This window comes from Nitrosomonas sp. (genome assembly GCA_016703745.1).
Classification (GTDB): domain Bacteria; phylum Pseudomonadota; class Gammaproteobacteria; order Burkholderiales; family Nitrosomonadaceae; genus Nitrosomonas.
In genome coordinates this window covers 1038086-1268771 of sequence record JADJBK010000006.1, presented here as the reverse complement: position 1 = coordinate 1268771, position 230686 = coordinate 1038086, and the positions used below count along the sequence as shown (strand labels likewise).

Sequence of the window (230686 nt, the reverse complement as noted above, 5' to 3'; positions counted from 1 at the left end):
CTACCGCAAATCATCTTTCTTACTTGACAGTATTGGTAAGCCAGTCTTTCCGAAGAATATTCAGCTTGATGAGTCTCCGCATTTAATCAAGGGACTGGCGAGTCATTCTTTCGATGATGATGGTGTGGCCACGCACGCGCGCAAGGTTGTAGAAAATGGTGTCGTCCAAGGTTATTTTTTGGGAAGTTATGCTGCGCGAAAATTGGGTATGCACTCAACCGGTAATGCCGGTGGCAATCACAATCTAATCCTGAAAAATGATGCGCCACTATCCTTCAGGGCATTACTCAAAAAAATGGACAAAGGATTGTTGGTTACCGAGCTGCTCGGCCATGGTGTCAACTTGGTAACTGGTGATTATTCACAAGGCGCTGCCGGATTTTGGGTGGAGCAGGGGGAAATCTGCTTTCCCGTCGAGGAAATTACTATTGCGGGCAACCTGCAAACCATGTACCGTGGCATCATTGCAGTGGGTGATGAGGTGATTGTTCGCGGTTCCCGGCAATGTGGCGCCTTAATGATCGATCGGATGACGATTGCGGGAAGCTAGAATCTGGATATGCCCTGCCTCACTGTGTGTTTCTATCCATAACATTCTGAGTGCGCAAAGTCACTCGCCACTTCCGTATGGTGTCCATCATGGCGTAGAGGTCATGCTGGCAGGCTCAGTCGGGAAATTGTCCTGCTTTCGACGATTGGCTCGAATCTGTTCAAGATTTCCGGCTCTTCATGCGCCGGTGACACAGGGCGGTTTTTTTACTGACTTTCTCAAACGCCTTGATCACTTCCAGCAACATCACAACTGTATGACTATCAATGTAGTCCAGTCCATCCGTAACAAGAATATTTTTCATTTTTGTTTATAGACTGGCGATTTGGCCTGGTCATCTGTCTGAAGAAATAGTGCTGCTATAGAGTATACTGGCGCATTTTTATTTCCCCATAGAATGCAGGGTCAGATTGCACTTGATTGAGTCAGGTTTGGATTGGGTGTCAAGGTATAGTTTTTAACGGGGACAATTCTGAGTATCTATTTTGGAAGTAACTGGTATGAGTGACCGCGAGATCGACCAACAACTGGTTGAAAGGGTGCAGCGGGGTGATAAGCATGCTTTTGACCTTTTAGTGATTAAATATCAGCGTAGATTGGCGCGATTACTGTCGCAATTCATACGCGATCAGGCCGAGGTAGAAGATATCGCGCAGGAAACATTTATCAAAGCTTATCGCGCACTTCCCTCTTTTCGTGGTGATAGTGCTTTTTATACTTGGTTATACAGAATCGGAATCAATACAGCAAAAAATTTTCTGGTATCACAAGGGCGTAAGGCACCAACCACAATCAACAATTTTGACAATGAGGATGCAGAGAATTTTGAGGGAGCGGACGCGCTGCGTGAAATGAATACGCCTGAGAGTGAACTAATGGGTAAACAAGTTGCTCTTACCGTAAATCAGTCACTAGATGCCTTGCCAGAGGAATTGCGTACCGCGATTATTCTCAGAGAAATAGAAGGGCTGGGTTATGAAGAAATTGCTAATATTATGGGCTGTCCAATAGGTACGGTGCGTTCCAGGATATTCAGGGCACGCGAGGCTGTAGCTGAAAAATTACGCCCTCTGTTGGGTACGGACAAAAATAAAAGATGGTAGAAAGAGGTGTCATTGTGAATAATAAACTTTCAGATTTGGTTGACGGTGAGCTTGGTGATGATGAAGCAGGTGAATTTATCAAATTGATCGGGAAAGATGACGAGATGCTTGCCCGGTGGGCGGATTACCATATAATTGGTGAAGCATTGCGTCAGCCAGCTTTCATTTCTAATTTTGATATTTCTGGGAAGGTTCGTCAGCAATTGACTAGTGAACCAACGTTGATAGCACCTCGGCATAATAAGATTTATCCAACAAACAGATCGAAATTACTCGGCTTTTCAGCTGCAGCCTCGATTGCTATCCTTGCAATTGGCTGGATGGTTTCTGTATCTATTGATACCCGCCCTGTTCAACAGGAAATGCTGGTTGTTGACAAGACGGAGAGGCGATCGACAGATGCGGATAATCATTCGGTGACCTTCCTGCCGCCGCCAGGTTATCCACACCTTCCGACATCAATCGATTTTAATCGTGCAGATTTTCCTTTTGTTTACAAAGGATTTTCTCATGGTGGTGTGATTAATCGCCCTTATAATAATCATGCTAATCAAATTAATATGCCGCAAATACCGCAAACATCAGTGAAATCTGTCCCTTCGGGCGATTGATGAACTGATGAGTTATGTAGTGCGTAAACCACTACAGTCTTTCCTGTATTTCAAGTTTTGGATATAACATATCCAAAATATATCAAGACAAAATATTTTGGGTCAACTGACAGTTGCAGATATGAAATTTTTGCGTAAATTTAGTTTGTTACCTTCTGCTCATTATGGAAAGGCATTTTGTAAAAAACAAATGACACAATTACACCGAATTGGTTGGAGGTTCTATTGCTCGAGCATGGTGATGCTGCTGTTATCACTACCGTTACTGGCAAAAGAGGTGTCGGTGCTGCCAGACTTTACCCGGCTAGTCGAATCACAAGGGCAGGCCGTTGTCAATATCAGCACGATACAGACGCAGCAGACAGGTGCAGAACAATTCTTCCCCAAAATCCCCAATTTACCGGAAGATTCGCCATTTCATGATTTTTTCCGGCGTTATATGCAGCCTTACTCAGGCCCCCGAAAACATGAATCTCGTTCGCTGGGATCGGGTTTTATTGTTAGTGGAGATGGTTATATACTTACTAATGCGCATGTTGTTGAATCTGCAAGCCAAATAACTGTAAAACTCGCTGATAAGCGTGAATTTAAAGCTACGGTAATTGGCGCGGATAAGAAGTCTGATGTTGCGTTGATTAAGATAGAAGCCAGTAATCTTCCCATCGTTAAACAAGGTGATCCTGATAAACTCAAAGTTGGAGAATGGGTGGTTGCTATTGGAGCGCCATTCGGTTTTGAAAGTAGTGTGACCGCAGGAATTGTCAGCGCAAAAGGACGCTCGCTTGCTCAGGAAAATTATGTGCCATTTATTCAGACAGATGTCGCAATTAATCCGGGTAATTCTGGTGGTCCGTTGTTCAATATGCAGGGTGAGGTGGTTGGAATTAATTCCCAGATATATAGCCGTACCGGGGGATTCATGGGCTTATCGTTCGCTATTCCAATTGATGTTGCGACCAATATAGCCAAGCAACTCAGAGAGTATGGGAAGGTTTCCCGTGGAAAAATTGGAGTGATGATCCAGGAAATAACGGAGGAGCTCGCGGAGTCGTTTAATCTTGATAAGCCTCGAGGAGCATTGGTGGTTTCAACAGAAAAAGATGGACCTGCTGATAAAGCGGGTATCAGGGCAAGAGATGTTATCCTGAAATTTGATGATCAGGAAGTGGTTGCATCCAGCGATTTACCACGCTTGGTTGGTAATACCAAACCAGGTTCTAAAACTAGTATACAGGTGTGGCGTAACGGATCAACCAAAAACCTGACAATCAAGGTTGGTGAAATGCCAGGAGAAGATACTGTTGTTATTCAGCGGGGACAAAATAAGCCCAGTGAGAATGCAAATCGACTCGGACTTTTTCTTAAGGAATTAACAGATGCACAGAAAAAGCAATTAGGTATCGAAAATGGGTTGCTGGTTGAAGACGTAGTGGCAGGCATGGCTGGAAGTGCGGGTATCCTGAGCGGCGATGTAATACTCGGTATTAATGATCAGGATATTAAATCTGTTGAGCAATTTAATAAATTACTGGATAAAACTGAGCAGGGTCGCCATATTGCTCTGCTGGTGCGTCGTGGGGATAAAACGACCTTTATTTCAATTCTAGTAGATAAATAATTATTTTTTGTATGCATGATCAGATAAAGAAACTGGTTGTTTATGCGAGGCAGGAATGTCATCTTTGTGAGGCAATGATCATTGCCCTGCAATCACTGCAAAAGAACAGCCAGTTTCAACTGGAAATTATTGACATTGATCTTGATCCGAGTCTTGCTGAATTATATAATGAACGTGTACCAGTCCTGTTTGCGCCAGAAGAAAATAAAGAACTATGTCACTACCATCTTGATCTTTCCTTGGTAAGTCATCACCTTTCCAGAAATTAGGAGAGCGGCAACTTATACGTTTGCTTGCGGTGTGGTTTTTGGCTGTGGGAATATCAGTTTGCCAATTAACTACCCTGACAATTGTATCTGTCCTGATCTGATCACTAGCCATCATAACTCGCTCATCATGATGATGCCGGGAGAGATGGTTTCTTAAAGCCCACTTAAGCAAATGTGTTGATAATGCTCATTTGACTAATGGCCATTTGGCCAGACTCATGCCGGATATTTGTGCTGCTTGGATCTTTACTGCCTGATGATGGATACGGGTGGGCAGGTGTCTGCTGTGAGTTTTGCCCGCCCTGGCGAGGAGTGTCTGCTCCAACGGAGGCGCCAGCTAAGGTAATGCCGCTTTCCGCCATGATTTCGCGTAATCTTGGTAAATTTGCTTCAATAGTTTCGCGTACCAGCAGATTCTGCGATGTAAACTGCGCGGTTAGTTGCTGTATTCCCTGTTCTGTCGTAATTTTCAATAGAACCTCGATGGGTCCGAGATGTGCGGGATGAAGTTTCAATTCTGCTGTCTGCAGTTGTTGTGTAGCCATCCACTTGATTTTATGTCCAAATTCATCTGGCCAGGCTGGGTTGCTTAATGTGGTGGACATGGATACGCTGGTCTCTGTTGCTAGAGAGGGATTCATTGATGAATTTGATAGTGGTGAGACCTTGCCATTATCAGTTAGCATTGCTGCGTTATCCACAACCATACTAATGTAAGGCAGAGGCTCTATCAGTTTTGATGCTGGGGTAGATATACCGGTATCTGTATTCGACAATGAGGTGCCGGCGAGCGCTGATTGACTCAGTTTTAATGATGTGGAATAAACCGGATTGGTTGCCCAATTCGGTGGCAGCGTTTTTGTACTAGATGGATTGCTAATAAAAAAGTCGGATTGCTCTGTTATGGGTGCTTTCGTTTTCAGCTGAGTGGCAAAGTTGTTGATACCAGGCTGAGTGGTAGATAACCTTCCTGATGCTAGAGGTATTACCGGATTGATAATCACGTTTTCTGACAGAATGATAGCAGAGTTAGCGCTTATGACTACTGATGCTTCATCCGTAGTAATCGATTCTGTGGTGACATCATTTTGTTCTGCTGCAGCCGCTCCTTGCTCAGCATCTTTCAGCACATTTTTAAAAACTTGATCTTGATCCTGATGTTGCTCGGAAACAGGCGGAGTAGGCGTAGTTGGGCTGACCGTGTTCCTGACATTGCCGGAGGACGGTTGTGGAGTTGGTGGCAAAGATAAATTTAGCATAATATTTTTTAGAAAAAGGATAGACACGATTTTTCAGTAATTTTCATGCCATCAATCATGAAGATGATTTACGTCGGTTGGTGTTATGGGTTGTGTGTTCATCCTGCTGTTTTTGTTCGTGTTTCATCGAAGAAACTGCCTGTTTATGCTCATGTTTTTGTGTCAATGTATCAAAGGTTTTTAATTTCTGGCGATGCTGCTGAAATTCACTGCTACCTGCTGCGGTATTTTTATGGGTGTGTGCGACCAGTTTCTGCTGCTCCGCAATTGCGACATCCAGTTTACTGATAAAAGCCATGAAATTACGTAACTGAATCGGGTTGACAGCGTTTGTGGAATACTCCGCAAGCTGCTGCTGATAGCTTTTCCGATAATCCAGCAGCATTTTTAGCGTCTTTTCAGACTCCCGTTGTTTGTGATTCAACTTGCCTAATTTGATGGCACTATCATCCGTCTGTTTGCGAGCGTGATCGGTTAATAGCTTCAGAGTACGGGGAGTGGCCATTTTATTTTTCTAGTGGATACGTGACGAATAAATTTATAACGCTATTTGCATAAATTGGTTGATGCTGTCAGCAGAGTGCGCTGCCTCAAACATGCCCTGCTGCAGAAAGGATTCCATATCAGGGTGAAGTTTGATTGCCTGGTCTAGTTGCAGGTCACTTCCCGGAACATAGGCGCCAACATTGATCAGATCCCGGTTCTGACGATACCGCGCATATAGCCCCTTGAAGCGTTGCGCACGTTCAAGCTGCTGAGAAGTAACGATACTCGGCATCACACGGCTGATCGAGGCTTCGATATCGATAGCCGGGTAATGGCCGGCTTCCGCCAGCTGACGGGACAGCACAATATGGCCGTCAAGAATGGCACGGGCATTATCGGCAATCGGATCATTGGGATCGTCATTCTCAGTCAAGATGGTGTAGAAAGCGGTGATTGAACCGCTGCCTAAGCGACCATTGCCAGCTCGCTCAACGAGCTGTGGCAGACGCGCAAAAACCGAAGGTGGATAACCCTTGGTAGCGGGCGGTTCACCAATTGCCAGAGAAATTTCACGTTGCGCCATGGCAAAACGGGTTAATGAGTCCATGATCAATAGCACATGCTTGCCTTCATTACGGAAGTATTCTGCAACAGCAGTGGCATAAGCGGCACCCTGAAGACGCATCAACGGCGAAGTATCTGCGGGCGCGGCAATGACTACTGAGCGCTGTAGTCCTGCCTTACCGAGGATGTTTTCAATGAATTCCTTGACTTCTCGACCACGCTCGCCAATTAGTGCAACCACGATGACATCAGCACTGGTGTAGCGTGCCATCATGCCAAGTAATACACTTTTACCGACACCACTACCAGCGAACAGTCCCATACGTTGACCGCGACCTACACTTAAGAGTGTATTGATTGCACGTACCCCGACATCGAGTGTTTCCTCAATGGGCGCGCGTTCCAGAGGGTTAAATGGACGGCTGTATAGTGGTACGCTGTGTTCGCAATTGGGTATACCACCGCGATCCAGCGGTTCACCGACTCCATTGAGCACGCGACCAAGCAACGCTTGTCCAACTTGAATATGCTTGGTACGATCTGCCGCGCGTCTTCTCGGGTGCTGTGCGACACCAACATGTGGCATATTTCCCAGGTATTCCAAAGGAACAACTTTGGCGCCAGGAGCGAGTCCGTAAACATCGCTGGAGGGCATCAGGAACAGTCTTTCTCCGGAGAAACCGACGACTTCGGCAGTAACATTATTGCCGTTAGGTAGCAAGACCAGGCAACTGGTTCCGACTGCGAGCTTTAACCCAACTGCTTCCATTACCAGGCCGGCAACACGGGTCAATGTGCCGCTAACCAGATAAGGATTGACTGGTGTGACCAGTTGCTGGCAATTCCGGATAAAATCTTGCCAGAGCGGGGTGTGTGCACAGATATTGGTAGGGATCATATCAACCAGGCTTGTTCTTGCCCCAGACTCGCCAGCGTGCGTTGCCAGCGAGTGGGCAGAGTGGCGTCCACTTCACAACCGCCACTTTCCACCTGACAGCCACCGGGTTCGATCTGGCCGTCTTCTGTAATCTCCCATTTCAAATGGGCTGACTGACTGACGAAATGTTCTCGAACCAATACTGCATCCTGTGGGTGAAGCTTTAGGCGTAAGGGTTGGGTAGTGATTGGCAACTGGCGGAGTGCAGTCTCAATGACGGACAGCACTAACTCGGGTTTAGCCTGAATAGTCTGACCTACCATCTTTCTGGCAAGATCCATGACAAGTATCAGTATATCCTGTGCGATGGTCTGGTCTATTTTGACCAGCTCCTGCTCAAAGGTGCTAATCAATAAATGCAGACGTTGCCGTTCGGTTACACTTTCCTGCGCTGCCTGCTCTTTACCTGCCAGATAGCCTGCCTGCGTGCCTTCATCCCGCGCCTGCTGGTAGATGATTTCTATTTGCTCCGCTGTAGGTAAAATGACGGCTCCCTGCCGAGATGACGTATTTGAGTTTTGCGTGGTTTTTGCAGGCTTGGGAGTCGACGGCTCTACCACTTCATTTTTCTGCATAGATCTGAAAGCATCGAGTGCGCCAAATTCCCATTTTTTCCAGTCAGTCAGATCTTTTTTCGCAATTACTTGAGCAGCATCCATCGCAGTGTCCTTGGTTGAATTGTTGCAATATCAGCAAGACAAAATTTTTGATAAAAATTTGACCGGCTAAAAGGTGGTTTTGGAGATGACTATAAAATAGTTTATAAAAACCCTTCTCCCCCTCCACCCAGCACGATACGACCATCATCGGCAAGCTGGCGCAAAGTCTTGAGGATTTTCTTCTGTTCGGCTTCCACTTCCGAGACGCGCACCGGTCCCTTGGATTCCAGATCTTCGCGCAGCGTCTCAGCTGCACGCTGAGACATGTTTTTAAAGACTTTGGTGCGCAATTCTTCCTTAGCACCCTTGAGAGCGGTAATGAGCGAGTCCGATTGTATTTCCCGCAGCAGCAGCTGAATACCTTGATCATCAACCTTCATCAGATCATCAAATACAAACATCTCATCCATGATCTTCTGGGCGATCTCCTCATCATATTGGGAGAAATTTTCCATGATGCCGGCTTCCAGTGCCGTTGGCATGAAATTCATGATTTCGGCAGTCGTTCGGATGCCGCCCATGCGTGGTTTCTTGATATGGTCGCTGCCAGATAGCAGTTTGCCGAGTACTCCATTTAATTCCCGCAGTGCAGCCGGCTGCACGCTGTCAAGCGTGGCGATACGCAGAAGAACATCATTGCGCAGCCGTTCGGTAAACAGTGCGAGAATCGCACTGGACTGATCACGTTCCAGATGTACCAGGACTGTAGCAATGATCTGAGGGTGCTCATTCTTGATCAGCTCAGCTGCTGCTGAGGCATCCATCCATTTAAGGCTTTCGATGCCGCTGGTGTCATCACCCTGATTGAGCCGGTCGAGAAGAGAGGTAGCCTTGTCCTCCCCCAGTGCCTTGGTGAGTACTTTACGCAGGTAGTCACTGGCATTTTGCCCAAGCGAAGTTTTATCTTTTGCCTGACTGCAGAATTCCTCCAGTACCAGCTCTATTTTGTCGCGCTTGACATCATTCAGACCCGCAATCGCTTCACTGAGTTTCTGTACTTCCTTGGGCGCAAGATAGCGAAAAACCTGGGCCGCTTCTTCCTCACCTAGCGACATCAACAAAATCGCGCTATTTAAAATGCCTTCATCGTTCATTGCCGGCTACCCATCCTTTGACAACATTGGCCACAATGGCCGGTTCTTTAACAGCCATGAGTCTTGCCTGCTGCAGATTTTCCTCCAATGTGATTGCCCTGACGGCGGGAGTGGGCTGCCCACTTTCTAATTCTGCATGCGTTAGCGCGCGTGCCGGTGGCGGAGGAGGCAGCAGTGTTTTGAGGAATGGACGCAGTATTTTTTGTAGAAAATACAGCACAATCGCCGCAATCAGAAGTTGTTTGCCGATGTCCTGGGCAAGCTGAATCGTATCCGGTGCTTTCCAGAAGGGTATTTCCTCGAAGGTTTCCTCTGGAAGATTGAACTGGCTATTGGTTACGGTCAGCGTATCACCGCGTGCCTCATTAAAACCGATGGTTTGTTTGACTAAATCAGTGATCTTCTCGATTTCTTCGGCTGGCAGCGCGGTGCTGACTGGATTACCCTCCTCATCCAGCTGGCTGCGGTAATTGATCACGACGGCGGCAGATAGTCGGTTGATCCGGCCGGTCGACTGACGGGTGTGTGAGATGGTTTTATCCACTTCATAGTTAGTAGTTGATTCCTTGCGACTATCGGTGGGAGTGTTTTTTTCACCCTGAGCGGCTTCAGCCGTCTTGGGGTCGACTGTAATCGGTGCCTGGGCGGGAGCAGGGGGGCGATTGGATAATGCTCCGGGAATACCGCCTTCCGGTTGTGCGATGGAAAGTGATTCCGATTTCTGTTCGCTGCGGATTGCTGCAGCCTCGATTATATTGTTGTTGGGTTTATAGGTTTCTTCCGCGCGTTCCACTCGGGAAAAATCCAAATCAGCGGTAACTTGGGCATGCACGTTTGCCGACCCGGTAAGGGGTGTCAGTATGGCCTCGATACGACGTGCATAATTCTGCTCCAGCTCTTGCACGTATTTGAGCTGGCTCGGATTCAGCCCGGTTTCTTCGGCATCATTTTTTTGTGCGCTGAGCAAGTTGCCATGTTGATCAACGACGGTCACATTCTTGACCGGCAGATTGGGAATGCTGCTTGAAACCAGATGCACAATGGCGCTGACCTGTTCAACAGCAAGCACCCTGCCAGGATGGAGATTGAGCAATACGGATACACTGGTTTGCTGGCGCTCTCTGGCAAACACGGTTGGCTTGGTAATGGCTAGATGCACGCGTGCCCCTTCCACTGCAGACAGAGACTGAATCGAGCGTGATAACTCTCCCTCGAGCGCGCGTTGGTAATTAACTTGTTCCAGAAATTGACTGGAGCCAAATTTCTGATTTTCCAGAATCTCAAATCCAGCCAATCCTCCTTTGGGCAGCCCCTGGCTGGCAAGACGTAAACGTACCTCATGCACCTGTCCATCAGGAATGAGAATAGCACCACCACCATCCGTGAATTTGTAGGGGATGTTCATTTGCTGTAGTGCACCAATGATTGCGCCGCCATCCTGATCAGAAACATTGGCATAGAGTATGCGGTAGTCCGGTGTCTGACTCCACATCCAGGCACCCGCAATCAATGCAATGCTGGCGGCCGCAGCCAGCATCAGTCCCAGTTTTTTCTGTACGGGTAATTGCTTGATTTGATCGAATCGGTTAGCCGATTCTGTTTCATTTGGAATGGTTGCCACAAATCTCTCTCCTGCTGTGTTGTTGCTTTGGTATACGAGGTCGAAAAGCCAGTTCACCTCAACCAGCTAAAAACTGAATGTAGAGTTTGGCTGATTGCTCGGATAGCAGGATTATCAGGATTTCGATATTTTTTGAATGATGAAAAAGACCGTATTTGATCGTGCTATTTGCTTAATGATTGGCCCTATAAGCAATGCTAAGCTGCGCAGCAATGAAAAAAGGAAAAGCAGTTTCGATACGCACTATGGATAACGTCGGTCTGTCCGTTGATCAGCAACAACTGAAAACTGCCTTTGCGCAATTCAGTCATGCTTCAGCGCAGCTTTCTGGTGTTTATCAGGCGTTACAGCAGCAGGTTCATCGGCTCACACAGGAGCTGGCGCTCGCCAATGGTGAACTGCAGCGTGAACTGATAGCCAAGGAAGCCTTATCGCAAAAATTAGGCCAGTTATTAACTGCCCTGCCTGCCGGGGTAGTCACGCTGGATAAGGAAAACTATATTGGCCAGGTTAATCCTGCAGCGCAGCGGTTACTGGGTGAACCCCTGCTTGGCTGCCACTGGCAGCAAATTGAGCAGGAAAGGTTGTATCCGGCAGGTGTGGCTGGTGAGTGGTATTTTGCGGCTGAAACTACCCGCGTACAAAGAGTGTATATCGAAAGTAGCACTTCGGAGGTTGATCAGACACGCATCCTGCTTATCCATGATATCAGCGAGGCCCATGCCATGCGCGAGCAGAGTCGTCGTAATCAGCGACTGGCTGCAATGGGAGAAGTGGCTGCAGGTCTGGCGCATCAGCTGCGCACGCCATTATCCACTGCATTGCTGTATGCGGAACACCTGACCGATGAAACGCTGGGCATTCAGGCACGTCAGCGTTTTGCCGTTAAGACGCAGGAGCGGCTGCAACATCTGGAACAGCTGATCTGCAATATGTTGCAGTTCGTCAAGGGAGGAAGTATTCCGGCGCATGAGGTCAGGCTATCCACCCTGATGAGTGAGTTGCAATGGATGATAGCGCCGCAGCTGCAGCGAGCGGACGTGTGGTTGACTGTGAGCGATAACAGTAATGACGCTTGTCTCAATGTCAATGAGGATTCGCTGTGCAGCGTCCTGATCAGCCTGCTGGAAAATGCTCTGCAGGTGTCTGTTGCGGGTAGCCAAATTTCGCTTGCCTGTGAAGTGAGTGAAGATACGGTCATGCTGATGGTGGCGGATGAAGGACCTGGAATCGAACCGGTAGTGGTGGAGCGGTTGTTCGATCCCTTTTTTACGACTCGCCCTGAGGGAACGGGACTCGGTCTGGCAATTGCGCATGACGTGGTGAGATCGATGCACGGAGAAATCCGGGTAGAGTCGGCGCCAGGTGCGGGTAGCCGTTTTACGGTGTGTTTACCCAGAAAGATTTGAAAAGTTGATGCTAAAAATATTGGGGTGGCAGGTATGCAGAATTTACCAGTTTTGATAGTTGAAGATGATCCTGATCTTTGCGAGGCGCTCAGCGCAACGCTGCATCTGGCGGATGTCGCGAATTTGACCGCTGCGAATGGTGAACAGGCGCTGCGGCAGCTGAGAGCGCAGTCCATTGGGTTGGTCATCAGCGATGTGCAAATGCGTCCTATGGATGGCCATGCGCTGCTGCAGGCTATCAAACGTGAATTCCCAGCCATGCCGGTGGTATTGATGACGGCTTTTGGTGAAATTGGTAAGGCAGTGGCAGCAATGCGTGCCGGTGCCTGTGATTATCTGACGAAACCTTTCGATTCGGCTAGTTTACTGGCGCATGTCAGGCATTATCTGCTGCCTGCCATGAGCGATGAAACATCCAGTCTGGTGGCGCGGGATCCCAAGACGCTTACTCTACTTTCGCTGGCAAAAAAAGTGGCGGGATCGACTGCAACCGTGATGTTGACCGGTGAGAGCGGTTGTGGCAAGGAAGTGTTTGCTCGTTATATTCATCAGCATTCACCGCGTAACCAGGCACCTTTTGTGGCGATCAACTGCGCGGCTATTCCTGAAAATCTGCTGGAAGCTATCCTTTTCGGTCACGAAAAAGGAGCATTTACCGGTGCGACCCAATCACAGGCCGGTAAATTTGAACAAGCCAATGGCGGCACCTTGCTGCTCGACGAGATTTCAGAAATGCCACTGGGTCTGCAGGCAAAACTGCTGCGGGTGTTACAGGAGCGAGAAGTGGAGCGAGTTGGTGGGAACAAGCTGATCAAGCTCGATTTTCGTCTAATCGCTACTTCCAACCGCAATATGTCAGCATGCGTGCGCGAAGGGGCGTTTCGCGAGGATCTTTATTACCGGCTAAATGTGTTTCCACTGGAGATCCCGCCACTCAGAATGCGGCCACAGGATATCGTGCCGCTTACCCGGCATGTTCTGGCCAAGGCTGCCCAGGATACGCAGTCACCTTATATTTTGAGGCAGTCTGCGATTGATGCCCTGGAAAGCTATACCTGGCCGGGTAACGTGCGCGAGCTGGAAAATGTGATACAGCGTGCCATGATCATGGCATCGGAGTCAATTGAGGCAAGCCATCTCAATTTGCCGGTCAACATTGCTCAGGAGCGGCCATCGACTATCGATACCAGACCAATTGCCGATTTGCATGATATCAAATTGCTAGAGCGCGAACATATTCTGCAAACGCTCGCGGCCGTTAATGGGTCACGCAAGCTGGCGGTGCAGAAGCTCGGTATTTCCGAGCGCACCTTACGTTACAAGTTACAGCAATATCGTCTTTCCGGATGTTAACAGGAGTCAAGTGATGGAAATTTCTTCAGGAATCAATCAAATGCTGGCGCAACTCAAAGCCGCTTCTGAGCTGGCAGCAGGAAACACCCAGCCTGGTGCGGTAACCGCTGCGCCACAGGCAGACTTTGGACAACTACTCAAATCCGCTGTTGATCAGGTCAATGACGTCCAGCAAACCGCTGCGCAGTTAAGCCAGGGATTCGTTCGTGGTGATTCGGATGCTCAGTTGCATGAGGTGATGATTTCACTACAGAAAGCGAATATTTCGTTTCAATCCATGATACAGGTACGCAATCGTTTGGTGACGGCATATCAGGAAATCATGAATATGCAAGTGTAAACAATCTTAAGAAGAGGTAATGATGTCCAATTTGCATCTGATTTCTGATCACTCCAACGAGACACTTCAATCAGAAGACAACCTGGAAGAGAATTTTGGTGTGATGTCGCCAATTGAAATCCAGTTTATCTTGAAGGCTGTTCAGCAGGAAAAATCATTGTTATCGCTTTTTCCGGAACGCAGTAGCCAGTTTGTATTGTCTTCCATTCTGGCGGTTGATTCTGATAGAAATGTTCTGATTCTCGACTTGGGTAATGATGACACACTGAATGCGCTCCTGCTCAAGGCTGGAACAGTCGTCTGCGTGACTACGCAGAACCGAATCAAAATTGAGTTTCGCTGTGAAAAACTGCAACCAGTAAATTTTGATGGTCGCCCAGCATTCATTACCAGTATTCCACGTTCGCTGTTACGATTTCAGCGCCGCAATTTTTATCGCATCATGACTCCGGTCAGCAATCCGGCGACTTGCGTAATTCCAATGCTGAAGGACGGTAAACAGCAAAGTGATGCGGTTTTCAATCTGTTTGATGTCAGCTGTGGTGGTATGGCGCTGATCGATCAGCACTACGCGCTCGATCTGGAGCCAGGCAAGGTCTTCTCGGGTTGTCAGATCAACTTGCCAGAGATTGACAAAATCCTGGTAACGGTGGCGATAAGAAATTCTTACGCGATGACGCTAAAAAATGGGTTGACCTGCCAGCGGGCTGGTTGCGAATTCATCGGCCTATCAGAAGATGGTCGTGTGCTGATCCAGCGCTACATTATCCGTCTGGAACAACAGGAACGGCAATTCCGGCGTGATGGTTGATAGGGTCACTGACTTCTTGAATGACGGCGATACCTTGTTTTTCTGCGCCTGCTTTCAGGTAAATCAATTGAAGCTGTGATTAGCGACATTATGTGTGCACAGGTTGTCGAGTTTGATTACATATTCGTAAGCGCTGAAATTTGATCATTAATAACCTATTAATTGTATTAATAAAAATATGGTGGCACGAATATTGCTTTTATATAAGTGGCGATTAGAAGGTCGCTCTTAAACGATAATCACAGGGAGTCAAAATAATGCTAGGCAATACAAAGATGTTTCTTGGTGGGCTGTTATTAAGTGTTCTGTTGATTTCAACGAATGTACATGCAATCTTTTTAATCGATGATTTCACGGATTATCAAATTGTTAGTGATTCTGGAACAGCACCGGGTACCGGCAGCGCTCCCCTTGCACTCTCCGCTACTGCCAGCAGTCTGGTGGATATTCAGAGAACTCTGTTTTCGGATGCCACTGGTGGTGGATTTGGTGATCAGACCATTCTGATCGGTGAACCCGGTGGCCCGGGCACTGGCGGTATGTTGGCCGTCTCCAATAATACTTTTTCAGCGGGTACAGCTACGATTACCTGGAATGGTTTCACAACCAGTGATTTCACGGTGTTCTCCAATGCCATTTTGCTGGAAGTCATTGCGATCGATCTGAACGTTAACGTGGAAATGATCGTCAATGGTGATACGTTAACACCGTCCACTTCTGGACTGCACACATTTTCTGGTCCAGGCAATTTTTTTGTCAACTTCGCTACTTTTAGCGACCCACTTGCTTTCCAGGCAGTCAGTCAATTTCAACTGAAATTTACCGGCCCAACCGCCTGGGATGGGCAGTTCCGTTTACTGGCGGCAGACACCAGTCAGGAAATACCCGAACCTGCCATGCTATTTCTGATTGGGCTGGGTTTGCTGGGGTTGCGTGCTGTTAGAAAGTGTTAGTCTGAAAATGAATATGTGCTGGCTGGGGATATTTATTTAGTTTCTATTTTCCAGCCGGTAGAGCCATGCCAACAGCTCAGCGACGGCAATATACAGCTCGGGTGGAATGCGATCATCGAGATCCACCTGCATTAACATAGTAACCAGCTCTGGTGATTCATGTACATAAATGCCGTGCTCCTGCGCGCGTCGGATAATTTCCTCGGCAACCAGTCCTTTTCCTTTTGCCACCACTTTGGGCGCAGTCATGCCGCTGTGATAGCTGAGCGCGACCGCATTTTGCATGGATGTGGGTTGTACCGGCTGATCAGGTTGTTTGACCATCTCTTCTGGATCAATCTGCTTGGGTGGGGGCATGAGGTTCGATCTCAAGTACCTGTACCGTCAGACCAGCATCGGATAGAGCGGCAATCAATGCCGTTTGCTCTTGTTTCATAAGATGGAGGGTTTCTTCCGTGTTGGCATTCAGTTTAATACGCACTCCATGCGCGTCGATTATCAGGTTTGCATTGATCTCGGATAGCTTGGGTAGCTGCAGGCGTAGATCAGTTTGCCAACGGGCCGGTTCGGTTGAATTATTATTTTCTGCTGGCTGCTCATGAATTATCCATTCCATGGTCTGATCTGGCCAGATATCACCCCTCCAATGTATTTGGCCAGTTTCCAGCGCCTGAAATTGCTGCTGCACAATAGGCAGGATTTTCTCGACATTCGGCGAAAGTGCATCCATATCCATGATGGCCGCATGAGTCGGCAATGCGCTTTGTGGCATTTGTTTGATCGAATCCATGGGTTTACGCCCATTCGCCCACTGCGCCAGGTGTGATTCATAAAATAGACCACTTTGTACAATGGCCTGTTGCAGGATTTCCGGCAGGACATGACCCATAGTTGGCGGTGCAGGCAATAACGGAGCCGTCTGGCTGAGTGCGAGCGGCGTTGCGGGAGATGTCGCTGGCTTAAGCAGACGTGCCAGAAACTGGCCGATTGGGCTGAGAGTTGCTGTTTGGCCACTTGTGGGCACATTGCTGGTGAGCAGAAACTGCAAGCGGGGCGACTGCGCAACCAGTGTTAAGTCAATTTGGTTGCCCACTTTGGCGGCTATCGACGGCAGACGTATATCGAGTAACTGGCCGGAAACACTGACCAGGGATGAACCATTTGGTAAACGGGCTTCAACTCGTGCGAGATATTTTTGTCCCAGAATAAATGAAGGCGTATCTGACTGGGTTGCATCCGGCGTCGATTGAACCGGGTTGACTGGCTGGACAGGAGAAAGAGCCTTGCCTGGTGAAGCGGATAAAATTTGTGCCGGATAAACCGGATGGGTGATCATAGGTAGCATCCTGATATCAGACAGATGAATCAGGATTTTACGCTAGATTGTGAACAATCAGCAGTGACTGCTAGGCAGAATTCAGAATTTCCTCGCCATTTTTTGACATTTTTTAGAAAAAACAGCTGATTTGATGATGAGGAGGGGGGGGGCAGGCAGATACGAAGAAGGGGTAGCTGAAATTAAAAAACCGATACCTGTAACAGTACCGGTTTTTTTGAAACTAAAGAATCAGACTACTTGAGTGACAGAATCCATTCAGCCAGAGCCTTCGCTTCTTCATCGCTGACATTGACATTTGGTGGCATAGGGATGTTTCCCCAAACACCGCTGCTGCCGTTCTTGATTTTGCCAGCCAGTTGATCAGCAGCGCCGTCCACTCCGGCATATTTGACAGCAATATCCTTGAGCGCAGGGCCAACCACTTTTACTTCAGTCTGATGGCAGGCAGTACAGTTATTTTTCCCAGCCAGCTCAGCACTTGCCTGAGCAATACCCGTAAACAACAAAGCAGCAGCAACGAATGTACCTAACCAAACTGTTTTCATAAATATTTTCCTTGTGTTAAAGATTAAGGGGCCTTGATTTTACTCCTAAGTTCGTGGCTTTGCAGTGTTACTTGCAATCAGCCAGGGCGTGCTTAGAATTAAAATGCAGCTTTTGTGAGGATATTTAGAAGGTCAGAAAATAATAACCATCTGATCACAAGCGCATATCTAAATATTGAGTAGAATAGTCGTTGACCTGAGTAAACAGGCTATGGTCTAATCTTGTCGTTTAAAGGCAACAAAGGCGGTTAACTCAGCGGTAGAGTGTCACCTTCACACGGTGGAAGTCATTGGTTCGATTCCAATACCGCCTACCATATTTTTTATATAAAAAATATGGTGGAAAAACTCCTCAGAAAATTATTGACCTATTAGATCAGTTTTGTCCCTACCAACCTGTAACGGTTTTTTAGCTAATAGACAAGCAGGATGTTTAAAACCATGATGTTTGATCGACGATGGCTTGGTCTGAGTTTAGGTTCGTTTGCTTTGTATGGTGTTTGGGTTGCGTGGATGATGCTGTTTGTCGTTGCGCCAGCACGTGCTGACCTTGCCGATACAATAGAGCGAATCAAGCCGGCGATAGTCGGCATTGGCACCTATCAGAAAACACGTTCCCCACCCTTGAATTTTCTGGGGACAGGTTTTGTGGTGGATGATGGTCTGCACATAATCACGAATGCACACGTGGTGCCTGAATTGTCATCTGATATACAGAAAGAATCACTGGTTATCATGACGGGTAGCGGCGACAGGCCTGAATTGAGAACTGCAAAAGTAGTTGCGCTGGAAAAGGAATACGATATTGCTTTGTTGCAGATTGAAGGAACGTCTCTGCCGACGGTGAAGCTTGGAGATTCGAGTGTGATCCGTGAAGGTCAGATGCTGGCATTTACTGGGTTTCCAATTGGAATGGTTCTGGGCTTCTACCCGGTGACGCATCGAGCCAGTGTTGCCTCAATCACGCCCATCATTCTGCCCGCATTTAACGCCAAGCAGCTGGATGCAAATAAAATCCGCCAATTACAGCGATCCGCCTACAAGGTCTTTCAGCTTGATGGCACCGCCTATCCCGGCAACAGTGGGAGTCCTTTATATGACCAGGAAACGGGCGTAGTGTACGGCGTGATCAATATGGTTTTTGTAAAGGATAAAAAAGAGTCCGTATTGAGTAATCCCAGTGGAATCAGCTATGCCATACCGGGCATCCACATCAAGGACCTACTCCAGAGACATAAACGCAATTAATTGTTGTGTCAAAATACCTGCTATATTGAACTTTTGCCAGTATTTGTCGCTAGGACATCTTTATCTGGTTGTTTAGTTGTTCCTTGATGGGGTATGTGTTTTGATCCGAATTTCCAATCATTATATTTCCAGAATATCGTTATTGCTTGCCGGTATCGAGGCGGCTCTGCTGTTGTTGGCTTTTTTTGCTGGTGCTGGTATTCGTTTTATGCAATGGGAAGGATCGGCTTCGGAGCTGGTGTTGAACCAATTGCCTGGTGCGGTATTGTTTATGGTGGTGGTCATGGCCTGCATGGCGGCGCTAGGAATGTATCAGCCGAACGCCAAGCAGGATGCTGAAAGTATCTTGCTCAAGCTACTGCCATCATTGGCAATGGGTTTTGCCGTTATGACATTTATATTCTATCTGTTTCCAGATATTTATCTGGGGCGTGGCTTGCTGGCGATAGTCATGTTGCTGGTATTGTTATTGATCCTGCTGGAGCGAATACTCGTTTTCCGGTGGTCTGGTCTGGATCATTTGCGCTCTAAAGCGCTGGTGCTGGGGGTGGGGGGCTCCGCAAAAGAGTTGTTTGATCTGGTGGAGGAAAATACCGCGTTACAAAATATCAAGATCGTGGGCTTTGTCCCGTTCACTGATGAAGAACGCAGTGTTCCAGCTGCGACAATTATTCCTAAAACTTCGACGTTATTATCGTTGGCTGATCGGTACATGGTACGTGAGATCATTGTGGCGACTCAGGAGCGGCGAGGAGGTACTTTTCCTATTCAGGAGCTGTTGGAATGCAAAATCTGTGGTATCAAGGTGACGGATATTACTGGTTTCTTTGAGCGGGAATGTAATCACTTGCGTATGGATTCTCTTTATCCAAGCTGGCTGGTTTTTGGTAGTGGTTTTAATCAGGGTACGTTTCGAACCATCGTCAAACGAACATTTGATCTGACGGTAAGTCTGCTACTACTGATAGTGACCCTCCCAGTCATGCTGCTGACTGCACTATTGATTTTGATTGAAGATGGTTTTCCAGTATTTTACTGCCAGGAACGTGTCGGGAAAGGTGGTGAAACTTATAGTGTCATAAAATTTCGCAGCATGTTCAATAATGCTGAGAAAGAAGGAAAACCGCGTTGGGCGACAACCGACGATCCACGTGTCACCAGGGTGGGTGGATTGATTCGCAAACTGAGAATTGATGAGCTGCCACAAATTTTCAACGTACTCAAAGGGGAAATGAGCTTTGTTGGTCCCCGGCCAGAACGTCCGTATTTTGTTGACTTACTCACAGCTCAAGTTCCTTACTACAACATGCGGCATAGCATCAAACCGGGCATTACCGGCTGGGCTCAGGTTCGCTATCCCTATGGTGCTTCAGTGGAAGATGCTATCGAGAAGCTGCAGTACGATTTGTATTATGTTAAAAATCACAGCCTGTTTCTTGATCTGATTATTTTGATTGACACCGTCGGTGTCGTGGTTTTAAGTAAGGGCAGCCGGTGAAACAGCTGGATCAGGGTTGCTGGTTTATTTGCAGATTCAGGTAAGCCGGTGGTGATGCTGGCAGAGTTGAGTTTTATCGGTTACGTATCTTCTGCGGTCACCTTTCTGTTTTTATCCATTTTGTTGTTGACCAGTTGGAGAGGACGTCTATATGGCTTGTTGCTCGCCATTGCCTCTTTGACAGCTGCAATCTGGGCAGGAGTCATAGCGGGGCTGGCTTATTGGCAGGACAATAGCCCTTTGCTGGTTGGGGTGTTGGAGATTCTGCGATACGGTACGCTGACCGCTTTTCTGCTCGTTGTTTTAAATCCTTTTCAAGCACGCGAAACCGAAGGCAGTTTGCCGCATATCAGACCCGCCGTGGTTGCTCTAGGTTTGTTCTATACCGCTAGTCTGATATACGTTATATTTTTTGGCCAGACCAGTCTTGATGATTCTTTCCAGAATGGCGTTCCGGGCACCAGTTTTCTGGTTGGCGTGATGATGGCCATCATCGGCATGATTCTGGTTGAACAGTATTACCGCAATACGCCACAGGAACAGCGCTGGGGGATCAAATTCATTTGTCTGGGGCTCGGCACAATTTTTGTCTATGATTTTTATTTATACAGTGATGCATTACTGTTTAAAAAAATTAATACAGATATTTGGGCGGCACGTGGTTGGGTTAACACTCTGGTTGTACCGTTAATTGCTGTTTCCGCCGCACGTAATCCGAAATGGGCGGTGGGCATTGCTGTTTCCAGAAAAATTATATTTTATTCCTCGGCTCTGTTTGGGGCTGCGATTTATCTGCTGCTCATGTCTGCCGCAGGCTATTACATACGGTACTCAGGCGGGAGTTGGGGAACGGTTTTTCAACTGATTTTCCTGTTTGGTGCAGCTGTTCTACTAGTTATTCTCCTGTTTTCCGGAGCCGCACGTGCCTGGTTGAAAATATTTATCAGTAAGCATTTTTTTAGTTATAGCTATGATTATCGTGAAGAGTGGCTTCGTTTTACTCATACTCTCTCCGAACAGGAGACGGAGCTGAGAGTAAGAATAATCAGGTCGCTCGCGCAGCTTGTCGAAAGCCCCGCTGGTGGGCTATGGTATCTGTCTGGGCAAGGTTTATATCAACCCATTGCGCGCTGGAATATTCCCGATATCAAGTATGAAGCAGTTGATGCAGATGCTCCTTTTTGTCTGTTCCTGAAGCAGCATTCCTGGGTGGTCGATCTGTATCAGCATGATTCCGAGTCGCAACAATATGCAGCGATGGTATTGCCTGACTGGCTCCCCGTTATTCCCAGGGCGCGATGGGTTGTTCCCTTATTGCTGCATACGGATTTGATCGGTTTTGTCGTGCTGACCGAACCAAGAAGCAAGATAAACTTCAACTGGGAGGTGAGAGATCTTCTCAAAGTCGCGGCTAGTCAGGCCGCTAGCTATCTCGCCCAGTATGAGGCAGTGCAGGCATTATCCATGGCTCGACAATTTGAGTCATTCAATCGCATGTCAACCTTTATCGTACATGACATTAAGAATCTGATTGCACAGTTATCACTTTTAGTGACAAATGCGGAGAAACATAAGGATAACCCGGAGTTTCAGCAAGATATGCTGGAAACGTTGTCATTGTCGGTAAACAAGATGAAGCGTTTACTCGAGAAGCTCAGTAATGCCGGCAAGGAAGAAAATGTGAAATTGTTGCTGGTTGAGGAAATATTGCAGCAAATTATTGAAAGCAAGCTATTCCACGATCCGACGCCCACACTGGAAATCCTGGGCAGGAATTTACTGGTTAAAGCTGATCAGTCACGGTTGGAGCGTGTGCTAAGTCATCTGGTGCAGAATGCCATCGAAGCTACCTCACGGGATGGCGAGGTTCAGCTAAACCTTCTCCAGGAGGGCGACTGGGTGGTGATTGAAATCAGGGATACCGGGCACGGCATGTCCGAGCAGTTCATCGGGGAGAAACTGTTCAAACCCTTTGAATCGACCAAGACTGCCGGAATGGGTGTGGGCGTTTTCGAAAGCCGTGAATATATCACCGAGTTAGGAGGCAAAATACTGGTCTCCAGTGAGGTGAAGCAAGGTACGGTTTTTACAGTTAAGTTACCGCGAGCCAATGTGTAGTGCCCTGATGCGGGGAAGCGACGCGATTATTCACCCTTTCTGTTTCGAATTTCGGAAAACTCAATTAAGCCTGCTCAATCTGGTAATGGGCTACCAGGCGGAATTCGCTACCTGGCTGAATGTTAATAGAGTCGGTCGCGGCATTGGTTGTTTCAACGCAGATAAAACGCTGGTAATCATCGTCCTGTAAGTCAGCCATTTCCGCCGAGATTTTTGCCCACGGATTCCAAACAACAGCTGTCCGGTTACCCTTGGATGTGATATGAATCCGGCGTTTCAATGCCGCATCCTGAACGACAAGCTCATTGTCGACATTCAGGTAGATTCGGTCAACTTCTGAGTTGATAGTAACGTCATCAAGCTGATTGATTTGCTGATTATCGTTTACCTTGTCAATATACTGCGTATTTTCCAGCCCCGATACCTTTACCTGACGAATATCGCCTGCGTTAAAATAGGTATGGAAAGCCTGTGTGATGGCAAACGCCTGTGAGTCCGTGTTACGCGTTACCAGAGCCAGATTGAGCGATTTACCAACCGTGATTTCCAGTCGCAGCACAAATGAGCGAGGCCAGATGGCTTGGGTTTCTGGTGTGTCAGACAGCCCCAGTACCACGCGAATATGTCCCTCTGCTGTCCCAGCTGTTTCCACGACTTCCCACAGTCGGTTACGTACAAATCCGTGTGCGGGACGATTGAGCCCTTCAGGATCCGGCCCGAACCACGGCCAGCATATTGGTACTCCTCCCTTGATTGCCTTGCCTGATTGATAATAGGCTAATTTACTCAGAAAAAGCAGGTCACTACCTGTAGATTTTGGCTGAAATGCCAGCACCTGTCCGCCATAAATTGAAATCAGCGCCGTAGCGTTGTCATTTTTGACGCGAATAAAAGGTAATCCACCTTCGCCAGTTTCAAATATTACCCGGTCAGCCATTCCATACTGGCTATTCAACTGTTCGACGTTCATCATTTTCCTTTCAGAGGCATTACAAAAAAATTGTTACCCGGTTATCCTGCAGCAAGCATTTGGATGCAATAGCGCGCAATGATAAACTCAATCTCGCACGGTATAAATAGGTACTACACAAAAAATTTCAGTTCAAGGAATAATCATGCCCCACAATCTGTTTGATTCGCTCAAAAAACTTACTCTCTCCGACAATACTACGCTGCAGTATTACGCCTTGCCTGCGCTCGATAAAGCGGGTCTTGGGAATATCTCGCGTCTGCCGGTCTCGATTCGTATCGTGCTGGAATCTGTACTGCGTAATTATGATGATAAGAAAATAAAACAGGCGCATGTTGAACAGCTCGCTGCCTGGCAGCCACACGCACCACGCACGTATGAAATCCCATTTGTAGTGGCGCGCATTGTATTGCAGGATTTTACTGGCGTACCACTTTTGGTTGATCTTGCTGCGATGCGCAGTGCGGCGAAACGATTGGGCAAAAATCCGGAAGCCATCGAGCCGATGGTACCAGTTGATCTGGTAGTCGACCACTCCGTACAGGTCGACCACTATGGCGACAAAGATGCCTTGCGGCAAAACATGGAGATTGAATTCAGGCGCAATCATGAACGCTATCAGTTCATCAAATGGGGTATGCAGGCGTTTGATACCTTCCGTGTCGTGCCACCTGGTATCGGTATTGTCCATCAGGTCAATCTCGAATACCTCGCACGCGGCATCCATCAAAAAAATGGACTGATTTACCCGGATACGCTGGTTGGTACGGATTCCCACACCACCATGATCAACAGTATTGGCGTGGTCGGCTGGGGTGTAGGCGGTATCGAGGCTGAGGTGGGTATGCTCAATCAACCCGTATATTTTTTGACCCCGGATGTGGTGGGTGTGCATCTCACCGGTCGCCTGCAGGAAGGGGTAACCGCAACGGATCTGGTGTTGACCATTACGCAAATGTTGCGCCAGGCGGATGTCGTTGGTAAGTTTGTCGAGTTTTTTGGTGAAGGCGCTGCTGCACTCAGTTTGCCAGATCGCGCTACCATCGCAAATATGGCGCCTGAATACGGTGCCACTATGGGGTTTTTTCCGGTAGATGACATTACGTTGCGATACTTTAGGCAAACCGGTCGTACCGAAGCAGAGATCGATGCATTTGAACGCTATTTCAAGGCCCAGCAATTGTTTGGCATGCCTGTTGCAGGACAAATTGATTATAGTCAGGAGCTGGCGCTCGATTTGAACTCAATTGTGCCTTCATTGGCTGGACCGAAACGCCCGCAGGATCGTATTGCACTCAAGGATCTCAAATCCGTATTTGGCGAGCTTTTCGTCAAGCCGATCTCGGAAAACGGTTATGGCAAGACGGAGGCATTACTGCAACAGAGTTATTTGACGCGTAACGGTAAGTCATTGGCGGACGAGCTCTGTCTTACCCCGGACGGCAATCAGAGTGAATACAATCTTCCCTGCGGTAGCGCGCGCAATGTGGTCGAAATGGTTGGTGAACATCCTACCGGAAATCAGGATGAAGCCGATCACGCCAGTGTACAAGGCAAAATCGAACTGCATCACGGCGACGTTCTGATTGCAGCAATCACTTCCTGCACCAATACTTCTAATCCTGCTGTGCTGATTGCTGCTGGCTTACTTGCGAAAAAAGCGGTGGAGAAGGGCCTCTCTGTCAGACGGCATATCAAGACTTCGCTCGCACCAGGATCGCGAGTGGTTACCGAATATCTGACCGCTGCCGGGCTGATGCCTTATCTGGAACAGCTCGGCTTCAGCCTTGCCGGTTATGGCTGCACCACCTGTATTGGCAACTCTGGGCCATTGCTGGAAACCATCGAGGAAACCGTCGTTAAAGAGGACTTGATCTGTACTGCAGTGCTTTCCGGGAACCGTAATTTCGAGGCGCGTATTCACGCCAATATTCGTGCTAATTTTCTCGCTTCTCCACCGCTGGTGGTCGCATATGCGATTGCTGGCACCGTTTTGAAAGATCTGACCCGTGAATCATTGGGAATCGGAAAAGAGGGCCAACCCGTCTGGTTGCGTGATATCTGGCCAACCAGCGAAGAGATTGCAGGGATGATGCAATATGCCACCCGTGCCGAAACTTTCCGCCGTCTGTACAGCAATTTCACTGGAGATCTGCCGTTGTGGAACGAAATTACTGCTGCATCCGGTAAGCTTTACGACTGGCCGGAATCGACATATATTGCCGAGCCGCCATTTCTTGAGAATCTCTTACTGACCATCGATCCAGCCAAACAGCCTGATGCAATCCGGGGAGCGCGAGCGCTTGCCATCTTCGGTGATTCAGTTACTACCGACCATATCAGTCCAGCTGGCGCGATCAAGGAGAATTCCCCAGCGGGACACTATCTGCTGGAACATGGCGTGAAACGCGAAGACTTCAATAGTTATGGAGCGCGACGGGGTAATCATCACATTATGATGCGCGGCACCTTTGCCAATGTGCGTATCAGAAACTTAATGGTGCCAGGCAGTGAGGGTGGCGTGACGATCTATCAGGGCGATGGCGTAGATAATGGCAAGCAAATGAGCATCTTCGATGCCGCGATGCAGTATCTTGCACACGATATTCCTACCTTCGTTTTTGCTGGTAAGGAATATGGAACCGGATCCAGTCGTGATTGGGCAGCCAAGGGCACCCAGCTATTGGGAGTGCGCGCCGTCATTGCCCAGAGTTATGAGCGCATTCACCGCAGTAACCTTGTCGGTATGGGCGTACTGCCGCTCCAGTTTATGGAAGGGGACAGTGCACAAACACTTGGCCTCACTGGCAGAGAGTCGTTTGACCTGCTCGGCCTTGACAATCTTCAGCCACAAAAAAACATCATGCTGGTCATTTACAAATCTGACGGGTCGTACCGGGAAGTCTCATTACGCTGTCGTATCGATACTGATATCGAAGTCGATTACTATCACCACGGCGGCATTCTGCGGTATGTGTTGCGAAATCTATAAATGGAATGCCGGCGAAAATATCAATGGCCAGCCTATAGGCATTCCCGGACCGTACAGAATGAATAATCAATGTTACTTGCTGATGTGGTAACGTGGGCTGGCGGTATGGACGGCCTCAACCAGTGCGGCGGCGTGCTCGGGTGGGGTGAATTGGGAAATGCCATGACCAAGGTTGAATACGTGGCCGTGGCCGTGGCCATAGCTTGCCAGTATTTTTTCCACTTCAGCCGCAATAATTTCAGGTGGTGCAAACAGCACGGTCGGGTCAAGATTACCCTGTAAGGCTACTTTGTCTTGTGCCCGGCGCCGTGCTTCACCTATATCAATTGTCCAGTCCAGGCCAACAGCGTCACAGCCACTGGCAACGATGGATTCCAGCCACAATCCACCACCTTTGGTAAAAATGATGTTAGGTATGCGCTCGCCGTGATGTTCACGCTTCAGACCGGACAGAATCTGCTGCATGTAGTGCAAGGAGAATTCCTGATAGGCGGCATGTGAAAGTGCTCCGCCCCAGCTGTCGAAAATCATGACAGCCTGAGCACCGGCTTCAATCTGGGCATTCAGGTAAACAGTAACTGCCTGTGCAGTGATGTCGAGAATGTGATGTAGCAAGTCGGGACGCGCATACAGCATGGTTTTGATCTGGCGGAAATCGCTGCTGCCCTCGCCTTCGATCATATAACAGGCGAGCGTAAACGGGCTGCCAGAAAAGCCAATCAACGGGACCTGATTATTGAGCGCCTTGCGAATTTGGGTGACTGCGTCCATGACGTAGCGTAGATGGGTATTCGGGTCGGGTACTGTCAAATCCCGTATTTCCCATTCTTCGCGTAACGGACGTTCAAATTTTGGCCCTTCACCTGCAGCAAAATAGAGTCCCAATCCCATGGCATCCGGGATGGTGAGTATGTCGGAGAACAGGATGGCTGCATCCAGCGGGAATCGCGCCAAAGGTTGCAGGGTGACTTCTGTGGCAAAATCCGGATTTTTGCATAGTGAGAGAAAATCACCGGCACGGGCGCGTGTCTGGTTGTATTCCGGCAGATAACGTCCTGCCTGGCGCATCATCCATACAGGGGTGTAGTCGGTTGGCTGGCGCAGGAGCGCGCGGATGAAGGTGTCGTTATCAAGCTTTGTCATGGTAAGGGCCAGAGAGTTTTAAAAATGGGTGGATTAACCTAATTTAATAATTTGTTCGTTTATTTTTGCGAGTGTGGCGCTGAATGCCGTCATTCGTTCTTTTTCCTGCATGACCACCTTTGCTGGTGCGCGTTCGATGAAATCAGGATTGGCAAGCTTGGTTTCGGCCTTGCTGATTTCTCCTTCCAGCCGAAGTCTTTCCTTTTGCAGTCGTTTACGTTCTACTGGCACATCCACCTCTATTTTGAGCATCAGGCGGCATTCTGCAGCGATGGCTATGGGCGCATCAGTATCTGGCAGCCCTGTCGGTAGAATTTCGACGGTAGAGAGTTTCGCCAGCGCGCATAGATAGGGGGGGAAATCGGCCAATTGTTCAGGGTGCTCGCCCGTGATCAATAGCGGGATACGTTCTGCTGGAGACAGTTTCATTTCGCTGCGCAGCGTTCGGCAGGCATTGATGATTTCCTTGAGTCGCAGTATCTGAGTATGGGCCTGCCCGTCGATACGAGACAGATCGGCCACGGGAAAGGGTTGCAACATAATGCTGGCACCCTGCCTGCCGGCAAGCGGTGTAACCGCCTGCCATAGTTGTTCGGTAATGAACGGAATGATTGGATGGGCAAGACGCAGCATGGCCTCCAGTACGCGCACCAGTGTGCGGCGGGTCGCACGCTGGCGCGCCAGGTCATGACCACTCAGTTGTACTTTGGCAAACTCGACATACCAGTCACAGTATTCATCCCATACCAGTTCATATATTTCGCGTGCGGCAAGATCGAAACGATATTCGGTAAAGTGTTTTGCAACAGACTGTTCTGTCAGCTGTAGACGACCGATGATCCATTTGTCCGCTGCTGAAAAACTGATTGGCAGTGACTTATCCAGCCCGGTATCCTTCTCTTCGCAGTTCATCAGCACAAAGCGGGTTGCGTTCCACAACTTGTTGCAGAAATTACGATAACCTTCACAGCGTTGCAGATCAAATTTGATATCACGGCCATGCGAAGCAAGGCTGGCAAACGTAAAGCGCAATGCGTCGGTTCCAAACGATGGAATGCCGTTTGGGAACTGTCGGCGCGTGGTTTTTTCGATCGTCTTTGCCTGATTAGGGTTCATCAGGCCGGTAGTCCGTTTTGCGATCAGTTCCGGAAGCGTGATGCCATCGATCAGGTCGATTGGATCGAGCACATTGCCTTTCGACTTGCTCATTTTCTGTCCTTCAGCATCACGGATCAGACCGGTGATGTAAACCTCGCGAAACGGTACCTTGCCGGTGAAATACAGTGACATCATTACCATGCGCGCCACCCAGAAGAAAATGATATCAAAGCCAGTCACCAGCACCGAGCTGGGTAGAAACGCCTTGAGTTCGGAAGTGTCTTCCGGCCAGCCAAGTGTGGAAAAGGGCCACAGCGCGGAGGAAAACCAGGTATCGAGCACGTCCTCATCCTGATGCAGATTCTGTGTGCCGGATAAACGCTGTGCTTCTTCCAGGTTATGTGCAACGGTTACATTGCCATCATCATCGTACCAGGCCGGAATGCGGTGTCCCCACCAGAGCTGGCGGGAAATACACCAGTCCTGAATGTTCTCCAGCCATTGACGATAAACGTGCGTCCAATTATCTGGTACGAAACGTACTTCACCCCGTTCGACTACAGCCAATCCCTGCTGTGCTAATTCAGTCATTGCTACATACCATTGATCAGTTAGCATAGGTTCGATCACCGCCTGGGTGCGATCTCCGCGCGGAACCATCATTTTGTGGGGGCGGGTTTCGATGAGCAACCCCTGCGCCTCAAGCTCCGTCAAAATTTTCTTTCTGGCCTCGAAGCGATCCATACCCTGATATTCAGCCGGAGCGCAGTCGTTAATTCTGCCATCCAGAGTGAATACATTGAGCGGTACCAGATTATGCCGCAGCCCTACCTGATAATCGTTGAAATCATGCGCAGGGGTGATCTTGACGCAACCGCTGCCAAAGGCCGGATCGACATAATCGTCAGCAATGATGGGGATGGTGCGTTCGCTCAGTGGCAGGCGCAGGTGGCGGCCAATCAGATGCCGGTAGCGGTCATCATCGGGATGGACGGCTACGGCCATATCACCAAGCATGGTTTCTGGACGCGTGGTCGCGACGATCAGTCCTTGCAGTTTGCTGGTTACACCTGTTTCGGTCGAATCAAACGGATAAAGAATATGCCATAGCGATCCATTCTCTTCGGTCGAGACCACTTCCAGATCGGATACGGCTGTTTGCAAAACCGGATCCCAGTTGACCAGGCGCTTGCCGCGATAAATGAGCCCATCCTGATACAGACGCACGAATACTTCGGTGACCGCGCGTGACAGGGCTTCATCCATTGTAAAGCGTTCATGTGACCAGTCGCACGATGCGCCCATGCGCCGCATCTGACGGGTAATGGTCGAGCCGGAAGCCTCCTTCCATTGCCAGACTCTTTCAAGAAAAGCTTCCCGTCCGATCTGGCGACGGTCAATGCCGGCCTGATCCAGTTGACGTTCGACCACAATCTGAGTGGCGATACCGGCATGATCGGTGCCGGGTTGCCACAAGGTGTTGTCGCCCAGCATGCGGTGGTAACGAATTAGCGCATCCATCAGGGTGTGCTGAAAGGCGTGTCCCATGTGCAGTGTGCCGGTAACATTGGGCGGGGGCAGCATGATGCAATAGGCGCTGGTTCCATCTTGGTGGTGAGGAGAAAAATAACCTTCCGATTCCCAGGTGGCATACCAGTTTTTTTCGATATCGGCCGGATCAAAACTCTTGGCTAGCTGCATGATACTCAAACAAATAATTAAATTGCGGAAATAAAGCTGGGCATTATAACCCGCTCATCTCCGGTCAGAAGCGTATTCCCAGCTAAAAGTTTTTGGGCAGGCGTTTGGCCAGTGCTTGCAGCAGGGTTATTCTGGCGAGAGGATCCAGTTTTATTTGTGCTTCGCGGATGGCATGATCGAAGGCAAAACATAACAAGTCGGAGATTCCGGTTTCTGCAGGCCAATCATTTGCGGTCAGTTCTACTTTTTCAATTAGCAGTGGAATGTCCTCACTTTCAGACGAGGATATCAGTGGCGATTGCTGTCCAGAGATTATGACGTCTTGTGCGGTCTGATTGCTCTCGATTGATGGCCGCTGTTTCTGAACGAGTGAGACATTTTCATGTTGATAGCGCTGCAGCATCATATCCAGTTTAAGCAGCAGGCTATCTTCTTCAGGCTCGACAATTTGTTCGACGTTGTTATCGGTCATGAATCTGGTCGCTATAAACAGTGATGGTGAATGTCATACCCCTGCGCCTGATAATAGCGATAGCGTTTGCGCGCTAGTTGCTTGTCCATGTCAGTTTTATCGACCACTTCAATGACGCGCTTTACAATCTCTGCTCCGGGTGGGATTTCAGTGCTGAGATTGAGCAGGACGTCGTAATGAGTCACATCAGTCTTTGTGGACTCGGTACGCAGCAACTCGATACACAGCACCACCGGGGTCACTTCCGCCAACTCGTCGCTTGTCAAACAATGCGGCACGAAGCTGGTTGGCGAGAATGTCCATAGCAGTTTGTCGAGCTGGTTGGCGACCGTGGTATCAACCACATCAACCCGCGTTTTTAGTTTTTGCTGCGTAGCTTTTTCACAAAGATGGCAGGCCACCAGTAATTTATTCGCCGCACCGGTATAAAAATCCACCCGTGTCACCATATCACCTGGACTGGGATCAGTTCCGCCTGGCACGCGCGACCAGGAATTCGGTCAGCAGGGGCACGGGTCGTCCAGTAGAGCCTTTTTCTTTACCAGACTTCCATGCGGTACCGGCAATATCGAGGTGGGCCCAGTGGCATTTTTCGGTAAATCTTGACAGGAAACAAGCTGCTGTAACAGCGCCGCCCCATCTTCCGCCAATGTTGGCGATATCGGCAAAATTACTATCCAGCAAGTCTTGATATTCTTCCCACAGCGGCAATTGCCAGGCTCGGTCATAGGTTTGTTCGCCCGCTTGCAGCAGGGCCTGATTGAGCGACTCATCATTACCAAATAAACCCGTGGCATAGTGACCAAGCGCAATTACACACGCGCCCGTCAGAGTGGCGATATCGATGATCGCTTCAGGTTTGTACTGCTGTTGCGCATAGGTTAGGGCATCGCATAGCACAAGTCTGCCTTCCGCATCGGTATTCAGGATTTCAACCGTGAGACCTGACAGGGTGGTTACCACGTCACCAGGCCGGCTTGCCTGGCCATCCGGCATGTTTTCTGCTGCGGGAATGATGCCGACTACGTTGATGGGCAGCTTCATCTCAGCCACGGCGGTGAGCGTACCTAACACACTTGCAGCGCCACTCATGTCGTATTTCATTTCATCCATGTCCGGGGCGGGTTTGATTGAAATACCGCCGGTATCGAACGTAATCCCCTTGCCAACCAGTACCACCGGTTTGTCGGTTTTTTCCCGGCCGTAATATTCGAGTACGATCAGTTTGGCTGGTTGCTGGCTGCCACGTGCGACCGCCAGCAATGCTCCCATACCGAGCTTTTCCATGTCTTTTTCATCAAGGACGGTACATTTCAGCTTATAGATTTTGGCCATGTTTTTTGCTTGCTCAGCCAGATAACCGGGTGTGCAGATGTTAGGAGCAAGATTGCCCAGATCCTTGGCCACATTCATGCCACAAGCGGTGGCTATCCCCTGTTGTAACGCGTTTTCTACTGCTGGCAAATCGGCTTTGTCCTCCAGTGGAAAAATGACTTTTGCCAGCACGGGCGCTTTGGTTTCTGCAGTGCTTTTAAGGCGATTGAAGCGATAGATGCTTGCCTGCGCGAGCAGGACGATCTGCAGCACACGCCATTCTATTGTTCGTTTTTTGACGGTTAAATTGGCGAGACTAAAGCAAACGTCTTTCGCGCCGGTCTGATGCAGTGCCTTGAATGCCGAACTGATCACGGTGGTAAACGCTTTCTCGCCGATTGTTTTTTCCTTGCCCAGTCCCACCAGCAACACCCGTTTACTGTTAATATTTGGCACATGATGAAGTAGCAATGTGGAATTAATTTTGCCGTTCATATCACCCTGCGCGAGCAGTTTACTTAAATAACCATTTGAAGCTTCATCCAGTATTTTGGCGGCTTCGGTCAGTTTGCGAGACTCAAATACACCCACCACAAGGCTGTCCCCCTGGTATTTATCCAGATTAACGGGTTTGGTAATAAATTCCATTGATGCTCCTGTTGTTTATTGTTTGATGATGAAAAAATTTTAATAAAGAATACAACGGGGTGAGGGCTTGTCAATATGGTGATATATGGTGATGTCTGCCCGGTTACTTCAGTAAGTATGCGTCTCAACAAAATGTGTTTCTGATCAAATAACCTCGTTTTATCTGTTTGTTTCAATTACCGTGACGAATTGTTTTGGATAAAATAGATTCTATTTGCAACCACGGGAAAGGAATAACAAAAAACCGGGTTGGCGGGTTTTATTTGCCACTCCAATAACGACAGGCGCTGAATGAAAGATACTTTGCTCTCCCAGTTACGGTTCTGCACCAAATTGCCCAGTCTACCCTCGATCGCCATGAAAATCATCGATCTTGCGGGCAGGTTCGATACCAATCTTAATCAGATCAACCATTATATCTCGCTCGATCCTGCGCTGGCCGTCAAAATTGTCAAAACCGCCAATTCGCCGCTGTACAAATCTCGTCATCCGATCAGCAATATCGGTCAGGCAGTCAATATTCTCGGTATGCATGGAGTGATGACAATTGCATTGTCATTTTCGCTGACCGATTCATTGATGAAACAATCCCGAAATATGCTGAACCCTGTCAGCAGCGGGTTGTTCTGGCGCCGGTCGATTACTTCCGCGCTGGCTTGCCGCGCATTGGGCAAGCGGCTGGGTATGGATAGATTGCTGGATGATCTTTTCCTGGCGGCATTATTACAGGATATCGGTATTCTTGCTTTCTTTGCGCTAGTACATGAGGACTATTCGAGGATCATAGCTGCTGCCACCAGCCATGAAGAAATGTATAACATGGAACGTAAGCAGTTTGGACTTGGTCACGATGAGCTGGGTGGAGCGTTACTGGCGCATTGGAAGTTGCCGACCTATATCATTGAAGCATGTAAACGCAGCCATCATGTGGCTGGATCGAATCAACCTGGTATCAACGAATGCGTTGCCGCATCAGGCAGCATTACCGAATATTTTCTGACACCTGGCGATGAAGCAAAAATTAAAATAGCAACTGACGTAACTTATAGCAGCCTGGGGCTCGATCAATTTGCATTAATGGAAGTGCTGGAAGATATGAGGAACGAGCTGCAGCATGTCGAGGAATTGTTTGCTATTTCCATTCTCAGTCCCAATCAGCTAAGCGATCTGGTTGATGAAGCACGTGAACTCCTGACAACACGCACACTCATCAAAATACGCGAGCTGGAAAATAAGGTGCAGCATGATGGTTTGACCGGTGCGCACAACCGTTCCTATTTCGATGACACGCTGCGCAGTGAATTTCTGTTTTCCTGCCAGCAAGAGGCGCCACTGGCGCTGGCCATGATCGACCTTGATCATTTCAAAGCTGTCAATGATACCCATGGCCATATCGCCGGCGATGGTGTTCTGGTGGCAATCGTTAGAGTCATATCTGCGCAGATCAGGCAAACGGATGTGCTGTGTCGCTATGGTGGCGAAGAGTTTGCGTTGATTCTGCCCAGTACATCGATTAATGATGCTCGCCATCTGTTGACAAGAATCCAGGAAAATATTCAGGAGATTGCTTATAAACTGGACAGTGGCCATATCGTTAAAGTGACCGCTTCAATTGGTCTGGTAGTTAATATGGATCGTGAAAAATCCTTTGAGGATGAGCGCGCCATGCTGGATGCAGCTGATTGCGCGCTGTATGCGGCCAAACATGGTGGACGTGACCAGATCATGGAATGGAACCCTTCCCTGGCTTCGCATACACAGCGATAATCAGGATATTTTTGATTTCTTCAAATCGTAATTCATTTTTCGGCATCTCGGTATGACGCACCGTTTAATGCCACAAGCGAAACGTTACGGGGCGAAAGTAGGCATTGACGCAATCGAGATTCGCGAGTAGCATCTCCAAATTTTGTGAATCAGATAGCCTAAATGATTGAGGATATTAATTGATGATGCGAACCGGGTTGGTAGCAGGTAACTGGAAAATGAATGGGAGCCTGGGGGAAAATGAATCCTTATTAACTGCGGTAGTCGCGGGAATTAATTCTCTGGATGGAGTTGATTGCGCGGTTTGCGTACCTTTCCCTTATCTGAACCAAGTTCAAACTCTACTTAACGCCACCCGTTTGGCGTGGGGAGCGCAAAATATCAGTCAGTATAGTCACGGCGCATATACAGGTGAGGTATCTGCCAGTATGCTGGTCGATTTTGGTGTGCGATTTGTAATCGTCGGGCATTCAGAAAGAAGAGCGTTGTTTGGTGAAAGCAATCAGTTGGTTGCCGAAAAGTTTAAAGCTGCACAAACGGCTGAACTGGTACCCATTCTCTGTGTTGGAGAGACTTTGGCGCAGCGTGATGCGGAAGAGACAGAAGATGTCATTGCCCGGCAGTTGGATGCGGTAATTGAATTAACCGGTGTGAAAGCATTGGCAAATGCAGTGATAGCTTACGAACCAGTCTGGGCCATCGGAACTGGAAAAACGGCAACTCCGCAGCAAGCCCAGGATGTTCATGGGTTTATTCGTAATAGAATAGCGGTCAGCGATAATCAAATTGCCGGGAACGTTAGAATTATTTATGGTGGTAGTGTAAAAGCCGATAATGCCGGAGAGTTATTTGCCATGCCGGATATTGATGGTGGATTGATTGGCGGAGCTTCACTGGTAGCAGAAGATTTTTTGTCAATTTGCAAAGCTGCACAACATTAATCCTAAGGTAGGAAATTGTGGAAACATTTGTTTGGACGTTACATATAATCGTAGCCGCTGCCATCGTTATTCTGGTTTTGCTACAACAGGGTAAGGGTGCGGATATGGGGGCATCTTTTGGTGGAGGCTCGTCGGGAAGTTTATTTGGTGCGAGTGGCTCCGCTAATTTTTTAAGCAGAATGACTGCGATAGCTGCCGCGACTTTTTTTATTTCCAGTCTGACTCTGACATACTTTTCTGGAACTGCCCCTAAAGATCAGAGCGTAATGCAAAAAATCAGTGCAGAATCAGCTGAACTAGATGATAACTCGGATAAAAATAATGAGATTCCTCAACCAGTGGATGATGCTGCATCAAGAGCGGGTCAAATTCCTGAATAATCGTTAATACCAGCAACGGTTAGCTAGAAGTGTAATCTTGCCGACGTGGTGGAATTGGTAGACACGCCGTCTTGAGGGGGCGGTGGCGAAAGCTATGCGAGTTCGATTCTCGCCGTCGGCACCACGTATTTTATTGCGTAACTTTGCTGCATAAGTGATCAAGCTCTTTTCAGCCCCTCGTCTTGCCTGACAGGAAATCATGCTGTCAGCGCAATTTGCCATCAGAAATAGATGGCAGTCTGTAACACAATATCCTTCAGAAACTGGGCGATCTTTTGACTTGATTCCGGAAATATATACCGGACAGCTGATGCGCCCAGCGTCGCTGTTCCTCAATCAGCTTGCGTTAAGGTATTTCTTCCGGGGGTATCACTTACTGATAGGCGCGTTGCAGATTTTGCAAATTTTGCTGCATCACGGTAAGCCAGTCACCGGACTCGGGAACATTGGCGCAAGGGGAAAAAACCAGGCTGTTAATGCCCATTTCTTTCAGTTTCCGTGTGGTTTCGTTTAGAGGCTCATCTTCCCACAGCATTGAGTGCGATGGGTTGTTATCGATGATCGCTTGCAGAGCACGCCAATCTCCAGCTGCGGGTGCCATGTCCGGCTCCCAGTGCAGGCTTGCCATTGGGATTTGGTAACGGCGGGCCAGGTACTGATAGACAGGATGAGAGCCTATCAAAAAACGATCGGGCGCACGTGCGACAATTTCTCTGGCTTGCTCGTCCAGTGCACGCATATCTCTCAGAAGAGTGGACCAATTTGCAGCAAACAGGTCGGCATCGGCCGGTTGTCTCTGTTTCAGCGTTTCATAGATGGCCTGTGCCTGCAAGATTGCCTGATCAAAATCCAGCCAGGTAGTGAATGCCGTATCACCATGCGAGTGGGGTGCTGCATCTCCATGGGAATGTACAATGGCATCCTCTTCATAAATATATTGTGCGGTAAACACTTTTGAGGTGTTAACCAGTTTACGTATTGGTAAAGAAGTGCGTTGCACCCATTTCTCATATCCCGCCCCATTGACGAAGATCAAGTCGGTTTGTTGGTAAATTGACAATGCACTTTGTCCTGGGCGCCAGAAAGCTGGATCGACCGTGGCAGGTGCCGGAAAGCTGACTGTAATTTTGTCTCCACCTATTCTCTGCGCAAAATACTGAAGTGGATAGTTGCTTACCGCTACTTTTAGGTTCCCTGCCATAGCTGTTTGCATGGGTAACATGGCAAATGTCAGTATCAAAAATAATGCGATTGAGGCGTGAGATTTCCAGAACTGACCGAATCGGTGAGTAGGATAGATTTCGTAAGTTTGCATTTCATTTTCCCCGTTTAATCAAATAATGTAGAAATGATGTCGTTACTGGATTAGCAAATACCTGACCCAATCGCTGGATTGGCTGTCTAGCCACCCTAAAAGCAGTATGCAAACCGCAGTAGTCAAAAGCACGATTAATACAATCTCAGCCATGATCAATTGTGCCACCATGGAGCGGCTGCCGCCAAGGTTGAATACAGTCTCGATTTCGCGAGCACGCAGCCGGAGCGACAGTAAAAAAATAAGAATGACCGACAGTCCCATCGCCACGGCGACCACCAGGATAATCGCATCCATAAGCCGCTTGATGCGAAAAATATTTTCCAGTAACTCATGGATGACTTCGGGAGTGGCAATCAACTGAGCATTGTCCGCCGTCAGATAACGTCCTTTCAATAATGCTGCCGATTTTTCGTTATGCGGCAGCACAATCACGGCGGTGAGCGGAAACGTATCCGGATCACCATGAAAGTGAAATGAATCAATATTCTGTTCGGTAATTTCATTGTAGTAATCGAGTTTCTGACTGGCTCGCCTGGTGTTATCCCTGGATTCAAGCAACAGGGCGTTATCCTTGATTGCCTCGATATCCTGATGCCCATGCCCGAGTCCATCGATCACCCATGCAGTCTGGATATCCACAAATGTGACCTCATCATCGGGTGAACCGTTCTTTTCCAGTACCCCCACCACCGACATACGCAGCGGATAGACGCCTGCCATGTCAAACAGATCTTGCGGGGCTGAAATCAGGTGGTCTCCCGGTTTGAGATTGTATTTTTCGGCGAGCGCACCACCAACTACGCATTCCCCTAACATGCCGAGCTGGCGGCCATCACGGATGGCCAGTCCACGAAAATCGAAATAATCGAGCGTGGTGCCGACAATGGGCGCAAGCCGTGTTTTGAAGCGCACGTGCAGGGGAATGGCGTCCGCCAGTCCTGAATCCATCACGCGTCCGGTTGTCCCTGCGGCCAGCGGCGTGGGAAAATCATTTGAAAAATAAAGTGCGTTCATGACGAGATCCATGCGACTGCCGCGCGCACCAATGATAAGTGGTGTTGAATCCGCGCGCGCCATCAATTGCCGCTGGCTCTCATCAAGTAATTGATTCAGTGCAGCAGGCACAAACCCGATCAGGGAAAGGGAGGCAACCAGCAGTAAGGTTCGCAGCCGGTGATAACGTAAATAACGCCAGGCCAGATAAAAGCTATCGATCATGAATGAATGCCTGAAAATCAATGACGCGGTCAAACCGGTTCAACAGATCATGATCGTGCGTGACGGCAAGCAAGGTGGCGCCAGATTGCTGGATATAGTGGAAAATCAGGTCAAGAATATGCTGTTTGTTGGCGGGATCAAGATTGCCGGTTGCTTCATCGGCCAGAATAAGTCTAGGGCATGATAATACTGCGCGACAGATCGCTACCCGTTGCTTTTCACCTTGTGATAATTGTGATGGATACGCCTGTAATCGCTCATTGACGCCCATATCGTATGCAAGCTGGCGGGCACGCTCCCTGACTTCGGCATCAAGCTGCAATGTACGACTGATCCGGTAGGGATGCAGTATGTTATCGAAGGCGCTCAAGTAGTCCAGCAATTCAAAATTCTGAAAAATGAAACCAATCTGTTCGCTTCTGAGTGCGCGCCGTCTCGAATCTCCAAGTGCTGCCAGATCAACACCATTAAACAAAACCCGTCCCTTGGTGGCTGTGAGAATGCCGGACACCAGCTTGAGCAGAGTGGATTTGCCTGTGCCACTTGGGCCAATAATCGCCACGCTTTCTGCCGACCCAACCGACAATGAGGGAATAACAAGCTGAAATTCTGATTGGGTATAGGAGAACTCCAGCTCGTCTACCTGAATCATGGGAGCGCCCTTTGCTGATTGACGCGTTGCTCGTCCATCAGATCAAATTGTGTAAGTTTCCATAGCCCATCAGCCGGTTCGATTGCCAGCCGCGCCTGATAGCGGTTCTGGCGCTGATGTACATGTCCCCAGTGCGCCACACTACCCTGGATTATCCAGTGGGCATCAATATGATAGACCATCGAATTGGGCTCCACCCGGTCAATCCGTGTATTCGTTACTTCGACATGCTGCACTTTGGTACGCGTACCACCAGCTTGCGCTCGCAGTTGTGCCTGACGATTCTGTAGATAGAGGGTTTCCAGCAGATTACCATGGGCGCTGCTCGCCAGTTTGTCATAGGCATCGTGCTCCGCGCGAAAATCAAACGAGCGGTAAATATTCTTCAGTAATTGCGTAACGATCTGTTTGGCGCGCATCTCATCCAGCTCTTCCTCTGGCATATCGCCAGTGAATTCATATCCTTGTTCTTGCAATACAAGAATACTCACTAGCAGCAACAGCGCTATTCCGCTTCCCCAGGCCAGATTGGTCGACATCTGTTTTTTACGCAGTTTTCCAGTCAGAAAAATAAACCCCAATACCAGCATGACAGCAATCGACCCGGCAATCAGACTATCGGTCACGCGCTGATCGTTCCTGGCGAGTACCTGCACGTTATCCAGCAAGGCTTTTCTCGCTTCCTTGAGTGCGGCGTGATTCTCGAGAAAATCATACTCATCGATCATATCTTCCCATTTAAATGATGGATCTGCAGGCGTGACGTAACTATCAAACTGCCCAGTCAGATCAAACGTGGTAACGGGAATGATTTTGACTCCAGGCGGAAAAATTGACCAGTGAAGCGTGATCTCTGATGGATAGTGGGGGATGGTATAGGCGAAGACGATGCCAATGAAGGTGGTCTGAATATCCAGCTGTCCGTCTTGACTGGCTGTCACCAAACCATGTGGTCCCGGTGTCAGGTATTCGATCCGATCAAATATTACTTGCTGCGGCTTGCCTTCGATGGACAGCGCATTGTGTGTCATCAATAATTCGGAAATCAGTTCCTTTGGTGTATGTTGTCGATGAGGCGGCATAACACGTTGATTTTCAATGGCAGCAGTAATAATTTTTGCTTCTTTTGTTTTTGAAAGCTCCAGCCACGCCAGTAAATCACCTAATCGGATAATGAGTTCCTGCCGTATTTCGGTTGGTTCCACATACAAAATTCCAGTTATCACTGATTGCAGCATACGATTCATAGCCGGATTCTCAAAGCGCGATAACCACGGATCCTGTTTATTGAGCATCAGTGTTTCCGCTTGCGACAACAAACGGTGCTCGGTGACCGGTATCTGCTCATGGTAAACAATCAGGCCAATTGCAAACGGCGATGGGTTATTGGTAGTCGTGTCTATCAGTGGAATCAACTTCAAAGGGGAATCGTTGCTATCGCCAGGAATAGAAAATATCGTTTCAACCGCATGACTCATCACGGGCCGCGTTACCTGCTTAGTAGAACCTGATGCTGTCAACCCGGGTCTGGCAGCGAAGTTGTCCGTCCACATTGCTGTCATTTCCGCGCTATCTGGTGCAAGCAAGCGCCCAGCCTGATTACCCAGATACCGGATGGCAACAGGTTTAATATTTTCTCCGCCCACCTCGATCTGAATGACTTCCGCCAATAATGTCTCCAGCCCTTGCTGTTGTTTTTTGGCAAGCGCTGCGAGCTTGTCGAAATCATTCTGACCCATTTCCAACCTGAGGCTAATAGTTTGACCCTCGATATGCATTTCGGCCTGGTTTGACGCCCCGGCAGCAGGCGAAACTTCTGCCATGCTGGCTACTGCCGCGTTTATCCACAGTGAAAGCAATATCCACAGCAGCAGGCTTACCCGGTAACCCGGAAATGACATATCCATTCTGAATAAGACAGGCTTACAAAAGCCACGATAGGGAAAAATAGAAAGGACAGCAACGTTAGCGGGGTGATGGAGAACCAAATCACCCGTTTCGGTAAGGATGGAAATTAGCAGAGAACCAGGTTATCGTCAATTAGAGTGGCAATTCTTGTTAACCCAAAGTAGAAATGTCCGCTGATAATTAAACTTTCTGCTGTTAAAAACGAGCTTTAGTATGAGACCGAACAAGCGCTATCTGCTTTTGAAGATAAATGGAACGGTGCTTATCCACCGATTGCTCTGTCCTGGCGCAATAACTGGCGGCGTATCATTCCGTTTTTTCGACTATCTGCCTGAGATACGGCGCATCATTTATACAGCCAACGCGATTGAATCAATCAATATGAGTCTGCGCAAAGTCAGCAAAAATCGGGGTTCGTTTCCCAACGATGAGTTTATTATCAAACTTTTCTATTTGGCACTCATCAACATCGCCAAAAAATGGTCTATGCCTCTTAAAGATTGGAAACCCGCTTTAAACAGGTTTACTATTCAATTCAACGAAAGAGTGCCTCAGCATTATTAACCACTATTTACACAAAATATAGGACACCCTGATTCATAAGCTTCAGTGAGCAAAATCAAGCGTCAATAGTAATCGCATTTCATTATCGCTCAGTGCGGGTGAGCGATGAATAACGCCTAAGCTATTTTTCTCTGGCCACTTGTCGCCTTTGAGCAGGGCAATATCGCCTTCACCCAATTTTTGGATAGAATCGGGATATAAGTACTCATCATTACAAACATCAAGTATTGAAGGATCATTAATTTGCCGGTCCAGCCATTCCGTTCCTTTGCCGGTATAGGTGGTGATCAATCGACAAGGTACCTTGTCAGTATGAAAGCGTGGACACATGCTTTTGTTTAAAACGCAGAGCCTGAAGCCAACTTGCTTAAGGAACCTCTGATCAATAACCGATCACCGATATAATTCTGCATCAAACTTTTTCGAGAAGCTATTCATGAAACCTTACCAACAGATGAGTTTTGCTGATGCCGAATACGCCAATAAGGGCAAAGTCACGCGCCGCGAGAAGTTTCTCGATCAACTTGATGGATTATTGCCTTGGCAGGCTATGATTGATGTTATTGAACCACACTATGCGCCAGGCAATGGGCGTGGCCGCAAACCATTTGCCTTGGAATTGATGCTGCGCGCGCATGTTGCGCAAATTATCTACAACTATTCCGATCCGGGCATGGAAGATGCGCTGTATGAGATTGAATCACTGCGCCGTTTTTGCGGCATTCGTCTGGAAGCCGTGCCGGATGAAAGCACCATTTTGCAATTTCGACATTTACTGGAAAAACACGGGTTGATGGATCAAATCTTCCAGGTCATCAACCAAACACTGAGTGAGCGTGGGTTGTTCTTGAAAGCCGGCACCATCGTCGATGCCAGCCTGATTGCCGCACCGACTTCAACCAAAAATAAAAGCCGGTCGCGTGATCCAGAAATGCATTCCAGCAAAAAGGGCAATCAATGGTTTTTCGGCAGCAAGTTTCATATCGGCGTCGATCATGAAACCGGGTTGGTGCATACGCTCAAAGTAACCTCGGGGCATGTCAGCGACGTTGCCGAAGCCGCCGCCCTGCTGCATGGCGAGGAACAGTTTGTCCATGGCGATGCCGGATATCAGGGGCTGGATAAACGCCCGGAGATGCCGGCAGAAAACCCTCCAGTCTGCGTAATCACGATGCGTCCGGGCAAACTGGCCAGGCTCACGAAAGACGATTCCGGCGCGGCTCAACTACTGCGCGGGGCCGCCCGCGAACTGGCGAAACGCCGCGCCAAAGTCGAACACGTGTTTCGGGATATCAAAATCCGCTTTGGGTATGCTAAAAATCGCTATCGCGGCCTGGCCAAAAATGCGGCCCGTTTGACCTTCCTGACAGCCATTGCCAACGTCATCCGTGGTGACGCCTATGAACGTCGACGCCTTGTTGCGTCTGAAATTTGAAAACAAGCCAGTAAATGGACTTGTTTCCAGAGAGAAATAGCTGTTTTCATAAAAATCAGCGTCACTATTTGAAAATAGTGGCTAGTTTTTGAGTGACTGCCGTTCAGAATGTTTGTTTTTCAGAGGTTCCTTAAGTTCGAACAGGCAGGAAAACATATCAGTCAAGACTAGAATATCGTCAATAAATCGATTACGCCATTTGTGCGGAGGTAATGATTCCAGTAAAGTATCGGATAAAGTCCCTAAAGTAATGATTCTCGTCATTCGAAAATCACGGTGTGATTGTTGTAAGAGCCTGACGTATTCTTTTACTTCAGCATCAATCTGGCGCTTGAGAATACATAGGTCAACTTGCGTATCGTAGATCTGTGTCAATATTCTAGCCTCGTGCCCTGACACGCTTTTTATTGAGCCTGGGGCTTGTTGCGCTAGCGATTGGTCAATTTTTGCTGAATTAATCATCTGATTGATTGCTCCACGCAGGAAATGGATCTTTCAAAGTAAGCCAATAGCTTTCGCCAGCCTCAAGCTCCGTATTATTCAGCAAGCATTCATCCAGCCATTGACATATGCCTTGTTGATCTAGGTTCTGACCGATAAAAACCAATTCTTGCCGCCGATCTCCATCGGGCTCTTCCCATTTTTCCAATATGGATTGGAAATAACCTTCATCATTCGGCCACTCATTTCTAGGCACGGCTTTCCAGAACATGCCAGCATAACCATAGTGTGCAATACCACCAGCCTGATTCCACTGGCCCGCATAATCCGGGCGTGTCGCTAACCAGAAGTATCCCTTTGAGCGGAGTAGCTTGCCTCCCGGCCAAGGTTGATGGAGAAAATCGTAAAATCGCTGAGGATGGAATGGCTTTCTGGCTGTATACACAAAACTGCTGATGCCGTACTCTTCAGTTTCAGGAATATGTTCCCCGCGCATCTCTTTTAACCAGCCAGGCGCTTGTTGGGCATGCTCAAAACTGAATTTACCTGTATTTAAAAGCTTAGACAATTCAGCTCGCCCGTTCTTAATAGCAATTATTTCAGCTTCAGTATTCAAACTACGTAAGATGCCTTGTAATTGGGTTAACTCAGCCGAACTGATTAAGTCAATCTTGTTGATCAAAATTACATCGCTAAATTCCACCTGATCAATCAGGAGGTCAGCTACACTGCGCTCGTCATCTTCTCCCAGGCTTTCTCCCACCTCTTGAAGCATTCTTGCTTCTTCAAAATCTTTCGTGAAATTGACTGCATCAACCACCGTTACCATGGTATCTAATCGCGCAATATCCGATAGACTGGCCCCGTCGTCATCAGCCAATGTAAATGTTTCCGCGATCGGCAATGGTTCAGATATTCCTGTGGATTCAATGACCAGATAATCGAATCTCTGCTCGATGGCCAATTTACGCACTTCAATCAGTAAATCTTCGCGCAAGGTGCAGCAAATGCAGCCGTTGCTCATCTCAATCAGTTTCTCTTTGGAGCGGTTGAATGAAACCTCTTTTTCAATAATGGATGCGTCAATATTGATTTCGCTCATGTCATTTACAATAACTGCAATTTGCTGTCCTTGCCGATTATTGAGAATATGATTCAGCACAGTCGTTTTCCCTGCACCCAGAAATCCTGAAAGAATGGTGACTGGTAATCTTTTTAGGGGCTTATTCAATTCATTTGCTGCGGACATAAAAGTGAATTCCAGAATATCTGATTATTTATGATATGTTCTAACGTATCATAAATCAAGCTAATTATTTGTTAATGGCTATGTCATCGTTAATTGTTGGTCACTGCAAATAAACACTATTTATCATTTATAAACAAGTCATTAGCCAAAAAACCAATAATTGATATTTTTCTTTAAATTTATTGGGTTACATGACAACCACTAACTAACGATGACATAGCCTTGTTAATCCAGCTGCTTTTATAAAATCGTTGAGTTGAGTGTGTTTCCGTAAGCTATCCCGGAGAGTTAAGGTTTTGTTGGACTCGACAAATACGAGTTGTCAGCGAGGCTCTGTGGCTCAATGCGTCCGCATCACACGCACCAATCGTTTTGGAGCATTCGCATTGAGACGTTTGATAGAATAACGTATTTCCTCGGTCACTTTGTTATTGGTTCGTCTTCTGGTGGTAACGGTAATAATGCTTTGTAAGCTTTTCCAGTCATATTGTTTTTGGAATCGGGCTGTATCGGTTATTGTTTGAATTGAGCGAGTTTTAATGCGGCTATACGCACTCTCATGGCTAATCAAGGCGGATGGCGGTTTTTTTTAGAACTTGTCGGTGCTGCGTTTCAAACACTTGCTTGCCATTTATTGAAATCACTTTGTCTTCGGTGATGTTGATCGGATTAGGGGCTCAATGGAGAAAATAAACGCTGAGCTGTTTGGTATCAATGGCAGCCCAATTATCTGTACCATAAATCGCAGCGCAGATGCTGATAAAGAAAATATTTTACAGCTGATGCTTCTTTTATCTATTTACTCGAAGCATCTTTGATGCTCGAAAAGTGATGGATAATTAAAGATATTAGCTTTGTTGTCATGTAAAATCAGAATGATAGTATCGCTGCCTTATTTAAATTCTATATTTCAAATGCTTTTAGGCGCGATTGTCTTGATTCAGGAAGAGACTTGTCATTGACTTGGATTAGTAAAACATAGATAATCCTCGATTATTTTGGAGGGGTTCCCGAGCGGTCAAAGGGATCAGACTGTAAATCTGACGGCTCTGCCTTCGAAGGTTCGAATCCTTCCCCCTCCACCATATACGTTGTACCTATGTCTGTTGGGTAATATTCAGTTGGAGTTGAATTGGTGAGCAGGCTGAAATAGTGGCTTAATCACAAAGAAAGTTATGAGCGGGTGTAGCTCAATGGTAGAGCAGAAGCCTTCCAAGCTTACGACGAGGGTTCGATTCCCTTCACCCGCTCCACTAGAAGAGAAGGATGTAAATATTGGAGTCGTTTGCCCATGTAGCTCAGTGGTAGAGCACTCCCTTGGTAAGGGAGAGGCCGCCAGTTCAATCCTGGCCATGGGCACCACGTTTTTGTTTTTTGTAATGGCTATGTGCACGTAGTGCGCGTAGTCTGATCTGGTTGGCAAGCTTGGAATGCCGATGTCGGTTGATGTGGCGTTAAAATGAGAAGGGTAAAACATGGCTAAGAGTAAATTTGAGCGAAGTAAACCACATGTGAATGTTGGAACAATAGGGCACGTGGATCATGGTAAGACCACACTGACGGCTGCGATCACGACGGTGTTGACGAGCAAGTATGGTGGGGAGATGAAATCCTATGACCAGATTGATTCTGCGCCGGAGGAGCGTGCGCGCGGCATTACGATTAACACCTCTCACGTAGAATACGAGACGGGTAATCGTCACTATGCGCACGTTGATTGTCCTGGGCATGCTGATTATGTAAAGAACATGATTACTGGTGCAGCGCAGATGGATGGAGCGATTCTAGTGGTATCGGCAGCAGACGGACCGATGCCGCAGACGCGTGAACATATCTTGCTGGCGCGCCAGGTTGGGGTTCCTTACATCATTGTCTACATGAATAAAGCGGATATGGTGGACGATGCCGAATTGTTGGAGCTGGTGGAAATGGAGATACGTGAGCTACTTTCAAAGTATGATTTTCCTGGCGATGACACACCGATTATAACTGGATCGGCGCTAAAAGCGCTGGAAGGGGATCAAAGTGAGATTGGGCAGCCTTCAATATTTAAACTGGCGGAGGCGCTGGATACCTACATACCTGAGCCAGAGCGTGCAATTGATGGTGCGTTCATTATGCCGGTAGAGGATGTGTTTTCTATCTCTGGTCGAGGTACGGTGGTGACGGGGCGCGTAGAGCGTGGCGTTATCAAGGTTGGGGAAGAGCTTGAGATTGTTGGTTTGCGGCCAACCATTAAAACGGTTTGTACGGGTGTTGAAATGTTTCGTAAGCTGCTTGATCAAGGGCAGGCCGGAGATAATGTGGGCGTACTATTGCGAGGTACTAAGCGAGAAGAGGTTGAGCGTGGACAAGTGCTGGCTAAGCCGGGTAGTATTCTGCCGCATACCAAGTTTACGGCAGAGATCTATGTGTTGAGCAAGGAAGAGGGCGGTCGGCATACACCATTTTTTGCGGGTTATCGCCCACAGTTTTACTTTCGGACAACGGATGTGACCGGATCGATAGAGCTGCCAGCGGGTACAGAAATGGTTATGCCGGGTGACAATGTTTCAGTTACTGTAAATCTTATCGCCCCTATTGCAATGGATGAGGGATTGAGATTCGCCATCCGTGAAGGTGGGCGCACCGTGGGAGCGGGTGTGGTTGCAAAAGTACTGGAGTAGTAATAGAGATAATTAATTTGGTTGGTAGTGACTAATACAGGCCAGTAGCTCAATTGGCAGAGCGTCGGTCTCCAAAACCGAAGGTTGGGGGTTCGATGCCCTCCTGGCCTGCCAGCAGAATTTCCAGGTGAAATCAATGCTAACACACAGCAAGACATTGTTTATATTTCAATTTATTAACCAGGTATAGCGCACTAGAAAGTATAAATATTCTGTCTTAATTTAAATAGGTTATAAGTGGATAAGGTTAAACTGGTTTTAGCATTAATGTTGGGTGCGGCAGGTATTCTCGGCTATTACTTCTTGAGTGAAAGTGCGATGGTGATACGGGTCGTTTCGGTATTGCTCGGGTTGATACTGGGAGTTGCCTTGGCATCATTTACGTCACCAGGCAGGCAATTTTTAGTATTTGCTCGGGACTCGATTGATGAGACTAAAAAAGTAGTATGGCCAAATCGAAAAGAAACGTTGCAGACAGCGGGTACAGTATTTGCATTTGTTATGGCAATGGCAGTTTTTTTATGGTTGGTAGATGCGGGGCTCATGTCAATTGTGAAGTTGGTAATGAATCAGGAGGATTGACTGTGTGCCAGGTGATAAATGAATAAAAAATGGTACGCTATCCATGCCTACTCTGGATTTGAGAAGAGTGTTAAGCGGGCCTTAGAGGAGCGCATTAAACAGCAAAAATTAGAAAATCAGTTTGGAGACATACTTGTTCCGGTAGAAGAGGTTATAGAAATTAAGGGTGGCCAAAAAAATATTAGTGAGCGGAAATTTTTCCCGGGATATATTTTGATTGAGATGGAATTGACCGATGAAACCTGGCATTTGGTTAAGGGAACGCCAAAAATAACTGGTTTTGTGGGAGGGGCAACGACACAGCCGGTTCCGATTAGTAAGCGGGAAATTGATGCTATTTTAAATCAAGTTAAGGAAGGCGTAGAAAAACCCAAGCCTAAAATTCTATTTCAGGCAGGGGAGCTTGTTCGGGTTAAAGATGGGCCTTTTACTGATTTTCAAGGTAGTGTTGAAGAGGTTAATTACGATAAAAATAAATTACATGTATCAGTTTCAATTTTTGGAAGGCCGACGCCAATTGAATTAGATTTTGGTCAGGTTGAAAAAGTGTAATGGTTTGGTTTTAGTCCCGTTCAAGGTTGATCAGGTGTATTGGCAGTTTATCAATGTATGACAGTAGCTTTGGATTGTCACGTTAATGATATCGGAAAAGATTGGACGGATTCATATTTTAAGGGGAGAGTGTTTGTTGCTCGTCTAACCCACTCGGGAGAATAGTTTGGCTAAGAAAATTATAGGCTACATCAAGTTGCAGATACCAGCAGGAAAAGCAAACCCTAGTCCACCAATTGGACCGGCGTTAGGGCAGCGGCAATTGAATATTATGGAATTTTGTAAGGCATTTAACGCTGCCACTCAGAAGATGGAGCTTGGTTTGCCCGTTCCAGTGGTGATTACTGCCTATGCGGACAAAAGTTTTACTTTTGTTATGAAAACTACGCCTGCTGCCGTGCTAATTAAAAAATTAGCGGGTGTAAGCAAGGGAAGTCCGCGGCCTCACACAGATAAGGTCGGCAGGCTGACACGTGAGCAAGCAGAAGAGATTGCTAAAATAAAAACTCCTGATCTAACAGCCGCCGATATTGATGCTGCGGTGAGAACCATAGCTGGTAGTGCCAGAAGCATGGGTATTGAGGTGGAGGGGCAATAAGATGAAAAAATCTTCTAAAAGATACCAGGCTGCTCTTTATAAAATTGACAAGTCCAAGCTTTATTCCCCAGAAGAAGCTTTAGCCGTTGTCAAAGAGACGGCGACAGCGAAATTTAATGAGTCAGTTGATGTTGCTATATCGCTCGGTATCGATGTGAGAAAGTCGGATCAGGTAGTGCGTGGCTCGGTAGTAATGCCATCTGGAACAGGGAAAACAGTACGTGTTGCGGTATTTGCTCAGGGAGAAAAAGCTAAGGAAGCAGAGCAGGCTGGTGCTGATATTGTTGGTTTTGAAGATTTGGCGGACAAAATAAAAGCGGGTGAAATCAATTTTGATCTGGCGATAGCCAGTCCCGATGCAATGAGAATTGTGGGGCAGCTAGGTCAGATACTCGGTCCGCGTGGTTTGATGCCAAATCCAAAAGTAGGTACAGTTACGCCGGATGTGGCTAATGCAGTTAGAAACGCGAAAGCAGGGCAGGTACAGTTCAGGGCGGATAAAGCCGGTATAGTTCACTGCACAATAGGTCGGGCTTCATTCGAGGTGGACGCGTTGTTGAAAAATATTATGGCACTGATCAATGCTCTCAATAAATCAAAACCTGCAACTTCCAAAGGAGTTTATCTGCGAAAAATAGCAATTTCCAGTACGATGGGCGCTGGGATTAAGGTTGATCATGCTGGTTTGCTCTAGTTAATTTATCGAACTTTGGGCTGTTGACAGGAGGCTGTCAACAGGTTGTCAAAGACCGTTGGGGTTTGGCTTACGCAAGTATCGATAGTATGATTTCGATGCGACACGTGGGCTAAAACTTAATTATATTTTTCCTGGTATTTAAGTTCTTTATTAGGGCTTAAGTTCTTGGTATTACCCAACGTAGATGGTGTGCCCAAACAGGATGTAGAAAACCTTCCTCCTGATGAAAGTGCGCTGTTTTAGCAGTGCTAAAGGTCAATCGTTAAATAAATTGGCGATGCGCTTTTGGCTGTATTCTATGGAGAATTTATTTTGAGTCTTAATCTGGATGATAAAAAAGCGATCGTAGCAGAAGTAAGTGAGGAAATAACTAAGGCACAGGCTGTTTTTATAGCTGAATATCGTGGTTTAGGTGTCAGTAAATTTACACTTCTACGCGCTAAAACACGGGAAGCTGGTATTTATTTTCGTGTCGTTAAAAATACCCTGGTCAGGCGCGCGGTGGCTAACACACCTTTCTCGGGGTTGGCTGATCATATGGTTGGGCCATTAGTTTATGGTATTGGAAGTGATCCGGTTGTAGCCGCCAAAGTACTGCACGAATTTTCTAAAACCAATGAGGGTTTTGTTATCAAAGCGGGTGCGATGGCTGGTATGGTTATGTCTACTAAGGATGTGGCTATTCTGGCGACCTTGCCAAGCAGAGATGTGTTACTGGCCAAGCTGCTTGGCACCATGCAGGCGCCTGTAGCACAGTTTGTTAGAACTCTCAATGAAATCCCCACCAGATTCGTTCGTGGACTTGCGGCAGTTCGAGATCAGAAATAAGAGATTTTGAATGCCTGCTTTCGCATAGTAACTATTACCTATTTTAACTGTAATCAATTTTAATCAGGAGAAACTCATGGCTATAGCCAAACAAGAAATTCTAGAATCAATTGCTAATATGACGGTATTGGAGTTATCTGAGTTAATCAAGGAAATGGAAGAAAAGTTTGGGGTTTCGGCAGCAGCTGCAACCGTTGCAGTTGCGGCAGCTCCAGCAGCTGGTGGAGAAGTCGCTGAAGAGCAGACGGAATTTTCAGTCATTCTTACTAGCGCTGGTGAAAGTAAGGTTAATGTCATTAAGGTTGTTAGAGCAGCAACTGGATTGGGTTTGAAAGAAGCTAAAGATCTGGTGGATGGCGCTCCTAAACCTGTAAAAGAAGGCATTTCCAAAGAAGATGCAGAAGCGCTCAAGAAACAACTTATCGAGGCAGGTGCTGGTTGCGAGATCAAATAACTAGCAATCATGGCCTTGATCGGGCTGGCGCACACGCTTATAGCGTGTCACCAGCCCTGTTTACTTTGTGGTCGAAGCACATTAACTAATATATTCCGGATATACATTAGGCAATATCGTTACCATGAAGCTGAAATTTACTGCGTCTTTTGGTATCAATAGTTTCTTATTCTCTTGATTTGTAAATTTGTGGCTCATCAAGCTAATGTCGCTGTTAAATCATCTAACATTTTGTGGTAAGCGATGATTCCTCTTACTAATACTTTAACGTTTTTGCTATTGAACGTGCAATCAGTTGATTCCTGATTAACATAGCAAGCCTCAAACTATATTTCTGAAGTTGCCTATTAGCAGCATAATGCGTGGAGAGAATTCAATGAGTTATTCGTTTGCTGAGAAAAAACGTATTCGTAAAAGCTTTGCTAAACGTCCCAGTATATTATCATTCCCGTTTCTTCTTGCTACGCAGATAGAGTCCTATTCTGAATTCTTGCAAGAAAAAATTTCCCCCATCGAGCGAAAGCTACAAGGTCTTCAGGCTGCATTTCATGCGGTTTTTCCAATAGAGAGCCACTCCAACAATGCGCGTTTGGATTTTATTCATTATTCGCTTGGTACGCCGGGGTTTGATGTTAAAGAATGTCAGCAAAGAGGGCTGACCTACGCGTCTGCTTTGCGTGCAAGAGTTAGATTGACCATTTTCGATAAAGAAGCTTCTAAACCAACAGTGAAGGAAGTAAAGGAGCAAGAAGTTTATATGGGGGAAATTCCCCTGATGACTGAAACTGGTTCTTTCGTTATCAATGGCACTGAGCGGGTTATTGTGTCGCAGCTTCACCGGTCACCTGGTGTTTTCTTTGAGCACGATAGAGGAAAAACGCACTCATCTGGTAAATTGCTATTTTCTGCTCGTATTATTCCGTATCGTGGTTCTTGGTTAGATTTTGAGTTTGATCCGAAAGACTATGTTTATTTTCGAATCGATCGACGCCGGAAAATGCCGGTAACTACTTTACTTAAAGCGATGGGGTATTCGTCAGCTCAAATTCTGGCTGAATTTTTTGAGTTTGATCATTTTACTTTTTCGAAAAAAGGAATATTTTTTGATTTGCTGCCTGAGCGTCTCCGAGGCGAATTGGCAAGTTTTGATATTGTTGCACCAGATGGCAAAGTTATCGTCCAGAAGGACAAGAGAATAACGGCCAAACATGTCCGTGAGTTGCAACAATCTGGCATGAGTAGCGTTAGTATTCCTGAAGAATTCTTGCTGGGAAAAATACTGGCGAAAGATATTGTGGACAAGGAAACCGGTGAAGTTGTCGCACTGGCCAATAGCGAAATTAATGAAATATTATTGGCGAATATTCTTCAGGCTTCCGTGAAAGAAATTGATACATTATTCGTTAACGATCTCAATCAAGGTCCATATATTTCTCAAACGTTGCGAATCGATGAGTCTATTGATGCGATATCAGCGCAGGTTGCGATCTATCGGATGATGCGGCCAGGAGAGCCACCAACAGAAGAGGCAGTTGCAGCCCTGTTTAACGGGTTATTTTATTCGCCGGATCGGTATGACTTGTCAGTTGTAGGACGCATGAAATTTAATCGGCGAGTTGGTCGGGAAGAATTAACAGGCTCCGTCACCCTGGCGAATGAAGATATTTTGGAAGTCGTCCGGATATTGGTGGCTTTACGTAATGGTGTGGGTGAAATTGATGATATCGATCATTTAGGTAATCGCCGCGTTCGTTCAGTTGGTGAGTTGGTTGAAAATCAATTCAGGACCGGATTGGCGCGTGTGGAAAAGGCCGTGAGAGAGCGTCTGAGTCAGGCGGAGTCGGAAAATCTTATGCCACACGATTTTATTAATGCGAAACCGGTTTCATCGGCAATAAGAGAATTTTTTGGGTCGAGTCAATTATCGCAATTTATGGATCAGACAAATCCGCTGTCTGAAATTACACATAAAAGACGTATATCAGCCCTTGGACCAGGTGGATTGACCAGAGAAAGAGCTGGGTTTGAGGTGAGGGATGTGCATCCAACGCACTATGGTCGAGTTTGCCCAATTGAAACCCCGGAAGGACCGAATATTGGCCTGATTAACTCGTTGGCTTTATACGCTCGCACCAATGAGTATGGATTTATCGAAACACCTTACCGGTTGGTCAAGGCAGGCAAGGTTGCAAATGACGTGGTTTATCTTTCAGCTATTGAAGAAAGTAATTATGTCATTGCACAGGCGAACGCAAATCTGGATCAGGATGGGTCATTCAAAGACGAAGTTGTATCATGTCGTCATAAGAATGAATTTACGCTCTCACCAAGGGAGCAAATTGAATATGTTGATATTGCGCCAGCACAGATTGTTTCTGTCGCAGCTTCCCTGATTCCTTTTCTGGAGCATGATGATGCCAACCGTGCGTTGATGGGATCCAATATGCAACGTCAGGCCGTACCTTGTTTGCGTGCAGAGAAGTCGCTAGTTGGCACGGGGATTGAGCGTGTGGTTGCCGTGCACTCTGGAACAGCAGTGAAAGCCAGAAGAGGCGGAGTGGTTGATTATGTCGATGCGAGCCGCATCGTAATCCGTGTGCACGATGCAGAAGCGCGTATGGGCGAAGTTGGCGTGGATATTTATAACCTGATCAAGTACACGCGCTCCAATCAGAATACCAATATTAACCAGCGGCCGCTGGTTAAAGTGGGAGATAGGTTGGAACGCGATGATGTCATTGCTGACGGAGCTTCTACCGATTTGGGTGAGTTGGCGTTGGGGCAAAATATGCTGATCGCTTTTATGCCCTGGAATGGCTATAACTACGAAGACTCTATTCTGATATCAGAGCGGGTGGTTTCTGAGGATCGTTTTACATCAATTCATATTGAAGAGTTAACAGCGGTAAGTCGTGATACCAAGTTAGGTACGGAAGAGATTACGGCTGATATTCCAAATTTATCGGAACGTCAGCGTTCACGACTCGATGAGTCGGGCATTGTTTACATTGGCGCAGAAGTTGCCGCAGGGGACGTACTAGTGGGAAAAGTAACGCCCAAAAGCGAAACACAATTAACTCCAGAGGAAAAACTGCTCCGAGCAATCTTTGGAGAAAAAGCATCGGATGTTAAAGATACTTCGTTGCATGTGCCGGCGGGTATGTCTGGAACTGTTATTGACGTACAGGTTTTTACGCGTGAAGGAGTTGAAAGGGATAAACGATCAACTCAGATAATTGAAGATGAATTAAAGCGATTCAAGAAGGATCTGGGTGATCAGATGAGGATTGTCGAAGCAGATGCCTTTGAACGTGTTGAGCGACTGTTGGGTGGAAAAGTTGCTAGTGGTGGCCCCAAAAAATTAGCCAAAGGAACTGTAATCTCGAAAGATTATCTCGATAGTGTGGATCGCCACCATTGGTTTGATATCCGTTTGGTGGATGAAGATGCCAGTCTTCAAATGGAACAAATCAAGGATGGTTTGGCACAACAGCGAAAATTGTTTGATCTGACCTATGACGAAAAGCAGAAGAAATTTACTCAGGGTGATGAACTTCCCCCGGGTGTGCAAAAAATGGTCAAGGTTTATGTTGCCATCAAAAGAAGATTACAAGCTGGAGACAAAATGGCCGGTCGGCATGGAAACAAGGGCGTGATTTCAAAAATCGCACCTGTTGAGGATATGCCATACATGGCTGACGGTACACCAGTAGATATCGTCCTGAACCCACTTGGTGTTCCCTCGAGGATGAATATTGGACAGGTACTTGAGGTTCATCTGGGATGGGCAGCAAAACAGTTGGGTAAGAAAATTAATGAATTACTTCAGAGACAACGCTCCGTAGCGGAAATTAGGGATTTACTTGAAAAAATCTACAACGGTAGTGGTAAACAAGAAAACCTTTCTATTCTTGGTGACAAGGAAATTATGGAGCTTGCCGAAAATCTATCTGAAGGTGTGCCGTTTGCCACTCCGGTGTTTGATGGTGCACATGAATCGGAAATTAAACAGATGTTAATACTGGCCGGATTGCCGGAGTCAGGACAGACGACGCTATATGACGGCAGAACGGGCGAACCGTTCGATCGTCCCGTAACTGTTGGTTACATGCATGTTCTAAAATTACATCATTTGATTGATGACAAGATGCATGCCCGATCAACTGGTCCTTACAGCTTGGTTACCCAACAGCCGCTAGGAGGTAAAGCCCAATTCGGTGGGCAGAGATTCGGTGAAATGGAGGTATGGGCGCTGGAAGCCTATGGTGCAGCTTACACACTACAGGAAATGTTGACCGTGAAATCAGATGATGTTAATGGGCGCACCAAGGTTTACGAGAGCATTGTGAAAGGTGATCATAAGATTGATGCGGGAATGCCGGAATCCTTTAATGTGTTGGTCAAAGAAATCAGGTCTCTCGGATTGGATATTGATTTGGTGCAAAATTAAGCTGTTCGGACTAACTGGCTGCCATGCAGTTTATTTAATACTCATTGCCCTATTTGCCAATCGATTCACAGGAGCGATACGTGAAAGCACTACTTGATCTATTTAAACAGGTAACACAAAAAGAAGAGTTTGATTCGATAAAAGTTTCTCTGACCTCGCCGGAGAAAATCCGTTCGTGGTCGTACGGTGAGGTCAAAAAACCGGAAACGATTAATTATCGAACTTTTAAACCAGAAAGAGACGGATTATTTTGTGCCAAAATTTTTGGACCGGTTAAAGACTATGAATGTTTGTGCGGTAAATATAAACGACTAAAACATCGTGGTGTAATTTGTGAGAAGTGTGGCGTTGAAGTCACCTTATCCAAGGTGCGACGCGAACGAATGGGCCATATTGAACTTGCTTCGCCAGTTGCTCATATATGGTTTCTTAAGTCACTGCCATCTCGTCTGGGTCTGATTCTCGATATGACTCTGAGAGATATTGAGCGAGTGCTTTATTTTGAAGCCTATGTTGTGACCGATCCCGGCATGACGCCGTTAACCCGTGGTCAGCTCCTGACAGACGAGGACTATCTGAATAAAACGGAGGAGTTTGGTGATGATTTCAGCGCTGCTATGGGTGCTGAAGGTGTGCAGGCGCTATTAAGTAATCTGGATATCGAGAATGAGATCACTACCTTGCGTCGAGACATTCAGTCTACTGGTTCTGAAACAAAACTAAAAAAAATGGGGAAACGCCTCAAGGTTATGGAGGCATTCCACAAATCGGGTATCAAGCCGGAGTGGATGGTTCTGAAGGTTCTTCCCGTATTGCCACCAGAACTCAGGCCATTGGTACCACTGGATGGTGGCCGCTTTGCAACCTCGGATCTTAATGATTTGTATCGTCGTGTAATTAATCGAAACAATCGGCTAAAAAGGCTACTGGAGTTGCGTGCCCCTGAAATTATTGTGCGAAATGAAAAGAGGATGCTGCAAGAATCAGTAGACTCGCTACTTGATAATGGTCGTCGCGGTAAGGCGATGACAGGCGCTAATAAACGTCCGTTGAAGTCTCTCGCAGATATGATAAAGGGCAAAGGTGGACGCTTCCGACAAAATCTGTTGGGTAAACGTGTGGATTATTCGGGTCGTTCAGTGATTGTTGTTGGTCCGCAATTAAAACTACATCAGTGTGGTCTGCCCAAAAAAATGGCGCTGGAGTTATTCAAGCCTTTCGTTTTTAATAAACTGGAAACGATGGGGATTGCTGGCACAATTAAGGCGGCCAAACGGGAAGTTGAGAATGAAACGGCAGTAGTGTGGGATATCCTGGAAGACGTTATTCGTGAACATCCAGTTATGTTGAATCGTGCTCCTACACTACATCGACTGGGTATTCAGGCTTTCGAACCCGTGTTGGTGGAAGGAAAAGCCATTCAATTACATCCGTTGGTGTGTGCGGCATTCAATGCTGACTTTGATGGTGATCAGATGGCTGTGCATGTGCCTTTATCGCTTGAGGCACAAATGGAATGTCGCACGTTGATGCTGTCAACAAATAATATTTTGTCGCCTGCTAATGGAGAACCCATTATTGTGCCCTCGCAGGATATTGTGCTGGGGCTATATTATATGACACGCGAAAAAATTGGCGCGCGTGGAGAAGGAATGATTTTTGCTGATATCTCAGAGGTTCTGCGCGCTTATGAAAATCATGTCGTGGAATTAAATGCCAAAATTACCGTTAGAATTCCGGCAGATAGAATATCTTTATCAGAAGGAAGGCAAAAAGTTGAATCCTTTATCAGACAGGAGACCACCGTTGGCAGGGCATTAATATCCGAAATCTTGCCGATGGGGTTGCCTTTTGAGCTTGTTAACAAAGCATTGAAAAAGAAAGAGATTTCAAAATTAATAAATTCAAGTTTCCGTTTGTGTGGATTGAGGGAAACGGTTATATTTGCTGACAAACTCATGTATTCCGGTTTCTCGTTTGCCACGCGTGCAGGTATTTCTATTTGTTTGGATGATCTGCTTGCTCCTGAACAGAAAGATGACATCATCCATGAAGCTGAAAAAGAAGTGAATGAGATCGCGATGCAATACGCTTCCGGGCTCGTAACACAAGGGGAGCGCTATAACAAGGTTGTGGATATCTGGGGACGTGCGGGTGATCAGGTAGCAAAAGCGATGATGGAGCAGCTTAGTATTGAGCCTGTCATCGATCATGAAACTGGTCAAGCCAGAACTGATGAGAATGGCAATGTGGTAACTCAAGAATCATTCAACTCTATTTATATGATGGCGGATTCTGGCGCCAGGGGTTCGGCTGCCCAGATCCGTCAATTGTCCGGTATGCGCGGTCTGATGGCTAAACCGGATGGGTCTATTATTGAGACGCCAATTACTGCAAATTTCCGAGAAGGACTGAATATTCTTCAATACTTTATTTCGACTCATGGTGCTCGAAAAGGTTTGGCGGATACGGCACTTAAGACAGCCAATTCTGGTTATCTGACTCGTCGTCTGGTGGACGTGACACAAGATCTCGTCATTACCGAAGAAGATTGCGGAACAGATGATGGCGTAGTGATGAAAGCCTTGGTCGAGGGAGGAGATGTAATAGAGCCATTACGTGAACGTATTTTGGGGCGAGTTGCAGCAAACGATGTGGTTGATTTGTCTTCAGGGAAGACAATACATGCTGCCGGTGTAATGCTGGATGAAGATGCCGTCGATAAAATCGATGAGTATGGAATAGATGAAGTAAAAGTACGTACGTCTCTCACTTGTAAAATTAAGTATGGGCTCTGTGCGAAATGCTATGGCCGTGACCTGGGGCGAGGGACGCTGGTTAATGTCGGTGAAGCAATAGGTGTCATTGCAGCTCAGTCCATTGGAGAGCCAGGAACTCAGCTGACAATGAGAACATTCCATATCGGTGGCGCTGCTTCGAGAGCTATAGCGATTAGCCAGGTTGAGAGCAAGTCCAACGGTATCGTTTGTTACTCACAAAACATTCGTTACGTCAAGAATGCCCAGAACGAGCTGATTGTCATTTCTCGTAGTGGGGAGGTGGTAATACAAGACGAAAGTAAACGTGAGCGCGAGAGACATAAAATACCTTATGGTGCAAAATTGCTGGTTTCTGATAATGAAGCAATCAAGGCTGGCCAGATCCTCTCGTCATGGGAGCCGCATACGCGTCCAATAATCGCGGAATATTCTGGAAAAGTACGTTTCGAGAATGTGGAAGAAGGTACGACTGTTGTTAAACAGGTTGACGAGATAACAGGTTTGGCGACTTTGGTCGTAATAGATTCCAAACGTCGTGGAGTTACGCAAGCGAAAGGGCTGCGGCCGATGGTTAAATTCCTTGATGGGAATGACCAGGAAATCATTATTGCCGGAGGCGACCAACCTGTCGGTATTACTTTCCAGGTTGGTGCGATCATCACTGTGAAAGATGGTCAGCAGGTAGAAATTGGTGAAGTGTTAGCTCATATTCCCCAGGAAACCTCGAAAACTCGTGATATTACCGGTGGGTTGCCGAGGGTGGCAGAGTTATTTGAAGCCAGGGTTCCGAAAGATGCTGGATTATTGGCAGAAGCAACGGGTACGGTAACTTTTGGTAAAGATACTAAGGGAAAACAGCGTCTGGTTATTACGGATCTTGATGGTATTGCACATGAGTACCTGATATCAAAAGACAAGCATGTTACTGCGCACGATGGTCAAATCGTCAACAAGGGAGAGCCGATTGTCGATGGACCTGTTGATCCACGGGATATTCTGCGTTTGCAAGGTATCGAGGCCTTAGCACGCTATATTAGTGATGAGGTTCAGGATGTTTATCGCCTACAAGGTGTGCGAATCAATGACAAGCATATTGAGGTAATTGTTCGTCAAATGCTTCGTCGTGTGTTGATTACAAATACTGGCGATTCTGATTTTATTCAGGGTGAACAGGTTGAGCGAGCTGAGGTTCTGACTGAAAATGAGAAACTTCTGACGCAAGATAAGCAACCTGCTACTTACGAATATGTTTTATTAGGAATTACCAAGGCATCACTTTCTACTGATTCATTTATTTCTGCGGCTTCATTCCAGGAAACTACCCGCGTTCTGACCGAAGCTGCCATTATGGGTAAAAGAGACGACTTGCGCGGCCTCAAGGAAAATGTGATTGTTGGTAGGCTAATTCCGGCAGGAACTGGATTATCCTTTCATACCATGCGTAAGATGCAAAAATCTACAGTTACTAATATTTTTGAAGACAACAATAGTTTTAAAGAAAAAGTTATCGAATAGAATAACGTGAAGAGTAACTGTGGCAAATTGCCTGACACTATTTGCATGGAAGCAGTAGTTTTATTGCAGATTAGTTTTGGAGTAGATTATCAGTCAATAGCTTTTAAATTATGCATTTAGTGATGTATGTGGTGCTTATAGGTTGATATGTTTTTTATTGGCCAAACAAAATAGTAATGTTTAACAATAAATAAGGAGAGAGACATGCATGCCGGATTTTGGCTGAAGGGAGTACTGCTAGCTTGTGGATTAGCGCTGGCTGGTGGGGTACAGGCGAACATATCGACGGTGCCGGATGTAACGTATGAAGCGTTGGGTCTGGATCGTAGCAAGGCGACGCCGAAAGAGACGCACGAAGCGTTGGTGAAGCGTTACAAGGATCCGGCGCAAGGGGCGGGTAAGGGCACGATGGGGGAATACTGGGAGCCGATACCGTACAGCATGTACCTGGATCCGGCCACGTTTTACAAGCCACCGACCTCAATGCGCGACAAGGCGAGCCGGAAGGAATGTGTAGAATGCCACACAGATGAGTCGCCGGTATGGGTACAGGCGTGGAAGCGCAGCACCCATGCGAACCTGGACAAGGTTCGCAAACTGCAGCCGAGTGATCCGACCTACTACAAGAAAGCCAAGTTAGAAGAAGTCGAAGCCAATCTGCGTTCGATGGGTAAGTTAGGCGAGAAAGAACCTTTGAAAGAAGTTGGCTGTATAGACTGTCACGTATCGATCAATGCGGACTCGAAGCAAAAGATTGATCACAGCAAAGACCTGATCATGCCGACAGCAGATGTTTGTGGTGCCTGCCACCTGCGTGAATTTGCCGAACGTGAATCCGAGCGTGACACCATGATCTGGCCGAATGGACAATGGCCGGACGGACGTCCATCCCATGCGCTTGACTACAGCGCCAACGTTGAGACCACCGTCTGGGCCGCGATGCCGCAAAGAGAAGTTGCGGAAGGCTGCACCATGTGCCATACCAACCAGAACAAATGTGACTCCTGCCATACACGTCACGAATTTTCTGCAGCCGAATCGCGCAAACCGGAAGCGTGCGCCACCTGCCACAGCGGAGTAGACCACAACAACTGGGAAACCTATTCCATGTCCAAGCACGGCAAGATGGTTGCCATGCTGGGCGATAAATGGAACTGGGAAGCACCGCTGAAAGATGCCTACGCTGTTGGTGGACAAAATGCACCGACCTGTGCGGGTTGCCATTTCGAGTATGAAGGCGAATACACCCACAACATCACACGCAAGATTCGTTGGGCGAACTACCCATTTGTTCCGGGCATTGCAGAAAACATCACCAGCGACTGGTCAGAAGCACGGCTTGACTCCTGGGTTGTCACCTGCACCCAGTGTCACTCCGAACGTTTTGCCCGCTCCTACCTGGAACTGATGGACAAAGGCACACTGGAAGGATTGGCCAAATATCAGGAAGCCCATGAACTGGTTGAAAAGCTGTACAAGGCAGGCAACCTGACGGGACAGAAAACCAATCGTCCTGCTCCTCCGGAGCCAGAGAAACCTGGTTTCCATATTTTCACCCAGCTCTTCTGGTCGAAAGGCAACAACCCGGCCTCGATCGAACTGAAAGTACTGGAAATGGCTGAAAACGACCTGGCAAAAATGCACGTTGGTCTGGCGCATACCAACCCGGGTGGCTGGACCTATACCGAAGGTTGGGGTCCGATCAACCGTGCCTATGTTGAAATTCAGGATGAACACACCAAAATGCAGGAAATGGCTGCTCTGCAGGAACGGGTGAACAAACTGGAGAGCAAGAAAACCAGCCTGCTGGACATCACGACCCCTGAGGACAAAATCTCCCTGGGTGGACTGGGTGGTGGCATGCTGCTCGCGGGCACACTGGCCTTGCTTGGCTGGCGCAGCCGCAAGCAGAAACAGGCTTGAGCGAGCCACTGACGACTGGCCAGCGCGCGCGAGCGGGCTGGCTGGACAAGATCCTCCCGTTACTCGGCATCCTGCTGGTAACGGGAGGATTTATTTTACTCGCCTGGTTTTCCTGGCTATGGTTCACTCCTGGAACGGCCCCATATCAGTATCAATTGCTGGAGACGGGAGATAGCAGCAAATTTCCGCAACTGGAACTGAGCGCATGGCCTGACCTGACCATTGATCAATACGAAGTGCGTGTACCGGAGGTAGACCAGGTCGTTGCCTACGCCTATTTTGGACGGCGTGCGAAACATCCCCCGGTGTTGCTTGACTGGCAGAATCTCACCAGCGAACCGCTATTAATACTTGATCGCAAACCAGCTGAATTGAGTGCACTGGCGGCGGCTATTGAGAAACATGCCGCAGCAGATGCCACGATACTTGCCTGGTGGGACACCTCCGCGCAACTGGCCTTACTGACCGGACGTCATGTCCTGTCCCGCAGCCCGTTACATGAACCGCTCATTATCCCGGAAGTCTGGCAGACACAGCGCGCTGCCATCCTTGATTACGAGAGTGAACAGGTTGCCACCGTAGTGAGTGATGAAGAGCGCACCCAGTTTCAGCGTTTCACCCACGCACTGGCCCAACCGCATGAAATCGGACTGGCTGAATTGCGCGCATTAAGTGATCCTGACCGGGAAACCTACCTGGTAGTACACGTCACCGACCTGTACAAACTGGGATTGCTATACCCGGAAAAACTCGGAGTAGCTTACAAAAACTACCGCATGACCGGTAACATTCACGGCATGATCAGCCACCTCAAAACTGAAATGGGGCGGCGCGGCTACACCACCTACACCCTGCAATCACTATCGGAAGAACTGATTCGTGCTTTTTTTCTGACAGATGAAGCGAGTGACCAGACCCTGATTGCACCGCTACTGCCCCTAACCGACCGACCGCCGCCGCTGGAACTTGACACCCCGAGACTGATCTACCAGCAAGGTGGGTATTGGGTATACAGACTGCTGGCAGAGCCATCCGATCAGAGTGGAGAATGATTACGGGATACCCTGTTTGCAATGATTTACAGCCTGTCGTGATCGGGTACAATAGCGGACGGCGAGCGAATCGCAGGTCATTTTGATAAAACCAGGACAGTTGCAAACCAATTAGTCGCCCGAAAAACAGGCGACTAACTGGCGACTTGACCAACCGTCCCCCACAAAAGGAGAAACAATGAAACTCATCACTACCGCCAAACTGCTGGCGGTCGCGCTCATCACCCTGATAGCTGGCAACCTCATGGCAGCGGAAGCACCGTTTGAAGGCCGCAAGAAATGCAGCTCGTGCCACAAGGCGCAGGCGAAATCCTGGAACAGCACGGCGCATGCCAGTGCGATGAAATCACTAGAACCCAATGTCAAAAAAGAAGCCAAGATCAAAGCCAAACTTGATCCGGCCAAAGACTACACCCAAGACAAAGACTGTGTAGGTTGCCATGTAGATGGTTTTAACAAAAAAGGCGGCTACAACATCGACGCCCCGAACAAAATGCTGGCAGCGGTTGGTTGTGAATCCTGCCATGGTGCTGGGCGACAATATCGTGGTGATCATCGCAAGGCGGGACAAACCTTTGAGAAATCCGGCAAGACCACCCCGCGTAAAACACTGGCGGACAAAGGACAGGACTTCCATTTTGAAGAAAGCTGCAATGCCTGCCACCTGAATTACGAAGGTTCTCCGTGGAAAGGTGCCAAACCGCCTTATACCCCGTTTACACCAGATGTGGACGCGAAATATACTTTTAAATTTGATGAAATGGTCAAAAACGAAAAAGCCATGCACGAACATTACAAACTGGATGGTGTTTTTAGCGGAGAGCCTAAATTCAAATATCACGACGAATTTCAGGCCAGTGCTAAAGAAACCAAAAAAGGAAAAGACTGATGACTACTCTACAGAAAGGATCGATAGGCACTCTGCTGGTAGGCGGATTGCTGGGTATTGTGTTGCTGGTAGTTGTATTTGGTGGAGAAGCGGCATTATCCACCGAAGAATTCTGCACCAGCTGTCATTCCATGACCTACCCGCAGGAAGAACTCAAACGTTCCACCCATTATGGCGCGCTGGGGGTCAATCCTGGCTGTAAGGACTGCCATATTCCGCAAGGGATAGAAAACTTCCATCTGGCGGTAGCCACACACATAGTGGATGGCGCGCGCGAGCTATATCTGGAACTGGTGAATGATTATTCCACGCTGGAGAAATTCAACGAGCGTAGATTGATCATGGCACATGATGCACGCATGAATCTTAAGAAGTGGGATAGCATCACTTGCCGTACCTGTCACAAAAACCCGAATCCGCCCGGAGAAGATGCCCAGGCTGCCCATAAGAAAATGGAGACAGAGGGCGCGACCTGCATAGATTGTCATCAGAATCTGGTGCATGAAGAAGCGCCCATGACCGATCTGAACGCTAGTCTGGCTACTGGGAAAATGGTACTGAAACCAGAAGACGAAGAGGATGATGACGACGAAGACGAAGACGAAGACGAAGAGGATGAAAATGCTGAAGAAAGTGATACAGCAGCCGAGTCTTCTGATGAAGATGACTCCGAAGATGATGATGAGTAAGGTTTGCTCTGGTAAGTTTTAATATCAGGGCAGCAGCCGTGAATTGTTCAAATTGGAGCTCGTGAAACCTGCTGTTGTTTCTTCTTGACGGGCTTCTGTTTGATAGATTAAAACTGACTCTAATGTGGTTAAATACAGTGGTGCAGGTGAAATTCTTGTTAGGTGATGGAGAGTATTGGTGACAGTTGTTTGTTTTCCAGATGGAGCGAAAAAAGAAATTGACTCCCCGGTTACGGTGTATGAGATCGCTGAATCAATAAGTACAGGACTTGCGCGTGCGGCATTAGCCGGGAGAGTCAATGGAAAGTTGGTTGACTTATCAAGTGTAATTGAGAGTGATTGTGACTTGACGGTGATAACGGATAGGGATCCAGAAGGCTTGGAAATTGTTCGTCATTCCTGTGCCCATTTGCTGGCTCATGCTGTCAAGGAATTATTTCCCGATACGCAGGTGACGATTGGACCGACTATTGAAAATGGCTTTTATTATGATTTTTCTTATAAAAGACCCTTTACACCAGAGGATTTGGCTGAAATTGAGAAAAAAATGCTGGAAATCAGTCGTAGAGACTTGAAGATTGAGCGCAAGGTTTTTGGCCGTACGCAAGCAATAGAGTTCTTCAAACAGCAAGGAGAGCTTTATAAAGCAGAAATAATTGATTCCATACCTGGCAACGAGACTGTTTCATTGTACTCCCAGGGAGATTTTACTGATTTATGTCGTGGTCCCCATGTACCCACGACGTCGAAACTGAAAGTATTTAAACTGATGAAAGTGGCTGGAGCTTATTGGCGTGGCAATTCAAATAACGAAATGCTGCAAAGGATATATGGGACCGCCTGGATAAAAAAAGAGCAGCAGGAAGAATATCTGCATCTTCTTGAGGAAGCTGAAAAGCGCGATCATCGCAAGCTTGGAAAACAGCTTGATTTATTCCATATGCAGGAAGAAGCCCCGGGTATGGTTTATTGGCATCCAAAGGGGTGGGTAATCTGGCAGCAGATCGAGCAGTTTATGCGTCGTATTTTAAGAGATAACGGATATCAAGAGATTCGTACTCCTCAAGTGCTGGACAGATCATTATGGGAATGTTCCGGGCACTGGGAGAACTTTCGGGAACATATGTTTGTTACGGAGTCCGAGAGCCGTCATTATGCGATTAAGCCCATGAATTGTCCCGGACATGTGCAGGTGTTTAATCAAGGATTGCGCAGTTATCGTGATTTACCATTGCGACTGGCAGAGTTTGGTTCCTGCCACCGGAATGAGGCATCTGGTGCTTTGCATGGCATTATGCGGGTACGTGCATTTACGCAAGATGATGCTCATATTTTTTGTGCACAGGAACAGGTGCAGGATGAGGTAATGCGATTTATTGATTTACTTAATCGTGTCTACAAGGATTTTGGTTTTGACGATGTGCAGGTCAAGTTGTCCACCCGTCCGGAGAAAAGAGTTGGTAGTGAGGAACAGTGGGATGCTGCGGAGCAGGCATTACAGTCCGCACTGGATCAAAAAAAGCTGCAGTGGGATTTGCAACCCGGTGAAGGCGCTTTTTATGGCCCCAAAATTGAATTTTCATTGAAGGATAGTCTCTCCCGTATTTGGCAGTGCGGTACACTGCAGCTGGATTTTTCCATGCCGGAAAGACTCAATGCCAGTTATGTCACTGAAAATAACGTCAGGAAAGTACCAGTAATGCTGCATCGCGCCATATTGGGTTCCATGGAGCGTTTTATTGGAATTTTGATTGAGCATCATGCTGGTGCATTACCGCTGTGGCTTGCTCCAGAGCAGGTGATTATCTTGAATATCTCTAAAAATCAGATAGATTATGCGCAGGCGGTTTTTGAAAAACTACTGGGTTGTGGTATTCGCGTGAGCTCAGATTTGAGAAACGAGAAAATTAACTATAAAATCAGGGAACATAGTATGCAAAAAATTCCTTATCAGGTGATCGTTGGTGATAAGGAAATGTCTTCGGGTGTTATAACAGTTCGGAGTCGATCGGGTGAAGATCTTGGATCGATGACTGTACAGGATTTTATCAATCGTTTGCGAGAAGAACTGCGTATCGCATCTAGAATATGAGATTTTATTAATAGGAGGAATTACCATAGCTCAGGAAAAAGCTGCTCGAATAAATGGAGATATTTCAGTACCACAGGTTCGATTAATCGGGGTTGATGGTGAGCAAATTGGAATTGTGCCAACAGCTAGAGCAATAGAAATGGCAGAAGAGGCGTGGGTTGATCTGGTAGAAATTGCGCCTGGTGCAGAGCCTCCTGTGTGCAGATTAATGGACTACGGGAAATTTCTATATCAGGAAAGCAAGAAAAAGCACGATGCTAAATTAAAACAAAAACAGGTACAAATAAAAGAAATCAAATTTCGACCTAATACGGATTCAGGTGACTACAATATTAAAATGCGGAATTTGATTGGTTTCCTGGATGAGGGTGATAAGGTAAAGATTACGCTCCGGTTCCGTGGTCGGGAAATGGCGCATCAAGAGTTTGGTATTCGATTGCTGGAAAAAGTAAAAGGAGATCTTGATGAGATAGCCGTGGTAGAGCAGTTTCCAAAATTAGAAGGCCGACAAATGGTAATGGTGTTGTCTCCCAAAAAAAAGGATGTGAAGCTCTCGAAAACTAAACCTGTTGAATAGACTGAAATTAATATAAAATGCTGACTAGAACTGATTGTTATCGGTTTGAGTGTGAATGTAAATAACAAGTGGTTACCGGGTTTTAAGTTTTCTGGTTAGAAACACCCTGAGCCATAATTAATGAGGAGTTGCAAATGCCGAAGATGAAAACTAAAAAAAGCGCTTCTAAGCGTTTTAAAGTCAGATCCAGTGGGGCAATTAAAAGGTCTCAGGCCTTTAAGCGTCATATTCTAACCAAGAAAACAACAAAAAATAAAAGACAACTAAGGGGAACCGCATCGGTTCATGCCAATGACATGCCATCTGTGCGCGCCATGTTACCTTACGCTTAAGGGGGAAGAATAAAATGCCAAGAGTTAAGCGAGGTGTAACTGCGCATGCGCGACACAAAAAAATTCTCAAACTAGCTAAGGGATACCGGGGACGGCGTAAAAATGTTTATCGGGTAGCAAAACAGGCTGTCATGAAGGCGGGACAGTATGCCTATCGTGATCGCCGTCAAAGGAAAAGGCAGTTTAGGGCATTGTGGATTGCGAGGATTAATGCTGCTGCACGCGAATGTGGTTTGACATACAGTGTTTTTATGAATGGTCTGAAAAAGGCAGGAGTTGAGTTGGACCGTAAAGTTTTGGCTGACTTGGCTGTATTCGATAAGCTGGCATTTAAGAAAATCACTGAGCAGGCAAGGGTAGGTTTGGCGGCGTGAGGTTGCTCAACTTATTTCTAATATGATAATAGAGTGATCTGATAATCTGATATTAAGACACGTTCTCTTTCTTATTGCTCAGATGGTTATTAAGCATTCTGTCCCAATGTATCCGTAGAAATTAATGATATAACCGACAGTAGTGTCATTTGTAGGTGTTGGGTTTGATTTTTTACTTCAGTTACCTGGCAAGATTCCCAAGAGAGGTCGGATTCGAGTTGTTCCGGCCTCTTTTTTTATGAAAAATTAATTTAGTTATGATGAGTAATTTAGAAGAACTGTTCCATGAGGCGACCGAGTTTCTCAGTAAGACGAGGAATATGGTCGAGCTTGAGCAGGTTAAAGCTCGCTATTTGGGTAAGGATGGAAAGCTGACTTCTTTGCTAAAAAATTTGAAAACACTTGATGTGCGTGAGCGCCCCTTGATGGGCGAACGTATTAATTTGACGAAAAAACAACTTGAAGAAGCGATTGTTAGTCGACGAGCATTTATTCAGGAAAAGGAGATGCTTAGTCGACTAGCGGAAGAAAGCCTCGATGTTACGTTGCCGGGAAGAGGTTGTGGTACGGGTGGAGTTCATCCTGTCACAAGAACGCTCAATCGAATCGAGTCGTTGTTCCGCTCAATTGGATTTTCCATTGCAACCGGACCAGAGATTGAAACTGATTTTTATAATTTTACGGCATTAAATATCGCTGAGAATCATCCAGCAAGAGCCATGCATGATACTTTCTATATTGATGGTGGTGGGTTGCTGCGAACACATACTTCGCCGGTGCAAATCCACTACATGGAGAATCATCGACCACCAATCAAAATTATTGCGCCTGGACGAGTTTATCGTTGTGATTCAGATGTTACACATACCCCTATGTTTCATCAAATTGAAGGTTTGTGGATCGATGAGGAAGTCAGTTTCGCAAACTTGAAGGGCGTATTAGCGCAATTTATGCAGAACTTCTTTGAAAAGGAAGATTTGCCGGTCAGATTTCGTCCTTCTTTCTTTCCTTTTACAGAGCCTTCTGCTGAAATGGATATAGGTTGTGTAATATGTCAGGGCAAAGGCTGCCGAGTATGTGGTAATACCGGCTGGTTAGAAGTACTGGGTTGTGGCATGGTGCATCCTGCTGTATTGAACCATGTAAACATTGACAGCGACAAGCATATTGGTTTTGCTTTTGGTCTGGGTGTCGAGCGACTGACCATGTTGCGTTATGGTGTTAATGACTTGCGTTTGTTCTTTGAAAATGATCTGAGATTTTTAAAGCAGTTTAATTAATCGCTGAACACTAAATACTTGAAATGAGATTCTCTGAAAACTGGCTTAGAACCTTTGTTGATCCGTTGTGTAGTAGCGATGAATTAGCGCACACCTTGACAATGGCGGGACTGGAAGTAGAAAGCATGGCTTCCATTGCGCCGTGTTTCCAGCAGGTGGTGGTGGCGGAAGTTATGAGTGTACAGAAACATCCGAATGCAGATCGGCTGAGCGTTTGTGATGTCAATGTTGGTGAACATACAAGTGGACCTTTGCAGATTGTGTGTGGTGCGAGCAATGTCAGGTCTGGTATGAAAACGGTTTGTGCCATGATCGGAGCACAACTTCCTGGATTAGCGATTAGGCGAGGCAATATTCGTGAGGTTGAATCTTCCGGTATGTTATGTTCCTTCGCGGAGATTGGATTGAGTGATGACACCGCAACAGGCATTATTGATTTGCCTTGTGATGCTCCTGTTGGTCAAGATTTCAGGCAATACTACACGCTGGATGATCATATATTTACCCTTAAATTAACGCCCAATCGTGCAGATTGTCTTGGAATGTATGGAATTGCACGTGAGGTCGCTGCTATTACTGCCTCTCCGTTGGTCTTGGTGCCGCCATCTCCGGTGCCTGGCCAGATTGCAGATGTATTGCCCATCCAAATAGAGGTGCCCGATGCCTGTCCGCTTTACTGTGGACGCATAATCAAGGGTATCGCTCCAGATCAGAAAATCCCGTTATGGATGGCGCAACGATTGCAGCGAAGCGGCTTGCGAGAGGTCAATGCTGTGGTTGATATTGTCAATTATGTGTTATTGGAAACTGGTCAACCGATGCATGCATTCGACCTCGATAAAATTGCATGCACAGATCAGCGGGGAATAAGTGTACGTTATGCCGGAAAAGGTGAACATTTACAGCTTCTAAATGGCATTGACCTGCAGTTGGATAGCAACATGCTGATTATCGCTGACCATAAGCAACCACTCGCTTTGGCGGGCATCATGGGAGGCAGTGAAAGTGGAGTGAATCGATCACAGACCCATTCAATTTTTCTGGAAAGTGCTTTTTTTTCTCCAGCAGCAATCAGTGGAAAATCATTTGAGCTGGGGTTTACTTCAGATGCTGCCCATCGATTTGAAAGAGGGGTTGATTTTTCTTTAACACGTACAGCGTTAGAGCGGGCAACTGCTTTGATTCTGGAGATATGTGGCGGAGTAGCTGGATCGGTAACTGAGGTTAGGCACGAAGCATATCTGCCACAGCGGTTCTCCATACGTGTTCGCTTAAAACGTGTCAATAGCGTTCTGGGTATACGATTGGGGATGGAGGAGATAGTCGATTACTTTAATAGGTTGAAATTTGATTTCACCGTTGAAGGGGATTCTTTCAGTATTGTACCTCCTGCTTTCCGATTTGATCTGGCCATAGAGGAGGATTTTATCGAGGAGATTGCTCGTATTCATGGCTATGATCGAATTCCTGCGAGCGCGCCCAAAGCTTCTTTGAAAATTCTGCCAGAAGAAGAGACTGGATTGGTTCCAGTTGAACGACTGCGTCAAATTCTGGTTGCGCGTGATTATCAGGAAGTGATTAACTATGCGTTTGTAGAAGAGAAATGGGAAGTCGATTTTGCGGGTAACCATGAAAGTGTGCGGCTGAAAAATCCAATTGCCAGCCACATGAGTGTGATGCGCAGTAGTCTCCTGGGAGGGCTCGTCAGTAATTTACAGTTTAACTTTAATCGCAAGCAGAGCCGAGTCAGAATATTTGAAATTGGGCGTTGCTTTCAAACTGATGTGGGTGATTACGCAGAGCGAGAAACCGAGAATATTGCTGGACTCTGTTTTGGCGGTGCTTTACCGGAACAATGGGCAGTCAAGAATCGTGAAATCGATTTTTTTGACGTTAAGGCGGATATAGAATCCCTGTTTACGCCTAATAAAATTCTGTTTGAACCTGGAATACATCCTGCAATGCATCCCGGTAAATCAGCCAAAATTTTGGTTGATGATAAATTTTCTGGTTGGCTGGGTGAACTCCATCCGCGCTTATCTGCAAAATATCATTTGCCAGGTGCCACGGTATTATTTGAGATCAAGACGGCATCTACAGTTACGCGCATGTTACCTAATATGCGGACCCTATCGAAGTTTCCACCGGTAAGACGCGATTTGGCATTTGAAGTGGATACTCAGGTAGTCGTGCAAGCCATACTTGATGCGATGTATCAGCACAAAGCTGATCTTGTTGTAGAGATTGCACTATTCGACTTTTATAGCGGAGATAAGCTGGCGCCAGGAAAAAAAAGTTTGGCCTTTCGTTTACTGTTACAAGATCTCGAGAAGACTCTCACAGACCAGGAAATAGATCAGGCAGTGAACGAATTGATTGATATGCTTGCTGGTCAATTTGGAGCGGTGCTCCGCAGTTAGCTTGCCTGGTAATGTGTATGATTATGATTTTAAGGCATAGTATAGAGCAATGGGTTTTTGACTATCTTTTAGAACAGTGTATTTATACCTGAGAGGAAACTGATATGGCGTTGACTAAAGCAGATCTTACTGATTTATTATTTGAAAATATTGGGCTAAATAAGCGCGAAGCTAAGGAAATTGTAGAATCATTTTATGATGAAATGTGCGCCACTCTGCAAGAGGGAGATGGTGTCAAACTATCTGGGTTTGGTAATTTTCAGCTGAGATCCAAACCGGAACGACCTGGTCGGAACCCTAAGACTGGTGAAGAAATTCCCATTTCCGCGAGGCGAGTAGTGACATTTCATGCCAGTCAGAAGTTAAAGACAATGGTTGAAAATCATTACCATGGACAATCAAAAACCAAGTGAATCATTGCCACCCATTCCGGCAAAACGGTATTTTACGATTGGAGAAGTGAGCGAGCTATGCTTGGTTAAACCCCATGTGCTCCGTTACTGGGAGCAGGAATTTACTCAGCTCAATCCAATTAAACGCCGCAATCGTCGCTACTATCAGCATCAGGAGGTGATTCTGATTCGGCGTATACGTGAGTTGCTGTATGATCAGGGCTTCACGATTAGTGGTGCGCGTAATCATTTGATGCCAGAAAGAAACGAGACCCCGTTTCTGGCAACTGCTGATTTGCCGAACGTATCAGGAGTAATGCTGGCTGCCGTAAAAAAAGAAATTAGAGACATTCTGACGTTATTGCGAGGTGTATAAAAGTGCAGATTTCTTTCTGAGATTCGTGCAGTAGTAGTGAGATAGCTTGATAGTGTGGATTTGCTATAATTCCAAACTTCGGGGCGTAGCGCAGCCTGGTAGCGTACTTGCATGGGGTGCAAGTGGTCGGAGGTTCAAATCCTCTCGCCCCGACCAAATGAATCTGAATTGAGAAATTCATAGTGCTAAACAAAATGAGACATTGTAGTGAAATAGGCTAAGCAGTTAATCTTCAAGGTAAATGCTGGCTACTAATGATTTTTGGCCGTATTCTTAAAACAATCGGATTGTTTGTGCGTAGTATTTTTTTTCATCAATTAAGTAATCAATTATTCCAGAGTATGGTGAATGCGCATCCTGCTCAGTAATGATGATGGGTATTTTGCGCCAGGCATTGCCCACCTTGCAGAAACATTATCCACTATCGCTGAAATTACGGTAGTCGCGCCTGAGCGTGACCGTAGTGGCGCCAGTAACTCACTAACGCTCGATCGTCCTCTGTCGTTACGTCACTCACACAACGGTTTTTATTACGTCAATGGCACACCAACAGACTGTGTTCATCTGGCTGTGACTGGCATGCTGGACGGACTTCCTGATATGGTGATTTCCGGAGTAAACGATGGTGCCAATATGGGTGATGATACTATTTATTCTGGAACAGTGGCAGCGGCCACAGAAGGTTTTCTGCTGGGTATTCCCTCCATAGCGATATCAATGGTTAGCGTATCACGAGGTAATTTTGCAACTGCAGCCAGAGTGGCGCTGGATCTTGTCAAACACAACATGGATCACAAGTTTCATGTACCAATTTTGCTAAACGTCAATGTCCCGGATATCCCTTATGACCAATTGACTGGTATGGAAGTGACCCGGTTGGGGCGTCGTCATAAAGCTGAGTCTGTTATTAAGACACTTACTCCGCGTGGAGAAACGGTCTACTGGGTGGGAGCCGCTGGAGGAGCACAGGATGCTGGTGAGGGTACCGATTTCTTTGCTGTACAAAGAAATCGAGTGTCGATAACCCCTTTGCAGATTGATTTGACTCACTATGATCAAATTAATTTTGTTAAAACCTGGGTAGAACAATGACGAGGAAATCAAATTTTGATCCGCAGCAGAAATCCTGGTTATTGACTAGGTATTTGTATGTTCAATTAAAAGAGTTTTGTCTGACTGTAGGCGCGTCTTTTTGTTACCTGAAGCCAGTGATGGAGTGAACCGGTGAACGTGTATCATTCAGGAATCGGCATGACTTCCCAGAGAACACGGATTCGTATGGTCGAGCACCTGCGGGAACAGGGAATAGTCGATGAAGTCGTGCTCAATGCAATGAATATTGTTCCTCGCCATCTTTTTGTGGAAGCAGCATTGGCTTCTCGGGCCTATGAGGATGTTTCTTTACCCATTAATTTTGGACAAACCATATCAAGTCCATGGACTGTTGCGCGCATGAGCGCACTTCTGCGCGAGAACGCCAAGCATCCATTAGAGAAGGTACTTGAAATTGGGACGGGTTGTGGCTATCAAACGGCAATTCTTGCCAGGATTGCGCGTAAAGTTTATTCGATCGAACGCATCGGTCCATTATTAACTCGAACGAGGATACGTTTGCTTAAAATGGGTATTCGCAATGTTTTTCTTAGGCATGCTGATGGAATGCTTGGTATGCCTGAGATGGGACCCTATAATGGCATCATATTAACTGCATTTGTTCCGGAAATTCCCGAAGTGTTGCTTGGACAGCTATCTGTGGGTGGACGAGTGGTTTTCCCACGTGGAAGCCGAAAACAGCATCTCTGCCTAATTGAACACACTACGGAAGGATTTGTCGAGACTGTACTGGACGAAGTGATGTTTGTACCAATGTTGCCGGGTACAGTAAATCGATAGATGTTGTATTTACATATTTGCTGAGTTAGATAAATCAGTTGAGCGAGATAACTAAATTTTGTATTAGGTGATTTCATAAATCGATTTGAGGTGTTCAGTCCCATGACATTGATTCTTCCGTTGATTGTTCTACTGTTAAGCGCTTGTGCGTCGACACCGTACCCGGTTCCTGTTGCTGAACGGCAGATTGGGCATGATGGCGGACGTTTTCATGTGGTGCAACATGGCGATACCCTCTATGGTATTGCACGCAGGTATGGCCTGGATCCTTACCAACTGACGCAGATGAATGGAATAACAGATCCTGGCCAGCTCAAAATTGGTCAAGAGATTTTGCTGTCTGCTTCAGGTCATCAGGAAACGTCTGGTGGAGCATCCACCGAAAATGAGCCACGTATTTTTGCGATTACTTCTCCTGATGATCAGGCATTCAGCACGGTTGCACCAGCTGCTACCTATGCGCCTTCAGCAACGCTTAAAACGGAGCCCAAAGGAACCATGTTGCCCTATTCTGAGGCTGCCAAAGAAAAGCTGGACGTATCTTCTCAAACAGGACAGCCCTATGAGAAAGTGGCGATCAGTAGTCCTGGTATAGATAACAGCGGTGCGAGGAAGCCCGCTGGAAGCAAAAAGGCTGGTGGCATTGATTGGGTATGGCCAACTGATGGTCGAGTTCAGGATCATTTTTCTGAAAAATCAAGAGGCGTGGGAATTGCAGGAGGAGTTAATCAGCCTGTGCATGCATCGGCGTCAGGTACGGTGGTCTATAGTGGCAGTGGATTGCGAGGTTATGGAAATTTGGTGATTATCAAGCATGATGATACTTATCTGAGTGCCTATGGGCATAATAGCAAAGTGCTGGTTCAGGAGGGGGAGCGGGTGACTCGTGGACAGAAAATTGCCGAGATGGGGCGGACTGATAACGGCTCTACAAAGCTACATTTTGAAATACGCAAGCAGGGGCAACCGGTTAATCCGATGGAGTTTCTGCCTGCACACTGACCAGTTTGTGCAGTTCTTCCATATCCAGTCTGGTCAGATCTGGTAGTATCAGCGAGGCGCCGCTGAAATTTTGTGCATGTGTGTATTCGCTACTGGTGACAATGGTTTTGATGCCTGCGGCTAATGCTGACTCCAATCCATTAACGGAGTCCTCGATTGCGATGCAGTGCTCTGCAGGCAGGCCAAGCTGGTCAATTACCCACTGGTAGATATCCGGCGCTGGTTTTTTATGTGGCACGATATCGCCTGCGCCAATCACGTCAAACCAGTCGGGTGAGTCGATACCAAGCGTATTTTCAAGCAAAGCAATGACATTCTCAGGGGTTGTCGTGGTGGCAATGGCGATTCGTATACCATTTGTGCGTAGCTGCTGAATCAGGTTCATCACTCCGGGTCTTAACTGGATTTCACCTGTTTTCATCAAATTCAGAAAATGATGCGTTTTGGTACGATGCAATTCTGCAATCCATTGATCAAGACCATTCTGCGATAAAAATTCCGGTCTGTAATTTTGTAAATAATGGCGAATACGTTCTTTGCCACCAGTAATTGCCAATAATTCCCCGTAAAGAGTAACATCCCAGTGCCAGTCCAGGTCGAAATCCCTGAAAGCCTGATTGAATGCCACGCGATGACCATCGCGCTCGGTATCGGCGAGCGTGCCGTCAACATCAAATAAAACTGCTGATAGTGTGTAACCGTCCAACGCTCCCATCTATCTTTCCTGCTGTTTAAGTGATTGAATGAACGCTGGTGTAAGTGGCAGCAATTCATCGATGCGGTTATTGGGCCAGGTCGGTAGTCTGGCGAGGGTGTCTGCAAGCCATGCGGCGGGATCGAGTTTGTTGAGTTGCGCGGTACCGAACAAGGTTTGAATGGCAGCGGCGCGTTGACCGGCACGTTCCGATCCGGTGAATAGCCAATTCTTTTTGCCGATTGCGATCGGGCGGATGGTGTTCTCCACCGGGTTGTTGTCGATCGGAAGAGAGCCGGTTTGTGCGTAGCGGATGAGACCTGGCCAGCGTCTGAGGGTATAGTCGAGTGCTTTGGCGGAGCCGCCGCCATTTGCGGTCTGGCTACGGGTTTGCATCAGCCAGTCATGCAATGCATGCAGTGCGGGCAGGCTTCTGTCTGCCCGCAGTTGCAGACGATCTTCGATGCTCAGGTCTTTGCCTTCTGCTTCGATTGCGTATAAGACGCTGATGCGCTGTATCGCTGCCAATGCCATCGTGCTGGCATTGGCCTGGTACAGGTCAAAGAATTTGCGTCGCGCATGCGCCCAGCACGCCAATTCGACGCAAGGCGATGTGGCTGTGGAAAAAAGTGCTTTATACCCAGCATAGTCATCGACCATCAGGTGTCCTTGCCAATTTTGCAGAAAGTGCCGCGCATGCTGACCGCTACGGCCAGCTTGATAGTCGAAGACGATGATACGCGGCCCGGGTTCAAGATCATTGCTGCGGTAGGCCCACAGGTAGGCTTTACGGGTTTTGCCGCGACCGGGTTCCAATTGTGCAACTGGTGTTTCATCGGCATGCAGCGTGTTGCCCTGCAGTAGATGCCAGGTTAGGCGATCGACCAATGGTTGCAGGGCTACGCCGGTACGGCCTACCCATTCGGCCAGGGTGGAACGGGGCAGCGTGACCTGGTCACGGGCAGCAATCTGCTCCAGGCGATAAAGTGGCAGGTGATTCAGGTATTTGTTTGTCATCACCCAGGCAAGCAGGCCCGGGGCGGCCATGCCGCCATCGATGACTGCCGGTGGCACGGGTTCTGCCGTGATGGTTTCACAGGATTTGCAGGCGTACTGTGGGCGAATGTGGCGATGAACGAAGAATCTGGCGGGTTCCACGTCAAGCTGCTCGGTGATGTCTTCTCTGATATTAGTCAGATCGCAACCGCATCGGTCACATTGGCAGGATGCGGGTTCATGCCGGTGTTCGATGCGCGGCAGGTGATCTGGCAGCGGCTGACGACCGGCGCGGGTACGCGGCACTTTGGTGGCATTGGGGGTTGGTGTGCTGTTGATCTGTTCGATTTCAGCCTCAATGGCCGTGATATCGGTCAGCGCCGATTCTTCAAACAAAGAAAGCTGCCTGGGTGACAAGGCAGACAACGCTTCATTTTTCCTGCCAAATCGGATACGGCGCAGATGCGCCAATTCCAGGGTGAGCGCCTGAATCTTGAGTTCCAGCGCATAAACTGTCTGCTGTGTTTGCTGGGTCAGATCAAGCTGAAATGCCTGAACCAGATTGACCACCTGTTGTTTGGTGGCCGTATCGAGGTTGAGTTGATCCAGTTGCGCCAGTGAATTCATGAGATGAATTATACCACGAAATCGCAATCAACCGCCTGTTAATAAACAACTATTACATATTTTCTACACCTGAAAATGCCATTGTGGCCGCGCCGATAAACGCCGCCAGTCTACGCCGGCAATCAACCATTCCCACTGCGATAGCGCTAACTCGACACACGCCGCATCCTGCCTCGGCCAGACAAACCGCCCCTGATGCAGGCGGCGCTGACATAACCACACCCCCGTGCCATCCCACAGCAAGACCTTGATGCGATTGCCCGCGCGATTGCAGAATATGAACGCCGAACCCGCGCAGGGCGGGTGACCCAATACCTGCTGCACAATCATCGATAAGCCATCCATGCCGCGACGCATATCCACCGGATCGACCGCCAGCCAGATCTTACCCGCGTGCGCAATCAACCCAGACATGACAGCAATTCTCCCAGCCATCGCGGGGAAACGCTCAGTGGTAATTCCAGCACATGCGTACCGCGACAGCGAAGCTGCAATACTTCCACTGACGCCGCTGTCGGCTTGATCGTAACCGGAATCAAGGCTGGCAGCTTGATATCATCGCGCCCACGCCGGTGAGCGCGCAACCAATTCCCAAACGTCTTCGCATTCAACCCGAGCGCCCGGCAATAGGCTGCCTGCGACAAACCGCTCGTTTGCCAGTTGCTGATATGCTTTTGCTTATCATCCTGTAATGCCATGGCTTATCCTCCTGTAAGGTAATGCAGAGGAGAATAATCCAGAAAATTGTGATTGCGTAGATGGGAGCGTTGGACGGTTACGATAGTGTCATGGTTAGTGATGGTGTTGGAGTTTCTAAAAAATCGGAGCTTCATCCTGTCTGATCTCGCTTTTCTTCAGTAGAAAAGTACCGGATTGTAAAGCAAGCTGAGTATGCTGCGTTACCTGGCCGGATAATGGCTGGCACGTAGCAATCGGTCTGTTATTGCCAGCCAGCCAGCGTCATTCGGTACGGCTTCAGCTAGCAGGCGATTAAAACCCTGCTGGTCAAGCATGCGCAGGGTGGCGTATAACCGTTTGCCATAATTTTCTGAATCATTCGGCATTAAGACGCAGTACACGTTCTTCTCTGCAGCGAACAAAGCTTGAAGTTTCTGGCTGTGCACAAGTGCGCCGATACGCATTCCTTGTTGTAGCAGCGTATCGAGACGGCTGGTCAGCAAGGAATGATCGAGGACTTCCAGAAGAGTAACCGGCGCGTAATGAGAGGCGTGCGAACCTGAAACCCTTGCGGTAGAGTGCGCTGTTTCTGTGGTAATACGGTATTTGAGCACACGTTCGATCATGGTTGGAGAAATGCCGCCGGGACGCAATAGCTGGGGAGAATGATCGAGACAACTAATGATCGTGCTCTCCAGCCCGACAGTACAAGCGCCTCCATCCAGTATCATGCCAAGTTGACTACCAAAATCTTCTGCGACATGTTCGGCGAGTGTTGGGCTGATGTGTCCGAAGCGGTTTGCCGACGGTGCTGCCAGCGCTTTGCGTGGACCGAGGGCAGTCAGCAGCGCCAATGCAATCGGATGGCTCGGGATGCGCAGCCCAACTGTATTTTGCCCACCGGTTACGCTCAATGGCACATGTATACTTTTGCGTAGTATGAGAGTAAGCGGTCCTGGCCAGAAATTCTCAATCAATGACCAGGCATATTGGGGTATATTTTCTGCCCAGAAGGCAAGATCGGTTTGATCGGCAATATGCACAATCAGTGGATGGTTTCTTGGTCTGCCCTTGATGGCGAATATTGTTTCAATCGCCTGCGTTTGTGATATTTCCGCGCCTAATCCATAGACTGTTTCCGTGGGAAAAGCTACCAGTTCGCCACGATTCAGGCGAGCAGCAGCTTCTGTAATTCTGCTTGATACATCGCCTGATAATGGCTCCATTAGGGTTGCTGCGTTATTTGTTGAAAACACTGGTTGATTGCAGGGCGGATCAATTCTTATCTGACGATCAAGCTTTGTCAGAATATCCATTAAACCGGTACGCTGTCATGGTACAACCAGCCCAGATATCCGAGGTAAGCGCATAGCAGAGCGCCACCTTCAATGCGGTTGATTCGTCCTGCTCCACGCCACCCATAGCTGATTCCCAGCAGTATGATCGTTAGACCGAACATTACTGGGAAATCGCGCAACAGTACGTCAGCAGGTAGTCTGGAAGGCTGAATCAGTCCCGGCATGGCCAGTACTGCCAGTAGATTGAACATATTCGAGCCCAGCACATTGCCAATGGCAATATCATGCTCACCCTTCAGCGCGCTGACAATGGAAGCTGCCAGTTCCGGTAGGCTGGTGCCGATGGCAACAATGGTCAGACCAATGATCAGGTCGCTGACACCAAACCACTCTGCAATATTGACCGCTCCCCACACCAGCATACGGGAGCTGACCAGCAGGATAATTCCGCCCAGCACCAGCCACATAACCGCCTTGCTTGTTGGAAGTTGTGCTGGAATTTCCTTGGAAAATTCTCTGGCCATGGCATCTCCATTGCGGTCATTCAGACCCAGGCGCACCATCCATGCTATCAGCAATACCGTACCAAGCAGCAACACACCGCCATCAAACTGACCCAGCTCGCCATCCAGCATCAGGAGTAATACCAGAATCATGATCAGCAGCAGTACTGGGAATTCCCGCTTGAGTGTAACGGAATGAACGGTCATCGGCGCAATCAGCGCGGTCAAACCCAGTATTAATCCAATATTGGTAATGTTGGAACCCAGGACATTACCTATCCCCATAGCTGGGTTACCTTCCCAGGCAGCTACGGCTGAAACCAGCAGTTCGGGCGCCGAAGTGCCAAACCCAACTATAGTCAGACCGATGATCAGCGGGCTGATGCCCAGATTACGCGCCAGTGCTGATGCGCCAAGCACAAACCGGTCTGCTCCCCATACCAGCAAGGCAAAGCCGAACAGCACAGCGAGATTGGAATACAGCATGACCGACATTCGAGATTTCTCCGGAAAAAATGAGCAGATTTAAGAGCTCACTAAAACACAAAACAGCGAATATTTAACAGCAGTCTTGCAACCGTAAAAACTGCCACAGGAAAATTGCGGTCAGGAAGCTCTCGATAAAGTAAATTTATATGTTATTTCGCAACATATAAACGCAGAATATTATGAATATATTGGGTTTTTTGATATTTGTGGTGCCGGGAGGGGGAATCGAACCCCCATGATGTCACCATCGCGGGATTTTGAGTCCCGTGCGTCTACCAATTCCGCCATCCCGGCTGGTGAGAATAGCCGTGCAATTATTACTGAAAACCCTGTTTTCAGCAACCTATTCCTGCTTTGTATTCCGGTATGAATTGAAATCTGGATTCTGGATTCAGTCAGGATGATCTCATCCGAATAAAAAGTGCTGATGAAAGTCGGATATGAGCGCTTGCAGCCTTTATCGTTCCTCAGGTAAAGTTCGGCTGTAATGTGCCATATCTGACAGGATAGCGATTTGAACAAGACCACTATTTTTTCAATTCGTAACAGATGTAAAAGCTTTGGTTATGCGTTTTCTGGCATCCGCATATTAATTGGCAGCCAGCATAATGCGTGGATTCATGCACTCATATCGGTAATAGTGATCATGGCTGGTTTTTTGTTTCAGGTGACAGCAGTCGAATGGATGCTGCTGGTATTTGCCATCACGATCGTATTTATTGCAGAAGCCCTGAATACAGCTATTGAACTACTGTGCGACTTTATCTCGCCTGATTATCAGGAATTGATCAAAAAAACCAAGGATGTTGCTGCTGGTGCCGTTCTGATTGCTGCAATAGGTGCTGCTGTCACTGGTTTGATTATTTTCCTTCCTTATTTGCGTGTTTTCTAATCAAAATCTGGTCATGTCGGATAGTTTGTGTTTCATTGGTGAAGTGACGTATTTATCTCAGAAAGGTATGGGAGTAGTCAGGAATAGAATCGACGGCGTGACTTATTTTATCTCCGAGACCTGGCCTGGAGATATCGGAGAGTTCGAAATCAGTAATCGTCCGCTGAACAACAAAAAATTTGGTTTTGCCAAGCTGATACGGCTGATCAAACCTTCTATCGATCGAGTCGATCCGCCTTGCACCCATCATGGCAGAAATGGAACAGGTTGCTCCGGCTGTCCGTGGATGATTGCCCGTTATTCCAGTCAGCTCGAACAGAAGCGTAATCGTCTGGTTTATGCATTGCAGCGAGTCGGACTGGAAACGACTCAATTGACTGTGCCGCTGGTTCATTCCTCACCGCAATCATTGGGTTATCGCAATCGTTTTCAGGTCAAAACAAACGGAAAGCAACTGGGGTATATGGTCGAAGGCACGCACGATCTGGCGCCAGTTGATGATTGTCTTGTGCTGAATCCGACCTGCAGGAGTCTGCTCCGGACGATGTCAGCCAGTCTGCCGCGTATTGATTGGCTTCCAGGGGAAGACCGTGGCTGGAATTCCATTGACCTTGACGATGAAATGACAGCTGATCAGATCCGGATCAACGAGAAGCGTCCTTTCAGGCAGGGCAATGCCGCGCAAAATGAGGCGATGAGAGCCTGGCTTGCACAAAAACTCGCCGGGCAGGATTGCTCAGGCAAGGTAGTCGAGTTATTCTGCGGTTCGGGTAATTTTACCGAGATTATTGCGCAAGCTGATTTCAGTGAGATCATTGCCTGCGAATCCGATTTGAAGGCAATCCAGACGCTGAAAGCCAGACGTCTTGAGCGAGTGAGCATCTGGCAGGTTGACCTGTTTCTGCCGTTTATCTGGAAATCACTGAAAAAAGCCATTGTGGGTGCCGAAACGCTGGTTATGGATCCGCCGCGCGCGGGCCTGAACAATATACGTGGATTTTTCGAAACATTCAGCAGCCTGAATACGGTTTATTATATTTCCTGTGATGTAGAAACCTTCGCTCGCGATGCTAAGGTATTTACCGGGCAAGGCTGGGTTATCAAAGAACTTCAACCCATCGATCTTTTTCCCCATACTCCGCATGTCGAGATATTGGCGTTTTTCGAGAAGAAAGCGTGATACAGGGCGGTTTTCATATTCATGATGGCCTGTTGTTTAAAGTAACTCACAAAACCAGAATTACCCGAAAATCATTGATATTGGTGCGCGTTGGGCCGGTTGTCACCAAGTCATCCAGCTGCCCGAAGAAAGTGTAACTGTCATTATTGGTAAGCAGGGAAGCGGGATTAAGTCCCAGCTGTTGCGCACGTAGCAGCGAATCCGGCGTCAGAATGGCGCCGGCACTGGCAACGGTGCCATCAATGCCATCGGTATCGCAGGCCAGGGCGTATACGTTTTCTAGTCCGTTCAGTGCAATTGCCAGTGATAATAAAAATTCGCTATTGCGTCCCCCCTGGCCATTTCCTTTGACAGTAACCGTCGTCTCTCCGCCGGAGATCAGGGCAACCGGTGGTTTACAGGGATGGCCGTAGTAGCGTATTTCCTGTGCCAGGGCAGCATAAGCTTTGGCAATTTCGCGCGCTTCCCCGGTAACGCTGTCACCGAGTATCAACGGGGTGATTCGTCGGCTGCGGTAATATTGCGCTGCCGTGGTGAGTGACTGATGCGCACTGGCAATGATACGGTTTCTGACATTTCTGAAAACTGGATCACCTGGTTTAGGTGTTTCACCAGCGCCTGTCTGTAAAATCTGCGCCACTTGCGCTGAAAAATGAATGGCATAACGTTCGATAACTGCCAGCGCATCCTGGCAAGTGGTGGGATCGGGTGCGCACGGGCCGGAGGCAATCTGGGCGGGATCATTGTCTGTGACATCGGAAATAATCAGGCTATAGACCGGGGCACAGCAGGTGGCCGCCAGTCTGCCGCCCAGCGCGCTGGACAGGTGCTTGCGTACCGTATTGATTTCCTGAATGCTTGCGCCACTGCGCAGAAGTTGCTGCGTGATAGCCGTTAATTCTTCCAGTGTTACGCCCGCGACAGGCGCGCACAGCAAGCTGGATCCTCCTCCGCTGAACAGCCCCAGCAGCATATCATCAGGTTTGAGCAACTGAATGGATTCCAGCATGGCTTGCGCGGCAAGTACCCCCTGTCTATCCGGAAGGGGATGGCCAGCTTCAATAACGACGATTTTTTCTGTGGGTGCGCCATGCCCATACGGAGTAAGTACCATTCCTTCCAGTTTGGCATCTACCGGCCAGCAGGTTTCCACCGCCTGTGCCATTACCGCAGCGGCCTTGCCCGCGCCAACAACCAGTGTGTTGCCACTGGGTGGATCTGGCAAGTGTGCCGGGACAATTTCTAGTGGATTGGCAGCCGCGAGTGCAGCCTGAAAGCTGCCAAGCAATAACTCACGCGCGTTCATGTGTCTGTTCCTGTTTGTTGAGGGCAAGCAATGGCCGCAGGAATTCACCTGTGAAGCTATCGTCATTGAGTGCTACTTGTTCCGGTGTACCCTGCGCAATAATGTTTCCGCCCCCTGCGCCACCTTCCGGGCCGAGATCGATCAGCCAGTCGGCAGTCTTGATGACATCGAGGTTGTGTTCGATGACGACTACGGTATTGCCGTGATCGCGCAAACGATGCAGTACGCCGAGCAACAGATCAATGTCCTGAAAATGCAGACCGGTGGTTGGTTCATCGAGGATATAGAGTGTGCGCCCGGTATCTCGTTTGGAGAGTTCGAGCGATAACTTGACCCGCTGCGCTTCGCCACCTGATAGCGTGGTCGCGGACTGGCCGAGTGTGATGTAGCCCAGTCCCACGTCGAGTAGCGTTTGCAGCTTGCGCGTCACGATCGGTACGGAGTCAAAAAAATCACGGGCTTTTTCAACGGTCATTTTTAGGATTTCATGGATATTTTTACCTTTGTACTGAATTTCCAGTGTTTCCCGGTTGTAGCGCTGTCCGTGGCAGGTATCGCACGCAACATAAATATCCGGTAAGAAATGCATCTCGACCTTGATGACACCATCACCCTGGCAAGCCTCGCAACGCCCCCCTTTGACATTGAAGGAAAATCTGCCGGGGGCGTAGCCTCGCTCTCGTGCTTGTGGCACGCCGGCAAACAGTTCGCGCACTGGGGTAAACAGGCCGGTATAGGTGGCAGGGTTGGAGCGTGGCGTGCGCCCAATGGGGCTTTGGTCTATGTCAATGACCTTGTCAAAAAACCCCAGTCCGTCGATCGACTCGAATGGCGCGGGATCGGTCTGGCTGCCGTACAGATGACGTGCGACCGCGCGATACAGGGTGTCGTTGATCAACGTGGACTTGCCGGAGCCGGAAACACCGGTCACGCAAACCAGCAGTCCAACCGGCAGATCGAGCTGCGCATGCTGGAGATTGTTGCCCGTCGCGCCCTGAATACGCAGTATCCGTTGTGGATTGGGAGGTGTGCGTGTTGCCGGTACGGCGATGGCCTGTCTGCCCGAAAGGTATTGTCCGGTCAACGATTCGTTGTTAGCTAGAATGTCGGCTGGCGTACCTTCCGCGACGACCCGTCCGCCATGCTCACCTGCACCCGGACCCATATCTACGACGTGGTCTGCCAGTAATATGGCGTCCTGATCATGTTCAACGACGATAACGCTGTTACCAAGGTCGCGCAAATGTTTGAGGGTTAACAGTAACCTGGCATTATCGCGTTGATGCAGGCCGATGGAAGGCTCATCGAGCACGTACATAACGCCTGTTAATCCTGAACCAATCTGGCTGGCGAGGCGAATTCGCTGTGCTTCGCCGCCGGATAGGGTATCTGCGGAGCGATCCAGCGACAGATAATCGAGTCCGACATCGTTGAGGAATTGCAGTCGGTTGGAAATTTCGCGCACAATACGTTCTGCAATTGCCTGTTTGTGACCTTCGAGCTGCATCTGGTCAAAGAACTGTCTGGCCTGGCGTAACGGCCACGCACTGATGGCATAGATCGTTTTGCCATCCACCAGAACATGCCTTGCTTCGCGGCACAGGCGGGTTCCTTCGCATTCCGGACACACCCGGGTGTTAATCAGCTTGGCCAGCTGTTCGCGTACCACCTGCGATTCCGTCTCCCGGTAGCGGCGTTCCATGTTGGGGATAACCCCTTCGAAAACATGCGTTTGCTCACGTGAACGACCACGGTCATCCGGATAGGTAAACGCAATTTTCTCTTTACCCGATCCGTAGAGAATAATGTGCTGTAGGGTCTCATCCAGTTGTTCGAAAGGCGTATCCAGATCAAAGCCATAATGACCAGCCAGACCCTGCAGCATCTGAAAATAGAACTGGTTACGACGATCCCAATTGCGGATGGCGCCGCTGGCGAGCGACAGATGAGGAAAGGCCACGATACGCACCGGATCAAAAAAAGTGATTTGCCCAAGTCCGTCACACTTGGGGCAGGCACCCGCAGGATTATTGAAGGAAAAAATACGGGGTTCCAGTTCAGCGAGTGCGTAGTCGCAGACCGGACAACTGAATTTTGCCGAGAAGAGATACTCCTGTCCGCTGTCTATTTCTACTGCAAGTGTGCGGCCTTCAGCCAGTCGCAGCGCGGTTTCAAATGATTCAGCCAGTCTTTGTTTACTATCGGGGGAGGTTTTGAGCCGGTCGATGACTACTTCTATGCTGTGTTTTTTGTTTTTGGTCAGTTTGGGAGCATCATCGAGGTCATAAAGTATTTTGTTAATCCGTACACGAATGAAGCCTTGTGCGCGCATCTGATCAAATAACAATTGTTGCTCTCCCTTCCTATCGCTGACTACGGGCGCAAGAATCATCAGACGGGTGTCCATTGGCAATTGCAGAACACTATCCACCATTTGCGAAACAGTTTGTGCGGTCAGGCTAATGTTGTGTTCCGGGCAACGTGGTTCTCCTGCACGTGCAAACAGTAACCGCAGATAATCGTGAATTTCAGTGACTGTTCCGACTGTGGAGCGCGGATTGTGTGATGTGGCTTTTTGCTCAATGGCAATCGCAGGCGAGAGCCCCTCGATCAGATCGACATCCGGTTTTTCCATCAGCTGCAGAAACTGGCGCGCGTAGGCGGAAAGTGATTCGACGTAGCGTCGCTGCCCCTCGGCATAAAGTGTATCAAACGCCAGTGAAGATTTGCCGGATCCGGATAATCCGGTGATGACAATCAGGCGATTACGCGGTAAATCAAGATCGATATTTTTGAGGTTATGCGTGCGTGCGCCGCGAATCCTGATAACTTCCATTAGGGTATCTCTAAAAATTCAAAGTGTTAAACAAAACGTGACGTGAGCAAAAAATATTGACGACGTATGTGATCGATAGTAAAGAAAATATTCTCCGGGGATAACCGGGTATTGTGACAAAATCTGGATTTTTAGAGATGCCCATTAATGCCCGGTCTGCCTGAATGAGAGATATCATAACCCGCTAATATACCGTGAATCCGGTGAGTGGGTGAATGGCAGCTTCATAGGCGCAGTTTTCGCATACACATGACTTCCACTGTTTCATCTTCGAGAACTTCGCCGGTTACTTCAACGAGCATGAGCAGCGCATCGGTAACGTAGAATAAAAACATAACCATGACAACCCTGGACAAACCATCCGAACCGGCAAATCGGCTCATTCTGTTGGGTGCAAGTAACCTGACTATATCATTGCGCCTCACCATTGGGGAGATGCAACGCCACTGTGGCGGGCCCAGCGAAGTACTGGCGGCAGTGGGCAATGGGCGCTCATATGGGCAGAGCAGCCGCTTCTTGCTGCGCGAACTACCCGGCATCATCAACAGCGGTTTATGGGTGCGGCTTGCTGAGAGCGAAATACGTCCAATCTATGCCGTTCTGACAGATATCGGCAACGATATTCTTTATGGGCATAGTCCTGCGCAAATCCTGCAGTGGGTTGCTGAGTGTATCAATCGGCTGGAGGCCTGCTCGGCACAGATCGTATTATCCAATTTACCCATCCGGACGATCGAATCCCTGCCGGAATGGCGCTATCGCCTTTTCAGGCAAATATTTTATTCTTCCTGCCAGCTTTCCAAAGCAGAAGTTCTGGAACGGGCGCGAGAGGTGTATCAGGGATTGATTGACCTGGCAACAAATCGGCAATGTGTGCTTTGTGAACAGAATCCTGACTGGATGGGCGCGGATGGCATTCACTACGCCTACAGTAAACGCAATCAGCCCTATCAATATTTTTGCTCGCAATTCGGAGAAATAACCCCCTCTCTGGAGAAAACTGCATCCTGTTTACCGTATTCTCATTCCTGGAATAAGTCCCCTCAATTTGCCTGCCAGAAAATGCTGGGAAGAGAAAGAATCTGCTCCCAACCAAGCGGAAGATTATCAGATGGGACGACGGTGTCGCTATACTGAAGACTGCAGGTGAATGTGCCTATCCTCAAGGCATCTCTACCCATTACCAGCTGCGCATAGTGATCTGCAAGCCGGAACTGCCTGCGCGCAAAGCCAATAACCTGACATGTCAATAGTTACATGGAGTAGAATAGCGCTCGGCGGGCCTCCCCGCATTGTGAGGTAGTGAACCTGGTCAGATCCGGAAGGAAGCAGCCACAGCTATTTTTGCAAGTGCCGGGGGTTTGGCTCGCCACTGGTTGTTAACTGTAATACTGGCGATTGCAGTCTTTTCTTTTTTGCGCAGGAAATTCTCCTGCTCGTTGACACGAACAAACAATTATCCGGAATATTGCCTGGATCCGAAGGCTTGATACAAAACCTTGGCGCATTCACTCGTTCTTGCCCGAAAATGGCGTCCCAAAAAATTTGCTGAGCTCGTTGGGCAGGATCATGTCGTGCGCGCATTGTCAAATGCCTTGACACAAAACCGGTTGCACCATGCCTACTTATTTACAGGCACTCGTGGTGTCGGCAAAACAACTATCGCACGTATTCTAGCCAAGGCGCTGAATTGTACTAACGGGATAACTGCTACACCCTGCGGTCAGTGCATTGCCTGTCAGGCTATAGATAGTGGCAGTTTCGCTGATTTGATCGAACTGGATGCCGCTTCCAATACGCAAGTGGATGCCATGCGCGATTTAATGGATAACTTGCAATATTCACCGGTATATGGGCGCTACAAGGTGTACTTGATCGATGAAGTACACATGCTCTCCAAGTCAGCTTTCAACGCCATGCTTAAAACGCTGGAAGAGCCACCTGCACATGTCATATTTATTCTTGCGACTACCGATCCGCAAAAAATTCCCGTGACTGTGCTATCTCGTTGTCTGCAATTCTGTCTGAAACAAATCACACCTGCTCTGATCGTTACACGACTGACAGAAATATTGGTTGCTGAGCAGATCAGGGCAGATCAGGCCGCATTGAAACTATTGGCACACGCAGCGAAGGGCAGTATGCGTGACGCGTTGAGTCTGCTTGATCAGGCAATTGCCTTTTGTAATCATTGTGTGGAAGAAGCCGGTACCCGAGCTATGCTGGGCGTGGTCGGGCAGGATCATCTGTTCGCATTGCTGCAAGCGTTAGAGCAGAAAGAGGGTGGCAAACTGCTTGCCATTGCCGGTGAACTTGAAGCTGCGGGCGTATCCTTTGACTCTGTACTGCAGGATCTGGCTGCCTGGTTGCATCAGATCGCACTGGCTCAAACCGTGCCGCAGGCAATCGATGAAACTCTGCCGCAACGCGACCAGATACTCGCGCTGGCAGGCCAGTTTAGCCGTGAGGATGTTCAGCTTTTTTATCAAATTGCGCTGCATGGTCGGCAGGATTTGGGTCTGGCACCGGATGAATACAGCGGTTTTAGCATGACATTGTTGCGAATGCTGGCTTTTCTGCCTGACAGGGGCGAGAAACCTGAACGAGTGACAAAAAGTACTGGCAAGCATGCCAAAACACCCATACCACCAGTTGAACAGCGGAATGTCAGTAAACCTCAGACCATATCGCTTTCACCCAACGAAACCTGGTTGACACTTGTCAAAGAACTTAAATTGACGGGTATGACACGAATGCTGGCACAGTACTGTGAGGCAAGCGAATTTTTATCCGGAAAAATAAACCTTTGCCTGCCACCGGAGCATCGACACCTGCTGGAAAAGACTTATCAAGAAAAACTGAAAGCACAATTAGAAACTCATCTTGGTAATCCTGTTGAACTGACTATTTCATTGGCTGTTATTAGCGGTGACACACTTGCAGCCCGCCAGGAAAATGAGCAACGCACCAGGCAATCCAGTGCGATTGATGCCATTGAATCAGATCCTTTTGTACAGGAATTGATTGAAGAATTTGATGCAAGTCTGGATGTAAAGTCAATAAAACCAAACTCTTAATGGAGACTAACAATGATGAAAGGTAATCTGGCCAATTTAATGAAGCAGGCCCAGCAAATGCAGGAAAACATGAAAAGCATGCAGGATAAACTGGCAACAATTGAAGTAGAAGGACAGTCAGGTGCCGGAATGGTGAAAGTAATAATGACTTGTCGCCATGATGTCAAGCGTATCAGTATTGACAGCAGTTTGATGAGCGACGACAAGGAAATGCTGGAGGATTTGGTTGCTGCTGCTGTCAACGATGCGGTGCGTCGTGTGGAATCAACAACACAGGAGCATATGGCAAGCATGACGGGCGGCCTTGGTTTGCCACCTGGCATGAAGCTTCCTTTCTAATAATTCATACTTACCGTTTAATCAGGGATTCAACCTATGCCAGATTATCGATTGTCTGGACAAAAAAACCGGCACAAGCGCGCAATTCCTCCTGAGCGAAAAGCACCTGCACCTGCATCTACTCCTGCTCCTGTATCAGAACCTGGCGAAAGTATTCGCCTGCAAAAATTGCTGGCACAACATGGCATGGGTTCACGGCGCGACATGGAAGTGATGATTGCTGCTGGCAGAGCCAGCATCAATGGCGTGATTGCAAAACTGGGGGATCGGGTTGCCCCTGGCGATGTGGTGCGTGTTGACAACAAGATCATCCGACTAAGGCGGCACAACCGTTTGCCGCGCGTCATGCTTTACCACAAACCTGAAGGTGAAATTGTTAGTCTTGATGATCCTGAAGGGCGTCCTTCGGTATTTGATAAATTACCGCAAATGAAAACATCCAAATGGATTGCTGTTGGCCGGCTGGATTTCAATACCAGTGGATTATTGATTTTTACGACAGATGGCGCATTGGCTAATCGTTTGATGCACCCCCGTTTTGAGATGGAGCGTGAATATGCAGTTCGGATTGTTGGTGAACTTACCCCTGAACAAGTAACCCATTTGAAAAATGGAGTTGAATTGGCAGATGGTCTTGCAAAATTTGAGCAATTACGGGATGAGGGCGGCATCGGTACCAATCACTGGTACCGGGTCATGCTCAAGGAAGGTAAAAACCGGGAAGTACGACGCATGTTCGAGGTAATCGGATTGACGGTCAGCCGCCTGATGCGGGTAAGATTTGGTCCGGTCAATTTGCCGCCACGACTGAAACGCGGCATGTTACTGGAGCTGGACGATATCGAAGTCGATCGCCTGTTGAAACTGGTTAATCCACCCGCCAAGGCAAAATTGACATAATTGCCTGGTAATCTCCTATTCCGCTGGCAAATCACTGCGCTTGATCATCACCACAAACTGGTCTCCGCCACTGGTTTCCAGCCAGGTACAGGGTAACTGTGGAAATGTCTCTTCGAACGTGTCACGATTGTGACCTATTTCCAGTATCAACAACCCATTTTTTGTCAGGTGATGCGAAGCATGCCTGACAATATTGCGAATAACGTCCAGGCCATCCATTCCACCAGCCAGCGCGATTTCAGGTTCGTGGAGGTATTCATCAGGCAGGCTGGCCATGGATTCTGTCTTGACGTAAGGTGGATTGCTGATAATGAGGTCATAGCGTTTCCCATCCAGTTGTGCAAAGAGATCCGAGCAGATCAGGTTGACTTTGTCAGTCAAGTCATAATTAACGACGTTTCTGTGTGCGACTTCCAGCGCAGGTAGGGAAATATCACAAGCATCCACTGACGCATTCTCGAAAGCATGTGCCAGTAATATTGCCAGGCAGGCTGATCCAGTGCAGAGATCCAGCACCTGATAGATGTCGTCCGGCTCGGTTATCCATGGCGATAAGTTGGTCTGCAGTAATTCAGCTATAAACGAACGTGGAATAATGACCCGTTCATCCACGTAAAAATTAAAATCACCCAGCCACGCTTCATGTGTCAGGTATGCTGCGGGTATTTTTTCGCATACGCGCCGCTCAATCAGATGCAGAATCCGGGTGCGTTCCTGCCGAGTCAGGCGTGCATCCATAAACAATTCCATTTGATCCGGAACCAGACATAAGGCGTGTAAAATCAGGTGTGAAGCTTCATCATAAGCCGATGGCAAACCATGCCCAAGAAATAGATCAGACTGGTTGAAGTAACTGACAGAAAATCGTAACAGGTCACGAACCGTGCGCAGTTCTGCTGCTGCTTGCTCAAGCGTATCATCGGGTACTGTTGGCTGAATCAGATTCATTTTGATGGTCATGGTCGTTTGTGGAGTAAATTTATCACAATATAACAGGCAGGGAGGAACAAGCAAACCAATGACGGAAACAATAGATCATTATTTTATGCGACAGGCACTCGCTCTTGCCGGTACCGCGCAGGCACTGAATGAAATTCCAGTGGGTGCAATTGTAACCTGTCAAGGTGAAATAATTGGCCATGGACATAATCACCCATTGACATTGACCGATCCGACAGCCCATGCCGAGATCATGGCGTTGCGCAACGCTGCGCAACGGCTGAATAATTACCGATTGCCCGGCTGCACCCTTTATGTGACACTGGAGCCTTGTGTCATGTGTATTGGAGCGATCTTTCATGCCAGAATTATGCGACTGGTTTACGCAGCCCATGACCCCAAAACAGGTGCTTGCGGCAGCATAATCAACCTGCCGGCTGACGCACGCCTCAACCATCATCTGTCAGTAGAGCATGGCGTACTCGCAGATGAAGCAAGCCTGCTTCTGAAACAATTTTTTATTTCCAGACGCAAACACCAGACTCATGCACATCATAATCAGTATTGCCCGTCAGCAATTGACCGTATTCGATAAACAGGCCCGACCCGTCAGGGAATACCTGATTTCATCAGCCAAAAAAGGAACTGGGCAAGAGTATGGCAGTTTCTGTACGCCCCTGGGTACACACATTATTCGCGCCAAAATTGGTGAGCATCAACCTGTCAATACGGTCTTTGTAAGGCGTCGGCCTACCGGTGAAATCTACTCACCGGAGCTGGCCGCGCGTTTTGTTGGCCGCGACTGGATCCTGACGCGTATTCTGTGGTTATCTGGTTGTGAGCCGGGTTTCAATCGTCTCGGCAGCGTGGATACCATGCGGCGCTATGTCTATATCCATGGCAGTCCTGACAGTGTTGAGATGGGCAAACCTGGATCGATCGGTTGTATCCGAATGCATAATCATGATCTACTCGATTTTTTCGCGAGGGTGCCCATTCGGACCCGGGTTGAAATCCAGGCCGAATGACGATACCTGTGCAAAAACAATATGTGATGAAACCACTTCTGGAAAAGTACGGAAAGGCGTTGCTGAACGATCCCATCCGAAACAAATCGACCGCCTTTACCCGCGAAGAACGCGAACAGCTGAGATTGCGCGGACTGCTGCCCTATCAAGTGACCAATATTAGGCTGCAACAGCAAAGGGTGCTCGAAAATCTACACAAAAAAACGAGTAACATCGAGAAATATATTTTTCTAAACAATCTTCTGGAGCGAAACCAACGCCTGTTTTACCGGATGCTGATCGATCATATCGAGGAAATAATGCCTCTTGTGTATACGCCCACGGTAGGTGAGGCCTGTCGCGAATTTGCTCATATTTTTAGAAAACCACAGGGTTTCTATATTACACCTGATGATCGGGGTGACATCGCCGCCATCCTGAATAACTGGTCAGAAGACGATGTGCGCGTCATTGTTGTGACCGATGGTGAGCGCATCCTTGGGCTGGGTGATTTGGGTGCAAATGGAATGGGTATTGCCATCGGCAAGATTGCTTTATATGTAGCCTGTGCTGGAATCCATCCTCGTTATTGTCTGCCAGTGATGCTTGATGTTGGGACCAATAACCAGTCACTACGCGAAGATTCTCTGTACCTGGGCTATCCTCATCCCCGCCTGACCGGTGAGGCTTACCAATCGCTGGTAGATGAATTTATTGCCGCAGTTCAGCAAATCTATCCACTGGCTCTGGTGCAATTTGAAGATTTCAGCAGCGATCATGCATTCATGCTACTTGACCGCTATCGTGAGCATTATCGATGTTTCAATGATGACATTCAGGGTACTGCTGCCGTGACTCTTGCCGGTATCCTCGCTGCCAGCCGTATCACGAACAAACCCTTTACCGAACAAAAGATCATGCTGTTGGGAACAGGTTCTGCGGCAACAGGCATTGCCGAATTGATCCTCTCCGCTCTGATCGACAGAGGCATGCCAGCCGAGACAGCAAGATCCAGGCTGTCATTCGTTGATCGCAAAGGGCTTGTGACCACGGGCCGGGATCAGATCAAACCACGCATTCAACCATTCGCACAATCTCAGCCGACGGTAAGTTTTGTAGAAGCCATTGCCCGCATCCAGCCGGATGTCCTCATCGGCGCGACCGGCACAGCAGGCGCATTCACTGAGGAAGTTATCCACGCAATGGCGCAGTGTCAGCGGCAGCCGGTCATTATCGCGCTCTCCAATCCCACTTCACATACTGAATGTACCGCAGAACAGGCTTACCGCTGGAGTGAAGGGCGCGCCATTTTCGCAAGTGGCAGTCCTTTTTCACCGGTTGTCATCGGTGAGCAGCGTTTTTATCCAGCACAGGGCAATAATGCCTATATTTTTCCGGGAATAGGCTTGGGAATAATGATAAGTGGCGCCAGCCACGTCACGGAGCGCATGTTTCTGGCTGCGGCAAACACACTGGCGCAAATGGTCTTGCCGGAAGAGCTGTCAATGGGTTCAATCTATCCCGACCTCACTCGGGTGCGCAAGGTTTCTCAAATGATCGCGGCTAATATCTGCCAGCTTGTGCAGGGTGAAGCACTCAATGTGGTTGAGCTATCTGACAACCTGCAAGCACAGATGTACGAACCTGGATATTAAGAGCCTGCTAAAAATGGGTTAATTTATCACGCCTGTTCATGGTGATCGTTGTCAAAAGGCGAGCAATCAGCTATAACGCTTCCGATCAATCTAATCAATAAAATCAACTGTTTCCTCAAAATGTTGATTCCGGGAAATGCAATTTGCTTTGACCCGCAATGGTGGTTCCAGATGAGCAATGTGAATATGGTTGAATTGATTGGGGGACATCATATTCTCCGGAATATCGCCAATCTGGACGGAGCAGGTATCCATTCCGGCGTTTTGCAGATACACATCCCCCTGGCGTGCTCCGAATAGTTTGATCTGCCCAAAATTTCCTCGCCGCCCCGTACCACCGATCAGACTCATAGAGGGAGGCAGCGGAACTGTCAACGATGGCGTTATCGGATTTATTGCTAATCTTGATCGGAAGGCTTCAACCGTTAATGATCTGACACTGGCAAGCGAGCGGGCGCCAATATAAGGAAAAATTCCTTCCTGCAGATCGCCCCAGATGAAGCCTCCCATAGCACCAAAAAGGGAGGAAGAATCCAGCACCTCCAGAAAAGCATTCATCTGATTAATTGCTTTGGTTTCGTCAGGAAAATAATTGAAATCCTGCATTAACCCTGGCACAAGTATCATTTTGCGACCTATTGGTCTACGCTGCTCCATTGTGAGTAGCGTATCCAGTACCCACTGGATATAGTCAGATTGAGGCCGGCCGGCGACACTGGCAAGACTGACTCCAGTGCAGTCCGCTCGCAATTGACCACAGACTATGCCCAGATGTTCATAATCAGTCAGGGGATCGGGTAGTCCAGTTTCGATCAGCATGGACTTTATTTGAGGATCATTGATTGCGTAAACCGAGAGGGAGCCAACAGCGTATTCCCCATTAAAACTTGCAGAAATGCTGCTGCCTTTAATACCGGCAAAAGCGGCTGAAGAATCGATAAGTCCACAATCATTGAACGCGCCATAACAGTCATAACCCAGGTATTCTGCTTCATCAAGCATGATAACGTTGGCTGATGGGTTGTCCGATTTCTGTAACAGTAATTCAATAAATGCCTCGATATGCATCAGGCCGGCTTGCGGAAAAGCTTTTCTCAGATCACGGCTGATTTTTCTTAGTATTGCCAGTGTATTGACATAGTTTTGGGTAATTTCATTACAGGCAGATTCGATTCCGTTCAGGCATCCCCCGCGAATGCGCCAGAGCGGTTCATCCAGCATAAACAGAATCGGGCCAGTATGACTGGAGGATCTGATAGCTTCAATCAGCGGGTAGATATCCTGTTGAGTAACGAGATACTGTGCGTTCTCGAAGATAAACTGGTTGATAACCATTACCGGGGTCATACGATTGGCATTACGATTCAGATAATGCGTAACCTCATCGGTATTTCTGGGAGAAAAGGAAAAAGCATTGGAGAAAACACTGACCTCATCCAGTTGCTCTGGGCGTGTCAGCTGAAAACCCATGAATTTCTTGCTACGTTGCGTATTGAAATAACGCGTTGTCAGGTCATAGCAAAACTCATACCGCTGCGGGTCGTTACTGAATTCCCTGAAGTGATGTAGCTGTGAACGGTATATGTTGTCAGCACCATACCGAAATACATCAAATTGTGTCAATGCAGTATGGGTTTTAACCAGATTTTTCGGGCCAGGTCTGCACTCCAGGAACCACTCATCCTGTCTGCTGACAAAAGTTTTTTCTGCCGGTTTTATTTGAGAATCAGCGTAAATATGGAGAATATTCATCCCCTCCGCTTTCAGATCCTCTACTGCGCGACTGATAGAGTCATCTAATGCCAGCAAAATCGGGTCAACCGGCGTGGTTTTTGGGTACGGGTAGGGGCTGATTACAGTGAGGGGGCGTGCCGTAAATGGCTGTAATTTTCTGAAAGCAAGCTTGAAATAGCCGGTAACGCTATCAAAACCAGCTGATTTTGCAAGATCATCATAAGCAGACTTAATTTGAGCAGGTGTCAAGAGAGGAAGCGTATTGCCGGAAGGCAGTGAATGCAACCATGCATCAGCATTGACGTATTCCGCAGATTCACGCAGTTCCGCAGCACGTATTTGCGCGCAGGCTATCGCCGTGCCCGACTCGCACCCGGATTCACCGTGCGTTGCAAAAATCAGCGCACAGTAATTACCCTCTTCAGAACAGTGTTCCTTCAGCAGTGGATAAAGTGGCAACTCGTCTCCCGGTGCAGCACCTATAAATACAAAATGCTGTGGGTGATCAAAACCAGCGCTATCCACTTTATAGCAGGCTGGATCGGCGCGACAGGGGTCGGCTATTACCACGCCGCTTGTCAGCATCAACAGGTTGCCGAATATCAGAAGAAACAACCATTTTATTTGTGTCATCGCAATTTACCGTACCAGGATAGAGATTTGTTACAAGAGTATAACTGTAACCAATTCCTATGTCAGGTACACGACCTGCCGTATGATTGATTGACGCTGCTGATTCTGGGGCGTTCACCCCGCACAGATCGTGAGGGCATACACCAGAAATGATCATACTTCGACAAGATTATAGTGATGAGGCTGATGCCTCATCTTGTCTCTGTTTTTAAGACTTTTTAAGCCCGGTTGCCTTGGAGTTTGTCCGTTCCTTTTCTGGAGAAACATCACATCTGTGCGATATCTGGAGAAACATCACATCTGTGCGATAATTTGGCTTTGTTGACCACTGACTATAATGGCTATGCATAAGTCGATCGAGAATTTTGTGGGCAATACGCCGCTGGTTAAACTCAAGCGTATCCCTGGACAAACCAGCAATATTATTCTGGCCAAGCTGGAAGGGAATAATCCTGCCGGTTCGGTCAAGGATCGACCGGCCTTTTCCATGATCATGCGTGCGCAGCAGCGTGGAGAAATCCAGCCTGGCGATACCTTGATCGAGGCGACCAGTGGCAATACCGGCATTGCGCTGGCCATGACTGCGGCGATGATGGGTTATAAAATGATTTTAGTGATGCCGGAAAATCAAAGTATCGAGCGTCGCCAGGCTATGACGGCGTTTGGTGCGGAGATCATTCTGACGCCGAAGGAAGGCAGCATGGAGCAGGCCAGGGATGTGGCCGAACAGTTGCGTGCCCAGGGCAGGGGGGTAATTCTGGATCAGTTTGCCAATCCGGACAATCCGCTGGCGCATTATGAAGGAACCGCGCCAGAAATCTGGCGGGATACAGAAGAGCGCGTGACTCATTTCGTGAGCAGCATGGGCACGACTGGCACAATCATGGGTTGCAGTCGTTTCTTTCGTGAGAAAAATCCGACTATTGAAATCATTGGTGTGCAACCGGAAGAGGGTGCGCAAATTCCGGGCATCCGTAAGTGGCCGCAAGCCTATCTCCCTAAGATTTATGACCCTGCGCTGGTTGACCGGATCCTGCTGGTTTCACAACTGGAAGCGGAAACCATGACCCGCCGCCTGGCACAGGAAGAAGGTTTGTTTACGGGTATTTCCTCCGGTGGCGCACTGGTGGCCGCGCAAAGAATTTCTGAGCAAGTCAGTCATGCTGTCATAGTTTTTGTCGTATGTGATCGGGGAGACCGTTATCTGTCGACCGGTATATTTGCAGCTGATAACGCATAAACCCGGACAATAGCCGTCATGAACGATGGCAATAATGCAAAACAGGCTATCCGTTATTTGCTGCTGGCGCTGGTTGCGCTATTGCTCTCACCCGTTGGCAATGCTGCTCCTCGCTTCGCTTTCACGCTCGAAAAAATGAATCACCCGGTTTTGGATGTGGGTGCGCTTGAATTTGATCTTGTTGTCGGCCCGCAGGGCGCGCAGCTTGAAATCAACATTGGTCAGGTAACTATCCAAAACAAGACGTGGCGTAATCTGAAGTTGCAGTGCCTGGATTTTCAACTATCCCGCAGTCAGATTGCCTGTGATGCAGGCAGGTTGTATGTTGCGGGCAGGAATCTACCGGTAATCTTTCGCTATACCGCAAACCCGCAGCAGTTGCTGCTGATTGTTGACCCGGATCAGCATGAAAGCTGGCGTCTGACACTCGACTGGCAAAAGCCAGTATGGCAGGCGCGCCTGCAAATCATTAATGGCCAGAGCCGCGTCATGGCAGACTGGTTGCCACAAAACAAACACTGGCCGCAGCTGCAGGCAGGCGTGGTCAATGGCGCGATTGATGTCAGTGGATATGAAAATAACATTACGGCATGGGCGGCGAGCCTTGAGGTCAACGCGCTGGCATTCAGTGATGCGCAGGGGTTACGCGCCGGTGAGCATGTAATATTGCAGCTTGACGCACGGGCAACACGAGAAAAATCTGTCTGGCACTGGCAGGGAGAGCTTTCCTGGTCAAATGGTGAGATATTCTGGCAGCCCTTCTATTTCGAGGGTGCAGGGCAGCGGTTAGCTGTCAGTGGTATGTTTGAGAATGACAGGCTCATCGTGGATCAGGGCGAGCTGCAATTAACTGGTATTGGAAAATTCCTGTTCGCAGGTGAGGTTGGCGGGCCTGAGTGGCAATTTCACCAGATGCGTTTGCAGGCAGAAAAACTGGCGCTGACTACCTTGTTCCCCAGCGTGGTTCAACCATTGATGATGGATACCGCATTGGCTGAAACCGCCGCACAGGGATATATTGATATCGATTGGCGCTATCATGGCGAGAATAATCAATCACTCGTACTCAAGCTGAAAGATGTCGCGCTGACGGACGCCCGAGAGAGATTTGCTGTTAGCGGTATCAATGCGTTGATACCCTGGCATAGCAGCCAGGCTCAGGAAGGATATATTCATCTGACTCATGGCGAGATTCTGCGTATTCCGCTGGGGAAGATGGTGACTGGTTTCACGACGCATGCACGTGGATTCAGCGTGCCGTTTCTGACCATACCGTTGCTGGATGGTGAAATCGAAGTGGAGCATCTTGAGGTGACCAGAATGTCATCCGGCTGGAGATGGGATTTCAATGGCAAGCTTGCGCCATTGTCAATGGAAAAATTGACAGAAGCGCTGGGTGTGACGCCGATGTTTGGTACTTTGTCTGGCACCATTCCTAAAATGACCTATGCAGATGCTGTGGTGACAATGGAGGGGATACTGGTTTTTGAAATATTTGATGGGGTGGCCGTTGCCAGAAATCTGAAGCTTATCGAGCCGCTTGGCCGTGCGCCACATTTTATGCTGGATGTCGGAATGCATTATCTTGATCTCGATCTGTTGACCCGTGCGTATTCGTTCGGCAACATGAAGGGCCGTATCGATGTTGAGATTAATAACATCGAATTGGTAAACTGGCAGCCGATCCAATTCGATGCGCGGCTTATCAGCAGTCCGGGGCGCTACAGGAAGCGTATCAGTCAGGCGGCTATCCAGAATCTGACTGCTTTGGGAGGAGCTTCGGCGGTTAATACGATTCAGAGAAGTTTTCTGCAGTTTTTCAAAGATTTTGGTTATAGCCAAATTGGCTGGCGTTGTCGGCTACGTGGTAATCATTGTCAGATGGGTGGTATCGAAACTGCCGACTACGCCCAGTATGCGGTTGACCAGACTGAAGATTACATGCTGGTACAGGGAAGTGGCATCCCTGCTATCAATATCACAGGTTATAATCGGTTGGTCGATTGGCATGAGCTGGTTAAACGGCTGAGCAATGCTATCGAGAGCGGAAGTCCTGCGATCCACTGAAATATCAAAATGAAAAATACTTTTAAACCGCTGTTAGTATTGCCAATGGGCCTTGTTTTATCGGCGTGTGTCACCATCAACATTTATTTCCCGGCAGCGGCAGCGGAGAAAGCGGCGGACAGAATCATCGAAGAAGTGTGGCAGATCGAAGATGCAACCCGCGATGAAAATAAATCACAAAAACCGGGAAAACTCATGGAAGGAATCCGCCCATAATGGCTCTGTCTGATCATCTATATTTGGAGGGTGCACACTTATGCATCTGATTCTGCTCCGATCATTATTGTTGCTGTACCTTTTATTCTTGCCGTTTACAGGTTATGCGCAGAATGCCAACATTGAAATCAATACGCCTGCTATTGCAAATCTGAAGCAAAGCATGCAGCAACGTCATGCGCAGTTGCAGCCCTATTACGATAATGGTGCAGTGGGCCTTACACGCGACGGCTCAGTTGCGCTGCGTGACGCAAATTCTGTGCCACTGGCTGCACGGCAGTCGGTTAATGCACTGGTAGCGGCTGAAAATCAGGATCGCAGCGCGTTGTATCATGAAATTGCCCGCGCTAACAATCATCCCGAATGGGAGAGGGATATTCGCAATACGTTCAGCCAGCGCTGGATTTCGCTGGCAAGACCGAGCTGGTGGTATCAGCAGGCTGATGGATCGTGGCGTCAGAAATGAGTATCCGTTCTATATCAACTCTTAAACAGGATCATTGACTGTGTCTACACTGATGAACACCTATTCACGGCTACCGGTTACCTTTGTTAAAGGTGAAGGTGTGTGGCTGTGGGACGATCAAAATATCCGTTATCTGGATGCATTATCTGGTATTGCGGTTTGTGGACTGGGTCACTGTCATCCAGCGCTGACCCGTGCGATATGCGAGCAGGCTGCAACCCTGGTGCATACTTCTAATATCTATCATGTCAAAAATCAGGAATTGCTGGCTGATCGGCTGACCAGTCTGTCCGGTCTCGATAAGGTATTTTTCTGCAATTCTGGTGCGGAAGCCAATGAGGCTGCCATCAAGCTGGCGCGTCTGCATGGACACAATCAGGGAATAGATTTGCCGACGATTATTGTCATGGAACGATCTTTTCACGGTCGTACCATGGCGACCTTGACGGCAACCGGAAACCGTAAAACCCAGGCAGGTTTCGAGCCCTTGCTGACCGGGTTTGTGCGTGCGCCTTACGATGATCTGGCTGCAGTGGAACAAATCGCGGTTAATAACCGGGATGTCGTCGCCATTCTGCTTGAAACCTATCAAGGGGAAGGTGGTGTCAATTTCCCTCAGGCGAGTTACTTGCAGGGTTTGCGCCAGATCTGCGATCAGCGTGGCTGGCTGCTGATGCTCGACGAAGTGCAGTGTGGGCTGGGCAGAACCGGTAAATGGTTTGCCTTTCAGCACAGTGAGATTCTACCGGATGTCATGTCGCTGGCAAAAGGACTGGGCTCCGGAATGCCAATTGGAGCATGCCTTGCCAGAGGCAGGGCAGCGGAAGTTTTCCAGCCAGGCAACCATGCTTCCACCTTTGGTGGTAATCCACTGGCCTGCAAAGCGGCGTTGGCTACACTGGAAGTGATTGAGCAGGAAGAACTGATGACCAATGCCGTGACCATTGGCGAATTTATGCGGGCACAATTTAAGCTGCGTTTGCAGAAATGGCAGGACGTGCTGAAGATCAGAGGGCAGGGGATGATGATGGGAATCGAATTACCGGTTCCTTGTGGTGAGTTGGTGCGTGAAGCGCTGCAAGAGCACTTGCTGATTAATGTGACATCCGAGAAAGTAGTTCGTCTGCTGCCTGCCCTAACTATGCGTCAGGATGAGGCTGAGCAGGTTGTGACCGGGGTATCCGCAATCATAGACCGGTTTTTGACGGTACGTTTATAATGGGAACACCTGGACCGAATGACAGTGAAAAACAGGAGCTCCGGTTCGCACATAGAACTTTGATTTTATGGATGGTTTGTTCTGTGTTGGCTGGTATTGGTAAATTCTTTGTTTAGCCTGTATTCCAACCGTATTCGAGCAAGATTCTTGCAGAAATATGCGGTTTTTTAAGCGTGCTCAATGAAGGTATTCGCTTTTTTGAGTGCCTGATGTACCGCGTCTCATATTCGGTTTTTGTTCATAGTTGCGCAGCTTGGGCTCAACTTCCTTCAAAAATTTTCTAATTACGGGTACTTATTTCTCGGAATCAAATTCCAATCCACGGAATTCCAGTCCCTCAATTTCCTGCAATGACTTTCCTGCAATCCCCTGCAAATCTCCGTACATACCAGTAGTTGCTGCCATCACTCGCTCGATCTGTTCTTCACGCTTGGCCCATTGTTTCATGATAGCTTTGCGTTCCTTGTCGAGATCTTCCTGCATGGTAGAGAATGCTTCGACAATCGCTTCGATGCGTTGACGGAAGCGCGGGCCGGTGAGGTATTGATAAACCATTTCGGTTTTGCTTTGCTGACCTTGAGAGGATTGTCGCGCCAGTGCAATTTCAAGTAATGATTGGCGCAGAATCATGGCAACTGGGAAGGCCGCACGTGGGTGGGTAACCCAGACGCCTTCGATCAATTCAAAGGTTTCTACACCTTTTGGCAGCACTTGGCTCACGATGATGGCAATTTCCGCTTTTGCAGCGCGTTGATCGTCGCGCAGCTTTACTAACCAGGCATCACTCCAGTTTTTAGTGCGCTTGAATTCCCATAGTAATGTGCCACCAACCTGGCCACTCGCGCCAATCACGCGGTGTAGCACATCACCACCGTACTCACCTTTCGGCACTGCCTCGATAGTATCGAATGGAAATTTCAGGCGCAGCAGGTTTTCCAGTTCGAGCTCCTGCACTTCCCCTTGTAGTTGCTGTGAGCCTTGCTCGGCTCGGCGTTTGAGGTCTTCAATCTGCTTTTGCATGGCGGCAATAGTTTGTTCCTTCTCCATCACTCTGAGTTTTTGCTCATCCTCAGCCTCTTTTTTGGCTGTTGAGCGTATTTCGGTCAATTCATTCTGTACCCGCTTGGCAATAGTCAGTTCCAGTTCGCGTTTAGCATCGTCCAGTTCACGCTGTTTTTTGATCAGCTCGGCTTGTGCCTGCTGTGCCTGCAGGAGTTTCTCGTCACGAGTTTTAAGTATTTCTTGTAGTTCAATCAACTCCCGCGCTTTGCTCTCTAATTCAGCAGCACTAGCCAATTTGGCTTTACGTGACTCTTCCATAATCACTCGTGCTCGCTCCATTTTCAATTGCTCGGACACTTGCGATGCCACTTGATCATCGAGCTTACGTTTTTCCTCTGTGAGCTTGCTTTCCTTATCACGTATTGCTTGCTCGCGCTGCTGAATTTCTCCATTCTTTTGAGCCAATTGCTGCTCATATTGTTTACGGGTCGATTCGACCAAAGGTGCCGCCAACGATTCGGTTAGCTTGATTTCAGTTTTACAGTTTGGACAGATAATCGTCGGTTCTGTCATTACAATTTCCCCTGTTAGTGCGGCAATATTTGCCAATTTTGCTGTTACGTGAAAAGCAAATACGGGTGATTGATTCGTGCAAACACCATAGTTGGTAGAATTATTATGAAGAATGGTGCAGTTAACTCGCGTTGTATTTTCTGAGAGCCTGCATCTGGATAATAAATTTTAGTCTTGGCTTTTATTTTCAGGGTTATCTAATATTATTTTTTGAAACAATATGTTATATATTTTTATTAACAGTTCGATCGTATTTCTGGAATTAATAATATGGATAAAATTTTTAACGATTAGATAAGTGTATCGGAATGGGATTTCTGATTATCGTTCTGAAAAGTCGCCATAGAAAATTCATTTTCGCTACGTGCGACAATAGTGGCAACAACGGTGTCACCAGTGACGTTGACTACGGTTCTAAGCATGTCCAGCAAACGATCAATGCCCATGATCAATGCAATACCTTCCAAGGGTAATCCGACCTGTTGAAACACCATCGCGAGCATTACCAGTCCAACGCCAGGAACGCCTGCAGTACCAATTGAAGCGAGAACAGTCATAAGAATAATCATCAGATAACTACTTAATCCCAATTCTATCCCGTACACGTTGGCGACAAATACCGTAGCCACGCCTTGCATGATAGCAGTCCCATCCATGTTAATAGTGGCACCAAGTGGAATGATAAATGAAGCAATAGAGTTATCGATACCGATATGTTTTTCTGCGGTATTGAGTGTGACTGGCAGGGTGGCGTTGGAGCTGGCAGTACTGAAGGCAAATATCTGTAGGCTTCTAATTTTACGCATGAATTGCATTGGATTGAGCCGTCCGAGCAATTTTAGCAATACCATGAGGGTGCCGACTGTATGCAGGATAAGTATCGCTGCCACACTACCAAAATATCCCAACATGGGTAGAATCAATTCGGGACCGTGTGTTGAGAAAGTTTTTGCCATCAGCGCAAATACCCCATAGGGTGCAACATGCATTACCAATTTGACTACCTGCATCATGACATTATTTAGCTGATCAAATAGCGTAACAACGGAACGGGCGCGCTCACCGAGTACTGTTAAACCAGTTGCAAACAGAATGACGAAGAAAATAATCTGCAGCATTTCGCCCTGAGCAAATGCAGCTACCGGGTTGGTTGGTACTATATTGATCAGGGTTGTTGTTAGTGATGGAGGAGGCTGGATGTTAAGCTCGACCGCGCCGGATGTGGCCAGATTAAATCCTTTTCCAGGTTCCAGTATCAGTGAGAGGCTTAGTGCCAGCGTAATAGCAAGGATCGTTGTTAGAATAAAAAGCAGGCAAGCTTTGAGGCCGACACGTCCAAGCTTACGGATGTCACCAACTGCGCAAATACCGCTGATCAGCGAAAAAGTTACTATTGGCACGACCAGTAGCTTAAGAAGGTTGATGAAGATGGTGCCAGCAATATGGAATAAGCCTTCTACCAGATATTTTTGAACCAAATCGAGCTGACTAAAAAAGATATTAATCAGACTACCCGTAATAAATCCGATAATCATCCAGATCAATAATCTGGTTGTGAATTTCATGGCTGATATTGTTGACAACGTGGATAAAAATGATTCTCGCCAGAGAATGCAGGCGAAAAGTTAATCAGCGGGCGCAACTTAAAAACATTATTATTTAAAGCAAATAATCGCCGTGTATTTGGGCGAATAGCCCCTGCTTTATCTGAATGGGGGTGGTAAAAGTAACCTGCTGGCTGCTGGTATCAACGCCAGGTAAAGACTGAGTATTTATGAGCATCTCCAAAAACCTGGATTTCGTCACAACACATGGGTATTCCGAAAAATATTTCCTCGCCTATCCATCCCATGCGGCGCCAACATTTTTTGCTCGTGTTGCGCCTTGTTGTTTAAGACTTTTAAATTTTTGGAGATATCTTTATGATTGTTTCTGAAAGCGATTACCATATTTCTGGTTGAATTTCTCAACCCGACCTGCTGTATCGACAATTTTTTGCTTGCCGGTATAAAAGGGATGACAGGACGAACATACTTCGATGTGTAATGGTTTGTTGAGTGTCGATTTGGTGACAAACGACTCCCCACAGCTACAAGTCACCGTTATTTCATTGTATTCCGGATGAATCCCTGTTTTCATTTGTATTTTCCTTACAAGACGATTTTACTTAATCGCGTATTATCACTTAATAAACGCCCCGCTGCAACACTAGATATCAGAGCAAACAGGGCAGTCGCGCTTAAAAGTATTTGAAAATAGAATGTAATCGAGCAACAGTCGATATAGTCTGACTCCAGGAACGGCATGACTGGAAAAGCTTATAAAGCATTATTGTCGTTACCGCCAGAGGAGAAGCCGATAACCAAGTGACCGAGGAAATACGCTATTTCATTAGCAGCCGGACTCGCAAGGAGCATAGTGCTGCGAATCTGGCTGTTATCCGGCATATCGTCCTGGAGGACTTAGACATTTGACTTGACTTAAACGTTATTTTGCGTAACACTGCGCTTGGCGTTTGGCTTCAAGTATTCTGCAGTTCTGGTTACACCCGTTTGCGGTCTTGAAATTCAAATAGTATTAGGGTATCCGGCCCAGTTTTTAATAGGAAGTAGAAATGGCAACAGGAACAGTAAAATGGTTTAATGATTCAAAGGGTTTTGGTTTTATAACACCGGATGATGGCAGTGAGGATTTGTTTGCACATTTCTCTGCGATCAATATGACTGGTTTCAAGACACTCAAGGAAGGGCAGAAAGTAAGTTTTGAAGTGACTCAAGGGCCAAAAGGTAAGCAAGCGTCTAACATTCAAGCTCCTTGAAACGAAAGTAACTAAGTTGAGTTTGGAGCCCACTTAATCGTGGTCATGGTTAAGTGGGCGAATGCAGAAGTAAGTTAAAGTCTATTTGTGACACTTGCTTATAAAAAGTCTGTAAGCTTTCTTAATTTATTATTAAGATTCGTGTTTCTGGTTATTCGGCAGCGCATCACAGTTTTATGTGTTCTTGGTTTCCAAGTCGTCATTTGTGTGTAGTCTTTTTGGCGAAATAGGGTCAACTTTGTTCCTGTTAGGGTATTGATCCCGTGTGATTGTGGCGGCGTCTATAGCGCATAGTTCTTGACGACAGAGAGACAGGCATCATATTCTCTGATCGTAGCAGTATCAGCTCCTTTATGATTTTACTCAAAGCCTGTCTGGCTGACCGCACTTCATCCATTCAACCTGTTTTATCCATTCCTTGAATTCAGCTATCCTCATAATGCATTTTTTACTGAAGATTAAGCAATTAGTTGCCACAGAGCGTTAAAGTATTTCCATTCTTTGTATCATTGCTGCACCAAATTGTGAGCAGCTGACCTGTTTAGCATCTGGCGTTAGCCTGGCCAGATCGTAAGTCATAACTTTATCTGAAATAGTCTTTTCCATCGATTGAATAATATTATCTGCTGCTTCATGCCAGCCAAGATGTCGCAGCATCATTTCGGCGGATAGAATAATCGATCCCGGGTTTACCATATCTTTCCCTGCGTATTTAGGTGCGGTACCGTGCGTGGCTTCAAAAATAGCAATACTGTCACTTAAATTGGCGCCTGGCGCGATACCAATACCGCCAACCTGCGCAGCCAGGGCATCTGAAATATAATCCCCATTCAGATTCAGCGTAGCAATTACATCGTATTCTTCTGGACGTAACAGAATTTGTTGCAGGAAGGCATCTGCAATAACATCCTTAATGATGATTTCCTGGTTGCCGTGCTTAAGCTTCATCCACGGGCCCCCATCAAGTAGCTGTGCGCCAAATTCTTGTTGTGCAACGGAATAGCCCCAGTTTTTGAAACCACCTTCAGTAAATTTCATTATGTTGCCTTTGTGCACAAGTGTTACTGAGTCACAATTCTGGTCAATTGCATATTGTATGGCTTTTCTGACGAGTCGCTGACTACCTTCCTGAGATACTGGTTTGATTCCGATTGCTGAGGTATCCGGGAAGCGAATTTTTTTGACTCCCATGTTTTTTGTCAAAAAATCTATCACTTGTTGTGCTTCTTTAGTTTGTGCTTCCCATTCAATACCAGCATAAATATCTTCCGAATTTTCTCGGAAAATGGTCATATTGACTTTTTCTGGATGCTTAACCGGACTGGGGACACCTTGAAAATAGCGTATTGGCCGCAGGCAAACATAAAGATCCAATAACTGCCGAAGCGCCACGTTGATTGAGCGGATCCCACCACTGACTGGTGTGGTTAGCGGACCCTTGATCGAGACCACAAATTCCTTTGCTGCGGTTAGAGTCTCATCAGGTAGCCACGTATCCTGGCCGTACAATCGGACTGCCTTCTCACCCGCATAAATTTCCATCCATGAAATCTGGCGTTTGCTGCCATAGGCCTGCTTGACTGCAGCATCAACCACTTTGATCATGACTGGTGTAATATCGATACCGATTCCATCCCCTTCAATAAACGGAATGATCGGATTGTCGGGTACGAGCAGGGATGAATCCTTGTTAACCTGAATTTTGCTGCCCGAGGCTGGAATTATGATTTTTTGATACATGACGAATGTCTCTCCGAAAATAATTAAAATTTAAACTTGATTATCGATCTGTTCCTGGTGCAGATTTTGTGCATTAAACAGAGTTGTCGCTGTCGTAATGTCTAATTGCCCCATGTTTTCTAATGGAGGTAATTGATCTAGGCGCTGTAAATTGAAGTCATCCAGAAAATACTGGGTAGTTGCATACAGTAACGGTCTGCCAGGAACTTCCCGCTGGCCAACTGATTCTATCCATCGTCTCGATTCCAGCGTCTTTATAACTGTGCTTGAGACGGCAACACCGCGAATTGCCTCGATATCTCCTCGTGTGACTGGTTGTAAATAAGTAATTACAGCCAGAGTTTCCATGACGGCACGCGAATAGCGTGGGGGATTTTGTGGATTGAGTCGTTCCAGGAAAATACCCATTTCTGGTTTGGTTTGGAATCGCCAGCCACTTGCCACTTCAATCAATACTAGCCCGCTATCCTGCCATTTTTCAGCCAATAACTTTAGTAAATTGAGCAGATTATGGGCATCTGTTTTACCGTCAAACAGTTTTCTCAATTGTGTGATTGACAAAGGTATCTGACTGGTCAACAAGGCTGTTTCGAGTATTTTGATGGCGTCAACTGGTTGTGTCGGGCTGGGTAGAGCACACATGAATTGTTCCAAAACTTTCTGATTGTGAAATAGTAATTAGCGATTCTCTTGCCAGCTCCAGTAGCGCAAGAAAACTGGCGATCAGTTTACTGACTGTAATTATCCCATCAAATAATTCGGAAAACGGGATGATGTTGTTTATTTGTAATCGCCGCAGGATTTCACTCATGCATGCACGCACGGATATTGCCTCATACTGGATGGCATGGTGACGATTGACTCTGGCTTTTTCAAGCAGACCAATCCAGGCGAGATGTAGTTCATCAAGGGTCGCAACGGGAAGTATTTTTTTATCCCGTAACTCAATCCATACTTGCGCCGGCATGAAATCTCTGCCTGCTACGGGGAGGGACTCCAGGCGTGCTGCGGCAAGTTTGATACGCTCATACTCCAGTAACCGACGCACCAGTTCTGCACGAGGATCAGCTTCCTCGTCCTGGATAGCAGCGGGTTGTGGCAACAATGAACGTGACTTGATATCAATCAGCAATGCTGTCATTAACAGGTATTCTGCCGCGAGTTCAAATTGGTCAGTATGCATGGCATCGATATAGGCAATGTATTGCCGGGTGAGCTCGACCATGGGAATATCCAATATGTTGAAATCATGTTTACGTATCAGATAGAGCAGCAGATCAAGTGGACCCTCGAAATTGTCAAGATAAACTGCCAGCGCTTCTGGCGGGATGTATAAGTCGTGAGGAATCGCCTCTAGCAGTTTCCCATCGATTTTCACACAATAATCGACAGTAGCAGCTTGATTTAATAGATTGGCTTGATGTGATGACAAGAGACTGGTAATGACGATTACAGGTAATTTAATCCCAGCGCTTCTCTAACATCACGCATGGTTTCTTCGGCAAGTTTGTGGGCCTTTTCGCATCCATCGGCAACAATATTGCGCATTAATGCGGGATCTTCCTCGTAGATTCTGGCACGTTCACGAATAGGTGCCTGTTCTGCCAGAACGGAGTCGATGACGGGTTGCTTACATTCAAGACAGCCGATACTGGCAGTAGTGCAGCCTTGCTGAACCCAATCTCGTATTTCAACTGAGGAGTAAAGTGTGTGAAATTGCCAGACAGGGCATTTCAGTGGATTACCAGGATCGCTGCGGCGTACCCTCGCAGGGTCAGTTGGCATGGTACGGATTTTTTTGGTAACGCTATCGGGTTCTTCGCGTAAACCAATGGTGTTGCCGTAGGACTTGGACATTTTCTGTCCATCCAGCCCCGGCATTTTTGCTGTTTGCGTCAGTAAGGTTTGTGGTTCTGGCAGAATTAATCTACTGCTCCCTTCAAGATAGCCAAACAGGCGTTCACGATCACCCGCATTCAGGTTTTGCTGTTCTTCCAGCAAGGATCTGGCTTCAGCCAGAGCATTTTCATCTCCATGCTCTTGATAGCGGGCACGCAGTTCCCGGTAGAGCTTTGATATTTTTGTTCCCAGTTTTTTAATTGCCTGTGCCGCTTTTTCTTCAAAACCAGGTTCTTTGCCAAAAATATGATTAAAGCGGCGACATAGTTCACGCGTAAATTCCAGATGAGGTGCCTGGTCTTCACCAACGGGTACCAGGTTGGCACGGTAGATCAAAATATCAGCACTTTGCAAAAGGGGATAACCGAGAAATCCATATGTACTTAGATCTTTTTCGGTCAGTTTTTCCTGTTGATCCTTATAAGTTGGAACGCGCTCAAGCCAGCTAAGCGGAGTGATCATGGACAGCAGCAAATATAATTCTGCGTGTTGCGGAATTTTGGATTGAATAAATAAAGTGGCCTTGGAGGGATCGACGCCTGCGGCCAGCCAGTCGATGATCATATTCCAGGCGTTCTGCTCGATGATATCGGGTGAGTCGTAGTGCGTTGTTAACGCATGCCAGTCTGCAACAAAAAAAAGACAATCGTACTGCTGTTGAAGTGTCAGCCAGTTCTTTAACACTCCATGATAATGTCCCAGATGCAGGTTTCCTGTCGGGCGCATTCCTGAAAGTACACGATCAGCGAACATTTTTTCTGACCTTTAATCTTGAAAATGTATGAAACAATGGCCTGATAATGAAGATAGTGATCCCGAGAGGTGGTGTGGTAAGCATTTATTTATATATATAAACCAAAAAGAACAACAATCGCCTGTTTTGTCAATGTGATCAATGGCCATAGAATGGCTCCCAGTGTGCCGGTGATTAGTAAGGTCAACAGAATTACCATCCCATAGGGCTCAATTTGGGCAAATTTCCAGGCCAGTTTTTCTGGCAACAGGCTAACGGCGATACGGCCGCCATCGAGTGGGGGCAGCGGTAGCAAGTTCAAGATCATTAGTATGACGTTAATTTCGATTCCCGCGATTCCCATCAAAACCATGGGTTTAATATAGATGCTTTCGGGAAGCCCTATCCCCAGTTTAATAATCAGCGCCCAGAAACAGGCCATTAACAGATTTGCACCTGGGCCGGCAGCGGCTACCCATAACATATCGCGTTTAGGATGGCGTAGTTGATTGAAGTTGACTGGTACCGGTTTGGCCCAGCCAAAAAGTATTCCACCGCCCAGCATCAGTTTACTGGTGACGAACATAATCAGCGGGACAACGATCGTACCCATTGGGTCAATGTGTTTGACTGGATTGAGACTGACCCGTCCAGCCTCGTAAGCCGTTAGATCACCAAAGCGTTTAGCGACATACCCATGCGCGGCTTCATGAAAGGTGATGGCGAAAATGACCGGCAGCGCGTAGATGGCAATACCCTGAATTATGCTATCCATGGGTATTCTCGAAGGGTATTACAGATCCTCTGCCGGTTCTGGTAATTTCGGGACTATTGCCAGTTAAATCGACAACAGTCGTCATTTCTGTTCCGCACGAGCCGGCATCGAGAATGAGTTCAACTTGGTGTTCGAGGTGTTGCCGTATTTCCTGTGCATCATTCAGCGGCAATTCGTCACCGGGCAAAATCAGAGTCGAGCTCAATATGGGTTCACCCAGTTCAGTCAAAAGCGCATGAGTAACAGGGTGGTCAGGAATGCGCAAACCAATTGTATGTCTTTTGGGGTGCTGCAATCTCCTGGGAACCTCGCGACTAGCGGTAAGGATGAAGGTGTAGCTTCCCGGGGTAGTGGATTTGAGAAGACGATACTGGGCATTGTCAACTTTAGCATAAGTGGCGATTTCCGACAGATCGCGACATACCAGTGTGAAATGGTGTTTTTCATCGACATCACGAATCAGGCGTATCCGTTCCATGGCATCCTTGTTGCCAAGCTGACAGCCAAGTGCATAACACGAATCAGTCGGATAGACGATGACTCCACCGTGGCGAATGATATCGACTGACTGACGAATTAACCGTAAATGCGGTGTCTGCGGGTGGATTGAAAAGAACTGGGCCATAGAGTATTGGTCTCGGTTTTTTAGGTTGCGGGTCAGAACCGGGTTTAGCTTGCTGGCAGCACCCAGTCGTGCCATATCGGGATACATTCTGCGGGTATTTGGGGTAATTTCCCCAGATTAAAGTAACTCTCGTTTGGTCCATGATAATCGGAGCCACAGGAAGCAAATAAACCTTTTTTGATGGCAAGTTGCGCAAACTGTTTGACTTGTTCAGAGGTGTGACTGGAGGAAACAACTTCAATGCCAGCGCCACCCAGTACTTTAAATTCATCCAATAATTGGTCAAGCAGATTTTTCCCCAGCTGATAACGGGCAGGATGCGCGATGACTGCCCGGCCACCACTGCTGCGAATCCAGTCTATTGCTTGTGATAAGGAGGCCCATTCATGAGGCGTATAACCGGGTTTGCCTTTAACGAGAAATTTCTTGAATACAGTTTTGACGTCCTTCGCATACCCGTGCGCTACCAGAAAACGAGCAAAGTGTGTTCGTCCAATTAATCTTCCTTCACCAGCATAAGAACAGGCGCCTTCATAGCTACCTGAAATGCCATGTTTACCGAGCTCAGCAGCAATCTTTTGAGCGCGTTCAGTCCGGCGCTCACAGACATCGTGCAATCCTTCAAGTAACGGTTGATAATCTGGATTAATGTCCAGACCAAGAATGTGCAGCGTGCGATTCCGCCAAGTGACGGAAAGCTCAATGCCATTTATGAATGTGATACCCTCCCGATCAGCGGTTTTCCTTGCCTCGTCAAGTCCGCTAACGGCATCGTGATCGGTCAGGGCGAGTACGTTTACCCCAAGTGAAGCGGCATGCACTAGCAGTTTTTCCGGGGAGAGTACCCCGTCAGAAGCGGTAGAGTGACAGTGCAAGTCAATGTTCAGCATCAAAAAGCGGTAGAATTAGACATCGCGCTATCATAGCAAATAACAGCTTCGATTAAAAATTACCTGGCTGACCCAGTCGGTTGGCTGGGTCAGCCATTTCTCGCTGTGATTACTTTCAACAGGACAAACCGGGATTTTATGAATTCTTTAACAGTACTCTGGGGACAACTATTTGCGGCGCCACATCGTGGGCTATTCTTAATGGGCGCTATCCAAGGTGTGTTGACTTTTTTATGGTGGAATGCGGATCTGCTCAGCCGATCCGGATTAATTGATGGGTTTTCTGGGTTGAATGGGCAGATTGCATCGGTCTGGGTACATGCTTTTTTGATGGTTTATACTTTTTTTCCTTTCTTTATTATTGGGTTCCTATTTACGACTTTCCCCAACTGGATGAATGGAGAGAAAATCAAGCCGTTTCACTATATAACGGTTTGTGTCTTAATGGCATTGGGTACTCTGGTGTTCTATGCTGGGCTAATTTATGGCACCCCCTTTGTTTTTCTAGGACCATTGCTGCTGTTGCTAGGCTGGTGGATAGCTATTTTTGCTTTGTTTAAAGTGTTGCTGACTGCCCCAGGTGGAGATAAACGCCATGCCTGGGTTTGTGCAATTGCGTTCGTCGGTGGCTGGCTGGGTTTGGCCGCTTACACTCTTTGGCTACTGACCGAATCAACTGCTTTTCTGAATTTTTCGCGCCAGGCAGGCATATGGTTATTTCTGCTGCCTATTCTGATGGCTGTTTCGCATCGGATGATTCCTTTTTTCTCAAGCAGAGTGCTGAAAAATTATACGGTTATCCGTCCATTTTATTTGTTGTGGATAATGCTGGCCTGCTCAGTTTTGCATGGACTGCTACATCTTGCTGGCTTTGAACAATACGCTTGGATAAGTGATTTTCTGCTGGCAGTCTGCACTTTCTATCTAAGTTACGTTTGGGGATTTGCTCGCAGTTTTTCGGTGCGTCTGCTGGCGGTATTGCATATTGCCTTTGCCTGGCTGGGTTGGGCGATGCTTCTGTTTTCGTTACAGAGTTTTTTGCTATGGTCAACCGACGAGGGCCAGCGTTACTGGTTTGGATTGGCACCTTTGCATATGCTGGTGATAGGTTATTTCGCCAGTATGGTGCTGGGGATGGCGTCCCGCGTAACGCTTGGCCACTCAGGCCGACCACTGGAGCTGGATAGTTATACCTGGCTGTTATTTCTTGGGTTTCAGGTGGCCGTTATATTTAGAATTTTTCCGGAAATACTGCCAACATTCTTTTCCGGATCGCCCTGGTTTTACTTGATGGCTGGTGGCGTATGGCTGGCGTGTTTCACGTTGTGGGTCGGTAAGTTTGCTCCCATTTTCTGGCAAGCAAGGGTGGATGGCAAGCCAGGGTAGGGGTATTGTCAGCCACCAATCCTGATAATTCAGGTTGCTAATGAACGGTAAAAACTGAACGTGATGGTAAAGTAATAGCAGATATGATATAACATATCAATATTGAATCATCGATCTGCAGAAAATGAAATTATTCAGAATTTTTTTTAGTTGGTTAGCTGTGACTGCAGGGTTCTGCTCATCTGTTTTGGCAGAGGAAACCTTACCTGCTTTAACGCTGCAACCTGTAACTGTAACGGCAGACCCGCTGGGTAGAAAAACGGTAAATATAGCTCAGCCAGCATCCATTTTAAAGCGGGGAAGGCTATTGACCCGGGATGTGCGCAATATTGGTGAAGCGGTATCGCAGGAACTGGGTGTTTCCAGTAGTGATTTTGGGCCGGGAGCCGGGCGTCCGGTCATTCGGGGTTTGACGGGTGCGCGAGTACGAGTGCTGGAGGATGGCATTGGCACCATGGATGTTTCCACGATCAGCCCGGATCATGCGGTGGCGGCGGAACCACTATTTGCTGATCAAATCGAGATTTTTCGCGGACCTTCAGCCTTGATGTATGGCTCTGGTGCCAGCGGCGGGGTGGTCAATATTGTGAATCGCCGCATTCTTGACTATGTTCCGGAAGCAATTAGTGGTGATTTGTATGGGCATTACAATTCGGTTGCAGATGATTTTACCGGTGCATTTCGCTTGAATGCGGGTCGTGGCGACTTTGCTTTTCATCTGGACGGCTTGAAGCGGGATACCGGGGATTATGACATACCGAAATTTGCAGCTGTCGACCCGGAGCCTGGATCCAGCAAGGGCGTATTGAAAAACAGTGCGATCCAAACTGAAAATTTTTCAGGTGGTGTTTCCTATATTAGGGAGCGCGGCTATTTGGGCGTGGCGGTAAACCGGCTCCGCAATCGTTATGGTGTGCCGGGTGAAGACCCGGAGGTGGTGACGATCAGGCAGCGCCAGACCCGTTTTGATATCAAAGGAGGGTTGAATGATCCTTTGCCGGGATTCCGCATGGCGAAAACACGCTGGGGGTATAACAATCACACGCATACGGAGTTTGAAGGTGGGGAGGTGGGTACTTTATTATTGAATCGCGAGTGGGAGGGACGTACTGAGCTATTGCACAAACCATTGGCAGGTTGGGATGGTGCGTTAGGAATGCAGTATCAACATCGTCAGCTTGCTACCTCGGGAGAAGAAGCTTTCGTGCCAGATTCACAGGCAGAAGCTGTCAGCACTTTTGCGCTGGAAAAGCTGAGCCTGAATCGCTGGCATTTTGAGCTGGGGGGGCGTTATGAACGTCAATCTGCCAGACGCCGCGAAGATGGTTTATCGGTGGAACATCAGGCAGTCAGTCTCGCTGGCGGAACCATCTGGACATTTTTTGATGGGTATTCGCTAGGTGGAAATCTTTCGCATACACAACGTGCTCCTGCGCTGGAGGAATTGTTTTCTAACGGACCGCATCTGGCGACCGGTTCTTATGAAATAGGCGATGCTTCTCTGAAGAAGGAAAAATCCAATAATCTGGATGTATTTATGCGTAAACGCGAAGGTCGTTTTGAATGGACATTAAATTTATTTGCTAATTTAATCGACGATTTTGTTTTTCTGCGTGAGGTAGATTTGATGGGCGATGGCATAGCCGATCGAGTCAATTCAGATGGTGCGCTTGCAACCGATGGCTTGTTGTTATTGACGTATCATCAGAAAAAAGCCAGATTTATGGGGGTCGAATTTGAAACTACAGCACAGCTATTGAATAACCGTCGTGGCAAGCTTGACTTAAGATTGTGGACGGATTACACGCGTGGCAGACTTGCTGGTGGTGAACCCATTCCGAGAATGACGCCCCTGCGTTTTGGTGGTGCACTCAATTATGGAAAGGGACCTTGGCGTAGCATGATCGATGTGATGCACGTACATAAGCAAAATCGGATTGCCTCACTGGAAACGGAAACAGGGGCTTACACCATGCTGAATATTCAAATGGAGTATGCGTTCGACTGGAAAGCCGGAAATTATAGCTTGTTCGTGCGCGGAGCTAATCTCTTGGATGAAGAAGCCCGCCGCCATACATCATTCCTCAAAAATCGCGCACCTCTGCCCGCTCGCTCGGCGATGGTCGGTGTGCGTATCAATTTTTAATCTGGCCGTAATCAGTCGGATGTCGATGTCTTTGCCTGATTGAAATATTGAGCCTGATTGCCCTGCCACCAAGATTTGGCTCACTTGTTTAATGTGCCGTATTGTCTGCGCGGGAGCAGTGACAAGCGTTTTACGCTTTTCCGCTCAATTAAAACCGGATACGTAGCATGAATGGCTGGAATTAGCTAAGGTCGGTGATTTCTGTATACTTTAACGATGACTGAAAACCAGAATCCCGAACAAAAAGTCCGCGACAACATTGATGCACTGCTCAGGCAAGCAGGGTGGGTTATCCAGTCGGCCAAAAAGATCGACCTGAATGCCGGATTAGGTCAGGCGGTGCGTGAGTATCAGACGGATATCGGCCCGGCGGATTACGTACTGTTCGTTGCTAAAAAAGCAATCGGCGTAATCGAAGCCAAGCGTGTGGAAGAAGGGCAACGGCTCACGGCCCATGAAGCACAAACTGAAGACTACGCAGCAGCTACGTTTAAGTGGATTAAAAACAAAGAACCATTGTCTTTTCTCTACCAGAGTACCGGCATCATTACCCGGTTTACCGATGCCCGCGATCCCAAGCCGCGTTCGCGCGAGGTGTTCTGCTTCCACCGCCCGGAAACGCTCAATGAATGGATTGCACAAGATATAAGTCTGCGCAAACGTTTGCACCACATTCCGCCGCTGAACCCAAACCATCTTCCTGCAAAAGAATTGTGCCTGCGCGATTGCCAGGAAATCGCCATCACCAATTTGGAAGACTCATTCAAAGCCGACCGCCCGCGCGCTCTGATTCAAATGGCGACCGGCGCGGGCAAAACTTACACCGCCATCACCTCTATTTACCGTCTGCTCAAATATGCGGATGCAAAACGCATTCTGTTTCTGGTTGACACCAAAAATCTTGGCGAGCAGGCTGAGCAGGAAATGATGTCTTACGTGCCGATCGACGATAACCGTAAGTTCACCGAGCTGTACAACGTGCAACGGCTCAAATCTTCCTTCGTCGCCAAGGACAGCCAAGTGTGCATCAGCACTATCCAGCGCCTGTATTCCATCCTCAAGGGCAGCGAGCTGGACGAAGCCGCCGAAGAGGTCAACCCGGCTGAACTTAAGTTGCCTAAAGAACCGATGCCCGTGGTGTACAACGAAAAAATCCCACCGGAATTTTTCGACTTCATCTTTATTGATGAATGCCATGAATCCATCTACAACTTATGGCGACAAGTACCGGAATATTTCGATGCCAGCCTGATCGGCTTAACCGCCACGCCGGACAATCGAACTTACGGTTTTTTCAAGAAAAACGTAGTCAGCGATTACAGCCACGAGAAAGCCGTGGCCGATGGCGTCAATGTCGGCAATGAAGTCTACGTGATCGAAACGCAGATCACCCGGCAAGGTGCGCAGATCGCCGCCAGGCAACAGGTGGAGAAACGCGAAAAACTCACGCGCAGGAAGCGCTGGGAACAGCAGGACGAAGACGAAGCCTATTCCGCCACGCAACTGGACCGCAACATCGTTAATCCGGATCAAATCCGCACCGTCATCCGCACCTTCCGCGACAAGCTGCCGGAAATCTTCCCCGGCCGCCGCGAGGTGCCCAAAACCCTGATCTTCACCAAAACCGACAGCCACGCCGACGACATCATCCAGACCGTGCGCGAGGAATTCGACGAGCGCAATGCCTTCTGCAAAAAGCTCACCTACAAAACCGACGAAGACCCCAAGTCCGTGTTGCAGCAGTTCCGCAACGAGTATTACCCGCGCATCGCCGTCACCGTGGACATGATCGCCACCGGCACCGATGTGAAGCCGCTGGAATGTTTGGTGTTCATGCGTGACGTGAAAAGCCGCAACTACTTCGAGCAGATGAAAGGGCGCGGCACGCGCACGCTGGATAAAGACGACCTGAAAAAAGTCACGCCCTCCGCCGTCAGCGCCAAAACACACTATGTCATCGTGGATGCCATAGGCGTCACCCAATCGCTCAAGACCGCCAGCCAGCCGCTGATCACCAAACCTACCGTGCCGCTGAAGAATTTGGCGATGTCTGTGATGATGGGCGCAACCGATGAAGACACCGTAAGTTCGCTTGCCGGGCGGCTGGCGCGGCTCAACAAACAGCTCGATACCGATGACCAGCGCCGCATACGAGAATTCTCCGGCGGCATGGAACTCACCCAGTTGGTCGGCAAATTATTCAACGCAATCGATGCCGACAACATCGAAGCCCGTGCGCTGGAACTGGCAAAGCTCCCCATCGGCGCAGATCCCGGCGATGACAAACGGCAGCAGGCGCAACAGCAATTAGTAACTGAAGCCGCGAAAGTATTAAATGGCGAACTGGTAGAACTCATCGAATCCATCCGCCGCGACAAGGAACAAACCATCGATCACGACAACATTGACACCGTGTTGCGTGCCGAATGGGACAAGGACGCCGCGAGCAACGCGCAAGCCTTAACCGGTGAATTTGCCGATTACCTGACAGCGAATCAAGACAGTATTGCCGCATTGACCATCTTTTTCAGCCAACCGTATCGCAGGCGTGAACTCAGCTATGCCCTGATCCGCCAAGTGCTGGATAAACTCAAAACCGACAAACCCAAACTCGCGCCACTGCGCGTGTGGCAAGCCTATAGTCAATTAGATGACTATAAAGGCGCACAACCGGTCAACGAACTCACCGCAGTGGTTGCGCTGATCCGCCGCGTATGCGGCATGGATGAGCGATTATCCACCTTCGACGACACCGTGCGCCGTAACTTCCAAAGCTGGATCATGCAACACCACGCCGGCAGCGGCGAGAAGTTCAACGAAGAACAAATGAACTGGCTGCACATGATCCGCGATCATGTTGCTAACTCATTTCACATCGAGCGCGATGATCTGGAAATGTCGCCGTTCGACAGTCAAGGTGGGCTGGGCAGGATGCATCAGCTGTTTGGTGCAAGGATGGAGCCGTTGTTGGACGAGTTGAATGAAGTGTTGGTGGCGTGATGCAAATCCCCCCTAGCCTCCCTTTTTCAAAGTGGGGAACTAAAAGCGGAGGTGCTGCGCTGGTTGTCTTCCCCCTTTGCAAAAGGGGGACTGAGGGGGATTTAATGGAACGCTACAACCCAAAACTTAAGGAACCTCTGATTAATTCCCCGCAAGTAATATAATTCTGCATCAAACTTTTTCGAGAAGCTATTCATGAAACCTTACCAACAGATGAGTTTTGCTGATGCCGAATACGCCAATAAGGGCAAAGTCACGCGCCGCGAGAAGTTTCTCGATCAACTTGACGGGTTATTGCCTTGGCAGGCTATGATTGATGTTATTGAACCACACTATGCGCCAGGCAATGGGCGTGGCCGCAAACCATTTGCCTTGGAATTGATGCTGCGCGCGCATGTTGCGCAAATTATCTACAACTATTCCGATCCGGGCATGGAAGATGCGCTGTATGAGATTGAATCACTGCGCCGTTTTTGCGGCATTCGTCTGGAAGCCGTGCCGGATGAAAGCACCATTTTGCAATTTCGGCATTTACTGGAAAAACACGGGTTAATGGATCAGATCTTCCAGGTCATCAACCAAACGCTGGGTGAGCGTGGGTTGCTCTTGAAAGCCGGCACCATCGTCGATGCCAGCCTGATTGCCGCGCCGACTTCAACCAAAAATAAGAGCCGGTCGCGTGATCCAGAAATGCATTCCAGCAAAAAGGGCAATCAATGGTTTTTCGGCAGCAAGTTTCATATCGGCGTCGATCATGAAACCGGGTTGGTGCATACGCTCAAAGTAACCTCGGGGCATGTCAGCGACGTTGCCGAAGCCGCCGCCCTGCTGCATGGCGAGGAACAGTTTGTCCATGGCGATGCCGGATATCAGGGGCTGGATAAACGCCCGGAGATGCCGGCAGAAAACCCTCCAGTCTGCGTAATCACGATGCGTCCGGGCAAACTGGCCAGGCTCACGAAAGACGATTCCGGCGCGGCTCAACTACTGCGCGGGGCCGCCCGCGAACTGGCGAAACGCCGCGCCAAAGTCGAACACGTGTTTCGGGATATCAAAATCCGCTTTGGGTATGCTAAAAATCGCTATCGCGGCCTGGCCAAAAATGCGGCCCGTTTGACCTTCCTGACAGCCATTGCCAACGTCATCCGTGGTGATGCTTATGAACGTCGATGTCTTGTTGCGTCTGAAATTTGAAAACAAGCCAGTAAATGAGCTTGTTTCCAGAGAGGAACGGCTGTTTTCATAAAAATCAGCGTCACTATTTGAAGTAGTGGTCAGTTTTTGAGTGACTGCCGTTCAGAATGTTTGTTTTTCAGAGGTTCCTTAAGGAAAATTCGCGCATCTTCAGAACCGACATGACCGATGCCGAGCAAGTTTTGTGGCAGCGTATTCGACGCAAGCAAATACAAAATGTGCAGTTCTATCGGCAAAAACCATTGCTAGCATTTATTGTGGATTTTTACTGCCCGGCAGCGAAGCTGGTGATTGAACTTGATGGTAGTCAACACTCTGAAGCTGAACACCAAGCAAAGGATCAAGACCGTGATGCAGCATTAGCGAGCTTAGGTTTGCGTGTTTTGCGGTTTGATAATCGACAAGTTTTATTGGAAACGGATGCGGTATTGAATGTGATAGACGGAATGGTGAAGGAAAGACTATGAAATCCCCCTCGATCCCCCTTTTTCAAAGGGGGAAGCTACAAACCAACGCGCCAGTTTCCCCCTTTGAAAAAGGGGGGCAAGGGGGGATTTGCCGTTGCGTAGTTTTGTGTTCATTAAATGAGGTTTTGGTGGTGTGATGAATAGTTCTGCAGCTAATTTACCAGCTGGTTGGGTTTCGACACGACTTGGTGATTTGTATACTTTTGAATATGGGAAATCCCTGATCAAAGGTGCAAGGGCTGCTGATGGGATATACCCTGTTTACGGTTCCAGCGGCATTGTAGGAATGCACGATCAATACCTGATTGAAGGTCCGGCGATAATCATTGGGCGAAAAGGAGCGGCGGGTTCAGTACATTACTCGACAGACAATCCCTGGCCGATTGATACCACCTATTATGTACGGGATGATAAAAACCTTTACTTGAAGTTTTCTTGCTATTTGTTCAGTAACCGTCCAACGCTCCCATCTATCTTTCCTGCTGTTTAAGTGATTGAATGAACGCTGGTGTGAGCGGCAGCAATTCATCGATGCGGTTATTGGGCCAGGTGGGTAGTTTGGCGAGTGTGTCTGCAAGCCATGCGGCGGGATCGAGTTTGTTGAGTTGCGCGGTACCGAACAAGGTTTGAATGGCAGCGGCGCGTTGACCGGCACGTTCCGATCCGGTGAATAGCCAATTCTTTTTGCCGATTGCAATCGGGCGTATGGTGTTCTCCACCGGGTTGTTGTCGATCGGAAGAAAGCCGGTTTGTGCGTAGCGGATGAGGCTTGGCCAGCGTCTGAGGGTATAGTCGAGTGCTTTGGCGGAGCCGCCGCCATTTGCGGTCTGGCTACGGGTTTGCATCAGCCAGTCATGCAATGCATGCAGTGCGGGCAGGCTTCTGTCTGCCCGCAGTTGCAGGCGATCTTCGATGCTCAGGTCTTTGCCTTCTGCTTCGATTGCGTATAAGACGCTGATGCGCTGTATCGCTGCCAATGCCATCGTGCTGGCATTGGCCTGGTACAGGTCAAAGAATTTGCGTCGCGCATGCGCCCAGCACGCCAATTCGACGCAAGGCGATGTGGCTGTGGAAAAAAGTGCTTTATACCCAGCATAGTCATCGACCATCAGGTGTCCTTGCCAATTTTGCAGAAAGTGCCGCGCATGCTGACCGCTACGGCCAGCTTGATAGTCGAAGACGATGATACGCGGCCCGGGTTCAAGATCATTGCTGCGGTAGGCCCACAGGTAGGCTTTACGGGTTTTGCCGCGACCGGGTTCCAATTGTGCAACTGGTGTTTCATCGGCATGCAGCGTGTTGCCCTGCAGTAGATGCCAGGTTAGGCGATCGACCAATGGTTGCAGGGCTACGCCGGTACGGCCTACCCATTCGGCCAGGGTGGAACGGGGCAGCGTGACCTGGTCACGGGCAGCAATCTGCTCCAGGCGATAAAGTGGCAGGTGATTCAGGTATTTGTTTGTCATCACCCAGGCAAGCAGGCCCGGGGCGGCCATGCCGCCATCGATGACTGCCGGTGGCACGGGTTCTGCCGTGATGGTTTCACAGGATTTGCAGGCGTACTGTGGGCGAATGTGGCGATGAACGAAGAATCTGGCGGGTTCCACGTCAAGCTGCTCGGTGATGTCTTCTCTGATATTAGTCAGATCGCAACCGCATCGGTCACATTGGCAGGATGCGGGTTCATGCCGGTGTTCGATGCGCGGCAGGTGATCTGGCAGCGGCTGACGACCGGCGCGGGTACGCGGCACTTTGGTGGCATTGGGGGTTGGTGTGCTGTTGATCTGTTCGATTTCAGCCTCAATGGCCGTGATATCGGTCAGCGCCGATTCTTCAAACAAAGAAAGCTGCCTGGGTGACAAGGCAGACAACGCTTCATTTTTCCTGCCAAATCGGATACGGCGCAGATGCGCCAATTCCAGGGTGAGCGCCTGAATCTTGAGTTCCAGCGCATAAACTGTCTGCTGTGTTTGCTGGGTCAGATCAAGCTGAAATGCCTGAACCAGATTGACCACCTGTTGTTTGGTGGCCGTATCGAGGTTGAGTTGATCCAGTTGCGCCAGTGAATTCATGAGATGAATTATACCACGAAATCGCAATCAACCGACTGTTAATAAACAACTATTACATATTTTCTACACCTGAAAATGCCATTGTGGCCGTGCCGATAAACGCCGCCAGTCTACGCCGGCAATCAACCATTCCCACTGCGATAGGGAACCTCTGAAAAACAAACATTCTGAACGGCAGTCACTCAAAAACTGACCACTACTTCAAATAGTGACGCTGATTTTTATGAAAACAGCCGTTCCTCTCTGGAAACAAGCTCATTTACTGGCTTGTTTTCAAATTTCAGACGCAACAAGACATCGACGTTCATAAGCATCACCACGGATGACGTTGGCAATGGCTGTCAGGAAGGTCAAACGGGCCGCATTTTTGGCCAGGCCGCGATAGCGATTTTTAGCATACCCAAAGCGGATTTTGATATCCCGAAACACGTGTTCGACTTTGGCGCGGCGTTTCGCCAGCTCACGGGCGGCACCGCGCAGTAGTTGAGCCGCCCCGGAATCGTCTTTCGTGAGCCTGGCCAGTTTGCCCGGACGCATCGCGATCACGCAGGCTGGAGGGCTTTCCGCCGGCATCTCCGGGCGTTTATCCAGCCCCTGATATCCGGCATCGCCATGAACAAACTGTTCCTCGCCATGCAGCAGGGCGGCGGCTTCGGCAACGTCGCTGACATGCCCCGAGGTTACTTTGAGCGTATGCACCAACCCGGTTTCATGATCGACGCCGATATGAAACTTGCTGCCGAAAAACCATTGATTGCCTTTTTTGCTGGAATGCATTTCTGGATCACGCGACCGGCTCTTATTTTTGGTTGAAGTCGGCGCGGCAATCAGGCTGGCATCGACGATGGTGCCGGCTTTCAAGAACAACCCACGCTCACCCAGCGTTTGGTTGATGACCTGGAAGATCTGATCCATTAACCCGTGTTTTTCCAGTAAATGCCGAAATTGCAAAATGGTGCTTTCATCCGGCACGGCTTCCAGACGAATGCCGCAAAAACGGCGCAGTGATTCAATCTCATACAGCGCATCTTCCATGCCCGGATCGGAATAGTTGTAGATAATTTGCGCAACATGCGCGCGCAGCATCAATTCCAAGGCAAATGGTTTGCGGCCACGCCTATTAGACGACAATTAACCTGTCCGGTCTGACGACAATTATCTTGACCAGTTGAGTGAAAGTATCAGTATGAGTTCTTTTCTATATAAGGAGAAAGAACTTGCCTGGAAAACATATCACTCATCAACAGGAAGCTATTTATATGAAGAATCGTCAGATAGGGCATGGTCAGGAGACAGCGGCTGCGAAAGCGGGGGTAAGTATCCGCAGTGGCCGCAGGATTGAGAAGGGTGTGCGGGTGGAGAAGTCGCAACGGCAATGGCGCACGCGCCAGGATCCTTTTGCGCTGGTTTGGGAGACCGAATTGGTTCCATTGCTGTACGGGGAACCTGAACTGACCGGGACTACGCTTTGGGAGTACCTGGATGATCGATATCCCGGCCAATACCCGGAGAAATTGCTCAGAAGCTTGCAGCGCCGTGTAAAACACTGGCGGGCAACGCAAGGTCCCGGTAAGGCGGTCATGTTTTGCCAGTCGGTACCTGCCGGGCACCAGGGGTTGTCCGATTTTACCTGGCCGCGTACGGCAATTACGATTGCAGGCAAACCATTTGATCACCTGCTGTATCAGTTTCGTCTGGCTTATAGTCATTGGCGTGCTGTTCATATCATCCGGGGCGGGGAAAGTTATAGTGCGTTGGCCGATGGATTGCAGACCGCCTTGCATAAACTGGGCGGCGTGCCCAGGGAACATCGCACCGACAGCCTGAGTGCCGCATACGTCAATGCGAGCCAAAAACAAGAACTCACGCAATCTTATGCGGCGCTGTGTCAACACTATGGCATGAAGCCTACGGTCAATAACCTGGGCGTCAGCCATGAAAATGGCGCCGTAGAAAATGCCCATGGTTCGCTCAAACACCGGATTGAGCAGGCGATCAAACTGCGGGGATCTGCGGATTTCGAAAGTGTGGGCGCCTACCGCCGTTTTCTTGAACGGATCGTCGATAAGCTCAATCTGCGCTGCAGGGGGCGATTGGCGGAAGAGCAATCGCATCTCCAGCCACTGCCACGCTACCGCTTCATGGACTTCAGTGAACTGACCGTCAAAGTGACCACCAGTAGCACCATAGCGGTCAAACGGGGACTCTACAGTGTGCCATCCAGACTCATTGGCGAGAACATCCGGGTTCATCTCTATCACGATCGTCTGGAATGCTTTGTCGGCCAAACACCGGTCATTACCTTACCGCGCGCGTATCCGAAAGCGCCAGAAGGACGCGCCCGGCGCATCGATTACCGTCATGTGATTCATGCATTGGCGGCAAAGCCACAAGCCTTTCGCTTTTCCCGGCTGCGGGATGATCTGTTGCCAACGCCACAGTATCACCAGCTGTGGGCGCGGGTACAACAACAATTTGATCCCGGACTCGCTTGCAAATGGATGGTATCGGTGCTGCGTTTTGCCTACGACTATGATTGCGAGAGCCAGTTGGCCGCTGAATTGTTGCAACAACATCCGCTACCTGAACTGCAAACACTGCAAAAGTGATTTCTGCGGCAGCATGCGCCGCAGCCGGACATCCCAATTAAACAACACACTGCGGATACCTACGATCAACTCCTCAGCGGAAACTGGGCAACGCAAGGAGGCAGCTCATGTCTGAATCGCTCCCACTGATGCTCAAGGAACTCAGACTCCCTGCCTTTGGCCAGCATTACCGGCACTTCCAGGATCAAGCCGCAGAACACGCCTGGAGCTACAGCCAATATCTCGCCGCCCTGTGCGAACAGGAAGTCGCCCAGCGCTTCCAAAGCAGAATCAGCAACTGGACGCATGAAGCCAAACTGCCGCGCGGCAAAAGCTTTGCCACTCTGGCGCTGACCGAACTGCCTCAAGCCGCTCAGAAAAAAATCATCACGCTGCGCGACAATACCTACTGGGCGAGCCAGGCAGACAATGTGTTGCTGATCGGTCCCTCCGGTGTCGGCAAATCACATGTGGCGGCAGCATTGGGGTTGCATTTGATTGAACAAGGCATCCGCGTCAAGTGGATATCAGCTACCGCACTCGTTCAACTCCTGCAGCAAGCCAGGAAAGAACTGGACTTGATGTCCGCCATGACGCGGCTGGATAAATACCGTGTACTGATCGTTGATGATATCGGCTATGTCAAAAAGACCGATTCGGAAACACAAGTATTGTTTGACTTCATTGCCCATCGCTATGAAAGCGGAAGTCTCATCATTACTTCAAACCAGCCTTTTAGCCAGTGGGATCAAATCTTCCCCGACACCATGATGACTGTTGCCGCCATCGACCGGATCATCCATCACGCAACCATCATCGAAATCGACAGTGAAAGTTATAGGAGGAAAAACCAGAAAAAATCATGAAGTAGCTAATAAACTCAACCGGCCATCATAATTGTCGTCAAAGCGGCCAAGATAATTGACGCGAGATACACGCCCATTGCCTGGCACATAGTGTGGTTCAATAACATCAATCATAGCCTGCCAAGGCAATAATCCATCAAGTTGATCGAGAAACTTCTCGCGGCGCGTGACTTTGCCCTTATTGGCGTATTCGGCATCAGCAAAACTCATCTGTTGGTAAGGTTTCATGAAGAGCTTCTCGAAAAAGTTTGATGCAGAATTATATTACTTGCGGGGAATTAATCAGAGGTTCCATAGCGCTAACTCGACACACGCCGCATCCTGCCTCGGCCAGACAAACCGCCCCTGATGCAGGCGGCGCTGACATAACCACACCCCCGTGCCATCCCACAGCAAGACCTTGATGCGATTGCCCGCGCGATTGCAGAATATGAACGCCGAACCCGCGCAGGGCGGGTGACCCAATATCTGCTGCACAATCATCGATAAGCCATCCATGCCGCGACGCATATCCACCGGATCGACCGCCAGCCAGATCTTACCCGCGTGCGCAATCAACCCAGACATGACAGCAATTCTCCCAGCCATCGCGGGGAAACGCTCAGTGGTAATTCCAGCACATGCGTACCGCGACAGCGAAGCTGCAATACTTCCACTGACGCCGCTGTCGGCTTGATCGTAACCGGAATCAAGGCTGGCAGCTTGATATCATCGCGCCCACGCCGGTGAGCGCGCAACCAATTCCCAAACGTCTTCGCATTCAACCCGAGCGCCCGGCAATAGGCTGCCTGCGACAAACCGCTCGTTTGCCAGTTGCTGATATGCTTTTGCTTATCATCCTGTAATGCCATGGCTTATCCTCCTGTAAGGTAATGCAGAGGAGAATAATCCAGAAAATTGTGATTGCGTAGATGGGAGCGTTGGACGGTTACTTTGTTCAGATCGCTAAATTTGGCGAAACTAGAAGCATCAACTGCTATACCGGGCTTGAACAGGAATCATGCTTATGATGAAACTGTTTTGCTGCCTCCTCTGAATGAACAACACCGCATCGTCGCCAAAATCGAAGAACTGTTTTCCGAGCTGGACAAGGGCATCGAAAACCTGAAGACCGCCCAGGCGCAGCTCAAAGTGTATCGCCAGTCGCTGCTGAAACACGCCTTCGAGGGCAAGCTCACCGCGCAGTGGCGCGAACAGCGTCGTGCCAAACAATCCGTCGCCCCCGCGAAGGCGGGGGCCCAGCCTTTGAACGACATGGATTCCCGCCTGCGCGGGAATGACGAAATGGGGGGTGGGAATGACGAACCCCTCGAAACCGCCGCTGTCTTGCTCAAGCGCATCCAGCAGGAGAGAGCGCAACGCCACCAGCAACAACTCGCCGACTGGGAAGCCACCGGAAAGCAAGGTAGCAAACCCAAAGCCCCGAAATCCCTGCCATCACTCACAGCCGAAGAACTGGCCGAGTTGCCCGAATTGCCGGAGGGGTGGGGGTGGTTTTTGATGGGGGACGTTTGCCTGGAATCAATTCTGGGAAAAATGTTGGATAAGGAGAAAAACAAAGGGGAGCTAAAACCATATCTGAGAAACATCAATGTGCGTTGGGGAAAGTTCTCCCTTGATGACTTGCTTGAAATGCGATTTGAAGAATCTGAGTACGTTCGATTCGGTTTGAAAGATGGTGACTTGGTTATCTGTGAAGGCGGTGAACCCGGTCGTTGTGCGGTGTGGCGGAAAGAGCTTGGTCAGGATATGCAAATTCAAAAAGCACTGCACCGAGTACGTTTTGCCGATTCCATGAATTCTTCTTTTGTGCAGATGTATTTTGAGTTATGCGCATCAAATCGTAGACTAGAGAAAATGTTTACTGGAACCACTATCAAACACCTAACGGGTGAGAAACTAGCAAGAATGGCAGTTCCCATTTGCTCAATTAATGAGCAAGCGAGAATTCTGCTTGCACTTGAATATAAGCTTTCCGAAACCGACCAACTCGACCAAACCATCACCACTTCCCTACAACAAGCCGAAGCTCTCCGCCAGTCCATCCTGAAAAAAGCTTTCTCCGGCCAACTGGTGCCACAAGATCCGAACGACGAACCTGCCTCGGAATTGCTGGCGCGTATCCGGGCGGAAAAAGCGGCGCAACCAAACAACAAAAAAGGCCGCTTATGAACGCAACCGCATTCATCGTTTCGAAGGTCTGGAAGATCCACCCCGTGACGCTGTTGCTTATTCTGTAATTACGGAGATTGTGAAATGGCAATGCCCGCACACCCCAAAATATACCATATCGTGCATCTTGACCGTTTGCCGTCAATCATCGCGGATGGTTGTTTGTGGTGCGATGCTCAGGTGCTTGTGCGGGTGCCGGCGGGAACCGCTATTGGCATGAGTCGCATCAAAGAGCGGCGGCTCAAAGAGTTAACGCTCACCAGTTATCCGGATTTGCACGTGGGCGACTGCGTTCCATTTTATTTTTGCCCGCGTTCGGTCATGTTGTATCTGATTTGTCAGGGAAACCATCCTGAATTGGATTATCGCGGCGGGCAAGAACCGATTCTTCATTTGCAAGCTGATCTTCACGACTGTGTGGTATGGGCAGAGCAGAATCAGAAACGTTGGGCTTTTACCCTTTCCAATGCGGGGGCGCGTTACTTTGAAGATCGTTGCGATTTGAATCACTTACATGATATAAACTGGCAAGCAGTTCAGGCCAGAGATTGGCAATCCTGCAAGGAGGGAAAACAGGCCGAATTCTTGCTCGAAGACAATTTTCCCTGGCACCTGGTTGAGTGTGTTGGTGTACAGACACAGAAAGTTTATCAGCAGGTGGTCAATGCGTTGCCCACTGTCGGCCATCGGCCAACGGTCAACATCAAGACCGATTGGTATTACTGAGAGAGACAATCCAAGATGATTGAATACAAACAAGGCGATATTTTGCGCGAGAATGCCGAGGCTATTATCAACACGGTGAATTGTGTCGGTGTGATGGGGCGCGGCATCGCGCTGCAATTCAAGAAGGCTTTTCCGCAGAATTTCCTGGCTTATGCAGCGGCGTGTAAAAAGAAAGAAGTTCAACCCGGCAAGATGTTTGTGTTTGAAACCGGACAGTTGGCGAATCCGCGATATATCATTAACTTTCCTACCAAGCGCCATTGGCGTGGTGCAAGCCGTATGGACGATATTGACGCAGGACTCAGGGCGCTGGTTGAAACCATACAACGGTATGACATTAAGTCCATCGCTATTCCACCTCTGGGTAGCGGGCTGGGTGGTCTTGATTGGACTGATGTTAAACCACGTATTGAGGCTGTATTGCAACCACTAACAGATTTGCGTGTGATGATCTACGGCCCCCAAAGTGCGCCAGCAGCTGAAAAGATGGTGCATAACCGGGAAGTGCCTAAAATGACAGCGGGCAGAGCTGCATTGGTCGAGCTGATGAGACGTTACCTCGGCGGCTTGCTGGACCCTTACGTTACTTTGCTGGAAGTTCACAAACTGATGTATTTCATGCAAGCTGCGGGTGAGCCACTTAAATTGAAGTATCAGAAAGCAGCTTACGGTCCCTATGCCGAAAATCTGCGTCATGTGCTTAATGCTATTGAGGGGCATCTTGTGTCGGGCTATGCGGACGGTGGTGATGCGCCGGATAAAACACTGCAATTGGTGCCTGGAGCCGTGGAAGATGCTGCCGCATTTCTTCAGCAACACCCCGATACTCGTGATCGTTTTGATAAGGTATCAGCGCTGGTCGAAGGTTTCGAGTCGCCCTTTGGTTTGGAATTGCTGTCCACGGTTCATTGGATTATGAAAAATGAAACCGTTAACTCTATAAATGATGTGGTAAACCATACCTATGCTTGGAATGAGCGTAAACGGCAATTCACTCCGCGCCAAATTGAGCTTGCAATGCATGTATTGGTCAGTAAGGGTTGGGTGGCTCAACTGCAATCGCCCGTAAATTGAGCAAACGGTGTGGAAGTACGCTACTTAGTTTTGGCGCTGGATGATCTAGGCGCATAAATCTCTTAAGCATTTCTTCAATGAATAATCGGCTAATAGAACAAAGTGTTAATAGAGTTTTTGCTTATATTGCGAGTCAGTTTATGCGCCAGAGCGTATAAATTTATGCGCTTTAACTTTTGCGATACCTCCACAGCTCGACCCCTATACCTCCAGAGTTTCTCATGAAACCTCCACAGCTAAATTTGTCGATCCATAACCGGGATGAAGTATCTATTGTTAGAGAATATCTATGAACGCAACAGCTTCCATCATTTCCAAAGTCTGGAGTTTCTGTACAGTTCTGAAAGACGATGGCGTGGGTTATGGCGATTATCTGGAGCAGCTTACGTATTTGATTTTCCTGAAAATGGCGGATGAATACAGCCAGCCGCCGTATCACCGCAAGGTGGGCATTCCCGCGGAATACAACTGGCAGAGCCTGAAAGCCAAGCGTGGTGCGGAGCTGGAGGTGCATTATGTGACGCTGCTGCGCGAGCTGGGCAACAAGTCGGGGATGCTGGGGCAGATTTTCACTAAGGCGCAGAACAAAATCCAGGATCCGGCCAAGTTGTATCGCCTGATTGACATGGTGAATGAAACGCAGTGGGTGACGATGGGCGCGGATGTGAAGGGCGACATCTACGAGGGTTTGCTGGAGCGCAACGCGGAAGATACCAAGTCCGGTGCGGGACAATACTTCACGCCACGCGCTTTGATCAAAACGATGGTGCAATGTGTGCGGCCAGAACCGGGAAAGACTATTGCTGACCCAGCCTGCGGCACGAGCGGTTTTTTTCTGGCGGCTTATGATTTTCTGGTCGCCGAGCATGCGCTGGACAAAACACAAAAAGTATTTCTGAAACACGAAACATTTCACGGCAATGAAATTGTCGCCAATACACGCCGCCTCGCCTTGATGAATATGTTTTTGCATAACATTGGCGAGATCGATGGCGACAGTATGATTTCCCCTAACGATGCGCTGGTGGCGGATGCCGGACGCCGCTTCGATTACGTGCTGGCGAATCCACCGTTCGGCAAGAAGAGTTCGATGAGCTTTACCAATGATGAAGGCGAGCAGGAAAAAGACGATCTGACCTACAACCGGCAGGATTTCTGGGCAACGACATCCAACAAACAGCTCAATTTCGTGCAGCATATCCGCACCATGTTGAAGACTACCGGGTGCGCCGCAGTGGTGGTGCCGGATAAGGTATTGTTTGAAGGCGGGGCGGGTGAGACGGTACGCAAGAAATTGCTGGAAACCACCAATCTGCATACGATTTTGCGACTGCCTACCGGTATTTTTTACGCCAACGGCGTGAAGGCGAACGTGCTGTTCTTCGATAACCGCGAAGCCAGTAAAGAACCATGGACGAAGGAAGTGTGGTATTACGATTACCGCACCAATATTCATCACACTTTAAAGAAAAAACCATTGCGCTTTGAGGATTTGCAGGAATTCATTACCTGCTATAACCCACTCAATCGTCATCAGCGCAGGGAAACCTGGAACGAACGTAACCGTCCAACGCTCCCATCTACGCAATCACAATTTTCTGGATTATTCTCCTCTGCATTACCTTACAGGAGGATAAGCCATGGCATTACAGGATGATAAGCAAAAGCATATCAGCAACTGGCAAACGAGCGGTTTGTCGCAGGCAGCCTATTGCCGGGCGCTCGGGTTGAATGCGAAGACGTTTGGGAATTGGTTGCGCGCTCACCGGCGTGGGCGCGATGATATCAAGCTGCCAGCCTTGATTCCGGTTACGATCAAGCCGACAGCGGCGTCAGTGGAAGTATTGCAGCTTCGCTGTCGCGGTACGCATGTGCTGGAATTACCACTGAGCGTTTCCCCGCGATGGCTGGGAGAATTGCTGTCATGTCTGGGTTGATTGCGCACGCGGGTAAGATCTGGCTGGCGGTCGATCCGGTGGATATGCGTCGCGGCATGGATGGCTTATCGATGATTGTGCAGCAGGTATTGGGTCACCCGCCCTGCGCGGGTTCGGCGTTCATATTCTGCAATCGCGCGGGCAATCGCATCAAGGTCTTGCTGTGGGATGGCACGGGGGTGTGGTTATGTCAACGCCGCCTGCATCAGGGGCGGTTTGTCTGGCCGAGGCAGGATGCGGCGTGTGTCGAGTTAGCGCTATCGCAGTGGGAATGGTTGATTGCCGGCGTAGACTGGCGGCGTTTATCGGCGCGGCCACAATGGCATTTTCAGGTGTAGAAAATATGTAATAGTTGTTTATTAACAGGCGGTTGATTGCGATTTCGTGGTATAATTCATCTCATGAATTCACTGGCGCAACTGGATCAACTCAACCTCGATACGGCCACCAAACAACAGGTGGTCAATCTGGTTCAGGCATTTCAGCTTGATCTGACCCAGCAAACACAGCAGACAGTTTATGCGCTGGAACTCAAGATTCAGGCGCTCACCCTGGAATTGGCGCATCTGCGCCGTATCCGATTTGGCAGGAAAAATGAAGCGTTGTCTGCCTTGTCACCCAGGCAGCTTTCTTTGTTTGAAGAATCGGCGCTGACCGATATCACGGCCATTGAGGCTGAAATCGAACAGATCAACAGCACACCAACCCCCAATGCCACCAAAGTGCCGCGTACCCGCGCCGGTCGTCAGCCGCTGCCAGATCACCTGCCGCGCATCGAACACCGGCATGAACCCGCATCCTGCCAATGTGACCGATGCGGTTGCGATCTGACTAATATCAGAGAAGACATCACCGAGCAGCTTGACGTGGAACCCGCCAGATTCTTCGTTCATCGCCACATTCGCCCACAGTACGCCTGCAAATCCTGTGAAACCATCACGGCAGAACCCGTGCCACCGGCAGTCATCGATGGCGGCATGGCCGCCCCGGGCCTGCTTGCCTGGGTGATGACAAACAAATACCTGAATCACCTGCCACTTTATCGCCTGGAGCAGATTGCTGCCCGTGACCAGGTCACGCTGCCCCGTTCCACCCTGGCCGAATGGGTAGGCCGTACCGGCGTAGCCCTGCAACCATTGGTCGATCGCCTAACCTGGCATCTACTGCAGGGCAACACGCTGCATGCCGATGAAACACCAGTTGCACAATTGGAACCCGGTCGCGGCAAAACCCGTAAAGCCTACCTGTGGGCCTACCGCAGCAATGATCTTGAGCCCGGGCCGCGTATCATCGTCTTCGACTATCAAGCTGGCCGTAGCGGTCAGCATGCACGGCACTTTCTGCAAAATTGGCAAGGACACCTGATGGTCGATGACTATGCTGGGTATAAAGCACTTTTTTCCGCAGCCACATCGCCTTGTGTCGAATTGGCGTGCTGGGCGCATGCGCGACGCAAATTCTTCGACCTGCACCAGGCCAATGCCAGCACGATGGCATTGGCAGCGATACAGCGCATCAGCGTCTTATACGCAATCGAAGCAGAAGGCAAAGACCTGAGCATCGAAGATCGCCTGCAACTGCGGGCAGACAGAAGCCTGCCCGCACTGCATGCATTGCATGACTGGCTGATGCAAACCCGTAGCCAGACCGCAAATGGCGGCGGCTCCGCCAAAGCACTCGACTATACCCTCAGACGCTGGCCAGGTCTCATCCGCTACGCACAAACCGGCTCTCTTCCGATCGACAACAACCCGGTGGAGAACACCATCCGCCCGATCGCAATCGGCAAAAAGAATTGGCTATTCACCGGATCGGAACGTGCCGGTCAACGCGCCGCTGCCATTCAAACCTTGTTCGGTACCGCGCAACTCAACAAACTCGATCCCGCCGCATGGCTTGCAGACACCCTCGCCAGACTACCGACCTGGCCCAATAACCGCATCGATGAATTGCTGCCACTTACACCAGCGTTCATTCAATCACTTAAACAGCAGGAAAGATAGATGGGAGCGTTGGACGGTTACGAACGAACAGAGCAATCCTGAAGGCCGCTGGCGTAAATACAGCCTTGATCAAATCATGGCACGCGACAAAACCAGTCTGGATATTTTTTGGTTGAAGGATAAGAGTCTGGCTGATCTGGACAATTTACCCGAACCGGATGAACTGGCCCTTGAGATTATTGACAATCTTGAAGCAGGACTGAATAGTTTCCGGGATGTTGCGGCAGCATTATCGAAATAGGCGCTTTTTCGTCTAAAAAGATTTCAGGCCGTTTGGGGCGCTTTGGACAGTTTGCCTTTTTTGGGCAGCGTAACCTGGTCAAGCTGTCAGGCCAGGTCAGTCTGGTTGATGGGCGAATGAAAGCCTTTGTCGAAACTGCAGGCGCTGAGAGTGGGAAAACGTTTTTTAGTCTCGGTGACCATTTCAACCGCGATACGATCATCGGTCTATTTTGTCATGACGTGATGATGCAGGGTGTAGCCTTCGATTTCAATGCGTAGCAGGCGTTCGGTCGCGGTTGTCGCAATCAGCTCTGGCAAGCTGGTTTGTATCTTGTTCAGGGATAATATTGTGCGTGGGTAATATAGATCTGGTGCGCCTGAAGAATTCCGGTGGGAGTTTGAGCTGAAATTTCACAAACCTAGTTTTGCGAGCAGGTTATCAACCTGATCTTGATTGGCTAAGGTATCCGGTTGTTTTGCGTGATCAATAACCGGACCGTTTGCCATCCCGGTTTCTTTTTTCTGAATATCTGTTTTTGTATTGATGGATTTCTTTGTGAATGACTGTTGCCGTTCCATTATTTCAAATGTTTGCAGTAATTTTTGCATGACTTGGCCAGTTAAATCCTGATGACTTTGTGTGATCAGAATTTCAGTTAGATATTGCTTGGTCAAACCTGATTTTTTAGGTACTTCATTCAGAAAGTCAATTGTCTGAGTCAATGTTGCCCGTAGTGCCTGTTGGTCTGCATGTTTCATTGGGCTGTTTTCCAGCAGCAGTTGCCATTGGGCCAATAATTCTTGAGCGTGGACAGCAAGTTCATCCTGGAGCGGCTGTGCATATTCAACAGCGTGAAGTACACAATCAGTCGCATGAGACGTTTGCTGAATGACATAAACCAGACGATCCTTGCTGTCAGAAATCATACAACTGGCCTGGTTCATTTTGCTAACAGAATTTTTGCGAATCTTATGCATGCACGGTCATGTTCTGCAAAATCTTGTTCAGTTTTTCGTCAAGCGTGGCGGACGTGAAGGGTTTGACAATATAGCCATTTGCACCTGCCTGTGCTGCGGCAATAATATTTTCCTTTTTTGCTTCCGCAGTGACCATTAATACTGGCAAATGCTTAAGGGATTCGTCTGCACGTACATTCTGCAGCATCGTTAATCCATCCATGTTGGGCATATTCCAGTCGGATACTACAAAATCAAAGCCTCCTTCTCTTAATTTTCTTAAGGCCGCTGCCCCGTCCTCGGCTTCTTCTACATTTTGGAAGCCCAGCTCCTTGAGCAGGTTACGTACAATTCTGCGCATGGTTGAGAAATCATCCACTACTAGAAATTTTAAATTCTTGTCTGACATTACATGCTCCTTGAAAATAGTTGTCGATCAGATGATTGCTGGCTATCTGGGTATCGTACTGGTTGCTGGTATTCTGGTTCGGTCGCCAGATTGATAACGGATGTCGAGTCCGAATAATTTAGTAATTTTTGCGAGGTATTGAATCATTTCTGTTTTCTGTAACCAATGTGGCGGCTTCCTGCAGCAGAAATTGTTTGAATGCTATGGAAATGTTGGAAAACCGTTTGTTCTTTCGGTGAACGATATACCAGTCACGCATAATCGGAAATCCTTGTACATCAAGTAGTTGTAATCGGCCGGTTTCGAGTTCCAGTTGGATCGTATGCATCGACATAATGCCCAGCCCCATGCCCGCCTGGACTCCCTGCTTGATGGCTTCGGTGGTATCAGCTTCCATTCCCTTGTTGATGCGGATTTTGGCCTGAGAAAAAAAGCGTTCCATCGCGCTGCGTGTGCCGGATCCTGCTTCCCTGACAAGAAAAATCTCTTGCTCCAACCGTGTTACTGGAATCTGTCGTTCGCCGCAGAGGGGATGGCCAGGTGGTGCAATAATGACCAACGGGTTTTCTACAAATGACTCGGAACTGATGTCGATATCGCCAGGAGGTTGACCCATGATGGCGAGATCAGTCAGATTGTCAGCTAATTGCTTAAGCACGTTCTCCCGATTGGAAACATGCAGACTGATGGTAATGTTCGGATAGCGCTGGGTGAATCGCGCCAGCAGACCTGGTACAAAATAATTGGCTGTACTGACCACAGCGATATTGAGCTTGCCGCGTTGCACACCCTTTAATTCCTCAAGCGCCAGTTCCATATCTGCCAGTTGCTGGGAAATGCTGCGGCTATAGTTGAAGAGTTCCTGTCCGGCTTCAGTCAGATAGATGCGTTTTCCTATCTGCTCGAATAATGGCAGCGCGACCGCATCTTCCAGCTGTTTAATTTGAATCGACACGGCTGGCTGGGTTAAGTGTAGTTCTTCTGCCGCACGTGTGAAATTGAGCAGACGTGCCACAGACTCAAAAACTTTTAGTTGACGTAATGTAATGTGTAGCATGGCAAGATAAAGTGTAATCATAAATATAAGCTTATTGTAACCATCATGTTTATTAATTTGTACTTATGATTGATGCGCGATATAGTGATACCTGCAGTATCGTTTGATTTTTAAAACAGTGACTCGCCTGGTGAATAGATCGTGATTCGGGTGAGACTTTTCAGGAGATTGCAAGCATGAGCGCTAAAAAAACCTATACCGCCGGTGTAAAAGAATATCGGCAAACCTATTGGACACCGGAATACACGCCAAACGAGACCGATATTCTGGCCTGTTTCAAAATCACCCCGCAACCAGGTGTTGATCGCGAAGAAGCGGCCGCCGCAGTGGCTGCTGAGTCTTCTACCGGTACCTGGACGACAGTCTGGACAGATCTGTTGACCGATCTCGATTACTACAAGGGTCGCGCTTATCGGATCGAAGATGTCCCTGGCGACGATACCTGTTTTTTTGCTTTTATCGCTTACCCAATTGATCTGTTTGAAGAAGGCTCAGTCGTCAATGTCTTCACCTCTCTGGTTGGTAATGTATTCGGTTTCAAGGCTATCAGAGGATTGCGTCTGGAAGATGTGCGTTTCCCCATAGCCTACGTCAAGACCTGTGGTGGCCCACCTCATGGAATTCAGGTTGAACGCGACATTCTTAATAAATATGGTAGAGCGCTGCTGGGATGTACGATTAAACCAAAACTAGGCTTGTCGGCTAAAAACTATGGTCGTGCGGTTTATGAGTGCCTGCGTGGTGGCCTGGATCTGACAAAGGATGATGAAAACGTTAACAGTCAGCCATTTATGCGTTGGCGTCAACGTTTCGACTTTGTGATGGAAGCAATCCACAAAGCGGAACGTGAGACTGGCGAGCGCAAAGGGCATTACCTGAACGTTACCGCCCCGACGCCAGAGGAAATGTACAAGCGTGCGGAATACGCCAAGGAAATCGGCGCCCCGATCATTATGCATGACTACATTACAGGCGGATTCTGTGCCAATACCGGACTGGCTAACTGGTGCCGTGACAATGGAATTTTACTTCACATTCACCGTGCGATGCATGCCGTGCTTGACCGCAATCCGCATCATGGCATTCATTTCCGGGTGCTGGCTAAAATCCTGCGTCTGTCGGGTGGCGATCATCTGCACTCAGGGACTGTTGTCGGAAAACTGGAAGGTGACCGCGAAGCGACATTGGGATGGATTGATATTATGCGTGAATCCTTCATCAAGGAAGATCGCAGCCGAGGTATTTTCTTCGATCAGGATTGGGGTTCCATGCCAGGTGTCTTCCCGGTAGCGTCAGGGGGTATTCATGTGTGGCACATGCCTGCATTGGTCGCTATTTTTGGTGATGATGCCTGTTTGCAGTTTGGTGGCGGAACGTTAGGACACCCCTGGGGTAATGCGGCAGGAGCCGCTGCCAATCGCGTTGCGCTGGAAGCCTGTGTGGAAGCACGCAATCGTGGCGTACAAATCGAGAAAGAAGGTAAAGCCATTCTGACTGATGCAGCAAAAAGCAGTCCGGAACTCAAAATTGCCATGGAAACCTGGAAAGAAATTAAATTTGAGTTCGATACCGTGGACAAACTTGATGTGGCACATAAGTAAGCGCACCTGTTTTCTATCTTAATTTTGGAGTAAATAAATGTCTGAAATGATTGACTATAAAAGCCGTCTGAGTGATCCGGCCAGCCGGAAATTTGAAACCTTTTCTTATTTGCCTGCTTTGGGCGAAGCACAAATCAGAAAACAGGTTGAATATATTGTTAAAAAAGGCTGGAACCCGGCAGTAGAACATACCGAGCCAGAATACCTGATGAGTAATTACTGGTACATGTGGAAACTCCCGATGTTTGGTGAAACCGATGTGGACCATATTCTGAAGGAAGCGGAGGCTTGTCATAAAGCCAATCCGAATAATCATGTGCGTCTGATTGGCTACGACAACTTCGCGCAGAGTCAGGGAACAGCCATGGTGATTTACCGCGGCAAGACGGTTTAGAAGTACGGCGCGGGACTTGTAAAACCCCCCGTTGCCGGAAGGTAACGGGGGGTTTTTTGTGTGTCGGCCCATGTGGTTATAACGCAGGAGAAAATAATGAGCGATGCAATCAAACAGTTTTTTATTAAAGATAAACCTTATTACCGTCCCGTTACGGATGAAGTCACGTTATACGAGGCCGCTTATTCGGTGCGTATGCCCATGATGCTGAAAGGCCCGACTGGTTGCGGCAAAACTCGTTTTGTCGAATACATGGCGTGGAAACTGAAAAAGCCACTGATTACGGTTGCCTGTAACGAAGACATGACCGCTTCTGATCTGGTCGGGCGGTTTCTACTGGATGCGCAGGGAACACGCTGGCAGGATGGCCCTCTGACGACTGCCGCCCGTTATGGCGCAATCTGCTATCTGGATGAAGTGGTTGAAGCCAGACAGGATACAACTGTCGTAATCCATCCATTGACTGATAACCGTAGAATGCTGCCCCTGGAAAAAAAGGGAGAACTCGTGCATGCACATGCTGATTTCCAGTTGGTGATTTCCTACAACCCCGGTTATCAAAGCTTGATGAAAGATCTGAAACAATCGACCAAACAGCGTTTTGGTGCGCTTGATTTTAATTATCCGCAAGCGGATATTGAAACTGAAATCGTGACACATGAGACGGGTATTCAGGCAGACATCGCGGGTAAATTGGTTGCAATTGCCGAGCGCGCCCGCAATCTGAAAGGGCATGGGCTGGATGAAGGTATTTCGACGCGTATGCTGATTTATGCGGGCAATCTGATTGCCAAAGGTGTCGATGTTCGCGCTGCCTGCCACATGGCATTGGTGCGGCCACTGACTGACGATCCCGATATGCGTGATGCGCTTGATGCTGCGGTTACCACTTTCTTCTGATATCCCTGTTTTCAGTCAGAACAACCTTTCTTCGAGGAATAGCATGAGTTTGAAACTGACGGACTATGATGAATTACTGGCATCGCTGCCGCCCGAGTCGAAGGCACTGCTTGAGGCAACCTGGCATGATGCAACCCGGGTTCTCTCACCACGAGGTCTGGATAATTATCTGAAGGGGGTCTCTGCGTTGCAGGGGCTCGGACGTGGCCGCAGTCTGGTCGAATCCTGGATTGACGAAGCGCCCTTAGTTGCCAAGGAAGTTGGCGAAGATGTGATCAGTGAACTTGCTACCACCTGTCTGATGCTGGCGTCGAAAACCTCGGGTGCCGTGGTGGAAATGATCATTGCGACGTCGGCAACTGCCGCCAAAAGGATGGGTGACGCCAATCTGTTTACTGGGTATTTGCAGTTTTTGGGGCATTTGATCGCCCAGGCACCACGTGGAGTGCGGCCGATGCTGGACAAGCTGGATTTCCTGTTCAGCCAATTGACGCTGGGTGGACTGCGGCGCTGGGCAATGTGGGGGGCACATGCGCATCGTACCGATTACGAGGCGCAGATTGCCTATTTCAGCTTGAGTTCCAAAGAGTCGCTGGCCATGTTGCAGCAGGAACGCAAGGGGACGTTGTTCGTCGATATTCAGCGGCGGATCAATATGTATCTGCGGGCGCTGTGGGCGCGGGATTTTTACATGCGACCGACATCGGGAGATTTTGAAAGCCGAGAAGGTTACCGCCCTTTCATTGAGGACTATATCCTGCATTTGCCCGATGCATTCGATACGTATGGCGATGTGTCGGCAACTGAAGTGTATCGTGCGGCGGCAACCCATGCAGCGGCGCATCTGGTTGAAACCCAGACTCCCATTTCTGCGGAGTCATTGAACCCATTGCAGATGGCCGTTATTTCCGTCATTGAAGATGCGCGCGTCGAGGCACTGACCATTCGACGGTTTCCCAGGCTGCGTGAACTCTGGGCGGTATTGCATACCGCTACTCCAGAAATGCAGAACAGTATCGGCGATTATTTGAATCGTCTCGCGCGTGCACTGCTGGATCCGGATTACAACGATTCCGATGCGTGGATCAGCCAGGGACGTTTGCTGTTTTCACAGGCGCAGGATCGGTTACAGGATAATCAAATCAGTTGGGATATCGGTGTGCAGCTGGCGCATGAGATTGCAGGCAAGAAAATCGGGTTCAATCCACGAACGGATGTATTGACTGCGCCCTATCGTGATGACAATCGCTATTTCTGGGAATTTGAGGAATTCGATTTTGAACGTTCGGTTGCTGCCGGGTATGAAGCGCCCAAGCAAGTGCGTAAAAATGTTGGCATCATGGAATTCATCAATGAACTCGATGTTGAGACTGCGGGTGACGACGCGCAGGAAATCTGGGTACTGGGAACGGAATTATTTCCGTATGAAGATCATGGTGTTTCCTACAATACGCTGGAAGGTAAGGAACCATTGGCATCACCGTTTCACTATGCTGAATGGGATTATCAGATCCAGCTGGAGCGCCCTTCCTGGGCAACCGTTCAGGAAAAGCGGCCAAAATTAGGCGATATACAGTTGATCGATGAGATCACCTCTCAGTATAAACGCGAAATTCATCGGATGAAATTCCTGCTGGATGCCATGCAGCCTCAGGGTGTGCAGCGTATTCGCAAGCTGGAGGATGGGGATGAGATCGACATCAACGCTGCCGTTGCAGCATTGATCGATGCGCGCATGGGGCAGCAACCCGATCCACGGGTGATGATGCGCTCAGTGCGCAAAGTGCGGGATATTGCGGTGCTGGTGTTGCTGGATTTGTCTGAATCTACCAATGATGTTGTTGCAGGGCAGGATTTTACGGTATTGGATCTAACCCGGCAGGCGACAGTATTACTGGCGGATGCGATCAACCGCATTGGTGATCCGTTTGCAATACACGGTTTTTGTTCGGATGGACGGCACGATGTTGAGTACTACCGTTTCAAGGATTTCGATCAGCCTTATAATGAGTTGCCCAAAACCAGGCTGGCGGGGATGAAGGGGCAACTTTCCACTCGTATGGGCGCGGCCATTCGTCATGCGAACCATTTTCTGAAATTGCAGGCGGCGTCAAAAAAATTGCTGTTGGTGATCACGGATGGAGAGCCTGCTGATGTGGATGTGCGTGATCCGCAATACTTGCGTTTCGATACTAAGAAAGCCGTGGAGGAAGCGGCACGCAACGGAGTGGTTACTTATTGCATGAGCCTTGACCCGCGTGCGGATCAATATGTTTCGAGAATATTTGGTGAACGCAATTATATGGTGGTCGATCATGTGCAACGGTTACCAGAAAAATTGCCACTGCTGTATGCTGGTCTGACTCGTTAACAATTACATGACAAATAGGAAGACAGGATGAATGAACAGCACTACTGTGGAATTAACCAGGATAAGAATGGCGGCCTGACGCATCTTGGCCGGATTGTCATCGATGCCTGGGTATTCGGTATTTTGCCCGAAACCGAAACCTGCCAAGACTGGAGTTCATCGCAAATGCAGAATCTGTATGAGAAGGTGCATACGGCATGGGAAGATTTTGCGCATTTACCCAGCCGATTGCCGCCGGAGTTGCAGCAGCGACACGCATTGTTATACGAGCAGCGGATTCTGGAGGCAAAACGTAGTGGCTGGAATGTTGAACTGGGAGACGATGATTAATCAGCCGGCAATATTTTTGCGGGAAACTTGATGACCTTTGCCGGGCTAGCCGGGCGTTCCCTGGCTATCATGACACGTAGCGCCAGTGGAAATTCCTGCTGCAGGCGTAACATTATTGATTCCTGATTTTCTCTATAAAAAACTGCATCATAAGTAACTGATTGATCCAGAGCGTTTCTTTCCCACGAATGAAAGTGTTGCCAGGCGATATCGATCCAGCATTTGCGCTGGCCATCTATAAAAACAAATTCTTCCGCATCGATAATAGCCAGAAACTGCATACTGCGAATAGGTACAAACAGCTGCCCGGATGGACATCTGGCAAGCAGGCTGACCGCCATATTGTAGGTGACAGCAGGTAGTGTCCGCTGCTCACGGCTGATCTCGGTTTCGCGATAACAGCTGATTTCCATATGTAATCCCGACAGTTTGTAATCCAAAGTGGAGCAAATCTATTGAAATCCAGGATGGTCGGGGTGAGAGGATTTGAACCTCCGGCTCCTGCGTCCCGAACGCAGTACTCTACCAGGCTGAGCTACACCCCGAGCATTACTAATGGACTATGCGTTCCGAAAGTATATTCATTATGTTAACTTCAATCTGGCAATTCAATGATTGCGGTTGACAGCGAAGTCGGCCAGCTGAGTTAAACATTGCTTATAGACGGAATCACTGATTGCTTCGATTGCTGCCAGTGCCATTCCGGATTCTTTTTGCGCACATTGTTTCGCATAATCTAATGCACCCGTTTCCCGAATGATCTGTAATACCGGTTCAAACCCGTCCGCTCCCCCCGTCTCAATTGCGCGTCGAATCGTATCAGCCTGGTGAGTATTCCCGGTACGTGCCGCAAAAATGAGTGGCAGGGTAGGTTTGCCTTCAGCCAGATCATCGCCAAGATTCTTTCCAGTATCGTGATTGTCACCCGAATAGTCGAGCAGATCATCCACCAGCTGGAACGCTGTACCCAGGTGCATGCCATATGCAGCCAGAGCAATTTCTTCGGCTGGTGAAGCGGTTCCCAAAATAGCACCCAGGCGTGCGGCTGCTTCAAACAATTTGGCTGTTTTGAAACGAATAACTCGAAGATAGTTTTCTTCTTCCACATTAGGATCGCGACAATTCAACAGTTGTAAGACTTCACCTTCAGCAATAGTGTTGGTCGCGTCTGCCAGCACTTCCATAACCCGCATGTTCTGAATTTCCACCATCATCTGAAATGCGCGTGAATACAGAAAATCACCAACCAGAACACTGGCGGCATTACCAAACAGCGCATTGGCGGTGGCATGATTGCGCCGCATACTCGAATCATCCACCACATCATCGTGCAGCAAGGTGGCGGTATGGATAAATTCAACAACTGCGGCCAGCACATGATGAGAAGATCCTGAATAGCCAAATACGCCCGCTGATAAAACCACCAACGCAGGACGTAAGCGCTTTCCGCCACTGTTGATAATGTATTCACTAACTTGCTGTATAAGCGCGACATGCGAATGGAGTTTTTGTCGAATCACGATATCGACATCACCCATGTCTTTGGCAATAAAGTTTCTGATTGACTCGATTGACACAATTACTCCCTGAAGAAACCGCTATGGTAGAAACGTCATGATATCGATGTCAAGTCAGAATCCGTTATAACGCAAAAATAACTGAGAACTAGCCAAGTGCCGTAACTTCCATTAATTCATGCTGTCAAAAGTTCCGCTATAATTAACAGCTTTAAGCCTTGCGTTATCGGGAAAACTCCATGCAACTTTTTGCTTTTGGTATCAATCATCATACGGCACCTTTGGATATTCGCGAGCATGTTGCTTTCCCGCAGGAGTCTGTGCAGCATGCACTTCATGACCTGGTTGGACATCGCCCGGTCAAAGAAGCGGCTATTGTCTCTACTTGTAACCGTACCGAAATATACTGCAATACCGATGCACCAGAACAGGCTGTCAATTGGCTGGCAAATTTTCACCATCTTCAACCGGTAGACCTGGAACCGTACCTTTATAAGTTAACTCGTGAACAGGCCGTCAAACACGTATTTCGCGTGGCTAGCGGACTTGATTCTATGGTGCTGGGTGAGCCGCAGATACTGGGACAAATAAAAAATGCGGTCAAATCAGCCGAAGCAGCGGGCACACTGGGATTATTGTTGCATAAAACCTTTCAGCGAACATTTTTTGTAGCAAAAGAAGTCCGCACTTCCACAGAAATAGGCGCTTGTTCGGTATCCATGGCAGCGGCGGCGGCGCGCCTGGCAGAAAGAATTTTTGGTGATATCAGCGAACAACGCATACTGTTTATTGGTGCGGGGGAAATGATCGAATTATGTGCGGCACATTTCGTTGCTAAACGCCCGATTAGCGTAACAGTAGCCAACCGTACAATCGAACGCGCTGAGTTGCTATCACGCCGCTTTAATGCGCAACCGATCTCGCTGGGTGAATTGCCGGAGCAGCTGGCGTTGCATGACATCGTAGTGACCTGTACTGCGAGTCCTTTGCCCATACTTGGCAAAGGTATGCTGGAGCGAGCGATCAAATTACGTAAGCATCGTCCGATTTTTATTATTGATCTGGCTGTGCCACGGGATGTGGAGCAGGAAGTCGCGGAATTGGATGATGTGTTTTTATATTACGTGGATGACCTGGCCGATATTGTCAAAGAGGGACTGGATAACCGGCAGAGTGCCGTTACCGAAGCAGAAACCATTATTGAATCCAATGTAAATGATTTCATGCGCTGGGTATCAGCACGTCAGACCGTGCCGACTATTCGGGCATTACGAGATCATGCGGAACGGCATCGTCGCCATGAACTGGATCGGGCACAGAGGCTTCTGGCAAAAGGAGAAGACCCTGCCAAAGTACTCGAAACGCTGAGTAGCGGTCTGACTAATAAATTTTTACACCTTCCTTCTACGGCACTCAATAATGCTTCGGATAGCGAGCGCGAACAACTCGTCGAGCTGGTCAACCGGTTATACCAACTGCATCATTCCGAATGAACAAAGGCATTATTGATCAGCTTACCCGGCTGAGTACACGCCTGGAAGAGCTGGATCGGCTGTTGAGTAGTGAAAAGATCGCCAGTGATCTGGATAACTTACGCAATCTCTCCCGTGAAAGAGCAGAAATTACCCCTGTTGTTGATCTTTATCGTTGCTATCATCAGACTGAAGGCGATATCGCGGCGGCGAGAGAAATAAGCGTGGATCCTCAACTGCGAGTTTATGCTGAAGCTGAGATAGATACGTGCAAGCAGAAACTTATTGAGCTTGAAATGGCTTTATTGAAACAGTTACTGCCAAAAGATCCGGCTGATGAGCATAATATTTTTCTTGAAATTCGTGCGGGTACGGGTGGCGATGAATCCGCACTGTTTGCTGGAGTTTTATTTCGGATGTATACCCGTTTTGCGGAGCGCCAGGGCTGGCAAGTTGAAATTGTTTCACAAAGCCCGTCAGAAATAGGGGGATACAAGGAGATCATTGCGCGCATCCTCGGTAAAGGCGCCTATTCCAGGCTGAAATTTGAATCGGGCGCGCATCGGGTTCAGCGTGTTCCGGTTACCGAAACCCAGGGCCGTGTTCATACCTCCACCTGTACGGTTGCTGTCATTCCTGAAGCAGATGAACTGGCGCAGGTTACGCTGAATCCAGCCGAGCTCAGGATTGATACTTTCCGAGCATCCGGTGCGGGTGGCCAGCACATCAACAAAACCGACTCGGCAGTACGTATTACCCATTTGCCAACCGGCATCGTAGTTGAATGTCAGGAAGGGCGCTCTCAGCACAAAAACAAGGCACAGGCGCTGAGCGTTCTGGCATCCCGTATTCAGAATAAACAGATGCAGGCACAACAAGCCGAGCAGGCAGCCACTCGCAAATCCCTGGTGGGCAGTGGAGAACGTTCCGAACGGATCCGCACTTATAATTTTCCACAGGGACGAGTTACCGATCACCGTATCAACCTGACGCTGTATAAAATGGACCAAATTATGGACGGTGATCTGGAAGAACTTTGCGCTGCACTGGTTGCTGAACATCAAGCGGCACAACTGGCTGCCATTACGGAAAATTGACCGGCTATTATTTAACCAATAACAGGTGTACGGCCTGATATGGCAATCATTGCGGATGAACTGCAGCGATGGACAGATAAGCTTGATCGGCTGGAGGTCAGTTGGTTGTTGCAACATGTTCTTGATGTCAATGCAGCATTTCTGGCGGCTCATCCCGATTATTTACTGACTGCGGAACAAACGAGGGTCTTTCATGAATTACTGAGCGAACGGATAGCTGGTGTACCGGTCGCCTATCTGACAAACAAACAGGGATTTTATGACCTCAGCTTTGAGGTCACGCCAGATGTATTGATTCCACGCCCAGAAACAGAATTATTGGTAGAAACCGCATTGGCAACGATTCCAGTCAATCATGGCTGCAATATTCTTGATCTGGGAACAGGCAGTGGGGCGATTGCCATCACTATTGCCAGGCATCGCCCTCATGCTCATGTCCTTGCGCTCGATATCTCGACTAAAGCGCTATTGCTTGCCTGCAAAAATGCGGAACGGATTTCGGTCAACAATGTTAATTTTGTGGCAAGTAATTGGTATGCGGCTCTTGGAAAAATAAAGTTTGACTTGATCGTTGCCAATCCGCCCTATATTGCCTGTGCTGATCCGCATCTTCAACAGGGTGATTTACGCTTTGAACCCATGCTGGCGTTGGTGGCTAAGCATGATGGATTAAGTTGTCTGCACGAAATTATTTCGCAGGCACCTCGTTTTCTGCATCAAGGCGGATGGCTGTTGTTTGAACATGGATATAACCAGGCAACGGCCTGCCGTCAACTTTTAACTGCTGCCGGGTTTACAGGATTGATCTGTCAATCAGATTTTTCAAAAATTGATCGAGTGAGTGGCGGATACTGCTAATGAATTTCCAGTTACCGAACCTTTAATACGTTCTGGTTATGCGGAAATATTTCTGGTGTAAAAATTATGTGTAAGATAGCTCAGCTGGATGACAGCACCTGAATTCAGAGAAATACCAATATTAAATAATAGTTGAGGAGTGATTAACATGGATGTAATTGATTCGATAGAACAACAGATAGCCGCCCATCCTGTGGTACTGTTTATGAAAGGAACGCCGGATCAGCCGCAATGCGGTTTTTCTGCCAATGCAGTGCGGATACTCAAAGCCTGTGGAGTGGAGGATATTCATGCGGTAGATGTGCTTGCTGATGCTGGTATTCGTCAGGGTATCAAGGAATTCTCAAGCTGGCCTACTATTCCGCAGCTGTATGTCAAAGGTGAGTTTGTGGGTGGATCGGACATTATGTCTGAAATGTTTCAGAATGGAGAATTGCAGAAACTGCTGGCTAATTGATCGCCATGGCAATCAACCAGTAGCGTGCAAATTTTCCAGCAGCAATAAATAATAAGGCCGGAAACCAGTGAATACGCAACCATCCGGCAGCCACGCATAATATATCGCCGATCAGTGGCGCCCACGAAAGCAATAAAATCGGGGCGCCATGACGGCGAGTCCATTCCAGGCCGTGCATGTAACGGCCTATTTTTTGGGATAAGGCTTGCTCATCCGGCAATAGACGACCAATCAGATAGGAGCTCATTCCGCCCAGCGTATTGCCCAGTGTCGCAATACTCAACGCTGGCCAGAGTAATTCCGGATAGGTGAGTAATACCCCAACCAGCACTGCTTCCGAACCTCCTGGTAATAAAGTTGCGGCAAGAAAACTACTAATAAAAAGGCCGAGCAGGCTGATATCTTCGGTCATGGTGAAGGGTTTTCATTCATGGTTTCTGACGGGCAATGCGACGCAACAGACGACCCAGTAGATCAGAGCCGGTAATAATACGGTGTTTATTCTGATGCCAGACTAATATCAGATCCTTATCAATAACGTCATCTTCCGGATGTTCTGGCTGCACTGTCAAATGAGTGAGCGCTTGTCCCAGTGGCAGCAGTGGATCGCGCACGACCAATGGTCGATGGCAGAAATGTATTGGGTTAAACGTGATTTGACCGAAAAGTGCCGCGCGCAGCAGGGCAGGTGCGTTTGCTACCAGGCGAGGCTCGTTTTCCGTATCAATGAGTACGATCCATTTTTTACCGCAGGCGGCGATCTGCTTGAGGAAAGGATCGCTGGTGTTTCTGCCAATCTCGGGGAAAACTGGCTGACCGACCTGAAATGGCAAACAAAAAATGCTTTTAGGGTCGAGCCACTCCCCTTCCTGATTAACGGGTAGATCATCAAGCGTCAGGAAATTGACGGCGCCGGTAGCCTCGACATGACTGATTTCGGTCGTTCTGTCACGGCCATGCTGTTCCAGTATTTGCTGCAGTTCCTGTTCACCCAGCCAGGGAATGCCTTCCGGGCCAATCCATGCATCCAGCAGCTTGCCGGATGGCCATGCAACCGGCCATAGCAAAAACTGATATAAACGCAATACTGGCGCGAGCCTGACGGCCATCATCAGTGCGTGACGTGAAAAATAAGCCTGGGGAAAGATTTCACCGGCAAAGGTGATGACAACAGCAGAAAACATGAATGCACTGACACCAGCCAGGATGGAGTCTGCCAGTAAAGTCAATAATACATTGATGGCGACATTGCCCCACAGGATAGTGGTCAGGGTGAAATTAGCGTTCTGCCGCAAGCCAAGCACGCGCTTGATGCCGATATCGTTATTGTTCCTGGCGGTAATTTCCAGATCCAGACGATTCAGGCTAAAAATCGCCAGGTTGAGCCCGGAGAAAATGGCCGATTGTGTCAAGCAAAACACAATAGCCAGCCAGATGAAGAAATCACTCATGGGTCGATATACTATTTACAGAGGGGTTTTCTGGTAATTTTGTGCTACTCATCCAGCGAGGTTTGTGGCAAAACTTCCACAATTTCTGCCTCCGTGTCATGCGCATTTTCTTCTGCCAGATAATAGCAAAGACGCGAGCTGTGATACGTCACCCTTTCCAGCCAGCGTACTGCGTCAAGCGCATCGAGCGCATCGGAAGGGCCGCGTCGCCCGATGGCCGTCTCATGCAGAATTCCCAAACGGCTGTCACGACGCATATCCGCCAGTGCCTGCGCCTGTGCGCTTATTTTGCGCAACCAGTCTGCTGGTGCGCGATCGAGCAGGCCCTGATGAATCAGTTCAAGCGCTTGTTGACATTGTGTTAATTCAGGCTGTAACAGGGGTTGAAAAAGCATGCCGCGTTCACCGGGCGATAAATCCAGACGCTTAAATAAACGGATGAGATGGTCAATCGCATGCAGTTGGTGAACACGCGCATGTGACAGGGTTTCATTTTCATCCACGGGCGGAATTTTGCTGAAAAAACGCTGGGCGATATCCAGGGCCTGCCGGATGTCGTTACGTTCGCGCTCATTGATACGGGCAACACTGCTGCCCAGCATATCCAGCAGCAGTTTGTTGATTGACAGTGTGATTTCGATCAGTGTGCGGCGTGTGGATTCTAGTGCCACTGCCGGTGCCTGAAGCAGGGTATCGCCAAGGTGGCGGGTTAGTCTCGGCTCTTGCTCAGGCAAAATACGTTCGATCCAATGGGAAAATGTGCGGTTGAACGGCAGAAAGATAACCACGCCGAGCAGAATGAACAAAGTATGAAAAGCCGCCAGGCTGATGGCTCCCGGTGCGAGCGCAATCGTTTGCTGCAAAAAAATAATGAAAGCAAGTAGCCATGGCAGACACAACAGGGCGATGATGCCGGTTGCCAGGTTGAAGGTGATATGCGCCAGCGCAGTGCGTTGGGCGGAGATATTGCTGCCGATGGCGGCGAGCGCGCCAGTGATGGTGGTGCCGATTGCCGCACCAATAACCAGTAGCGTCGCCTGGTCGAAATTGATGGCGTGAGTATGCAGGGCGGTAAGTATTGTGGCGGCAGCCGCGCTGGAAGATTGCATGACTATCGTCATCAACGTACCGATCGCTACGATAATCAGATACCCCGTTACTCCACTGGAAGGCAAAATCGATAAATCAAATGCTTCGGCCAAAATATGCATGCCATTTTGCAGCGTATCGATTCCTATGAAAATCAGTCCAAAACCTGCCAAAGAGAGACCTAGCGCACGTCCTGTGCCTTGGGAAAGTAATCGCAACAGCGCACCAATACCAACCAGGGGTAGGGCGTAAAACCCCAGGCTGATTTTCAAGCCCAGCACTGAAATCATCCAGCCAGTTCCGGTTGTGCCGAGGCTCGCGCCGATGACCACGCCAATGGTCTGTGGGAAAGTAAGCAACCCGGCGCTGACAAAACCGATCAGAGTGACGATGGTTGCACTGGAAGACTGCACCAGCAGCGTTACCAGCGCCCCGGAAGCAAATGCCTTATAAGGTGTGCCAGTGAAGCGTCTCAACGCACGGCTCAATGCTTTTTCTGCCATGGATTTGAGACCGTCGGTGAGCAATATCATCCCCATCAGAAACAGGCCAATTCCACCAAAAAGCTGGAAAAACATGGTGGTCATCCATTGTTCCTGTGCTGTCCTGCAGAATCAATGTGACCGAGAAATCCACCAGATTGACGATTCCAGAGTCTGGCATACAGCCCGTCATGCGAGAGCAATTCTGAATGGCTGCCTTGTTCGATGATCTGGCCTTTGTCCATGATGATGAGCCTGTCCATCGCCGCGATGGTGGATAGACGGTGCGCGATGGCAATGACGGTTTTGTTCTGCATGAGTTCATGCAGACTTTGCTGGATGCTGGCTTCTATATCCGAATCCAGCGCGGAAGTGGCTTCATCCAGAATCAGAATGGGTGCGTTCTTCAGCAGCACACGAGCGATCGCAATACGCTGGCGTTGCCCGCCAGAGAGATTGACGCCACGTTCCCCGACCATGGCGTCATAGCCTCGGCGTCCCTTACTGTCAACCAGTGATTGAATAAATTCATGGGCATGCGCATGTTGTGCGGCAGCAATCATCTCCACCTCACTGGCGTCTGGCCTGCCAAACAGGATATTCTCACGAATCGATCGGTGCAGCAGCGACGTATCCTGCGTCACAATCGCGATATTGGCGCGCAGACTGTCTTGCGTGACGATATGGATATCCTGTTGATCGATACTGATGCTGCCTTGCTGAATATCATAAAAACGTAACAGCAGATTAATCAGGGTTGATTTTCCGGCACCTGATGGGCCAACAATACCGACCTTCTCACCTGCCTTGATATGAAGCGATAGCCCATTAAAAATCTGGTGTTCTTCACCGGTCATGGATTGATGGTAGGTGAACCCTACCTGATTGAAGTCGATTGCACCGCTGGCGACGTTCAGTGATGAAGCATGGGGTTGATCGACGACAGCATGGGGCTTGGCCAGCATGTTCATGCCATCCTGTACGATGCCGATATTTTCAAACAAGTCCCCGATTTCCCACATAATCCAGTGCGACATACCGGTCAGGCGGATGGCAAGACTCAGTGCAATGGCGATAGCGCCAGTGCTGATGCTGTTATCCATCCATAAATATATGCCCAGTGTGCCAATCGAAAATAGGGACAGCATGTTATTGAGCCAGACACAGGTGGTCAGCCAGGTAACCAGCCGCATCTGTGGGTGTACCGTATCGAGAAACTGCTGCATGGTATGGCGTGCGTGGTCGGATTCACGCCGCGTATGCGAAAAAAGCTTGAGGGTTAGAATATTGGCGTAGCTGTCGACGATGCGCCCGGTCATGCTGGAACGTGTGTCCGCCTGGAGTTTGGAGATATGGCGCAGCTTGGGAATGAAATAATAAAGGATATAGCTGTAGACGATCAGCCAGATGATCAGGGGCAGACACAGGCGTAAATCGGCGTTGGCGATCAATAGCAGGGCAGTGGTCAGATAAACCGACACAAACAGCATGACATCAAGGGTTTTGATAACGGATTCACGCACTGCCAGCGAAGTTTGCATGACCTTGGTGGCGACGCGGCCACTGAACTCGTTCTGAAAGAAATGGTAACTCTGATCAAGTAAATAGCGATGCGCCTGCCAGCGCACGATCATGGGGAAGTTGCCCATCAATGTCTGATGCAAAAACAGTGAATGAAAAAATACCAGTACTGGCATCAATACCAGAATGAACAACGATAGCCCCAGCAGGGAAGTAGCTTCTTCCTGCAGAAAAAATTGAGGCTGCTTGACAGCCAGCCAGTCAACAATGGTGCCTAATACCCCAAACAGCATGGCCTCACCAACCGCAAGGCAGAAGGTGAAGAAAGCCAGCAGCAACAGAAATCGCTCGATTCCCCTTGTGTAATGACGGCAAAACTGAAGCAGCGTACTCGGGGGTTCAGTCGGCTGCTCAGGTGGAAAAGGGTTGATCAGATTTTCGAAGTAGCGAAGCATAAAACGGCTGATTTTGATTTCTGCTGCTGCGAATGAGACAAGGAGATTCAGCTGCCACTGAGTCGGTCAAAAATGCGAAATCCTGCTACATAGGTGCCGATGGCTGAGCCAAAAGATGCCAGGAGGAAAACCAGCAGGGTGCGCGTCACCTGATTTTTCCACCAGCCACTCAGCCGGATGGTGTCGTGCCTCAACCGCATGAAATCGCTGACTTTGGGTTTTCGCAAATACACCTCTGCTGCTGCGGCAACCATGCCAGCGCCTACCATGGGATTCAGTGAAGTCAGAGGGGCGGCCAGGAAGGCCGTAATAATCGTTAATGGGTGTGCTAAGGCGATGAGCGCACCCAGTGCGGATAATCCCCCATTAATCAGTACCCAGTCGATTACCATTGCCAGCCCAATTTCCGGGCTACGCTGAAACCCGAGAAAAAAACCGGTCAGGATCAACGCGACAATTACCCATGGCACATACTGCATCCAGCGGCTGCGTTGTGGAACCACATCAAGCTCCTTGATAACCTCATTGGGTGATCGCGGATCAGGCGAGCGCAACAGCTTGCCAATCCCCTGCATGTGTCCGGCGCCGATAATGGCCAGCGTATGCTGATGCTGGCTTTGTGTTATTTCCTGTAACAGGCGCGCAGACATGTACTGGTCGCGTTCGGCAATCAGTGGCTGATATAAATCCTGTTGATTTTCTGCAAGCTGTGAGAAAGTACTCTCCAGCACGTCCCCTTCCTTGAGCCGTTCTATTTCTTCAGCACTGGGCGTTTCGCGACTGATAATACTGGCGAGTAATCCACCGAAAAGCCCAAATCGTTGCCACCACGGGAAATTATGATAAATCCGTTTCAATGTAATGCCAATCTCGCGGTCAATCAGTATCACTGGCAAGTTAGCAGCTTGCGCATCCCGGATTGCGGTACGCATTTCCGCGCCAGGCTCAATACCCATGCTCTCCGCCATGCGTTGCTGGAAAGCACCGAGCGCGAGGCTGGCTGCTACCATGTAAGCCTGCCCTTGCCGAATAACCTGAAACAGATCCATTTTGGCCAGTTGATCGGGTTCAATGATCGCCTTGTAACGACTCGGGCATAATTCGACCGCTATTGCGTCAAATGCCTGAGTGGCAATTAATTCTTTTACTTTATCCGCGCTGGCTTGTGAGACATGCGCTGTTCCCAGAATAGTGATTTTTCGGTGATTGTCCAGCTCGATGATTTCAAGTGGTTCGGTAGATTCTTTTGCTAGCATGAATGAATTGTAATGTGAATAAAATGAGAGTATCAGAAAGGGAGGAGAGAACGGCTGTTACAAAAAACTATGGATTAGCATTCAGTGATGCTGACAGCCAGTCCCCCAAGCGAGGTTTCTTTATATTTATGTGACATCTCCAGACCAGTCTGCTTCATGGCGGCGATGCAGCTGTCCAGCGGCATAAAATGTTGTCCGGATCCTCGTCGGGCGAGAGAAGCAGCGGTATGTGCCTTGATGGCGCCAAAACCGTTGCGTTCAATGCAGGGTACCTGTACTAGCCCTCCGACCGGATCACAGGTCATGCCCAGATGATGTTCAAGCGCAATCTCAGCAGCATTTTCAACTTGTTCAGTAGTGCCACCTTGCGCAGCACATAATCCGGCCGCTGCCATGGCTGCAGCTGAACCAACTTCGCCCTGGCAACCGACTTCTGCTCCCGAGATAGAACTGCGATGTTTGATCAATCCACCAATTGCGGCAGCTGTGAGTAAGAAATCTTGAATTTGCTGATGTGTGCCCTGTTCGTGCTGCAGCAGATAATACAGAACTGCAGGAATGACCCCCGCAGCGCCATTGGTGGGCGCAGTCACGACCATATGACCGGCTGCATTCTCTTCGTTAACCGCCATGGCATAGGCACACAGCCAATCGTTAAGTGTGGCTTTTTCGGGGTAAGTCTGCAATTGTGCAAACAGATCATGCGCACGTCGCCGGATATTGAGCCCCCCGGGTAATCGGCCTTGAGTAGCCAGTCCACGCTCGATGCAGTCACGCATTGCCTGCCAGAGATTGTTCAATCCGTCATCGAGTGCTGTCGCCGTCATGGTGGTTAATTCGTTGGCACGTTTCATTTCGGCAATGGATAGGCCGCTTTGCTGAGACATTTCAAGCATGCTGCGCGCAGAATCGAATGGCCATGGACAAATTCGATTTGATTCCATCTTGAGGGGGGCGTGCAGATGATCGATTTCTGCAAGCGTACAGATAAACCCCCCTCCAATCGAAAAATAGATTCTGGAGAGAATGGTGTTCCCGTGCTCATCGGACAAGGTGAAAATCATTCCGTTAGGGTGCTGGGGTAAGGGATCACTTTTGTCAAAGACGATGTCGTCATCTGGCTGAAAGGTGACTCGTTTATCAATATCGAGTACAAGCGTATCTTTTGTCCAGAGAGAGGTTGTCAATGCATGAACATCCTGCTTTACCAGCAATGCAGGGTTGTATCCATGCAGGCCAAGCGTCACTGCGCGATCGGTCGCGTGTCCCTTGCCGGTAAATGCCAGAGAACCCTTTAACGTACAATGAACGTGATAGTGACCGTGGTTAATGTCTTGCAAAGCATATTGCTTGATTTCGTCACGAAAAGTATTCGCTGCAGCCATAGGCCCCATCGTGTGGGAGCTGGACGGACCAATACCAATTTTGAATAAATCAAGCGTGCTGATAAACATAAAAGAAGAAGGGGAAAATCCCTATATAAATTAGAGTTCACTGAAAGAAAACACCCGGTGGGTATACTACGCTATAAATTTTATTGGTCAATATGGTCATTGAATCCCAACAGTGTTTGTTGTACACGTTTCGGCATCAACCCAGTGGAATAAACAAACGCCCCAATACCGTATAAATGTCGGGTATTTTACACTCGTCCACATAAAAAGCCGGAGGGGGCTGGATTAGCGAAGCATAATCCGGTATTAACGGACCTGGTAAATTGGGGTGAATATAACTAATTTCATCATTTTCATAATGTTGGTGGTATGTATATTGGGGTTAGCAGGCTTGCCACCAACGAAAATGGCGGGTCACCAGTCGAATTGGAAAGCCTGCTAAGTGTCAATGAATCATATTGTGATTAACAATGCAGGAGAAGGAAAATGAGTCGCTTATAAGGAATATGTTCTAAACCAAATTCGATTCAAGTGAGGGGATGGGTAATGGGAGCGGGAAGTTATACCGCGATTATCGGAAAAGAGGGATTGAGCTATGTTGCACTAAGAACGGAGGCTCCCTATGCCGATTAAACTGTTGCATGGAATCCTGGTAAGACTTAACGGCTTTTCCGTGTCATCTTGATCGTGCTATAGAATTTAATTATTCGTCAGTCTGGTGTTTACTCCAGTTTCTCGGGCGAGTGCTGCACCCCAGGCTTCCAAATCATCAAGTATCCTTGCATTGATGGAGGATAGCTCCTGCGGTGATTGCTGGCGTAGTTGCACCAGTTGCAGCTGATAACTGGAGAGCGTATGGCGGGTCATCCTTTCTTGCTCGCTCAGCTGTTGTTGACAATAGGCCTGCCAGCGAATTTTCTCCTCATGTGATAGGGTTTGTGGCCAGTAGCGGGCGCGATAGCGAAATAATAGTTCCGGATAGCGGTCATCCTGAAATTTGTTGGTGTAACCGGCAAGTTCGTTGGGAGGAGCTGCCCGCACACCGGATAGCAGGGCACGGTCTCCATCGCAGATGAATGCCTCGTATAGAGCAAGCTCGACATCGCGGGTAACCTCAAATGTGTGGTTGGTATAGGCTTGCAATACACGCAGCATAAAATCCTGTTCGCCAGACAATATCTGCGCATGCTGCAGGCATTGATCGATATCCAGTTTGATGCGACCGGAAGTTTGTTTGTCGAGAATATTTCGTGGTGCCAATGCCGGACATTTGTTGAGCCTGATGGCTTTTACCGGCAAGCGTGATACTTCAGGCGGCAAATTCGTATTCGATGTGAACAGACGTTCTGCCAATGTGGCTGCATCCAGCATCAGAAATTTGGAAGGATCGTGACGCAGATCGTACACTAGGATGCTGTTTGCATTGCCAGATTCGGGCAGCATTGGCATGACCAGGGTAGTGCAACCGGTTTCGGCTGGGTACATTCGTGAGGTATGTACCAGCGGCGTGTGCTTTTTCAGATCGATCAACCTGGCCGCTTTCCGTTTGTCGCGCAGTTCAAGCAGCCAATCGTACAAGCGCGGCTGTTGTGCCCTGATCAACCTTGCAAGAGCAATGGTTGCACGCACGTCGGAAAGCGCATCGTGCGCGCTGTCATGAATAAGTCCATTGGCTTTAGCCAAATCTTCCAACCGGAAACTGGGTTTGCCATTTTCATGACATGGCCAGTTGATTCCTTCTGGGCGAAGGGCATAAGCCATGCGTACCAGATCGATCAGATCCCAGCGTGAATTGCCCTGCTGCCATTCGCGTGCGTAAGGGTCATAAAAGTTGCGATAGAGCGCGTAGCGGGTGACTTCATCATCGAAGCGGAGCGTGTTGTAACCAAGCGCGCAGGTTCCCGGCTGCGCCAGTTGTTTATGAATACGCGCGATAAATTCAGGTTCGATTAACCCTTCTGCTTCAGCAAGCTGGGGGGTGATGCCTGTCAGCAGACAGGCTTCTGGCTGTGGCAGACGATCATGAGGCGGCCTGCAATAAATGACGAGCGGGTCGTCTATTTCATTGAGTGCTCTATCCGTGCGGATACCCGCAAACTGGGCTGGACGATCCCAGGCGGGATCTGTACCGAAGGTCTCATAATCGTGCCAGTAAAACGTAAATTCGGGCTGCAATTTATAACGACAGGCGCTGCCAGAGTTTGGTTGGCAGCACGGCAGAATTGAGGGTATAGAAATGCAGTCCGGGTGCCCCGGCCTCTAGCAGACGATTGCATAATGCCGTCACAACATCCAGCCCGAATGCCTGGATGGAAGCAGTATCATCGGTAAATCCTTCCATCTTACGGCGAATCCAGCGCGGAATTTCTGCGCCACAGCCATCGGCAAAGCGTGTCAGCTGAGAGAAATTACCAATCGGCATGATGCCCGGCACAATGGGAATATCAAGGTGGGCTGATTCGCACATATCAATAAAGTGAAAGTAGGCATCAGCATTATAAAAAAACTGTGTGATAGCGGCATTCGCCCCCGCTTCTACCTTACGTTTGAAATTAGTAAAATCTTCCTGAGCCGAGCGCGCATTGGGGTGATACTCGGGGTACGCAGCGACTTCGATTTGAAATACGTCAGTAAACTCTTTTCGAATAAACGCCACCAGCTCGTTGGCGTAACGAAATTCACCGGCTTGCGCCATACCCGAGGGCAGATCACCGCGCAATGCGACTAGATGGGTTACACCATGTGCGCGATAGGTTTCGAGAATGGTACGGATATTCTCACGTGTCGAGCCAATACAGGATAGATGTGGAGCAACGGGGTGCCCTTCCGCCTGTATTTCCAGCACCGTAGCCAGGGTACGGTCACGTGTGGAACCACCCGCACCGAAGGTAACCGAAAAGAATTTCGGGCCAAATTGTGCAAGCTGTGTCCGCGTAGCTCGAAGTTTCTGCTGTCCTTCTTCTGTTTGAGGTGGAAAGAATTCGAAACTGAATGTGGGTGGGAATTTTTTTTGGGACAGCATAAGATGCCTTTGTAAGCGGATGCCAGCGCCGGGGTTGCGCGCTGGCTGGTATCACAGATGAAAATATCAGTAACGATAAGTTTCCGGTTTATAAGGGCCGCTCTTGTCCAAATTCAGATAGGTTGCCTGTTCGTCGGTGAGTTCCGTCAAATTGACGCCTAGTTTTTCCAGATGCAAACGCGCTACCTTTTCATCCAGATGTTTAGGCAGCACATAGACTTTCTGCTGATAGTTTTTCCCTCTGGTCCAGAGCTCAATTTGTGCGAGCACCTGATTGGTGAACGAACTCGACATGACAAATGAAGGATGACCCGTTGCACAACCCAGATTCACCAGCCGTCCTTGTGCCAGGACAATGATGCGCCGTCCCGAGGGGAAGATGACATGGTCAACCTGCGGTTTAATATTTTCCCACGTATATTTCTGGATTGAAGCAATGTCGATTTCTGAATCAAAGTGCCCAATATTGCAAATAATGGCCTGGTTTTTCATCTTGATCATGTGATCGTGAGCGATGACACGCAAATTGCCGGTTGCCGTCACAAAAATATCTGCTTTATCACAGGCATCATTCATGGTAACTACGCGAAAGCCTTCCATTGCAGCCTGCAGGGCGCAGATTGGATCAATCTCCGTAACCCATACCGTCGCACCCAGGCCACGCAATGATTGCGCACAACCTTTGCCGACATCACCATAGCCGCAAACGATCGCAATTTTTCCGGCAATCATCACATCGGTCGCACGTTTGATGCCATCTACCAGGGACTCACGACAGCCATAAAGATTGTCAAACTTGGATTTGGTTACAGAATCATTGACATTGATCGCAGGAAACGGCAATTCACCTTTTTTCTCCATCTCGTACAGACGATGCACACCCGTGGTGGTTTCTTCAGTCACACCTTGAATATTGGCGAGATTACGTGAATACCAGCCAGCTTGACTCGCCAATCGTTTTTTGATGGAAGCAAATAACACTTGTTCTTCTTCATTGGCAGGATGGGCAATAACAGATGGATCTTTTTCAGCCCTGCTGCCCAGGATAAGCAGTAAGGTTGCATCTCCACCATCATCCAGAATCATATTGGCAGTTTGCGAACTATTATTTGACCATTCAAAAATTTGATGTGCGTAATCCCAGTAGTCTTCCAGCGATTCACCCTTGTAGGCGAAGACCGGAATATTTCGTGCAGCGATAGCCGCAGCGGCGTGATCCTGCGTAGAAAAGATATTGCACGAAGCCCAGCGAACTTCCGCACCCAGTTCGATCAGCGTTTCGATCAATACCGCTGTTTGTATCGTCATGTGCAGCGAACCGGCAATTCGCGCTCCAGCCAATGGCTTCTGACCGGCATATTGTTCGCGCAACGCCATTAGACCTGGCATTTCAGTCTCTGCAATGGCAATTTCTTTTCTACCCCACTCCGCCAGCGACATATCGGCAACTTTATAATCGGCAAACGGGTTATTAGCAGATTTCGGGTTGATTACTGCACTCATTTCACATCTCCATCATGATAAAAGAGCGCCGTTGTTGCTTGAATATCCTGTGCGAGCCTCACGTTAATAGCACGCTGCAGCGCTCCTCGGCACAGGATAAAAACGGGTAATCTGTCAGATATTACATGCTTGTGTCGGCCTGCAATTGTTTGGCAAGTTGAGTTTTTTCCCAGGTAAATTCAGGTTCTTCCCGGCCAAAATGACCGTAAGCCGCTGTTTTTCCGTAGATTGGACGTAACAGATCCAGTTCGTGAATAATGGCGCGCGGACGCAGGTCAAAATGACGGCTCACCAGCTCCGCCAGTTTTTCATCGCTAATTTTACCGGTACCAAAAGTTTGTACCATGAGCGATACTGGCCTGGCTACACCGATGGCATAAGCCACCTGAATTTCACATCTTTTTGCCAGCCCGGCGGCGACAATATTTTTGGCGACATAACGACCAGCGTAAGTAGCGGAACGATCGACCTTGGAAGGATCTTTTCCGGAAAATGCGCCACCACCATGATGCGCAGTACCGCCATAGGTATCAACAATAATCTTGCGCCCGGTCAAGCCGCAGTCTCCCATTGGACCACCAACGACAAACCTGCCGGTCGGATTGACCAGATATTGAATATGGTCGCTAAGCATTGTTGCTGGCAGCACGGGTTTGATAATCTCTTCGATCACGCCTTCCCTGAGATCGGCATAAGTGACGTCGGGATCATGCTGGGTAGAGATAACAACTGTTTCAATGTGTTGCGGCACGCCATCTCGATAACGTACCGATACCTGGGATTTGGCATCCGGTCGCAGCCAGGGGAGCGTACCATTTTTCCGCATCTTTGCTTGTTGCTCAACGAGGCGATGCGCGTAAAAAATCGGCATGGGCATCAACTGCGGTGTTTCGTCACAGGCGTAACCAAACATCAGTCCCTGGTCTCCTGCTCCCTGCTCCATTTCTTCTTCCTTGCTGCGATCCACACCCTGAGCAATATCGGGAGACTGTTTATTAAATGCAGTCAATACTGCGCAGGTTGTAGCATCAAATCCAATTTCTGAGCTGGTATAGCCGATATTGCGTACGACCTCCCTGGGAATGACATTGTAATCAATGGTTGCATGGGTCGTGATTTCACCGGATAGAACAATCAGCCCGGTACTACACATGGTTTCACACGCAACCCGAGCGTGAGGATCCTGCGCCAGAATGGCATCAAGTACGGCATCTGATATCTGGTCAGCTACTTTGTCTGGATGGCCTTCAGACACAGACTCGGAAGTAAAGAGAAAATCACTCATATTTATTTTATTCAAACCTTACATAATGTTGGTTAATGAATTCAGGTGCTTGTTGGATAGGTGTCTTTAAGAATAACAGCGAAACATAATACACAAAATAATGCGCAAGTAAATTCCGAAGAAAAATGCTTGCTACCCGATCTTATTTTTAACTAATGGGAATATCCTGAAAAAACGGGGCAGAGTTTAAGAGCGGGATTCTGAATAGAATGCACATCTTGCCATTGTTATTTCTGATATTTTCTTGGTTTGTTGCCATTCCACGGTTTGACGTAAATGTATACTTCTCTTCATTGTTAGCTGAACCATTAATATTTTATGTTGTATACTAAAAAAGCCTAACCAAGGTTATGGTAAATCTAACAAAGGAGCTTAACGTGATGAAATTATCAATATTTGCCGCCACTTTAGTAGCATTGACATTGACCGCCTGTGGAGGACAATCAAACATGGGTGATCCAGAAGCAAGTAACAAAGATTGTGAATTTGGCATAGATGGTAACGGAAACTGTCTGAAAGAAGGACAAGACCCAACGAAACTTCTTCACTAGTTTTTGTGGTAATCAGCAAGGTAGAGGATCACCCTTTGAGCGGCTCGGGTGGTTTTCTGCTTTCTGACTGCAGTTGAGATCGTTTACTTAACCTGCATTCCCGGCTTCGCCCCCTCGTCTGGCGCGAGCAGATATAGACCGTCCTCACCATTGCCATTACTCGCTGCAAGCACCATTCCCTCCGATAAGCCAAATTTCATCTGGCGCGGAGCTAAATTAGCCACTACCACCGTCAATCTGCCCTCCAGTTGTTCGGGCATATAAGCCGATTTGATGCCGGCAAATACGGTGCGTTGCTCCATACCAATGTCCAGCGTCAATTTCACCAGTTTTTTCGCACCTTGCACCTGCTCGGCGCGAATGATACGAGCAATGCGTAAATCTATCTTGCTGAAATCTTCAATAGAAATGGTTTCAGCAATGGGGCTGCAGGTATTTTGCCGTTGTTCCTCATGCTGCTGTGCTTCCGCATGCCGAACCCGGGAGTGTTTATCCGTGTCGGACTGTTCTGCTTGCCGGTTAGCTGTTACTAAAGCCTCGATTTGCTTGGAATCGATTCGTGTCATCAGGTGTTGATAGGGATTGATCTTATGGTTGGCGGGCAACAGCATGGCGGATAAGGCGGTTGCTTCATTTTGCGCTGCCCAGTTGCGTGTTGAAGCATTGAGAAAGTGTTCGATTTTTTCCGTCATTGCTGGTAGAACCGGTTTCAGATAGCCCGAGAGTAGATAAAACATCTGGATTCCCAGGCTGCAGGCGCGATGCAGCTCATCCCCGCGTGTGCCATCCCTGGCAATTTCCCACGGTGCAAGTTTATGAATTAATTCGTTGACTTCATCAGCATATTTCATGATCAAGCGCATGGCTGCGGCAAAATCACGTGCTTCAAATGCCGCTTCGATGAGGGGGGGCTGCCAGTGACCGAAGTGCTGATCAACCATGGCTTGCATGTGTCGGTAATCCTCTCCGGATACCAGCATACCATTAAACTGCTTGTGAATGAAACCGGCGCAGCGACTTGCAATATTGATAAATTTCCCGATCAGATCCGCATTGACGCGTGCGACAAAATCCTCCAGATTAAGGTCGATGTCTTCCATGGAGCCATTAAGCTTGGCCGCATAATAATAACGCAGCCATTCGGGATTCAGATTCAGCTGCAAATAGCTTTCCGCAGTAATAAAAGTACCGCGCGATTTACTCATTTTTTCACCATTGACGGTGAGAAATCCATGGGCAAAAATCTGCGTTGGGGTGCGATAGTCGGCATTCTTCAGCATCGCCGGCCAGAATAAGGCATGAAAATACAGAATATCCTTGCCGATGAAGTGATAGAGCTCGGTAGTCGACTCTTCTCGCCAGTACTCGTCAAAATCCAGTCCCTGCTGTTGGCAAAGATTTTTGAAACTGCCCATGTAACCTACCGGCGCATCCAGCCAGACATAAAAATACTTACCGGTCTCACCTGGAATCTCAAAGCCAAAATAGGGCGCATCACGTGAAATATCCCAGTCCGAGAGTTTATTTTCTCCGACTTCTCCCAGCCATTCGTGCATTTTGTTGGCGGCTTCCGGTTGCAAATGATCCGCCTCGCGTGTCCATTGCCGCAGAAAATCAACACAGCGGTTATCAGATAAATTGAAAAAGTAATGTTGGGAGGCTTTTTTAACCGGCGTGGCGCCTGAGATGGCGGAATACGGGTTTTTTAGTTCTGTAGGCATGTAAACTGCGCCGCATGCTTCGCAGGAATCACCGTATTGATCGGCAGCGCTACATTTTGGACATTCTCCCTTGACATAGCGATCTGGCAGGAAAAGATTCTTGACCGGATCGAATAGCTGATCAATGGCGCGCACGCTGATCAAACCCGCAGCTTTTAGTCGTTGATAGATTGTTTCAGCATATTCACGCGTCTCTGGGGAGTGCGTGCTGTAATAATTATCGAAGTGGACATAAAAACCAGTAAAATCGCGCAAATGTTCACCATGTACGCGAGTAATCAGGGTTTCGGGAAGTAGACCTTCTTTCTCGGCACGCAGCATGATAGGTGTGCCATGGGTATCATCTGCGCATACATAATGTACCTGGTGTCCGCGCAATTTCTGGAAACGCACCCAGATATCCGTCTGGATATATTCAACCAGATGGCCAAGATGAATACTGCCATTTGCGTAGGGTAACGCAGAAGTTACGAGAATTTTACGTCTGGTCATAGCAGGCCGGTTTGGTTAGAATCATCAGTCAGAAGAGTTATCATGCGGTGATTGTAACAAACAACTGAATACAACGCCGCCGCCCGATATTTGCTAGCATCTGCCATTTGTTATATTTAGGAAAATCTGACTTGACTATTACGCATTCACAAATTGAAACTACGCTCAAAGCAGTTGTTGATCCCGTCACTAACGAAGATTACGTTACCAGCAAGGCGGTTCGCGACATTCAAATCGAACAGAATGATGATGTTGCCGTTACGATTGAGCTTGGTTATCCGGCCAGAAGTGTACTGGAAACGACAAGACAGCAAATTAAACAGGTTTTGCAGACCATTCCAGGTATTGGCGCGATAACCGTCAGAATTGACTGCAATATCGACGCACATGGTGCGCAACGCAATCTGAAACTGCTTCCTGGTGTCAAGAATATTATTGCGGTTGCCTCTGGCAAGGGAGGGGTCGGCAAATCTGCAACTGCAGTCAATCTTGCGCTGGCACTCGCTGCTGAAGGCGCTACGGTTGGTCTGCTGGATGCAGATATTTACGGGCCATCCCAGCCGCAAATGCTGGGGGTTAGCGGTCGTCCCGATTCACCCGACGGCAAAACCATAGAGCCGATGCGGGCGCATGGTATCCAGATGATGTCGATCGGTCTTTTGATCGATGTAGAAACCCCAATGGTCTGGCGCGGCCCGATGGTTACGCAAGCACTGCAACAATTACTCAATGATACCCGCTGGCAGGATCTGGATTATCTGGTCATTGATCTGCCGCCCGGTACGGGTGATATCCAGCTTACGCTTGCGCAAAAAATACCGGTAACCGGCGCAGTCATTGTTACAACGCCTCAGGACATTGCGTTGCTCGACGCGCGCAAGGGGCTGAAGATGTTTGAGAAAGTCGGCATCCCGATTTTGGGGATCGTTGAAAACATGAGTCTGCATACCTGCTCACAATGTGGTCATACCGAACCGATATTTGGTACGGGGGGGGGTGAAAAAATGTGTCGTGACTACAACGTGGAATTACTCGGCAGCTTACCGCTCGATATCCGGATCCGCGAGCATACCGATTCTGGAAAGCCAAGCGTGGTCGCAGAACCGGATAGTCAGATTAGTGAAATCTATCGACTGATTGCGCGTCGGGTGGCTGCCAGAATTTCACAGCTTGCCAAGGATAATTCGGCAGTTTTTGCCGAAATCATCATGGAAGATAATTAAGTAATCGATATGACGATTAAATCTGATAAATGGATTCGAAAAATGGCTGGCGAATTTGGCATGATCGAGCCATTTGAACCCAACCAGATCAAGCAGAAAGATGGCCAAAGTATCGTCTCCTATGGCACGTCGAGTTATGGTTATGATATCCGCTGCTCAGACGAATTCAAGCTGTTCACTAATATTAATTCCACCATCGTTGATCCGAAATGTTTTGATTCTAATTCTTTTGTGGACGTCAAGGGTGATATCTGTATCATTCCACCCAATTCATTCGCTCTCGCGCGTACCGTCGAATATTTTCGCATCCCGCGTAATATTTTAACAATCTGTCTTGGTAAATCAACTTATGCGCGTTGCGGTATTATCGTTAACGTCACGCCGTTTGAGCCGGAATGGGAGGGTTACGTTACCCTGGAGTTTTCCAATACGACGCCTTTGCCGGCCAAAATTTATGCCAATGAAGGGGTTGCACAGGTTATTTTTTTTGAATCTGATGAGGTTTGTGAAACTTCTTACAAGGATCGCAGTGGTAAATATCAGTTTCAGCAGGGCGTTACTTTGCCGAAAATATGATTGGTATAACGGATTAATTATTGATAATAAATTCTGATAAAAATGACTCTTTCCATCGATGATATCAACCGTACCGCCAAGCTCGCGCAGATTGAAACCAGCGAGCAGGAAGCGCAGCAGACGCTGAAGCAGTTATCCGCTATTTTTGATCTGATCGCGCAGATGCAGCAGGTTGATACGACCGGCGTTGCTCCAATGAGTCATGCGCAGGATATGGTACAACGCTTGCGGGAGGATCAGGTCACAGAAACTGATCAGCGTCAGTTATTTCAGTCCATCGCCCCCCAGGTTGAAGCAGAACTTTATCTGGTGCCTAAAGTGATTGAATAGTGTTTGAGTTCCTGAGTTTATTTCCTACCCTATCCTGACTTATTGATTGATCACCATGCTTAATGCCAGTCTCAAGCAATTATCTGCGTTACTTGCCGCACAAAAAATCTCCAGCACCGAGTTGACTCAGATTTTCCTGGATCGTACTAACGCCCTTAATCCACAGCTTAATGCGTTTATTACGCTGGACGAGGAAAAAAGCCTGATTCGGGCAAAGCAGGCAGATGAAATGATTGCTTCTGGGCGAAATACGCCACTCACTGGGATACCGATCGCGCAAAAGGATATTTTTTGTGCTCAGGGCTGGTTGACCACCTGTGGTTCGAAAATGTTGTCCAACTTTGTGTCTCCCTATGATGCGACTGTTGTCGCTCGCCTTAATCAGGCGGGTATGGTTAATCTGGGAAAAACCAATATGGATGAATTTGCGATGGGCTCCAGCAACGAGACTTCGTTTTACGGGCCGGTCAGGAATCCCTGGGATATCGCTGCCGTTCCCGGTGGCAGTTCTGGAGGTTCTGCCAGTGCCGTTGCAGCGAGAATGGCGCCAGCAGCCACTGGTACGGATACCGGAGGTTCTATTCGTCAACCAGCCGCATTATGTGGTATCAGCGGCATCAAGCCTACATATGGATTGGTGTCGCGTTACGGTATGATCGCTTTTGCATCCAGTCTTGATCAGGGTGGCCCGATGGCAAAATCAGCGGAAGATCTGGCGCTGCTGTTGAATGCTATGGTGGGATTTGACGAGCGTGATTCGACCAGTTTGCAGCGTAAAACTGAGGATTACACTGGTGCGCTGGCAGAGCCTGTCAATAATTTACGTGTTGGATTGCCCCGTGAATTTTTTAGTCATGGCCTGACAGCCGATGTTGCCCGTGCTATCGAAACCGCTTTTGCGGAATATCGCAAACTGGGTGTGACGTTCGTAGATATTTCCCTGCCAAACAGTAATCTTGCTATACCGGTCTATTACGTTTTGGCGCCTGCCGAAGCTTCCAGCAACCTTTCTCGCTTTGATGGTGTGCGTTATGGTTATCGGGCGGCTGAATACCGTGATCTCGAGGACATGTACCGCAAAACCCGCACGCAGGGATTTGGCGCGGAAGTCAAGCGCCGTATTCTAATTGGTGCTTATGTGCTATCACATGGCTACTATGATGCCTATTATCTGCAGGCGCAAAAATTGCGTCGTTTGATTGCTAATGATTTTCAGGAGGCATTCAAGCAATGTGACCTGATCATGGGTCCGACTTCACCGGCTGTTGCTTTCGATATTGGTGAAAAAAATGACGATCCTATCCAGATGTACCTGTCAGATATCTACACCAGTGGCGTCAATCTGGCTGGATTGCCTGGTATGTCAATTCCTGTCGGGTTTGGCGAGAAGAATCGGCCAGTGGGACTGCATATCATTGGCAATTATTTTCAGGAATCCCGCATGCTGAATGTCGCACATGCTTATCAACAAGTAACTGATTGGCATCAGCGCGAGCCTGCTATTTAGTTCATTCTTCATAATAGACCGGTCTCGCTTCAACCACTTATTCCAGCGCAGGATAATCGGTGTAACCCTGCGCGCTGCCCCCGTAGAAGGTGGCGGGATCAGGCGAATTGAGCGCGGCGTTCTCACGTAGCCGCCGTGGCAGATCCGGGTTGGCGATGAACAAACTGCCAAACCCTATGGCAGTTGCCCGCCCACTGGCAACCGCATCGATCGCCATGGTCCGGTCATAGCCATTGTTGACGATCCACGCGCCAGAAAATGATCCACGCATGGCGACATAATCAAACGGTTGTGGATTGCGGTCGCCCCCCGTTTCACCCTCGATGACGTGAACATAGGCGATTCTCAATTCCGAAAGACGCGCCACCACCCGATTGAACAATATTTGAGGGTTGCTGTCGGCGATATCGCCAAACGAAGTCAATGGCGACAATCTCACACCAACGCGATCGGCATTTATTGCACCGGCCACGGCCTCGCATACCTCTGACAATAACCGGATACGATTTTCGATACTGCCACCATATGCGTCATTTCTCTGATTGGTTTGGTCGCGCAAGAACTGATCGAGCAAATAGCCGTTGGCCGCATGAATTTCAACCCCATCGAATCCGGCTTCTCTGGCATTGACCGCTGCCTGTCGATATGTCTTAACCAGATCCGGAATTTCACTCAATGCCAGCGCCCGTGGCGTAGAAACATCAACAAACCCTTCCGCAGTAAAAACCTTGGCATGAGCGCGAATCGCCGAGGGCGCAACCGGTGCCTTGCCATCCGGTTGCAATGAAGTATGGGAAATACGGCCTACATGCCACAGCTGCAGTACGATGCGCCCGCCCTTGGCATGAACAGCGGCAGTTACTCTTTTCCATCCCGCTATTTGCTCGGAGGAATAAATTCCCGGTGTGGCGATATACCCTTGTCCCTCGGGGCAGATCTGCGTGGCTTCGGCGATAATCAGACCGGCTGTTGCGCGCTGGGCGTAATATTGAGCGTTGAGATCAGTAGGTGTATTGCCCGCACCGGCACGGTTACGAGTCAACGGTGCCATCACCACGCGGTTGGGCAATTCTATTGCACCTACACGTATTGGCATAAACAATACTTCAATATTGCGGTTAACGATGTTTTGACCTTCCATGAATACGCTCCTTCGAATTATAAAAGATTGTTTTTAGCATTTTTTACGTTTGAAAATGGGATTGAAATACTGTACGCTCGCAGCGGCTGCACATTTCACATATTAGGCGCAGTCTAAGCTATTACTGATATTTGCTGGCAAAAGGATACAAATAACATGCAATGGGAAATCGTCATTGGCCTTGAAGTACATACACAACTTTCAACTCAGTCCAAGATTTTTTCAGGGGCTGCCATCGCATACGGTGCGCCACCTAATACCCAGGCCTGTGCGGTAGATCTGGCGCTGCCAGGCGTATTGCCAGTACTGAACCTGGGTGCGGTCGAGCGAGCAATACGCTTTGGACTCGCGATCAATGCCCGGATCAATTCCCCATCTATTTTTGCACGCAAAAATTATTTTTACCCGGATCTACCCAAAGGCTATCAGATCAGCCAGCTTGATGATCCTATCGTCGAAGGCGGGCATGTCAAGGTTTTGCTGGAAAATGGTGAGAAAACCATTCGTCTGACACGCGCGCATCTGGAAGAAGATGCCGGAAAATCCTTGCATGAGGATTTTCATGGCATGACCGGGATCGATCTGAATCGCGCGGGCACGCCATTACTGGAAATTGTCTCCGAACCAGATATGCGCAGCAGCGCTGAGGCCGTTGCTTATGCCAAATCTCTGCATTCCCTCGTGCGCTGGATCGGTATCTGTGATGGCAACATGCAGGAAGGCTCATTCCGTTGTGATGCCAACGTTTCGGTGCGTCCCATGGGTTCGGAGAAGCTCGGCACCCGTTGTGAGATCAAGAATCTCAACTCTTTCCGTTTTCTGGAGAAGGCAATTGATTACGAAGTTGCAAGGCAAATTGATATTCTGGAGGATGGTGGGCGCATCATTCAGGAAACTCGTTTGTATGATTCGACAAAGAATGAAACCCGCACTATGCGCAGCAAGGAAGATGCACACGATTACCGTTATTTTCCCGATCCGGATTTGCTGCCAGTAGTTATCCCTGACGAATGGATCAACCGTATCCGACAAGAATTGCCCGAATTGCCCGAGGCCCGGCGTGATCGTTACTGCCATGACTTTGGGCTATCCAGTTATGATGCGGCTGTATTGACAGGTAGTCGTGAAATTTCCGATTATTTCGAACGTGCCCTGGATTTATTGCCGAGTCAAGGCAAGCTGTGCGCCAACTGGGTGATGGGAGAAGTTAGCAAGCGACTCAATCAGGAAGGTATTGAGATCAGTGAATGTCCGGTCAGTAGTCAGCAATTGGCCGGGCTGTTAAGACGTGTGACTGATGGCACGCTCTCCGGCAAAATTGCTAAAACTGTTTTTGATGATTTATGGAAAAATAGTAACAGTACAGCTGACAATATTATTGCCGCCAAGGGGCTAAATCAAATATCGGATAATACATTGATCGAGAAAATGATCGATGATGCTCTGGTCGCGCATCCCCAACTGGTAACAGATTTTCGTGCTGGTAAGGAAAAAGCTTTCAATGCGCTGGTTGGTCAGATTATGAAACTCTCCAAAGGTCAGGCAAATCCTGCACAGGTCAATGCCGTTCTCAGAAATAAGCTTGAAAACTAATAATCTTGGTTATGATTTTTTGTGGTCATGTTGAAAGCCCACTCTAAAAAATAGGGGATGGTTAAAAAGCAGCGGCAGTTACGGATCGCGACTGGAAGGTAAATCAGTTAATACGTAATGATGTTGGTGAAACTCGCAGTACTCAGTAATTTCGTTCCAGCACAACGAAGTGAAACTCTGGCACGATACCTGAACTGTCGTGGTTGACTATACGGGAGAGCTCGCGCCATTCGTTGCCATTCAATACCGGAAAGAAGGTATCCCCCACGAATGGTTGTTGAATTTCAGTCAGATAGAGCCTCTGACATAACGGCAGGCTGTCTTGATAAATCTGTGCGCCGCCAATAATAAATATAGAGCGTGGGTCATTTGCAAACTGACCGAGTACATCATGAATTGATTGGGCTGTAACAATTCCGGGCAGTACCAGATTCTGCTGGCGGGTAAGCACAACATTGGTGCGCTCTGGCAAAGGTCGGCCAATTGATTCGAATGTGCGGCGCCCCATCACTACGATCTGTCCGAGGGTTAAAGCCTTAAAGTGTTTTAGATCGGCTGGCAAATGCCAGGGCAGGGTATTGTTGATGCCAATTACCCGGTTAGTTGCAACGGCAGCCAAAATGGCCAGATGAGGTGATGTCATACCGCAACCGGGGCTGGAATGGCGGGATGGGGATCATAATGGTGCAGCGTGAAATCATCATAGTTGAAAGCAAAGATATTGGTGATATCTGGATTAAGCGTCATGGTAGGCAGCGTCTTTGGTTCGCGACGAAGCTGTTCGTGTGCCTGATCGAGATGATTCAGGTATAGATGTGCATCGCCAAAGGTGTGAATGAATTCGCCAGGTTGCAGTCCGCAGCATTGTGCAACCATCATGGTGAGTAATGAGTAAGAAGCAATATTGAACGGCACGCCGAGAAATATGTCCGCGCTACGCTGATAAAGTTGGCAGGAGAGTCTGCCATCCGCCACATAAAACTGAAATATTACATGGCAGGGAGCCAGCCGCATTTTGTCCAGATCACCGACATTCCAAGCACAAACCAGTAGACGACGAGAATCTGAATTCTTTTTTATCTGGGTGATAACTTGTGAAATCTGATCGATTGATGTGCCATCGGAAGTAGTCCAGGATCTCCATTGACGACCATAAACCGGCCCCAGGTCACCGTGTTTATCTGCCCATTCATCCCAGATAGAGACGCCATTTTGTTTGAGATAGTGAATGTTGGTTTCGCCTCGCAGGAACCAAAGTAGTTCATGAATGATCGATCGTGCATGACACTTCTTGGTGGTAACCAGCGGAAACCCTGCTGCCAGATCAAAACGCATTTGATAACCAAAAACTGACAAAGTACCTGTGCCAGTTCGGTCTGTTTTTTTGCGGCCATTTACTAGTACATGGCGCATCAAGTTCTGATATTGAAGCATGAATAGTCCTGACTCTTAAGTGAGATGGCTATAATACAAGGTTTGTCGTATTCTACTTACCGGATATTCTGTCCACTGGAAAATGCATGCTAGCAACGCTGACACAACATAACAACCCCATTGACGATACTGTTAAACCCACACATTTGCTGGTTGTGCTGCCAAAATCGGACAAAATTCAGAAAAAATATCAGCTTCCTGGCGAATCAGTCCTGCATGATTTATTAACGCGCCGTAACAAATTACTGAGTAGTATCAGTGAGCAGCCGGTATCGGCCAATTTGGTGAATGGAGCATTATGTGCTTGGGTAATGATTGATCTGAATCAGTCTATCTTCGAGCAGCAAACCATCATGCGTTCTGCCTGGCAATTATTGCTGGGAGAAAACCCTGCCGAAGTCCATATCGCCGTTTATGGGTTGGCTTCTCAAAAGCGATCATTGGCGGAGTTGGCGGTATCAATTGGCTGGATCAATGGTGCGGGGCTGCCTGTTCGCAAGCGTCAACCTGGAAAAAAACCGCTTGAACATATGCATCTCTACGGGTTTGTAGATATGGACGCATTTTTTATTCAGCGGGCACAGGCAGAGGGAAATTTTTTGGCAAGGGGATTGACAGTATTGCCTCCCAATGAGCTGAGCCCTGGTGCGTATCGAGAGCAAATCAAGAAGCTTGCTGCCTGTGAGAGCTGGCAATATGAAGAATATACGTTTGATCAGTTGCGTGAGCTGGGTGCAGGGGCCTTTGTTGCGGTTGCGCAAGGCAGCCCTGTGCAGGATGCAGCTATTGTTCATTTACGCAGAAGAATCGGCAAGGAGCAATCTGATAAAACTATCGCGCTGGTTGGAAAGGGTATTTGTTTTGACACCGGTGGACATAATCTTAAGCCCGCTAAATATATGTATGGCATGCATGAGGATATGAATGGTTCCGCGGTGGCGCTGGGCGTGCTGCTGGCGGCAACGCGCTCGAATCTGCCAATTAATATCGATTGCTGGCTCGCCATTGCCCAAAACCATATTGGTCCGCAGGCATTCAAACAAAATGATGTGATTACCGCCTTGAATGGTACGACCATTGAAATTATGCACACCGATGCAGAAGGAAGGCTGGTTCTGGCGGATACGCTGGCACTGGCTGCAAAGGAGAAACCCGATTTAATTATTGACTACGCAACGCTGACTGGCAGCCTGATCACTGCTCTGGGATCGCGATACAGTGGTATTTTTACCAATCGTGATTACTTGGCTCAAAATGCGGTAATGGTTGGCCAAACCAGCGGCGAGCGGGTTTGCGTCTTTCCAGTCGACAAAGATTATGAAGTTGATCTTGAAAGTAAGATTGCTGACATCAAACAGTGCATGATTGAGGGTGATTATGATCATATTCTTGCGGCCTGTTTTTTACGACATTTTGTTGAGGATGTACCTTGGATACATCTGGATTTATCTGCTTGTAATCATAAGGGAGGGCTTGGTGCAGTCAGTACCGATGTGACTGGTTTTGGCGTTATCTGGTCACTGCATTTTCTTAGGGAAATACTGACCATTCTGGATAAGCAAACTGGCAGCACACTTTAGCAATTCCCATCAAAAAATTACCTTTTGTAAGGAAGTAATGATGAAAGAGGAAGTTAAACAAAGGCTACAGGCAAGTGAAACCTGGATACGTGCGCTATTTATGTTGCTCTTCTTTTTTATTCAGGGAGCAGTAAAGTTTCTGGTTATCGCCGTATCTTTATTTCAGTTTGGTGCCATTGCTTTCACGGGTCAGATGAATAAACAGCTGCTTTGGCTGGGTCGTCAGTTGGCGATTTATGAATATCAGATTATTCTTTTTCTGACGTTCAACAGTGAACAGCGACCGTTTCCTTTTTCGACGTGGCCGGGTGACCTGCCGGGGCCGCAGGAAAATAGTAATCGAAATGATCAGTCATCATCGCAATAGACTGAATCTGTCTCTATGTGCTGACTTGCCGCGTGAATAGGTTTGTTAACATCCAGGCAAAAGGCAGGTAATTCAGCTTGCAGATAATCAGGGGATAAACGCTATTCTTCAATAGCTTGTACTTCATTTTTTCTTTGCTGATCGTCACGCTTCGCATAATGATCGATTGGTGGTATATTAGCCAGCTTTCAAAGCCTTGACCAATAAGCAGTGGTCAAGAAATGAAAATCGCTGGGATCCCCCAATTTAAAGAAAGCCGGAAGGAATCATTACTTTATGACAACTGTTAAACTTAAGGAAAACGAACCATTTGAAGTCGCTATGCGGCGCTTTAAACGCACCATTGAAAAAACTGGATTGCTTACAGATTTGCGCGCGCGCGAATTTTATGAAAAACCAACAGCGGTGCGTAAACGCAAACACGCGGCGGCAGTCAAACGGACGTATAAACGATTAAGAAGTCAGATGCTGCCTGAAAAATTATATTGATGTCGTGTTATATATGTAGTGGATTACTGCGCTTGCGCTATCTCCAGTCATGAGTTTAAAACAAAAAATTGCTGATGATATGAAAGCCGCTATGCGCGCAGGGGATAAACAGCGTCGTGATACGCTGCGTTTATTGCAGGCTGGATTAAAACAGCGCGAGGTTGATGAGCGCGTTGAGGTGGATGATGCGGTAGTAATTGCAGTATTGGAAAAGATGCTCAAACAGCGCTTGGAATCTATTAAGCATTACGTGGCGGCTGATCGGAATGATTTGGTGGTGATCGAAGAAGCGGAAATTACAGTGTTGCAGCACTACATGCCACAACCACTGAGCGAGACTGAGCTTGAGGTAATTGTTAAAGATGCTATTGCTGCTATTGAGGATATTTCGCCCGGAAGAATGGGAAAAGTAATGGCATTACTCAAGCCAAAACTGGCAGGTCGTGCCGATATGAGCAAGGTGTCGGCCTTGGTAAAATCACTGATAGTAGACTGAACGGCTCCAATAGTTTTTGAATTAAGCGGGTTCAAAAACAGTCTGTATCCTGTTACTGTGTTTGGGGTAAATCGGGTATTTATGGTTTTCCTTTTCCAATAGATGGTTGCTCAATCGTTTATCCAGGATTTACTGGATCGGGTCGATATCGTTGATGTCATCACTCGTCATCTTCCTCTGAAGAAGAAAGGGGCAAATTTTACTGCCTGCTGCCCATTTCATGATGAAAAAACACCCTCATTTTCTGTCAGTCAATCTAAGCAGTTCTATCATTGTTTTGGATGCGGAAAGCATGGAAATGCTATCGATTTTCTAAGAGAATATAGTGGCTTGAGTTTTGTTGAGGCAGTTGAAGCCATGGCAGCTGACGCAGGTCTGTCACTCCCTCCCCAGGAAGCTGGAAAAATCGCTGAACTTTATGGTAATCAATCTGATGCAGTTTTGCCGTCTGTAAACTGGCATGCTTACATGGAAACTGCTGCAAAATATTATCGTGCGCAACTTAAGCAATCTCCCAAGGCTATCGCTTATTTGCAGAAGCGTGGAATTGTCGGTCGGACTGCAAAGCAATTTGGTATTGGATATGCGCCTGATGGTTGGCAGAATTTAGCTACAGTTTTTGCGGATTATCATTCAGATAGCCTCAGGCATCCTCTAGCCGAAGTCGGATTGGTGATCGCACAGGACGGGAAGAAAATATACGACCGCTTTCGTGACAGAATCATGTTTCCTATTCTCAATCATAAAAGGAAAATCGTGGGATTTGGGGGGCGAGTTCTGGATAATAGCGAACCAAAATACCTTAATTCACCCGAAACCTCTCTTTTTATTAAGAGTCGAGAGCTCTATAACTTGTCATCAGCAAATTTGGCTGCTCGTAAGGCGGGGCGTATTCTTGTTGTTGAAGGTTATCTGGATGTGATCATGCTTACGCAATATGGAATAGAGTATGCCGTCGCAACACTTGGCACTGCTACGACGAGCCTGCATATCCAGAAACTGTTGCGTTACACTGACGAGGTTGTTTTCTGTTTTGATGGGGATAAGGCTGGTTTTAAAGCGGCCTGGCGCGCGCTGGAAACCAGCTTGTCACAGATCAGGGATGGAAAAAACATCAAATTTCTGTTTCTCCCTGATGGGGAAGATCCGGATAGCTATATTCGTCAGTATGGCCGAAGCGAGTTTGAGAATTTGCTTGAACAGGCTACGCCTTTATCGTTGTTTTTATGCAATGAACTGTCTCGTCAGATAAATATGGGAACAGATGAAGGCCGCGCCCAGTTGATACAGCGCGCTGGGCCGTTACTGTCGCAAATCAATGCGCCTGTTTTTGCCTTTATGGTGAAACAGCGTTTGGCAGAGCTTGCGCGCATCGATCAGAGTCAACTGGCTGGATTTCTGAAATCAGATCAAAAAAAGAATATTTCAAGTCGACCTTCTCGCGTTACTCGTCCTTTATCGGTTACACCTTGTCGTCGCCTGATACAAATCCTGTTGCATAATTCAGTCTATGTTAAGAGATTGGATCGGGAACTGCTTGATATGGGAGGCTCAAAAAGTGAGGAAATGAGACTTTTAATTGCCCTGGCAGATTTTTTAAATAAATGGAGTACTGCGAAAAATACTTTCACTAAAGAAGCCGCTATATTGCATTTTGATCAAACCCCTTATCGTGCTCTATTGAGAAGCATCGTTCAGGACACGTTTATTATGGAAGCTGATTGGGATATTGAAGCTGAATTTCTTGGTGGGTTGGCAAAATTACGTGAAATACAGCGCAAACTTAGGATGACAGAATTGCACGCGAAACCGCTCAATCTGCTCACACCCCAGGAAAAACAGGAATTGCAGCGATTGGCTGTCTCCTGAATGTATGTGCTGGCTGTGCAAGTATATCGTAGCCTTGAAAATTTGGTTTAAAGACCAATAATTTGGTTATAATTGAAAACTTTTTTATTCGCTTCATCAGTCATGTTATTCATGGGATCTATTACAAATGACAAAGAAAAAAGCAGCAGCCTCCGTTGAGAAAAATACCGTCAAGAAAAATTCCATACTGGCACCGAAAGCTGATTCCAAAACTGGAGCAAATACCCGGAAAAGGGGGGGTAATATAGAAAATGAGGCGAAAGTAGTCTCTGCTTCTAGAAAGAAAGCTGCGGTTGATAACAACAATACCATGACTTCAGAAGTAGAGTATGTTTTGCAAGTGGATAAAACGCCAGGCCAAACCGATCTTCTTAAAGAATCGGTATCTTCAGAAAAAACCAGAAGTCAAAAAATAATTAAGAATAATTCCTCAAATAAAAAAGTTATCGAAACTGCGAATGACTTGCTGCCTGCCTCGCAGGATGACGATGTCGAAATACGAAGAATGCAGCTGAAAAAGCTGATTGTGCAAGGTAAGGAACGCGGCTATTTGACCTATGCTGAAATTAATGATCATCTGCCGGATGATATGCTTGATGCAGATCAGATAGAAAATGTTGTCAGCATGATCAATGATATGGGCATTACTGTCCATGATGAAGCGCCTGATGCTGAATCGCTGCTTATGTCAGACGCCAGCACCACCGTCACCGATGATGATGTGGTTGAGGAGGCAGAGGCGGCGCTTTCCAGTGTTGATTCCGAATTTGGACGAACCACCGATCCCGTGCGCATGTATATGCGAGAAATGGGTTCTGTCGAGTTGTTGACGCGAGAAAGTGAAATCGAAATTGCTAAGCGTATTGAAGATGGGTTGCGGCACATGATCCAGGCAATTTCGGCTTGTCCGACTATCATTGAAAAAATACTGACACTGGCGACTGATGTGGAGGAAGGTCATTTGCGCGTGGATGAACTGGTCGATGGTTTTCTTGACGACAGCGACGAAGATCTTTTGGCCAAAGATATGTCAGCCGAATCACTGGAAGAGGACTTTGATGATGAAGAAGGTGATGAAGAGAAGCAAATAAAGGCAGAGAATGCCAATTTACTTAAACTGAAAAATGAGGTACTGGAGTGTTTTGCTGTTATACGTGAAGCCTACGATGATATGAAAAAGGTCATTGTCAAAAAGGGCGGTTGCAAGGATAAAGAATACGAATTGCTCCAGGGGAAAATTTCCAGCGAATTGATGGGAATGCGTTTTTCGGCAAAAATGGTCGAAAGGCTGTGTGATACTCAGCGAAATATTGTTAATGATATTCGCAATTGTGAGCGGAAAATTCAGGATTTATGCGTAACACGCGCTGGAATGCCGCGTTCCTACTTCATCAAGACTTTTGTTGGGAACGAAACTAATACAGACTGGATCAACATAGAGATTAATTCAGATAAGCCGCATAGCCAGTCTTTGGAGCACCACCGCCCAACCATCATGGAACAGCAGCAGAAAATGCTGGAAATTCAGAAGCAGGCACGTATTCCTATTAAGGAATTAAAGGAAATCAATCGTCGAATGACTACTGGAGAGGCTAAGGCTCGACGTGCCAAGCGGGAAATGACAGAGGCTAATTTAAGGTTGGTCATTTCGATTGCGAAGAAATATACCAATCGCGGCCTGCAATTCCTCGACCTTATTCAGGAAGGCAATATTGGACTGATGAAGGCCGTTGATAAATTTGAGTATCGTAGGGGTTACAAATTCTCCACCTATGCAACCTGGTGGATAAGGCAAGCAATCACACGATCTATTGCTGATCAGGCTCGTACCATCCGTATTCCTGTGCATATGATTGAAACAATTAATAAAATGAACCGAATCTCTCGGCAAATACTTCAGGAGACTGGACAGGAGCCAGACCCGGCTCTGCTAGCTGAGAAAATGGAAATGCCCGAAGACAAGATACGTAAAATTCTTAAAATTTCGAAAGAACCTATATCGATGGAAACACCTATTGGTGATGATGAAGACTCTCATCTCGGTGATTTTATTGAAGATTCCGCCACGATGGAACCTGGGGACGCAGCGGTTTACACAGGTTTGAGAAATGTTACCAAGGATGTATTGGATTCTCTTACACCAAGAGAGGCCAAGGTACTACGCATGCGCTTCGGAATTGAAATGAATACGGATCACACTCTGGAAGAAGTGGGTAGACAATTTGATGTTACGCGTGAACGCATTCGTCAGATCGAGGCTAAAGCACTCCGTAAATTAAGACATCCGGCAAGATCAGATCGCCTGCGTAGTTTTCTCGATAATAACAACTAATTTTCTAAGTAGATTGTGATAGCAGCGTTGCCAGAAACTGCAGTGATATAATAAGCCGAAATTTTTCATATATTTTTTATATCGCTGGCATGATCAAGAACAACTAGTTTGTAAAGGGGTCTGTAGCTCAGTTGGTTAGAGCAGGGGACTCATAATCCCTTGGTCGTAGGTTCAAGTCCTACCAGACCCACCAATAAAGGCAGGTGCTTATGCAGAATCGCGTCAAGTGCTTTTCTTTTAAAGTGCCAGTGCAGGCTCCGTGTAGCTGGGAGTCTTTCGGGTTTTAATGCTGATCTGCTGCACCAGTGGGATAGTAGCTCGTGTTTCCTCAATTTTTCGTTGCATAGTCTCGCTACGATTGCCTAAATCCGGTAGAATTCTGGGCTTTATTAATAAGCCAAAGAGTGCATTCATACTTGGGCTCCAGAAACCTCAATCAATACGAGCCGAAAGTAATGAAAATAATAAAACCTGCTTGGCTGGAGTGCCCGCTTTTACTTGAACCTGATCAGTGACACATTGCTGGTTTCAGGTCGTGAGATTTATAGGGTTTCGGCCCGCTGTTATAATCGTGCGGGAATATTTGGTACATTGGGTACATTAATTCTTGGGAAAAAGATGAATAAAGTAAAAGTATTGACTGGTTTTGTATTGGCAGCTGGTTTATTATTTTCAGTTAATTTACAGGCTTACAAGGAGCATGCGGCTTCAGCACATGCCGTTTCAGATATGATGACACTAGAAAAGATTGAGGTAAATGTCGGTAATGGTGAGGAGGCGGTTGTGGGTAAAACAGCCAAGGTACATTATACCGGCTGGTTGTATGATGCGGATGCTGAGGATAAGAAGGGTAAAAAATTTGATAGTTCGCATGATCGATCGACCCATTTCTCGTTCTTGCTAGGTTCTGGTCGTGTCATCAAAGGGTGGGATCAAGGAGTGCAGGGGATGAAAGTCGGAGGAAAACGCACTTTGATTATTCCTTCATCCATGGGTTATGGTGCACAGGGTGCGGGAGGAGTGATTCCACCTAATGCAACGCTGGTATTTGATGTGGAGTTGATTGGGCTGGAAAACTGATCCTTACAGCTTTAAGTTTTGTTGCTCACGCTTTCAGCCAGCCTTTGATAACTGGCCATGCGTCTCGGTTCAATATTACCATTACGCATGGCGTCCTTCAGCGCGCATTGGGGTTCGTTGAGATGGCGGCAGTTCCGGAATTGACATTTCCCTAGAAAATTTCGGAAATCGATAAATTCCCATGCCAAAGCAGCTAAATCTATTTGCTGTAATCCAAATTCCTGAAAACCAGGTGAATCGATAAGGTGGCTCACTTTATCCAGGTGGAACAGGCGGGTATGTGTCGTTGTGTGACGACCGCTATCGAGGGCTGTGGAGATATCCGAAATGGACTGGCGTGCATTTGGGATAAGGTTGTTGAGTAACGTAGATTTCCCCATGCCGGATTGACCTGCAAAGAGACTGGTGTGGTTCAATAAATAAGGAATAAGTGGCTGGGCGGATTGTTTTGCGCTGATTGTGATTACTGGGTAACCGAGTTCTCGGTAGAGCTGCAGATACCTCGTGGCTTTTCGTGTGGATTCGACCAAATCAGTTTTATTGAGCAGAATGAGCGGCTGAATTTTCTGATGCTGAGCTGCGATCAGACAACGATCGAGTAGCTCCAGATTAAAACTTGGCTCAGCTGCAAGCACGTATACCAATTGTGTCACATTAGCAGCAATCAGCTTTTCCCGGAAAGCATCGCAGCGATAAAACAAAGTGGTGCGCGGCAGTATAGTCTCAATCACACCTTGATCAACCGCAATAGGCAGGAATTCGACCTGGTCACCGCAGGTGGCGTCATGTTTTTTGCCGCGCATAATGCAGGAATACACCGTGCCTGCTTCTGTTTCGATTTCAAAACGTCGTCCGTATGCAGCCGTTATTTGTCCGGTAGCATACTGTGGGCACACGCTCATACTGGTTTTGAGTGGTCTCAAATTGCCATCAACATATCGATTTTTGCAGCACAGATAAAGTCATTTTCTGACAACCCATTGATGGCATGAGTTGAATAGGTTATTTGACAACGATTGTAGCTGATGACCATATCAGGATGATGATCTTCACGATTTGCTAACCATGCTACTGCATTAACAAAATTCATTGTCTGATAAAAATCTTTGAATACAAATGTCTTGGAGATTTTGTCACCGGATAATTGCCATCCTTCGAGTTCCTTGAGCAGATCGGCAGCCGCCAACGCATTCAAAGCGGGAACTCCGCCTTCGCAAGGCTGGCAGCGGCGCTCATTCAGATTGCAGTTGTCATTCATGCGATAACTTCTGTTGATTGCAAATTATTGAGATGCGCAATGCGAATTGCCGCAGGTGGATGGGAATCATAAAAGGCCGAATGCAGTGGATCAGGCGTCAGTGTAGCTGCATTATCTTGATAAAGCTTGACGAGTGCTTTGATCAGGTCTTTCGCCGAGGCATGTTGAGCGGCATATTCATCCGCTTCAAATTCGTGTTTGCGTGAATACAGACTCGATATTGGCTGCAACAGAAAGGAAAATACCGGCATAATCAGGAAGAATAGTAACAAAGCCATTGCAGTTGATGGAATGACCGCGACAGAAACACCCAGCCCAGTATAAAACCATTCCTGCTGCATCAGATACCCCAGTATCCATAGCAGTAGCAAACTCATAGCAAATGAAAGCACAATACGTTTGAGAACGTGGCGGCGTTTGAAATGACCTAGTTCGTGCGCAAGTACGGCCTCCACTTCGGCAGGTTCCAGGTGATTGAGTAACGTATCAAAGAAAACGATACGCTTGGTTTTACCAAAGCCGGTAAAATACGCATTTCCGTGACTGCTGCGGCGTGAGCCGTCCATCACGAACAAGCCGCTGGATTCAAAGCCGCATTTTTTCAGCAGGCTTTCAACTCGTGATTTGAGTGTGTCATTTTCCAGTGGGGAAAATTTGTTAAATAATGGCGCAATCCAGTTAGGGTAAACTGCCAGTAGCAACAGATTAAAGCCAATCCAGATCAGCCAGGTGTAAAACCACCAGTTTTCGTCGGCCTGTTGCATCAGCCATAAAATACACAGTAACAATGGTGTGCCCAATAGCAAGCCAATTACATAGTGCTTGATCAGGTCGGAAAAAAACATGCCTGACGTCATTTTATTGAAGCCAAAATGTTGCTCGATGACGAAAGTACGATAGTAGCTGAAAGGAATTTCCACCACACTCAATAGTGCAACAGTACTGAGAATAAGCGTCATACCATGCGTCAACGGATCATTGAACCAGTTCAGCCAGAAATTGGAGATAAGCTGTAATCCACCACCAAGGGTAAGCACTAGCAGCAAAACTGCATGCAGTACAATACCCGTATAACTGAAATTCGTCTTGGCGCAGGTATAATCGGCCGCTTTCTGGTGTTCAGCCAGACTGATCTGTGAGGCGAACGCTGTGGGGACTAATTCGCGGTGGGCGATCACATGTTGCTTGTGGCGGGTTGCCAGCCATAACTGGAGCAACGTAGTCAGGCAAAATGCTGATACGAAAAAAAAGGTAAAAGTTGGCATGTGTCTGAAAATCTCGGTCGATTGTGGTAACAAGAATGTATTTGATAAAGAGCAAGTGTCTTGCTAACTTCTGACAAGACCGTTGCCTGTCAATAGGACACGACTCATCCTCTAAAATTCATGGGTATCAATTATGGCACAAGATAGCAAAAACCTTATCTGGATAGATATGGAAATGACCGGACTTAACCCGCAGACTGACCGCATCATAGAAGTGGCGCTGGTTATTACTGATTCTGAATTGAATAAGGTAGCAGAGGCACCTGTGTTAGTCGTGTGGCAATCCGATGATGTGCTGGCAGGAATGGATAAATGGAATCAATCGACCCATACCAAGTCCGGGCTGATCGACAAGGTTAAATCATCAAAACTAACCGAGCAGGAAGTGGAAGCCAGTATGCTGGCTTTTTTGCAGGAATATGTTCCAGCCAGTATCTCACCGATGTGTGGGAATTCTATTTGTCAGGATCGACGTTTCCTCGCACGCCATATGCCAGCATTAGAAGCACATTTTCATTATCGCAATTTGGATATCAGCACACTCAAGGAGCTAGCCAAGCGCTGGAAACCGCAGATTGTTTCTGGATTCAATAAGGAAAGCAAGCATGAGGCGCTGGCAGATATTTATGAATCAATCGAAGAGCTCAAGTACTATCGCCTGTATTTGCTTAATCTTTGAGCTTGTCAATCATTGGAGATAACCTGATGTCAAAACGAACAACCTATGCATTAACTGTCAATCCCAGAGTGCCTGAGCGCCTGGTTCGCCTGAATGAGCTGGCATACAATCTCTGGTATAGCTGGGATCGTGCGACTCGCGCACTCTTTTCCAGACTGGATGCGCGGCTTTGGGAAGCGGTTGGACATAATCCCAAGGCTTTTCTTAAACGGGTAGATGAGTCGTTGCTGATCGCTGCGGCTGAAGACTCCACTTTTCTCAGTAATTACAACAGCGTGTTGTCCGCTTTTGATTCTTATCACTCAGAACCGGCGCGCCGTCAGACTATCCAGGGAATTGGCCCCCGCGATCAAATCGCTTATTTCTGCTTTGAATTTGGTTTTCATGAGAGCTTGCCGGTGTATTCCGGTGGATTGGGTATTCTGGCCGGAGATCATTGCAAAGCGGCAAGCGATCTTTGCCTGCCTTTTGTTGCGGTTGGTCTGTTATATCGGCAAGGTTACTTCTTTCAGACCATTGATGGACAGGGTAATCAACAGGCAACCTATACCGATTGGAATTTTGATGATTTACCAGTCATTCCTGTATTACAGGAGGACGGAACCGAGGTCAGGGTGTCGGTCAATTTTCCGGGTAGAGAGGTCGTGATCAAGATATGGCGAGCCCAGATAGGTCATGCACCTCTATATCTGCTGGATACAGATATTCCTGAAAACTCACAGCACGATCGCTTGATTACTCACCAATTATATGGTGGAGATAGAGCCATGCGAATTGAGCAGGAGCTCATTTTAGGCGTGGGTGGAGTGGAAGCTTTAAAAGCAATGAATATCAAACCGACAGTTTGGCATAGCAACGAGGGCCATGCGGCTTTCATGATGCTGGCACGTACGCGAGATCTGGTGCGTGAAGGACTGGATTTTCAAAGCGCGCTCGAAGCCGTTGCGGTTAAAACAGTATTTACCACGCACACTGCGGTACCAGCCGGACATGATCACTTTCCCGAAGGGATGATGCAGCAATATTTTGAAAGTTTTTATCGCGAATTAGGCATCACCCGCGAAATATTTATGGCACTCGGACATACGGCAGGCAATCATGATTTCAATATGACTGCACTGGCGATTCGTATGTCGCGCATGCATAACGGTGTCAGCAGGATACACGGTGGAGTATCTTCCCAGATTTGCCGTGAATTGTGGCCGCAGATTGAGCCGGAGGAGAATCCGGTTGATTACATTACCAACGGCGTGCATGTTCCCACTTTCCTCGCGCAGGAGTGGATGGATCTGTTTGATCGTCAGTTAGGACCCGAATGGCGCAACAAATTATGTGATCACGAATTCTGGGGATCTATTGAGAATATACCGGATCATGTTTTTTGGAGTATTCGCCAGACTTTGAAGTCGCAAATGTTTTATGGCATTCGTGCGCGTCTGACCGAGCAGAATATTCGTAATCATGGTTCTGATGCCCATCTCGATCGGCTGCTCAAATTCGCTGATCCGATCAATCCCAATGTACTGACCCTTGGATTTGCCCGCCGCTTTGCTACCTACAAGCGCGCGACCCTGTTGTTTGAAAATCTGGATTGGCTACGGGAAATTCTGCTTGACCCGGAGCGACCCGTATTGCTGATTTTTGCAGGTAAGGCGCATCCTGCTGATCAACCGGGGCAGGCATTAATTCGGCGTGTCAGCGAAGTGGCAGCGATGCCAGAATTTGAGGGACGTATTCTGCTGGTTGAGGGTTATGATTTGCGGCTGGCGCGACGCTTGGTTGCCGGTGTCGACGTGTGGTTGAATAGTCCGATTTATCCGCTGGAAGCGAGTGGCACATCAGGTATGAAAGCGGGTATCAATGGCACGCTTAATCTGAGCATTCTTGATGGATGGTGGGGAGAGGGGTTTGACGGTTCCAATGGCTGGGGAATCAAGCCAGTGGCGCAAGATATCGACCCGAAGCTGCGTGATGTGGAAGAGAGTCGTTCGTTTTATGAAATGCTTCAGGATCAGGTTATTCCGCTTTATTACGATCGCGGTAAATCTGGATATTCCACTGGCTGGGTGAAGAAAGCGAAGCATTCAATGGTTACTTTACTGCCACGCTACGGTGCTAGGCGTATGGTTGGTGAATATATACAAAAATTTTATGTCCCCGCCAGTGAGCAAGGTCTGCGCTATGCGAATGATGGCCACGTAGTGGCAAAAGCGGTGGCCAGTTGGAAAACCAAAATACTTTCTGCCTGGGATGGCGTCAGCATTCGTCGGCTGGATGTGCCAGATCAGCAATTGCCTTTTGGTGATCCTATTCACTTCAAGGTGGCTGTGCGGTTAAATGGTCTACAGCCAGAGGATGTGTTCGTGGAATTGCTGATTTCGCGTCAGTACAGCCAGACCAGGCTGGATCGATTTGAACATTTTCGTTTCAAATGTACTGGCAAGCTTGGTGCGGAAGAGCATCAGTTTGAATTAACGCATGCGCCGGTGCTATGTGGCAGGCAGCAGTATTATCTACGGGTCTATCCTTACCATTCCATGCTGGTACATCCACTGGAAATGGGGATGATGCTGTGGGTCTGAACTGATAATCTGAAGCAGATCAGCTGTTGCTGTTTATTTTTATTTGATAGTCGGCAGACTGAGTTCAATATTATCTATCAGTCTGGTTTGACCCAGTCTGGCCGCACCCAGAATGACCAGATTCCTGTCATCTGGGGTTGCTGGTAATAGAGTGGGTTGGTTGCAGATCGCAAGATAGTCATTTTGCCAGCCGTGTGCAGTCAGTGTTTGTGATGCCTGCTGTAGTAGTGTATTGAAACTGCGTTCCCCGTTGACAATGTGATCTCTGATCTGTGCAAGGACGGCAGCGAGGCGGCTGGCCTCCTGTCGTTCAACGGTATCGAGGTATCGATTGCGTGAACTGAGCGCGAGACCATCTTCGGCCCGAATGGTATCACCTGCAATGATACCAATTGGCAGATTCAGCTGTTCAGCCATCTGGCGAACCAGCTGTAATTGCTGATAATCTTTTTTACCAAAGACCGCTATCTGTGGCTGCGTGATGTTAAACAGCTTAAGTACGACAGTCATTACGCCATGGAAGAAACCGGGTCGAAAAGCGCCTTCGAGAGTGTCCGCCATGGCAGGCAATGTCAGGCGAAATTGCTGTGAAACGGGGTAGAGAATTTGTTCATCCGGCATGAAAACAACTTTTGTGCCCATTTCCTGCAGCAGACGACAGTCTTCTGTTTCGGTGCGTGGATAGCGGTCAAAATCTTCATGAGGCAGAAATTGCAGGCGATTGACGAAAATACTGACGACCGTACAGTCTGCATGCTGCTGTGCCAGTCGCACCAGTGAAAGATGTCCGGCGTGTAAATTTCCCATGGTGGGAACCAGCGCAATCGATGTTTCAGCCTGTAGCCGTGCACGCAGGTCAGTGATCGAGGTAATGATTTCCATCGGGTATGTTGATGTGGCTAGAAAGTATGCTCGCTTGCAGGAAACGTTCCTGATCTGACTGCCTGGACATAAACTTCAACTGCCGTGTGGATGGAATGCGTGTCCTGCATGAAATTTCTGACGAAACGGGGTAGTTTGCCTGAGTAGATGCCAAGCATGTCATGCAATACCAGAACCTGTCCACTACAGTTTCTTCCGGCACCAATGCCGATAGTCGGAATGGAGAGCTGTTGAGTGATGTCGCCAGCGAGAGCAGCGGGCATCATCTCCATTACCAGCATGGCGGCCCCCGCTTCCTGCAGAGCCATGGCATCTTCGCGCAGTCGCTGTGCATCTTCCCATTTTTTCCCCTGTAGTTTATAGCCCCCTAATTGATGCAGGGACTGCGGTGTCAGGCCAATGTGCGCGCATACCGGAATTCCCCGATCGGTGAGAAATTGGACTGTTTCTGCCATATGACGTCCTCCTTCGATCTTGACCATCTGTGCGCCTGCCGCAAGCAGTCGTGCCGCATGCGTGAAAGTTTCCTGGGGAGAGACCTGAAACGTGCCAAAAGGCATATCGGCGAGGATAAATACGTTGCGAGTACCACGTACCACACATGTCGTGTGGTAGAGCATGTCATCGAGCGAGACCGACAGGGTGTCGGGTTTGCCTTGAATGACATTACCAAGCGAATCTCCAACCAGCAGAATGTCAATACCGGCTTTTTCCAGCATTTTTGCAAAGGTTGCATCGTAGCAAGTCAGGACAGCAATTTTTTCACCAGCCTGGTATTTCTGCTGCAGGTAATCGCGGGTATGGCGTCGGTCACATGTTTCATCCATGGTGACATTACTCATTGATGTTGAAATATTCGCGCGCACTGCGCATCTGTTCAATACGGGTGAGCAGCAGATCGAGATCCGCTTCACGATGGGCAAAATCCAGATGTTCACTATTGATAATCATTACTGGCGCCTGGTTGTAGGTATGAAAAAAGCGCAGATAGCGTTCAGTCAACCGCCACAAGTAATCTTCAGATAAACCTTTTTCCATCGAGACGCCACGTTGTCTGATGCGCTTGATCAGGATTTCCGGGGTGGCCTGCAGGTAAATGACCAGATCGGGCGTGGATAGGTCAGGATTGAGACGTTCTCGAATTTTCTGGTAAAGCTCGCGCTCAATCTCGCTCAGTGTCACATCAGCAAATATCTGATCTTTCTCGGGCAGGAAATCACTGACAATGGCCAATCCTTTTTCCTGTTGCAATCGCATGGCATCGAGTTGTTCGAGACGTTGAAATAAAAAATAGAGTTGTGTGGAAAGCGCATGCCGTGGCATATCACTATAGAAATTCTGTAGAAAAGGATTGGTTTGTGGTTGCTCCAGCAATAAGCTGCAATTAAGCCGGTTAGCAATGTTGTGCGCCAGACTGGTTTTTCCGGTACCAATGGCGCCTTCGATGACGATATAGCCATAATGCTTGATATTCATGATGGGATGATGCGCTCCAGTAATTGATTCGTACAGGCAGTCAGGCAATCTGCGGCGGTGCCCTGTCCAGGAATACAGGTATCACCTGCAATTTCCAGCAGGGGGTGGAGCACAAAAGCGCGTTCATGCATGCGTGGATGCGGCAAAATCAGCTCTGCATCGCTACATTGTAGATTCTCAAATAGCAGGATATCCAGATCGAGAGTGCGCGGTGCGTTCCGGCAAGTACGCACGCGACCACAGGCATGTTCAATTGCTAGCAGACTCATTAGAAGATTATGTGGGGTGAGGCGTGTCTCCACCTGGATGACCGCGTTGATAAAATCCGGCTGGTCGATCTTGCCGACAGGCGCACTACGGTAGAGTGATGAACGCTTTACAAGCCGCGTGTATTCAAGTGCACCGAGCAATTGCATGCCGCGTTCAACTTGTGCTATCGGATTTTCAAGATTACTGCCCAGCGCGATAAAAACCTGCGTGGCAGCTTCGGGTAACAGAATAGTTGACATAGTACTACTGGGAAATTATGGTCTTTTCATCCGGGACATCCTTGCGTTTGCTGCGGCGTTTCCTGCGTCGTTTGGGGGCGGTTTCCGTTTCCAGCATGCTTTCCCGCGCAGTATGATCGGCATCTTTGAATGTGTGCCACCATTGTGCAATTTCTGGTTCGATTTCGCCACTTTTGCAACGTAACAGCATGAAATCATAAGCAGCGCGAAAATAAGGTTGTTCCAGCAGGCGAAATGGTTTGCGTCCGGCGCGTGCGTGAAATCTGGACTGCATCGACCAGATGGCGCAGATCATGCCATCATGCCGTCGTGGAATAGCCAGTCTGGCGCGTTGCGTGGATAAAACTTCCGCCATGGTCTGGTGGAATGCGGGAATCGAAGCTTCACCCGCATGGGTTTTCGCTTGCCAGGTAGCCAGAACTTCATGCCACAACAATGCAGCAAACAGAAAACCGACCGAAGCAGGCTGATTTTGCTGGACACGTTCATCCGTATTTCGTAGTGTCAGCGTAATGAAATGTTCCCCCAGTGGTTGCTCCAGTATGACATCAAGCATCGGCAACAGCCCGTGGTGCAGGCCACGTATGCGTAAATCAAGCGCTCCCGCAAGGGCATGACCTGAAAACAGCAATTTCAGCATTTCATCGAATAAACGTGCAGGCGGTACATTTCTCAGCAATGGCGCCAGATCTCCGATGGGCGCAGCGGTACGATCATCGATCTGAATACCAAGCTTGGCAGCGAGGCGTACCGCTCGTAATATCCGTACCGGGTCCTCGCGAAAACGCTGTTCCGGATTCCCGATAATCGACAGGCGTTTTGACTTAATATCTTCAAAACCATTAAGATAATCAATGATTTCCTCGGTTTTTGGATCATAGAATAGTGCGTTGATAGTAAAGTCGCGCCGCATGACATCTTCTTCCTGACTACCAAAAATATTGTCATGTAGCAATCGTCCATCGGCATCAGTCTGCGCGCCTGCGAGGTGTGGCTGGGCAAGATCATGGCTGGTGTTGCCACGAAAAGTTGACACTTCCACAGTTTCATTGTGGCTGATAACGTGAACCAGGCGGAAGCGGCGGCCGATGATGCGGGAGCGGCGAAACAGTCTGCGCACTTCTTCCGGGGTGGCGTTTGTTGCAATGTCATAATCCTTGGGTTTTAATCCAAGCAACAGATCACGTACCGCCCCTCCAACGACATAAGCAGCAAATCCCGCTTGCTGCAATGTTTGTGTGACCTGCAGAGAACCGCGACTGATATGGTTGCGGGAAACGTTGTGTTCAGCAAATGTAATGGCACGAAATTTTTTTCGGGAGGGGGGTGTGTCAGTATCTGAAGAAAAAATACGGCGCAGAAATTTACGAATCATGCCTTAGGATTAACAAAGTGATTTTTTTCGGTGCTTTGAATAGATTGGCGGTGCGATTAACAAAACGCCCTGATTATACACGTGGTAACCAGGTTGTTTTTCCGGGTACTTCTAAATTTAGGGGTATCTCTCTGTCAGCATCAACAAAACGTGGTGCTATAACTTATAGTCTTCACGCGTGTAACCCAGCATACCCTGTGCGATCCTGACAAAATAATAGCAAAGCCAGTTGATTATACGTGCGAGCCGGGAGCGTTTTCTCCAGCTATAGCGTAATACAGGGCAGGATTGCTTCATGCCTTGCAGCAGACTGTCGCGCAATTGCAGGGCAAATTTGTGATCATCAATGATGACATTGGCTTCCCGGGCCAACAGCAGGCTGAATGGGTCGATGTTAGATGAACCCACTGTAGCCCAGCGCTGGTCAATTACGGCAACTTTGGCATGCAGATAGCCGTGGCGGTATTCATAAATGTGAACACCCGCCGTCAGTAGATTGCCATATAGCGCGCGGGTGGCGAGGCGTTGCAAGAGATGCTCTGTTTTGCCCTGTAACAGTAACACTACCCGGACACCCCGCTGCGCTGCCTGTATCAGGGCATGGCGAAAATTGATACCAGGCAGAAAATAGGCATTTGCAATCAGAATCTCTTTATTGGCGGATTCGATGGCCTGCAGATAGCAGTGCTCAATATCGCGCCGGTTGCGCAAATTATTCCTGATCACAAAAGCAGCTCGTTGTTCACCAACGGGGTATTGCGGTACGGTAACTGGCGCATAATTTGTCCAGCGCCTTTTGAAGTGAGCCCAGGCAACCATCGTCCAGAGGTGTCTTGCGGCGGTGTGAATCGATTGTAGCAGTGGTCCCTGAATTTCGACTGCATAGTCGAATTGTGGCAGAGTGACATCCGGTCCGGAAAAATCTTCGATTATATTAATTCCCCCAATAAACGCGACCCTGGCGTCCATAATGGCCAGCTTGCGGTGCAAGCGCCGCAGTCGTAACCGTTTAAATCTAAATGAGAATGCCTCCTGTCGATAGATTAAGAGCTGTAAATCTTTTGCCAGCAATTCCTGGATTCTTGCTGTTGGGAAATTTTGTGAACCAAAGCCATCGATCAGCACATGCACCGCCACTCCACGCCCGGCTGCGCGTACCAGTGCCGCAGTAATGCGCTGTCCTACAGCGTCATTTTCAAAAATATAGGTTTCAAGAAAAATTTCCTGTGTCGCCTGATCGATGGCGCTTTCCAGCGCCTGGAAATATTCGGCATCTGTGCACAATAACCTGAGTTGATTACCTTCAACGAAATCAGGCGCACTCATCGGCGCACAATGTTGGCGGACAATGCTGCATGGTCAGAGATACCTGACCAGAGGCGGTTGTGTAGAACCCGCGCGTGTTTTACTTCAAAACCTCTGATATAGATTCTATCCAGGCGCAGCAACGGCAGAAAAGAAGGAAAGCTGCGCGCACTTTTTCCATGGGTATGCCGAAAAACTTCCGTGAGTTTCAGGCGATCACACAAAAGTGGATTTGCCGTGCCACGCCAGTCATTGAAATCACCTGCGACAACCAAAGGTGCATTAGCGGGTACGAGTTGTCGAATACGCTCTTCTATTGCCTGAAGTTGTTGCCCCCGTCCGCGCTTGAATAGCCCTAAATGTACACAAATACAGTGCAGTGATACTTCCCATCCCGGAATGGTAATTTCGCAATGGAGTAATCCACGACTTTCAAAACGGTGGGCGGAAATATCTTCATTTTCCCAGCGCAGGATGGGAAAGCGGCTGAGGATGGCGTTTCCATGATGACCATGATCATAGACGGCGTTCTTGCCATAAGCGTAATCCGGCCAGATGGTATCGGCCAGAAATTCATACTGCGAACTTTCCGGCCAGTTCATGAAGCGGGCGGCAAGGCGAGAGTGTTCACCAATAACTTCCTGCAGAAAGATAATGTCCACGCCGAGGCCGCGCAGCCGGTTACGCAGTTCGTGCAGCATTACGCGCTGGTTGAAGCAGGATAACCCCTTGTGTATATTGTAAGTAGCGATATGCAGGGTTCGATTGGGCATGGATGGTGTACACGCAGACTCAATTACTTTGAAACATCCAGCATACGTTCCAGCGTTAATTTAGCTGGCTGTACTTCGCGATCGGGCACCTTGATCTGGTTGACTATTTGCCCTTGGGCCAGATTTTCCAGTGTCCAGGCCAGGTGCTGCGGATCAATACGAGCCATGGTTGAGCACATGCACACCATGGGAGACATGAATTGGATAATTTTTCCATCCACTTTGAATTCTTCTGCAATACGTCCGACCAGATTCAGTTCAGTCCCAACCAGCCAGCGGGTACCTGGTTTGGCATCTCTAATGGTGTTGATGATATATTCAGTTGAGCCAACATAATCCGATGCGCTGCAGACCTCGAAACTGCATTCCGGGTGAGAAATCACCAGACCATCCGGGTGTTGATTGCGAAAGCGCAGAATATGCTGGGGCTGGAACATCTGATGCACGGAGCAATGCCCTTTCCATAGCAGAATTTTGGCTTTTCTGATCTGCTCAGGTGATAGACCACCCATGGGCTGGTCAAAGTCCCAAACACACATCTCTTCCAGAGGAAGTGCCATCTTGTGACCGCTCCAGCGCCCCAGGTGTTGATCCGGGAAAAATAACACTTTTTCACGGCGGTTAAATGACCACTGCAGGATTTTTACGGCATTGCTGGAAGTACACACGATGCCGCCGTGTTTGCCACAAAAAGCTTTGAGGCTTGCGCTGGAATTGATATAAGTGACTGGTGTGACCATGTCATCCGGGTTAAGTACCTCACCCAATTCTCGCCAGGCGCGTTCGACCTTGCCAAGGTCAGCCATATCCGCCATGGAGCAACCCGCTGACAGATCCGGCAAAATGGAGATCTGTTTTGGGCCAGACAGAATATCAGCCACCTCTGCCATAAAATGCACTCCACAAAATACCAGGTAATCCGCATCCGTCTGTGCTGCCTGAAAAGAAAGTTTCAGCGAGTCGCCAGTAAGATCGGCGTGCCGATAAACATCTGCGCGTTGATAGTGATGCGCCAGAATGACCGCCCGTTTACCGAGCATTTTTTTGGCCGCAATGATGCGCTCAGCGCATATTTCATCCTGCAGCAATTCATATTCTTCAAAATTCTTGGCATTCACTTGCATGATCGGTCCAGTTTGAGTTTATAAAGTTGCAACTGTTTATCGTATTCTTCTTTTAGCTATTCTACAAAATAAAATCAGATAGCTTTTCGGAGAAGCACAAGGAAGGTATTCCGAAAACCGAACATTATTTTTTTCTAAAAGTAGACGGGGCGCACTTATTGCTAAAATGATAGTGAGTTATTTTGGCTTATGGTGAAGTCAACTTTGAAGCCCAATATTGGGTTTCAATATTAATGTTTCCTGCCGAGCTGAAGATACGAAAGTATGCTGAGTTGATAAACCCGGCATCTTCGGAGATTGCCGGGTTTCCGCTATCGTTTCAACCCGGCCTGCGAGCCAGGAATTTAAGCCAGATGGCGGATGCCTTGCCTTTAGTTGTGGAGTTGTTTCGCATGCTTGCAACAGCAGAAGAGTAATTCCAAAAAAATAATGCTAACTTGATTCATAACGGCGCTATTTACATTACTTGATTTCATCAATCAGCGCCTCACTTAAACAAATACCCTTCACCTATCCAACGGACTGATCACACCTTTTCCGCCTTTATTCAGCACATGGGTGTAGATCATTGTGGTGGAGACATCCGAGTGGCCAAGCAATTCCTGCACGGTGCGGATGTCATAACCCGCTTGCAGCAAATGTGTGGCGAATGAATGACGCAAGATATGCGGCGTAACAGGTTTGGCAATCTCTGCCAGTTTTGCCGCCTCGCGCACGGCACGCTGCACGCTGGCTTCATGCAAATGATGACGGCGCTCCACCCCCGAACGCGGATCAACCGAGCGCACCACGGACGGAAACACAAATTGCCAACCCCAGGTACGTGCCGCTTTGGGGTATTTTCGCGCCAGCGCATCGGGTAAATACACTTCACCCAATCCTGCCTCAAGGTCGCGCTCATGCAGCGCCTTTACCTTTTCCAGATGCGCCTTCAATGGCAAAATCAAATTCTCCGGCAACACTGTCACTCGATCTTTGTTGCCCTTGCCCTCACGCACGATAATCTCGCGCCGCTCAAACTCTACATCTTTAACCCTCAGCCGCAACCCCTCCAACAAGCGCATTCCCGTGCCATACAACAAACTTGCCACCAGCCCCATTGTTCCCGATGTCGCGTTCAATAAGCGACGAGTCTCAGCCGGTGTCAGCACCACAGGCAATCGCCTGACAGACTTTGCCGCAATCACTTCATCCAGCCAGGGCAGCTCAATGCTCAGCACATTACGGTACAAAAACAGCAATGCTGATTTGGCCTGATTCTGCGTCGAGGCCGATACATTACGCTCAACGGCGAGGTGGTTCAAAAAATCCCGTACCTGTTCCGCACCCATATCTTTGGGATGTTTTTTGTCATGATACAAAATAAATCGTCGCGCCCAATCTACGTAGGTTTCTTCAGTACGAATACTATAGTGGCGCACCCGTATTTCGGCACGTAACCGATCGAGTAATTTTGGAGGAATCAGAGAAACAGCTTGAGCATCCATCCGTAGAATTTTAGGCTGTCCTAAAATTAAAGTCCAGCCAAATAAGTAACTGATGCCATGAAAATAGTAATGAGTTTATGTTGCTTGACAATACTTGTGGATATAGGCAGCATTGCTGGCCTATGAGAATGTTTTCTATATTACGTTAGCTGTCAGATCAGACTTGGAGGCTGCATGAAGATCAAAGTAGCAACGACGGTACAAGCTCCAATTGGCCAAGTCTGGGATGCCTACACCAATCCCGCAGACATCTGCATTTGGAATGCGGCGTCGGATGACTGGCACACCACTAAGGCTGAAGTCGATCTTCGTGATGGGGGCAGGTTCTGTTCGAGGATGGAAGCGAAAGATGGGAGCTTTGGCTTCGACTTCGAGGGCACCTACACCAAGGTGATAACCAATCAAGCAATCCAGTACGAGTTCGGCGGCCGTGATGCCGCTGTAACTTTCAACGAGAGCCCTGAGGGCGTGGAAGTCGCCGTCACATTCGACAGCGAGGAATCGCACTCGGTAGAGCAGCAGCGAGAAGGCTGGCAGGCGATCTTGAACAATTTCAAGTGGCATGTCGAAGCGCGGGCCAAGGCCTGACAGCTAAGGAACCTCTGATTAATTCCCCGCAAGTAATATAATTCTGCATCAAACTTTTTCGAGAAGCTATTCATGAAACCTTACCAACAGATGAGTTTTGCTGATGCCGAATACGCCAATAAGGGCAAAGTCACGCGCCGCGAGAAGTTTCTCGATCAACTTGACGGGTTATTGCCTTGGCAGGCTATGATTGATGTTATTGAACCACACTATGCGCCAGGCAATGGGCGTGGCCGCAAACCATTTGCCTTGGAATTGATGCTGCGCGCGCATGTTGCGCAAATTATCTACAACTATTCCGATCCGGGCATGGAAGATGCGCTGTATGAGATTGAATCACTGCGCCGTTTTTGCGGCATTCGTCTGGAAGCCGTGCCGGATGAAAGCACCATTTTGCAATTTCGGCATTTACTGGAAAAACACGGGTTAATGGATCAGATCTTCCAGGTCATCAACCAAACGCTGGGTGAGCGTGGGTTGTTCTTGAAAGCCGGCACCATCGTCGATGCCAGCCTGATTGCCGCGCCGACTTCAACCAAAAATAAGAGCCGGTCGCGTGATCCAGAAATGCATTCCAGCAAAAAGGACAATCAATGGTTTTTCGGCAGCAAGTTTCATATCGGCGTCGATCATGAAACCGGGTTGGTGCATACGCTCAAAAGTAACCTCGGGGCATGTCAGCGACGTTGCCGAAGCCGCCGCCCTGCTGCATGGCGAGGAACAGTTTGTTCATGGCGATGCCGGATATCAGGGGCTGGATAAACGCCCGGAGATGCCGGCGGAAAGCCCTCCAGCCTGCGTGATCGCGATGCGTCCGGGCAAACTGGCCAGGCTCACGAAAGACGATTCCGGGGCGGCTCAACTACTGCGCGGTGCCGCCCGTGAGCTGGCGAAACGCCGCGCCAAAGTCGAACACGTGTTTCGGGATATCAAAATCCGCTTTGGGTATGCTAAAAATCGCTATCGCGGCCTGGCCAAAAATGCGGCCCGTTTGACCTTCCTGACAGCCATTGCCAACGTCATCCGTGGTGATGCTTATGAACGTCGATGTCTTGTTGCGTCTGAAATTTGAAAACAAGCCAGTAAATGAGCTTGTTTCCAGAGAGGAACGGCTGTTTTCATAAAAATCAGCGTCACTATTTGAAGTAGTGGTCAGTTTTTGAGTGACTGCCGTTCAGAATGTTTGTTTTTCAGAGGTTCCCTAACGATTCGTTCAAGCCGACTCCGCTGCGCGGCGCGGCTTAACTCAGGCGTTAGAAAGCAAAAGATGATTACTGGCAGTTGCCTCTGTGGCGCAATCAAATACGAAATTACTAACCCGCTCCAGTTTGCGCGTAACTGCCATTGCTCTATGTGCAGAAAGGCAACGGGTGCCGCTTTCGCCACATGGGCATATGTTGAGGTCAGTAACTTCAGATGGGTTCAAGGTGAAGAGCAACTTGGCCAATATCAGTCATCCCCGGAAATCGTACGAACCTTTTGTAAGGTGTGTGGCTCCACAATGCAGTATGTGTCCAAGCAAGCGTTTCAAGATGCCTTCGGTTTGGCGTTGGGTACGGTAGACTATCTCGCGTCAATTATCTTGGCCGCTTTGACGACAATTATGATGGCCGGTTGAGTTTATTAGCTACTTCGTAACCGTCCAACGCTCCCATCTACGCAATCACAATTTTCTGGATTATTCTCCTCTGCATTACCTTACAGGAGGATAAGCCATGGCATTACAGGATGATAAGCAAAAGCATATCAGCAACTGGCAGGCGAGCGGTTTGTCGCAGGCAGCCTATTGTCGGGCGCGGGGGTTGAATGCGAAGACGTTTGGGAATTGGTTGCGCGCTCACCGGCGCGGGCGCGATGATATCAAGCTGCCAGCCTTGATTCCGGTTGCGATCAAGCCGACAGCAGCGTCAGTAGAAGTATTGCAGCTTCGCTGTCGCGGTACGCATGTGCTGGAATTACCACTGAGCGTTTCCCCGCGATGGTTGGGAGAATTGCTGTCATGTCTGGGTTGATTGCGCACGCGGGTAAAATCTGGCTGGCGGTCGATCCGGTGGATATGCGTCGCGGCAGTAACCGTCCAACGCTCCCATCTATCTTTCCTGCTGTTTAAGTGATTGAATGAACGCTGGTGTAAGTGGCAGCAATTCATCGATGCGGTTATTGGGCCAGGTCGGTAGTCTGGCGAGGGTGTCTGCAAGCCATGCGGCGGGATCGAGTTTGTTGAGTTGCGCGGTACCGAACAAGGTTTGAATGGCAGCGGCGCGTTGACCGGCACGTTCCGATCCGGTGAATAGCCAATTCTTTTGCCGATTGCGATCGGGCGGATGGTGTTCTCCACCGGGTTGTTGTCGATCGGAAGAGAGCCGGTTTGTGCGTAGCGGATGAGACCTGGCCAGCGTCTGAGGGTATAGTCGAGTGCTTTGGCGGAGCCGCCGCCATTTGCGGTCTGGCTACGGGTTTGCATCAGCCAGTCATGCAATGCATGCAGTGCGGGCAGGCTTCTGTCTGCCCGCAGTTGCAGACGATCTTCGATGCTCAGGTCTTTGCCTTCTGCTTCGATTGCGTATAAGACGCTGATGCGCTGTATCGCTGCCAATGCCATCGTGCTGGCATTGGCCTGGTACAGGTCAAAGAATTTGCGTCGCGCATGCGCCCAGCACGCCAATTCGACGCAAGGCGATGTGGCTGTGGAAAAAAGTGCTTTATACCCAGCATAGTCATCGACCATCAGGTGTCCTTGCCAATTTTGCAGAAAGTGCCGCGCATGCTGACCGCTACGGCCAGCTTGATAGTCGAAGACGATGATACGCGGCCCGGGTTCAAGGTCATTGCTGCGGTAGGCCCACAGGTAAGCTTTACGGGTTTTGCCACGACCGGGTTCCAATTGTGCAACTGGTGTCAACACAACTGGTGTTTCATCGGCATGCAGCGTGTTGCCCTGCAGTAGATGCCAGGTTAGGCGATCGACCAATGGTTGCAGGGCTACGCCGGTACGGCCTACCCATTCGGCCAGGGTGGAACGGGGCAGCGTGACCTGGTCACGGGCAGCAATCTGCTCCAGGCGATAAAGTGGCAGGTGATTCAGGTATTTGTTTGTCATCACCCAGGCAAGCAGGCCCGGGGCGGCCATGCCGCCATCGATGACTGCCGGTGGCACGGGTTCTGCCGTGATGGTTTCACAGGATTTGCAGGCGTACTGTGGGCGAATGTGGCGATGAACGAAGAATCTGGCGGGTTCCACGTCAAGCTGCTCGGTGATGTCTTCTCTGATATTAGTCAGATCGCAACCGCATCGGTCACATTGGCAGGATGCGGGTTCATGCCGGTGTTCGATGCGCGGCAGGTGATCTGGCAGCGGCTGACGACCGGCGCGGGTACGCGGCACTTTGGTGGCATTGGGGGTTGGTGTGCTGTTGATCTGTTCGATTTCAGCCTCAATGGCCGTGATATCGGTCAGCGCCGATTCTTCAAACAAAGAAAGCTGCCTGGGTGACAAGGCAGACAACGCTTCATTTTTCCTGCCAAATCGGATACGGCGCAGATGCGCCAATTCCAGGGTGAGCGCCTGAATCTTGAGTTCCAGCGCATAAACTGTCTGCTGTGTTTGCTGGGTCAGATCAAGCTGAAATGCCTGAACCAGATTGACCACCTGTTGTTTGGTGGCCGTATCGAGGTTGAGTTGATCCAGTTGCGCCAGTGAATTCATGAGATGAATTATACCACGAAATCGCAATCAACCGCCTGTTAATAAACAACTATTACATATTTTCTACACCTGAAAATGCCATTGTGGCCGCGCCGATAAACGCCGCCAGTCTACGCCGGCAATCAACCATTCCCACTGCGATAGCGCTAACTCGACACACGCCGCATCCTGCCTCGGCCAGACAAACCGCCCCTGATGCAGGCGGCGCTGACATAACCACACCCCCCGTGCCATCCCACAGCAAGACCTTGATGCGATTGCCCGCGCGATTGCAGAATATGAACGCCGAACCCGCGCAGGGCGGGTGACCCAATACCTGCTGCACAATCATCGATAAGCCATCCATGCCGCGACGCATATCCACCGGATCGACCGCCAGCCAGATCTTACCCGCGTGCGCAATCAACCCAGACATGACAGCAATTCTCCCAGCCATCGCGGGGAAACGCTCAGTGGTAATTCCAGCACATGCGTACCGCGACAGCGAAGCTGCAATACTTCCACTGACGCCGCTGTCGGCTTGATCGTAACCGGAATCAAGGCTGGCAGCTTGATATCATCGCGCCCACGCCGGTGAGCGCGCAACCAATTCCCAAACGTCTTCGCATTCAACCCGAGCGCCCGGCAATAGGCTGCCTGCGACAAACCGCTCGTTTGCCAGTTGCTGATATGCTTTTGCTTATCATCCTGTAATGCCATGGCTTATCCTCCTGTAAGGTAATGCAGAGGAGAATAATCCAGAAAATTGTGATTGCGTAGATGGGAGCGTTGGACGGTTACGCTACTTCATGATTTTTTCTGGTTTTTCCTCCTATAACTTTCACTGTCGATTTCGATGATGGTTGCGTGATGGATGATCCGGTCGATGGCGGCAACAGTCATCATGGTGTCAGGGAAGATTTGATCCCACTGGCTAAAAGGCTGGTTTGAAGTAATGATGAGACTTCCGCTTTCATAGCGATGGGCAATGAAGTCAAACAATACTTGTGTTTCCGAATCGGTCTTTTTGACATAGCCGATATCATCAACGATCAGTACACGGTATTTATCCAGCCGCGTCATGGCGGACATCAAGTCCAGTTCTTTCCTGGCTTGCTGCAGGAGTTGAACCAGTGCGGTAGCTGATATCCATTTGACGCGAATGCCTTGTTCAATCAAATGCAACCCTAATGCTGCCGCCACATGTGATTTGCCGACACCGGATGGGCCGATCAGCAACACATTGTCTGCCTGGCTCGCCCAGTAGGTATTGTCGCGCAGCGTGATGATTTTTTCTGAGCGGCTTGAGGCAGTTCGGTCAGAGCCAGAGTGGCAAAGCTTTTGCCGCGCGGTAGTCTGGCTTCATGCGTCCAGTTGCTGATTCTGCTTTGGAAGCGCTGGGCGACTTCCTGTTCGCACAGGGCGGCGAGATATTGGCTGTAGCTCCAGGCGTGTTCTGCGGCTTGATCCTGGAAGTGCCGGTAATGCTGGCCAAAGGCAGGGAGTCTGAGTTCCTTGAGCATCAGTGGGAGCGATTCAGACATGAGCTGCCTCCTTGCGTTGCCCAGTTTCCGCTGAGGAGTTGATCGTAGGTATCCGCAGTGTGTTGTTTGATTGGGATGTCCGGCTGCGGCACATGCTGTCGCAGAAATCGCTTTTGCAGTGTTTGCAGTTCAGGTAGCGGATGTTGTTGCAACAATTCAGCGGCCAACTGGCTCTCGCAATCATAGTCGTAGGCAAAACGCAGCACCGATACCATCCATTTGCAAGCGAGTCCGGGATCAAATTGTTGTTGTACCCGCGCCCACAGCTGGTGATACTGTGGCGTTGGCAACAGATCATCCCGCAGCCGGGAAAAGCGAAAGGCTTGTGGCTTTGCCGCCAATGCATGAATCACATGACGGTAATCGATGCGCCGGGCGCGTCCTTCTGGCGTTTTCGGATACGCGCGCGGTAAGGTAATGACCGGTGTTTGGCCAACAAAGCATTCCAGACGATCGTGATAGAGATGGACCCGGATGTTCTCGCCAATGAGTCTGGATGGCACACTGTAGAGTCCCCGTTTGACCGCTATGGTGCTACTGGTGGTCACTTTGACGGTCAGTTCACTGAAGTCCATGAAGCGGTAGCGTGGCAGTGGCTGGAGATGCGATTGCTCTTCCGCCAATCGCCCCCTGCAGCGCAGATTGAGCTTATCGACGATCCGTTCAAGAAAACGGCGGTAGGCGCCCACACTTTCGAAATCCGCAGATCCCCGCAGTTTGATCGTAACCGACCAACGCTCCCATCTACGCAATCACAATTTTCTGGATTATTCTCCTCTGCATTACCTTACAGGAGGATAAGCCATGGCATTACAGGATGATAAGCAAAAGCATATCAGCAACTGGCAAACGAGCGGTTTGTCGCAGGCAGCCTATTGCCGGGCGCTCGGGTTGAATGCGAAGACGTTTGGGAATTGGTTGCGCGCTCACCGGCGTGGGCGCGATGATATCAAGCTGCCAGCCTTGATTCCGGTTACGATCAAGCCGACAGCGGCGTCAGTGGAAGTATTGCAGCTTCGCTGTCGCGGTACGCATGTGCTGGAATTACCACTGAGCGTTTCCCCGCGATGGCTGGGAGAATTGTAACCGTCCAACGCTCCCATCTACGCAATCACAATTTTCTGGATTATTCTCCTCTGCATTACCTTACAGGAGGATAAGCCATGGCATTACAGGATGATAAGCAAAAGCATATCAGCAACTGGCAAACGAGCGGTTTGTCGCAGGCAGCCTATTGCCGGGCGCTCGGGTTGAATGCGAAGACGTTTGGGAATTGGTTGCGCGCTCACCGGCGTGGGCGCGATGATATCAAGCTGCCAGCCTTGATTCCGGTTACGATCAAGCCGACAGCGGCGTCAGTGGAAGTATTGCAGCTTCGCTGTCGCGGTACGCATGTTCTGGAATTACCACTGAGCGTTTCCCCGCGATGGTTGGGAGAGTTGCTGTCATGTCTGGGTTGATTGCGCACGCGGGTAAGATCTGGCTGGCGGTCGATCCGGTGGATATGCGTCGCGGCATGGATGGCTTATCGATGATTGTGCGGCAGGTATTGGGTCACCCGCCCTGCGCGGGTTCGGCGTTCATATTCTGCAATCGCGCGGGCAATCGCATCAAGGTCTTGCTGTGGGATGGCACGGGGGTGTGGTTATGTCAGCGCCGCCTGCATCAGGGGCGGTTTGTCTGGCCGAGGCAGGATGCGGCGTGTGTCGAGTTAGCGCTATCGCAGTGGGAATGGCTGATTGCCGGCGTAGACTGGCAGCGTTTATCGGCGCTGCCACAATGGCATTTTCAGGTGTAGAAAATATGTAATAGTTGTTTATTAACAGTCGGTTGATTGCGAATTCATGGTATAATTCACCTCATGAATTCACTGGCGCAACTAGATCAACTTAACCTCGATACGGCCACCAAACAACAGGTGGTCAACCTGGTTCAGGCATTTCAGTTTGATCTGACCCAGCAAACACAGCAGATGGTTTATGCGCTGGAACTCAAGATTCAGGCGCTCACCCTGGAATTGGCGCATCTGCGCCGTATCCGATTTGGCAGGAAAAATGAAGCGTTGTCTGCCTTGTCACCCAGGCAGCTTTCTTTGTTTGAAGAATCGGCGCTGACCGATATCACGGCCATTGAGGCTGAAATCGAGCAGGTCAACAGCACACCAACCCCAATGCCACCAAAGTGCCGCGTACCCGCGCCGGTCGTCAGCCGCTGCCAGATCACCTGCCGCGCATCGAACACCGGCATGAACCCGCATCCTGCCAATGTGACCGATGCGGCTGCGATCTGACGAACATCAGAGAAGACATCACCGAGCAGCTTGACGTGGAACCCGCCAGATTCTTCGTTCATCGCCACATTCGCCCACAGTACGCCTGCAAATCCTGTGAAACCATCACGGCAGAACCCGTGCCACCGGCAGTCATCGATGGCGGCATGGCCGCTCCGGGCCTGCTTGCCTGGGTAATGACAAACAAATACCTGAATCACCTGCCACTTTATCGCCTGGAGCAGATTGCTGCCCGTGACCAGGTCACGCTGCCCCGTTCCACCCTGGCCGAATGGGTAGGCCGTACCGGCGTAGCCCTGCAACCATTGGTCGATCGCCTAACCTGGCATCTACTGCAGGGCAACACGCTGCATGCCGATGAAACACCAGTTTCACAATTGGAACCCGGTCGTGGCAAAACCCGTAAAGCCTACCTGTGGGCCTACCGCAGCAATGACCTTGAACCCGGGCCGCGTATCATCGTCTTCGACTATCAAGCTGGCCGTAGCGGTCAGCATGCACGGCACTTTCTGCAGAATTGGCAAGGACACCTGATGGTTGATGACTATGCTGGGTATAAAGCACTTTTTTCCACAGCCACATCGCCTTGCGTCGAATTGGCCTGCTGGGCGCATGCGCGACGCAAATTCTTTGACCTGCACCAGGCCAATGCCAGCACGATGGCATTGGCAGCGATACAGCGCATCAGCGTCTTATACGCAATCGAAGCAGAAGGCAAAGACCTGAGCATCGAAGATCGCCTGCAACTGCGGGCAGACAGAAGCCTGCCCGCACTGCATGCATTGCATGACTGGCTGATGCAAACCCGTAGCCAGACCGCAAATGGCGGCGGCTCCGCCAAAGCACTCGACTATACCCTCAGACGCTGGCCCGGTCTCATCCGCTACGCACAAACCGGCTTTCTTCCGATCGACAACAACCCGGTGGAGAACACCATCCGCCCGATCGCAATCGGTAAAAAGAATTGGCTATTCACCGGATCGGAACGCGCCGGTCAACGCGCCGCTGCCATTCAAACCTTGTTCGGTACCGCGCAACTCAACAAACTCGATCCCGCCGCATGGCTTGCAGACACCCTCGCCAGACTACCCACCTGGCCCAATAACCGCATCGATGAATTGCTGCCGCTCACACCAGCGTTCATTCAATCACTTAAACAGCAGGAAAGATAGATGGGAGCGTTGGACGGTTACGGAGAATTGCTGTCATGTCTGGGTTGATTGCGCACGCGGGTAAGATCTGGCTGGCGGTCGATCCGGTGGATATGCGTCGCGGCATGGATGGCTTATCGATGATTGTGCAGCAGGTATTGGGTCACCCGCCCTGCGCGGGTTCGGCGTTCATATTCTGCAATCGCGCGGGCAATCGCATCAAGGTCTTGCTGTGGGATGGCACGGGGGTGTGGTTATGTCAGCGCCGCCTGCATCAGGGGCGGTTTGTCTGGCCGAGGCAGGATGCGGCGTGTGTCGAGTTAGCGCTATCGCAGTGGGAATGGTTGATTGCCGGCGTAGACTGGCGGCGTTTATCGGCGCGGCCACAATGGCATTTTCAGGTGTAGAAAATATGTAATAGTTGTTTATTAACAGGCGGTTGATTGCGATTTCGTGGTATAATTCATCTCATGAATTCACTGGCGCAACTAGATCAACTTAACCTCGATACGGCCACCAAACAACAGGTGGTCAATCTGGTTCAGGCATTTCAGCTTGATCTGACCCAGCAAACACAGCAGACAGTTTATGCGCTGGAACTCAAGATTCAGGCGCTCACCCTGGAATTGGCGCATCTGCGCCGTATCCGATTTGGCAGGAAAAATGAAGCGTTGTCTGCCTTGTCACCCAGGCAGCTTTCTTTGTTTGAAGAATCGGCGCTGACCGATATCACGGCCATTGAGGCTGAAATCGAACAGATCAACAGCACACCAACCCCCAATGCCACCAAAGTGCCGCGTACCCGCGCCGGTCGTCAGCCGCTGCCAGATCACCTGCCGCGCATCGAACACCGGCATGAACCCGCATCCTGCCAATGTGACCGATGCGGTTGCGATCTGACTAATATCAGAGAAGACATCACCGAGCAGCTTGACGTGGAACCCGCCAGATTCTTCGTTCATCGCCACATTCGCCCACAGTACGCCTGCAAATCCTGTGAAACCATCACGGCAGAACCCGTGCCACCGGCAGTCATCGATGGCGGCATGGCCGCCCCGGGCCTGCTTGCCTGGGTGATGACAAACAAATACCTGAATCACCTGCCACTTTATCGCCTGGAGCAGATTGCTGCCCGTGACCAGGTCACGCTGCCCCGTTCCACCCTGGCCGAATGGGTAGGCCGTACCGGCGTAGCCCTGCAACCATTGGTCGATCGCCTAACCTGGCATCTACTGCAGGGCAACACGCTGCATGCCGATGAAACACCAGTTGCACAATTGGAACCCGGTCGCGGCAAAACCCGTAAAGCCTACCTGTGGGCCTACCGCAGCAATGATCTTGAACCCGGGCCGCGTATCATCGTCTTCGACTATCAAGCTGGCCGTAGCGGTCAGCATGCGCGGCACTTTCTGCAAAATTGGCAAGGACACCTGATGGTCGATGACTATGCTGGGTATAAAGCACTTTTTTCCACAGCCACATCGCCTTGCGTCGAATTGGCGTGCTGGGCGCATGCGCGACGCAAATTCTTTGACCTGTACCAGGCCAATGCCAGCACGATGGCATTGGCAGCGATACAGCGCATCAGCGTCTTATACGCAATCGAAGCAGAAGGCAAAGACCTGAGCATCGAAGATCGTCTGCAACTGCGGGCAGACAGAAGCCTGCCCGCACTGCATGCATTGCATGACTGGCTGATGCAAACCCGTAGCCAGACCGCAAATGGCGGCGGCTCCGCCAAAGCACTCGACTATACCCTCAGACGCTGGCCAGGTCTCATCCGCTACGCACAAACCGGCTCTCTTCCGATCGACAACAACCCGGTGGAGAACACCATCCGCCCGATCGCAATCGGCAAAAAGAATTGGCTATTCACCGGATCGGAACGTGCCGGTCAACGCGCCGCTGCCATTCAAACCTTGTTCGGTACCGCGCAACTCAACAAACTCGATCCCGCCGCATGGCTTGCAGACACCCTCGCCAGACTACCGACCTGGCCCAATAACCGCATCGATGAATTGCTGCCACTTACACCAGCGTTCATTCAATCACTTAAACAGCAGGAAAGATAGATGGGAGCGCTGGACGGTTACGTTCATTCAATCACTTAAACAGCAGGAAAGATAGATGGGAGCGTTGGACGGTTACGATCTACCGGCAGCATCTCTGACTGTTTGCGCAAAACAGGCAGAATATGGGGACTTGCGTACAGGGAGATCTGGATACCGGTGCCCGCCGGACAAGACAGAAACAAACTGCTCAATACCCGCTCCATTTCTTCGTTGGAACCGGTCTGCGGAGGAGTCTCGATACAAAAACCGAGATTTTGCATCGGTTTCTCACTGAATGCGCCATGATCCAGCACAAACAATTTTTCTTCCGGTAGCCAGGATGAATACGGCATAATTCCTGCCAGTCGAGGAATCGAAGCGATTTCTTTAAGCAGCTTGCGCGGCACCAGATCAGAGGGATCGAGCCGTTCACCCATGAAAATCGTTTTAAGATCGGCCAGTACACTCAAAATTGTTCCTCCGGATAGATGTCATCTTGTGGTAAGGGAGCATGCTGTTGTCGCATAGGTGATGGCGGTGCTGAATACTGCGATGGCTGAGGTGGCTGCGGCAGGGGTGAGAACTGCCGGAAATCTGCCTTTTTTGCAGATTGTTCGCTGGCTATGTCCTTGAGATTGTCACCAATTGTTACAAGAGAGGTTGGACGGTATTCATCGACGATGCGCTGGCGATGGTGTTCGATAACCCAACGGCCATAGTCGGCGAGCATGTAGATATATGACTGATCATGCAGGTCGCCGTCAGCATCTTCCCAGGGTGCAATCCAGACCCGAAGCAGTTTGGGTTTGATGAGGATTGGCTCACCCGATTGGGGGGGTCTGCCGGTGATGTGATATGCGGTGCGCTCCTCTATACCCGTTGGCTGTTGTGTTGTATCCGATTTGCCAACTTTTTCCGTTCTGGACGCAGACTGATTGTCTGTGCCGCTGCTCCGGCGCAAGCCAGGAAGATTGTCCTGGACAGCATTCGCGTAAACACCAGACATCGAGGAGCAGGAAACGCCATTGGGTGCCTTGCAGGAGAATTTACTTTTGCTGTCATATCCGGAGATTGTGGTACATCCACCAAATATCAGCAGCAGTGGAATCAGGAAGACAGGTTTAATCATTCTTGCGCTCCTTTGGCTAGTAATGCTTCGATTTCTGATGCGGCCATTGCGCCTTGCACTACGCTGCCATCACCTAGAATCAACGTGGGTGTGGCATCTATTCCAAGGCTACGGGCAAGCGCCACGTTATTGTTAATGGGGTTCTGGCAATCATCCGTGCCAGTCTGTGGTATCTGCCCTTTAATCATTAAATCATTCCAGGCGGTGGATCTGTCCTGGGCACACCACACAAGACGCGCCTTGTGCGCTGCCTGGGGATGTAATTCCTTGATGGGATACGGGTATGTGTAAATGGTTACGTCATCCAGCATGGATAGCTCGGATTCCAGCTTGCGGCAGTAAGGGCAATCGGGATCGGAAAACACGAACAAACTGCGCTTGCCCCGGCCCCGGATAACTTTGATGGCATCATCGAGCGGTAGCGACGACACATCGATCCGGTTCAGAGTTTCCAGGACTTCTGCGGTTAAATCCCGTTGCTCGGCCATATCGAACAGATGTCCAAAAATCAGGTAGCGGGCGCTTGGGTCGGTATAGGCAATATTTTTGCCCATGACCACCTCATAAACACCTTCGATGTGGCTTGGCTGGACACGGGTGAACTCGGTTGCAGGATAGAGCGTTTGCAGACGCTGCTTCACTTCGGCGGTAACATCATTGGCTTTTACGGAAAAAGCCATCAGCAATACTGCAATGGCAGAAATCATCCTTTGCGATGTCATGTCTAGCCCCTTCTTCCTGCCGTGCGGCGCAGCTTGTTGCGCGGTTCTCCAAGACCGATCATTTCCTGCTCATCTCCTATTTCAAATTCGATGCCTTTGGTCAGCACTACCTCTACAACTCGACCCGCATCGACCTCGATGACCGGAAAGAGCTGTTCAGCAAGGCGAATGTAATATTGCGATACGCGATCAAGCGAGCGACCGATGCCCGCACCCATTCCTGCGCGGAACTGATTGCCCGCGCCGTTGATAGTGCCGACCGTCCCCAGTGCGCTGGTTGAAAATGAGGTGGCACTTTGTTGCAATCCCTGACCGATACCAGCAATAATGCCCGTCATGAGCGCATTGGCGATTATCTGACCCTGCTTGCTGATCAGTCTCCCGCGCAATCCGGCTTTGCCGTCTTCGCTCACGATATAGCCCTTGGCAGGCACATCGACGACCTTGCCGTCTTTGAGTGTGCAGGAAAGCGATTCAAGTCTTATGTGGGCACGCTCCGAGCTGATGTCGCCATGGCCGGAACCCAGAACGAAGCATTCCCTGAGTTTCGCCCGGTAGCGGTTTGGCAGGAAAGCATTGTCCTGCACTCGAAGCAATGCAGGCATCGGGTTGTTCTGTGCCTGGCCACCGGTTGGCGCATCCATTCCGCCTAGCAGGACTGATCGCATGAATGTGCCTGAAGGAATGTAGGTTTTGGGTGGCTCCGGTTTAGCTTCGGGCGTAGCCTGTGGGTTGGTTGCCGCCATCTGGAATACCGCGATACCTGGCACGGGCGGTGGTGCAGCTTCAACAGCAGTACCTGGTTCCGGCATGGGAGGTGGAAGATATGGCTGCGGTGGCGGTATTTCCGTCTTGAAGGAATCGGCCTGGGCGGTTAGCTCCTGGACGGGCGGTGGTAATGGGGCAAAGAAATTTCCGGGTTGTGGTTCCTGTTCCTGCTTGCGCTCCAGATCTGTTATCTGTTGTTTCATGGCGCGAATGATTTCATCCATCTGCAACAACTGTTGTGCCGATTGCGACATCCAGACCTCGCGTGGATCAACCTGGGCACCGGGCGCGGAAATGTTGCGCGTATCCGGTTTCTGTTCCATGGCAGGAATCAGCATCGGTTCCTGGTTGTCCCATAGATAAACTCCACCAAATACCAGCGCAAAAAAAACAACTGCCAGTCCGGAAAGCAGCAAATTTTGCCTGGCTTTTACCGACAGATTCTTGAGGGATTCAGCAAAGCTTGTGGCAGAATCATTACTCATGTGAATTCTCCAGAATAATGAATACATCCGATGCTTCTCCTGGATTCAGAACGGGACGCTCGACTGATACGGCGACGACTCCTGGCCGGTAAAGCTCACGCTCATCGATTACCAGTTGATGGCTGGATGTGTTCTTCATCCGGTACTTTTCCCCTGTGTAGCGTCCATCTACCGTGGCGGTGAGAACAAACATCACATCGTTCCATAGTGGCACCACACGGTTGACTGAGCGTGATTCCATCTGTGGCGATTCCAGTGCAAGGATCATGTGCTTGATGGCGCGATTGCGCTCCATGTCATGATCTGCCTCAACTGTTCTGACAGACTTTTTTCTCCCATGGATTACGATGGTGTCGGCTGGCTTGTCGATGATAGCCAGCAGAAGTTTCCAGGTATGCTTCGATTCATCGGTGATGAATATGCTTATATGCGATTTGTCTGCCATCGGCTTGATATAGGCGGCACCGGTTTCGCTGTCTGGCACTGCGGTAAAGTCTCCTTCTGCGCCGTATACCCGTGTGATACGGCTGCCTTCCACCCGCACGAGCGTCGGTTCCGAGCGAGAAACCGTGGCATGCAGGGTTTCATCTGGTTCCCCCTGTAAAAGCTGCGCTGCCGTCGTATTAAGACTTAGCAGCGTCAGCATCATCCAGAGGATTCTGTCGGGTCGTCTCACGAAAATCCGAAACATAGAGTTTTCCATTTAGATAGTTGAATCCGATCATGAAGGTCGCATCGCGCTCACCAGCCCTTTTATCGGCTACCCACGTATGCAACTTGCCGGAGAGTGCTACTCGAAGATATTTTTCATCGATGGTGATGTCCTGTACCGAAAATTGTGAGGAAGTCTGGTTTCTTCTCAGAAAATCGGAACGGGAAGCCATTTCCTGCGATAGCCTGCCAAATTCGGATGGCAGTGCATATTTGAGAAAAAGTTCGTTCTGATAAGCAATACCTGCTGGCGTAACGTTGAGTGCCAGTCCGGCATACCAGTACGCCATTTCCTCAAGGTATTCCCTGGATACTGCGTTGTTCGATATCCAGAAACCCTGCTTGATCTGTGGCGGCACCAGTACTGTGCGGGCATCTCCCTGTAAATTGAGTATTGCCATACTTTCCAGCATGATGATCAGCACGAGTGCTGCCAGCAGGAGGCGCATGAAACGGATTTCCAGTGCGGCGTTGGCCCGTTCATCGGTGTATTTTTTGAATAACATGATCAACCCAGAAAATAGCGCAGACTGGAAGATGACAGGGTTTTAGGTTTTATGAACAGACTGCCTGGAAGCCACCAGTAGAGGACATGAATGGCGAAACGCGAATGTTTCCCAGCCTTCATCCGACCATAAAGCCACGCTGCTGAAGTACCACAGACCAGACCAATCATGGCCATACCAAGGGCAAGGCCGATGCCAATCAGCATGATTGCCAGAACAAGCTGATCGATCTCCCACCAGAGAAATCGCTCCCGCGCATCGAGGAAGGTTGGTATAAATCCGCTTTCATCGCCATTCATTTGTCACCTCCTACCTAGATGGTTGCAGACATGATGGCCTCGATGATGCCTGGTGTGAATTGCATGAAAATCGCAAAGCCAACTCCTGCTAGTACTGGAATCGGATTGACTCGTGCGATGGAGATAATGCCGCCCAAAGCAACAGCGGCAATCGATATGGCCTTACCACCAAAACCCAGAACCAGATCCTTGAAAAAAGTGTACAGGGCGGTGAACGAAGCGCCGGTCGTGCCGGACACCGCATCACCCACAATGACCAGCGATAGGGCCATAAGTAATGCTAAAAAGATTAAAGATTTCTTGTTAATTTCAAACATGGTTTACTCCTGGTTTAGTTTTATGGCAAATGATTGATTTGACCAGCCAGCCGAAGCCCATGCCCAGGGCAATCCCGCCTATATGCACCTGAAAGGCGTTGTCGAGCATGCCGCCCGGCATCAACACCCCCATGGCAATAAAGGCACCGGCAATGACCATATCCTTGATTGCCTCCCTCGAACGAGGGAGCTTCTCAATGGTTACAGTTTGGTTCATAGTGTCTCCTTTTTGATTAAGCTCACTTCAACGCGGCGGTTAAGCGCGCGCCCCCTATCCGTCTGGTTATCCGCCAGATAGCAACAATTGCCCATGGCTCTGATTTCCAGTGGATTCCTGATACCGCGTGATTTGATCCACGCAGCTACCCATTCAGCCCGCCGCCCGGCGAGCTTCTGGTTGTATTCTTTTTCTCCGGTGCTGTCGGTATAACCCTCGATGCGTATATGATCCGTATCCGAGATTGCTGCCAGGAGTGTTTCGAGGGCGTGGATGTCGTGGCTGTCAGCCTGATCGAAATCAAAACGCAAATGTGCGAAAGGCTTGGTTACATTGCCGCTCACGGAGGAAATAGAAATAGTATGAATCAGTGATTTCCTCGTTGGCCTGATGCAATTGATACCCACTTCGCAGATGCGCCAGTCTTCATCGAACCAGGCAATCTCATAGAATCTTTTGGGTGGTTGTTCAATTAGTATCCTGGGCATGGGCTTCGGCTGGCCAGCACAGGCAATCAGCATTAATCCGAGCATGATGATGAAAAACTTTTGCATTACTGCTGATTCCTGATACGGTTGAATGCTGTCTCGACCTTGCGTGCATAGATGATCCGCTTGTCAGGAGATTTGGTGTCTCGCGTCAATTATCTTGGCCGCTTTGACGACAATTATGATGGCCGGTTGAGTTTATTAGCTACTTCATGATTTTTTCTGGTTTTTCCTCCTATAACTTTCACTGTCGATTTCGATGATGGTTGCGTGATGGATGATCCGGTCGATGGCGGCAACGGTCATCATGGTGTCAGGGAAGATTTGATCCCACTGGCTAAAAGGCTGGTTTGAAGTAATGATGAGACTTCCGCTTTCATAGCGATGGGCAATGAAGTCAAACAATACCTGTGTTTCCGAATCGGTCTTTTTGACATAGCCGATATCATCAACGATCAGTACACGGTATTTATCCAGCCGCGTCATGGCGGACATCAAGTCCAGTTCTTTCCTGGCTTGCTGCAGGAGTTGAACCAGTGCGGTAGCTGATATCCATTTGACGCGAATGCCTTGTTCAATCAAATGCAACCCTAATGCTGCCGCCACATGTGATTTGCCGACACCGGAGGGGCCGATCAGCAACACATTGTCTGCCTGGCTCGCCCAGTAGGTATTGTCGCGCAGCGTGATGATTTTTTTCTGAGCGGCTTGAGGCAGTTCGGTCAGCGCCAGAGTGGCAAAGCTTTTGCCGCACGGTAGTTTGGCTTCATGCGTCCAGTTGCTGATTCTGCTTTGGAAGCGCTGGGCGACTTCCTGTTCGCACAGGGCGGCGAGATATTGGCTGTAGCTCCAGGCGTGTTCTGCGGCTTGATCCTGGAAGTGCCGGTAATGCTGGCCAAAGGCAGGGAGTCTGAGTTCCTTGAGCATCAGTGGGAGCGATTCAGACATGAGCTGCCTCCTTGCGTTGCCCAGTTTCCGCTGAGGAGTTGATCGTAGGTATCCGCAGTGTGTTGTTTAATTGGGATGTCCGGCTGCGGCGCATGCTGCCGCAGAAATCACTTTTGCAGTGTTTGCAGTTCAGGTAGCGGATGTTGTTGCAACAATTCAGCGGCCAACTGGCTCTCGCAATCATAGTCGTAGGCAAAACGCAGCACCGATACCATCCATTTGCAAGCGAGTCCGGGATCAAATTGTTGTTGTACCCGCGCCCACAGCTGGTGATACTGTGGCGTTGGCAACAGATCATCCCGCAGCCGGGAAAAGCGAAAGGCTTGTGGCTTTGCCGCCAATGCATGAATCACATGACGGTAATCGATGCGCCGGGCGCGTCCTTCTGGCGCTTTCGGATACGCGCGCGGTAAGGTAATGACCGGTGTTTGGCCGACAAAGCATTCCAGACGATCGTGATAGAGATGAACCCGGATGTTCTCGCCAATGAGTCTGGATGGCACACTGTAGAGTCCCCGTTTGACCGCTATGGTGCTACTGGTGGTCACTTTGACGGTCAGTTCACTGAAGTCCATGAAGCGGTAGCGTGGCAGTGGCTGGAGATGCGATTGCTCTTCCGCCAATCGCCCCCTGCAGCGCAGATTGAGCTTATCGACGATCCGTTCAAGAAAACGGCGGTAGGCGCCCACACTTTCGAAATCCGCAGATCCCCGCAGTTTGATCGCCTGCTCAATCCGGTGTTTGAGCGAACCATGGGCATTTTCTACGGCGCCATTTTCATGGCTGACGCCCAGGTTATTGACCGTAGGCTTCATGCCATAGTGTTGACACAGCGCCGCATAAGATTGCGTGAGTTCTTGTTTTTGGCTCGCATTGACGTATGCGGCACTCAGGCTGTCGGTGCGATGTTCCCTGGGCACGCCGCCCAGTTTATGCAAGGCGGTCTGCAATCCATCGGCCAACGCACTATAACTTTCCCCGCCCCGGATGATATGAACAGCACGCCAATGACTATAAGCCAGACGAAACTGATACAGCAGGTGATCAAATGGTTTGCCTGCAATCGTAATTGCCGTACGCGGCCAGGTAAAATCGGACAACCCCTGGTGCCCGGCAGGTACCGACTGGCAAAACATGACCGCCTTACCGGGACCTTGCGTTGCCCGCCAGTGTTTTACACGGCGCTGCAAGCTTCTGAGCAATTTCTCCGGGTATTGGCCGGGATATCGATCATCCAGGTACTCCCAAAGCGTAGTCCCGGTCAGTTCAGGTTCCCTGTGCAGCAATGGAATCAATTCGGTCTCCCAAACCAGCTCAAAAGGATCCTGGCGCGTGCGCCATTGCCGTTGCGACTTCTCCACCCGCACACCCTTCTCAATCCTGCGGCCACTGCGGATACTTACCCCCGCTTTCGCAGCCGCTGTCTCCTGACCATGCCCTATCTGACGATTCTTCATATAAATAGCTTCCTGTTGATGAGTGATATGTTTTCCAGGCAAGTTCTTTCTCCTTATATAGAAAAGAACTCATACTGATACTTTCACTCAACCGGTCAAGATAATTGTCGTCAGACCGGACAGGTTAATTGTCGTCTAATAATACGGTATGGCTGACTGCTATACCGGGCTGAAACAGCAGAATGTGCCAGATATGATTGCTAGTCTTGATGCATCGGACAAGATTCTGCACCAACTACTCCAAGCCGAATCAACTGAGCGCAGCATCCGCTCTATCCGCTATCAAACCAATGCCGCCAGATTTCCTGTGCTGCGTCATTTACAGGGATTTGACTTCAGTCAGTCCAAAGTAGATCAACAATTGATTAACCAGTTGGCAACCATGCAATTTACTGAAGCAATACAGAATCTGGTGTTGGTTGGTGGTACCGGAACTGGTAAAACGCATCTGGCCATCGCAATTGGTGTTTCAGGCATACAGCACCACCATAAGAAAGTGCGTTTCTACAGTGCCATTGATCTGGCCAATAGGTTGGAGCAAGAGAAGATTGCTGGCAAACAGGGAAGAATAGCGATGAATCTATTACAAGTAAACCTGGTTATTCTAGATGAACTGGGTTACCTGCCATTCTCACAAACAGGCGGTGCCTTGCTGTTTCATTTGCTGTCCAGGCTTTATGAACGTACCAGCGTCATCATCACCACCAATCTAACGTTTGCTGAATGGAGCAATGTATTTATCGACGCCAAAATGACAACCGCGCTACTGGATCGACTGACGCATCACTGCCACATTATCGAAACCGGCAATGAGTCTTTCCGTTACAAACAAAGCGCTGCCAGTGCAAAAACCAGAATACAGGAAAGAGAAAAAGAAAGATCTTCTTCAGAAGAAAATCTTACAGATTTGTAACGAATCCAATTATTTCAAACCATTAACAGGGGGGCAAAAACCAAACTCAGTCTGGTCGACTTATCCACAGATGCGTAGTACCCTACGCACTGATTTCCCCTGGTCAAATTTCAACCGGCACAGGTGGTCAATTTTATACCGGTATCAACAGCTTGATATCATCGCGCCCACGCCGGTGAGCGCGCAACCAATTCCCAAACGTCTTCGCATTCAACCCGAGCGCCCGGCAATAGGCTGCCTGCGACAAACCGCTCGTTTGCCAGTTGCTGATATGCTTTTGCTTATCATCCTGTAATGCCATGGCTTATCCTCCTGTAAGGTAATGCAGAGGAGAATAATCCAGAAAATTGTGATTGCGTAGATGGGAGCGTTGGACGGTTACGGATAATCTCGGTGGGGATGCCCATGAAGCCCGACGCTCGAGCTTGCTTGATCTTCTCAAGCATCATGCTGTCGCGTAGTCGTGAGAAAGCATCATGAGGATCTTGTGCTGCCATGTGCCTGAAGCAATCAAAGTTGATTCGAAGTTCAAACAGAATGCGTATTAGAGCTTGCGCAGGCTCCGCAAGATTGTGGGCGTAGAGGACGTTCACCGCTGAAAGCGTTTCTGTGGCCTTGGTCATAAACGCGCCACAGACATGCCGAGTGGCATCATTTCCTTCCTGCGTCAGTAGCGCGTCGAGGACTGACCGACAAACCTTGCGCGCATCTCGGTTAAGTTGAACCCATGCGTTCACAACGCGGGACATGTGTCAGTGGCCTAACGTAAAGTTGAATCGCCCCGGTTTTTCCGGAGACTATTTACCTTGAGTCAAACCGCAACGGCTGACTCTCTTGGTTGGTGATAATAGGCCATTTCAAATTCTGCCGGCGGAATATTTCCAATCGGTTCCAACAATCGGCGATTATTGAACCAATCTACCCATTCCAAGGTTGCAAACTCAACATCGTCGATATTGCGCCAGGGGCCGCGGTGCCGTATGACTTCGGCGAGTGCATTGTCATAAGAATCACCAACACTGCCAACAGAAGCATCAATATTGGCTTGTATCAAGCGTTCCGTATAGCGGATCGACAAGTATTGGCTACCGTGGTCGCTATGATGGACTAATCCCTTAATTTCGTGCCGTGCACACAATGCCTGTTCCAATGCGTCAAGCACCAGATCGGTATGTAATGACCGGCTGACTCGCCAACCAACAATATACCGGGCAAAAACATCGGTAATAAAAGCTACATAAACAAATCCCATCCACGTTGCAACAAAGGTAATATCCGCTACCCACAATTGATTGGGCCGGGTCGCCACAAATTGTCGGTTAACCTTATCTGTTGGGCAGGCAAGTAAGTTATCTGCAATCGTTGTCCGGCACTTTTTACCACGCCTGGTGCCTTGTATCCCAAGTGTCTTCATCAATCGCTCGACGGTGCAACGCGCAGCGCTAATGCCTTCTCGCAACAATTGCCGCCATACTTTACGAACACCGTAAACCCGGAAGTTACTTTCCCAAACCTGCTGTATTTCGAGTGCCAGCTTCGTGTCCCGCTTGACGCGACCGGGCAATCGATCCGGATCTCTCTCCCGCCTTTTGTGCTCATAATAAGTCGACGGGGCAATCTGTATTTGCTTACAGATCGGCTCGACCCCATATTCCACCTTGTTTCTATGTAACCGTCCAACGCTCCCATCTACGCAATCACAATTTTCTGGATTATTCTCCTCTGCATTACCTTACAGGAGGATAAGCCATGGCATTACAGGATGATAAGCAAAAGCATATCAGCAACTGGCAAACGAGCGGTTTGTCGCAGGCGGCCTATTGCCGGGCGCGGGGGTTGAATGCGAAGACGTTTGGGAACTGGTTGCGCGCTCACCGGCGTGGGCGCGATGATATCAAGCTGCCAGCCTTGATTCCGGTTACGATCAAGCCGACAGCAGCGTCAGTGGAAGTATTGCAGCTTCGCTGTCACGGTACGCATGTGTTGGAATTACCACTGAGCGTTTCCCCGCGATGGCTGGGAGAATTGCTGTCATGTCTGGGTTGATTGCGCACGCGGGTAAGATCTGGCTGGCGGTCGATCCGGTGGATATGCGTCGCGGCATGGATGGCTTATCGATGATTGTGCAGCAGGTATTGGGTCACCCGCCCTGCGCGGGTTCGGCGTTCATATTCTGCAATCGCGCGGGCAATCGCATCAAGGTCTTGCTGTGGGATGGCACGGGGGTGTGGTTATGTCAGCGCCGCCTGCATCAGGGGCGGTTTGTCTGGCCGAGGCAGGATGCGGCGTGTGTCGAGTTAGCGCTATCGCAGTGGGAATGGTTGATTGCCGGCGTAGACTGGCGGCGTTTATCGGCGCTGCCACAATGGCATTTTCAGGTGTAGAAAATATGTAATAGTTGTTTATTAACAGTCGGTTGATTAAGAATTCATGGTATAATTCATCCCATGAATTCACTGGCACAACTGGATCAACTCAACCTCGATACGGCCACCAAACAACAGGTGGTCAACCTGGTTCAGGCATTTCAGCTTGATCTGACCCAGCAAACACAGCAGACAGTTTATGCGCTGGAACTCAAGATTCAGGCGCTCACCCTGGAATTGGCGCATCTGCGCCGTATCCGATTTGGCAGGAAAAATGAAGCGTTGTCTGCCTTGTCACCCAGGCAGCTTTCTTTGTTTGAAGAATCGGCGCTGACCGATATCACGGCCATTGAGGCTGAAATCGAGCAGGTCAACAGCACACCAACCCCCAATGCCACCAAAGTGCCGCGTACCCGCGCCGGTCGTCAGCCGCTGCCAGATCACCTGCCGCGCATCGAACACCGGCATGAACCCGCATCCTGCCAACGTGACCGATGCGGCTGCGATCTGACTAACATCAGAGAAGACATCACCGAGCAGCTCGACGTGGAACCCGCCAGATTCTTCGTTCATCGCCACATTCGCCCACAGTACGCCTGCAAATCCTGTGAAACCATCACGGCAGAACCCGTGCCACCGGCAGTCATCGATGGCGGCATGGCCGCCCCGGGCCTGCTTGCCTGGGTGATGACAAACAAATACCTGAATCACCTGCCACTTTATCGCCTGGAGCAGATTGCTGCCCGTGACCAGGTCACGCTGCCCCGTTCCACCCTGGCCGAATGGGTAGGCCGTACCGGCGTAGCCCTGCAACCATTGGTCGATCGCCTAACCTGGCATCTACTGCAGGGCAACACGCTGCATGCCGATGAAACACCAGTTGCACAATTGGAACCCGGTCGCGGCAAAACCCGTAAAGCCTACCTGTGGGCCTACCGCAGCAATGATCTTGAGCCCGGGCCGCGTATCATCGTCTTCGACTATCAAGCTGGCCGTAGCGGTCAGCATGCACGGCACTTTCTGCAAAATTGGCAAGGACACCTGATGGTCGATGACTATGCTGGGTATAAAGCACTTTTTTCCGCAGCCACATCGCCTTGTGTCGAATTGGCGTGCTGGGCGCATGCGCGACGCAAATTCTTCGACCTGCACCAGGCCAATGCCAGCACGATGGCATTGGCAGCGATACAGCGCATCAGCGTCTTATACGCAATCGAAGCAGAAGGCAAAGACCTGAGCATCGAAGATCGCCTGCAACTGCGGGCAGACAGAAGCCTGCCCGCACTGCATGCATTGCATGACTGGCTGATGCAAACCCGTAGTCAGACCGCAAATGGCGGCGGCTCCGCCAAAGCACTCGACTATACCCTCAGACGCTGGCCAGGTCTCATCCGCTACGCACAAACCGGCTCTCTTCCGATCGACAACAACCCAGTGGAGAACACCATCCGCCCGATCGCAATCGGTAAAAAGAATTGGCTATTCACCGGATCGGAACGTGCCGGTCAACGCGCCGCTGCCATTCAAACCTTGTTCGGTACCGCGCAACTCAACAAACTCGATCCCGCCGCATGGCTTGCAGACACCCTCGCCAAACTACCCACCTGGCCCAATAACCGCATCGATGAATTGCTGCCGCTTACACCAGCGTTCATTCAATCACTTAAACAACAGGAAAGATAGATGGGAGCGCTGGACGGTTACGTTTCTATCAACAAATAACATCATCATTTCGGTCGGTGGTCGAGCTCCGCCTGGGCAAAATAAGCGGATGCCTTCCGTAATATCTCGTTGGCCCGCTTTAATTCACGATTCTCCCGTTCCAATTCCTTGAGCCGCTCACGATCCGATGTCGACAACCCGCCTCGAATTCCTCGATCCGTCTCCGCTCTTCTTACCCATGCCCGCAATGTTTCCGCTGTGCAGCCAATCTTCGATGCGATCGATTTGATCGATGACCATTGCGATTCATGCTCTTTTTGCTGCTCGAATACCAACCTTACTGCTCGCTCCCGGACTTCCGGTGAATAACTAATTTGATTTTTCATATCCTCCTCCTCTCAAATCATTTTATCTCCGGAAAACCCGGGGCGATTCAAGTTGAGAGGCGCGCCGCTTTTTGCGCGTCCCTCTCGAACGGCATGTTAGAAGTGCATGGCACTACTCACCGGGTGCCGCCTCCTCTGACTGAGGCAAATGGTCGGTGATTTCAAACCAAGGCGCTTTTGAACCAATCATAACGTGGCGCATGGGCTTGCAACCCGGGTCACCGTCTACTATTAGACGACAATTAACCTGTCCGGTCTGACGACAATTATCTTGACCGGTTGAGTGAAAGTATCAGTATGAGTTCTTTTCTATATAAGGAGAAAGAACTTGCCTGGAAAACATATCACTCATCAACAGGAAGCTATTTATATGAAGAATCGTCAGATAGGGCATGGTCAGGAGACAGCGGCTGCGAAAGCGGGGGGTAAGTATCCGCAGTGGCCGCAGGATTGAGAAGGGTGTGCGGGTGGAGAAGTCGCAACGGCAGTGGCGCACGCGCCAGGATCCTTTTGAGCTGGTTTGGGAGACCGAATTGGTTCCATTGCTGTACGGGGAACCTGAACTGACCGGGACTACGCTTTGGGAGTACCTGGATGACCGATATCCCGGCCAATACCCGGAGAAATTGCTCAGAAGCTTGCAGCGCCGTGTAAAACACTGGCGGGCAACGCAAGGTCCCGGTAAGGCGGTCATGTTTTGCCAGTCGGTGCCTACCGGGCACCAGGGGTTGTCCGATTTTACCTGGCCGCGCACGGCAATTACGATTGCAGGCAAACCATTTGATCACCTGCTGTATCAGTTTCGTCTGGCTTATAGTCATTGGCGCGCGGTTCATATCATCCGGGGCGGGGAAAGTTATAGTGCGTTGGCCGATGGTTTGCAGACCGCCTTGCATAAATTGGGCGGCGTGCCCAGGGAACATCGCACCGACAGCCTGAGTGCCGCATACGTCAATGCGAGCCAAAAACAAGAACTCACGCAATCTTATGCGGCGCTGTGTCAACACTATGGCATGAAGCCTACGGTCAATAACCTGGGCGTCAGCCATGAAAATGGCGCCGTAGAAAATGCCCATGGTTCGCTCAAACACCGGATTGAGCAGGCGATCAAACTGCGGGGATCTGCGGATTTCGAAAGTGTGGGCGCCTACCGCCTTTTTCTTGAACGGATCGTCGATAAGCTCAATCTGCGCTGCAGGGGGCGATTGGCGGAAGAGCAATCGCATCTCCAGCCACTGCCACGCTACCGCTTCATGGACTTCAGTGAACTGACCGTCAAAGTGACCACCAGTAGCACCATAGCGGTCAAACGGGGACTCTACAGTGTGCCATCCAGACTCATTGGCGAGAACATCCGGGTTCATCTCTATCACGATCGTCTGGAATGCTTTGTCGGCCAAACACCGGTCATTACCTTACCGCGCGCGTATCCGAAAGCGCCAGAAGGACGCGCCCGGCGCATCGATTACCGTCATGTGATTCATGCATTGGCGGCAAAGCCACAAGCCTTTCGCTTTTCCCGGCTGCGGGATGATCTGTTGCCAACGCCACAGTATCACCAGCTGTGGGCGCGGGTACAACAACAATTTGATCCCGGACTCGCTTGCAAATGGATGGTATCGGTGCTGCGTTTTGCCTACGACTATGATTGCGAGAGCCAGTTGGCCGCTGAATTGTTGCAACAACATCCGCTACCTGAACTGCAAACACTGCAAAAGCGATTTCTGCGGCAGCATGCGCCACAGCCGGACATCCCAATTAAACAACACACTGCGGATACCTACGATCAACTCCTCAGCGGAAACTGGGCAACGCAAGGAGGCAGCTCATGTCTGAATCGCTCCCACTGATGCTCAAGGAACTCAGACTCCCTGCCTTTGGCCAGCATTACCGGCACTTCCAGGATCAAGCCGCAGAACACGCCTGGAGCTACAGCCAATATCTCGCCGCCCTGTGCGAACAGGAAGTCGCCCAGCGCTTCCAAAGCAGAATCAGCAACTGGACGCATGAAGCCAGACTACCGCGCGGCAAAAGCTTTGCCACTCTGGCTCTGACCGAACTGCCTCAAGCCGCTCAGAAAAAATCATCACGCTGCGCGACAATACCTACTGGGCAAGCCAGGCAGACAATGTGTTGCTGATCGGTCCCTCCGGTGTCGGCAAATCACATGTGGCGGCAGCATTGGGGTTGCATTTGATTGAACAAGGCATCCGCGTCAAGTGGATATCAGCTACCGCACTCGTTCAACTTCTGCAGCAAGCCAGGAAAGAACTGGACTTGATGTCCGCCATGACGCGGCTGGATAAATACCGTGTACTGATCGTTGATGATATCGGCTATGTCAAAAAGACCGATTCGAAACACAAGTATTGTTTGACTTCATTGCCCATCGCTATGAAAGCGGAAGTCTCATCATTACTTCAAACCAGCCTTTTAGCCAGTGGGATCAAATCTTCCCCGACACCATGATGACTGTTGCCGCCATCGACCGGATCATCCATCACGCAACCATCATCGAAATCGACAGTGAAAGTTATAGGAGGAAAAACCAGAAAAAATCATGAAGTAGCTAATAAACTCAACCGGCCATCATAATTGTCGTCAAAGCGGCCAAGATAATTGACGCGAGACACCGTATAACTTAAGTGCCTTGAATTGTTGTGCGAGAATGTCAGACATGCGGCACCTCCAGCTTATTCAGGCGGTCATAGCGTGCAGTATCGGCCTGCGGTTCTTCTTTGAGTTTAAGCGTCGTTTCCACTTGCGCCGGTGAATCAGTTTGTTTCAAGCGTGCGAGCACATTGGTGACATGCTCGGCATTAAGAACACCTGATTCCAACACCAATTCAACAGCAACCAGTACAGCTTCCAGTCCATGTGTCGGCACTAAACTTAATACCTTGGCCATGATTCGGTCAGCTTGTTGGCGCTCTCTGCGCCGCAATGCTGTTTGTAGTTGTATCAAGGGTGCCGGTAGTTCGGCAAATGGTGCGCCGTTGCGCAGGGCCCCCGGTTTCTTCTCGATGACCGGAATATAATGCTGCCAGCTATAGCTGACTTGGTCACAATCCAGCAAGCGGGAATGATTAGCGACCACAGCATTGTCACAAACGATCTCTATGCGGTTCGCGTATAAGTGAACCGCCGCCATCTGATTGGCCAGAAGACAAGGAACAGAATAACGGTTACGTTGCAGTGTGACCAGACAAGTGCTGGAAACACGCGCTAGTACCTCAACATAACCATCGAAGGGCGCCGACATTGGCATCAAATAAAGCTGTTCTTGTTCCAACGCATCGGCAAGCGTAATGCCGGTATAGTCTGGATGCTGTATTTCTAACCACAAGGTGCGGCAACGCGCTTCAAGCCAACCGTTAAGTTCTTCGAATGAACTGAACTGCTGCTGTTTGGCTTCATGCCAGATATGGCGGCGCATATCCTGAACATTCTTCTCGACAACGCCTTTCTCCCAGCCGGAAGCCACATTGCAGAAATCTGGATCAAACAGGTAATGTGCGGTCATGGCAAAGAAACGCGTGTTCACCACGCGCCCATTGCCTTTGGAGACCTTATCCACGGCGGTCTTCATGTTATCGTAAATGCCGCGTTTCGGGATGCCGTCAAAAGCTGTGAACGCACGGGTATGCGCATCAAACAACATTTCGTGGCTTTGTGATGGGTAACCTGACAGCATGAATGCACGGCTGGCGCATAGTTTGGTGTGTGCAGCTAACACTTTACGATGAATACCGCCAATCACTAGCCACTCTTCACTCCAGTCAAACTGAAATGCTTCACCAAATGCAAACTTGAGCGGCACATACGCAGTGCCTTTATTGCCCTGATTGCGCCAGTTCTGAATAAAGTCGCAAACAATCGTATAGCCACCAGTATAGCCCTCGTTCGATATCGCTTTGAACAACATTAATGCCGTGCGCCGATCCTTCTTTGGACGGCGCACATCTGCTTCCAGCGCCATTAATAACCGGGGTTCAAACGGCGTCAGTTTGCCAGGCCTCTTTGCCCTTCGGTATTGGACGGCACTACCATCTGGCGCTCGCAACCACTTCTTTATCGTGTTTCGGGACAGACTTGTACGTCGTTGAATTTCATTTATCGACAAATGTTCACGGTAAAACATCCGACGGATCTTTGCATACATAACCATGGTAATCACCTCTAGTTTCTCCTGCCTAAAACTTAAGCAGAATACGTGAATTACCTGGTCAATTTTCAACCGGTATTAGTGCCCTTTTCTGGTCAATTTTCGACCGGTGTCAACAATATTCATTCTTTTCTCAATGCATCCACTGGATCCAGCCTGGCTGCACGTATCGCAGGGATAATCCCGGCGGTGAGGCCGATAAATCCAGATAGAGTTAATGCGATTAGTACATATTGCCAGTGAATGGTGACTGGCAGGCCACTTACCAGCCACTTTATCAGGGAGGCCAGCAGCGTACCAAAGCTTAAGCCAATTGCGCCGCCAACGGTGGCGAGTAGGGTGGATTCCAGCAGGAATATCAGTCGAATGCGCATAGGGGGGGCGCCGAGGGCATTGAGCAGACCGATTTCGGCAACTCGTTCTGTCACCGCAATATGCATTAGTGTAATCATGCCGACTGCGCCAACCAGCAGGGAGATTCCACCCAAAGCTGCCACGGCAAAGGTCAGAACATTCAGTACAGTGGAGAGGGTGCTTAACATCTGCTGTTGTGGCGTCAATGTAAAATCTTCCCGCCCGTGACGTTTAATCAGGATTTGCCTGATGTCGGAGATAACGTTGTCCAGTTTAACGTCCGGCAGGTAAACTACCTGGATTTCCATCACACCGTCGCGGTTGAATACCTCCAGTGCGCGAGCAGTAGGGATATAAACCGTATCATCGAGATCAAAACCCAGCACTTGGCCCTTTGGCGCCATCACACCGATCACGCGGAAACGTGCGCCGCCGACCTGTAACACTGAGCCGAGTGGATTGATCGTGCCATAAAGTTCCTCGTGAACTTTTGCCCCCAGCACGGCGAAAGCGCGCGGCGTGCGCGGGTCATCCTCTGGCAGGAATTCCCCGATGGCAATCTGCATGTTGAATGCCTTGTCGAAATCTGGCCCTTGTCCATAAACCGTCACTCGTCGACTGTGGCCGTTGGCTCGTACTTCTGCATTACCCGTTACGGTGGCGTTGGTGTAGACCGCATATTGTGATGTCTTTAGCGCCAGGGAGTCCTCAATCGTTAGTGGGCGCGCACTGCTGATTGCCCCTGCCGGTGTACCCCTGGTGCCGGTTTTTCCGGGATTGATATTCAGGATATGGGTACCAAACTGGGTGAATTCGGCCAGGACAAACTGTTGAATACCTTCTCCAATCGCGGTCAATAAAATGACTGCGGCTATTCCGATGGCTATGCCAGAGGTGGATAGCAGGGTACGCAGTGGATTGCTGCTCAGGGCATACCAGGCATAGCGAAAGGTATCGAGCAGGCTCATCGTTTATTGAGCGCCTGGACTGGATCCAGTCTGGCTGCCCGCGCTGCGGGCAGCAGCCCGGCGAACGTGCCGACCAGAATGGCAACGGCAATCCCGGCAAAATTTGCCCAGATCGGTGGCCATGCAGGTAATTGCGGGTACGCAATGCGCAGCAACAGGCTGCCGACCTGTCCCAGCATAAAACCCATAATCGCCCCCGCAGCCGATAACAGGATAGCTTCGGTCAGAAAAATCAGCCTGATGATCAAAGCAGGCGTACCGATTGCCTTGAGCAGGCCAATTTCCCCCGTGCGCTGACTGACGGCTATCAGCATGACGTTCATCACCAGTATTCCTGCCACCAGCAGGCTGATGATGGCAATACCGGCCACGCCCAGTGTCAGTACATGCAAAATCCGGTCAAACGTGGCCAGTACAGCATCCTGAGTGATGACGGTCACGTCGTCTTCACCATTGTGGCGGTGAATGATGGTTTCGCGGATGGCCGTTTTGGTTATTTCGATTTCACTGCGATGCCTGGCCTCAACCAATAACCTGAAAAGTGAACGGATATTGAATAAGGCTTGTGCATGCTGTATCGGAATAATGACGATTTCATCACTGTTGAATCCCATGGATTCTCCTTGTGGCGCGAGAATGCCTGCCACCAGAAAGCGGCGATCACCCAGTCGTACACGTTGCCCCAAGGCATGACCATCCGGAAAAAAATCCCGTGCCAGCTGGTCACCCAATATAATTTGTGCGCTATTTTCAAAAACGCTCTCGATGATATTGCCCTGCGCCAGCCGCATATGCCGGATCGGCAGTATTTCAGCGGTGCTACCCAGTACGGTGACTTCGCGTAATGCACCAGCAGCAGAAAGCTCCGCGACACCAACATTAAGCGGCGCATACCGTCTTACTTGTGGTAATCGCCCAACCCAGCGGGCATCATCCAGCGTGAGGTCGCGCGGTGTCTGGCCAAGCGCCGTACCAGGGAAACCACCCGCAGTTTCAGCGCGTCCCGGCAATACAATGATCAGATTGGTTCCAATCGATGAAAATTGATTAATGATATAGCGGCGCGCGCCCTCTCCCAGTGCGGTTAATACGATCACGGCAGCAACACCTAACGCCATGGCCAGTACGATCAGGAGGGAGCGAGCTGAGTGGCTGATGAGGGTTTTTGCAGCGAATAGCAGGGTGTCTTGCGTTCTCATTGCTTAGAAGTCGTTCATAAATAACGGCAGCACTTATTTCTTCACGGCTCCTTGCCCTGTTGCGTGTCACTTTCGATCTGGCCGTCACGCATGCAGATTTTGCGCCGTGCGCGCAGGCCGAGTTCACGATCATGAGTGACAATGAGGAGCGTGGTACCGCCTTGATTTAACGCCTCCAGCAAGGCCATCACTTCCGCGCCAATTCTATGGTCGAGATTGCCGGTGGGCTCATCTGCGAGAATAGCGGTCGGACGCATAATGGTTGCCCGGGCAATCGCCACGCGCTGACGTTGTCCGCCTGATAGCTCGGCTGGACGATGTTGCGCACGGTCACTGAGATTAAACGCCTGCAGCGTCTCCAGGACGCGGGATTTGCGCTCACTGGGCGGCATGCCGTTCAGCATCAGGGGCAACTCAATATTTTCAGCGGCAGTCAGGCGTGGTACCAGATGAAATGACTGAAAGACAAAGCCGATTTTTTCCCGGCGTACTTTCGCCTGCTCGGATTCACTCAAATCCGTTACATTTTTACCATCCAGCAGATATTGTCCGCTATCTGGGCGGTCCAGCAGGCCAATAACGTTTAACAGTGTGGATTTTCCCGAGCCGGATGGCCCCATGATGGAAACATATTCCCCCGGCAGAATAGTCAGGTCGATCTGATTGAGTGCGCGGACCGCCTGTTCTCCCATATAAAAAATTCGGCTGATATCTACTAATTGAATCATGGCTGGAGAGGTCTGGCGATGACCCGAGTGCCGACGGTAACAGTCTCGTTATCCGCTCCAAGTAAGACCTGATCGCCTTCGCTGAGTCCTTCCAGAATCTCGGTGTATACCCAATTGGCCAGTCCTGTTATCAGCCTGCGTTCCTCCAGCCGGTTATTTTCTCCTACTACCAGCACCTGGTTGCCTTGACGAATGACTCGGGTAGGAATGCGTAACACCGCTTCATGGCGTTGCGTGATGACTTCGACATCAGCACTATAACCAACCAGCAGCATAATGTCAGAATCCAGGTTGTCGAATTCGGCTTCGATTTCTACGGTGCGTGCCTGTTTTTCGATTTCAGTGACATAGGGAGCAATTCGACGCACTTTTCCTGAGAAGGTTTTTTGCGTAACGGCATCGAGCGTGATACGCGCGGGTTGTCCTACTTGTATTTTGGGCGCATCGACCTCATCCATCGGAGCACTGACATACAAACAGGAATCATCAATCAGATCGACAGCCGGAGGGGTGGGGATGCCTTGCGGTGATGGCGTAACGTATTCACCAAGTTCCCCCGTCACTTGGGCGACAATCCCTGCAAATGGGGCAACCAACACCGTGCGCTCCAGATTGGCGGTTATCACCGCCATTTGTGCCTGCGCACGCTTGATATCTGCGGCGGCTGCTGCACAGGCTGCCTGGCGTGATTCGGCTGCTGCTCGGGCATCGTCAGCACGCTGTGAGCTGACAAATCCTTTTGCAACCAGTTGTTGGGTTCGCCTGGATTCCCGCGCGGCATTCTTCGCCAGAATGCAGGCTTCCAGCTGCCTGCTCCTGGCAGTGATATGCTGCTGTTTTGCCAGTTCATATTGCGCATTCAGATCGGTATTCCACAGTTTCAGCAGAACCTGCCCGGGTACAACCCGGTCACCCTCCCTGACTGGTAAATCAACAATTTGTCCACCTGCTGCTGGAGATAATCGTGACCGTCGGCAAGGTTTTACCGTACCAGCACGCGTATTAACCACGGTAGCTTCGACAATACCGCGTTCCACTGCGACCAGTTCCACTTCTTGCTGATCTTCTTGCCACATTGCCCTGCCGGCGTAGGCCAGTGCGATGATAAACAGCAGTATGATTGCCGCGCGTACTGTTTTGTTAATATCAATCATGAAAAATCCGTGTATTTTGCAGTTTCATTTCTGTTGCCGGGCGCGTTTATGCCACGCATGAACAATATAGATACGCCATGCCACCCTGACCAGCATATAACCACACACTGCCAGCAAGGATGCGAGCAGCACCAGGCCAGTAATCAGGGGTTTGCCATAGGTTGTCAGATATTCCGCGAGAATGGGTAGCCATTCGGAAAGGTTTTTATCCAGCAGGGACGGCTCAAGCATTTGCAGATCGTGAAGCTCGCTGCCGGTTACCCATCTTCCCAGCGTGAAGGCCAGCAGATACAGCGGTACGATAGTGAAGGGATTGGAATACAGGGTGATAAAAACAGCAAGTGGCAGGTTAACCTTAAACAACACAGAAAACAGCGTTGCAAAAAAAAATTGTACTGGATTGCTGCCTGGAATCAGGCCGGCAAATAACCCGGCAGCCACGCCACCCGCAACCGAGCGGCGGTGCAAGTGCCAGAGGTTAGGATGATGCAGCAACGTGCCAAAGAAACTGACAAAACGATTTTGTCGAATACTGTCGTGAGAGGGCAGGTATTTTTTAAGAAATTTGCGCGGCACGGAGAAATAGCTGGCGTTGTGTCCAGGAAAAATACGAGGGAAGATTTCTGCTATTGCGCAGTTACCCAATAAAAACCGGTAAAATCAGTACAAGTTGGCGTACCGGTGTCAACCAAACCAATCCAGGACACCTATTATCATGGCTTTCTGCAAACCAAGGCAATATCCTCCATCCCGCAATGATACACAACCACCCAATGAAATACTTATCTGGCGGGCAAGTTTCATTTTGTCTTCGCACAAGCGCCCTGCGCAAGTGCGCGATACGCAACCTACTCTGAAAGATTATGATGTCGTAGATGCGCGAACCTTTGCGGCTATTGAAGTGGATGCCTTGTTTGCGGAGATCAACCACGCCAGAACACATCTCGGGCAATGCGTGCTTTATCGATCCCTGGCCAGGCCAGTTATCGATGCTGGCCTGCTGCAAATTAAGCAGGAGGCATTGCGGGAAATTGCGGGAAATTCAGATTTACTCCAACAGCTGGAACGTTTCATGACTTCCATGGCAGCACATGAAGCCTCACTTTATCATTTTCTTTATGGTGAATTTGCGGGTGGGCTGACCACGGATAATCCTAAGGAGAGTACGGATAAATTGGAATTTGGCGGTTATGGTTACCATCAATTTATCGATGCAACCCGGTTTGCGGTGGATATGGTGGAAGATGCAAAGGAGCTGCCAATACCGGAGAGCAGGTATTTACGCAAATTAATGCAGGCCATACAGGAATTTGGAGAATCTCGAACTTTTTCCCTGATGCGCGGACCGGTATATGTCTCTGATGGTAAATTTTTAACTCGGGATGAAAAACCAAATTTACAACCCGTTGCGCGTTTTCGTCCTTCCATATTCAAGTGGTTGCCGATTTCGATTACGCTTGTCATCGTGCTGATACTGCTCTATTTCTTTCAGACCATGTTGGTTGAGCTGGGCGCCAGTTATATTGGTTATGGGCTTCTGGTGCTTGCTGTCCCTATTGTGCCTATTATTGCGCAGGCCGTAAGCGCATCCGACCGCGATAGTATTCTTTATCCATTACAAAAAATATTCCGCAAAAGCAGTGAACTGGCAAAATCGATGGAGGCGCTGGGGATGCTCGATGAGTTGCTGGCTATACATAAGCATGCTCAAGCTTCAACAGGCAACATGGTTCTGCCGGATATAAAGGTGGATAGTCATCATCAATTGACTGCCAGCAATGCGCGCAATCCCTTGCTGGCGCACACCCACCCTGACTATGTGCCCAACGATATCCGGCTGGATGCAGTCCATCGCCTGCTGATCGTAACCGGCCCCAATAGTGGCGGAAAAACCGCTTATTGCAAAACCGTGGCACAGATTCAGTTGCTGGGTCAGGCGGGTGCTTATGTGCCTGCTACCGAGGCGAGTCTGGTGCCAGCCGAACATATTTACTATCAGATTCCCGATCCTGGTCAGCTGGATGAGGGGATGGGGCGATTTGCGCATGAACTGAAACAAACCCGTGAGATTTTTTTCAACTCAACACCGTGCAGCCTGGCGATACTGGATGAGCTGGCGGAAGGAACCACTTTTGAGGAAAAAATGACACTAT

The 230686-nt window shown here is 48.9% G+C and carries 210 protein-coding genes, 10 tRNA genes, 1 other RNA gene, 14 pseudogenes and 1 riboswitch (2 of these 236 cut by a window edge); of the genes and pseudogenes, 125 read left to right on the top strand and 110 right to left on the bottom strand.

The window, feature by feature from the left end; translation table 11 throughout:
- Positions 1-550: the final stretch of a metalloprotease PmbA gene (gene pmbA, locus IPG31_07060; protein ID MBK6618119.1), read on the top strand. Its footprint begins 818 nt before the window's first position; only the last 550 of its 1368 coding nucleotides appear in the window; the start codon falls outside the window, past its left edge; its stop codon occupies positions 548-550.
- 160 nt (positions 551-710) lie between these two features.
- Here the strand turns inward: pmbA and IPG31_07055 are convergent, their stop codons facing one another.
- Positions 711-854: a hypothetical protein gene (locus tag IPG31_07055; protein MBK6618118.1), complete on the bottom strand. Its 144-nt coding sequence runs from the start codon at positions 852-854 to the stop codon at positions 711-713.
- A 196-nt stretch (positions 855-1050) separates the two neighbouring features.
- Between IPG31_07055 and rpoE the strand changes: the two genes are divergently transcribed.
- From rpoE to IPG31_07035, 4 genes are all read left to right on the top strand, one after another.
- Complete coding sequence (rpoE, locus tag IPG31_07050) at positions 1051-1653, top strand: RNA polymerase sigma factor RpoE (GenBank protein ID MBK6618117.1); 603 nt, start codon at positions 1051-1053, stop codon at positions 1651-1653.
- A gap of 14 nt (positions 1654-1667) precedes the next feature.
- Positions 1668-2264 carry a sigma-E factor negative regulatory protein gene (locus IPG31_07045; GenBank protein ID MBK6618116.1) on the top strand — a complete coding sequence of 199 codons (597 nt, stop codon included), beginning with the start codon at positions 1668-1670 and terminating at the stop codon, positions 2262-2264.
- Positions 2265-2499: 235 nt separating this feature from the next.
- Positions 2500-3882 (top strand): DegQ family serine endoprotease, encoded by a 1383-nt coding sequence (locus IPG31_07040; protein ID MBK6618115.1) that lies wholly within the window; start codon positions 2500-2502, stop codon positions 3880-3882.
- Between the two features lie 11 nt (positions 3883-3893).
- A complete protein-coding gene (locus tag IPG31_07035) occupies positions 3894-4151 on the top strand; it encodes a glutaredoxin family protein (protein ID MBK6618114.1) in 258 nt (85 codons plus the stop codon).
- A 164-nt stretch (positions 4152-4315) separates the two neighbouring features.
- Here the strand turns inward: IPG31_07035 and IPG31_07030 are convergent, their stop codons facing one another.
- The 6 genes from IPG31_07030 to fliF all read right to left on the bottom strand — a co-directional run bounded on the left by IPG31_07030 (position 4316) and on the right by fliF (position 10771).
- On the bottom strand, positions 4316-5437 hold the full coding sequence (locus IPG31_07030) for a flagellar hook-length control protein FliK (protein MBK6618113.1): 1122 nt from the start codon (positions 5435-5437) through the stop codon (positions 4316-4318).
- A 28-nt stretch (positions 5438-5465) separates the two neighbouring features.
- The gene (gene fliJ / locus IPG31_07025) at positions 5466-5915 is read right to left on the bottom strand and encodes a flagellar export protein FliJ (GenBank protein ID MBK6618112.1); all 450 of its coding nucleotides are present in this window, start codon (positions 5913-5915) and stop codon (positions 5466-5468) included.
- Between the two features lie 33 nt (positions 5916-5948).
- Complete coding sequence (gene fliI / locus IPG31_07020) at positions 5949-7358, bottom strand: flagellar protein export ATPase FliI (protein ID MBK6618111.1); 1410 nt, start codon at positions 7356-7358, stop codon at positions 5949-5951.
- Positions 7355-8056 carry a flagellar assembly protein FliH gene (locus tag IPG31_07015; protein MBK6618110.1) on the bottom strand — a complete coding sequence of 234 codons (702 nt, stop codon included), beginning with the start codon at positions 8054-8056 and terminating at the stop codon, positions 7355-7357. The genes fliI and IPG31_07015 overlap by 4 nt, the downstream gene beginning before the upstream one ends.
- Positions 8057-8157: 101 nt before the next feature.
- Entirely contained in the window at positions 8158-9150 is a 993-nt protein-coding gene (gene fliG, locus IPG31_07010; GenBank protein MBK6618109.1) for a flagellar motor switch protein FliG, read from the bottom strand.
- A complete protein-coding gene (fliF, locus tag IPG31_07005) occupies positions 9140-10771 on the bottom strand; it encodes a flagellar M-ring protein FliF (GenBank protein MBK6618108.1) in 1632 nt (543 codons plus the stop codon). Before fliF ends, fliG begins: the two co-directional genes overlap by 11 nt.
- Positions 10772-11016: 245 nt before the next feature.
- Here fliF and IPG31_07000 point away from each other — a divergent pair, with 245 nt between their 5' ends.
- The 5 genes from IPG31_07000 (at position 11017) to IPG31_06980 (ending at position 15637) form a co-directional block, all read left to right on the top strand.
- On the top strand, positions 11017-12180 hold the full coding sequence (locus IPG31_07000; GenBank protein MBK6618107.1) for a PAS domain-containing sensor histidine kinase: 1164 nt from the start codon (positions 11017-11019) through the stop codon (positions 12178-12180).
- A 33-nt stretch (positions 12181-12213) separates the two neighbouring features.
- The gene (locus tag IPG31_06995; protein MBK6618106.1) at positions 12214-13533 is read left to right on the top strand and encodes a sigma-54-dependent Fis family transcriptional regulator; all 1320 of its coding nucleotides are present in this window, start codon (positions 12214-12216) and stop codon (positions 13531-13533) included.
- Between the two features lie 13 nt (positions 13534-13546).
- Complete coding sequence (gene fliE / locus IPG31_06990; protein ID MBK6618105.1) at positions 13547-13873, top strand: flagellar hook-basal body complex protein FliE; 327 nt, start codon at positions 13547-13549, stop codon at positions 13871-13873.
- Positions 13874-13892: 19 nt separating this feature from the next.
- Complete coding sequence (locus IPG31_06985) at positions 13893-14684, top strand: flagellar brake protein (GenBank protein MBK6618104.1); 792 nt, start codon at positions 13893-13895, stop codon at positions 14682-14684.
- A gap of 257 nt (positions 14685-14941) precedes the next feature.
- Positions 14942-15637, top strand: coding sequence for a PEP-CTERM sorting domain-containing protein (locus tag IPG31_06980; GenBank protein MBK6618103.1), 696 nt, complete (start codon positions 14942-14944; stop codon positions 15635-15637).
- Between the two features lie 36 nt (positions 15638-15673).
- Here IPG31_06980 and IPG31_06975 read toward each other — a convergent pair whose 3' ends face one another.
- From IPG31_06975 to IPG31_06965, 3 genes are all read right to left on the bottom strand, one after another.
- On the bottom strand, positions 15674-15961 hold the full coding sequence (locus tag IPG31_06975) for an EscU/YscU/HrcU family type III secretion system export apparatus switch protein (GenBank protein MBK6618102.1): 288 nt from the start codon (positions 15959-15961) through the stop codon (positions 15674-15676).
- A gap of 10 nt (positions 15962-15971) precedes the next feature.
- A complete protein-coding gene (locus IPG31_06970; GenBank protein MBK6618101.1) occupies positions 15972-16973 on the bottom strand; it encodes a flagellar hook-length control protein FliK in 1002 nt (333 codons plus the stop codon).
- Between the two features lie 236 nt (positions 16974-17209).
- The gene (locus tag IPG31_06965; protein ID MBK6618100.1) at positions 17210-17521 is read right to left on the bottom strand and encodes a c-type cytochrome; all 312 of its coding nucleotides are present in this window, start codon (positions 17519-17521) and stop codon (positions 17210-17212) included.
- A 242-nt stretch (positions 17522-17763) separates the two neighbouring features.
- On the opposite strand from IPG31_06965, the gene IPG31_06960 reads away from it, so the two are divergent.
- The 4 genes from IPG31_06960 to prsK all read left to right on the top strand — a co-directional run bounded on the left by IPG31_06960 (position 17764) and on the right by prsK (position 22385).
- Positions 17764-17838, top strand: a tRNA-Val gene (locus IPG31_06960).
- A gap of 196 nt (positions 17839-18034) precedes the next feature.
- Complete coding sequence (locus IPG31_06955; protein ID MBK6618099.1) at positions 18035-18769, top strand: trypsin-like peptidase domain-containing protein; 735 nt, start codon at positions 18035-18037, stop codon at positions 18767-18769.
- A 100-nt stretch (positions 18770-18869) separates the two neighbouring features.
- Positions 18870-20267, top strand: coding sequence for a TIGR03013 family PEP-CTERM/XrtA system glycosyltransferase (locus IPG31_06950; GenBank protein ID MBK6618098.1), 1398 nt, complete (start codon positions 18870-18872; stop codon positions 20265-20267).
- 66 nt (positions 20268-20333) lie between these two features.
- Entirely contained in the window at positions 20334-22385 is a 2052-nt protein-coding gene (gene prsK, locus IPG31_06945; GenBank protein MBK6618097.1) for a PEP-CTERM system histidine kinase PrsK, read from the top strand.
- Between the two features lie 64 nt (positions 22386-22449).
- Here the strand turns inward: prsK and IPG31_06940 are convergent, their stop codons facing one another.
- A complete protein-coding gene (locus tag IPG31_06940) occupies positions 22450-23355 on the bottom strand; it encodes a D-hexose-6-phosphate mutarotase (GenBank protein ID MBK6618096.1) in 906 nt (301 codons plus the stop codon).
- Between the two features lie 145 nt (positions 23356-23500).
- On the opposite strand from IPG31_06940, the gene IPG31_06935 reads away from it, so the two are divergent.
- Positions 23501-26347, top strand: coding sequence for an aconitate hydratase (locus IPG31_06935; protein ID MBK6618095.1), 2847 nt, complete (start codon positions 23501-23503; stop codon positions 26345-26347).
- 72 nt (positions 26348-26419) lie between these two features.
- Here IPG31_06935 and IPG31_06930 read toward each other — a convergent pair whose 3' ends face one another.
- The 5 genes from IPG31_06930 to IPG31_06910 form a co-directional block, all read right to left on the bottom strand.
- A complete protein-coding gene (locus IPG31_06930; GenBank protein MBK6618094.1) occupies positions 26420-27490 on the bottom strand; it encodes a uroporphyrinogen decarboxylase in 1071 nt (356 codons plus the stop codon).
- Positions 27491-27523: 33 nt separating this feature from the next.
- A complete protein-coding gene (locus tag IPG31_06925) occupies positions 27524-30289 on the bottom strand; it encodes a valine--tRNA ligase (protein MBK6618093.1) in 2766 nt (921 codons plus the stop codon).
- An 82-nt stretch (positions 30290-30371) separates the two neighbouring features.
- Positions 30372-30761 carry a hypothetical protein gene (locus tag IPG31_06920; GenBank protein MBK6618092.1) on the bottom strand — a complete coding sequence of 130 codons (390 nt, stop codon included), beginning with the start codon at positions 30759-30761 and terminating at the stop codon, positions 30372-30374.
- A gap of 11 nt (positions 30762-30772) precedes the next feature.
- Positions 30773-31207: a DNA polymerase III subunit chi gene (locus tag IPG31_06915; GenBank protein ID MBK6618091.1), complete on the bottom strand. Its 435-nt coding sequence runs from the start codon at positions 31205-31207 to the stop codon at positions 30773-30775.
- Between the two features lie 19 nt (positions 31208-31226).
- Positions 31227-32723, bottom strand: a complete 1497-nt coding sequence (locus IPG31_06910; protein ID MBK6618090.1) for a leucyl aminopeptidase — start codon at positions 32721-32723, stop codon at positions 31227-31229.
- A gap of 291 nt (positions 32724-33014) precedes the next feature.
- Here IPG31_06910 and IPG31_06905 point away from each other — a divergent pair, with 291 nt between their 5' ends.
- The 4 genes from IPG31_06905 (at position 33015) to IPG31_06890 (ending at position 35935) form a co-directional block, all read left to right on the top strand.
- Positions 33015-34490: a GGDEF domain-containing protein gene (locus IPG31_06905; GenBank protein MBK6618089.1), complete on the top strand. Its 1476-nt coding sequence runs from the start codon at positions 33015-33017 to the stop codon at positions 34488-34490.
- Between the two features lie 185 nt (positions 34491-34675).
- Positions 34676-35431: a triose-phosphate isomerase gene (locus IPG31_06900; GenBank protein ID MBK6618088.1), complete on the top strand. Its 756-nt coding sequence runs from the start codon at positions 34676-34678 to the stop codon at positions 35429-35431.
- A gap of 17 nt (positions 35432-35448) precedes the next feature.
- A complete protein-coding gene (secG, locus tag IPG31_06895) occupies positions 35449-35811 on the top strand; it encodes a preprotein translocase subunit SecG (protein MBK6618087.1) in 363 nt (120 codons plus the stop codon).
- A 39-nt stretch (positions 35812-35850) separates the two neighbouring features.
- Positions 35851-35935 (top strand) — tRNA-Leu (locus IPG31_06890).
- A gap of 249 nt (positions 35936-36184) precedes the next feature.
- Here the strand turns inward: IPG31_06890 and IPG31_06885 are convergent.
- From IPG31_06885 to IPG31_06870, 4 genes are read right to left on the bottom strand one after another with little or no spacing between them, the layout of a single operon-like run.
- Positions 36185-37126: a zinc ABC transporter substrate-binding protein gene (locus IPG31_06885; protein ID MBK6618086.1), complete on the bottom strand. Its 942-nt coding sequence runs from the start codon at positions 37124-37126 to the stop codon at positions 36185-36187.
- Between the two features lie 42 nt (positions 37127-37168).
- Positions 37169-38347, bottom strand: a complete 1179-nt coding sequence (locus tag IPG31_06880; protein ID MBK6618085.1) for a hypothetical protein — start codon at positions 38345-38347, stop codon at positions 37169-37171.
- Positions 38337-38999, bottom strand: a complete 663-nt coding sequence (locus IPG31_06875) for an ABC transporter ATP-binding protein (protein ID MBK6618084.1) — start codon at positions 38997-38999, stop codon at positions 38337-38339. The genes IPG31_06880 and IPG31_06875 overlap by 11 nt, the downstream gene beginning before the upstream one ends.
- On the bottom strand, positions 38996-40900 hold the full coding sequence (locus IPG31_06870) for a hypothetical protein (GenBank protein ID MBK6618083.1): 1905 nt from the start codon (positions 40898-40900) through the stop codon (positions 38996-38998). Before IPG31_06870 ends, IPG31_06875 begins: the two co-directional genes overlap by 4 nt.
- A gap of 222 nt (positions 40901-41122) precedes the next feature.
- On the opposite strand from IPG31_06870, the pseudogene IPG31_06865 reads away from it, so the two are divergent.
- A pseudogene (locus IPG31_06865) lies at positions 41123-41471 on the top strand (transposase).
- 42 nt (positions 41472-41513) lie between these two features.
- On the opposite strand, the gene IPG31_06860 reads toward IPG31_06865, so the two are convergent.
- Positions 41514-41801: a DUF1826 domain-containing protein gene (locus tag IPG31_06860; GenBank protein MBK6618082.1), complete on the bottom strand. Its 288-nt coding sequence runs from the start codon at positions 41799-41801 to the stop codon at positions 41514-41516.
- Between the two features lie 106 nt (positions 41802-41907).
- Here IPG31_06860 and IPG31_06855 point away from each other — a divergent pair, with 106 nt between their 5' ends.
- Positions 41908-42906 (top strand): IS5 family transposase, encoded by a 999-nt coding sequence (locus tag IPG31_06855; GenBank protein MBK6618081.1) that lies wholly within the window; start codon positions 41908-41910, stop codon positions 42904-42906.
- Positions 42907-42987: 81 nt separating this feature from the next.
- Here the strand turns inward: IPG31_06855 and IPG31_06850 are convergent, their stop codons facing one another.
- A complete protein-coding gene (locus IPG31_06850) occupies positions 42988-43368 on the bottom strand; it encodes a DUF1826 domain-containing protein (protein MBK6618080.1) in 381 nt (126 codons plus the stop codon).
- Positions 43361-44596, bottom strand: a complete 1236-nt coding sequence (locus IPG31_06845; protein MBK6618079.1) for a GTP-binding protein — start codon at positions 44594-44596, stop codon at positions 43361-43363. Before IPG31_06845 ends, IPG31_06850 begins: the two co-directional genes overlap by 8 nt.
- A gap of 1000 nt (positions 44597-45596) precedes the next feature.
- Between IPG31_06845 and IPG31_06840 the strand changes: the two genes are divergently transcribed.
- From IPG31_06840 to IPG31_06700, 29 genes are all read left to right on the top strand, one after another.
- Positions 45597-45681 (top strand) — tRNA-Tyr (locus IPG31_06840).
- A 94-nt stretch (positions 45682-45775) separates the two neighbouring features.
- A tRNA-Gly gene (locus IPG31_06835) sits at positions 45776-45849 on the top strand.
- 34 nt (positions 45850-45883) lie between these two features.
- A tRNA-Thr gene (locus tag IPG31_06830) sits at positions 45884-45958 on the top strand.
- Between the two features lie 113 nt (positions 45959-46071).
- Positions 46072-47262, top strand: a complete 1191-nt coding sequence (gene tuf, locus IPG31_06825; GenBank protein MBK6618078.1) for an elongation factor Tu — start codon at positions 46072-46074, stop codon at positions 47260-47262.
- A 38-nt stretch (positions 47263-47300) separates the two neighbouring features.
- Positions 47301-47376: transfer RNA gene (locus IPG31_06820), tRNA-Trp, on the top strand.
- A 123-nt stretch (positions 47377-47499) separates the two neighbouring features.
- Positions 47500-47844: a preprotein translocase subunit SecE gene (secE, locus tag IPG31_06815; GenBank protein MBK6618077.1), complete on the top strand. Its 345-nt coding sequence runs from the start codon at positions 47500-47502 to the stop codon at positions 47842-47844.
- Between the two features lie 18 nt (positions 47845-47862).
- Positions 47863-48396: a transcription termination/antitermination protein NusG gene (gene nusG, locus IPG31_06810; GenBank protein MBK6618076.1), complete on the top strand. Its 534-nt coding sequence runs from the start codon at positions 47863-47865 to the stop codon at positions 48394-48396.
- 166 nt (positions 48397-48562) lie between these two features.
- Positions 48563-48994: a 50S ribosomal protein L11 gene (rplK, locus tag IPG31_06805; protein MBK6618075.1), complete on the top strand. Its 432-nt coding sequence runs from the start codon at positions 48563-48565 to the stop codon at positions 48992-48994.
- A 1-nt stretch (position 48995) separates the two neighbouring features.
- Complete coding sequence (gene rplA / locus IPG31_06800) at positions 48996-49688, top strand: 50S ribosomal protein L1 (protein MBK6618074.1); 693 nt, start codon at positions 48996-48998, stop codon at positions 49686-49688.
- Between the two features lie 315 nt (positions 49689-50003).
- Positions 50004-50519, top strand: coding sequence for a 50S ribosomal protein L10 (gene rplJ, locus IPG31_06795; GenBank protein ID MBK6618073.1), 516 nt, complete (start codon positions 50004-50006; stop codon positions 50517-50519).
- Between the two features lie 76 nt (positions 50520-50595).
- Positions 50596-50973 (top strand): 50S ribosomal protein L7/L12, encoded by a 378-nt coding sequence (gene rplL / locus IPG31_06790; protein ID MBK6618072.1) that lies wholly within the window; start codon positions 50596-50598, stop codon positions 50971-50973.
- A gap of 376 nt (positions 50974-51349) precedes the next feature.
- The gene (gene rpoB / locus IPG31_06785) at positions 51350-55423 is read left to right on the top strand and encodes a DNA-directed RNA polymerase subunit beta (GenBank protein MBK6618071.1); all 4074 of its coding nucleotides are present in this window, start codon (positions 51350-51352) and stop codon (positions 55421-55423) included.
- An 80-nt stretch (positions 55424-55503) separates the two neighbouring features.
- Positions 55504-59718, top strand: a complete 4215-nt coding sequence (rpoC, locus tag IPG31_06780; GenBank protein MBK6618070.1) for a DNA-directed RNA polymerase subunit beta' — start codon at positions 55504-55506, stop codon at positions 59716-59718.
- Between the two features lie 204 nt (positions 59719-59922).
- Entirely contained in the window at positions 59923-61641 is a 1719-nt protein-coding gene (locus IPG31_06775) for a hydroxylamine reductase (protein ID MBK6618069.1), read from the top strand.
- Positions 61638-62693, top strand: coding sequence for a hydroxylamine oxidation protein HaoB (gene haoB / locus IPG31_06770; GenBank protein MBK6618068.1), 1056 nt, complete (start codon positions 61638-61640; stop codon positions 62691-62693). The genes IPG31_06775 and haoB overlap by 4 nt, the downstream gene beginning before the upstream one ends.
- Before the next feature lie 178 nt (positions 62694-62871).
- Positions 62872-63582, top strand: coding sequence for a cytochrome C554 (locus IPG31_06765; GenBank protein ID MBK6618067.1), 711 nt, complete (start codon positions 62872-62874; stop codon positions 63580-63582).
- Positions 63582-64271 (top strand): NapC/NirT family cytochrome c, encoded by a 690-nt coding sequence (locus IPG31_06760; protein MBK6618066.1) that lies wholly within the window; start codon positions 63582-63584, stop codon positions 64269-64271. Before IPG31_06765 ends, IPG31_06760 begins: the two co-directional genes overlap by 1 nt.
- Before the next feature lie 178 nt (positions 64272-64449).
- Positions 64450-66363 carry a threonine--tRNA ligase gene (thrS, locus tag IPG31_06755; protein ID MBK6618065.1) on the top strand — a complete coding sequence of 638 codons (1914 nt, stop codon included), beginning with the start codon at positions 64450-64452 and terminating at the stop codon, positions 66361-66363.
- 19 nt (positions 66364-66382) lie between these two features.
- Positions 66383-66940, top strand: a complete 558-nt coding sequence (infC, locus tag IPG31_06750; GenBank protein ID MBK6618064.1) for a translation initiation factor IF-3 — start codon at positions 66383-66385, stop codon at positions 66938-66940.
- Between the two features lie 134 nt (positions 66941-67074).
- Entirely contained in the window at positions 67075-67272 is a 198-nt protein-coding gene (gene rpmI, locus IPG31_06745) for a 50S ribosomal protein L35 (GenBank protein ID MBK6618063.1), read from the top strand.
- A 14-nt stretch (positions 67273-67286) separates the two neighbouring features.
- Positions 67287-67646: a 50S ribosomal protein L20 gene (gene rplT, locus IPG31_06740; protein ID MBK6618062.1), complete on the top strand. Its 360-nt coding sequence runs from the start codon at positions 67287-67289 to the stop codon at positions 67644-67646.
- Between the two features lie 260 nt (positions 67647-67906).
- Positions 67907-68926, top strand: a complete 1020-nt coding sequence (gene pheS / locus IPG31_06735) for a phenylalanine--tRNA ligase subunit alpha (GenBank protein ID MBK6618061.1) — start codon at positions 67907-67909, stop codon at positions 68924-68926.
- Positions 68927-68949: 23 nt separating this feature from the next.
- On the top strand, positions 68950-71346 hold the full coding sequence (locus tag IPG31_06730; GenBank protein MBK6618060.1) for a phenylalanine--tRNA ligase subunit beta: 2397 nt from the start codon (positions 68950-68952) through the stop codon (positions 71344-71346).
- 104 nt (positions 71347-71450) lie between these two features.
- A complete protein-coding gene (locus IPG31_06725) occupies positions 71451-71759 on the top strand; it encodes an integration host factor subunit alpha (protein MBK6618059.1) in 309 nt (102 codons plus the stop codon).
- The gene (locus IPG31_06720; GenBank protein MBK6618058.1) at positions 71737-72114 is read left to right on the top strand and encodes a MerR family transcriptional regulator; all 378 of its coding nucleotides are present in this window, start codon (positions 71737-71739) and stop codon (positions 72112-72114) included. The genes IPG31_06725 and IPG31_06720 overlap by 23 nt, the downstream gene beginning before the upstream one ends.
- Before the next feature lie 79 nt (positions 72115-72193).
- Positions 72194-72270 (top strand) — tRNA-Pro (locus IPG31_06715).
- A gap of 192 nt (positions 72271-72462) precedes the next feature.
- On the top strand, positions 72463-73206 hold the full coding sequence (gene surE / locus IPG31_06710) for a 5'/3'-nucleotidase SurE (GenBank protein ID MBK6618057.1): 744 nt from the start codon (positions 72463-72465) through the stop codon (positions 73204-73206).
- 132 nt (positions 73207-73338) lie between these two features.
- Complete coding sequence (locus tag IPG31_06705; GenBank protein ID MBK6618056.1) at positions 73339-74007, top strand: protein-L-isoaspartate(D-aspartate) O-methyltransferase; 669 nt, start codon at positions 73339-73341, stop codon at positions 74005-74007.
- 102 nt (positions 74008-74109) lie between these two features.
- Positions 74110-75009: a peptidoglycan DD-metalloendopeptidase family protein gene (locus tag IPG31_06700; protein MBK6618055.1), complete on the top strand. Its 900-nt coding sequence runs from the start codon at positions 74110-74112 to the stop codon at positions 75007-75009.
- On the opposite strand, the gene IPG31_06695 is transcribed toward IPG31_06700, so the two are convergent.
- The 7 genes from IPG31_06695 to IPG31_06665 all read right to left on the bottom strand — a co-directional run bounded on the left by IPG31_06695 (position 74978) and on the right by IPG31_06665 (position 80588).
- Entirely contained in the window at positions 74978-75724 is a 747-nt protein-coding gene (locus IPG31_06695) for an HAD family hydrolase (GenBank protein ID MBK6618054.1), read from the bottom strand. The two genes, IPG31_06700 and IPG31_06695, sit on opposite strands and share 32 nt — an antisense overlap.
- Positions 75725-77326: an IS66 family transposase gene (locus IPG31_06690; GenBank protein ID MBK6618053.1), complete on the bottom strand. Its 1602-nt coding sequence runs from the start codon at positions 77324-77326 to the stop codon at positions 75725-75727. It lies immediately after the preceding gene.
- Positions 77327-77389: 63 nt separating this feature from the next.
- Entirely contained in the window at positions 77390-77740 is a 351-nt protein-coding gene (tnpB, locus tag IPG31_06685; GenBank protein MBK6618052.1) for an IS66 family insertion sequence element accessory protein TnpB, read from the bottom strand.
- Positions 77728-78024: an IS66 family insertion sequence element accessory protein TnpB gene (locus IPG31_06680; protein MBK6618051.1), complete on the bottom strand. Its 297-nt coding sequence runs from the start codon at positions 78022-78024 to the stop codon at positions 77728-77730. The genes tnpB (IPG31_06685) and IPG31_06680 overlap by 13 nt, the downstream gene beginning before the upstream one ends.
- Positions 78025-78225: 201 nt before the next feature.
- Positions 78226-79230 carry a threonylcarbamoyl-AMP synthase gene (locus tag IPG31_06675; GenBank protein MBK6618050.1) on the bottom strand — a complete coding sequence of 335 codons (1005 nt, stop codon included), beginning with the start codon at positions 79228-79230 and terminating at the stop codon, positions 78226-78228.
- An 89-nt stretch (positions 79231-79319) separates the two neighbouring features.
- Entirely contained in the window at positions 79320-80291 is a 972-nt protein-coding gene (locus IPG31_06670) for a calcium/sodium antiporter (GenBank protein ID MBK6618049.1), read from the bottom strand.
- A 210-nt stretch (positions 80292-80501) separates the two neighbouring features.
- A tRNA-Leu gene (locus IPG31_06665) sits at positions 80502-80588 on the bottom strand.
- A 220-nt stretch (positions 80589-80808) separates the two neighbouring features.
- Here IPG31_06665 and IPG31_06660 point away from each other — a divergent pair.
- Both IPG31_06660 and IPG31_06655 read left to right on the top strand, forming a co-directional pair.
- Positions 80809-81186 carry a diacylglycerol kinase family protein gene (locus IPG31_06660; GenBank protein ID MBK6618048.1) on the top strand — a complete coding sequence of 126 codons (378 nt, stop codon included), beginning with the start codon at positions 80809-80811 and terminating at the stop codon, positions 81184-81186.
- A gap of 25 nt (positions 81187-81211) precedes the next feature.
- A complete protein-coding gene (locus IPG31_06655; protein MBK6618047.1) occupies positions 81212-82366 on the top strand; it encodes a class I SAM-dependent RNA methyltransferase in 1155 nt (384 codons plus the stop codon).
- A 46-nt stretch (positions 82367-82412) separates the two neighbouring features.
- Here the strand turns inward: IPG31_06655 and IPG31_06650 are convergent, their stop codons facing one another.
- Positions 82413-83672 carry a glycerate kinase gene (locus IPG31_06650; GenBank protein MBK6618046.1) on the bottom strand — a complete coding sequence of 420 codons (1260 nt, stop codon included), beginning with the start codon at positions 83670-83672 and terminating at the stop codon, positions 82413-82415.
- Positions 83659-86508 carry an excinuclease ABC subunit UvrA gene (uvrA, locus tag IPG31_06645; GenBank protein ID MBK6618045.1) on the bottom strand — a complete coding sequence of 950 codons (2850 nt, stop codon included), beginning with the start codon at positions 86506-86508 and terminating at the stop codon, positions 83659-83661. The genes IPG31_06650 and uvrA overlap by 14 nt, the downstream gene beginning before the upstream one ends.
- A 339-nt stretch (positions 86509-86847) precedes the next feature.
- Here uvrA and IPG31_06640 point away from each other — a divergent pair, with 339 nt between their 5' ends.
- The 5 genes from IPG31_06640 (at position 86848) to IPG31_06620 (ending at position 90824) form a co-directional block, all read left to right on the top strand.
- Positions 86848-87645, top strand: a complete 798-nt coding sequence (locus tag IPG31_06640) for a hypothetical protein (protein ID MBK6618044.1) — start codon at positions 86848-86850, stop codon at positions 87643-87645.
- Between the two features lie 139 nt (positions 87646-87784).
- Positions 87785-87882: signal recognition particle sRNA small type (gene ffs, locus IPG31_06635), an RNA gene on the top strand.
- Positions 87883-88007: 125 nt separating this feature from the next.
- Positions 88008-89585 (top strand): DNA polymerase III subunit gamma/tau, encoded by a 1578-nt coding sequence (gene dnaX, locus IPG31_06630; GenBank protein MBK6618043.1) that lies wholly within the window; start codon positions 88008-88010, stop codon positions 89583-89585.
- A 15-nt stretch (positions 89586-89600) separates the two neighbouring features.
- Positions 89601-89924, top strand: a complete 324-nt coding sequence (locus IPG31_06625; protein MBK6618042.1) for a YbaB/EbfC family nucleoid-associated protein — start codon at positions 89601-89603, stop codon at positions 89922-89924.
- A 36-nt stretch (positions 89925-89960) separates the two neighbouring features.
- Positions 89961-90824, top strand: coding sequence for a pseudouridine synthase (locus IPG31_06620; GenBank protein ID MBK6618041.1), 864 nt, complete (start codon positions 89961-89963; stop codon positions 90822-90824).
- A gap of 15 nt (positions 90825-90839) precedes the next feature.
- On the opposite strand, the gene prmB is transcribed toward IPG31_06620, so the two are convergent.
- The gene (gene prmB / locus IPG31_06615; GenBank protein MBK6618040.1) at positions 90840-91772 is read right to left on the bottom strand and encodes a 50S ribosomal protein L3 N(5)-glutamine methyltransferase; all 933 of its coding nucleotides are present in this window, start codon (positions 91770-91772) and stop codon (positions 90840-90842) included.
- Between the two features lie 70 nt (positions 91773-91842).
- Between prmB and tadA the strand changes: the two genes are divergently transcribed.
- From tadA to IPG31_06600, 3 genes are read left to right on the top strand one after another with little or no spacing between them, the layout of a single operon-like run.
- Positions 91843-92358 carry a tRNA adenosine(34) deaminase TadA gene (gene tadA / locus IPG31_06610; GenBank protein MBK6618039.1) on the top strand — a complete coding sequence of 172 codons (516 nt, stop codon included), beginning with the start codon at positions 91843-91845 and terminating at the stop codon, positions 92356-92358.
- Positions 92309-92791 (top strand): L,D-transpeptidase, encoded by a 483-nt coding sequence (locus tag IPG31_06605; GenBank protein MBK6618038.1) that lies wholly within the window; start codon positions 92309-92311, stop codon positions 92789-92791. The genes tadA and IPG31_06605 overlap by 50 nt, the downstream gene beginning before the upstream one ends.
- 26 nt (positions 92792-92817) lie before the next feature.
- The gene (locus tag IPG31_06600; GenBank protein ID MBK6618037.1) at positions 92818-94425 is read left to right on the top strand and encodes an NAD-dependent malic enzyme; all 1608 of its coding nucleotides are present in this window, start codon (positions 92818-92820) and stop codon (positions 94423-94425) included.
- A gap of 90 nt (positions 94426-94515) precedes the next feature.
- Here IPG31_06600 and IPG31_06595 read toward each other — a convergent pair whose 3' ends face one another.
- Entirely contained in the window at positions 94516-96792 is a 2277-nt protein-coding gene (locus IPG31_06595) for a hypothetical protein (protein MBK6618036.1), read from the bottom strand.
- Positions 96793-97135: 343 nt separating this feature from the next.
- Between IPG31_06595 and cysM the strand changes: the two genes are divergently transcribed.
- From cysM to IPG31_06570, 5 genes are read left to right on the top strand one after another with little or no spacing between them, the layout of a single operon-like run.
- On the top strand, positions 97136-98032 hold the full coding sequence (gene cysM / locus IPG31_06590; protein MBK6618035.1) for a cysteine synthase CysM: 897 nt from the start codon (positions 97136-97138) through the stop codon (positions 98030-98032).
- Between the two features lie 18 nt (positions 98033-98050).
- A complete protein-coding gene (locus IPG31_06585) occupies positions 98051-100099 on the top strand; it encodes a hypothetical protein (GenBank protein ID MBK6618034.1) in 2049 nt (682 codons plus the stop codon).
- 9 nt (positions 100100-100108) lie between these two features.
- On the top strand, positions 100109-100315 hold the full coding sequence (locus IPG31_06580) for a hypothetical protein (protein MBK6618033.1): 207 nt from the start codon (positions 100109-100111) through the stop codon (positions 100313-100315).
- Positions 100316-100355: 40 nt separating this feature from the next.
- On the top strand, positions 100356-100781 hold the full coding sequence (locus tag IPG31_06575; protein ID MBK6618032.1) for a YdbL family protein: 426 nt from the start codon (positions 100356-100358) through the stop codon (positions 100779-100781).
- A gap of 52 nt (positions 100782-100833) precedes the next feature.
- Positions 100834-102000, top strand: a complete 1167-nt coding sequence (locus IPG31_06570) for an aspartate aminotransferase family protein (protein MBK6618031.1) — start codon at positions 100834-100836, stop codon at positions 101998-102000.
- Between the two features lie 294 nt (positions 102001-102294).
- Here IPG31_06570 and IPG31_06565 read toward each other — a convergent pair whose 3' ends face one another.
- The 3 genes from IPG31_06565 to rpmE all read right to left on the bottom strand — a co-directional run bounded on the left by IPG31_06565 (position 102295) and on the right by rpmE (position 105714).
- The gene (locus IPG31_06565) at positions 102295-103575 is read right to left on the bottom strand and encodes a DUF2130 domain-containing protein (protein ID MBK6618030.1); all 1281 of its coding nucleotides are present in this window, start codon (positions 103573-103575) and stop codon (positions 102295-102297) included.
- Positions 103576-103865: 290 nt separating this feature from the next.
- Positions 103866-105140: a dicarboxylate/amino acid:cation symporter gene (locus tag IPG31_06560; GenBank protein MBK6618029.1), complete on the bottom strand. Its 1275-nt coding sequence runs from the start codon at positions 105138-105140 to the stop codon at positions 103866-103868.
- A gap of 355 nt (positions 105141-105495) precedes the next feature.
- Positions 105496-105714 (bottom strand): 50S ribosomal protein L31, encoded by a 219-nt coding sequence (gene rpmE, locus IPG31_06555; protein ID MBK6618028.1) that lies wholly within the window; start codon positions 105712-105714, stop codon positions 105496-105498.
- Between the two features lie 475 nt (positions 105715-106189).
- Here rpmE and IPG31_06550 point away from each other — a divergent pair, with 475 nt between their 5' ends.
- Positions 106190-106393, top strand: a complete 204-nt coding sequence (locus tag IPG31_06550) for a cold-shock protein (protein MBK6618027.1) — start codon at positions 106190-106192, stop codon at positions 106391-106393.
- Positions 106394-106876: 483 nt separating this feature from the next.
- On the opposite strand, the gene icd is transcribed toward IPG31_06550, so the two are convergent.
- The 7 genes from icd to IPG31_06515 all read right to left on the bottom strand — a co-directional run bounded on the left by icd (position 106877) and on the right by IPG31_06515 (position 113055).
- A complete protein-coding gene (icd, locus tag IPG31_06545) occupies positions 106877-108133 on the bottom strand; it encodes an NADP-dependent isocitrate dehydrogenase (GenBank protein ID MBK6618026.1) in 1257 nt (418 codons plus the stop codon).
- 30 nt (positions 108134-108163) lie between these two features.
- Entirely contained in the window at positions 108164-108775 is a 612-nt protein-coding gene (gene scpB, locus IPG31_06540; GenBank protein ID MBK6618025.1) for an SMC-Scp complex subunit ScpB, read from the bottom strand.
- Positions 108741-109565, bottom strand: coding sequence for a segregation/condensation protein A (locus IPG31_06535; GenBank protein ID MBK6618024.1), 825 nt, complete (start codon positions 109563-109565; stop codon positions 108741-108743). Before IPG31_06535 ends, scpB begins: the two co-directional genes overlap by 35 nt.
- Positions 109566-109582: 17 nt before the next feature.
- Positions 109583-110785: a tryptophan--tRNA ligase gene (locus tag IPG31_06530; GenBank protein MBK6618023.1), complete on the bottom strand. Its 1203-nt coding sequence runs from the start codon at positions 110783-110785 to the stop codon at positions 109583-109585.
- A gap of 89 nt (positions 110786-110874) precedes the next feature.
- Complete coding sequence (locus IPG31_06525) at positions 110875-111540, bottom strand: site-2 protease family protein (GenBank protein MBK6618022.1); 666 nt, start codon at positions 111538-111540, stop codon at positions 110875-110877.
- Positions 111533-112165, bottom strand: coding sequence for a threonylcarbamoyl-AMP synthase (locus tag IPG31_06520; GenBank protein MBK6618021.1), 633 nt, complete (start codon positions 112163-112165; stop codon positions 111533-111535). Before IPG31_06520 ends, IPG31_06525 begins: the two co-directional genes overlap by 8 nt.
- Before the next feature lie 44 nt (positions 112166-112209).
- Positions 112210-113055: a PHP domain-containing protein gene (locus tag IPG31_06515; protein ID MBK6618020.1), complete on the bottom strand. Its 846-nt coding sequence runs from the start codon at positions 113053-113055 to the stop codon at positions 112210-112212.
- Between the two features lie 138 nt (positions 113056-113193).
- On the opposite strand from IPG31_06515, the gene IPG31_06510 reads away from it, so the two are divergent.
- The 6 genes from IPG31_06510 to IPG31_06485 all read left to right on the top strand — a co-directional run bounded on the left by IPG31_06510 (position 113194) and on the right by IPG31_06485 (position 121738).
- Complete coding sequence (locus IPG31_06510) at positions 113194-114441, top strand: NnrS family protein (GenBank protein MBK6618019.1); 1248 nt, start codon at positions 113194-113196, stop codon at positions 114439-114441.
- Between the two features lie 124 nt (positions 114442-114565).
- Entirely contained in the window at positions 114566-116587 is a 2022-nt protein-coding gene (locus IPG31_06505) for a TonB-dependent receptor (GenBank protein MBK6618018.1), read from the top strand.
- Between the two features lie 216 nt (positions 116588-116803).
- The gene (locus IPG31_06500) at positions 116804-119587 is read left to right on the top strand and encodes a DEAD/DEAH box helicase family protein (GenBank protein MBK6618017.1); all 2784 of its coding nucleotides are present in this window, start codon (positions 116804-116806) and stop codon (positions 119585-119587) included.
- Positions 119588-119800: 213 nt separating this feature from the next.
- Positions 119801-120781 carry an IS5 family transposase gene (locus IPG31_06495; protein MBK6618016.1) on the top strand — a complete coding sequence of 327 codons (981 nt, stop codon included), beginning with the start codon at positions 119801-119803 and terminating at the stop codon, positions 120779-120781.
- 107 nt (positions 120782-120888) lie between these two features.
- Entirely contained in the window at positions 120889-121248 is a 360-nt protein-coding gene (locus IPG31_06490; GenBank protein MBK6618015.1) for an endonuclease domain-containing protein, read from the top strand.
- A 136-nt stretch (positions 121249-121384) separates the two neighbouring features.
- The gene (locus IPG31_06485) at positions 121385-121738 is read left to right on the top strand and encodes a restriction endonuclease subunit S (GenBank protein MBK6618014.1); all 354 of its coding nucleotides are present in this window, start codon (positions 121385-121387) and stop codon (positions 121736-121738) included.
- On the opposite strand, the gene IPG31_06480 is transcribed toward IPG31_06485, so the two are convergent.
- Positions 121719-123320: an IS66 family transposase gene (locus tag IPG31_06480; GenBank protein MBK6618013.1), complete on the bottom strand. Its 1602-nt coding sequence runs from the start codon at positions 123318-123320 to the stop codon at positions 121719-121721. The genes IPG31_06485 and IPG31_06480 overlap by 20 nt on opposite strands.
- 273 nt (positions 123321-123593) lie before the next feature.
- Entirely contained in the window at positions 123594-124451 is an 858-nt protein-coding gene (locus IPG31_06475) for an IS5 family transposase (GenBank protein MBK6618012.1), read from the bottom strand.
- Between the two features lie 128 nt (positions 124452-124579).
- Here IPG31_06475 and IPG31_06470 point away from each other — a divergent pair.
- Positions 124580-126058, top strand: a pseudogene (locus IPG31_06470) (IS21 family transposase).
- Positions 126037-126774, top strand: a complete 738-nt coding sequence (locus tag IPG31_06465; GenBank protein MBK6618011.1) for an ATP-binding protein — start codon at positions 126037-126039, stop codon at positions 126772-126774. The pseudogene IPG31_06470 and the gene IPG31_06465 overlap by 22 nt, the downstream one beginning before the upstream one ends.
- On the opposite strand, the gene IPG31_06460 is transcribed toward IPG31_06465, so the two are convergent.
- From IPG31_06460 to IPG31_06450, 3 genes are read right to left on the bottom strand one after another with little or no spacing between them, the layout of a single operon-like run.
- Positions 126769-127002, bottom strand: a complete 234-nt coding sequence (locus tag IPG31_06460) for a hypothetical protein (GenBank protein ID MBK6618010.1) — start codon at positions 127000-127002, stop codon at positions 126769-126771. The two genes, IPG31_06465 and IPG31_06460, sit on opposite strands and share 6 nt — an antisense overlap.
- A gap of 54 nt (positions 127003-127056) precedes the next feature.
- On the bottom strand, positions 127057-127341 hold the full coding sequence (gene tnpB, locus IPG31_06455) for an IS66 family insertion sequence element accessory protein TnpB (GenBank protein MBK6618009.1): 285 nt from the start codon (positions 127339-127341) through the stop codon (positions 127057-127059).
- Entirely contained in the window at positions 127329-127625 is a 297-nt protein-coding gene (locus IPG31_06450; protein MBK6618008.1) for an IS66 family insertion sequence element accessory protein TnpB, read from the bottom strand. The genes tnpB (IPG31_06455) and IPG31_06450 overlap by 13 nt, the downstream gene beginning before the upstream one ends.
- 100 nt (positions 127626-127725) lie before the next feature.
- Here IPG31_06450 and IPG31_06445 point away from each other — a divergent pair, with 100 nt between their 5' ends.
- The 8 genes and pseudogenes from IPG31_06445 to IPG31_06410 all read left to right on the top strand — a co-directional run bounded on the left by IPG31_06445 (position 127726) and on the right by IPG31_06410 (position 134927).
- Positions 127726-128946: a hypothetical protein gene (locus IPG31_06445; protein MBK6618007.1), complete on the top strand. Its 1221-nt coding sequence runs from the start codon at positions 127726-127728 to the stop codon at positions 128944-128946.
- A gap of 84 nt (positions 128947-129030) precedes the next feature.
- Entirely contained in the window at positions 129031-129672 is a 642-nt protein-coding gene (locus IPG31_06440; GenBank protein ID MBK6618006.1) for a DUF4433 domain-containing protein, read from the top strand.
- A gap of 15 nt (positions 129673-129687) precedes the next feature.
- Positions 129688-130746, top strand: coding sequence for a macro domain-containing protein (locus tag IPG31_06435; GenBank protein MBK6618005.1), 1059 nt, complete (start codon positions 129688-129690; stop codon positions 130744-130746).
- A 289-nt stretch (positions 130747-131035) separates the two neighbouring features.
- A pseudogene (locus IPG31_06430) lies at positions 131036-132301 on the top strand (SAM-dependent DNA methyltransferase).
- Positions 132302-132386: 85 nt separating this feature from the next.
- Entirely contained in the window at positions 132387-132683 is a 297-nt protein-coding gene (locus IPG31_06425) for an IS66 family insertion sequence element accessory protein TnpB (GenBank protein MBK6618004.1), read from the top strand.
- Positions 132671-133021 carry an IS66 family insertion sequence element accessory protein TnpB gene (gene tnpB / locus IPG31_06420; GenBank protein MBK6618003.1) on the top strand — a complete coding sequence of 117 codons (351 nt, stop codon included), beginning with the start codon at positions 132671-132673 and terminating at the stop codon, positions 133019-133021. Before IPG31_06425 ends, tnpB (IPG31_06420) begins: the two co-directional genes overlap by 13 nt.
- 63 nt (positions 133022-133084) lie before the next feature.
- Positions 133085-134686, top strand: a complete 1602-nt coding sequence (locus tag IPG31_06415; GenBank protein ID MBK6618002.1) for an IS66 family transposase — start codon at positions 133085-133087, stop codon at positions 134684-134686.
- A gap of 22 nt (positions 134687-134708) precedes the next feature.
- Positions 134709-134927, top strand: a pseudogene (locus IPG31_06410) (SAM-dependent DNA methyltransferase).
- Between the two features lie 89 nt (positions 134928-135016).
- Here the strand turns inward: IPG31_06410 and IPG31_06405 are convergent.
- From IPG31_06405 to IPG31_06390, 4 genes and pseudogenes are all read right to left on the bottom strand, one after another.
- A pseudogene (locus tag IPG31_06405) lies at positions 135017-135166 on the bottom strand (ISNCY family transposase).
- A gap of 153 nt (positions 135167-135319) precedes the next feature.
- Positions 135320-135835, bottom strand: a complete 516-nt coding sequence (locus IPG31_06400; GenBank protein MBK6618001.1) for a protein phosphatase CheZ — start codon at positions 135833-135835, stop codon at positions 135320-135322.
- A 43-nt stretch (positions 135836-135878) separates the two neighbouring features.
- The gene (cheY, locus tag IPG31_06395) at positions 135879-136274 is read right to left on the bottom strand and encodes a chemotaxis response regulator CheY (protein ID MBK6618000.1); all 396 of its coding nucleotides are present in this window, start codon (positions 136272-136274) and stop codon (positions 135879-135881) included.
- Positions 136275-136392: 118 nt separating this feature from the next.
- A complete protein-coding gene (locus IPG31_06390; GenBank protein MBK6617999.1) occupies positions 136393-137331 on the bottom strand; it encodes a LysR family transcriptional regulator in 939 nt (312 codons plus the stop codon).
- A 176-nt stretch (positions 137332-137507) separates the two neighbouring features.
- On the opposite strand from IPG31_06390, the gene IPG31_06385 reads away from it, so the two are divergent.
- From IPG31_06385 to IPG31_06365, 5 genes are all read left to right on the top strand, one after another.
- Entirely contained in the window at positions 137508-138932 is a 1425-nt protein-coding gene (locus IPG31_06385; protein ID MBK6617998.1) for a form I ribulose bisphosphate carboxylase large subunit, read from the top strand.
- Positions 138933-138969: 37 nt separating this feature from the next.
- Positions 138970-139326, top strand: coding sequence for a ribulose bisphosphate carboxylase small subunit (locus IPG31_06380; GenBank protein ID MBK6617997.1), 357 nt, complete (start codon positions 138970-138972; stop codon positions 139324-139326).
- Between the two features lie 96 nt (positions 139327-139422).
- Complete coding sequence (locus tag IPG31_06375; GenBank protein ID MBK6617996.1) at positions 139423-140226, top strand: CbbQ/NirQ/NorQ/GpvN family protein; 804 nt, start codon at positions 139423-139425, stop codon at positions 140224-140226.
- A gap of 43 nt (positions 140227-140269) precedes the next feature.
- The gene (locus IPG31_06370) at positions 140270-142597 is read left to right on the top strand and encodes a nitric oxide reductase activation protein NorD (GenBank protein ID MBK6617995.1); all 2328 of its coding nucleotides are present in this window, start codon (positions 140270-140272) and stop codon (positions 142595-142597) included.
- Between the two features lie 27 nt (positions 142598-142624).
- On the top strand, positions 142625-142927 hold the full coding sequence (locus IPG31_06365) for a hypothetical protein (GenBank protein ID MBK6617994.1): 303 nt from the start codon (positions 142625-142627) through the stop codon (positions 142925-142927).
- On the opposite strand, the gene IPG31_06360 is transcribed toward IPG31_06365, so the two are convergent.
- From IPG31_06360 to ispB, 3 genes are all read right to left on the bottom strand, one after another.
- Positions 142924-143340, bottom strand: a complete 417-nt coding sequence (locus tag IPG31_06360; protein ID MBK6617993.1) for a hypothetical protein — start codon at positions 143338-143340, stop codon at positions 142924-142926. The two genes, IPG31_06365 and IPG31_06360, sit on opposite strands and share 4 nt — an antisense overlap.
- Before the next feature lie 55 nt (positions 143341-143395).
- Positions 143396-143472: transfer RNA gene (locus tag IPG31_06355), tRNA-Pro, on the bottom strand.
- Positions 143473-143535: 63 nt separating this feature from the next.
- Positions 143536-144504 carry an octaprenyl diphosphate synthase gene (ispB, locus tag IPG31_06350; protein MBK6617992.1) on the bottom strand — a complete coding sequence of 323 codons (969 nt, stop codon included), beginning with the start codon at positions 144502-144504 and terminating at the stop codon, positions 143536-143538.
- A 179-nt stretch (positions 144505-144683) separates the two neighbouring features.
- Between ispB and IPG31_06345 the strand changes: the two genes are divergently transcribed.
- The 4 genes from IPG31_06345 to grxD all read left to right on the top strand — a co-directional run bounded on the left by IPG31_06345 (position 144684) and on the right by grxD (position 148328).
- Positions 144684-145937, top strand: a complete 1254-nt coding sequence (locus IPG31_06345; protein ID MBK6617991.1) for a glutamyl-tRNA reductase — start codon at positions 144684-144686, stop codon at positions 145935-145937.
- Positions 145934-147013, top strand: a complete 1080-nt coding sequence (prfA, locus tag IPG31_06340; GenBank protein ID MBK6617990.1) for a peptide chain release factor 1 — start codon at positions 145934-145936, stop codon at positions 147011-147013. Before IPG31_06345 ends, prfA begins: the two co-directional genes overlap by 4 nt.
- 39 nt (positions 147014-147052) lie before the next feature.
- On the top strand, positions 147053-147871 hold the full coding sequence (gene prmC, locus IPG31_06335; GenBank protein MBK6617989.1) for a peptide chain release factor N(5)-glutamine methyltransferase: 819 nt from the start codon (positions 147053-147055) through the stop codon (positions 147869-147871).
- A 148-nt stretch (positions 147872-148019) separates the two neighbouring features.
- Complete coding sequence (gene grxD / locus IPG31_06330) at positions 148020-148328, top strand: Grx4 family monothiol glutaredoxin (GenBank protein MBK6617988.1); 309 nt, start codon at positions 148020-148022, stop codon at positions 148326-148328.
- Here grxD and IPG31_06325 read toward each other — a convergent pair.
- The 10 genes from IPG31_06325 to IPG31_06280 all read right to left on the bottom strand — a co-directional run bounded on the left by IPG31_06325 (position 148321) and on the right by IPG31_06280 (position 161786).
- Positions 148321-148740 carry a DedA family protein gene (locus IPG31_06325; protein MBK6617987.1) on the bottom strand — a complete coding sequence of 140 codons (420 nt, stop codon included), beginning with the start codon at positions 148738-148740 and terminating at the stop codon, positions 148321-148323. The genes grxD and IPG31_06325 overlap by 8 nt on opposite strands.
- A 16-nt stretch (positions 148741-148756) precedes the next feature.
- The gene (locus IPG31_06320) at positions 148757-149779 is read right to left on the bottom strand and encodes a DUF21 domain-containing protein (protein ID MBK6617986.1); all 1023 of its coding nucleotides are present in this window, start codon (positions 149777-149779) and stop codon (positions 148757-148759) included.
- Positions 149780-149823: 44 nt separating this feature from the next.
- On the bottom strand, positions 149824-151455 hold the full coding sequence (locus IPG31_06315) for a Na/Pi cotransporter family protein (protein ID MBK6617985.1): 1632 nt from the start codon (positions 151453-151455) through the stop codon (positions 149824-149826).
- On the bottom strand, positions 151452-153326 hold the full coding sequence (locus tag IPG31_06310) for an ABC transporter ATP-binding protein (protein ID MBK6617984.1): 1875 nt from the start codon (positions 153324-153326) through the stop codon (positions 151452-151454). The genes IPG31_06315 and IPG31_06310 overlap by 4 nt, the downstream gene beginning before the upstream one ends.
- Before the next feature lie 47 nt (positions 153327-153373).
- Positions 153374-154582: a TraB/GumN family protein gene (locus IPG31_06305; protein MBK6617983.1), complete on the bottom strand. Its 1209-nt coding sequence runs from the start codon at positions 154580-154582 to the stop codon at positions 153374-153376.
- 74 nt (positions 154583-154656) lie between these two features.
- The gene (locus IPG31_06300) at positions 154657-156036 is read right to left on the bottom strand and encodes an L-serine ammonia-lyase (protein ID MBK6617982.1); all 1380 of its coding nucleotides are present in this window, start codon (positions 156034-156036) and stop codon (positions 154657-154659) included.
- 639 nt (positions 156037-156675) lie between these two features.
- Complete coding sequence (gene sbcB, locus IPG31_06295) at positions 156676-158151, bottom strand: exodeoxyribonuclease I (protein MBK6617981.1); 1476 nt, start codon at positions 158149-158151, stop codon at positions 156676-156678.
- Position 158152: 1 nt separating this feature from the next.
- Entirely contained in the window at positions 158153-158998 is an 846-nt protein-coding gene (gene metF / locus IPG31_06290; GenBank protein ID MBK6617980.1) for a methylenetetrahydrofolate reductase [NAD(P)H], read from the bottom strand.
- 66 nt (positions 158999-159064) lie between these two features.
- Positions 159065-160501, bottom strand: coding sequence for an adenosylhomocysteinase (locus tag IPG31_06285; GenBank protein MBK6617979.1), 1437 nt, complete (start codon positions 160499-160501; stop codon positions 159065-159067).
- Between the two features lie 16 nt (positions 160502-160517).
- A riboswitch (S-adenosyl-L-homocysteine riboswitch) is annotated at positions 160518-160596 on the bottom strand.
- Positions 160597-160622: 26 nt separating this feature from the next.
- Positions 160623-161786 carry a methionine adenosyltransferase gene (locus IPG31_06280; protein MBK6617978.1) on the bottom strand — a complete coding sequence of 388 codons (1164 nt, stop codon included), beginning with the start codon at positions 161784-161786 and terminating at the stop codon, positions 160623-160625.
- Positions 161787-162166: 380 nt separating this feature from the next.
- Between IPG31_06280 and IPG31_06275 the strand changes: the two genes are divergently transcribed.
- Positions 162167-162337: a hypothetical protein gene (locus IPG31_06275; protein MBK6617977.1), complete on the top strand. Its 171-nt coding sequence runs from the start codon at positions 162167-162169 to the stop codon at positions 162335-162337.
- A gap of 83 nt (positions 162338-162420) precedes the next feature.
- Here IPG31_06275 and metG read toward each other — a convergent pair whose 3' ends face one another.
- Positions 162421-164550 carry a methionine--tRNA ligase gene (metG, locus tag IPG31_06270; GenBank protein MBK6617976.1) on the bottom strand — a complete coding sequence of 710 codons (2130 nt, stop codon included), beginning with the start codon at positions 164548-164550 and terminating at the stop codon, positions 162421-162423.
- 131 nt (positions 164551-164681) lie between these two features.
- Here metG and apbC point away from each other — a divergent pair, with 131 nt between their 5' ends.
- From apbC to gatA, 4 genes are read left to right on the top strand one after another with little or no spacing between them, the layout of a single operon-like run.
- Positions 164682-165773, top strand: a complete 1092-nt coding sequence (apbC, locus tag IPG31_06265) for an iron-sulfur cluster carrier protein ApbC (GenBank protein ID MBK6617975.1) — start codon at positions 164682-164684, stop codon at positions 165771-165773.
- A 9-nt stretch (positions 165774-165782) separates the two neighbouring features.
- Entirely contained in the window at positions 165783-166349 is a 567-nt protein-coding gene (locus tag IPG31_06260) for a dCTP deaminase (protein ID MBK6617974.1), read from the top strand.
- A 42-nt stretch (positions 166350-166391) separates the two neighbouring features.
- On the top strand, positions 166392-166679 hold the full coding sequence (gatC, locus tag IPG31_06255) for an Asp-tRNA(Asn)/Glu-tRNA(Gln) amidotransferase subunit GatC (protein MBK6617973.1): 288 nt from the start codon (positions 166392-166394) through the stop codon (positions 166677-166679).
- 55 nt (positions 166680-166734) lie between these two features.
- A complete protein-coding gene (gene gatA, locus IPG31_06250; GenBank protein ID MBK6617972.1) occupies positions 166735-168186 on the top strand; it encodes an Asp-tRNA(Asn)/Glu-tRNA(Gln) amidotransferase subunit GatA in 1452 nt (483 codons plus the stop codon).
- A 37-nt stretch (positions 168187-168223) separates the two neighbouring features.
- On the opposite strand, the gene IPG31_06245 is transcribed toward gatA, so the two are convergent.
- Positions 168224-169327 (bottom strand): alkene reductase, encoded by a 1104-nt coding sequence (locus tag IPG31_06245; GenBank protein ID MBK6617971.1) that lies wholly within the window; start codon positions 169325-169327, stop codon positions 168224-168226.
- A 156-nt stretch (positions 169328-169483) separates the two neighbouring features.
- On the opposite strand from IPG31_06245, the gene gatB reads away from it, so the two are divergent.
- Positions 169484-170920 carry an Asp-tRNA(Asn)/Glu-tRNA(Gln) amidotransferase subunit GatB gene (gene gatB, locus IPG31_06240; protein MBK6617970.1) on the top strand — a complete coding sequence of 479 codons (1437 nt, stop codon included), beginning with the start codon at positions 169484-169486 and terminating at the stop codon, positions 170918-170920.
- Positions 170921-171062: 142 nt separating this feature from the next.
- Here gatB and IPG31_06235 read toward each other — a convergent pair whose 3' ends face one another.
- Together IPG31_06235 and IPG31_06230 are read right to left on the bottom strand one after the other, a co-directional pair.
- The gene (locus IPG31_06235) at positions 171063-171563 is read right to left on the bottom strand and encodes a dihydrofolate reductase (GenBank protein ID MBK6617969.1); all 501 of its coding nucleotides are present in this window, start codon (positions 171561-171563) and stop codon (positions 171063-171065) included.
- Positions 171560-172354 carry a thymidylate synthase gene (locus tag IPG31_06230; protein MBK6617968.1) on the bottom strand — a complete coding sequence of 265 codons (795 nt, stop codon included), beginning with the start codon at positions 172352-172354 and terminating at the stop codon, positions 171560-171562. Before IPG31_06230 ends, IPG31_06235 begins: the two co-directional genes overlap by 4 nt.
- Before the next feature lie 86 nt (positions 172355-172440).
- Between IPG31_06230 and IPG31_06225 the strand changes: the two genes are divergently transcribed.
- From IPG31_06225 to IPG31_06195, 7 genes are all read left to right on the top strand, one after another.
- Positions 172441-173934, top strand: coding sequence for a leucyl aminopeptidase family protein (locus IPG31_06225; GenBank protein ID MBK6617967.1), 1494 nt, complete (start codon positions 172441-172443; stop codon positions 173932-173934).
- A gap of 40 nt (positions 173935-173974) precedes the next feature.
- The gene (locus IPG31_06220; protein ID MBK6617966.1) at positions 173975-174301 is read left to right on the top strand and encodes a DUF4389 domain-containing protein; all 327 of its coding nucleotides are present in this window, start codon (positions 173975-173977) and stop codon (positions 174299-174301) included.
- Positions 174302-174577: 276 nt separating this feature from the next.
- Positions 174578-174790, top strand: a complete 213-nt coding sequence (locus tag IPG31_06215) for a 30S ribosomal protein S21 (protein MBK6617965.1) — start codon at positions 174578-174580, stop codon at positions 174788-174790.
- 49 nt (positions 174791-174839) lie between these two features.
- Positions 174840-175286, top strand: a complete 447-nt coding sequence (locus tag IPG31_06210; GenBank protein MBK6617964.1) for a GatB/YqeY domain-containing protein — start codon at positions 174840-174842, stop codon at positions 175284-175286.
- Between the two features lie 102 nt (positions 175287-175388).
- Positions 175389-177155 carry a DNA primase gene (locus tag IPG31_06205; protein MBK6617963.1) on the top strand — a complete coding sequence of 589 codons (1767 nt, stop codon included), beginning with the start codon at positions 175389-175391 and terminating at the stop codon, positions 177153-177155.
- Positions 177156-177282: 127 nt separating this feature from the next.
- Entirely contained in the window at positions 177283-179487 is a 2205-nt protein-coding gene (gene rpoD, locus IPG31_06200; GenBank protein ID MBK6617962.1) for an RNA polymerase sigma factor RpoD, read from the top strand.
- Between the two features lie 116 nt (positions 179488-179603).
- Positions 179604-179680 (top strand) — tRNA-Ile (locus IPG31_06195).
- A gap of 44 nt (positions 179681-179724) precedes the next feature.
- Here the strand turns inward: IPG31_06195 and IPG31_06190 are convergent.
- Positions 179725-179901 (bottom strand): hypothetical protein, encoded by a 177-nt coding sequence (locus IPG31_06190; protein ID MBK6617961.1) that lies wholly within the window; start codon positions 179899-179901, stop codon positions 179725-179727.
- Between the two features lie 204 nt (positions 179902-180105).
- Between IPG31_06190 and IPG31_06185 the strand changes: the two genes are divergently transcribed.
- Complete coding sequence (locus IPG31_06185; GenBank protein MBK6617960.1) at positions 180106-180567, top strand: FKBP-type peptidyl-prolyl cis-trans isomerase; 462 nt, start codon at positions 180106-180108, stop codon at positions 180565-180567.
- Between the two features lie 11 nt (positions 180568-180578).
- Here the strand turns inward: IPG31_06185 and rsgA are convergent, their stop codons facing one another.
- From rsgA to IPG31_06170, 3 genes are all read right to left on the bottom strand, one after another.
- A complete protein-coding gene (rsgA, locus tag IPG31_06180; protein MBK6617959.1) occupies positions 180579-181370 on the bottom strand; it encodes a ribosome small subunit-dependent GTPase A in 792 nt (263 codons plus the stop codon).
- Positions 181371-181486: 116 nt separating this feature from the next.
- Positions 181487-181825, bottom strand: a complete 339-nt coding sequence (locus IPG31_06175) for a 4a-hydroxytetrahydrobiopterin dehydratase (GenBank protein MBK6617958.1) — start codon at positions 181823-181825, stop codon at positions 181487-181489.
- Entirely contained in the window at positions 181822-183090 is a 1269-nt protein-coding gene (locus tag IPG31_06170) for a M48 family metallopeptidase (protein ID MBK6617957.1), read from the bottom strand. The genes IPG31_06175 and IPG31_06170 overlap by 4 nt, the downstream gene beginning before the upstream one ends.
- Before the next feature lie 133 nt (positions 183091-183223).
- Between IPG31_06170 and orn the strand changes: the two genes are divergently transcribed.
- On the top strand, positions 183224-183769 hold the full coding sequence (gene orn / locus IPG31_06165) for an oligoribonuclease (GenBank protein MBK6617956.1): 546 nt from the start codon (positions 183224-183226) through the stop codon (positions 183767-183769).
- 26 nt (positions 183770-183795) lie between these two features.
- The gene (glgP, locus tag IPG31_06160; GenBank protein ID MBK6617955.1) at positions 183796-186351 is read left to right on the top strand and encodes an alpha-glucan family phosphorylase; all 2556 of its coding nucleotides are present in this window, start codon (positions 183796-183798) and stop codon (positions 186349-186351) included.
- A 39-nt stretch (positions 186352-186390) separates the two neighbouring features.
- Here the strand turns inward: glgP and IPG31_06155 are convergent, their stop codons facing one another.
- The 8 genes from IPG31_06155 to nadA form a co-directional block, all read right to left on the bottom strand.
- Complete coding sequence (locus IPG31_06155; protein ID MBK6617954.1) at positions 186391-187233, bottom strand: pantoate--beta-alanine ligase; 843 nt, start codon at positions 187231-187233, stop codon at positions 186391-186393.
- A gap of 17 nt (positions 187234-187250) precedes the next feature.
- Positions 187251-188060 (bottom strand): 3-methyl-2-oxobutanoate hydroxymethyltransferase, encoded by an 810-nt coding sequence (gene panB, locus IPG31_06150; GenBank protein MBK6617953.1) that lies wholly within the window; start codon positions 188058-188060, stop codon positions 187251-187253.
- A gap of 7 nt (positions 188061-188067) precedes the next feature.
- A complete protein-coding gene (locus IPG31_06145; GenBank protein MBK6617952.1) occupies positions 188068-188709 on the bottom strand; it encodes a deoxynucleoside kinase in 642 nt (213 codons plus the stop codon).
- Positions 188706-189218 (bottom strand): 2-amino-4-hydroxy-6-hydroxymethyldihydropteridine diphosphokinase, encoded by a 513-nt coding sequence (folK, locus tag IPG31_06140; protein MBK6617951.1) that lies wholly within the window; start codon positions 189216-189218, stop codon positions 188706-188708. Before folK ends, IPG31_06145 begins: the two co-directional genes overlap by 4 nt.
- A 4-nt stretch (positions 189219-189222) precedes the next feature.
- Positions 189223-190593, bottom strand: coding sequence for a polynucleotide adenylyltransferase PcnB (gene pcnB, locus IPG31_06135; protein MBK6617950.1), 1371 nt, complete (start codon positions 190591-190593; stop codon positions 189223-189225).
- A gap of 156 nt (positions 190594-190749) precedes the next feature.
- On the bottom strand, positions 190750-191919 hold the full coding sequence (gene clsB / locus IPG31_06130; protein ID MBK6617949.1) for a cardiolipin synthase ClsB: 1170 nt from the start codon (positions 191917-191919) through the stop codon (positions 190750-190752).
- The gene (locus IPG31_06125) at positions 191916-192671 is read right to left on the bottom strand and encodes an endonuclease/exonuclease/phosphatase family protein (protein MBK6617948.1); all 756 of its coding nucleotides are present in this window, start codon (positions 192669-192671) and stop codon (positions 191916-191918) included. The genes clsB and IPG31_06125 overlap by 4 nt, the downstream gene beginning before the upstream one ends.
- A 23-nt stretch (positions 192672-192694) precedes the next feature.
- On the bottom strand, positions 192695-193795 hold the full coding sequence (gene nadA / locus IPG31_06120; GenBank protein MBK6617947.1) for a quinolinate synthase NadA: 1101 nt from the start codon (positions 193793-193795) through the stop codon (positions 192695-192697).
- Between the two features lie 182 nt (positions 193796-193977).
- Between nadA and IPG31_06115 the strand changes: the two genes are divergently transcribed.
- Entirely contained in the window at positions 193978-194211 is a 234-nt protein-coding gene (locus IPG31_06115; GenBank protein ID MBK6617946.1) for a hypothetical protein, read from the top strand.
- 90 nt (positions 194212-194301) lie between these two features.
- Here IPG31_06115 and IPG31_06110 read toward each other — a convergent pair whose 3' ends face one another.
- Positions 194302-195282: an integron integrase gene (locus tag IPG31_06110; GenBank protein MBK6617945.1), complete on the bottom strand. Its 981-nt coding sequence runs from the start codon at positions 195280-195282 to the stop codon at positions 194302-194304.
- 174 nt (positions 195283-195456) lie between these two features.
- Here IPG31_06110 and IPG31_06105 point away from each other — a divergent pair, with 174 nt between their 5' ends.
- The 4 genes and pseudogenes from IPG31_06105 to IPG31_06090 all read left to right on the top strand — a co-directional run bounded on the left by IPG31_06105 (position 195457) and on the right by IPG31_06090 (position 197882).
- The gene (locus IPG31_06105) at positions 195457-195870 is read left to right on the top strand and encodes an SRPBCC domain-containing protein (GenBank protein MBK6617944.1); all 414 of its coding nucleotides are present in this window, start codon (positions 195457-195459) and stop codon (positions 195868-195870) included.
- A 90-nt stretch (positions 195871-195960) separates the two neighbouring features.
- Positions 195961-196942, top strand: a pseudogene (locus IPG31_06100) (IS5 family transposase).
- Positions 196943-197137: 195 nt separating this feature from the next.
- Positions 197138-197488, top strand: a complete 351-nt coding sequence (locus tag IPG31_06095) for a GFA family protein (protein ID MBK6617943.1) — start codon at positions 197138-197140, stop codon at positions 197486-197488.
- Between the two features lie 97 nt (positions 197489-197585).
- Positions 197586-197882, top strand: a complete 297-nt coding sequence (locus IPG31_06090; protein ID MBK6617942.1) for an IS66 family insertion sequence element accessory protein TnpB — start codon at positions 197586-197588, stop codon at positions 197880-197882.
- Positions 197883-197960: 78 nt separating this feature from the next.
- Here IPG31_06090 and IPG31_06085 read toward each other — a convergent pair.
- The 5 genes and pseudogenes from IPG31_06085 to IPG31_06065 form a co-directional block, all read right to left on the bottom strand.
- Positions 197961-199576, bottom strand: a pseudogene (locus tag IPG31_06085) (IS66 family transposase).
- A 63-nt stretch (positions 199577-199639) separates the two neighbouring features.
- Positions 199640-199991, bottom strand: a pseudogene (gene tnpB, locus IPG31_06080) (IS66 family insertion sequence element accessory protein TnpB).
- Complete coding sequence (locus tag IPG31_06075; GenBank protein ID MBK6617941.1) at positions 199979-200275, bottom strand: IS66 family insertion sequence element accessory protein TnpB; 297 nt, start codon at positions 200273-200275, stop codon at positions 199979-199981. Before IPG31_06075 ends, tnpB (IPG31_06080) begins: the two are co-directional and overlap by 13 nt.
- 87 nt (positions 200276-200362) lie before the next feature.
- Positions 200363-201099, bottom strand: a pseudogene (locus IPG31_06070) (ATP-binding protein).
- Positions 201078-201851, bottom strand: a complete 774-nt coding sequence (locus IPG31_06065; GenBank protein MBK6617940.1) for a hypothetical protein — start codon at positions 201849-201851, stop codon at positions 201078-201080. Before IPG31_06065 ends, IPG31_06070 begins: the two are co-directional and overlap by 22 nt.
- Before the next feature lie 52 nt (positions 201852-201903).
- Between IPG31_06065 and IPG31_06060 the strand changes: the two genes are divergently transcribed.
- The 6 genes and pseudogenes from IPG31_06060 (at position 201904) to IPG31_06035 (ending at position 206612) form a co-directional block, all read left to right on the top strand.
- The gene (locus tag IPG31_06060; protein ID MBK6617939.1) at positions 201904-202185 is read left to right on the top strand and encodes an IS66 family insertion sequence element accessory protein TnpB; all 282 of its coding nucleotides are present in this window, start codon (positions 201904-201906) and stop codon (positions 202183-202185) included.
- A gap of 77 nt (positions 202186-202262) precedes the next feature.
- Positions 202263-202559: an IS66 family insertion sequence element accessory protein TnpB gene (locus IPG31_06055; protein MBK6617938.1), complete on the top strand. Its 297-nt coding sequence runs from the start codon at positions 202263-202265 to the stop codon at positions 202557-202559.
- A complete protein-coding gene (tnpB, locus tag IPG31_06050) occupies positions 202547-202897 on the top strand; it encodes an IS66 family insertion sequence element accessory protein TnpB (GenBank protein ID MBK6617937.1) in 351 nt (116 codons plus the stop codon). The genes IPG31_06055 and tnpB (IPG31_06050) overlap by 13 nt, the downstream gene beginning before the upstream one ends.
- A 63-nt stretch (positions 202898-202960) precedes the next feature.
- Positions 202961-204561, top strand: a pseudogene (locus tag IPG31_06045) (IS66 family transposase).
- A gap of 35 nt (positions 204562-204596) precedes the next feature.
- Positions 204597-204947: an IS66 family insertion sequence element accessory protein TnpB gene (gene tnpB / locus IPG31_06040; GenBank protein ID MBK6617936.1), complete on the top strand. Its 351-nt coding sequence runs from the start codon at positions 204597-204599 to the stop codon at positions 204945-204947.
- 63 nt (positions 204948-205010) lie between these two features.
- Complete coding sequence (locus IPG31_06035) at positions 205011-206612, top strand: IS66 family transposase (protein ID MBK6617935.1); 1602 nt, start codon at positions 205011-205013, stop codon at positions 206610-206612.
- Between the two features lie 35 nt (positions 206613-206647).
- Here the strand turns inward: IPG31_06035 and IPG31_06030 are convergent, their stop codons facing one another.
- The 12 genes and pseudogenes from IPG31_06030 to IPG31_05975 form a co-directional block, all read right to left on the bottom strand.
- Positions 206648-207061, bottom strand: a complete 414-nt coding sequence (locus IPG31_06030; GenBank protein MBK6617934.1) for a TraC family protein — start codon at positions 207059-207061, stop codon at positions 206648-206650.
- Positions 207058-207720, bottom strand: a complete 663-nt coding sequence (gene traV / locus IPG31_06025; protein ID MBK6617933.1) for a type IV conjugative transfer system lipoprotein TraV — start codon at positions 207718-207720, stop codon at positions 207058-207060. The genes IPG31_06030 and traV overlap by 4 nt, the downstream gene beginning before the upstream one ends.
- Entirely contained in the window at positions 207717-208442 is a 726-nt protein-coding gene (locus tag IPG31_06020; GenBank protein MBK6617932.1) for a DsbC family protein, read from the bottom strand. Before IPG31_06020 ends, traV begins: the two co-directional genes overlap by 4 nt.
- Positions 208443-208444: 2 nt before the next feature.
- Positions 208445-209695, bottom strand: coding sequence for a TraB/VirB10 family protein (locus tag IPG31_06015; GenBank protein MBK6617931.1), 1251 nt, complete (start codon positions 209693-209695; stop codon positions 208445-208447).
- On the bottom strand, positions 209688-210344 hold the full coding sequence (locus IPG31_06010) for a type-F conjugative transfer system secretin TraK (GenBank protein MBK6617930.1): 657 nt from the start codon (positions 210342-210344) through the stop codon (positions 209688-209690). Before IPG31_06010 ends, IPG31_06015 begins: the two co-directional genes overlap by 8 nt.
- Positions 210319-210912: a type IV conjugative transfer system protein TraE gene (gene traE / locus IPG31_06005; protein MBK6617929.1), complete on the bottom strand. Its 594-nt coding sequence runs from the start codon at positions 210910-210912 to the stop codon at positions 210319-210321. The genes IPG31_06010 and traE overlap by 26 nt, the downstream gene beginning before the upstream one ends.
- A gap of 2 nt (positions 210913-210914) precedes the next feature.
- Positions 210915-211211 (bottom strand): type IV conjugative transfer system protein TraL, encoded by a 297-nt coding sequence (gene traL, locus IPG31_06000; protein ID MBK6617928.1) that lies wholly within the window; start codon positions 211209-211211, stop codon positions 210915-210917.
- A gap of 14 nt (positions 211212-211225) precedes the next feature.
- Positions 211226-211528, bottom strand: coding sequence for a hypothetical protein (locus IPG31_05995; GenBank protein ID MBK6617927.1), 303 nt, complete (start codon positions 211526-211528; stop codon positions 211226-211228).
- The gene (locus IPG31_05990; GenBank protein MBK6617926.1) at positions 211521-211745 is read right to left on the bottom strand and encodes a hypothetical protein; all 225 of its coding nucleotides are present in this window, start codon (positions 211743-211745) and stop codon (positions 211521-211523) included. Before IPG31_05990 ends, IPG31_05995 begins: the two co-directional genes overlap by 8 nt.
- Positions 211742-212299 carry an OmpA family protein gene (locus IPG31_05985; protein ID MBK6617925.1) on the bottom strand — a complete coding sequence of 186 codons (558 nt, stop codon included), beginning with the start codon at positions 212297-212299 and terminating at the stop codon, positions 211742-211744. Before IPG31_05985 ends, IPG31_05990 begins: the two co-directional genes overlap by 4 nt.
- 144 nt (positions 212300-212443) lie before the next feature.
- Positions 212444-213181 (bottom strand): ATP-binding protein, encoded by a 738-nt coding sequence (locus IPG31_05980; protein ID MBK6617924.1) that lies wholly within the window; start codon positions 213179-213181, stop codon positions 212444-212446.
- Positions 213160-214638, bottom strand: a pseudogene (locus tag IPG31_05975) (IS21 family transposase). Before IPG31_05975 ends, IPG31_05980 begins: the two are co-directional and overlap by 22 nt.
- Before the next feature lie 148 nt (positions 214639-214786).
- Between IPG31_05975 and IPG31_05970 the strand changes: the two are divergent.
- The gene (locus tag IPG31_05970) at positions 214787-215551 is read left to right on the top strand and encodes an ATP-binding protein (GenBank protein MBK6617923.1); all 765 of its coding nucleotides are present in this window, start codon (positions 214787-214789) and stop codon (positions 215549-215551) included.
- A gap of 133 nt (positions 215552-215684) precedes the next feature.
- Here the strand turns inward: IPG31_05970 and IPG31_05965 are convergent, their stop codons facing one another.
- The 3 genes from IPG31_05965 to IPG31_05955 form a co-directional block, all read right to left on the bottom strand.
- Positions 215685-215852, bottom strand: a complete 168-nt coding sequence (locus tag IPG31_05965) for a hypothetical protein (protein MBK6617922.1) — start codon at positions 215850-215852, stop codon at positions 215685-215687.
- Positions 215836-216174, bottom strand: a complete 339-nt coding sequence (locus IPG31_05960; GenBank protein MBK6617921.1) for a hypothetical protein — start codon at positions 216172-216174, stop codon at positions 215836-215838. The genes IPG31_05965 and IPG31_05960 overlap by 17 nt, the downstream gene beginning before the upstream one ends.
- Positions 216175-216362: 188 nt before the next feature.
- Positions 216363-217208 carry an IS3 family transposase gene (locus IPG31_05955; GenBank protein ID MBK6617920.1) on the bottom strand — a complete coding sequence of 282 codons (846 nt, stop codon included), beginning with the start codon at positions 217206-217208 and terminating at the stop codon, positions 216363-216365.
- Positions 217209-217300: 92 nt separating this feature from the next.
- Here IPG31_05955 and IPG31_05950 point away from each other — a divergent pair, with 92 nt between their 5' ends.
- From IPG31_05950 to IPG31_05940, 3 genes are all read left to right on the top strand, one after another.
- On the top strand, positions 217301-217597 hold the full coding sequence (locus IPG31_05950; protein ID MBK6617919.1) for an IS66 family insertion sequence element accessory protein TnpB: 297 nt from the start codon (positions 217301-217303) through the stop codon (positions 217595-217597).
- Positions 217585-217935 carry an IS66 family insertion sequence element accessory protein TnpB gene (gene tnpB / locus IPG31_05945; protein ID MBK6617918.1) on the top strand — a complete coding sequence of 117 codons (351 nt, stop codon included), beginning with the start codon at positions 217585-217587 and terminating at the stop codon, positions 217933-217935. Before IPG31_05950 ends, tnpB (IPG31_05945) begins: the two co-directional genes overlap by 13 nt.
- Positions 217936-217998: 63 nt before the next feature.
- Positions 217999-219600, top strand: a complete 1602-nt coding sequence (locus tag IPG31_05940; GenBank protein MBK6617917.1) for an IS66 family transposase — start codon at positions 217999-218001, stop codon at positions 219598-219600.
- Positions 219601-219650: 50 nt separating this feature from the next.
- Here the strand turns inward: IPG31_05940 and IPG31_05935 are convergent.
- Positions 219651-219965: pseudogene (locus tag IPG31_05935) on the bottom strand (transposase).
- 370 nt (positions 219966-220335) lie between these two features.
- On the opposite strand from IPG31_05935, the pseudogene IPG31_05930 reads away from it, so the two are divergent.
- Positions 220336-221815 (top strand): annotated as a pseudogene (locus tag IPG31_05930) (IS21 family transposase).
- Positions 221794-222529: pseudogene (locus IPG31_05925) on the top strand (ATP-binding protein). Before IPG31_05930 ends, IPG31_05925 begins: the two co-directional pseudogenes overlap by 22 nt.
- Positions 222530-222636: 107 nt before the next feature.
- On the opposite strand, the gene IPG31_05920 reads toward IPG31_05925, so the two are convergent.
- From IPG31_05920 to IPG31_05895, 6 genes are all read right to left on the bottom strand, one after another.
- A complete protein-coding gene (locus tag IPG31_05920) occupies positions 222637-224133 on the bottom strand; it encodes an IS21 family transposase (protein ID MBK6617916.1) in 1497 nt (498 codons plus the stop codon).
- 119 nt (positions 224134-224252) lie between these two features.
- Complete coding sequence (locus tag IPG31_05915) at positions 224253-225452, bottom strand: ABC transporter permease (GenBank protein MBK6617915.1); 1200 nt, start codon at positions 225450-225452, stop codon at positions 224253-224255.
- Positions 225449-226651 (bottom strand): ABC transporter permease, encoded by a 1203-nt coding sequence (locus IPG31_05910; protein MBK6617914.1) that lies wholly within the window; start codon positions 226649-226651, stop codon positions 225449-225451. Before IPG31_05910 ends, IPG31_05915 begins: the two co-directional genes overlap by 4 nt.
- Before the next feature lie 41 nt (positions 226652-226692).
- A complete protein-coding gene (locus IPG31_05905) occupies positions 226693-227379 on the bottom strand; it encodes an ABC transporter ATP-binding protein (protein ID MBK6617913.1) in 687 nt (228 codons plus the stop codon).
- A complete protein-coding gene (locus tag IPG31_05900; GenBank protein ID MBK6617912.1) occupies positions 227376-228533 on the bottom strand; it encodes an efflux RND transporter periplasmic adaptor subunit in 1158 nt (385 codons plus the stop codon). Before IPG31_05900 ends, IPG31_05905 begins: the two co-directional genes overlap by 4 nt.
- Before the next feature lie 24 nt (positions 228534-228557).
- Complete coding sequence (locus IPG31_05895; GenBank protein ID MBK6617911.1) at positions 228558-229109, bottom strand: DUF2062 domain-containing protein; 552 nt, start codon at positions 229107-229109, stop codon at positions 228558-228560.
- Between the two features lie 139 nt (positions 229110-229248).
- Here IPG31_05895 and IPG31_05890 point away from each other — a divergent pair, with 139 nt between their 5' ends.
- Positions 229249-230686, top strand: partial view of a DNA mismatch repair protein MutS gene (locus IPG31_05890; GenBank protein ID MBK6617910.1) — the 5' portion only. 263 nt of this gene lie beyond the right edge of the window; the window shows 1438 of its 1701 coding nt (coding positions 1-1438); it begins with the start codon at positions 229249-229251; the stop codon falls past the right edge of the window.

What these genes read in the sequence shown, in the direction of transcription:
- IPG31_06765 (MBK6618067.1), top strand. Translation starts at nt 62,872, where the DNA reads ATGAAACTCATCACTACCGCCAAACTGCTGGCGGTCGCGCTCATCACC.
- IPG31_06975 (MBK6618102.1), bottom strand. Translation starts at nt 15,961, where the DNA reads ATGGTCAAACAACCTGATCAGCCGGTACAACCCACATCCATGCAAAAT.
- IPG31_06730 (MBK6618060.1), top strand. Translation starts at nt 68,950, where the DNA reads ATGAGATTCTCTGAAAACTGGCTTAGAACCTTTGTTGATCCGTTGTGT.
- IPG31_05950 (MBK6617919.1), top strand. Translation starts at nt 217,301, where the DNA reads ATGGCATTACAGGATGATAAGCAAAAGCATATCAGCAACTGGCAAACG.
- IPG31_06940 (MBK6618096.1), bottom strand. Translation starts at nt 23,355, where the DNA reads ATGAACGTCGAACAGTTGAATAGCCAGTATGGAATGGCTGACCGGGTA.
- IPG31_06485 (MBK6618014.1), top strand. Translation starts at nt 121,385, where the DNA reads ATGAATAGTTCTGCAGCTAATTTACCAGCTGGTTGGGTTTCGACACGA.
- rplT (MBK6618062.1), top strand. Translation starts at nt 67,287, where the DNA reads ATGCCAAGAGTTAAGCGAGGTGTAACTGCGCATGCGCGACACAAAAAA.
- IPG31_06435 (MBK6618005.1), top strand. Translation starts at nt 129,688, where the DNA reads ATGATTGAATACAAACAAGGCGATATTTTGCGCGAGAATGCCGAGGCT.
- IPG31_06565 (MBK6618030.1), bottom strand. Translation starts at nt 103,575, where the DNA reads ATGACAGAACCGACGATTATCTGTCCAAACTGTAAAACTGAAATCAAG.
- IPG31_06460 (MBK6618010.1), bottom strand. Translation starts at nt 127,002, where the DNA reads ATGAAACCTTACCAACAGATGAGTTTTGCTGATGCCGAATACGCCAAT.
- IPG31_05960 (MBK6617921.1), bottom strand. Translation starts at nt 216,174, where the DNA reads ATGACCAAGGCCACAGAAACGCTTTCAGCGGTGAACGTCCTCTACGCC.
- IPG31_06920 (MBK6618092.1), bottom strand. Translation starts at nt 30,761, where the DNA reads ATGACCGATAACAACGTCGAACAAATTGTCGAGCCTGAAGAAGATAGC.
- IPG31_05910 (MBK6617914.1), bottom strand. Translation starts at nt 226,651, where the DNA reads ATGAGAACGCAAGACACCCTGCTATTCGCTGCAAAAACCCTCATCAGC.
- IPG31_06415 (MBK6618002.1), top strand. Translation starts at nt 133,085, where the DNA reads ATGAATTCACTGGCGCAACTGGATCAACTCAACCTCGATACGGCCACC.
- IPG31_06020 (MBK6617932.1), bottom strand. Translation starts at nt 208,442, where the DNA reads ATGACATCGCAAAGGATGATTTCTGCCATTGCAGTATTGCTGATGGCT.
- IPG31_06700 (MBK6618055.1), top strand. Translation starts at nt 74,110, where the DNA reads ATGACATTGATTCTTCCGTTGATTGTTCTACTGTTAAGCGCTTGTGCG.
- IPG31_06055 (MBK6617938.1), top strand. Translation starts at nt 202,263, where the DNA reads ATGGCATTACAGGATGATAAGCAAAAGCATATCAGCAACTGGCAAACG.
- fliI (MBK6618111.1), bottom strand. Translation starts at nt 7,358, where the DNA reads ATGATCCCTACCAATATCTGTGCACACACCCCGCTCTGGCAAGATTTT.
- IPG31_06980 (MBK6618103.1), top strand. Translation starts at nt 14,942, where the DNA reads ATGCTAGGCAATACAAAGATGTTTCTTGGTGGGCTGTTATTAAGTGTT.
- IPG31_06970 (MBK6618101.1), bottom strand. Translation starts at nt 16,973, where the DNA reads ATGATCACCCATCCGGTTTATCCGGCACAAATTTTATCCGCTTCACCA.
- IPG31_06185 (MBK6617960.1), top strand. Translation starts at nt 180,106, where the DNA reads ATGAATAAAGTAAAAGTATTGACTGGTTTTGTATTGGCAGCTGGTTTA.
- tnpB (MBK6618009.1), bottom strand. Translation starts at nt 127,341, where the DNA reads ATGTCTGGGTTGATTGCGCACGCGGGTAAGATCTGGCTGGCGGTCGAT.
- IPG31_06935 (MBK6618095.1), top strand. Translation starts at nt 23,501, where the DNA reads ATGCCCCACAATCTGTTTGATTCGCTCAAAAAACTTACTCTCTCCGAC.
- IPG31_06505 (MBK6618018.1), top strand. Translation starts at nt 114,566, where the DNA reads ATGAAATTATTCAGAATTTTTTTTAGTTGGTTAGCTGTGACTGCAGGG.
- IPG31_05920 (MBK6617916.1), bottom strand. Translation starts at nt 224,133, where the DNA reads ATGGTTATGTATGCAAAGATCCGTCGGATGTTTTACCGTGAACATTTG.
- fliG (MBK6618109.1), bottom strand. Translation starts at nt 9,150, where the DNA reads ATGAACGATGAAGGCATTTTAAATAGCGCGATTTTGTTGATGTCGCTA.
- IPG31_06425 (MBK6618004.1), top strand. Translation starts at nt 132,387, where the DNA reads ATGGCATTACAGGATGATAAGCAAAAGCATATCAGCAACTGGCAAACG.
- rplA (MBK6618074.1), top strand. Translation starts at nt 48,996, where the DNA reads ATGAAAAAATCTTCTAAAAGATACCAGGCTGCTCTTTATAAAATTGAC.
- IPG31_06855 (MBK6618081.1), top strand. Translation starts at nt 41,908, where the DNA reads ATGAAACCTTACCAACAGATGAGTTTTGCTGATGCCGAATACGCCAAT.
- rpoB (MBK6618071.1), top strand. Translation starts at nt 51,350, where the DNA reads ATGAGTTATTCGTTTGCTGAGAAAAAACGTATTCGTAAAAGCTTTGCT.
- IPG31_06985 (MBK6618104.1), top strand. Translation starts at nt 13,893, where the DNA reads ATGATGTCCAATTTGCATCTGATTTCTGATCACTCCAACGAGACACTT.
- IPG31_06515 (MBK6618020.1), bottom strand. Translation starts at nt 113,055, where the DNA reads ATGCTGAACATTGACTTGCACTGTCACTCTACCGCTTCTGACGGGGTA.
- IPG31_06850 (MBK6618080.1), bottom strand. Translation starts at nt 43,368, where the DNA reads ATGATTAATTCAGCAAAAATTGACCAATCGCTAGCGCAACAAGCCCCA.
- IPG31_06870 (MBK6618083.1), bottom strand. Translation starts at nt 40,900, where the DNA reads ATGTCATTTCCGGGTTACCGGGTAAGCCTGCTGCTGTGGATATTGCTT.
- prmC (MBK6617989.1), top strand. Translation starts at nt 147,053, where the DNA reads ATGGCAATCATTGCGGATGAACTGCAGCGATGGACAGATAAGCTTGAT.
- IPG31_06510 (MBK6618019.1), top strand. Translation starts at nt 113,194, where the DNA reads ATGAATTCTTTAACAGTACTCTGGGGACAACTATTTGCGGCGCCACAT.
- IPG31_06440 (MBK6618006.1), top strand. Translation starts at nt 129,031, where the DNA reads ATGGCAATGCCCGCACACCCCAAAATATACCATATCGTGCATCTTGAC.
- fliJ (MBK6618112.1), bottom strand. Translation starts at nt 5,915, where the DNA reads ATGGCCACTCCCCGTACTCTGAAGCTATTAACCGATCACGCTCGCAAA.
- IPG31_06170 (MBK6617957.1), bottom strand. Translation starts at nt 183,090, where the DNA reads ATGCCAACTTTTACCTTTTTTTTCGTATCAGCATTTTGCCTGACTACG.
- IPG31_05970 (MBK6617923.1), top strand. Translation starts at nt 214,787, where the DNA reads ATGGCTGACTGCTATACCGGGCTGAAACAGCAGAATGTGCCAGATATG.
- traE (MBK6617929.1), bottom strand. Translation starts at nt 210,912, where the DNA reads ATGTTATTCAAAAAATACACCGATGAACGGGCCAACGCCGCACTGGAA.
- surE (MBK6618057.1), top strand. Translation starts at nt 72,463, where the DNA reads ATGCGCATCCTGCTCAGTAATGATGATGGGTATTTTGCGCCAGGCATT.
- IPG31_06775 (MBK6618069.1), top strand. Translation starts at nt 59,923, where the DNA reads ATGCATGCCGGATTTTGGCTGAAGGGAGTACTGCTAGCTTGTGGATTA.
- IPG31_06095 (MBK6617943.1), top strand. Translation starts at nt 197,138, where the DNA reads ATGATTACTGGCAGTTGCCTCTGTGGCGCAATCAAATACGAAATTACT.
- IPG31_06595 (MBK6618036.1), bottom strand. Translation starts at nt 96,792, where the DNA reads ATGACACAAATAAAATGGTTGTTTCTTCTGATATTCGGCAACCTGTTG.
- IPG31_05915 (MBK6617915.1), bottom strand. Translation starts at nt 225,452, where the DNA reads ATGAGCCTGCTCGATACCTTTCGCTATGCCTGGTATGCCCTGAGCAGC.
- gatC (MBK6617973.1), top strand. Translation starts at nt 166,392, where the DNA reads ATGACTCTTTCCATCGATGATATCAACCGTACCGCCAAGCTCGCGCAG.
- rpoD (MBK6617962.1), top strand. Translation starts at nt 177,283, where the DNA reads ATGACAAAGAAAAAAGCAGCAGCCTCCGTTGAGAAAAATACCGTCAAG.
- IPG31_06465 (MBK6618011.1), top strand. Translation starts at nt 126,037, where the DNA reads ATGTCTGAATCGCTCCCACTGATGCTCAAGGAACTCAGACTCCCTGCC.
- IPG31_06670 (MBK6618049.1), bottom strand. Translation starts at nt 80,291, where the DNA reads ATGCTGTATTCCAATCTCGCTGTGCTGTTCGGCTTTGCCTTGCTGGTA.
- IPG31_06450 (MBK6618008.1), bottom strand. Translation starts at nt 127,625, where the DNA reads ATGGCATTACAGGATGATAAGCAAAAGCATATCAGCAACTGGCAAACG.
- prmB (MBK6618040.1), bottom strand. Translation starts at nt 91,772, where the DNA reads ATGAATCTGATTCAGCCAACAGTACCCGATGATACGCTTGAGCAAGCA.
- gatA (MBK6617972.1), top strand. Translation starts at nt 166,735, where the DNA reads ATGCTTAATGCCAGTCTCAAGCAATTATCTGCGTTACTTGCCGCACAA.
- IPG31_06105 (MBK6617944.1), top strand. Translation starts at nt 195,457, where the DNA reads ATGAAGATCAAAGTAGCAACGACGGTACAAGCTCCAATTGGCCAAGTC.
- IPG31_06675 (MBK6618050.1), bottom strand. Translation starts at nt 79,230, where the DNA reads ATGGAGCCATTATCAGGCGATGTATCAAGCAGAATTACAGAAGCTGCT.
- tadA (MBK6618039.1), top strand. Translation starts at nt 91,843, where the DNA reads ATGACGGAAACAATAGATCATTATTTTATGCGACAGGCACTCGCTCTT.
- cysM (MBK6618035.1), top strand. Translation starts at nt 97,136, where the DNA reads ATGCATAAGTCGATCGAGAATTTTGTGGGCAATACGCCGCTGGTTAAA.
- pcnB (MBK6617950.1), bottom strand. Translation starts at nt 190,593, where the DNA reads ATGATTCGTAAATTTCTGCGCCGTATTTTTTCTTCAGATACTGACACA.
- pheS (MBK6618061.1), top strand. Translation starts at nt 67,907, where the DNA reads ATGAGTAATTTAGAAGAACTGTTCCATGAGGCGACCGAGTTTCTCAGT.
- tnpB (MBK6617936.1), top strand. Translation starts at nt 204,597, where the DNA reads ATGTCTGGGTTGATTGCGCACGCGGGTAAGATCTGGCTGGCGGTCGAT.
- IPG31_05985 (MBK6617925.1), bottom strand. Translation starts at nt 212,299, where the DNA reads ATGCAAAAGTTTTTCATCATCATGCTCGGATTAATGCTGATTGCCTGT.
- IPG31_06560 (MBK6618029.1), bottom strand. Translation starts at nt 105,140, where the DNA reads ATGAAATTCACAACCAGATTATTGATCTGGATGATTATCGGATTTATT.
- glgP (MBK6617955.1), top strand. Translation starts at nt 183,796, where the DNA reads ATGTCAAAACGAACAACCTATGCATTAACTGTCAATCCCAGAGTGCCT.
- IPG31_06155 (MBK6617954.1), bottom strand. Translation starts at nt 187,233, where the DNA reads ATGGAAATCATTACCTCGATCACTGACCTGCGTGCACGGCTACAGGCT.
- gatB (MBK6617970.1), top strand. Translation starts at nt 169,484, where the DNA reads ATGCAATGGGAAATCGTCATTGGCCTTGAAGTACATACACAACTTTCA.
- rpoE (MBK6618117.1), top strand. Translation starts at nt 1,051, where the DNA reads ATGAGTGACCGCGAGATCGACCAACAACTGGTTGAAAGGGTGCAGCGG.
- icd (MBK6618026.1), bottom strand. Translation starts at nt 108,133, where the DNA reads ATGTATCAAAAAATCATAATTCCAGCCTCGGGCAGCAAAATTCAGGTT.
- IPG31_06370 (MBK6617995.1), top strand. Translation starts at nt 140,270, where the DNA reads ATGAGTTTGAAACTGACGGACTATGATGAATTACTGGCATCGCTGCCG.
- IPG31_06385 (MBK6617998.1), top strand. Translation starts at nt 137,508, where the DNA reads ATGAGCGCTAAAAAAACCTATACCGCCGGTGTAAAAGAATATCGGCAA.
- IPG31_05965 (MBK6617922.1), bottom strand. Translation starts at nt 215,852, where the DNA reads ATGGCATTACAGGATGATAAGCAAAAGCATATCAGCAACTGGCAAACG.
- tnpB (MBK6617918.1), top strand. Translation starts at nt 217,585, where the DNA reads ATGTCTGGGTTGATTGCGCACGCGGGTAAGATCTGGCTGGCGGTCGAT.
- IPG31_06275 (MBK6617977.1), top strand. Translation starts at nt 162,167, where the DNA reads ATGAAATTATCAATATTTGCCGCCACTTTAGTAGCATTGACATTGACC.
- tnpB (MBK6618052.1), bottom strand. Translation starts at nt 77,740, where the DNA reads ATGTCTGGGTTGATTGCGCACGCGGGTAAGATCTGGCTGGCGGTCGAT.
- IPG31_06995 (MBK6618106.1), top strand. Translation starts at nt 12,214, where the DNA reads ATGCAGAATTTACCAGTTTTGATAGTTGAAGATGATCCTGATCTTTGC.
- folK (MBK6617951.1), bottom strand. Translation starts at nt 189,218, where the DNA reads ATGTCAACTATTCTGTTACCCGAAGCTGCCACGCAGGTTTTTATCGCG.
- rpmE (MBK6618028.1), bottom strand. Translation starts at nt 105,714, where the DNA reads ATGAAAACAGGGATTCATCCGGAATACAATGAAATAACGGTGACTTGT.
- IPG31_06110 (MBK6617945.1), bottom strand. Translation starts at nt 195,282, where the DNA reads ATGGATGCTCAAGCTGTTTCTCTGATTCCTCCAAAATTACTCGATCGG.
- IPG31_06490 (MBK6618015.1), top strand. Translation starts at nt 120,889, where the DNA reads ATGTTTGTTTTTCAGAGGTTCCTTAAGGAAAATTCGCGCATCTTCAGA.
- IPG31_06695 (MBK6618054.1), bottom strand. Translation starts at nt 75,724, where the DNA reads ATGGGAGCGTTGGACGGTTACACACTATCAGCAGTTTTATTTGATGTT.
- tuf (MBK6618078.1), top strand. Translation starts at nt 46,072, where the DNA reads ATGGCTAAGAGTAAATTTGAGCGAAGTAAACCACATGTGAATGTTGGA.
- IPG31_06205 (MBK6617963.1), top strand. Translation starts at nt 175,389, where the DNA reads ATGGTTGCTCAATCGTTTATCCAGGATTTACTGGATCGGGTCGATATC.
- tnpB (MBK6618003.1), top strand. Translation starts at nt 132,671, where the DNA reads ATGTCTGGGTTGATTGCGCACGCGGGTAAGATCTGGCTGGCGGTCGAT.
- IPG31_06220 (MBK6617966.1), top strand. Translation starts at nt 173,975, where the DNA reads ATGAAAGAGGAAGTTAAACAAAGGCTACAGGCAAGTGAAACCTGGATA.
- IPG31_06495 (MBK6618016.1), top strand. Translation starts at nt 119,801, where the DNA reads ATGAGTTTTGCTGATGCCGAATACGCCAATAAGGGCAAAGTCACGCGC.
- IPG31_06900 (MBK6618088.1), top strand. Translation starts at nt 34,676, where the DNA reads ATGCGAACCGGGTTGGTAGCAGGTAACTGGAAAATGAATGGGAGCCTG.
- IPG31_06605 (MBK6618038.1), top strand. Translation starts at nt 92,309, where the DNA reads ATGCACATCATAATCAGTATTGCCCGTCAGCAATTGACCGTATTCGAT.
- IPG31_06925 (MBK6618093.1), bottom strand. Translation starts at nt 30,289, where the DNA reads ATGCAGCTAGCCAAGAGTTTTGATCCGGCCGATATCGAAAAAAACTGG.
- IPG31_06090 (MBK6617942.1), top strand. Translation starts at nt 197,586, where the DNA reads ATGGCATTACAGGATGATAAGCAAAAGCATATCAGCAACTGGCAGGCG.
- IPG31_06360 (MBK6617993.1), bottom strand. Translation starts at nt 143,340, where the DNA reads ATGGAAATCAGCTGTTATCGCGAAACCGAGATCAGCCGTGAGCAGCGG.
- orn (MBK6617956.1), top strand. Translation starts at nt 183,224, where the DNA reads ATGGCACAAGATAGCAAAAACCTTATCTGGATAGATATGGAAATGACC.
- IPG31_06305 (MBK6617983.1), bottom strand. Translation starts at nt 154,582, where the DNA reads ATGCTAGCAAAAGAATCTACCGAACCACTTGAAATCATCGAGCTGGAC.
- IPG31_06260 (MBK6617974.1), top strand. Translation starts at nt 165,783, where the DNA reads ATGACGATTAAATCTGATAAATGGATTCGAAAAATGGCTGGCGAATTT.
- IPG31_06525 (MBK6618022.1), bottom strand. Translation starts at nt 111,540, where the DNA reads ATGGATAGCATAATTCAGGGTATTGCCATCTACGCGCTGCCGGTCATT.
- scpB (MBK6618025.1), bottom strand. Translation starts at nt 108,775, where the DNA reads ATGTGTGCTCTACCCAGCCCGACACAACCAGTTGACGCCATCAAAATA.
- IPG31_06060 (MBK6617939.1), top strand. Translation starts at nt 201,904, where the DNA reads ATGGCATTACAGGATGATAAGCAAAAGCATATCAGCAACTGGCAAACG.
- IPG31_06175 (MBK6617958.1), bottom strand. Translation starts at nt 181,825, where the DNA reads ATGAATGACAACTGCAATCTGAATGAGCGCCGCTGCCAGCCTTGCGAA.
- metF (MBK6617980.1), bottom strand. Translation starts at nt 158,998, where the DNA reads ATGCTGTCCCAAAAAAAATTCCCACCCACATTCAGTTTCGAATTCTTT.
- IPG31_06680 (MBK6618051.1), bottom strand. Translation starts at nt 78,024, where the DNA reads ATGGCATTACAGGATGATAAGCAAAAGCATATCAGCAACTGGCAAACG.
- IPG31_06310 (MBK6617984.1), bottom strand. Translation starts at nt 153,326, where the DNA reads ATGCTTCGCTACTTCGAAAATCTGATCAACCCTTTTCCACCTGAGCAG.
- IPG31_05995 (MBK6617927.1), bottom strand. Translation starts at nt 211,528, where the DNA reads ATGTTTGAAATTAACAAGAAATCTTTAATCTTTTTAGCATTACTTATG.
- IPG31_06125 (MBK6617948.1), bottom strand. Translation starts at nt 192,671, where the DNA reads ATGCCCAATCGAACCCTGCATATCGCTACTTACAATATACACAAGGGG.
- IPG31_05900 (MBK6617912.1), bottom strand. Translation starts at nt 228,533, where the DNA reads ATGATTGATATTAACAAAACAGTACGCGCGGCAATCATACTGCTGTTT.
- IPG31_06235 (MBK6617969.1), bottom strand. Translation starts at nt 171,563, where the DNA reads ATGACATCACCTCATCTGGCCATTTTGGCTGCCGTTGCAACTAACCGG.
- uvrA (MBK6618045.1), bottom strand. Translation starts at nt 86,508, where the DNA reads ATGGAAGTTATCAGGATTCGCGGCGCACGCACGCATAACCTCAAAAAT.
- metG (MBK6617976.1), bottom strand. Translation starts at nt 164,550, where the DNA reads ATGACCAGACGTAAAATTCTCGTAACTTCTGCGTTACCCTACGCAAAT.
- IPG31_06225 (MBK6617967.1), top strand. Translation starts at nt 172,441, where the DNA reads ATGCTAGCAACGCTGACACAACATAACAACCCCATTGACGATACTGTT.
- nusG (MBK6618076.1), top strand. Translation starts at nt 47,863, where the DNA reads ATGAATAAAAAATGGTACGCTATCCATGCCTACTCTGGATTTGAGAAG.
- IPG31_06300 (MBK6617982.1), bottom strand. Translation starts at nt 156,036, where the DNA reads ATGTTTATCAGCACGCTTGATTTATTCAAAATTGGTATTGGTCCGTCC.
- IPG31_06390 (MBK6617999.1), bottom strand. Translation starts at nt 137,331, where the DNA reads ATGCTACACATTACATTACGTCAACTAAAAGTTTTTGAGTCTGTGGCA.
- IPG31_07015 (MBK6618110.1), bottom strand. Translation starts at nt 8,056, where the DNA reads ATGGATGCTGCTCAAGTAATTGCGAAAAAAGATCTGACTGACTGGAAA.
- IPG31_06625 (MBK6618042.1), top strand. Translation starts at nt 89,601, where the DNA reads ATGAAAGGTAATCTGGCCAATTTAATGAAGCAGGCCCAGCAAATGCAG.
- IPG31_06930 (MBK6618094.1), bottom strand. Translation starts at nt 27,490, where the DNA reads ATGACAAAGCTTGATAACGACACCTTCATCCGCGCGCTCCTGCGCCAG.
- IPG31_06965 (MBK6618100.1), bottom strand. Translation starts at nt 17,521, where the DNA reads ATGAAAACAGTTTGGTTAGGTACATTCGTTGCTGCTGCTTTGTTGTTT.
- IPG31_06720 (MBK6618058.1), top strand. Translation starts at nt 71,737, where the DNA reads ATGGACAATCAAAAACCAAGTGAATCATTGCCACCCATTCCGGCAAAA.
- IPG31_06480 (MBK6618013.1), bottom strand. Translation starts at nt 123,320, where the DNA reads ATGAATTCACTGGCGCAACTGGATCAACTCAACCTCGATACGGCCACC.
- IPG31_06570 (MBK6618031.1), top strand. Translation starts at nt 100,834, where the DNA reads ATGAACACCTATTCACGGCTACCGGTTACCTTTGTTAAAGGTGAAGGT.
- nadA (MBK6617947.1), bottom strand. Translation starts at nt 193,795, where the DNA reads ATGCAAGTGAATGCCAAGAATTTTGAAGAATATGAATTGCTGCAGGAT.
- IPG31_06550 (MBK6618027.1), top strand. Translation starts at nt 106,190, where the DNA reads ATGGCAACAGGAACAGTAAAATGGTTTAATGATTCAAAGGGTTTTGGT.
- IPG31_06875 (MBK6618084.1), bottom strand. Translation starts at nt 38,999, where the DNA reads ATGATTCAGGTAGACGAGCTGGAGTTCTCCTATACCCAATCAGAATTT.
- IPG31_06380 (MBK6617997.1), top strand. Translation starts at nt 138,970, where the DNA reads ATGTCTGAAATGATTGACTATAAAAGCCGTCTGAGTGATCCGGCCAGC.
- IPG31_06320 (MBK6617986.1), bottom strand. Translation starts at nt 149,779, where the DNA reads ATGAGTGATTTCTTCATCTGGCTGGCTATTGTGTTTTGCTTGACACAA.
- IPG31_07040 (MBK6618115.1), top strand. Translation starts at nt 2,500, where the DNA reads ATGGTGATGCTGCTGTTATCACTACCGTTACTGGCAAAAGAGGTGTCG.
- tnpB (MBK6617937.1), top strand. Translation starts at nt 202,547, where the DNA reads ATGTCTGGGTTGATTGCGCACGCGGGTAAGATCTGGCTGGCGGTCGAT.
- prfA (MBK6617990.1), top strand. Translation starts at nt 145,934, where the DNA reads ATGAACAAAGGCATTATTGATCAGCTTACCCGGCTGAGTACACGCCTG.
- IPG31_06905 (MBK6618089.1), top strand. Translation starts at nt 33,015, where the DNA reads ATGAAAGATACTTTGCTCTCCCAGTTACGGTTCTGCACCAAATTGCCC.
- rpmI (MBK6618063.1), top strand. Translation starts at nt 67,075, where the DNA reads ATGCCGAAGATGAAAACTAAAAAAAGCGCTTCTAAGCGTTTTAAAGTC.
- rplL (MBK6618072.1), top strand. Translation starts at nt 50,596, where the DNA reads ATGGCTATAGCCAAACAAGAAATTCTAGAATCAATTGCTAATATGACG.
- IPG31_06280 (MBK6617978.1), bottom strand. Translation starts at nt 161,786, where the DNA reads ATGAGTGATTTTCTCTTTACTTCCGAGTCTGTGTCTGAAGGCCATCCA.
- IPG31_06365 (MBK6617994.1), top strand. Translation starts at nt 142,625, where the DNA reads ATGAATGAACAGCACTACTGTGGAATTAACCAGGATAAGAATGGCGGC.
- IPG31_06690 (MBK6618053.1), bottom strand. Translation starts at nt 77,326, where the DNA reads ATGAATTCACTGGCGCAACTGGATCAACTCAACCTCGATACGGCCACC.
- fliE (MBK6618105.1), top strand. Translation starts at nt 13,547, where the DNA reads ATGGAAATTTCTTCAGGAATCAATCAAATGCTGGCGCAACTCAAAGCC.
- IPG31_06375 (MBK6617996.1), top strand. Translation starts at nt 139,423, where the DNA reads ATGAGCGATGCAATCAAACAGTTTTTTATTAAAGATAAACCTTATTAC.
- IPG31_06575 (MBK6618032.1), top strand. Translation starts at nt 100,356, where the DNA reads ATGCATCTGATTCTGCTCCGATCATTATTGTTGCTGTACCTTTTATTC.
- IPG31_06910 (MBK6618090.1), bottom strand. Translation starts at nt 32,723, where the DNA reads ATGGAATTTATTACCAAACCCGTTAATCTGGATAAATACCAGGGGGAC.
- IPG31_06035 (MBK6617935.1), top strand. Translation starts at nt 205,011, where the DNA reads ATGAATTCACTGGCGCAACTAGATCAACTTAACCTCGATACGGCCACC.
- panB (MBK6617953.1), bottom strand. Translation starts at nt 188,060, where the DNA reads ATGGATGAAACATGTGACCGACGCCATACCCGCGATTACCTGCAGCAG.
- traV (MBK6617933.1), bottom strand. Translation starts at nt 207,720, where the DNA reads ATGATTAAACCTGTCTTCCTGATTCCACTGCTGCTGATATTTGGTGGA.
- IPG31_06245 (MBK6617971.1), bottom strand. Translation starts at nt 169,327, where the DNA reads ATGGAAGGTCAAAACATCGTTAACCGCAATATTGAAGTATTGTTTATG.
- IPG31_06600 (MBK6618037.1), top strand. Translation starts at nt 92,818, where the DNA reads ATGAAACCACTTCTGGAAAAGTACGGAAAGGCGTTGCTGAACGATCCC.
- IPG31_06500 (MBK6618017.1), top strand. Translation starts at nt 116,804, where the DNA reads ATGACTGAAAACCAGAATCCCGAACAAAAAGTCCGCGACAACATTGAT.
- IPG31_06845 (MBK6618079.1), bottom strand. Translation starts at nt 44,596, where the DNA reads ATGTCCGCAGCAAATGAATTGAATAAGCCCCTAAAAAGATTACCAGTC.
- IPG31_06520 (MBK6618021.1), bottom strand. Translation starts at nt 112,165, where the DNA reads ATGGCCCAGTTCTTTTCAATCCACCCGCAGACACCGCATTTACGGTTA.
- IPG31_06620 (MBK6618041.1), top strand. Translation starts at nt 89,961, where the DNA reads ATGCCAGATTATCGATTGTCTGGACAAAAAAACCGGCACAAGCGCGCA.
- IPG31_06075 (MBK6617941.1), bottom strand. Translation starts at nt 200,275, where the DNA reads ATGGCATTACAGGATGATAAGCAAAAGCATATCAGCAACTGGCAAACG.
- IPG31_05990 (MBK6617926.1), bottom strand. Translation starts at nt 211,745, where the DNA reads ATGAACCAAACTGTAACCATTGAGAAGCTCCCTCGTTCGAGGGAGGCA.
- IPG31_06210 (MBK6617964.1), top strand. Translation starts at nt 174,840, where the DNA reads ATGAGTTTAAAACAAAAAATTGCTGATGATATGAAAGCCGCTATGCGC.
- IPG31_06580 (MBK6618033.1), top strand. Translation starts at nt 100,109, where the DNA reads ATGAAAAATACTTTTAAACCGCTGTTAGTATTGCCAATGGGCCTTGTT.
- IPG31_06880 (MBK6618085.1), bottom strand. Translation starts at nt 38,347, where the DNA reads ATGATCGATAGCTTTTATCTGGCCTGGCGTTATTTACGTTATCACCGG.
- IPG31_06860 (MBK6618082.1), bottom strand. Translation starts at nt 41,801, where the DNA reads ATGTGTCCACGCTTTCATACTGACAAGGTACCTTGTCGATTGATCACC.
- IPG31_07055 (MBK6618118.1), bottom strand. Translation starts at nt 854, where the DNA reads ATGAAAAATATTCTTGTTACGGATGGACTGGACTACATTGATAGTCAT.
- IPG31_06190 (MBK6617961.1), bottom strand. Translation starts at nt 179,901, where the DNA reads ATGAATGCACTCTTTGGCTTATTAATAAAGCCCAGAATTCTACCGGAT.
- IPG31_06215 (MBK6617965.1), top strand. Translation starts at nt 174,578, where the DNA reads ATGACAACTGTTAAACTTAAGGAAAACGAACCATTTGAAGTCGCTATG.
- IPG31_06230 (MBK6617968.1), bottom strand. Translation starts at nt 172,354, where the DNA reads ATGCTTCAATATCAGAACTTGATGCGCCATGTACTAGTAAATGGCCGC.
- IPG31_06015 (MBK6617931.1), bottom strand. Translation starts at nt 209,695, where the DNA reads ATGAGTAATGATTCTGCCACAAGCTTTGCTGAATCCCTCAAGAATCTG.
- IPG31_06145 (MBK6617952.1), bottom strand. Translation starts at nt 188,709, where the DNA reads ATGAATATCAAGCATTATGGCTATATCGTCATCGAAGGCGCCATTGGT.
- IPG31_06010 (MBK6617930.1), bottom strand. Translation starts at nt 210,344, where the DNA reads ATGATGCTGACGCTGCTAAGTCTTAATACGACGGCAGCGCAGCTTTTA.
- IPG31_05980 (MBK6617924.1), bottom strand. Translation starts at nt 213,181, where the DNA reads ATGTCTGAATCGCTCCCACTGATGCTCAAGGAACTCAGACTCCCTGCC.
- IPG31_06325 (MBK6617987.1), bottom strand. Translation starts at nt 148,740, where the DNA reads ATGACCGAAGATATCAGCCTGCTCGGCCTTTTTATTAGTAGTTTTCTT.
- IPG31_06760 (MBK6618066.1), top strand. Translation starts at nt 63,582, where the DNA reads ATGACTACTCTACAGAAAGGATCGATAGGCACTCTGCTGGTAGGCGGA.
- traL (MBK6617928.1), bottom strand. Translation starts at nt 211,211, where the DNA reads ATGAATGGCGATGAAAGCGGATTTATACCAACCTTCCTCGATGCGCGG.
- clsB (MBK6617949.1), bottom strand. Translation starts at nt 191,919, where the DNA reads ATGAGTGCGCCTGATTTCGTTGAAGGTAATCAACTCAGGTTATTGTGC.
- IPG31_06530 (MBK6618023.1), bottom strand. Translation starts at nt 110,785, where the DNA reads ATGTTCGCTGATCGTGTACTTTCAGGAATGCGCCCGACAGGAAACCTG.
- IPG31_06725 (MBK6618059.1), top strand. Translation starts at nt 71,451, where the DNA reads ATGGCGTTGACTAAAGCAGATCTTACTGATTTATTATTTGAAAATATT.
- IPG31_06400 (MBK6618001.1), bottom strand. Translation starts at nt 135,835, where the DNA reads ATGATTTCTGACAGCAAGGATCGTCTGGTTTATGTCATTCAGCAAACG.
- cheY (MBK6618000.1), bottom strand. Translation starts at nt 136,274, where the DNA reads ATGTCAGACAAGAATTTAAAATTTCTAGTAGTGGATGATTTCTCAACC.
- IPG31_05905 (MBK6617913.1), bottom strand. Translation starts at nt 227,379, where the DNA reads ATGATTCAATTAGTAGATATCAGCCGAATTTTTTATATGGGAGAACAG.
- grxD (MBK6617988.1), top strand. Translation starts at nt 148,020, where the DNA reads ATGGATGTAATTGATTCGATAGAACAACAGATAGCCGCCCATCCTGTG.
- IPG31_06650 (MBK6618046.1), bottom strand. Translation starts at nt 83,672, where the DNA reads ATGAACGCGCGTGAGTTATTGCTTGGCAGCTTTCAGGCTGCACTCGCG.
- IPG31_06585 (MBK6618034.1), top strand. Translation starts at nt 98,051, where the DNA reads ATGAACGATGGCAATAATGCAAAACAGGCTATCCGTTATTTGCTGCTG.
- IPG31_06640 (MBK6618044.1), top strand. Translation starts at nt 86,848, where the DNA reads ATGACAACCCTGGACAAACCATCCGAACCGGCAAATCGGCTCATTCTG.
- IPG31_07000 (MBK6618107.1), top strand. Translation starts at nt 11,017, where the DNA reads ATGGATAACGTCGGTCTGTCCGTTGATCAGCAACAACTGAAAACTGCC.
- IPG31_06315 (MBK6617985.1), bottom strand. Translation starts at nt 151,455, where the DNA reads ATGACCACCATGTTTTTCCAGCTTTTTGGTGGAATTGGCCTGTTTCTG.
- IPG31_06955 (MBK6618099.1), top strand. Translation starts at nt 18,035, where the DNA reads ATGATGCTGTTTGTCGTTGCGCCAGCACGTGCTGACCTTGCCGATACA.
- IPG31_06285 (MBK6617979.1), bottom strand. Translation starts at nt 160,501, where the DNA reads ATGAGTGCAGTAATCAACCCGAAATCTGCTAATAACCCGTTTGCCGAT.
- IPG31_06345 (MBK6617991.1), top strand. Translation starts at nt 144,684, where the DNA reads ATGCAACTTTTTGCTTTTGGTATCAATCATCATACGGCACCTTTGGAT.
- IPG31_05940 (MBK6617917.1), top strand. Translation starts at nt 217,999, where the DNA reads ATGAATTCACTGGCACAACTGGATCAACTCAACCTCGATACGGCCACC.
- IPG31_07035 (MBK6618114.1), top strand. Translation starts at nt 3,894, where the DNA reads ATGCATGATCAGATAAAGAAACTGGTTGTTTATGCGAGGCAGGAATGT.
- rsgA (MBK6617959.1), bottom strand. Translation starts at nt 181,370, where the DNA reads ATGCGCGGCAAAAAACATGACGCCACCTGCGGTGACCAGGTCGAATTC.
- IPG31_06885 (MBK6618086.1), bottom strand. Translation starts at nt 37,126, where the DNA reads ATGCAAACTTACGAAATCTATCCTACTCACCGATTCGGTCAGTTCTGG.